Source organism: Pseudomonas sp. FG1 (assembly GCF_034313875.1).
GTDB classification, from domain to species: Bacteria; Pseudomonadota; Gammaproteobacteria; order Pseudomonadales; family Pseudomonadaceae; genus Aquipseudomonas; species Aquipseudomonas veronii.
Window position 1 is genome coordinate 5,084,477 of sequence record NZ_JAVIWP010000001.1, and the last position, 230,686, is coordinate 5,315,162.

Below are 230,686 nucleotides of genomic sequence, written 5' to 3' on the forward strand. Positions count from 1 at the left end.
CCTGGCCGCCCTGCCCGCCGACACGCGGGTGTACTGCACCCATGAATATACACAGAGCAATCTCAGGTTTGCCCAGGCAGTGGAACCGGACAACGCCGATATCGCCGAACGGGTGGAAAACGTCAACCGACTGCGCGCCCGTGACGAGATCACGCTGCCGTCCAACCTGGCCCTGGAAAAACGCACCAACCCGTTCCTGCGTACCGCTGAAACATCCGTTAAACAAAAAGCGGACGAACGGAACGGCCGCGACAACCGCTCTGGGGACGAGGTATTTGCTAGCTTGAGGGCTTGGAAAGATAAGTTCTAACGTGACGCAATCTGATACGTAATTTCTGAATGGTTGACCGGAACCAAAGCGCTTTCTAGAATCGCCCGACATTTTTGCCCGGAACTTACTTCCAGCCAATGTCGTCATCTACTCGTAAATCCAATCATTCAGACGCATTGACCCGCCTGGCTCAAGCCGTGGCGGTGGCTGTCTCCGCAACTCTGGCGGGCTGCCAATCAACAAATTTCGCTGCACAATCCACCGTGCAACCCAAACCGAATCTTGCTGCCAAGATCAAGCAAAAACCTATTTGGCTCTCAGAGAAGCCGAGCCCCGAAGCGCCCCAGGATGTCTGGGAACGCATGCGTCGGGGCTTTCAATTGCAAGACGGTCTCGGCGTCAACCCGCGTATCGAGCAACAACGCCTGTGGTTCGCCAGCAACCCGTCCTTCCTGGAGAACGCCGGCGAACGCGGCAGCCTCTACATTCATTACATCGTCGAACGCCTTGAAGAACGCAACATGCCCCTGGAGCTGGCGCTGCTGCCAGTGATTGAAAGTGCCTACAACCCAATGGCCTATTCGCGCAGCGATGCCGTCGGCTTGTGGCAGTTCATTCCCTCCACCGGGCGCTACTTCAACCTGCGCCAGACCCGCGCCTACGACGGTCGTCGCGATATCACCGCGTCCACCACCGCCGCCCTGGACTATCTGACACGTCTGCATGACATGTTCAACGGCGACTGGCTGCTGGCCCTGGCCGCGTATAACGCCGGCGAAGGCACGGTAAGCCGGGCGATCGAACGCAATGAGAAGCTCGGCCTGCCGACCGACTACTGGAACCTGCCCCTGCCCCAGGAAACCAAGGACTACGTGCCCAAGTTCCTGGCGCTGTCCCAGGTGGTGCTGGCCCCCGAGGCCTACGGCATCAACCTGAACCCGATTGCCAACACGCCGTACTTCAAAATGGTTGAAGTCAAGCAAAGCATGGACCTGTCACGGGTCGCCGCGCTGGCCGAGATCGACGAAGACGAACTGTTCCAGCTCAACCCGGCGCTGAAACAACGCACCACCCTGGACGGTCCCCAGCATTTGCTGGTGCCCAGCTCCAAGGCACAACTGCTGACCAGCAGCCTTTCGGCGATGAAGCCTGAAGAATTGCTGGCATTACGCCCTAAAAAGCCGGTTTTCGACGAAGTCGAGAGCAAATCCGTGGCCGGCCGCAGCCGTAGCTACAAAGTGCGCAACGGCGACAACCTGACGCTGATCGCCAAGGCCAACAAGGTCGACGTGCATGATCTGCAGCGCTGGAACAAGCTCAACGGCCAGGCACTCAAGGTCGGCCAGACCCTGGTGATGCAGGACACGCGCAAGCTGGTGGCCAAGGCCGACAGCAAGAAGCCGGTGCAGTACAAGGTCAAGAAAGGCGACTCGCTGTATATCGTCGCCAAGCGTTTCAACGTCGAGATGCAACATCTCAAGCGCTGGAACCCACGCACTGGCATGGCGCTCAAGCCTGGGCAGATGCTGGTGGTTTCCGGGCCAAGATAAACCGCAGGCAAGCGCGCTCCTGTGGGAGCTGGCTTGCCTGCGATGCAGACACCGAGGTGTATCAGTTACATCAGGGTGATGCCATCGCAGGCAAGCCAGCTCCCACATTTGATCTCTACGCCGCTCAATACCTCGCCAGCCTCCTGCCACCCTTCCCAACAGCCTTTTTCCAACCGGAACAAGCTGTTACTGTACCGATTATAAAGCCCAAGCTGCCTGGATCGGATCTCTGACTTGACGCGTCCCCTCCTTCTACTAATAAGTCTGGCCTTGAGCTTTGCTGCGCACGCGACGATTACCGAAAGCCACGGTTATGCGCAGTTCGGCACGCTCAAGTACCCGACCAAATTCACCCACTTCGATTGGGTAAACCCTGCAGCGCCGAAAGGCGGGACGTTGCGGGTCATGGCGTTTGGCACGTTCGACACCCTCAACCCTTATACCTTCAAGGGTTCGAGCCCGGTTTCCACACCGAACTTCCTGCAATACGGCGTCAATGAGCTGAACGAACCGTTGATGGTCGGCACCGGCCAGTACGCGCCGTCCGGCGATGAGCCGACCTCCAGCTACGGGCTGATTGCCCAATCGGTGGAGTACAGCGAGGACCGCAGCTGGGTGGTGTTCAACCTGCGCCCGGAAGCGCGCTTTCACGATGGCAAGCCGATCACCGCGTATGACGTGGCGTTTTCCTATCGTACCCTGCTGACCGAAGGTCATCCGCAGTACCGCACCAACCTGCAGGAAGTCGCGCGGGTCGACATCCTCAACCGCCACCGTATCCGTTTTGTGTTCAAGCGCGCCGGCAACCCGTTGCTGATCCTGCGCCTGGGCGAACTGCCGGTGCTGCCCCAGCATTACTGGAAAAACCGCGACTTCAAGGCCACCACCTTCGAACCACCGCTGGGCAGCGGGCCCTATCGCCTCAGCAAGGTCACCCCAGGCCGGCAACTGGTGTTCGAGCGGGTCAAGGATTATTGGGGCAAGGACCTGCCGGTCAACCAGGGTTTCTATAACTACGACAAGGTCGAAGTGGAGTTCTACCGCGACAGCGACGTCGCCTTCGAAGCCTTCAAGGCCGGCGAGTTCGATATCTATATCGAGCATCAGGCCAAAAACTGGGCGAATGGTTATGACTTCCCGGCGGTCAGCCGCGGCGACGTGATCAAGGCGCAGATCGCCCACCAGATCCCGACCCAAAGCCAGGGCCTGTTCATGAACACGCGGCGCCCGACCTTCAGCCAGGCCAAGGTGCGTGAAGCCCTGGGGCTGATGTTCGACTTTGAATGGACCAACCGCACCCTGTTCAGCAACGCCTATAAACGCACCTTGAGCTATTACCCCAACAGCGAATTTTCGGCGACCGGCGTCCCGGTCGGCCATGAATGGTTGATGCTCTCGCCCTACCGCGACCAACTGCCGGCCAATCTCTATACCCAACCGTTCAGCCTGCCCCGGACCGACGGGCACGGCATCCCTCGCGAGACCTTGCGCCGTGCCCTGGCCCTGCTCGGCGAAGGCGGCTGGAAGCTGTCCGGGCAGCGCCTGCTCAACAAGGACGGGCAACCGCTACGCTTCGAGATCCTGCTGGTCAACCCGAACCTGGAGCGCATCCTGCAGCCCTACGTGGAAAACCTGAACAGTGTCGGTATCGACGCGCGCCTGCGCACGGTCGACCGGGCGCAGTACAAACAACGCCTTGATCAGTTCGACTTCGACATGATCCTGATGACCCTCAACCAGACCCTCAGCCCCGGCCTTGAGCAGTGGCAGTACTTCCACTCCAGCCAGGCGGCGATCAAGGGCAGCAAGAACTACGCCGGCATCGCCAACCCGGTGGTCGACCGCCTGCTCGAACAACTGCTGGCGGCACACACCCGCGACGAACAACTGGCCGCCGGCCGGGCCCTGGACCGGGTCCTGCTGTGGCAGCATTACAGCATTCCCAACTGGTACCTCAACTATCATCGCCTGGCCTACCGCAACCGGTTCGCCTTTGTCACCACGCCGCCCTACAGCCTGGGCCTGAGCGCGTGGTGGCTGAAAGCTTCGGAGAAAGCCCAATGATGTCTTTGCGTACGGCACTGCTCGGCAGTCTGTTGCTCTGCACGGCGGCCAACGCCGCCCCGCAACATGCGCTGACCCTCTACGACGAGCCACCCAAGTACCCCGCCACCTTCAAGCACTTCGACTACGTCAACCCCGATGCCCCCAAGGGCGGCACCTTTCGCGAGTCGAGCATGGGCGGTTTCGACAGCCTCAACCCCTACATCAGCAAGGGCGTGCCGGCGGACAATATCAGCCTGATCTACGACACCCTGGCCATGCAGAGCCTGGACGAACCCATCACCGAATACGGCCTGGTGGCCGGCAAGATCGAAAAAGCCCCGGACAACAGCTGGGTGCGCTTCTACCTGCGCCCCGAAGCACGCTTCCACGATGGCCACCCGATCCACGCCGAAGACGTGGTGTTCACCTTCCAGATGCTGATGAAGGAAGGCTCGCCGCTCTACCGCACTTACTACGCCGACGTCGACGAAGTGGTCGCCGAAGACCCGCTGCGGGTGCTGTTCAAATTCAAGCGCACCAACAACCGCGAATTGCCGCTGATCCTCGGGCAACTGCCGGTATTGCCCAAGCATTGGTGGGCCACCCGCGACTTCACCAAGGGCAACCTGGAAATCCCGCTGGGCAGCGGGCCGTACAAGGTCGCCGAGGTCAAGGCCGGGCGCATGATCCGCTACGAGCGGGTCAAGGACTACTGGGCCAAGGACCTGCCGGTCACCCAAGGTTTCTACAACTTCGATCAGCGCATCACCGACTATTACCGTGACAGCACGGTAGCCCTGGAAGCGTTGAAGGCCGGGCAGTTCGACTACTGGCTGGAGTTCAGCGCAAAGAACTGGGCCAACGCCTACAACATTCCGGCGGTGGCCGAGGGGCGCCTGGTCAAGGAAGAGATCCCCAACGGCAACCCCACCGGCATGCAGGGTTTCGTGTTCAACACACGCAAGCCGATGTTCCAGGACGTGCGCGTGCGCAAGGCCATCAGCCTGTTGCTGGATTTCGAATGGAGCAACAAGCAGCTGTTCAACGGCGCCTACACCCGCACCCGCAGCTACTTCGAGAACTCGGAGATGGCCGCCACCGGCCTGCCCGGCCCGGACGAACTGGCGATCCTCGAACCGCTGCGCGACAAGATCCCCGCCGAAGTCTTCACCCAGGCCTTCGAACCGTCCAAGACCGACGGCAGCGGCATGATCCGCACCCAGCAGCGCGAGGCCTACCAACTGTTGCAGGAAGCCGGCTGGCGCATCGTCGACGACAAGATGGTCGACGCCACCGGCAAACCGGTGAGCATTGAATTTTTGCTGGCGCAGACCGAGTTCGAACGCATCCTGCTGCCCTTCAAGCGCAACCTGGCAGACCTGGGCATCGACCTGGTGATTCGCCGGGTCGACGTCTCGCAATTCGTCAATCGCCTGCGCTCGCGGGATTTCGACATGCTGGTGGGCAGCTTCCCGCAGTCCACCTCGCCGGGTAATGAACAACGCGAATTCTGGAAATCCTCCAGCGCCGACAAGCCCGGCAGCCGCAACTACATGGGCCTCAAGGACCCGGCCGTCGACCAACTGGTCGAAGAACTGATCGACGCCGACTCGCGCAAAAGCCTGATCGCCCATGCCAAGGCCCTGGATCGCGTGTTGCAATTTGGCTACTACGTGATCCCCAACTGGCACATCAAGACCTTCCGCGTGGCGTACTGGGACCATCTCGGTCATCCCAAAGTGCCACCGCGTTATGACGTCGGCACCGCCACCTGGTGGGCCAAACCCGACGTCAAACCTGCCACCACCCTGGACACGAGCGCCGACCCGGCGAGCGGAGGCGATTAAATGCTGGCCTATATCATTCGCCGCCTGTTGCTGATCATCCCCACGCTGTTCGGGATTCTGCTGATCAACTTCGTCATCATCCAGGCCGCCCCGGGTGGCCCGGTGGAGCAGATGATCGCCAAGCTCGAAGGCTTCGAAGGCGCCACCAGCCGCATTGCCGGCGGCGGCGCCGAAGTCGCAGTGGCCGGCTCCAGCTACCGTGGCGCCCAAGGCCTGGACCCGGCGCTGATCAAGGAAATCGAAACCATGTACGGTTTCGACAAGTCGGCACCGGAACGCTTGTGGATCATGGTCAAGAACTATGCCCGGCTGGATTTCGGCGACAGCTTCTTTCGCGACGCCAAGGTCATCGACCTGATCAAGGAAAAGATGCCGGTGTCGATCTCCCTCGGGCTGTGGAGCACGCTGATCATGTACCTGGTCTCGATCCCGCTGGGGATCGCCAAGGCCACGCGACACGGCAGCCACTTCGACGTATGGACCAGCTCGGCGATCATCGTCGGCTACGCGATCCCGGCGTTCCTGTTCGCGATCCTGCTGATCGTGGTGTTTGCCGGCGGCAGTTACTTCGACTGGTTCCCCTTGCGCGGGCTGACCTCCAACAATTTCGATGAGCTGAGCTGGGGCGGCAAGATCCTCGACTACTTCTGGCACCTGGCCTTGCCCATCACCGCGCTGGTGATCGGCAACTTCGCGACCATGACGCTGCTGACCAAAAACAGCTTTCTCGACGAGATCAACAAACAGTACGTGGTCACCGCCAAGGCCAAGGGCCTGACCAACCACCGCGTGCTCTACGGCCATGTGTTCCGCAACGCCATGCTGCTGGTGATCGCCGGTTTCCCCTCGGCGTTCATCGGGATCTTCTTCACCGGCTCGCTGCTGGTGGAAGTGATCTTCTCCCTCGACGGCCTCGGCCTGATGAGCTTTGAAGCCGCGATCAACCGCGATTACCCGGTGGTGTTCGGCACGCTGTTTATCTTCACCCTGCTCGGGCTGGTGGTGAAGCTGATCGGTGACCTCACCTACACCCTGGTCGATCCGCGTATCGACTTCGCCAGCCGGGAGCATTGAGATGAATCTGTCCCCCCTCAATCGCCGCCGGTTCGAGCGGTTCAAGGCAAACAAACGTGGCTGGTGGTCGCTGTGGCTGTTCCTGATCCTGTTCGGCCTGAGCCTGGGCGCCGAGCTGATCGCCAACGACAAACCGCTGGTGGTGCATTACGACGGCGACTGGTATTTCCCGGCGCTCAAACGCTACCCGGAGACCACCTTCGGCGGCGAGTTCCCCCTGGAGGCCAACTACAAGAGCCCGTATATCCAGGAGCTGCTCAAGGCCAAGGACGCGTGGACGCTGTGGGCGCCGATCCCGTTCAGCTATCAGAGCATCAACTACGACCTGAAGGTGCCGGCCCCCGCGCCGCCGTCTTCGGTCAACCTGCTGGGCACCGACGACCAGGGCCGCGACGTCTTGGCGCGGGTGATCTATGGCTTTCGCGTGTCGGTGCTGTTTGCCCTGACCCTGACCGTGCTCAGCTCGATCATCGGCGTGATCGCCGGGGCCCTGCAGGGCTTCTATGGCGGCTGGGTCGACCTGGCCGGGCAACGCTTCCTGGAGATCTGGTCGGGCTTGCCGGTGCTGTACCTGCTGATCATCCTCGCCAGTTTCGTGCAGCCCAACTTCTGGTGGCTGCTGGGGATCATGCTGCTGTTCTCGTGGATGAGCCTGGTGGACGTGGTCCGCGCCGAGTTCCTGCGCGGGCGCAACCTGGAATACGTGCGTGCGGCCAGGGCGCTGGGCATGCAGAACGGCGCGATCATGTTCCGCCATATCCTGCCCAATGCCATGGTCTCGACCATGACCTTCATGCCGTTCATCCTCACCGGCGCCATCGGCACCCTGACCGCCCTGGACTTCCTCGGCTTCGGCCTGCCGGCGGGTTCGCCGTCGCTGGGGGAACTGGTGGCCCAGGGCAAATCCAACCTGCAAGCGCCGTGGCTGGGCATGAGTGCCTTTGCCGTGCTGGCGATCATGTTGAGTTTGCTGGTGTTTATCGGCGAGTCCGCTCGCGATGCCTTCGACCCGAGGAAATGAGATGAATCAGGACAATCTGATCGAAGTCCGCGACCTCTGCGTCGAGTTCGTCACCGGCGAGCATCACCACCGCGTGGTGAACCACGTCAGCTTCGACATCAAGCGCGGCGAAACCCTGGCGCTGGTCGGCGAAAGCGGCTCCGGCAAATCGGTGACCGCCCACTCGATCCTGCGCCTGCTGCCCTACCCTTTGGCGCGGCACCCCGCCGGCACCATCGAATACGTCGGCCAGGACCTGCTGACCCTCAACGAAAAAACCATCCGGCATATTCGCGGCAACCGCATTGCGATGATCTTCCAGGAGCCGATGACCTCGTTGAACCCGCTGCACTGCATCGAGAAGCAGATCAACGAAGTGCTCGGCCTGCACAAAGGGCTGACCGGCAAAGTCGCGACCCGGCGCACCCTCGAGTTGCTCGAACTGGTGGGCATTCCCGAGCCGCATAAACGCCTCAAGGCGCTGCCCCACGAACTGTCCGGCGGCCAGCGCCAACGGGTGATGATCGCCATGGCCCTGGCCAACGAGCCGGAGCTGTTGATTGCCGACGAACCGACCACCGCCCTCGACGTGACGGTGCAGTTGAAGATCCTCGAGCTGCTCAAGGAACTGCAGGCGCGCCTGGGCATGGCGTTGCTGCTGATCAGCCACGACTTGAACCTGGTGCGGCGCATTGCCCACCGTGTGTGCGTGATGCAACAGGGTTGCATCGTCGAACAAGCCGATTGCGAAACCTTGTTCCAGTCGCCGCAGCACCCTTACACCCAGGAGCTGCTCGCCGCCGAACCCAGCGGCGGGCCCGCCGCCACCGCCGTCGGGCCACCGTTGCTGGAAGTGGACGACTTGAAAGTCTGGTTTGCGATCAAGAAAGGCTTTTTGCGCAACACCGTCGATTACGTCAAGGCGGTGGACGGCATCAACTTCAGCCTGCCCCAGGGGCAAACCCTGGGCATCGTCGGCGAAAGCGGCTCGGGCAAGTCCACCCTCGGCCTGGCGATCCTGCGCCTGATCGCGAGCAAAGGCGGGATTCGCTTCGAAGGCCAGCAACTCGACCGCCTGAGCCAGCAACAGGTGCGCCCGTTGCGCCGGGAAATGCAGGTGGTGTTCCAGGACCCGTTCGGCAGCCTCAGCCCGCGCATGTGCGTCAGCGAGATCGTCGGCGAAGGCCTGCGCATTCACAAGATGGGCAGCCCGGCGGAGCAGGAAGCGGCGATCATCGCAGCGCTCAAGGAAGTCGGCCTCGACCCGCAGTCGCGGCATCGCTACCCCCACGAGTTCTCCGGCGGCCAGCGCCAACGCATCGCCATTGCCCGCGCTCTGGTGCTCAAGCCGCGCCTGATTCTGCTCGACGAACCGACCTCGGCGCTCGACCGCACGGTGCAGCGCCAAGTGGTGGAATTGCTGCGCGGTTTGCAGGCCAAGTACAACCTGACCTATCTGTTCATCAGCCATGACCTGGCGGTGGTGAAAGCGTTGAGTCACCAGTTGATGGTGGTCAAGCATGGGCAGGTGGTGGAACAGGGCGACGCTCCGACGATTTTCGCCAACCCGCAGCATGCCTATACCCGGCAGTTGCTGGAGGCGGCGTTTCTGGTGCCGACGCCTTAGCCCAGGGCCGTGACCTATCCGTTCAGCGCGAAAGGATAGGTCGTTCGCCTCAGGCCGCCAGCCCGCGCCCGGCCCGCTCCAGGTTGCGCCACAACCAGCCCGGCAATACGTCCGGGTCCAGGCTGTCGATCAGGTTCTTCAAGCCCAGCCCCAACTCCGTGTCGCCTTCAATCACCAAGCGACGCCGGAAGAACAAGGTGTCCGGATCTTCCTGGCGACTGGCCAGCAACAAGAACTCGCGCCAGTTACCACTGATGGTCACCTGGGCCTCGGCTTTTTCAGCGATGCGCAAGCCATCCCGCGCCAGCGTCAGGTACCAGCACAGCCCAAGGTCGGGGATGCGCAGGCACATCCAGCGCCCGCGCAACAGGTCGAAGCCACCATCGCGCAACGGCTCGGCCAGGCAGCGGTTGAGGCCTTGCTGCAAGGCCAGGCGCTGCACCCGGAACGGCACGTGGCGCACCAGCGGCAACAAGCGATCGGCGCCCTTGAGCAGCCATTGTTTGCGACTCAACACAGGCCCACCTCCTCGACCCGCAGCATGCCGGCCTGGCCATGCCAATAACCGTTGCAACCGTCGACGCACAACGGCGGCATCGCGCCCTGGCGCACCTGGTCGAACGCCTGGACCACACCGACCATCCCTTCGGCGCGTGGGCTCAGGCGCAACAGGTCAGCGCCACACGCGACCAGGCCGGGGTAATCGGCGAGCAGGTTGGTGACATCGGCCGACATCGTCTGAATCCCGTTCAAGGTGAACAACGGTTGCCCTTCCTGGCTGGTCAGGGCCATGCCGTCGGGGTAGTTGATGCAACAGAACTGGCAATCGTCCTTGGGCCGGTTTTCCGCGCGGGCGGTGAAGCAACGGGCCGAGTACGCCAGGGGCAAATGCCCATAGGCGAAAATCTCCACTTCGGGCAGCGGCCGGCCGAGTTCGCGCACCTGTTCCAGCACATCGGCAATCAGGCTTTGCGAGCACTCCACCGGCGGCACCCAGCGCTGCATGCCCGCATCGAGCAATTGCACCAGGGCGTGGCCGTTGTACAGGTTGAGCGCCGGGCCGCCGACAAAGGGCAGCTTGCGCTCGATCAGCAACTGCACCGCGCCCATGTCGTTGGCCTCGACCAGCACCTCGCCGTTGTCGCACAGGCGGCGCAGGCTCGACAGTTCAGAGGCGGCTTCGATCAAGGTCAGGCTCGACAGCACGATCTGCGCCGAGCTGCACGACTGCAACTCGCGGCCCAGGCCCAACCATTGATCCAGGGAAAACGCGCGGCGTTTGGAGCACACGGTTTCCCCCAGGTAAATCACGTCCAGGGGCAAGCCGGCCATGTCTGAATAGAAGCGCCCCAAGTGTTCCTTATCCCAATAAAACAGCACCGGTCCCAGGCTGAGCTTCATCTGTGTTTCCTCATTGCCATGCGCGATGGTAAGCACCCAGGGTGGTCTGGCTGCCTTCGGAAAGTCCGGCCAGCACCTGGCGCCACTGGTCCTTGACCACAAAATTGGCCGGGGCGCTGCGGTGGGCGTCGAGGGCGGCGCGCCAGACTCGGGTGACTTGTTCCACATAGGCCGGGCTGCGTTGCCGGCCTTCGATCTTCACCGCCTCCACGCCGATGGCGCTGAGTTCGGGCAACAGGTCCAGGGTGTCGAGGCTGGTCGGTTCTTCGAGGGCATGGAAGCGCTTGCCGCCGACCAGGAAGCGGCCTTTGCACAAGGTCGGGTAGCCGGCCGGTTCCTCCGGGGTGTAGCGGTCGATCAGCACTTCACTGAGGCGCGCGCTGAGGCCATCGGCGTCGTCGCTCCAGCGCACCGCCTTGGCCGGCGAGCACACGCCGCACAGGTTGGGCGACTCACCGGTGATATACGACGACAAGTGGCAACGCCCTTCGGCCATGATGCACAGGCTGCCGAAGCCGAACACTTCGATCGGCACCACGCTGCTCGCCGCCACCTGTTTGACCTGGGCCAGCGACAGCACCCGCGGCAGCACCGCACGGCGGATGCCATAACGTTCGACGTAGAACTTCAGCGCCGCCGCATGGGTGGCCGAGCCCTGCACCGACAAGTGCAACGCCATCTGCGGATGGTGCGCGGCAGCATAGCCGAGCACACCCGGGTCGCCGGCGATCAGCGCATCCACGCCATGATCGGCCGCACGGTCGACGGCGCGTTGCCAGCGTGACCAGATCTTCGGTTGCGGGTAGGTATTGACCGCCACATACAGCTTGCGCTGGTGCTGGCGGATATGGGCGACGGCGGCGTCGAACTGCTTGTCGTCCATGTTCAGCCCGGCGAAATGCCGGGCATTGGTGTCATCGCGAAAACCGACATACACCGCATCGGCGCCTTGGCGCACCGCGGCTTTCAGCGCAGGCAGGTTGCCTGCCGGGCAGACCAGTTGCATGGAGACTCCTCATTGAAACTCGGCGAAAGACAAGAAAGGCACCGGTGCATCCTTGAGCAGCAGTTGCTCGCGCTCGACAATCACCAGGCCATCGGCCCAGCAGGCGGCGGTGAGCATCGCCGAGCTTTGCTGGGGGTGCAGGACGGCGCGCAATTGCCCATCCGCGCCGGGGCTCAAGCGCGCGCGCAGGTACTGGCGGCGCTTGTTAGGGGTAGGCCATTCAAAACCGGCCGGCACCTGGACCGGCACCGGCAACACGCGCTCGACGCCCTGGGCGCGCAACAGGAACGGGCGCACCACCACCAACGCGGTGATCAGCGCGGCAGACGGGTTGCCGGGCAGGCCGATCCACGGTTTGCCCGCCACTTCGCCAAACGCCAGGGGCTTGCCGGGCTGGATCGCCAGGCGCCAGAAATCCACGCGACCGAGTTCCTGGATGGCTTGTTTGAGATGATCCTCCTCGCCCACCGACACGCCGCCGGTGGTCAGCAGCAGGTCGCATTCGGACGACGCGAGGATCAACGCGTCGCGGCTGGCGGCCAACGCGTCGGCCATCACCCCGTAGTCGAGCACCTCCACGCCCCAACCGCGCAATAACGCGGTCACCAGGTGGCGGTTGCTGTTGTAGATCTGCCCCGGCGCCAGCGACTCGCCCGGCTCGCGCAGTTCATCGCCGCTGCTCAGCAGGCACACGCGCAGGGGGCGATAGACCTTGACCCACGGAATGCCGGCCGACGCCAGCAGGCCGACTTCCTGGGCGCGCAGGCGCTGGCCGACACGCAACAGGCGTTGCCCGCGCTGCATTTCTTCACCGCGCTTGCGCACGTGTTCGCCCAGGCGCAGCGGCGGGCACCAGATACGCTGGCCGTAGACGCGGCAACGCTCCTGGGGCACCACGCTGTCGGCGCCGGGCGGCAGCGGCGCACCGGTGAAAATCCGTACTGTCTGCCCGGCCTGTAAAAGCTCATCGCTGCTGTGCCCGGCAGCAATCCGCCCGGCCAGCACCAAGTAGCCGCCCTGCTCCGGCACATCGGCGGCGCGCAGGGCGTAGCCGTCCATGGCGCTGTTGTCCCAGCACGGCAGGTCGAGAGGTGAAAACAATTCTTCGGCGATCACCCGACCTGCGGCCTGGCCGAGGGGGATGACTTCGGTGGGCGGCGCAGGTGGCGCCTGCGCCAGCAGTTGCTCGATCGCCTCGTCCACCGGCATCAATTGCCCGCTGTCGCACACGCGGGTGTTCATGACCGCGCCTCGCAGGCGCTGAGCGCTTGTTCGAACTGAGGCTTGAGGTGCGCAACGAAGTTGCACGGGCCGGTGCGGCTGTCCAATTGGCTGAGCAGAATCTGGTCCCAGGCAGTACGGCACGCGCCGGGCGAACCGGGCATGCAGCACACCAGCACGCCATTGCTCATGCCCGCCAGGGCGCGGGACTGCAAGGTGGACATGCCGATTTCCGCCAGGGACACCTGGCGGAACAGCTCGCCGAACCCGTCCACTTGTTTATCCAGCAGCGGCAACACCGCTTGCGGCGTGTTGTCGCGAGCGGTGAAGCCGGTGCCGCCGGTCATCAGGATCACTTGCACCTGAGGGTCAGCGATCCACTGCGAAACACGGGCGCGGATCTGGTAGATATCGTCCATCACCAGGCCACGGTCGATCAGCACATGGCCGGCACCTTCAAGGCGCTCTACCAGGGTCTGCCCGGAGGTATCGGTGTCAAAGGTGCGGGTGTCGCTGATGGTCAGTACGGCGATGTTCAGGGAGACAAAACTGCGTTGGGTCAAATGGGCCATGATCAAGGCTCCAGGCAGGTAAAAAGATGCGCTCAGCCTGCGCCGCAACGGGCGCAGGGCCTATTCCTCGAAGGAGGTACCTCGTCAGGGCGCCAGCCGTGTGCGCTGCCAGGCGCCGTCTCGCAGGCGGTAGTCGAGGCGGTCATGCAGGCGATCGGGGCGGCCTTGCCAGAACTCGATGCGGCGCGGTTGCAGGCAGTACCCGCCCCAGTGCTCGGGCCGTGGCGGTTGCTGGCCGGCGAACCGCTCGGTGACCTCACGCAGCAAACCTTCCAGCTCGCTGCGGTGGGTCAGCGGCTGACTCTGCGGCGAGGCCCAGGCACCGAGTTGGCTGGCGGCCGGGCGGTCGAGGAAATAGGCGTCCGACAGCGCCGGATCGAGGCGCCCGACCGCGCCTTCAATACGCACCTGGCGTTCCAGGCCGGGCCAGAAAAACGTCATCGCGGCATGGGGGTTGCTCGCCAGTTCCTCGCCCTTGGCGCTCTGGTAATTGCCAAAAAACACAAAACCTTCGGCGCTGAAGCCCTTGAGCAGCAGGATGCGGCAATGGGCGTACCCTTCGCTGTCGACCGTGGCCAGGGCCATGCTGTTGGCCTCGGCGGGAGGCGCTTCGGTCTTGCGCGCCTGGCTCAGCCACTGGCCGAACAACACCAGCGGATCGTCTTGCTCGCCGTCGTCCCGCAGGCCGTAGAGGGTGTAGTTGCGGCGCAGTTGCGCGAGGGACAGGGGCATGGGACGAACCTCCAGAGAATTCGCCACAGTGTGGGAACTGCGCAGGTTTTAGCCCTTGACCGCGATCAACAATCCGCCGCGTCATGGCGCCGCAGGCGGCTCACCACAATGACTTCGCCAGCACCACAATCACCACCATGTGCGCGAGAATGCTGCGCCGTATCCACAGCGCACGCTTGGGGCTCAGGCGCTCGCGGGTCAGCCAGTAGGCCAGCAGCAGGTAGTGCCCGATGATGCTCAGGGCGAGGAAGATTTTCAGGCTCAGGAACAGTCCGAAATGACTGTTCCATGGCAGACCGCGGTAATGCCAGGCCAGGCCGATACCCGCGCCATACAGCAGCACCACCACGCCATGCAGCACCCGCCGCGAACGCCGGGCGATCGCGTGTTCCGCGGTGAAACGCGCCGACCAGGCCAGCTCCTCGCGGGCGCTGTGCCAGATCACCACTTCAAAGAACAGCGTGCCGATAAAGGCGATCGCCGCCAGCAGATGCACGATCAACAACCACGAATACAGCATGCAATGCTCCTAACCGGGGTGCCCGTCGACCCGCGCCCGCCACAACATCGGGCCATACCGCCACAGGTACAAGCCCAGGCCGACCGACCAGCACAGCCCCGCCAGCCACAAGGCCGCCACGGGCCAGATCAACACCAGTGCCACCCGGCACACAGCCGCCAGGTTCAACAGGGCGAACGCCAGGGTCATCCCGCCCGGTGGCTGCAACGGCCGACCGGTATGGCCCAGGCTGACCCGCGCCACCATCGCCAGGATCAGCCCGGTCATGGCGCCGATCGTCAGCGCATGCACGGCCAGGCTCGGGTTGAGCGGCGCGCCGAAATGCCACAGCGCCATGCCCAGGCAGGCCACGGCCAACCATGCGTAGGCCAGGTGCAGCGACCACAGCAGCGGCACGCGCCACAGGCCACGGTCATGCCAGCGCGCCAGGCGCAGCAAGTGGCCCAGGCCAAGCACAGCGAACAGTACGCCGCTCCACCGGCTGGGGAACACCGCCAGCCCGCTGGCGTAAAGCAACGCCACCAGGATCGAACCGCCCAGCAACACACGGTCCAGCCACGGCCACGGCTTGACCGCATCGACCCGGCCCAGGCCACGTTGGGTGAAGAATGGAATCACCCGACCGCCGATCAGCCCCATCATCGCCGCCACCAGCCACAACCCTGTGAGCACCGCCTGGCGCTCCACGCCTTCGTCATGGGTCAGCAACCCATACAACGCCAACGCGTCTGCCACGGCGAGCAAGCCCAGCACCAGTACAATCGGGTAGTTACGGGTTTGCCTGACCTTCCACAGCGTCCAGCCCATCACCCCGGCCACCGCCAGCGGAAAACTCAGTTCCAGCACCGCCAGCAGCGGCCACGGCAGGTTCAGCAACCAACCCAGGCGCGCCGCCAGCCATAACCCGGCGAGCAACGCCAGGGGCGCGCCACTGAGGCCGGGGCGGCCGGTCCAGGTCTGCACCGCGGTCAGCAAAAAGCCGGCGATGATCGCCACGCCAAAACCGAACAGCAGCTCATGCCGGTGCCAGGCCAGCCAGCCGCCAGCCGGTTGCCAAGTACCGGTGGCGCCGCCCAGGGCGAACAGCCACAGAGGAATGACCAGCACCGCCAACAGGCAGGCACCGAGGAAAAACGGGCGGAATGCCAGGCGAAACAATGGGGGAATAGCCATGGCCTTGCGTCGATCGAGCACTTGCATAGCACGGCTCCTAAACAGATGAATGCGACAATCTTGCGCTGCAGCCTGCGCTTTGCCCTTGTCGTAGATCAAGCACGCCCGCCACAGACAGGGGAACTTTGCCAGGAAATAACCGCCTGAATCCGGTACGCTCAGCGTTTTTACTCAAGGAGTTAATTCCCATGGCCAAAGCCACTGCCCGTCACATCCTCGTTGCCACCGAAGACAAGTGCAACGAACTCAAGGCCCAGATCGAAGGCGGCGCCGATTTCGCAGAAGTCGCCAAAGCCAATTCCAGCTGCCCATCCAGCCGTCAAGGCGGCGACCTGGGCTCGTTCGGTCCAGGCCAGATGGTTAAAGAATTCGACACCGTCGTGTTCAGCGCCCCGGTCAACACCGTGCAAGGCCCGGTGAAAACCCAGTTCGGTTATCACCTACTGGAAGTCACCAGCCGTCAGGACTGATTCAGTCCACGCTGATGCTTGAAACAACGGCCCGCCTTTTGGTGGGCCGTTGTGCATGGGATGACTGGCGATGCTCAGGCCGTTAGCGTACAAATCCCTATTCTCCTTCACCCGGCGCTCAAGGCAGATAATGCGACTGGCTTTTTCGACTCTATTCAGCTCCACCCTGGCTCTGCTGCTGGCCAGCACCGCTGTGATCGCGGCCCCGCAAACCTACCTGACCGTGTATGGCGAACCGGCCAAATATGGCGCCGGCTTCAGCCATTTCGACTACGCCAACCCCAACGCGCCCAAGGGCGGCAGCCTGCGGCGTTCGGCCATCGAAATCGGGCGCTTCGACCATGTGCTGCCCTATATCGACAAAGGCATCGGCGTGTCCCAGATCGACGGCTGGCTCTACTCGCCCCTGGCCCTGCGCTCCCTGGACGAGCCGTACACGGTCTACGGCCTGGTCGCCGAGAAGATGGAACGCGCGGACGACGGCCTGTCGCTGCGCTTCTACCTCAACCCCAAGGCCCGTTTTGCCGATGGCACACCGATCACTGCCGAAGACGTGCGCTACAGCTTCGATTTGCTGATGACCCAGGGCAGCCTGCGCTTTCGCACGCTGTTCGCCGACGTCAAACACGTCGAAGTCGAAGGCGAACGCCAGGTGCGCTTCGATTTTTCCAGCGATGAAAACCGCACCCTGCCGCTGGATATCGCCACCCTGCCGGTGTTCCCCGAGCACTGGTGGAAAACCCGCGACTTCGCCAACGGCGGCGGCTATGAAGCGCCGCTGGGCAGCGGCCCGTATAAGGTCAGCAAGATCGACGCGGGCAGCACCATCACCTTTACCCGCAACCCTGACTGGTGGGGCAAGGACTTGCCGGTCAGCCGTGGCCTGTACAACTTCGATCACCTGAGCCTGGAATATTTTGGCGACACCGAAGTGGCGCGCCAGGTGCTGCGTGGCGGCGCGTATGACTTCAACCGCGAGTTCTCCGCCACCGGTTACTCCATCGGCTACAACGGCCCGGCGCTGGATGACGGCCGCCTGCAACGGGCGCACCTGGCCAAAGAGATGCCGCAACCGGCCCAGGGCTACGTGTTCAACGTGCAGAACCCGATGTTCAAGGACCGTCGCGTGCGCCAGGCCCTGGCGATGCTGTGGGATTTCGAATGGGCCAACCGGCAGATGATGCGCAACCTGTACATCCGCCAGCAGAGCTACTTCTCCAATAGCCCGCTGGCTGCGAGCCAATTGCCCACTCCAGAAGAGCTGGCGATCCTCGAACCGCTGCGTGGCCAGGTGCCCGATGAGGTGTTCACCCAGGTCTTCAAAGCGCCGGTCACCGACGGCAGCGGCATGATCCGCGACAAGCAACTGCAAGCCCTGGCCCTGCTGGAAGAAGCCGGCTGGAAACCCAAGGGCGACAAGCTGGTCAACGCCGCGGGCGAGCCGCTGGAGTTCACCTTCCTCAATGCCCAGGCCGGCATGGAGCGTCTGTTGCTGCCGTACAAGCGCAACCTGGCACAGATCGGCATCACCCTGAACATCCGCCGCATCGACTCCTCGCAGTACGTCAACCGGCTGATGACACGGGACTACGACATGATCGTCACCGGTTTCCCAGTCACCACCTCGCCGGGGATGGAGCTGTACAACTACTTCGGCTCCGCCGCCGCGTTCGACCCGGGCGCCAACAACTACACAGTGCTCAAGGACCCGGCCATCGACAGCCTGATCAAAGGCCTGGTCAAGGCCAACACCCAGGCGCAGATGCTCACCTACGCCCATGCGCTGGACCGGGTGCTGCAATGGAACTACCTGTGGATCCCCAATTACTACCCGCCCGGCACGTCCGCCGCGTGGTGGAACCGCTTCGGCCGCCCGGCGATCGAGGCGAAGAATGACGAAGCCCTGGAAACCTGGTGGGAAATCAGCCCCACGCCACTGACGAACGCACAAATGAGCGCGGAGCTTAAAAAACGCGGAGGGATGCGCTGATGTTTGCCTATATCGTGCGGCGCCTGCTGTTGATCATCCCGACGCTGGTGATCATCCTGCTGGTCAATTTCGTGATCGTGCAGGCCGCGCCCGGCGGGCCGGTGGAACAGGCGATCGCCCACCTGCAAGGGATCGGCGGCGGCGGCATCGGCGGTTCCGCCGGCGAAGGCCTCGGCAGCGGCTCGCGGGCCAGCCGTGGCCTGGACCCGAAACTGATCAAGGACATCGAAAAACAATACGGCTTCGACAAGCCGGCGCCGGAGCGCCTGTGGCTGATGCTCAAGAGCTACGCCCGGCTGGACTTCGGCAACAGCTTCTTTCGCGGCGCGACCGTCACCGACCTGATCCTGGAAAAGATGCCGGTGACCATCTCCCTCGGCCTGTGGGCCACGCTGATCACCTACCTGGTGTCAATTCCCCTGGGGATCCGCAAGGCGGTGCGCCATGGCAGCAACTTCGATGTATGGAGCAGCACCGCCATCGTGATCGGCTATGCGATGCCGGCGTTCCTGTTTGCGATGTTCCTGATCGTGGTGTTCGCCGGCGGCACCTCGCTGAACTGGTTCCCGGTGCGCGGCCTGGTCTCGGAAAACTTCGACGAACTGAGCACGGTGGGCAAGGTCGCCGACTATTTCTGGCACCTGGTCTTGCCGGTTACGGCGCTGGTGATCGGCGGGTTCGCCACCCTGACCATCCTGACGAAAAACTCGTTCCTCAATGAGATCACGCGCCAATACGTGGTCACCGCCCGCGCCAAAGGCTTGAGCGAACGGCAGGTGCTGTACGGGCATGTGTTCCGCAATGCGATGCTGCTGGTGATCTCGGGGATTCCCCAGGCGTTTATCAGCGTGTTCTTTGCCGGCTCGCTGCTGATCGAGGTGATCTTTTCCCTCGACGGCCTCGGGCGCATGAGCTACGAAGCCGCGGTGTCCCGCGACTACCCGGTGGTGTTCGGTTCGCTGTTTATCTTTACCCTGTTCGGCCTCTTGATAAAACTGATCGGCGACCTCTGCTACACCCTGGTGGACCCGCGTATCGACTTCGCCGCGAGGAACGCCTGATGTTCAATCTATCTCCCGTGGCCCGTCGGCGTTTCGAGCGGTTCAAGAAGAACCGCCGCGGCTGGTGGTCACTGTGGCTGTTTATCGGCCTGTTCATCCTGACCCTGGGCGGCGAGTTGATCGCCAATGACAAGCCCTTGGTGTTGAGCTTCAAGAACGAGCTGTATTTTCCAGTGTTCAAGCGCTACACCGAGCAGCAGTTCGGCGGGCAATTGCCGTTCCAGGCCGACTATCGCAGCGACTACGTGCAGAAGCTGATCAAGCAGGACGGCGGCTGGATGCTGTTCCCGCCAGTGCCGTTCAGCGACGACACGCCCAACTACGAACTGACCCGCCCTGCCCCCAGCCCGCCCTCGGCGGTGAACTGGCTGGGCACCGACGACCAGTCGCGCGACGTGGTGGCGCGGGTGATCTTCGGCGCGCGGGTGTCGATCCTGTTTGCCCTGGCCCTCACCGCGATCAGTGCGAGCATCGGCATCGCCGCGGGCGCGTTGCAGGGTTACTACGGCGGCTGGGTCGACCTGATCGGCCAGCGGGTGCTGGAAGTGTGGTCCGGGTTGCCGGTGCTGTACCTGCTGATCATCCTGTCCGGCTTTGTCGAACCGAACTTCTGGTGGCTGCTGGGGATCATGGCGCTGTTTTCCTGGCTGGCCCTGGTGGACGTGGTGCGTGCCGAGTTCCTGCGCGGGCGCAACCTGGAGTACGTCAAGGCGGCGCGGGCCTTGGGTTTGAGCGACGCCAAGATCATGCGCCGACACATCCTGCCCAATGCCATGACGGCCACCCTGAGCTACCTGCCGTTTATTTTGACCGGCGCGATTTCCACCTTGAGCGCCCTGGATTTCCTCGGCTTCGGCATGCCGGCGGGCAGCGCGTCGCTGGGTGAGTTGATCGCCCAGGGCAAGCAGAACCTGCAAGCGCCATGGCTGGGCCTGACGGCGTTTTTCACCTTGGCGCTGATTCTGTCGCTGCTGGTATTTATCGGCGAGGCGTTGCGCGATGCCTTCGACCCCCGTGCATGAGTGAGTCTGTATGAGCGACAACCTGATCGAGATCCGCGACCTCTGCGTCGCCTTCAGCGGCCAGACCGTGGTGCGCAACCTGAGCCTGGATGTGCGCCCCGGCGAGTGCCTGGCGCTGGTCGGCGAGTCGGGCTCGGGCAAGTCGGTGACGGCCCTTTCGATTCTGCAACTGCTGCCCGAAGCCGGCACGCAAACCAGCGGCTCCGTGCGCTATCGCGGCCAAGAGTTGATCGGCGCACCGGCGGCCACCCTGCAAAAGCTGCGTGGCGACCGCATCGCCATGATCTTCCAGGAGCCGATGACCTCCCTCAACCCGCTGCACAGCATCGAAAAGCAGATCGGCGAAACCCTGCTGTTGCACAAAGGTATGGGCGGCAAAGCAGCACAGGCGCGCATCATCGAGTTGCTCGATCTGGTCGGCCTCCAGAACCCCCAGGAACGGCTCAAGGCCTATCCGCACCAACTCTCCGGCGGCCAGCGCCAACGCGTGATGATCGCCATGGCCCTGGCCTGCGAGCCGGAACTGCTGATCGCCGACGAGCCCACCACCGCGTTGGACGTGACCGTGCAGCGCAAGATCCTGCTGCTGCTCAAGTCCTTGCAGCAACGCCTGGGCATGTCGCTGCTGCTGATCAGCCACGACCTCAACCTGGTGCGCAGCATGGCGCAGCGCGTGTGTGTGATGCATACCGGCGAGATCGTCGAACAGGCCGACTGCGAAACCTTGTTCAACGCGCCACAACACCCCTACAGCCGCTTGCTGCTCGACGCTGAACCGGCGGGCGAGGTGCTGTGCGGCGAAACGCGCGAAACGGTGTTGCAGGTCGACGACCTGAGCGTGCAATTCCCCCTCGGCGGCGGCCTGTTTCAGCGCAAGACCTACCTGCGCGCGGTGGACGGCATCAGCCTCAGCGTGCAGCGCGGCAAGACGCTGGGCATCGTCGGCGAGTCGGGCTCGGGCAAATCCACCCTGGGCCAGGCGATCCTGCGCCTGCTGGACTCCACCGGCAGCATCCGCTTCCAGGGCGTCGCCCTCGACGCGCTCAACCACAAACAGATGCGCCCGTGGCGCAAACAGATGCAGGTGGTGTTCCAGGACCCCTACGGCAGCCTCAGCCCGCGCATGTCGGTGCAGCAGATCATCAGCGAAGGCCTGGAAGTCCACGCACCGTGCAGCCTCGCCGAGTGTGACGCACAGGTGATCCAGGTGCTCAAGGACGTCGGCCTCGACCCGGCCAGCCGGTATCGTTACCCCCACGAGTTTTCCGGTGGCCAGCGCCAGCGCATCGCCATCGCCCGCGCACTGGTGCTCAAGCCGGCGCTGATGCTGCTCGACGAACCCACCTCGGCCCTCGACCGCACGGTGCAGAAGCAAGTGGTAGCGTTGCTGCGCGAGCTGCAGGACAAATACGGCCTGACCTACCTGTTCATCAGCCATGACCTGGCCGTGGTGCGCGCCATGGCCCACGACATGATCGTGATCAAGGACGGCAAAGTGGTGGAGCATGGCGCCAGCCATGATGTGTTTGAATCGCCGCAACACCCGTACACCCAGGAACTGCTGGCCGCCGCACACATCCCCTTGTAGGAGCGAGCTTGCTCGCGAAAAGCGCAAGGACACCGCGTTCAACCAGCAGGCCCGCGTCATCGTTAACGTTTTTCGCGAGCAAGCTCGCTCCTACAGGATTCTGCACGCATGAACACCAGCCTCAAGGACTACCAACAGGTTCGCGGCCTGGCCATCCAGTCGCTGTTCGAGATCATCGAGCAGTCCAGCGAAGGCACGGTGATTGTCGACCGCGACGCGAACATCGTGTGGATGAACGAGCGCTACGCCAAGCGCTTCGGCCTCAAGAGCGCCGACGAAGCCATCGGCCAACCCTGCGAACAGGTCATCGCCAACAGCCTGTTGCGCCAGGTGGTGCGCAACGACCAGCCGATCCTGCTGGATATCCAGGACACGCCCAAAGGCCCGTTGGTGGTGATGCGCCTGCCGATCCACAACGACGCCGGCGCGGTGATCGGCGCCATCGGCTTTGCGCTGTTCGATGAGCTGCGCAACCTGTCGCCGCTGATCGAGCGTTACCTGAGCATGCAGCAAGAGCTGGCGTCCACCCGTTCGCTGCTGCGTTCACGCCAGAGCAAGTACACCTTTGCGCACTTTATCGGCACCAGCGCCACCAGCCTCGAAGTCAAACGCCGTGCGCGGCGCAGTGCGAGTGCCGAGTCGCCGGTGTTGCTGCTCGGCGAAACCGGCACCGGTAAGGAGTTGCTGGCCCAGGCGATCCACGGCGCCTCGACGCGGGCGCACAAGGCATTTGTCAGTATCAACAGCGCCGCCATTCCCCATGACCTGCTCGAAGCCGAGTTCTTCGGCACCGCGCCCGGCGCGTTTACCGGCGCCGACCGCAAAGGCCGCCCCGGCAAGTTGCAGATCGCCCAGGGCGGCACGCTGTTTCTCGATGAAATCGGCGACATGCCCCTGCCGCTGCAAAGCAAGCTGCTGCGGGTGTTGCAGGAGAAGGAATACGAACCGGTCGGCTCCAACGAGATGCGGCACAGCGACGTGCGGGTGATCGCCGCCACGTCCATGGACCTGGAAGCGGCGATCAAACGCGGCGAGTTTCGCGCCGACCTGTATTACCGGCTGAATGTGCTGCCGATCCAGGTGCCGCCGTTGCGCGAACGCCTGGAGGATATTCCGGCGCTGAGCGAAGCGATCCTCGAAGACCTGCGCAGCCACCACGAACTGGACCGCGAGGCCTTGGCGTTGTTGGCGCGGCATGCATGGCCGGGGAATATCCGCGAACTGCGCAACGTGCTGGAACGCGCGGCGTTGTTGAGCGATGACCGGGTGTTGGGCGCGGCTGAGATTCGCGCCGCGATCGGCACGTTCAGCCCGGTGGCGCACGAGGCGATGGAAACGTTCGAAGGCGAGACGTTCGCGGCGGCGCGGGAGCGCTTCGATCGGCAGTTGATCACCGCGGCGCTCAAGGCCTGCGGCGGGAATGTGGTGGACGCGGCCCAGCGCTTGGGGCTGGGCAGGTCGACCTTGTACAAGAAAATGGTCGCGCTGGGCCTGGCAACATCTCAATAAAGAGACAAAATTCTCAAAACAAAGACAATCTTTGTGGAAGGGGGCTTGCCCCCGATGGCAGTGCCTCAGTCAGCCTATTCTTTACAGATCCACCGCTATCGGGGGCAAGCCCCCTCCCACCTTTGATGTGTTTTTGTCTCTGAATTGAGACAAGATCTGAAAAGCTTGTTCATGGATACAATAATATCTATTTATTTCAATAGGTTATGAACATGGCACGCATCTCGCTATAGCCTTCCTCCAACGCATCACCCCACAAAAATAACAATCTGATGGAGACACACCATGAGTGTGATCATTGCCTTGGCAGCCCTCGCGCTGCTGATGCTGGCTGCCTACCGTGGCTACAGCGTCATCTTGTTTGCCCCCATCGCCGCCCTCGGCGCTGTCCTGCTCACCGACCCGTCCGCGGTCGCCCCGGCGTTTACCGGGGTGTTCATGGAGAAAATGGTCGGTTTCATCAAACTGTATTTTCCGGTGTTCCTGCTCGGTGCCGTGTTCGGCAAGCTGATCGAGTTGTCGGGTTTCTCGCGCTCGATCGTGGCGGCCGCAATCCGCTTGCTCGGCACGCGCCAGGCGATGCTGGTGATCGTGCTGGTCTGCGCCCTGCTCACCTACGGCGGCGTGTCGCTGTTCGTGGTGGTGTTTGCGGTGTACCCGTTCGCGGCGGAGATGTTCCGCCAGAGCGACATCCCCAAGCGCCTGATCCCGGCGACCATCGCCCTCGGCGCGTTCTCGTTCACCATGGACGCGCTGCCCGGTACGCCGCAGATCCAGAACATCATCCCCAGCACGTTCTTCAACACCACCGCCTGGGCTGCGCCGTGGCTGGGGCTGATCGGCACGATCTTCGTGTTCTGCACCGGCATGCTCTACCTGGCGCGCCAGCGCAACAAGGCGCAACGGGCCGGTGAAGGCTACGGCACCGAACTGCGCAACGAGCCGGAAACCGCCGAGAACCTGAGCCTGCCCAACCCCTGGATCGCGCTGTCGCCGCTGCTCCTGGTGGGCGTGATGAACCTGCTGTTCACCCACTGGATCCCGCAGTGGTACGGCAAGACCCACAGCCTCAGCCTGCCGGGCATGAGCGCGCCGGTGACCACCGAAATCGCCAAACTCACCGCGATCTGGGCGGTGCAGGCGGCGTTGCTGGTGGGCATCGTGATGGTGCTGGTGTTCGGCTGGTCAGCGATCAAAAGCAAGCTCGCCGAAGGCAGTAAGAGCGCGGTCAGCGGTGCGCTGCTGGCGGCGATGAACACCGCCTCGGAATACGGCTTCGGTGCGGTGATCGCCTCGCTGCCGGGCTTTCTGGTGCTGGCGGACTGGCTCAAGGGCATCCCCAACCCGCTGGTCAACGAAGCGATTACGGTGACGCTGCTGGCCGGTATCACCGGCTCGGCGTCCGGCGGCATGAGCATCGCCCTGGCGGCGATGTCCGAGAGTTTCATTGCGGCGGCCCATGCGGCGAATATTCCCCTTGAAGTGCTGCACCGGGTCGCGGCCATGGCCAGCGGCGGCATGGACACCCTGCCCCACAACGGCGCGGTGATCACCTTGCTGGCGGTCACCGGGCTGACCCACCGCGAAGCCTACAAGGACATCTTCGGCATCACGATCATCAAGACCCTCGCGGTGTTCGTGGTGATCGGTACTTTCTACGCCACCGGCATTGTGTGAGGTTTTCATGACGAACTTGAACGGCAAGACCGCCCTGGTCACCGGCTCCACCAGCGGTATCGGCCTGGGCATAGCGCTGAGCCTGGCCGAGGCCGGCGCCAACCTGATCCTCAACGGCTTCGGCGACGCCAGCGCGGTGATCGCCCAGGTACAGGCGTTCGGCGGCAAGGTCGGGCATCACCCGGCGGACGTCAGCGACCCGGCGCAGATAGCCGACATGTTCGCCTACGCCGAGCGCGAATTCGGCGGCGTGGATATTCTGGTCAACAACGCCGGCATCCAGCATGTGGCAGCGGTGGACGAGTTTCCGGTGGAGCGCTGGGATGCGATCATCGCGATCAACCTGTCGTCGGTGTTCCACAGCACGCGCCTGAGCCTGCCGGGCATGAAGGCCAAGGGCTGGGGGCGCATCGTCAATATCGCCTCGGTGCATGGCCTGGTGGGTTCGGTGGGCAAGGCCGCCTACGTCGCGGCCAAGCATGGCGTGATTGGCCTGACCAAGGTAGTCGGCCTGGAAACCGCCACCAGCAACGTGACCTGCAACGCGATCTGCCCCGGCTGGGTGCTGACGCCGCTGGTGCAGAAGCAGATCGATGATCGCGCGGCCAACGGCGTCGACCCGCAGCAGGCGCAACATGATTTACTGGCAGAGAAGCAGCCGTCGCTGGAGTTCGTCACCCCGCCGCAACTGGGCGAGCTGGTGTTGTTTTTGTGCAGCGAAGCCGGTGCCCAAGTGCGCGGCGCGGCGTGGAACATCGACGGCGGTTGGCTGGCCCAATAGACCAAACACAGAAAATCCAATGTGGGAGGGGCTTGCCCCCGATGGCAGTGGGTCAGTACCGCATGTGCTAGCTGATACTCCGCCATCGGGGGCAAGTCGAATCGTCGCACCGCCCCTCCCACATTCGAACTCCACTGTTTGGAAGACCTGTACAAGAATAAGAGACGTGCTTATGTCCGAGATCCTCTGGCAACCCTCCCCTGAACGCATCCGCCACACCCGGATGGACCAGTTCCGGCGCTTTATCAATGACCGCTACAACGTGCAGCTCGACGACTACCCGGCGTTGCACCAGTGGAGCATCGACCAGCGCGCCGACTTCTGGCAGGCGATCGTGGCGTTTTTCGACGTGCAGTTTCGCAGCCCGCCCAGCGCGGTATTGATCGAAGGCGCCGCGATGCCCAGCGCCGAGTGGTTCCCCGGCGCAACCCTGAACTTTGCCGAGCACCTGCTGCGCCGTCGCGACGCTCACCCCGCCGTGGTCGCCATCAGCGAAGACGGCCAGCGCGAGCAACTGAGCTACGCCGAACTGGCGGCCCACGTCGCCGGCCTGCAACGCAGCCTGCGGGCGGCCGGGGTCGGGCTGGGCGATCGGGTTGCCGCGTGCATGCCCAACACCTGGCAAACCCTGGTCGGCATGCTGGCCACCACCAGCCTGGGCGCGATCTGGTCGTGCTCATCGCCGGACTTCGGCACCCAAGGCGTGATCGACCGTTTCGGCCAGATCGAGCCCAAGGTGCTGATCGCCTGCGCCGGTTACCGCTACGCCGGCAAAACCATCGACCAGAGCGCCAAGCTCAACGAGATCCTCGAACGCCTGCCCTCCCTGCAGCACCTGATCGTCGTGCCGTATGCCCGGCCCCAGGCGCGGGTCGAGGACTATCGGAGCGACGCCAATGTCGCGCTGTGGAGTGACTTCTACCAACCGGGCGGCGCGCCTGAGTTCGTCGCGGTGCCGTTCGACCATCCGCTGTATATCCTCTATTCCAGCGGCACCACTGGCGTGCCCAAATGCATCATCCACGGCACCGGCGGCGTGCTGCTCACCCACCTCAAGGAGCACGGCCTGCATGCGGACCTGTCCCGCGAGGATTGCCTGTTCTACTACACCACCTGCGGCTGGATGATGTGGAACTGGCTGGTTTCGGTACTCGCGCTCGGCGCCACCGCCGTGCTGTATGACGGCTCGCCGTTTCACCCTGGCCCCGAGCGCTTGATCGACCTGATCGACGCGGAGCGGATCAGCGTGTTCGGCACCAGCCCCAAGTTCCTCGCCACCCTGGAAAAAGCCGGCCTGCAGCCGCGCCTGAGCCATGACCTGAGCAGCCTCAAGGGCCTGATTTCGACTGGCTCGCCGCTGTCGCCGCAGAGCTACGACTACGTGTACCGCGCGATCAAGGCCGAGGTGTGCCTGTCATCGATGTCTGGCGGCACCGATATCGTCTCCTGCTTCGTCATCGGCAACCCGGTGCTGCCGGTACGCCGCGGCGAAATGCAATGCAAGAGCCTGGCGATGGCCATCGAGGTGTGGGACGACCAGGGGCGGCCGTTGCTCGGTGAAAAAGGCGAACTGGTGTGTACCCGGCACTTCCCCGCCATGCCCATCGGCCTGTGGAACGACCCGCAGCAGAGCAAACTGCGCGCCTCCTATTTCAGCCAATTCCCCGGCGTGTGGGCCCAGGGCGACTACGCCGAACAGCGGCCCAACGGCAGCCTGCTGATTCACGGGCGCTCCGACGCGGTGCTCAACCCTGGCGGCGTGCGGATCGGCACCGCCGAGATCTATCGGCAGGTGGAAAAAGTCCCGCAAGTGCTGGAAAGCCTGGCCATTGGCCAACGCTGGCAGGACGATGTGCGAGTCGTGCTGTTCGTGCGACTCGACGATGGCGTCGAGCTGAATGACGCCCTCGAACAGCAGATCCGCCAGATGATCCGCGCCAATACCACACCACGCCATGTACCGGCGAAGATCCTCGCTGTCAGCGATATCCCGCGCACCATCAGCGGTAAGATCGTCGAACTGGCGGTGCGCAATGTGGTACACGGCGAACCGGTGAAAAACACCGACGCGCTGGCCAACCCGGAGGCCCTGGCACAGTTTCGCGACCGGCCTGAGCTGGCGCTTTAAGATGAAAGGTTTCAGCGCCAACGCACTCATTTGCAGAAAAAAACCCAATGCATGCTATTTTTCGGGGGTAGTCACCCACCGCTATCCCACCGGATAATCGCTGTTGTCATTTTTCAAAGCGTTACGCTCAGGGCTTTTTATGAAGGAAACATCCACCGGTAGCGAAGCCGCCGCATTGATTGCGCGGCTGGACTGGGCCAAAAGCCCCCTCGGTGAGGCCAATGATTGGCCGCAAAGCCTGCGTACCGCCGTGGATATCGTCGTCCACTCGCCGATGCCGATGCAGCTGTTGTGGGGCCGCGAACTCATCCAACTCTACAACGACGCCTTCGCCCTGCTGGCGGGCAACAAGCACCCCGACGCAATGGGCCAGCCGGCGCACCAGACCTGGCCGGAATTGCACAGTTTCACCGCGCCGATCTATGACGCGGTCTTCAGCGGCCAGGTGCGCTCCTTCAGTGAGCAGCGCTTTGTGCTGCAACGCAACCAGCGCGACACCGAGATCTGGCTCGACCTGACCTACAGCCCGATCCGCGATGAACGCGGCAGCGTCGCCGGCATCCTCGTCACCGCCATCGAAACCAACGAACGCCGCCAGTTCACCCAGGAACTGCAACAGCGCTCCGAAGCCAGCCTCAAAGCCCAGCAAAGCACCGAGCAACGCCTGCGCCACCTCAACGAAAACCTCGAAGAGCGTGTGGCCCAGCGCACCCTGGCACTGGCCGAGGCCAACCAGCGCCTGCAAAACGAGATGGTCGAACGCGAACGCGCCGAAGACGCCCTGCGCCACGCGCAGAAGATGGAAGCGGTGGGCCAACTCACCGGCGGCATCGCCCATGACTTCAACAATATGCTCACTGGCATCATCGGCAGCCTGGACCTGATGCAACGCTACATCGCCGCCGGGCGCAGCGACGACATCGGCCGCTTTGCCGACGCCGCCGTGGCCTCCGCCCATCGCGCCGCCGCCCTCACCCACCGCCTGCTGGCGTTCTCGCGGCGCCAGTCACTGGACCGCCGCCCGCTCGACCCGAACCAGTTGGTGGCCTCGCTGGAAGACTTGTTCCAGCGCACCAAGGGCGCGCACATCACGCTCAAGGTGCAACTGGGCCACGATATCTGGCCGGTGAACAGCGACGCCAGCCAGCTGGAAAACGCCCTGCTCAACCTGGTGATCAACGCGCGGGATGCCATGCCCGATGGTGGCGAACTGCTGATCGAAACCGCCAACAGCTACCTCGACGGCACCGACATCTCCACCCCGGAACCGGTCAAGGCCGGTGATTACGTGATGCTCGGCGTGCGCGACAACGGCACCGGCATGGCGCCGAAAATCCTGGCCAAAGCCTTCGATCCGTTTTTCACCACCAAGCCCATCGGCCAGGGCACCGGCCTGGGGCTGTCGATGATCTATGGCTTCGCCCAGCAATCCGGTGGCCATGTGACCCTCCACAGCGAACCGGGCCAGGGCACCTGCGTGCGCTTGTATCTGCCGCGCCTGCACGGCACTTCCCTGGCAAGCAGCTTGCCGGCCAGCCTCAGTGAGGCCGCGCCCGTGGCCCTGGCCGGGGAGGCTGTGGTGGTGGTCGAGGACGACCCGGCGGTCCGCATGCTGGTGGTCAATGTCCTCGATGAACTGGGCTATACCGCGCACCAGGCCGCGGATGCACGCACCGCCTTGCCGCTGCTGGAATCAGACTTGCGCGTGGATTTGCTGGTGACCGACGTCGGCCTGCCGGGCATGAACGGCCGGCAACTGGCGGAAATCGCCCGTCAGCACCGCCCGGGCCTGCGCATCCTGTTCATGACCGGTTATGCGGAAAAAGCCGCCGAACGCCAAGGCTTTCTGGAAGACGGCATGGACATGGTGGCCAAGCCGTTTTCCATCGATGTGCTCGCCACCAAAATCCGCAGCATGATCAGCGTCGACGATCCAGTTCAGGCATAATCGCGCGCCGTCGCACACCCCGGTAGAGAACCATGAAAGCCCAAGCCCGCCATATCCTGGTGAAAACCAGTGAAGAAGCCGAACAGCTCAAGCAGCGCATCGCCAAGGGCGAAGCTTTCGATGTGCTGGCCAAGAAGTATTCCACCTGCCCGTCCGGCAAGCGCGGCGGCGACCTGGGCGAGATCCGGCCGGGGCAGATGGTCGGCGCGATTGATGCGGTGATCTTCAAGAAGCCGCTGCGGGTGGTGCATGGGCCGGTCAAGAGCAAGTTTGGGTATCACTTGGTGCAGGTGTTTTATCGGGATTGAGGGGTTGGCTTTAGGGCGCTATCGGGGGCAAGCCCCCTCCCACATTCGACCGCATTGCGCTCACTGTGGGAGGGGGCTTGCCCCCGATCCGCCGCAGGCGGCCATTCACCCCCTAGGAATCAACGCCCCCGGCACCTGGATCACCCGGCTCGCCAACCGATGCCCGGCCAAGGCCGCCTCTTGCGGCGAGCCGCCCTTGAGCCGACTGGCCAGGTACGCCGCGCTGAACGAGTCCCCCGCCGCCGTGGTGTCCACCACCGTCTCGACCGGCAACGCCGGCACGACAAAACGCTGGCCTGCGCAACGAATCAAACAGTCCTCGGCACCGCGCTTGAGCACGACTTCCGCGACTGCCGGGTACGCCGCGAACACCTGTTCGCTGTCGGCATGACCAAACAATGCGCGCTCGTCATCTTCGGTCAGCAAGGCCATATCCACCTCGGCCAACACTTTGTGATAGGCCGCACGCGCCACCTCGACACTCGCCCACAAACGCGGCCGGTAGTTGTTGTCGAACACCACCCGGCCGCCGCGCCGACGGGTTTCGATCAAGGCCTGCAACAAGCGCTCGCGCCCGACTTCACCGAGCACCGCCAGGGTGATGCCGCTGAAATACACCACGTCATAGCCCGGCAACGCTGCCAGGATCGGAGCGGCGGCGGGCGTGGTGAAGCAGTCGCGCACGGCCGCTTCGTTGCGCCAGTAGAGGAATTTGCGCTCGCCGTTGGCATCGGTCTGGATGCAGTACAAGCCCGGCAACCGCCCGGGCAGGCGCTGGACCATACTCAGGCCCAGGCCTTCGTCGGTCCACTGTTGGCACATGGCGTCGCTGAAGCTGTCATCGCCCAGGGCGGTGACGTAGTCGACGTGGCCGAGCGCCCCCAACTCGCGGCGCAGGTACACCGCGGCGTTCAGGGTGTCGCCGCCGAAGCTCTGGTGCAGGCTGCCGTCGGCGCGGTGTTGCAGTTCGATCATGCATTCGCCGATGAGGGCGATGCGGGGTGTGGTGTTCATGCCTGTTGTCTCCGGTGCGGCTGATGGCCCCTTCGCGGGCGAGCCCGCTCCTACCTTTGAATGTGTTCACACATCCAAAGGGCGCAGCGGTTTTGCCTGCGATGGAGGCGACGCGGTCTAGAAGCAGGTATGCAGTGACTCGATCACCTGCAGTTGCTCATCCACCAGGCAACCGACCTGCCACTTGTCGAACGTCAGGCACGGGTGGGAAGTGCCAAAGGAAATAATGTCGCCGATGCGCAGCTCAACCCCTGGCGCAACGCTCATGAACGCATGCTGGTCCATCACCGCGGTGACCTTGCACGCGCTCACATCATCGCCTTGCGCCGGCACGATCCCAGCCTTGTAGCGCTTGAGCGGCACCGGCAAACCGGCGTCGTAGGCCACATCGCGCTTGCCCAGGGCGACCACCGCGAAGCCAGGCTCAGGCAACGATTGCACGTGGGCCCAGACTTCCAGCGCCGGGCGCAGGCCTTCGCTGAGGTCGCTGCGCCGGTCGAGCACGCAGCATTGCGCATCTTTGTAGATGCCATGGTCATGGGCCACGTAGCTGCCGGGACGCAGCACGCTGAGGAAACGCCCGGCGGCGTTTTGCGCTTCGAAGGACTCGGCGATCAGGTCATACCAGGCCGACCCCGACGCGGTGACGATGGGCTTGGCCAGGTCGAACGAGCCGTTGTTCTGCAGGTCCACCGCCAGGCGCACCAGGCTCGCGGCGAAGTCGCGGATGCCAGTGATGGCGTGTTCGCCGTGGATCACGCCTTCGTAGCCTTCGATACCGGTCAGGGCCAGCGCCGGCTGGGCCTTGATCGCCGTGGCCAGGTCGCGCACCTCTTGCTCGCTGCGGCAACCGCAACGGCCGCCGACCACGCCGTACTCGATCATCACGTTCAGGCGCAGGCCACGGGCGGCGAAGAACAGGCCCAGGTCGGCGACGTTGTCCGGGTGGTCGACCAAGCAGTGGAAGTCGAAGTCTGCGTCGGCCAGCAAGTCGGCGATCAACGCCATGTTCGGCGCGCCCACCAGTTGGTTGGCCATCAACACACGGCGCACACCGCCGGCATAGGCGGCGCGGGTCTGTACCGCGCTGGCCAGGGTGATGCCCCAGGCACCGGCGGCGATCTGGCGCTGGAACAGGGCCGGCATCATGCTGGTTTTGCCATGGGGCGCAAGCTCGGCGCCGCTGTTGCTGACAAAGGCCTGCATCCAGCGGATGTTGTGTTCGAGGGCGTCGCGGTGCAGCACCAGGGCCGGCAGGCTGACGTCACGGACCAGATGGGCGCCGACAGCGGCGGCGCCCTTTGCAACGGCGTTGATGGCAGGCATGAACTGCTCCTATTCGTTGATGCGACGGGCCAGGTTGTTGGCGCTTTCGATCAACACCCGGCGGTAGTCGTTGTAGTTTTTACTGGCATCGGCGCGGGGCGCGACGATGCACAGGGTCGCAATGCTGACGCCCTGCGCGTCCCGGACCGGGGCGGCAAAGCAATGGGTAAAGGTGTCGGCCACGCTGTCGAAGGAAAAGAAGCCATCGACGCTGGCCTGACGGATCTGTGCGAGGAAGGTCTCCAGCGGCAAGCGCTGGCCGTCCGGCAGGATGAAATCGTCGGTGTCGATCAGGTCGACGATCTGCTGGTCGCTCAAATGCCCCAGCAACAGACGCCCGGACGCGGTCCACGGGATCGGTGCGTTTTCGCCGATGTCCGAGGAAATCCGGAAATGCCGCTCGCCTTCACGCATCAGCGCCACCGTGTATTTGCGCCCGTTGAGCAGGCACATCTGCGCGGTTTCGTGGGTCTGGCTGACGATTGCCTGCAAGGCGTGGTCGGCCTCGCGGGTCAGGTCGAAATGGCGCAGGTGCGCCTGGCCGAGGAAGTACAGCTGACGGCCGAGGTAGACGTGCCCGTCCTTGCCCACGGTTTCCAGGATGCGGCGTTCCAGTAAGGAGGCGACCAACTCGTAGACCGTGGACTTGGGGCTGCCGATGCCGCTGGCGATATCATTCGGGCGCAGGGGCTGGCCGACTTCCTTGAGGAAATCGAGGATGTCGAATGCACGGTCCAGGCCTTTGGCGCGGCGTTTGATGGTGTCTTCGGTCATGGAAGTTTCGGTCCGCTCGAAATGGTAGGGCTGGCGCAGGTCCACTGTGGGAGGGGCTTGCCCCCGATGGCGGTGTGCCAGTGGACACATCTGTTGCTGATACACCGCTATCGGGGGCAAGCCCCCTCCCACATTGGATTTGATGTGGTCTTGAGAGTGGGGCATTTAGCCCTTTTTCTTGTAGGCCACGCAATCGATCTCGACCTTGCAATCCACCATCATGTTGGCCTGCACGCAGGCACGTGCCGGGGCGTGTTCGGGGCTGAAGTATTCGCCGAAGACTTTGTTGAAGCTCCAGAAATCCCGTGGGTCTTCCAGCCACACGCCGACGCGCACCACGTCGTTCAAGGCGTAGCCAGCCTCTTCGAGAATCGCCACCACGTTGCGCATCGTCTGGCGGGTTTGCTCGACGATGCCGCCGCTGATGATTTCACCGTCCACCGCTGGCACCTGGCCCGAGACGTAGAGCCAGCCGTCCGCTTCCACCGCGCGGGCGAAAGGCCGAGGCTGGCCGCCGCCGGCGGTGCTGCCGGTGCCGTAACGAGTAATGCTCATAAATAGTGCTCCTTGACTGACAGTTAAAAACGAATGTTCTTCAGGAATTCCGCCAGGCGCGGCGACTGCGGGCGTTCGAAGATGTCCTTCGCCGAGCCTTGTTCTTCAATGCGCCCCTGGTTCATGAAGACGATTTTGTCCGAGACTTCGTAGGCAAAACGCATCTCATGGGTCACCAGCAACATGGTCATGCCCTCTTCCGCCAGGCCCTTGATCACGCTGAGCACTTCGCCCACCAGTTCCGGGTCGAGGGCCGAGGTGACTTCGTCGAACAGCATCAGGCTGGGGTTCATCGCAATCGCACGGGCGATGGCCACGCGCTGTTGCTGGCCGCCGGACAACTGGCCGGGGAAATGATTGCGGCGTTCCAGGAGCCCTACACGGTCCAACCATTTTTCCGCCAAGGCCACGGCTTCGTCCTTAGGCATTTTCTTAACTTTCAACAAGCCCAGGGTGACGTTCTGCAGCGCCGTCAGGTGCGGGAACAGGTTGAACTGCTGGAAGGCCATGCCGGTCATGGCGCGGTGCTGGGCGATTACCCGCTCCGGGTGGCGCACGCGCTTGCCGGCGATGTCGCTGTAGCCGATGGACTCGCCATCCAGGCTGATCTGACCGCCCTGGAACTCTTCGAGCAGGTTGACGCAGCGCAGCAGCGTGGTCTTGCCCGAGCCGCTGGAGCCGATCAACGTCACCACGTTGCCGCGCTGCATGGACAGGTCGACGCCCTTGAGCACTTCCACCGTGCCGTATTGTTTGCGCAGGCCGCGAATGTCCAGCAGCGGTTGGGTCGTTTGAGGTTGGTTCATGGCAAGGCCACCCGCTTTTCAATGTAGCGCCCGAATAACTCGATGGCGTAGTTGATGACAAAAAACAGAAAACCCGCGAACAGGTAGAACTCCAGGGTCATGAAAGTGCGCGCGATCACCTGCTGGGTGCTGAGCAGCAACTCGGCGACGCCGATCACCGACAGCAGGGTCGAGGCCTTGACGATTTCCGTGGAGGAATTGACCCAGGTCGGCAAAATCTGCCGCAGCGCCTGGGGCAACAGCACGTAGCCCAGGGACTGGTAGAACGTCAGGCCAATCGCCTTGCCCGCTTCCATTTGCCCGCGGGGAATGGCTTGCAGCGCGCCGCGCACGATCTCCGCGACGTGGGAGCCGCAGAACAGCGTCAGCCCGACCGCACCGGCCTCGAACGCGCTGATCTGCCAACCGAGCGCCGGCAGCATGTAGAAACACGCCAGCACCAGCACAAACACCGGCGTGCCACGGATCAGGTCGACATACAGACGAAACGGCAGGCGCATCCAGAATCTGCCGTAGGTCAGGATCAACCCGGCGACGATGCCGATCAGGGTGCCGAAGATAATCGCCAGCGCCGAGACATAGACGCTGGCCTGGAACCCGGCCCAGAGGGTGTCCCGGGCGATCCACAACTCATGCAGCCAGCTGGGGGATTGGTACATGCGAGCCTCTTCTAACGACGGATTGCCAGACGCTGCTCCAGGTAACGGAGCAGCATGGCGATCAGGTAACAGGCGGCCACGTAGAGCGCGGTCGTGACCAGCCAGGTTTCAATCACCCGGTAGCTTTCGACGTTGATCTTGCGGGCGTAATAGGTCAGCTCCGGCACCGCGATCGCGGCGGCCAGCGAGGTGTCCTTGAACAGCGAAATGAAGTTGTTCGACAGCGCCGGCAGTACGTTGCGCAGCATCACCGGCACGGTGATATAGGCGCGGATCCGCCACTCGCCCAGGCCGATGGCCAACCCGGCTTCGCGCAAGCCCTTGGGAATATTCAGCAGCCCGGCGCGGAACACTTCGGTCAGGTAGGCACCGGCGTACAGCGACAGGGTGATGATGAACGACGGGATCTTGTCCAGGCGGATACCCAGGCTGGGCAAGGCGAAGTAGATCAACAGGATCAGCACCAGGATCGGCGTATTGCGCACCACCGTCACATACACCGAGGCCAACAGGCGCAGCGCGCGGTGCTTGGACAGCATGGCAAACGCCATCAGCAGGCCGATCACGCAACCGATGGCGATCGACAGCAGCGCCAATTCGAGGCCGAGCCCCAGCCCCGCCAGCAAGGTGTCGAAGTCGCGCCACACGGCGGCAAAGTTCAACTGATAGTTCATGGTCGACAGTACCTGATGGGGGCGCCGTTCGCGGCGCCCCGGTTTTCACGAATCACTTGAACTCGACGGGGAAACCAATCGCCGGCTCCGGCAGGTCGACGCCGAACCATTGCTTGAACGAGGCCTTGTAGGTGGGGAATTCGACACCGGTCATGGCTTCGTGCAGCGCGGTGTTGACGAAGTTCAGCCAGTCCTGGTCGCCACGCTTGACCGCGCACGCGTAGGTTTGCGGGCTCCAGGCATACGCCGGGCTGCGGTAGCGGCCGGGGTTCTGCACCATCAGGTACTTGACCGAAGACTGGTCGGTGGCGGCCGCATCGGCGCGGCCGGAGTTCACCGCCTGGTACATCAGGTCGACGCTGTCGTACTGGTCGACCTTGGCCTTGGGCAGCGCCTGGTGGACCAGTTCTTCGGCGTAGACGTTTTGCAGCACGGCCACGGTGACGCCGTCGCCGGCGGCCTGCAGGTCTTCGATCTCCTTGTATTTGCTGTTGTTCGGCAGCAGCAGGCCGACGCCTTCGCGGTAGTACGGCAGGGTAAACGCCACCTGCTGCGCACGGCTGGCGGTGACGGTAATGAACTGGCAACTCATGTCGACTTTGTCGGTCAGCAGGTTGGGAATCCGCGCGTCGGAGGACTGCACCACAAACTCGACCTTGCTCGGGTCGTTGAACAAGCCCTTGGCCACGATGCGGCCGATGTCGATATCAAACCCCTGCAACTTGCCATCCGCTCCCTGGAAGTGCCACGGCGCATTGGTACTGCCTGTACCCACGATCAGATGCCCACGCTTGAGCACATCATCGAGCTTGCTGCCCGCCGCCTGCACAGTGCTTGCGAGGGAAGCCGATGCGGCGAAGAGAAAAACACACGCTTTGAACACGGAAGGTCGGTGATGCATGACAAGCACTCCAGGAGTTGTGTATTCCGCTATACCGGAACTTAGTATGTAACAACGGAATAGATAGCAGAAAGTGTGCCATACGCACGAGCGGGAAAATAGGTTGGGAATAAACTCGTTTTAAATCAGCGAGATAAACATTCATGCGGCACAAGGCGTATCGCCAGCAGGTGTAATCCCTTTGCTACCCAAGGCCCCACACTGCGGTGACAGGCTCACCTGGGCGCACCAGCCTGGCGTTACCGCGCACCATGGCAGTGCGCGCACTTGAACGGGTTCTGACGGGCGTGCGAGCGACCTGTGAAGATTGACAGTAGACGCAGGCGTTCTTCCCACCTAGCGTAAGCGCAGGTGCAACAGGGAGAAGCCCTCGTGAACTATGTCAACGCGGTGGTTGAGGACAAGGCTGCGTTTGAACGGGAACTGAATACCCCGCAGCCTGTATTTATCGTGTTCATGTCACATGACTGCACCGCGTGCAGTGATGCGATGCCGCGCTTCATGCGAATCAGCGAGCGTTACAAGGACCAGGCCAAAGTCTTGATCCTTGACTGCGTCAACACGCCCAGGCATCCGCGTGTCGACCGCATTCCGATGCTGCTGATCTACCGCGACCAGGTACTGCTCGACGCCCTCCCCGGCCTTGCCGAAGACGCACTGGAAAGCGCCTTCGAGCAGTACACCCAAGCCTATCCGGTCACGCCTGTTGCACCAGCCCCCGGAAAACCTGCATGAACCATGGCGTCCGGCAACTCACCGGCAATGGACTCAAGAATATCGGTCATACTCAACACGCCGATGAACTCACCGCACTCGTTGATCACGAAGGCGATGTGGGTCGAGGCCTGGCGCATCTGTTCCAGGGCGTTGAGGATCGAGCAACTCGCCAGCAAGTTGATTGCCCGGCGCGCCAGTTGCTCAAGGTCCGGTTCGTTACCGGCCAGGTAATCCTTGAGCAATTCCTTCTTATGCACAAAACCTAATGGCTCATCGACAGCACCGTTGCGGATCAACGGCAGGCGCGAGTAGGACGAACGCATCAGTTTCAGGCGGATAGTGTCGCGATCGTCCGCCAAATCGATAAAGTCGACCTTGGCCCGCGGCGTCATCAAGCTGCGGATCGGCCGCGCGGCCAGTTGCAGCACGCCGCTGATCATTACGCGCTCACGTCGGTCGAACAGCGGGCCCTGAGTCACATCCGGCTCACCCAGCAGGTCAGCCACCTCTTCGCCCACCTCGTCCTCCGCCAGGCTGCGACCGCCGAGCAAGCGCATCACCGCGTGGGCGGTGCGCTCACGCACGGGCAACACGCCTTGCGCCGACTTCTTGCGTCGGGCCCGGGCAATCTGGTTGAACACCTCGATCAGGATCGAGAAACCAATCGCCGCGTACAGGTAGCCTTTCGGAATATGAAAGCCCAGGCCTTCGGCGGTCAGGGCGAAACCGATCATCATCAAGAAGCCCAGGCACAGCATGATCACCGTCGGGTGCGCGTTGACGAAGCGGGTCAGCGGTTTGCTCGCGACAATCATCAGCCCGATGGAAATGACCACCGCGATCATCATCACCGCCAGCTCATCGACCATGCCCACGGCGGTAATCACCGCGTCGAGGGAGAACACCGCGTCGAGCACCACGATCTGCGCGACGATCGGCCAGAACATCGCATAGGCCACATTGCCCGAGCGTTGCGCCACATGACCCTCAAGGCGTTCATGCAATTCCATGGTGGCCTTGAACAACAGGAACACACCGCCGAACAGCATGATCAGGTCACGCCCGGAGAAGCTCTTGTCGAACACCTCGAACAACGGCTGGGTGAGGGTCACCAACCAGGAAATACTCGCCAGCAAGCCCAGGCGCATCAGCAAGGCCAGGGACAAGCCGATCAACCGCGCACGGTCGCGCTGCTCCGGTGGCAACTTGTCCGCCAGGATCGCGATAAACACCAGGTTGTCGATGCCCAGCACCAGTTCCAACACAATCAACGTCAACAGGCCAAGCCAGGCCGTAGGGTCCGCTAACCATTCCATTTATAGAGTCTCTTTATCAGTGTTCAGAATGCCGGGCACGGCAAAGCGCGGTCAGGGGACCGGGAAAGGGTTAGCCATTGGAATACGGGGCGCTTCAGCGGGAACAGCAACAACGATTGTCTTGGGGAAAGACGACTGGGGGGCTCCGAAAGGGCGTTCATGCAAGTCCTGAAATAACAAAAGGACCTCAATCCTACATTCGAAATACAAATTCCCTACAACACAAAACCATTACAAAACCTGTCCCCAAACTCCATGTGCGAGGGGGCTTGCCCCCGATGACGGTGTATCAGCCAGCATATATGTAACTGAAAGACCACTATCGGGAGCAAGTCAAATCGTCGCACCCCCCCTCCCACACCTTGACCTGTGGCGTATCAGGCTTTACGGGTCGCTTCATCCAGCGCCAATATGGTATGAGCATTCGTGACCGTGGTCGCAAGGGTGTTGATCACCCCCGACCGCAACGCCCCCAACGTGGCCGCCGCCTTGGTGTTCTCGCTGGCAATTGCCACCACATCCGGAATCCGGAACAACTCCTGCACCGTCAGCCCGATCACCCGCCCCTGGATGGCGTTGACCGCCGGCTGCCCGTGGATATCGATAAAGTCATACCCCATCATGTCGCCCACCGTGCCGGACAACCGCGCCTGGGCAATCTCCTGGGGCGAGAACCAGCCCATGCGTACCATGTTGCTGTTCTCGCTCATGTCGCCGATGCCGATCAGCGCAATGTCGGCACGCCGCGCCCGATCGAGGGTCGAGCGCACCGTGTCGTTATTGATCAGCACGCCGCGCAGTTCCGGGTTGGCCACCAGGGCCGGCGCGTACAGGCTTTCACTCTCGCCGCCAAAGCGCAGGGCCAGGCGCCGGCAGATATGGTCGGGGTTCATGTATTCGCCAGCCTTGAGCGAACCGCCGATGGCGCAGACAAATGTGCAATTGCGCGTCACCGGCAGGAACACGTTATCGGCCACCGCGCCAACATTACGCCCCATGCCCACGGCGACGATCATGCCGTCGCTCAAAGTCTTGTTCAGGTAATTGGCCACCAGGCTAGCGACGGCCGAGCGCTGGGTGTCGGGGTCGCTGTGGTCGACGGCGATCAGGGCGCGGTCGAGCTTGAAGCGCTCCACCAAGGCGCGTTCCAGCTCATTGTTCATCGCCGGGTGCTGCAACACGCGCACTTCGACAATGCCTTCATCGCGCGCACGTTTGAGCAGGCGGCTGACTTTTGCCCGCGACAGGTCAAAGCGCTTGGCAATAGCTTCCTGAGTGACGTTTTCGAGGTAATAGAGCATCGCCACTTCGGTCATCTGATCGATATCGCTGGCAATGCGCTGGCTACTGTCACTCATGGGGACGGGCTTCCGTTTCGGCGTCAAAGGCACATTCTCCCGACTCTTGCCCCGCCACGTCCACTACTGATGCCCATCGCGCTCGATCGCATTGATGCGCGCGACCTTGGCCCCGGAACGCGCCGCCTCGAACTCCGAGGCCAGGAATGCAGTGACGATGCTCTTGGCCAGCTCGGCGCCGATCACCCGTGCGCCGATGGACAGGATCTGTGCATCGTTGCTCTTGCGCGCGCGCTCCGCCGAGTAGGTGTCATGGGCCTGCGCCGCGCGAATCCCCAACACCTTGTTCGCCGAGATGGCCATGCCGATCCCGGTGCCGCACACCAGCACGCCCAGGCGCTGCTGCCCGGCATTGATGGCATTGGCCACGGCCAGCGCGATGTCCGGGTAGAGCACCGGCGCGGTGGAATGGGTGCCGAAGTCGGTCACCGGGTAGCCCAGCGTCTCGATATGGCGCTTTAACAGCTCTTTGAGCTCAAAACCCGCTTCATCGCATCCGATAGCCACCGGGAAAGGTGTGTTCATGGCGTCTGGCTCCGCTGCCGAGGTCGTACTTATGACTGATCAGATGATCACTCAGTGAAATATCGTTCAGTCATTTCGCGGGCATCACCCCCTCTCTGTCAAGCATGATTTAACTGACCCGGCAGTCAAAGCGGTCTAGAAAGGCGTTATTGGCGAAAAACATCAGAATCCCAGCTTTTACATGAAAGAGATTGACTGATCAGAATTTCATTTGATACACATATGCTCACAGCGAAACATGACTGTGCGACCTAATAAGAATTCACAGCACGAGGACACGCCGATGGCCACGCCATTACTGCTCCAGGCTGAACACGTCGCCAAGGCTTACGCCGGTATCCCTGCCCTGCGTGACGGGCGCCTCTCTCTGCGTGCCGGCAGCGTCCACGCCCTGTGCGGCGGTAATGGCGCGGGCAAGTCGACGTTCCTGAGCATCCTGATGGGCATCACCCCGCGCGACGCCGGCACCATCCTGCTCAACGGCACAGCGGTGCAGTTCAACCGCCCGAGTGAAGCCCTGGCATCGGGGATCGCAATGATCACCCAAGAGCTGGAACCCATCCCCTACATGACCGTCGCCGAAAATATCTGGCTGGGCCGCGAACCACGCCGTGCCGGCTGCATCGTCGATAACAAGGCCCTGAACCGGCGCACCCGCGAGCTGCTCGAAAGCCTGGAGTTCGACGTCGACGCCAGCAGCCCGATGCACCGCCTCAGCGTGGCGCAGATCCAACTGGTGGAAATCGCCAAGGCGTTCAGCCATGACTGCCAGGTGATGATCATGGACGAACCCACTTCGGCCATCGGCGAGCACGAAGCGCAGACCCTGTTCAAGGCGATCCGCCGCCTCACCGCCCGTGGCGCCGGCATCGTGTATGTGTCGCACCGCCTGAGCGAACTGGCGCAGATTGCCGATGACTACAGCATCTTCCGCGACGGCGCCTTCGTGGAAAGCGGGCGCATGGCGGATATCGACCGCGACCATTTGGTGCGCGGCATCGTCGGCCAGGAACTGACGCGCATCGACCACAAGGTCGGCCGCGAATGCGCCGCCGCCACCTGCCTGCAGGTCGATAACCTGAGCCGTAAAGGCGAGTTCCACGACATCAGCCTGCAACTGCGCCAGGGCGAGATCCTTGGCATCTATGGCCTGATGGGTTCGGGGCGCAGCGAGTTCCTCAATTGCATCTACGGGCTGACGGTAGCCGATTCCGGCAACGTCACCCTGCAAGGCAAGCCCATGCCGATCGGGCAGCCCAAGGCAACCATCGACGCCGGCATGTCGCTGGTCACCGAAGACCGCAAAGACAGCGGCCTGGTGCTGACCGGCAGCATTCTGTCGAACATCGCCCTGTCGGCCTACAAACGCCTGTCGAGCTGGTCGCTGATCAACGCGCGCAAGGAAACCCGCTTGGCCCAGGACATGGTCAAGCGCCTGCAGATCAAGACCGCCTCCCTGGAACTGCCGGTGGCCTCCATGAGCGGCGGCAACCAGCAGAAAGTCGTGCTCGCCAAATGCCTGTCGACCGAACCGGTGTGCCTGCTGTGTGACGAGCCCACTCGCGGCATCGACGAAGGCGCCAAGCAGGAGATCTACCACCTGCTCGACCAGTTCGTGCGTGCCGGCGGCGCCGCCATCGTGGTGTCGTCGGAAGCCCCGGAACTGCTGCATTTGAGCGATCGCATCGCCGTATTCAAAGGCGGCCGGCTGGTGACCATCAGCACCGACACCGCCCTTTCCCAGGAAGCCTTGTTGAGTCTTGCCTCATGAATGCCAAAACCCTGTCCACCCCAGCCACCTCCATCACCGCCGCGCCGCGCAATCGCCTGCGCCTGTCCCTCGACCGCTTCGGCCTGCCGCTGGTGTTCATCCTGCTGTGCGTGGTGATGGCATTTTCCAGCGAATACTTCATGACCTGGCGCAACTGGATGGACATCCTGCGCCAGACCTCCATCAACGGCATCCTCGCCGTGGGCATGACCTACGTGATCCTGACCAAGGGCATCGACCTGTCCGTGGGTTCGATCCTCGCGTTTGCCGGGCTGTGCAGCGCGATGGTCGCGACCCAGGGCTACGGCCTGCTGGCGGCGGTGAGCGCCGGGATGTTCGCCGGGGCGATGCTCGGCGTGGTGAATGGCTTCATGGTCGCCAACCTGTCGATCCCGCCGTTCGTGGCCACCCTCGGCATGCTCAGCATTGCGCGCGGCATGACCTTCATCCTCAACGACGGCAGCCCGATCACCGACCTGCCGGATGCCTACCTGGCGCTGGGCATCGGCAAGATCGGCCCGATCGGCATCCCCATCATCATCTTTGCCGTGGTCGCGCTGATCTTCTGGATGGTGCTGCGCTACACCACTTACGGCCGCTATGTGTACGCGGTGGGCGGCAATGAAAAGAGCGCGCGCACCTCCGGCATCGGCGTGCGCAAGGTGATGTTTTCGGTGTACGTGGTCTCGGGCCTGCTCGCCGGACTGGCCGGCGTGGTGTTGTCGGCGCGCACCACTTCCGCCCTGCCCCAGGCTGGGGTGTCCTATGAGCTGGACGCGATTGCCGCCGTGGTGATCGGCGGCACCAGCTTGTCGGGCGGCACCGGCAGCATTGTCGGCACGCTGTTCGGCGCGCTGTTGATCGGCGTGATCAACAACGGGCTGAACCTGCTCGGCGTGTCGTCCTATTACCAGCAGGTCGCCAAGGGCCTGATCATCGTGTTCGCAGTACTGATCGACGTGTGGCGCAAGAAAAAACGCTAGAGAACGACCCAACTACAACAATAACGGAGTTCCCCTCATGAAACTTGGTACCACCTTGGCCGCCGTGGCGGCCCTCTCCCTGCTCGCCAGCAGTATCGCCGTGGCCGCCGACGGCAAGACCTACAAGGTCGGCGCAGCCGTCTACGGCCTCAAGGGCCAGTTCATGCAGAACTGGGTTCGCGAGCTCAAGGAACACCCGGCGGTCAAGGACGGCACCGTGCAATTGACCGTGTTCGACGGCAATTACGACGCCCTGACGCAGAACAACCAGATCGAAAACATGGTGACCCAACACTACGACGCGATCCTGTTCGTGCCCATCGACACCAAGGCCGGCGTCGGCAGCGTGAAGCAGGCCATGAGCAACGACGTGGTGGTGATCGCCTCCAACACCAAAGTGGCCGACGCCGCCGTGCCATATGTAGGCAACGACGACGTCGAAGGCGGCCGCCTGCAGGCCCAGGCCATGGTCGACAAGCTCAACGGCAAGGGTAACGTGGTGATCATCCAGGGCCCGATTGGCCAGTCGGCGCAGATCGACCGGGAAAAAGGCGAGCTGGAAGTGCTGGGCAAGCACCCCGGCATCAAGATCATCGAGAAAAAAACCGCCAACTGGGACCGCGCCCAAGCCCTGGCGCTGACTGAAGACTGGCTCAACGCCCACCCCAAAGGCATCAACGGCGTGATCGCGCAGAACGACGACATGGCCCTGGGCGCTGTGCAGGCCCTGAAGTCCCACGGCCTGACCTCCAAGGACGTGCCCGTTACCTCGATCGACGGTATGCCGGATGCGATCCAGGCGGCGAAGAAAGACGAAGTCACCACCTTCCTCCAGGACGCCCAGGCCCAGTCCCAAGGCGCATTGGACGTGGCATTGCGCGCCCTCGCCGGCAAGGACTACAAACCGCAATCGGTGATCTGGGAACGTTATGCCAAGGACGTGAAATGGGCCGACGGCACCGCCAAGACCTACATCCTGCCGTGGGTGCCGGTGACCAACGCCAATGCCGACGCGCTGTACCAACAAGTCAGCGGCGGCAAGTAACTACTGGCTTGAAACACACTCTAGTGTGGGAGCAAATGTGGGAGCAAATGTGGGAGGGGGCTTGCCCCCGATAGCGGTGCACCAGTGATAGATCAGGTGACTGACACACCGCCATCGGGGCAAGCCCCCTCCCACATTGAATCTCCAGTGCTATTAAAAGAGGAGTCATTCATGTCTGGATTCTGGAACCAAGCCTTCGACCTCACCGGCCGTTGCGCGGTGATCACCGGTGGTGCCACCGGCATCGGCCTGGCCTGCGCCAGCCTGCTGGTCGAACGCGGCGCGCGGGTGGCACTGCTGGACCGCGACCCGGCGGTGGTGGCCGTGGCCGCCGGCCTCGGCGCCGAGCATCTGGGCATTACCGTCGACCTCAGCCAGATCGACCAGGTGCAACACAGCGTCGACCGGGTTTTCGCCCACTTCCAACGCCTCGATTACCTGATCAACAGCGCCGGCGTGGCCTTGCTGGACAAGGCCATCGACGTCAGCGAAAGCGCCTGGGACACCACCCTCGACATCAACCTCAAGGCCAGCTTCTTCGTCGCCCAGGCCTGCGCCCGGCACATGCTCGCCCAGGGCGGCGGGCGCATCGTCAACCTGGCCTCCCAGGCCGCGGTGATCGGCCTGGACCGGCATGTCGCGTATTGCGCGAGCAAAGCGGCCATCGTCGGCATGACCAAGGTATTGGCCATGGAATGGGCGCCACAGATCAACGTCAACGCCATCTCCCCCACCATCGTCGAGACCGCGCTGGGCAAGCAGGCCTGGGCCGGCGAAGTCGGCGAACGGGCCAAATTGCAGATCCCGGCGGGCCGCTTTGCCCAGCCGGAAGAAATCGCCGGGCTGGCGCTGTACCTGCTCAGCGACGCGGCGCAAATGATCACCGGCGCCAACATGGTGATCGACGGCGGCTACAGCATTCAATAATTCATCTATTTGTCGTGAGGTTTTGTCATGTCCACCGTTACCGAACGCACGCCCGAGCAACTCACCCCGATCATCCCGAAAACCATGCAGGCCGTGGTCTGCCATGGCCCGGAAGACTACCGCCTGGAAACCGTCGACGTGCCCACCCCCGGCCCCGATGAAATCCTCACCAAGGTCGAGCTGTGCGGCATTTGCATGGGCGACATCAAGACCTATCGCGGCGCCCCGTCGTTCTGGGGCGACGCCGAACAACCGCGCTACGTCAAACCGCCGATGATCCCCGGCCACGAATTCGTCTGCCGCGTGGTGGCCCTCGGCCCCGGCGCGGAAAAGCGTGGGGTGAAGGTCGGCGACCGGGTGATCTCGGAACAGATCGTGCCGTGCTGGGGCTGCCGCTTCTGCAACCACGGCCAGTACTGGATGTGCCAGAAACACGACCTGTATGGCTTCCAGAACAATGTGCAGGGCGCCATGGCGCAGTACATGATCTTCACCAAGGAAGGCATCATCCATAAAGTGCCGGACTCGATTGCGCCGGACGAGGCGATCCTGATCGAACCGCTGGCCTGCTCGCTGCACGCGGCGGAACGCGCCAATGTGGATTTCGACGACGTGGTGGTGGTCGCCGGCGCCGGTACTCTGGGCCTGGGGATCATCGGCGCGGTACGCATGCGCAATCCGAAAAAGCTGATCGTGCTGGACATGAAACCCGAACGCGCCGCCCTCGCCCTGCGCATGGGCGCCGACGAAGTGTGGAACCCGGCCGAGGTGGACGTGCTGGCGAAGATCCGCGCAATCACCGACGGCTACGGCTGCGACATCTATATCGAAGCCACCGGTCATCACAAGGCCGTCAACCAGGGCCTGGCGATGCTGCGCAAACTCGGGCGATTCGTTGAGTTCAGCGTGTTCAACGACGAGGCTACGGTGGATTGGTCGATCATCGGCGACCGCAAGGAACTGGACATCCTCGGCTCGCACCTGGGGCCGTACATGTACCCGCGCGCCATCGACTTTATCGGCAACCGCAAGATCGACATGCGTGACGTGGTGACCCACAAGTTCGCCCTGGCGGACTTCAAGGAAGCGTTTGCGGTGATGGAACGAGGCGACAAATCACTCAAGGTCGTCCTCGAACCCTAAGCACACCACACATCCCAATGTGGGAGGGGGCTTGCCCCCGATAGCGGTGGCTCAGTAATTGATGAGCTCACTGTCACGCCGCCATCGGGAGCAAGCCCCCTCCCACACTGAACAGCTGTGAACCCATAAAACAAGAACACAGGAACCCGCGTTATGAATCGAGTCATCAACGATCCGGACCACGTGGTCGAGGACATGCTGCGCGGCATCCTGGTCGCGCATCCGCAATTGCGCCAGTACGAAACCAATCCACGGGTCATCGTCAAAGCCAAACCGTCGGGCCAAGGCTGCGTCGGCATCGTCACCGGCGGCGGTTCGGGCCATGAGCCGGCCTTCCTCGGCTACGTCGGCCCCGGCCTGGTCGACGCCGTGGCCGTCGGCGAGATCTTTTCCTCGCCCACCGCCAAGAGCTTCTTCGATGCGTTCCGCGCCGCCGACCACGGCGCCGGCGTGGCCTGCCTGTACGGCAACTATGCCGGCGACAACATGAACGTGAAGCTGGCAATGAAAATGGCCGCCAGCAAAGACATGCGTATCCGCACCGTGGTCGCCAACGACGACGTGGCGTCCGCGCCCAAGGCCGAGATCGCCAAGCGGCGCGGCGTGGCCGGGGAAATCTTCATGTGGAAGATCGGCGGTGCCGCCGCTGCCCAGCACTACGACCTCGACGGTGTGATCCGCGTCGCCCAGAAAGCCGTCGACCACTGCCGCTCGATCGGCATCGGCCTCACCCCCTGCACCATTGCCGCCGTGGGCAAGCCGAACTTCGAGATTGCGGACGGCCAGATGGAACTGGGCATCGGCCATCACGGCGAACCGGGCATCGAAGTCATCCCGATCGAACCCGCCGCCGCCATGGCCGAGCGCATGCTCGCGCCGATCCTCGCCGACCGCGACTTCAGCCAGGACGACAGCGTGGTGGTGCTGGTCTCCGGCCTCGGCGCCACGCCGGTGATGGAGCTGTATATTTTCTACGCCGAGGTGGAACGCCAACTCACCGCCAAGGGTTTGAAGATCCACCGTTGCTACGTGGGCAACTACTTCACGTCCCTGGAAATGATGGGCGTGACCCTGACCCTGCTCGGCCTCGACACCGAGCTGAAAACCCTGATCGACCAACCCTGCCGTTCCATCGGCATGACCCAGGCGGAGTGAACCATGAGCGAGCATTTTTCCACCCGCGATGGCAGCGCCATCGTCGCCGACCTGGTCAGCGTGATCGTGGCCAACCGTGAGTACCTCAGCGAAATCGACGGCGCGATTGGCGACGGCGACCACGGCATCAACATGGCCAAGGGGTTCGCCCATTGCGGGCGCTCGATCGAAGGCCGCCAACTGAGCCTGGCCGAAGCCCTGGACGAACTGACCCTGAGCCTGATGGAAGGCATCGGCGGCTCCATGGGGCCGTTGTACGGCAGCCTGTTTATCGGCATGGCCGATGAAGTGCGCGGCTGCGAAGACATCGACGCGGCCACCTTCGCTCACCTGCTGCGCGGCGGCCTGACCTCGTTGCAGGACATCACCGAGGCCGGCGTGGGTGACAAGTGCCTGATGGACACCTTGATCCCGGCGGTCGAAGCGTTCGAGCGGGCCCATGCACAGGGGGCGTCCTTCGGCGATGCGCTCGACACGATGAAAACCGCCGCCTCACAGGGGCGCGACTCGACCAAGGACCTGGTGGCCAAGATCGGCCGCGCCAGCCGCCTGGGCGAACGCTCACTGGGCGTGCTGGATGCCGGCGCGGTGTCGTGCTGCCTGATCCTCACCCGCCTGGCCGATTCCGTGCAGCCGCGGCTGGTGTAACGCTTCAGGCTGGCGCTTGTTTGACCTGCTGGATATACCGCGCCACCGCCGGCGCTTGCTCGAAGCGCCGGTGAATCAACGACAGCCACGACGCCGCCTCACTGCCCTGGATACTGCGATAGACCACGCCCGGCAGACTCACATGCCCGACCACCGACGCCGGCACCACGGCCACGCCCTGCCCCAACGACACCAATGCCACCACCGCGACCAACCCGCCCGGCTGCGGCCCCAGGCGCGGCGCATAACCGCCTTGGGCGGCGACGTGCAACGTGCCGCTGATCTGCTCCGGCAGGATAAACGTCTCGTTTTGCAGATGCTCGCAACCGATGCCCTTCAAGCCCAGTAACCAGGAATCCTGGGGCAGCGCCAACACGAAACCTTCGCGGTGCAGGCGTACCGCCTCCACGCCGTCGGGCAACGTCATCGGCGAACGGATGTAGCCTATGTCGTAGCGCCCATCCGCCACCGCGCCGGGCAAGGTCGCCATCGCACATTCGCGCACGTTCACGCTGACGTCGGGAAACGCCTGGCTGAACCCGTGCATTTGTCGCTGCAACAACCCGGAATACACCGCCGAAGCCACGTAGCCCAATTCGATGTGGCCGGTCTCGCCACGCCCGGCACGCTGGGCACTGCGCTGGGCAAATTCGAATTGACGCACGGTGGCTTCAGCCTCGACCAGCAGCGCGGCGCCGGCTTCGGTCAGGCTGACTTCGCGCTGCTGACGGATAAACAAGCGCGTGCCCAGGCTGGTTTCCATGTCCTGGATCTGCCGGCTCAAGGTCGGCGGGGCGATGCCCAACTGCTCGGCGGCGCGAGTGAAGTTGCGCTGTCGGGCCACGGCCAGGAAGTAGCGAAAATGGCGGATGTCCATACGAGGATTAGCTCAAAGGTAATGAAGTGCTTCGCCGTGGCTAACAAAGGCAGCAGCGTGCGGGGATAAGCTCAAGGTACTTCAACAGTAGAGAGCCCTTGCGATGTCCGTCAACTGCCTTTTCCATATTGCCTGTAGGGTAATTACAGCATGAGCCGGGTCAGTCCACACCTGACACTGCTGACCGCTTCCGGCGTCTGCTCGCTGATCGTGCTCGACACCAATATCGTCGCCGTCACCCTGCCGAGTATCGCCCGCGACCTGGGGGCCAACTTCGCGGATATCGAGTGGGTGGTCAGCGCCTATATGCTCGCCTTCGCCGCGCTGTTGTTGCCCGCCGGCAGCGTCGCCGACCGCTTCGGCCGCAAGAGGAGCCTGATCTGGGGCCTGGGTATTTTCATCCTCGCCTCCCTCGGCTGCGGCGCCGCGCCCAGCGCGCTGTGGCTGGATATCGCGCGCGCCGTCAAAGGCGTCGGTGCCGCGCTGCTGCTCACCTCGGCGCTCGCCTCCATTGGCCACACCTTCCACGACGAAGTGGAGCGGGCCAAGGCCTGGGCGTTCTGGGGCGCGTGCATGGGCGTGGCAATGACCGCCGCACCGACCCTCGGCGGCTTGATCACCGAGTTCCTGGGCTGGCGCTGGATTTTCTACCTCAACCTGCCGGTGGGCCTGGGGTTGATGGCGCTGGTGCTGCACGCCATCCCCGAGTCCCGCGATACCCTGGCTGCGCGGCTCGACCCGTGGGGCAGCCTGGCGTTCAGCGCCAGCCTGCTGTGTTTGATCTGGGGGTTGATCGAGGCCAACCGCATCGGCTGGGACAACCCGCTGACCTACGCGCGCCTGCTCGGTGGCGGGTTGCTCCTGGGCGTGTTCGTACTGGTCGAGCGGCTGCAACAGCGGCCGATGGTCGACCTGCAACTGTTCCGTCACCCGCGCTTTATCGGCGCCCTGCTGGGCATGTTCGCCTACGCCGGCTGCGCCCAGGTGATGATGACGTTGCTGCCGTTTTACCTGCAGAACGGCCTGGGCTTTTCCGCGATTGCCTCGGGCCTGGGCATGCTGCCGTTCGCGCTGACAATGCTGATTGGCCCACGGATCGGCGCACGCCTGGCGCAACGCTTGGCGCCGGCGACCATGATGGCCAGCGGTTTGACCCTCGTCGGCTGCGGCAACCTGTTGAGCGCCTGGGCGCTGAATGTCGGCGGCTACCTGCCCTTTGCCCTGGCGATTGCAGTCACCGGGGCCGGGGCCGGTTTGCTCAACGGCGATACGCAGAAAAACATCATGGCCTGCGTGCCACGGGAGCGTGCGGGGATGGCCTCGGGCATGAGCACCACCATGCGCTTCAGCGCGATCATGCTGGCCATCGGCGTGTATGGGGCACTGCTGAGCAGCCACAGCGAACAGCTGTTGCGCGCAAGTATCGACCCGCAATGGCAGGCGCAGGTGGCGGGAATCGCTTCGCGGGTGGTGGCGGGTGATATGCCGGCGGCGCTGAACCTGGTGCCCGAGGCGGCGCGGGTGAGGCTGCAACCGCTGGCGCGGCAGGCGTTTGTGGACGGGTTCAGCGGGGTGTTGTGGGTGGCAGGGTTATTGGGATTGCTCGGAGCGCTGGTGGTGGGGAGGCTGATGCGCAAGCCGATACCCACACCGAACTAAATGTGGGAGGGGGTAAGCCCCCTCCCACAGGTATTACCTATACCCCAAAGAGGCTTACCAGAACCGCTGCTGGGTCAACCGGCTCCACCAGGTCAGCAGCACGCGGTCCACCGAACCGCTGGCCGCCAGGCCCACGCGCTCTTGCAGGCTCTTGCGCTCAGAGTAATGCAGGTGGAATACCTCGGCGGTCTTGGCCTTGGTGGCCAGGTATTCGTCGCTGGTTTGCAGCTCGTCGACCAGTTGCTTGTCGAGGGCTGCAACACCCAGCCACACTTCCCCGGTCGCCACTTCGTCGATCGCCAGCTGCGGGCGATAGCGCGACACGAAGTTCTTGAACAACTGGTGAGTGATGTCCAGGTCTTCCTGGAACTTCTCCCGGCCCTTCTCGGTGTTTTCGCCAAACACGGTGAGGGTGCGTTTGTATTCGCCGGCGGTCAGCACTTCAAAGTCGATATCGTGCTTTTTCAACAGGCGGTTGACGTTGGGCAACTGCGCCACCACCCCGATGGAACCGAGGATCGCGAACGGTGCGCTGATGATCTTCTCGCCAATGCACGCCATCATGTAGCCGCCGCTGGCCGCGACCTTGTCGATGCACACGGTCAACGGCACGCCCGCCTGGCGAATCCGCGCCAGTTGCGACGACGCCAACCCGTAGCTGTGAACCATGCCGCCGCCGCTTTCCAGGCGCAGCACCACTTCGTCCTTGGGCGTGGCCAGGCTCAGCAAGCCAGTGATTTCATGACGCAGGCTCTCGGTGGCCGAGGCCTTGATGTCGCCGTCGAAGTCGAGCACGAACACCCGTGGCTTGGCCTCGGGTTTCTTTTTGCTGTTCTTCTTTTCGGCTTTGCTTTCAGACTTGCGCAGGGCCTTGAGCTGATCCTTGTCGAGCACGGTCGATTCAAGGCGCTCGCGCAGGCCTTTGTAGAAATCATTCAGCTTGCTGACCTGCAACTGGCCAGCCGATTTGCGACGGCCTTTGCTGCGCAGTGCCGCGAAGCTGATCAGTACCACCAGAATCGCGACCACCAGGGTGACGGTCTTCGCCAGAAAGCTCGCGTATTCAGCCAAAAAATCCATGTGTCTCCTTAACAATGCACGGCGCCAGGCGCGGATCGCCCAAGCATACCGACGGGACCGCCGGGGAGCCAGTGCTCAAACCGCCAGCAGGCAGGCGCTCTAACACGCTTTTAAAACAAGCGTATGTTTTTTCATTGACAGCTCGCAGGCATCCTCATAACCTCGCCAGACTTTCAACGTACCGGGAAAACGGACGTGGGCAGCATCTATCTGATTCGACATGGCCAGGCCTCCTTCGGTGCAGACGACTATGACGTCCTGTCGCCCGTCGGCGTGGAACAAGCGCAAATCCTCGGTCGCCACCTGGCAGACATGGGCGTGACGTTCGACCGCTGCGTCGCCGGCGACCTACGCCGCCAGCAGCACACCGCCACGGCCGCGTTCGATCAATACAGCGCCCTCGGCCTGGCGGTTCCAGCCCTGGAAGTCGACAGCGCCTTCAACGAATTCGACGCCGACGCGATCATCCGCGCCCTGCTCCCCGACCTGCTCACCCGCGAACCCGACGCCCTGGACATCCTGCGCAACGCCGCGCAGAACCGCAGCGAATTCCAGCGCATCTTCGCCCTGATCATCGAGCGCTGGGTGGCCGGCACTTACGATACGCCGGGGCTGGAAAGCTGGCTGGGGTTTGTCGAGCGCGTCCAGGGTGGCCTGCAGCGTCTGCTGGAAGCGGCCGACAACACGCACAAGATCGCCGTGTTTACCTCCGGCGGCACTATTACCGCCCTGCTCCACCTGATTACCCGGATGCCGGCCGCCCAGGCCTTCGAACTGAACTGGCAAATTGTTAACACCTCGCTCAACCAGCTGAAATTCCGCGGTCGCGAGGTGGCACTGGCTTCCTTCAACAGTCATACCCACTTGCAACTGTTGAAGGCGCCGCAGCTCATCACTTTCCGATGAAGTGCGGCCAACCGTGACCCCAAGGTCGCTGGACTCTACCCTAAAGGATCGAAACCATGACTGACGTAGCTAAAGCCGTAGAAGCAATGAAAGCCAAATTCAACCCAGCCGCTGCTGCCGGCCTGGACCTGGTATTCGGTTTCTGTATCGATGACAGCAAACACTTCTCGCTGATCGTCAAAGACGGCACCTGTGAACTGCAGGAAGGCGAAAACCCTGACGCCCAGGTGACCCTGGTCATGAACGGCGAAACACTGGAAGGCATCGTCAGCGGCGACACCGACGGCATGCAGGCCTTCATGAGCGGCAACCTGCGCACCGAAGGCGACATGATGCTGGCGATGAAGCTGAGCGATCTGTTCCCTTCCTGAGAACGCTGGCTGTAACGCACGCATTGAAATGACAAATCCCGCCAATGGCGGGATTTGTCGTTTCTCGGCCGGCGATCAGCGGCGTCGACTTTCTTGAACTGCTCCAAATCTGGTGGGGGATGGCAGCGTTCGCCATGATCTACATCCCTGTAAAAGTCGGGGCGGCGAATTTACCCGATTCAAGGCGTGGAGGGTACATGCAACAGCAACGCCACCAACGCACTCCACCCCGTCTGGTGTGACGCCCCCAACCCGCGCCCGGTCTCCCCATGGAAATACTCATGGAACAACACCAGATCACGGCTGGCCGGGTCCGCCTCCAACTGCGCATACCCGGCCATCGACGGACGCAGGCCATTGTCATCCCTGAGGACCAATCGGCTCAGGCGCTGGCTGAGGCTGTCGGCGACTTCCTCCAGGGACGACAGATAACCACTGCCCGTCGGGTACTCCACCGAGAAGTTATCCGCGTAGTACCGATGAAACTCGCGCAACGATTCGATCAGCATGTAATTCACCGGCATCCACAACGGCCCGCGCCAGTTGGAATTGCCGCCGTACAGACGCGAATCGGATTCACCGGGTTGGTAGCGCGCGCACAACGTGTCGCCGTTCATCTTCAGCGCCAGGGGCTGCTCGGCGAAGGCCTTGGACATTGAGCGCACGCCAAACGCCGAAAGAAACTCACCGTCATCCAGCATCCGCCGCAGCAAGTCCTTGGTGCGCTCGCCGCGCAATAACGCCAGCAACAGGCGATTGCCCTGCCCCGGTTCGTTCCAGCGCGAGACCAGCTTGGCCAGGTCCGGCCGGTGGTGCATGAAGCCCAACAACCGCTCACGCAAGCCTTCGAGGCCCTCATGCTCGCGCTGTTCCAGTACCAGCACGGCGAACAGCGGCATCAGGCCGACGATGGAACGCAGGCGCACCGGTTCGTTCTGACCGTCGGGACGGTGCAGTACGTCGTAGAAGAACAGGTCCTGTTCGTCCCACAGGCCCTCGGCGCTGTCGTCGACACGGTTGATCGCACCGGCGATATACAGGAAGTGCTCGAAAAACTTCACCGCGATATCGACGTACACGACATTGCGCTTGGCCAGTTCCAGCGCGATACGCATCAGGTCCAGCGCATACGCCGCCACCCACGCCGTGCCGTCGGCCTGATCCAGTTGGTAGCCCGGCGGCAGTGCGGCCGAGCGGTCGAACAAGGCGATATTGTCCAGGCCGAGGAACCCACCCTGGAACAGGTTGCGCCCTTCGGCATCCTTGCGGTTGACCCACCAGGAGAAATTCAACAGCAACTTGTGGAAGATCCGCTCCAGGAAATCCATGTCGCCGACGCCGGTCAACGCCTTGTCCTGCTGATACACCCGCCAACAGGCCCAGGCATGCACCGGCGGGTTGGCGTCGTCGAAGCGCCATTCATAGGCCGGCAACTGGCCGTTGGGGTGCATGAAGCGGTCCTTCACCAGCAGCAACAATTGTTGCTTGGCATACCCCGGATCGATCAGCGCCATGGCCACCGCCTGAAAGCCCTGGTCCCAGGAGGCGTACCACGGGTATTCCCAGGTGTCGGGCATGGAGAGGATGTCGAAGTTGGACAGGTGCCGCCAATGGCTATTGCGCCGTTGCAAACGCTCGGGCGGCGGCGCGGGTTGGGTCGGGTCGCCGTCGAGCCATTGGTTCACGTCGAAGTAATAGAGCTGCTTGGACCACAGCAAACCGGCCAGGGCCTGGCGCTGCACATTGCGCGCGTCGGCATCGGCGATGCCCTGCTGCAACGCGGCGTAGAAGTCATCGGCTTCCTGGCGGCGCTGTTCAAACAGCTTGCGCGCATTGACCTCGGGCGCGTCCTTGGGCGCAAAACGCAGATACACGACTTTGCGCTCCAGCCCCGCCAACTCCAGGATGAAACGCGCGGCCGCCTTGGTGCCGCTGTCGCGGCGAATCGCGGTTTCCTGCCCCGCCACCACGTAATCGTTGATCCCATCCTTGAACGGCCCCGGCGCCGGTTGCCCGTCCAGCTTGGGGGCGTTGCTTTCGTTTTCGCAGAACAGCCATTCGACGCCGTCCTGGCCCCAGGCACTGAGGTGGCGGTCCGGCAATTCATGATGCCGCGCCAGCACGCGCTCGCCGTCCAGCCGCAACTGCGGTTTCGGCGCGCCGACGGCCCAGCTCCAATCATTGCGCGCCCACACCTGCGGCAGCACTTGCAGGCGTGTCGGCTGGTCGGAGCGGTTGTGGACGCTGACGCGCATGAAGATATCGTCGGGCTGGTGCTTGGCGTATTCGACGCTGACGTCGCAATACCGGTTGTCTTCGAACACGCCGGTATCGAGGATTTCGTACTCGGCGTCCGCCAGCCCGCGCTGGGCGTTTTCGGCGATCAGGTCGGCGTAGGGAAACGCCGCGTGGGGATATTTGTAGAGCATACGCATGTAGGCATGACTCGGCACACCGTCGACGAAAAAGTACAGTTCCTTGACGTCCTCACCGTGGTTGCCCTCGGCGTTGTTCAGGCCGAACAGGCGCTCCTTGATGATCGCGTCATGCTCGTTCCACAGCGCCAGGCCCAGGCACCAGCGTTGCGCCTTGTCACTGAACCCGGCCAGGCCATCCTCGCCCCAGCGGTAAGCGCGGCTGCGCGCATGTTCGTGCGGGAAGTAACGCCAGGCATCGCCGTCGGCGCTGTAGTCCTCGCGCACCGTGCCCCATTGGCGTTCGCTCAGGTACGGGCCCCACTCGCGCCAGCACTCGGCGGAATCGGCGGCCAGGCGCTGGCCTTCAGTGGTTTGCACAATAGTGGCGCTCATCCAATCCTCCCTCAGCCATCGCGTAAGGCCAGTGTAGAACCCATTCCCGGCGGGATGCACATGAAGACGGTTTTACCCCACTCATTCGTTTGCAGAATGAAGTCCAGAGGAATCTTCGTTTGCGCGGGCCTGCGGCGCCCAACAGAATCGGGGGTAACGGCATTCATTACTCTTACCGCAGCCAGGAATTTTTCTATGCCCAGCACCGCGTTTATCAGCCCCGACGACATCCGCAAAGGCTTTTCCAAGGCCATGTCCGACATGTACCGCGATGAAGTGCCCCTGTACGGCGCGCTGATGGAGCTGGTGGCCGACATCAACCGCCGCGTGCTCGACGCCGACCCGAGCCTGGCGCAACAGCTGCAACGGACCGGCGAAATCCAGCGCCTGGACATGGAACGCCACGGCGCCATTCGCCTGGGTACCGCCGCCGAACTGGCGACCATCCGCCGCCTGTTCGCGGTGATGGGCATGCAACCGGTGGGCTACTACGACCTGACCCCGGCCGGCGTGCCGGTGCATTCCACCGCATTTCGCGCCGTGCATGAATGCGCGCTGCAAACCAGCCCGTTTCGCGTATTCACCTCGTTGCTGCGCCTGGAACTGATCGAAAACCCCGAACTGCGCGCCTTCGCCGAAGCCGCCCTGGCCAAGCGTTCGATCTTCACCCCCGGCGCCCTCGCCCTGATCGAACAAGCGGAACGCGATGGCGGCCTCAACGCTGACGACGCCGAGGCATTCATCCGCCAGGCCCTGGAAACCTTCCGCTGGCACCACACCGCCACCGTCACCGCTGCGCAGTACCGGCAACTGAGCGACCAGCATCGCCTGATCGCCGACGTGGTGGCCTTCAAGGGCCCGCACATCAACCACCTGACCCCGCGCACCCTGGATATCGACCAGGTCCAGGCCGCCATGCCCGGCAAAGGCATCACCCCCAAAGCCGTGATCGAAGGCCCGCCGCGCCGCCGCTGCCCGATCCTGCTGCGCCAGACCAGTTTCAAGGCCCTCGACGAAACCATCGCCTTCACCGACGCCCAAGGCAGCCACAGCGCACGCTTCGGCGAAATCGAACAACGCGGCGTCGCCCTCACACCCAAAGGCCGCGCGCTGTACGACCAACTGCTGAATGCCGCCCGCGACGCACTCGGCGCCTTCCCCAACGAAGCCAACGCCGCGCATTACATGCACTTGATGGAACAGCACTTCCAGGCCTTCCCGGACGACCACACACAAATGCGCGAACAAGGCCTGGCCTACTTCCGCTACTTCGCCACCGACAAAGGCCTGGCGGCACGCGGCCAAGCCGACCAACCGCGCACGCTGGACGCGCTGATCACCGCCGGTCACGTCGATGTAGAACCGCTGGTGTATGAGGATTTTCTGCCGGTGAGTGCCGCGGGGATTTTCCAGTCGAACCTGGGGGATGCCGCGCAAAGTCACTACGCGGCCAATTCGAACCAGGCCGAATTCGAACAGGCACTGGGGCGCAAGACCCTTGATGAGTTGGCGCTGTATGCCGAGACGCAACAGCGCTCGATGGATGAATGCACCCACACGCTACTGGCCTGAAACAAACTGCCCGCCCGGCTCAGCAGCGCAATCCTCGCGCCCTATAATCCCCCAGAGCCGGGTGGACGGCGGGCATCATAAGTATCGGAGGGAAGGATGTCGTTCAGCCAAATCTGAAAAAATGTGCAAGGGAGCGACTGACGCGCTCCCTCCGTGGTGAATGGATCGCGCGCTTTACTGCAGCAAATCCTTGATCTCATCTTTAACCAACAAGCGCTTTTCCTTTAACTTCTTCAGCTCCTCATCGCTGCCGGCTGCCTTTTCAGCGCTCACCACCAATTCGTCGACGGCGTTGTATTTATCAAACAGCGCGTTCAGACGCGGATTTTTCGCCCGGTGTCCATCGACTTCGTCCTTGCTCAAACCCAAGTCCTGATACAGGTCGTGTTTCACTGGCATGGCCTACCTCCGCAAGTTGATCAATGATTACGCCCTTGAAGCTAGCCCATTCCAGGGGGTCTTGTCATGTTTGCGGGCAAACCAGTTCCGTTCGTCGCTACACCGGCGATGGAATCAAACCTTTGCCGCGCCCTGCCCTCCACTGTAGATCGCTACCCGAGGGAGACCGGTTTCATGAATCACGCCGCCACCGCTGTCGACACCCAATGCATCAACACCCTGCGCACCCTGGCCATGGATGCCGTGCAGAAGGCCAATTCCGGCCACCCCGGCACGCCCATGGGCCTGGCGCCGGTGGGGTATACGTTGTGGAGTCGCTTCCTGCGTTATCACCCGGAGCATCCCGACTGGCCCAACCGCGACCGTTTTGTGTTGTCGGTGGGGCATGCATCGATGCTGCTGTATTCGTTGCTGCACCTGGCCGGCGTGGTCGAGATCGATGCCCAGGGCCAGCGCTCGGGGCAGCCGGCGATCAGCCTGGACGATATCCAGCAGTTCCGGCAGATGGGTTCCAAGACCCCAGGCCACCCCGAGTACCGCATGACCACCGGCGTAGAAACCACCACCGGCCCCCTCGGCCAGGGGTGCGCCAACAGCGTCGGCATGGCCATGGCCGGGCGCTGGCTGGGCGAGCGCTTCAACCGCGACGGCCAGGTGCTGTTCGACTACAACGTCTACACCCTGTGCGGCGACGGCGACATGATGGAAGGCATCAGCAGCGAAGCCGCCTCCCTGGCCGGGCATTTGCGGTTGGACAACCTGTGTTGGATCTATGACAACAACACCATCAGCATCGAAGGCCACACCGAACTGGCCTTCAGCGAGGACGTGATCCAGCGCTTCCAGGCCTATGGCTGGCACACCTTGCACGTGACCGATGCCAACGACCTGCACGCTCTGAGCACGGCGCTGCAGACCTTCCAGCGCAATACCGGTGCGCCGACCCTGATCGTGGTCGACAGCGTGATCGGCTACGGCTCGCCGCACAAACACAACACCGCCGCCGCCCATGGCGAGCCGCTGGGCGAGGCGGAGATCCGCCTGACCAAGGCCGCGTATGGCTGGCCGGAAGACGCCAGCTTCCTGGTGCCCGAGGAGGCGCGCACGGTGTTGCGTGATGCATTGCACGCGCGCGCCGAGCCGTCGTACCGACAGTGGCAGCAAACCCTGGCGTCCCTCGACCCGCAACTGGCCGACGAACTGCAACGCATGCGCGCCGGGAACATGCCCGAGCAATGGCAAGCTGAACTGCCCAGCTTCGACTCCGACGCCAAAGGCGTGGCCAGCCGTGCCGCCGGCGGCGCGGTGCTGAATGCCTTCGCCCGGCAGATTCCCTGGCTGCTGGGCGGCTCGGCGGATTTGTCGCCGTCGACCAAAACCAACCTGACCTTCGACGGCGCCGGACGTTTCAGTGCCGACGACTACAGCGGACGCAACCTGCACTTCGGCATCCGTGAACATGCCATGGGGGCGATCGCCAATGGCATGGCGCTGTCCTACCTGCGCCCGTACACCTCGACGTTCCTGGTGTTCAGCGACTACATGAAGCCGCCGGTCCGCCTCGCGGCAATCATGGAATTGCCGGTGGTGTTCGTGTTTACCCATGACTCGATCGGCGTCGGCGAAGACGGCCCGACACACCAGCCGATCGAACACCTGAGCCAACTGCGCGCCACGCCGGGGTTGCTGACCCTGCGTCCCGGCGACGCGAATGAAACCCTGGAACTGTGGAAGGTCGCCCTGGCCCAGACCCACCGGCCGAGCTGCATGGTGTTGTCGCGCCAACCGCTGCCGACTCTGGACCGCACGCAGTACGCAGCCGCGTCCGGTGCCGCCCAGGGAGCCTATGTGCTGGCCGGCGCCGCACACCCCGAGGTCATCCTGCTGGCAACCGGCAGCGAAGTCAGCCTGGCGGTGGCGGCGTATGAACAGCTCAAAGGCGAAGGCATTGCCGCGCAGGTGGTCTCGATGCCCAGCTGGGAGCTGTTCGAAGAGCAGCCCACCGCCTACCGCGACAGCGTACTGCCGCCAGCGGTGACCGCGCGGGTGGTGGTGGAACAGGCCGGTCCGTTGGGCTGGGACCGCTATGTCGGACAGACCGGCGCCAAAGTGGTGATGAACAGCTTTGGCGCATCGGCGCCCCTGGCCAAGTTGCAGGAGAAGTTCGGGTTTACCGTGGAGAATGTGGTGAAGCTGGCCAAGCAACAGATCCAACGGCAGGAACATTGATCACAACGGTGACTGACACACCGCTATCGGGGGCAAGCCCCCTCCCACATGGGAGAGTGGGGCTCACCGCCGGCACCCGAGCATGAGCAAATGCCACTAACCCCGCCGATCAACCAAGGGAATGCGGTCAATGTGGGAGGGGGCTTGCCCCCGATAGCGGTGCATCAGTCACTGCATGAGTACCCGAACCACTGAAGTGCGCCCCATTGATGGTCAGACCAGCTCCCGGGCGAGAAACGGCGCGGTGCGGCTTTTCTTGCTCTTCGCCACCTGTCGCGGCGTGCCGCTGGCAACCACCTTGCCGCCCAGGTCCCCAGCACCCGGCCCGATATCGATCACCCAGTCACTCTGGGCCACCACGCGCATTTCATGCTCCACCACAACCACCGTATGCCCGGCGTCGACCAGATGGTTCAGCTGGCGGAGCAAGCGGTCCACATCCCGTGGGTGCAGGCCGGTCGTCGGCTCGTCCAGCACATACAAGGTGGCGCCCCGGGCATTGCGTTGCAGTTCGGTGGCCAGCTTGATGCGCTGCGCTTCGCCCCCGGACAGTTCCGTCGCCGGTTGGCCGAGGCGCAGATAGCCCAGGCCGATATCGCGCAGCACCAGCAACGACCGCAGCACCCCCGGCTGCTCGGCGAACACTGCCACCGCCTGCTCGACGGTCATGCCGAGCACTTGGGCAATGTTCAAACCATGCCATTGGATCGCCAGGGTCTCGGGGTTGTAGCGCGCCCCGTGGCAGGTCGGGCACGGCGCATACACGCTGGGCATGAACAGCAACTCAACGCTGACGAACCCTTCGCCCTCGCAATTCGCGCAGCGGCCCTTGGCGACGTTGAAAGAAAACTGCCCCGCATCGTAATCACGCTGCTTCGCGGCCGCTGTGGCGGCGAACAGTTTGCGCACGTTGTCGAACAGCCCGGTGTAGGTCGCCAGGTTGGAGCGCGGCGTGCGGCCGATGGGTTTCTGGTCCACCTGCACCAGCCGGTGAATCCGTTCCAGCCCGGCGCTGATGCACCCGCCGCTGGTGGGCGGGGCGTCATCTTCCAGGCTCGGTTCGTCTTCGCTTTCCGGCACGCGGCCGAGGCCGCTGCCCACCAACTCCAGCAGCGCCTGGCTGACCAGGCTGGATTTGCCCGAGCCGGAAATACCGGTCACCGCAGTGAAGCAACCCAGCGGGAAATCGACACTCAAATCCTTGAGATTATTACGTGTGACGCCCTCCAGGCTCAGCCAGCCGGTCGGTTCGCGGCGCCGGGGATTGGCCGGGCGCCGTTCGGCAAACAGGTACTCACGGGTCTGCGACGCTTCAACCTGCGCCAAACCCGCCGGAGGTCCGCTGTACAGCACTTGCCCGCCGTGTTCACCGGCCGCCGGGCCGACGTCGATCAGCCAGTCGGCGCGGCGCATGGTTTCCAGGTCGTGTTCCACCACAAACAACGAATTGCCGGCAGCTTTCAAACGCGCCAACGCAGTGAACAGCGCTTCGCCATCCGCCGGGTGCAGCCCCGCCGACGGCTCATCCAGCACATAGATCACGCCGAACAATTGCGAACCCAATTGCGTGGCCAGGCGCAAGCGCTGCAACTCGCCGGACGACAAGGTCGGCGTGCTGCGCTCCAGGGACAGATAGCCCAGCCCCAGCTCGGTCAGGGTGCTGACCCGCTCGAGCAGATCCTCGGCGATGCGCTGGGCAGCCAGGCGCTTTTCCAGCGACAGTTTCATCGTGTCCTGCCCCGCCGCCACCGGCCGCAGCAGCTCGGCCAATTGAGTCAGCGACAGTTGCAAGAGTTCGCCGATGTCCACCCCGGCAAACTTCACCGACAACGCCGCCTGGGTCAGCCGCTTGCCGTCGCACAACGGGCAGGCGCTGCCCTGCATGAACTGCGCGACACGCTTTTTCATCAGCGCACTTTGGGTGTGGCTGAAGGTGTGCAGGATATAGCGCCGCGCGCCGCTGAACGTGCCCTGGTAGCTCGGCTCCAGCTTGCGTTTCAGCGCCTCGCGGGTCTGCTCCGGGGTGAAACCGGCGTACACCGGCACGGTCGGGGTTTCTTCGGTGAACAGGATCCAGTCGCGCTGCTTTTTCGGCAAATCACGCCACGGGATGTCGACGTCATAGCCCAGGGTCACCAGGATGTCGCGCAGGTTCTGGCCTTGCCACGCCAAGGGCCAGGACGCGACCGCACGCTGGCGGATGGTCAGCGAGGGATCGGGCACCATCAGCGCCTCGGTCACCTCATACACGCGGCCCAGGCCGTGGCATTGCGGGCAGGCACCCTGGGGCAGGTTCGGCGAAAAATCCTCGGCATACAGCATCGCCTGCCCCGGCGGATAACTGCCGGCGCGCGAATAGAGCATGCGGATCAGGCTGGACAACGTCGTGACACTGCCCACCGACGAACGCGCACTCGGCGTGCCGCGCTGTTGTTGCAGGGCCACGGCAGGCGGCAGGCCTTCGATGGAGTCTACATCGGGCACGCCGACCTGATCGATCAGGCGTCGCGCATAGGGCGCCACCGATTCGAAATAGCGCCGCTGGGCCTCGGCATACACCGTGGAAAAAGCCAGGGACGACTTGCCGGAACCCGACACGCCGGTAAACACCACCAGGGCATCCCGCGGGATATCCACATCGACGTTACGCAGGTTATGTTCGCGAGCGCCGCGAACCCGGACGAACCCAAGGTGCTGGGCAGTGATCTGAGGGATGTTGCGCGATGAAGTCATGGTCAACCTTGTGGCGCGGCAAGCACGCGGCGCACCCGATGCGTCTGGGTTTCGGGGTTATAGGGCTTGCTCAGCAGATGAATGTCGGGGCTCAGCAGGTGCGGAATTGGCTAAAAAATGCATCGGTTGGCTCTTGGCGAAGAGAAGCGTGGGTAGGTGGTGCAGCACCACGCATAGAAAATAGGAGCCTGCCAGCAATCATTCGTTTCATTGCATATAGCTTATCCACGCAGGCCAGAGCAACTGCGCTCAGTGAAAATCCCGGCTGCGCACAGCGATGCCTTGCAGCAGCGGCGACAGGTCGGTGAGGCGCCCGGCGATCAGGTGCCGCACCTCGCCCACCGCCTCCCAGCGCCCGTCCACCTTGAGCAGGCGCGAGCCGACCAGGGCCTGGCGCTGACGTTCTGCCAGGTCGCGCCAGACCACCACATTCAGATTGCCGAATTCATCCTCCAAGGTGACAAAGGTCACACCGCTGGCGGTGCCGGGGCGCTGGCGACCGGTCACCAGGCCGGCGACGCTGACAGTGCGGCCATGCTCCACCGCCATCAGCTCACGGGAACTGCGGCAGCGCCGTTTGCGCAATTCTTCGCGCAACAACGCCAACGGATGCGGGCCCAGGGTGGTGCCGAGCGTGGCGTAATCGGCCTGCAGGTCTTCGCCCACCGTGGGTGTCGGCAACTCCACCCGCGCTTCGTCGGGGCTGGGCAGGCCGGCGAACAGCCCGAGTTGTTTGTGTACCCCCGCCACTTCCCAGCGCGCCGTGTGCCGGTTGCCGGCCAACGCCCGCAAGGCTCCGGCATCCGCCAGCAAGGCTTGGGCGCGGGGATCCAGCCCGGCGCGTCGGTCGAGGTCGGCAATGTCGCTGAATGCACAGTGCTCGCGCGCCGCTTCGATCCGTCGCCCATCCTCTTCGCGAAACCCCGCGATCATGCGCAACCCCAGGCGAATCGCCGGTTGCGCGCCAGCGATGGGTTCCAGACTGCAATCCCAGTCACTGGCCTGCACGTCCACCGGGCGGATCTGCAAACGATGGCGCCGCGCGTCCTGCAGGATCTGGTCCGGGCTGTAGAACCCCATGGGCCAACTGTTGATCAACGCACAGGCGAAGGCCGCCGGTTCATGGCATTTGAGCCAGCAACTGGCGTAGGTCAACAAGGCAAAACTGGCGGCGTGGGATTCCGGAAAGCCATAGCTGCCAAAACCCTTGATCTGCTCGAATATCTGCGCGGCGAAGGCGTCGCTGTAGCCGTTTTTGAGCATGCCGGTGCGCAAGCGTTGCTGGTGCGGTTCAAGGCCGCCGTGACGCTTCCAGGCCGCCATGGAACGGCGCAACTGATCAGCTTCACCGGGGCTGTAATCGGCGGCGACCATGGCGATCTGCATCACCTGTTCCTGGAACAACGGCACGCCGAGGGTGCGTTCGAGCACCGCTTCAAGCTGCGGCGACGGATAGGTGGTGGGCTCCTCTTTGTTCCGCCGCCGCAGGTACGGATGCACCATGCCGCCCTGGATCGGCCCCGGGCGCACGATGGCGACTTCAATCACCAGGTCGTAAAAGGTCTGCGGCTTGAGCCTGGGCAACATCGACATCTGCGCCCGCGACTCGATCTGGAACACGCCGAGGGTGTCGGCCTTGCTGATCATTGCGTAGGTGGCCGGGTCTTCCTTGGGGATCGTCGCCAGGCACAGGTCGTGGCCACGGTGGCGACGCAGCAGGTCGAAACAGCGGCGGATCGCGCTGAGCATGCCCAGGGCGAGGATATCCACCTTGAGCAGGCCGACGGCGTCGAGGTCGTCCTTGTCCCACTGGATGATGGTGCGCTCGGCCATCGCCGCATTTTCCACCGGCACCAGGGTGTCCAGCGGGTGTTCGGAAATCACGAAGCCGCCGGGGTGCTGGGACAGGTGCCGGGGGAAACCGATCAGTTGCTGGGTCAGCGCGAGTATGCGGCGCAGCACCGGGCTGTCGGGGTCGAAACCGCCCTCGCGCAGGCGTTCCAGGGGCGGCGCTTGGTCACTCCAGCGCCCGCAGCACTCGGCCAGGGCATTGACCTGGTCCGGCGGCAAACCCAGGGCTTTGGCCACATCGCGCACCGCGCCGGCACCGTGGTAGCTGCTGACCACCGCCGTCAGTGCTGCGCGGGTGCGGCCGTAGCGCTGGAATACGTATTGCAGCACCTCTTCGCGGCGTTCGTGCTCGAAGTCGACGTCGATGTCCGGCGGCTCGTTACGCTCCCGGGACAGGAAGCGCTCGAACAGCATGTTCATCAGGCTCGGGTTGATCTCGGTGATGCCCAAGGCGAAACACACCGCCGAGTTGGCCGCCGAACCCCGGCCCTGGCACAGGATCGAACGGCTGCGGGCAAAGCGCACGATGTCATGCACCGTGAGGAAATAGCTTTCATAGCCCAGCTCGCTGATCAGTTCCAACTCGCGGTCGATCTGCTGCAAGGTCTTGACGTCGACCCCTTGCGGCCAGCGCCGGGCGATGCCTTCTTCGGTGACGGCGCGCAGCCAGGATCGGGCGTCATGGCCGGCGGGCACCAGCTCACGCGGATAGTGGTAGCGCAGTTGGCTGAGGTCGAAGGTGCAACGGCGCGCGATGGCCAGGGTTTCGTCGAGCAACGACGGCGGATACAACGCCTGTAACGCCGGCAGGCTGCGCAGATGCCGCTCGCCGTTGGGATGCAGGCGCGTACCGGCTTCGGCCACCGGTACGTGATGGCGGATGGCGGTCATGGTGTCTTGCAGGGCGCGGCGGCCGCGGGCATGCATATGCACATCGCCGCAGGCCACCGCCGGGAGCTGCAGGCTGGCGGCCAGGGCCAGGCGTTGCTCCAGGTGACGCGCATCGTCCTGCCCGCAATGCAGATGCACCGCCAGCCACAGGCGCTCGGCGAAGGTACGGCGCAGCCATTGGATCGAGGCCTGGGTGTCGCTGTCTTCGGCAATCCAGAGCGCCAACAGGCCGGGCAGCGGTTGGTCGAAGTCTTCTGGCAGCAGGCGATAACGGCCCTTCTCCGCCCGTCGCCGGGCCAGGGTGATCAAGCGGCACAGGTGCTGGTAGCCGCTGAGGTCTTCCACCAGCAGTAGCAGTTTCGGGCCGTTTTCGACGCGCATCTCACTGCCGATGATCAGCGGCAAACCCACCGCTTTCGCCGCCTGCCAGGCGCGCACGATGCCGGCCAGGGTGCATTCGTCAGTGATCGCCAGGGCGCTGTAGCCCTCGCGCTTGGCCCGCTCGAACAACTCCAGCGCCGTGGAGGCGCCGCGCTGGAAGCTGAAGTTGGACAGGCAATGCAGCTCGGCGTAACTCATGCGAACCAGCCTTGCAGCCACAACCCGTCGCATTGCCCCACGGTGCGGTAGGCCCAGCCTTGCTGGCCGGCGCGGGTCTGGATCAGGTAATAGTCGCGGCGGATATCGGCGCCATCCCACCAGCCCGATTCGATGCGCTCCGGGCCCTTCAGGATCTGCACGCCCGCCTCGGCCAGCAAGGTCGGCTCGGCGAGCAGCCAGCCGGGGCGTTGCACGTTGTTCAAAGTGGGGCACGGGTTTTTATCGGTCGCCGCTTGCCAGGCGCATTCGGGGCGGTGGTCGGCGTGAAAACGCAGGCCGTGTACCGCCTCATCGCCAAGCCGGGCGCGCAGGCGTTCGCGCAGTTGCGCCCAGGGCAGGGTCTGTTGCGGGCGGTCGTCGAACAGGTCCTGGCGTTGCGGCACGAACACCGGCAGGTCCTGGGCCACCAGGCGAACACCGCGCACGGGGGACGTCACTTGCACCTGCTCCAGACGCCCGCGGGCCAGTTCGAACAGCATCGGCGCTTCACGCTCGGCGCTGAGCAGGCCGACCGGGATCACGCTGTCGGGGGCCTGGGCGTGTTCCAGGTGCAGGGCGAAACGCTGGACGCCACTGTCGCGGCCACAGAGGAAGGCGGACAGGTCGCCGGTCAGACGACGCAGCGGGAATAACAGGGCCTGGTGGGATTGCACGTCGTAGTTCAGCTCGATGCGTACATCGAAGCGGTCCGGCGGCTGATAGAAGCCCAGCGCCAACGGCCGCTGCCCGCTCAGGGCATCCAGATGCTTGAGCAACGCCGCATCGAAGCGCCGCGCCAGGGTGTGCCGGGGCAACGCCTGCACCTGGGCCAGGCTGCGCAAGCCCATCCGCGACAAAGCGATGGCGGCCTGCGGGTCCAGGCCGGCGCGGTCGATGGGCAGTGGCGCCAAGGCCTGCATCAACGCGTGATCATCGGCCACGGCCAGGCCATCGTAGCGGTTCGCCAGCACCCGCGCCGCCACCGGGTTGGGCGCGGCGACGATGCGATGACGAAAGCCCAGCTCGCTCAGCTCTTTGCGCAGGCGGGCCTCGAAGCGCGGCCAGGGCCCGAACAGGCCCAGGCTCGACTCGATCTCAAACAGCAAGGCGCGCGGGTAAAACACGCTGACCTGGGAACTGAACTGGTAGGCCCAGGCCGCCAGAAACTGCTGCCAGCGTTCGATCTCCACGGGGTCGTATTCGGCGCAGGCAAAGGTTTTGACCAGCGCATGCGCCGCCGTCAGCGATTGACCGGGGCGCAGGCCCAAGGCATGCGCGGCCGCGTTGACGGTTTGCAGGACGCGCCGCTGCGGCGTGCCGGCCAGCAGCGCCAGCGGCTCGTGCGGCGTCGGATGCATACGCTGCACCGCGTCCAGCGCCAATTGCGGGAAGACAATACACACCCAGCGCATGCCAACCTCAGTGCCCGGCCAGCGCAATCGGCGCCGGGTGGGCCAGCCCGCCCCGGCACTTGAGCACCCGCACTTGCGCGGGCCGGGCGTCGACCGCCAGGCGCAGAGCGGCCGGCGAGGCGTTGAGCGCGTCACTCAGGGCGCGCCAGGCAAACGCCAGGGTCTGCCCGGTTTCCGCCGCTACCTGCAAGCGCCGCAAGGCACGATCATCGGCCTTGCGCGGCCAGCACAACACCGCACCGCAACTGCCCGAACGCAGGCACTGCTCGACCGCCCACAACGCATCCCGCTCCTCGGCCTGGACCACCGCGAGCTGACGCAAATCCACCCCGGCGTTCTGCCAGGCGTGGGGGTACGGCGTGTAGGGCGGCGCCACCAGCACTATGCGCTCCCCCGCCGCTGACAAACGCGCCAGGGTCGGCAACACCAGTTGCAGTTCGCCCACGCCGTCCTTGGCCATGAGGATTTCGCTGAGGGCCGACTCCGGCCAGCCGCCCGTGGGCAGCACCGCATCCAGCGCCGCCAGCCCCGTGGGGTGGACACTGGCCGGTGGCGCGGCGGGCCGGCCCTTCCACACACGCCCGCCATTGAACAGCGCGTCCAGGGCAACGACGGCGCCCATCAGCCTTGCCTCACCAGGCCGCAGAACACGCCTTCGATGGCCAGGTCCTGATCGGGCCCGACCACGATGGGTTGATACGCGGGGTTGCGCGGCAGCAGCCGCACGCTGTCGCCATTGCGTTCGAAACGCTTGATGGTGACTTCACCGTCCAGGCGCGCCACCACAATCTGCCCGTTCACGGCTTCGGCACTGCGGCGCACGCCCACCAAATCGCCGTCGAGGATGCCGTCTTCGATCATTGAGTCGCCCTGCACCCGCAACAGATAGTCCGGGGTTTTCGCGAAAGTGGCCGGGTCGAGTTGCAGGCGGCTGTGGACTTCGGCATCGGCGCCGATGGGCAAACCGGCGGCGACACGGCCCAGGACCGGAACGTCCAGCCATTCGGGCCGCGCTGGCGGGTTGAGCAGGCGAATGCCACGGGCCTGGTTGGAGTTGACTTCGATGAAGCCGGCTTCGGTCAGGGCCACAACGTGTTTGCGGGCGACGCTGCGGGAGGCGAAGCCGAATGCCTCGGCGATCTCGGCGAGGCTGGGGGATTGGCCTTGTTGCGCGATGCGGTCGCGGATGAAGGTCAGGATGGCGGTGCGGCGGGGGGTTAGGGTTGTCATGGAGTACATTTGTACTCTTGTGGGAGATTTCTGACAAGCGCCGGTAGTCGGGGGGTTGGGGGTTGGGGGTATATCCGTTATTTAGGTAATGGCAGCTATTGGTTCCGCTCTTACAGCGGGTCACTTTGGAAAAGCCCCAAAGTAACCAAAGGGCTCTTGCCCCACCACTCGGCACCTCGCTAGTGCTCGGTGTGCCCTCACTCCGGCTTGAATCCGTGGGCCGCCGTCATGGGCCATCCCTGGCCCAGGACGGCTAACCCGGCGTCCTGCCGGGTTACCCACGGATTCAAGCCTGCGTTCGGCCAGCGTGGTTTTACGGGGCGCCTAAGATCAAGATCAAAAGCCAGAGCCAGAGCCAGAGCCAGAGCAGAACGAGTTCTATCTGATCCATGGAGATCAAAATGTAGGAGGGGGCTTGCCCCCGATGGCGGTGGATCAGTCATGCATGTAGTGACTGATCCACTGCCATCGGGGGCAAGCCCCTCCCACATTTTTGACCGAGTTCGGCTTGCAGGATCAGGTTGGCTATAAGGCCGCGCCCAAGAGCAAGAGCAAGAGCAGAACGAGTTCTATCTGATCCATGGAGATCAAAATGTGGGAGGGGGCTTGCCCCCGATGGCGGTAGATCAGTCATGCATGTAGTGACTGACACACTGCCATCGGGGGCAAGCCCCTCCCACATTTCTGACCGAGTTCGGCTTGCAGGATCAGGTTGGCTATAAGGCCGCGCCCGAGAGCAAGAGCAAGAGCAGAACGAGTTCTATCTGATCCATGGAGATCAAAATGTGGGAGGGGGCTTGCCCCCGATGGCGGCTTGTCAGCCAATACATGCATGGCTGATCCACTGCTATCGGGGGCAAGCCCCTCCCACATTTTTGACCGAGTTCGGCTCGCAGAGTCAGGTCGGCTATAAGGCCGCTTTGCTTTTGATCTGGGGCACACCGGGCCTAGCTTTGGCTACTTTTGAGAAAACGGATATCGACACGCCCCACTCTCACCATCCCTCTTTCAACATCCGCAATTCCAGATGCTGCAACAGCATGATGGTCTTCCCATCCACGATCTCACCGCTCGCCACCATCGCCAACGCCCGCTCGAACCCCAGTTCCAGTACCTCAATGTCCTCGCCTTCCTCTTCGATCCCGCCGCCCATTCCCACCCGATCCTCCGGTTGGTATTCGCCGAGGAAAAAGTGAATCCGCTCCGTCACCGATCCCGGGCTCATGAATGCCGCATAGATCTTCTCCACATGCCCCACGCGATAGCCCGTCTCTTCTTCGGCTTCCAGGCGAATGCGTTCTTCGGGGCTGGCGTTGTCCAGCAACCCGGCCGCGGCTTCGATCAGGTAACCGGGGTAGTCGTTGACGAAGGTGGGCATGCGGAACTGTCGGATCAGCAGCACAGTGCGCTGGGCGCGGTTGTACAGCAGGATGGTCGCGCCGTTGCCCCGGTCGTACACTTCGCGGGTCTGGGCCTGCCAGCTGCCGTCGCGGCGGCGCAGGTCGAAGCTGTATTTTTTCAGCAGGTACCAATTCTCCGAGAGCGTCTCTTCGGCGGTGATGCGAACGGGGCTGTTGTCCATGGTCGGGCCTTTGCTCAAAGGAGCAGGAGCATGTCGCGCCAGCAACGCCAACGTCAAGCCGGTCGCATACCGCTACAATCGGGCCCCACAAAAAGTCTCTGCAAGGGCAAGGCAATGTCGCTGCATATCCCGACGCTATTGATAGTCGCCGTGTTCGTGTTCTGCCTGATGGGCCTGCTCACCGTGCATGCCTGGAGCCGTGGCCGTGAACCGACCCTGGGCTATCTCGGCATCATGCTGCTGCTCGCCACCCTGGGCACCGGGCTGATCGCGGTGCGCGGCGTGGGCCTGGACTTTGTCGCGTTGATCCTCGGCAATGTCGTGCTGTTGCTCAGCGCCGCGATGAACTGGACCGCCATGCGCGCTTTCGTGCAGCGCAAGCCGAGCCTGCCGGGGATCTTTGCCGGGTGTGGCGTGTGGCTGTTGATGTGCCTGTTGCCGCAGTTCTATGGTTCGCTGTCGGCGCGGGTCACCCTGTATTCGCTGCTGGCGGCCGGTTATGGCGTGCTGTCGGCCCTGGAGCTGTGGCGCAACCGCGCGACCCTGGAAGTCGCCTACGCTCCCGCGCTGGCGCTGATCCTTTGGCACACCGCGTTCTATGGCATACGCGCAATCACCGACGCCGGCCTGCCGCTGAAAAACGCCCAGGCCTCGGGGGTGAAGGCGCGCCGTTTTTCTCGTTCATGCTGTTTGAATCGATGCTGTATGCCATCGGCATTGCCTACATCACCCTGGCGATGGTCAAGGAGCGTGCCGAGTTGCGCTTCAAGGCCGCCGCTTTCAGCGATGCGCTGACCGGCGCCGGCAACCGCCGCGCCTTTATGCTCAGGGGCGAAAAACTGCTGGCCGACTGCAGCCGTCGCCAGCGCAGCACGGCCCTGCTGCTGTGCGACCTGGACCACTTCAAGCGCCTGAACGACAGCTTCGGCCACCCCATGGGCGACCAGGCGCTGATCGCCTTCAGCCAGATGACGCGGGCCATGCTGCGCAGCGGTGATGTGTTTGCGCGTATCGGCGGTGAAGAGTTCGCCTGCCTGCTGGCCGACAGCGATGCGGCCGGGGCGTTTGAAGTGGCCGAGCGCATCCGCCGCGGGTTTGCCGAACTGGACCTGCTGACGCCGGGGTTCTTGAGCGTGAGCATCGGCATCGTCACCACCACGGCGGCAGGCCACGACCTCTCATACTTACTGTCCCAGGCCGACCAGGCGCTGTACCAGGCCAAGGCCTATGGACGCAATCGCGTGCAGGTGGTGGCGCTCGCCTGAGCGGACGACGCTTGAATGCCGCAATACTTTGCAAGCAATCAGTAAACGCCTGATCTACGGGCATTCCCTGGCGGATGTGGCCACCGCCGTGGCGGATACCGCCTTGCCGGTGCGCTGGCTGCTGTCGCAGAAATTCGATTCCATCGACAAGATTGCCGACATCCATATGCCACTGCTGGTGGTCCACGGCCTGGACGACCGCTACGTTCCCCCACGGTTCAACGAGCAATTATTTGCCGCCGCCCAGGAACCCAAGCGCTTGTTGCTGGTGCCCGGCGCCAGCCACAACAACAGCATGAGCCTGGCCGGGCGCAGCTATCGCAAAGCGCTGGACAACCTGATGCAAGCGAAGATGCCGACACAGGTTGTCACCCACTCAACCGGGCGCGCCAACGACTCATAAAATGTGTTTTCGGCACTGGGTTCGCGCGGGGCTGTCAAGCGCAAACCCAGCCTATGCTGGCCCGCGCCAGAAGTTGATCAAATATTGATCTTGGGTTGAATCGCCAACCCCTGCCGGGCCCTCGCAAAGTTATCCACAGAGATACCCACGGTTTTCGTGGACAACTCTTTTTATTTTTTTACGATTTTTTTGCTCAGCCCGCGCCTTGGGGAAAGGTGCCAGGCAGCAAAATTTCGCGATTCACATCGCGTATATCGTTATACCCGCACAGCGCCATCGACACGTCCAACTCGCGGGCGATGATCTCCAGCGCCTTGGTCACCCCCGCTTCACCCATCGCGCCCAGGCCGTACAAATGCGGGCGACCGATCAGGGTGCCTTTGGCGCCCAATGCCATGGCCTTGAGCACGTCCTGGCCGGAACGGATACCGCCGTCGAGCCACACTTCAATACGCTCGCCCACCGCCTCGACGATCGCCGGCAATTGGCTGATGCTCGACGGCGCGCCATCCAACTGACGACCGCCGTGGTTACTCACCACCAACGCATCGGCGCCGGCATTCGCCGCCAGGCGCGCATCTTCCACATCGAGGATGCCCTTGATGATCAACTTGCCGCCCCAGCATTTCTTGATCCATTCCACATCGTCCCAACTCAGGCGCGGGTCGAACTGTTGGGCGGTCCATGCCGACAGCGAACTCATGTCCGCCACACCTTTGACATGCCCGACGATATTGCCGAAGCCATGACGTTTGGTGCCGAGCATGCCCATCACCCAGCGCGGCTTGGTCATCATGTTGAGGATATTCGGCAGGGTCAGTCTGGGCGGCGCCGACAGGCCGTTGATCAGGTCCTTGTGACGTTGGCCGAGGATCTGCAGGTCCAGGGTCAACACCAACGCATCGACACCGGCGGCCTTGGCGCGCTCGATCAACTGCTCGATAAAGGCGCGGTCGCGCATCACATAGAGTTGAAACCAGAACGGCTGGCCGACCTGTTCGGCGATGTCTTCCAGGGAGCAGATGCTCATGGTCGACAAGGTGTAGCGCAGGCCAAAGGCAGCAGCGGCACGGGCGGTGAGAATCTCACCATCGGCATGCTGCATCCCGGCCAGGCCGGTGGGCGCCAGGGCGACTGGCATGGCCATGTCCTGGCCGATCATGGTGGCGCGGATCGAACGTTTATCGATATTGCGCGCCACCCGTTGGCGGAATTTGATCTGGGCAAAATCGCTTTCATTCGCCCGGTAAGTGCTTTCAGTCCAAGAGCCGGAATCGGCGTAGTCGTAAAACATCCTTGGAACACGTTTTTGCGCCAGCTTGCGTAAGTCTTCGATGGTTGTGATCAACGACATCTGCGTCACCTCTCCCTGAACTGAGTAGGAAGAGTAACCGCCCATCCGCCGTACAACCAGCCATTGCGTTGATTGATCAGGCCGCTGACGGTTCGTCCGTGGCAGGTGGCTCGGGGGTGAGCCCCCAGTCGCCGTGCTCGTACCAGTCATCGCCGATCATCTCGGCCGGGTGCATGGTGCGGTCGGCGCCGTTGCCACAGGCCAGATCGGTCGTGGCGCAATAGCGGTCGCAGCCCCAGCAGATGCGTTCGGGGTGCTTGGGGTGCAGCGGAAAAGGCTTGGCCATGATGAGGTTCCCTACCGGCGAACAATAGAGTCAACCTAACCTGCTCGAGGGGGCATGGCCTTGACTGCAGTCAAGGTTGGCCAACATGAAATATCGCAGAAACTTGACAAGAATCATTATTATTTACGATCAACCTTCCTAGACTCGGGTTCTTTCCCCCTCACCCGTCAGGAAGCCTCCATGCGTATTCCTTCTACTGTGTCCCTGGTCCTGCTGTTGTCCACCTCTGCGGCGTTTGCCAAGGAGTACCCGATCGGCGAGCCGCAGCACTGCCCAGGCCTGGAAATCGGCGCGGTGTACCTACAACCGATCGAGATGGCACCCGCCGGCATGATGCGCGCCACGGCCGACTCCGACGTCCACCTTGAAGCCGATGTGCGCGCCACGGCGGACAATGCCCAAGGCTTCCAGGAAGGCAGTTTCGTGCCGTACCTGAACCTGTCCTTTACGTTGAGAAAGCAAGGCAGCGACACGCCGATCACCGGTGATTTCCACGCCATGGTCGCCAATGACGGGCCGCACTACGGCGACAACGTCAAGCTGCAAGGCCCAGGCAAATACACCCTGACCTTCAGCGTATTGCCGCCCAGCGGCCACCAGTCCCTGGGCCGCCATACCGACAAGGAAACCGGGGTCGCACCGTGGTTCGAACGCTGCGAAGTCCACTACGAATTCGTCTATGCCGGCATCGGCAAGAAAGGCGGTTACTGATGCGTCGCGCCTTGCTGCTGGGCAGCTTGCTGCTGAGCGGCGCGGCCCTGGCGGCGCCGTTGCCGACCTATGAACTGACCCTGCAGGACGGCCACTTCATCCCGCCGCAACTCACGGTCAAGGCCGGCGAGCGCTTCAAGATCGTGCTGCACAACCTCGGCCAAGGCCCGGCCGAATTCGAGAGCACGCCGCTGCGCGTGGAGAAAGTCTTGTCCCCCGGCGTGACCACCTTCGTCGTGATCCACCCGCTCACGCCGGGGTTGTATCCGTTCTTTGACGAGTTCAACCCACAGTTGCCCGAAGGCAGCATCCTCGCCCAATAGCCCCGGGAGCCGTTGATGAATCAATCGATGTTTATTGTCTGGCGCGAAAGCGTCGAGGCGCTGCTGGTGATCGGCATTCTGCAGGTCTGGATCAGCCGCCAGACCGCGCACTCGCGCCTGGGGCGTTTCCTGTGGGCCGGGGTGGTCCTGGGCTTGTTCTGCTCCGCCGGCCTGGCCGGCTTGATGCTGTGGGCCGGTGAGGCCATGACCGGCCCCCAGGGCGAATGGCTGCAAGCGGCACTGACATTATTGGCCAGCGGCCTGATGGTGCAGATGGTGTTCTGGATGCATCGCCACGCGGCCACGCTCAAAAACACCCTGGTACGCGAAGCCGATGAACGCCTGGCGCGCCAGGGCGGTTGGGGCGTGTTGCTACTGACGCTGTTGGCGGTGAGCCGCGAAGGCAGTGAAACCGTGGTGTTTCTGTACGGTGCCGGCGCGCGTCTGCAGGGCCCGGCGCTGAACCTGTTCGCGATCGGCGGCGTGCTGGGCCTGGTGTTGGCGGGGCTCACGGTGCTGTTGTTGCGCAGTACGCGGCGCTTCATTTCCTGGTCGCTGTTTTTCGCCCTCAGCGAAGCGCTGTTGCTGCTGCTCGGCGGGGCTTTGCTGGTGGCGGCCGTGGACCGTATCAGCGGGCAATTGCTGGCGATGGACATGCCCGAGTGGGTCTATTCGAGCTTCGGTGAAAGCCGCTGGGACAGCAGTACCCTGCTCAGCGACAGCCACGGCCTGGGCGCGATGTTGGCTGACTTTGTCGGCTACCGCGCCGCGCCGAGCCTGGTCACCGTGCTGGTGCTGCTCGGCTATTGGTTGTGGGTGGGCAACGGCCTGCGCCGTTCGCGGCACGCGGCATGAGCTGGCTGCAGCGCCTGGGCGATGGCATGCGCCGCCATGGGCGCTTGATCCGTGCCGTGCAATGGGCGGTGGTGCTGGTCTACGCCGTGCTGCTGGTGCTGCCGGCGCTGCTGCCGTTGCCGGACAGCCAGGCGCGCCTGGTGAACAACCTGACGCTGCTCGCGCAATTCATCTTTTGGGGCCTCTGGTGGCCGTTCGTGTTGCTGTCGATGGTGTTGTTCGGGCGCCTGTGGTGCGGCGTGCTCTGCCCGGAAGGTTCCCTGAGCGAATGGGCCAGCCAGCACGGGCGCGGCCTCGGTATTCCGCGCTGGCTGCGCTGGGGCGGCTGGCCGACGCTGGGCTTTTGCCTGACCACCCTCTACGGCCAATTGATCAGCGTGTATGACTACGCCCAGGCGGCACTGTTGATTCTCGGCGGCTCGACCCTCGGCGCGGTGATCGTCGGCCTGTTGTTCGTGCGCGGCAAGCGCGTGTGGTGTCGGTACCTGTGCCCGGTCAGCGGCGTCTTCGCCCTGCTCGCCCGCCTGGCGCCGGTGCATTTCGCGGTGGATGAGCAGCGCTGGAAAGCCAACGACGCACCGCGCCTGCCGCTGCCCAACTGCGCGCCGCTGCTGGATATCCGCCGCCTGCAAGGGGCCAGCGAGTGCCATGCCTGCGGCCGTTGCAGCGGGCAACGCGGCGCGGTGCAACTGATCGCCCGCTCGTGCAACCAGGAGATCCTGCAGGCGCCGCGTCAACCCGGCTCAGTGTGGGACGCGCGGCTGTTGCTGTTTGGTGTGATCGGCCTGGCGATGGGGGCGTTTCAATGGACCGTCAGTCCGTGGTTTATCGCGCTCAAACAAACCCTGGCGACGTGGCTGGTCGGCCATGACTGGCTGTGGCCGCTGCAAGACAACGCGCCGTGGTGGTTGCTCACTCATTATCCGCAGCTCAATGACAGCTTCAGTTGGTTGGATGGCTTGTGCATTGTGTTGTATCTGGGGGGGAGTTCGTTGGTATTGGGGGGCGGCTGTTGGCTGCTGCTGCGGTTGGCCGCGTGGGTGGCGGGTGATCGTGCACTGTTTCGGCCCTTGGCGCTGACGCTGACGCCCCTCGGTGGTGCGGGTTTGTTCCTGGGGTTGTCGGCGACCACGGTGAAGTTGTTGCGGTATGAGGGCTTGGGGTTGGCTTGGGTGCAATCGGCGCGGGCAGTATTGTTGATGGCGGCGGTTGGGTGGTGTTTGTGGTTGGGGTGGCGGCAGCTTCGGGGGGTTGGGGGCTGCGGCGTTGGGGTGGGTGGTTGTGTGTGGGGTTGAGTGTTGGGTTGGTGGGGGGTGGATGGTGGTTGCAGTTTTGGGGGTGGGGTTGAGTGCCGTTTTTTTCGGTGATTGCGGCGGCGGCTGAGTACATATCCGTTATGGTTCCGCTCTTACAGCGGGTCACTTTGGAAAAAAAAGCCCCAAAGTAACCAAAGGGCTCTTGCCCCACCACTCGGTGCCTCGCCTAGGCTCGGCATGCCCTCACTCCGGCCAGCGTGGTTTGACGGGGCGCCTAAGATCAAGATCAAAAACCAGAGCCAGAGCCAGAGCCAGAGCAGAATGAGTTCTATCTGATCCATGGAGATCAAAATGTGGGAGGGGGCTTGCCCCCGATGGCGGTGGATCAGTCATGCATGTAGTGACTGACACACTGCCATCGGGGGCAAGCCCCCTCCCACATTTTTTGACCGCGTTGGGCTTTCAGGATCAGGTCGGCTATAAGGCCGCGCCCAAGAGCAAGAGCCAGAGCAGAACGAGTTCTATCTGATCCATGGAGATCAAAATGTGGGAGGGGGCTTGCCCCCGATAGCGGTGGAATCAGTCATGCATGTAGTGACTGACACACTGCCATCGGGGGCAAGCCCCCTCCCACATTTCTGACCGAGTTCGGCTTGCAGGATCAGGTCGGCTATAAGGCCGCGCCCAAGAGCAAGAGCCAGAGCAGAACGAGTTCTATCTGATCCATGGGGATCAAAATGTGGGAGGGGCTTGCCCCCGATGGCGGTGGATCAGTCATGCATGTAGTGACTGACACACTGCCATCGGGGGCAAGCCCCTCCCACATTTCTGACCGAGTTCGGCTTGCAGGATCAGGTCGGCTATAAGGCCGCGCCCAAGAGCAAGAGCCAGAGCAGAACGAGTTCTATCTGATCCATGGGGATCAAAATGTGGGAGGGGCTTGCCCCCGATGGCGGTGGATCAGTCATGCATGTAGTGACTGACACACTGCCATCGGGGGCAAGCCCCTCCCACATTTCTGACCGAGTTCGGCTTGCAGGATCAGGTCGGATATAAGGCCGCGCCCAAGAGCAAGAGCAGAACGAGCTCTATCTGATCCATGGAGATCAAAATGTGGGAGGGGCAAGCCCCCTCCCACATTTTTTGACCGCGTTGGGCTTTCAGGATCAGGTCGGCTATAAGGCCGCCGCGCGTTGGTTACTTTTCGGGTTGGCCATTACCGAAGAAACGCATCGCCACACCACCTAAACCTTAAACCGCGCCACCGTCTGATGCAGTTCCCCCGCCATCCCTGCCAGATCATGCCCCGCCGTTTCGGTATGCAAGGCCCCTTGCAATACCTGTTGCGACAGGTTCCGAATCCCCACCAGGTTGCGATCCACTTCCCGCGCCACCAGTGCCTGTTCTTCGGTGGCGCTGGCAATCATCAAGTTGCGCTCATTGATCTGCGAAATCGAGCGGGTGATTTCATCCAGCGCCTCCCCCGAGCGTTGCGCCACGCCCAAGGTCGCCTGCACCCGTTCGCTGCTGCTGTGCATGGCGGCCACGGCGTGTTCGGTGTCCTGGCGGATGTTGCCGATCATCTGCTCGATCTCCTGGGTCGAGGTCTGGGTACGATGGGCCAGGGCGCGCACTTCATCGGCGACCACCGCAAAACCGCGCCCGGCATCGCCGGCCCGGGCCGCTTCGATCGCGGCGTTGAGGGCCAGCAGGTTGGTCTGGTCGGCGATGCTGCGGATCACGTCCAGCACGCCGCTGATGTCTTGCACGCGGCCGGCGAGTTGCTGGATGCGTTCGGAGGTTTCCACCACGCCGGTGGCCAGGGTGTTGATCGAGGCCACGGTTTCCTGCACCTGCGCCCGCCCAAGCTGGGCGGTCTGTTCCGACAGGCGCGAGGCTTCGCTGGTGCTCACCGCGTTGCGCGCGACTTCATCGACGGCGGCGGTCATTTCGTTCACCGCGGTGGCGGCCTGTTCGATTTCCTGGCCCTGCAACTGCAGGCTGCTGCTGGTCTGGCTGCTGACCGCGCTCAACTCTTCGGATGAACTGGCCACGCCATCCACCGAGGCGGCGATCTGCCGGACCATCTGGTTGAGGTTCTGCTGCATCTGGTGCAGGTTGCGCATCACGCTGCCGTCGGCACTGTTGCCCAGCGGCACCTCGATGGTCAGATCGCCCTGGGCGATATGGCTGAGCACCCGCGCCACCTCGTCCGGCTCGCCGCCCAAAGGCCGGGTGACGCTGCGCGTGACGATCACGGCGGCCGCCACGACCAGGCTCACGCATAGCAGGAATAATCCGATCATCGTGCGGCGCGCATCGTCGTAGAGAATTTGCGCAGCCTGCTCGCGCTCGACGAACAGTCGGCCTTGCATGGCCATCAACGCATCGAGGCTCTTGAACACCTCAAGCTCGGCCGGCACCACCTGCTGTTTGAGCTGGGCCAGGCCCTGCTCGCGGGCGCCCTGCTTGATCAGCGCCTGCACCTGGGTAAAGGCCGCGACGTAGGTTTCCCGATGGGTTTTCAACGCGGCATAGGCCGCCTTGCCTTCGGTGGTATCGAACAGTGGCTCCAGGGTGGCGAACGCCTGGGTAATGCGCTGCCGGGTGGTGCCAATGGCCTCTTGGGCCTGCTGGTTATCCTGGTCGATCAGCAGGTCGCGGGTGTTGCGCCCGTTATCGCGCACGCCGGTGGCGATCACCATGATCGGTGCGATTTTCGGCCAGTCCTGCTGCACGATCTGTTCGGACTGTTGCTTGAGGGTTGCCAGGTCGTGCAAGGCGTAAAACACCAAACCGACCAGAGCCAGCGGCGCAATCGCGAAGCCGATGACAATGCGTTGTGCCGTGGTTAACTGCGTCATTCTAAACATTCCTTGATGAATACCTGCCCGAAACGGGCAGCATCTTTAAAAATCCTGGAAGGGCGATCGGTCACCCTCGTAATACAAAAGCCGGAAACAACTCGCGCATGTGGCCCCACAACTCCGGCAATGCCATCTGTGCCGGGGCAATCGGCAATTGCTCATCGAGCATGCTTGCCGTGCGGACCATCTGCACGGCGAAGCGCTTGACACCACTGGCTTGCAAACGCTGGGCCAGGCGCAACAGGCGCGACGTATCGATCAGATGCCAATGCACCGTGGTGCGACACTCGTAGTCCACGCCACTGGCCAGCAAGGTCTCCAAACTGCGCCAATTGGCGGCGCCGCTGCCTTTGACCTGGGTGACCAGTTGATAGTCCTCGACCAGGGCCTTCACATCGAAGCCCACCCAGTCGGCATGGCGCAGCGCATTGGCAAAGCCTGCCGGTTTGATCCCCGCACTGTGCAGGCCCACGCGAAAGCCCATGGCGCGTACCTCGTCCATCGCCGCTGGCAAACCTTCCTGCAAGGTCGGTTCACCGCCGCTGAACACCACTGCGTCCAACAGGTCCTGGCGGCGCTGCAAAAACAGCAAAACCCGGCGCCAATCGATCTCCGCGCTACCGCGCGGTGCAATCAGGTCCGGGTTATGGCAGTAACGACAGCGCCAGGCACAACCCTGGCAGAACAGCACACAGGCGAGCATACCGGGGTAGTCGAGGGTGGTCAGGGGCACCATGCCCCCAACCCGTAGCATTCGACTCATTGGCGCCCGGCCGCGCAAGCCGCTTCGGTAAAGTGAACACGCTCCTTGTGTTCGGACTGTTTGCCGGGGTTGAACGCGGACACCGGCCGGTGGTAACCCATCACCCGGGTCCAGACTTCGCAGCGCTGACGTTGTGGCTGGGATGTTTGCATGGTGAATCTCCTTGCGGGTTGAAAAACAGGTTCAAGACTGGGCGGCAAGCGCGAGGATCTCATCGCACTTGGGGCAGAACTCGTGTTCGCCGGCGAGGTAGCCGTGTACCGGACAGATCGAGAAGGTCGGGGTCACGGTCAGGTACGGCAGGCGGAAACGCCCCAGCGCTTTGCGCACCAATTGCTTGCAGGCCTGGGCCGAGGAAATCTGTTCGGCCATGTACAGGTGCAGCACGGTGCCGCCGGTGTATTTGCATTGCAGTTCGTCTTGCAGCTCGAGGGCTTCGAAGGGGTCTTCGGTGAAGCCCACCGGCAGTTGCGACGAGTTGGTGTAGTACGGCGCATCCAGGCTGCCGGCTTGCAGGATGTCCGGGTAGCGCTTGCGGTCTTCCTTGGCGAAGCGGTAGGTGGTGCCTTCCGCCGGTGTGGCTTCGAGGTTGTAGAGGTGACCGGTTTCTTCCTGGAAGCGCAGTAAGGTGGCGCGCACATGGTCGAGCAGGCGCAGGGCGAACGCGCGGCCTTCTTCGGTGTGCGTGCCCTGCGTGTCATCCGTGAAATTGCGCAGCATCTCGTGCATGCCGTTGAGGCCGATGGTGGAGAAGTGGTTGCGCAACGTCCCCAGGTAACGCTTGGTGTAGGGGTACAACCCGGCGTCCATGTGGTGCTGGATCACCTTGCGCTTGACCTCCAGGCTTTCCATGGCCATTTCCATCAGGCTGTCCAGGCGTTGCAGCAAGCCGCCGGTATCGCCCTTGAACAGGTAACCGAGGCGCGCGCAGTTGATTGTCACCACGCCCAGCGAGCCGGTCTGCTCCGCCGAACCGAACAGCCCGCCGCCGCGCTTGAGCAGCTCACGCACGTCCAGTTGCAGGCGACAGCACATGGAGCGCACCTGGTTGGGTTGCATGTCCGAATTGAGGAAGTTCTGGAAATACGGCAAGCCATAGCGCGCGGTCATCTCGAACAGGCGGTCGGCGTTCTCGCTGTCCCAGGGGAAATCATGGGTGATGTTGTAGGTCGGAATCGGGAAGGTAAACACCCGCCCCTTGGCATCCCCGGCCTGCATCACTTCGATGTAGGCGCGGTTGATCAGCTCCATTTCCGTTTGCAGGTCGCCATAGGCGAATGGCATTTCCTCACCGCCGATCACCGGCACCTGCTCGCGCAAGTCTTCCGGGCAGACCCAATCGAAGGTCAGGTTGGTGAATGGCGTCTGAGTGCCCCAGCGCGACGGCACGTTGAGGTTGTAGATGAACTCCTGCACCGCCTGGCGCACCTCGGGGTAGCTCAACTGGTCTTTGCGCACATAAGGCGCAAGATAGGTGTCGAACGAGCTGAACGCCTGGGCGCCGGCCCATTCGTTTTGCAGGGTGCCGAGGAAGTTGACCATCTGCCCCAGGGCACTGCTCAAATGCTTGGGCGGCCCCGCTTCGACGCGACCCGGCACGCCATTGAGGCCTTCGTGCAGCAACGAACGCAGCGACCAACCGGCGCAGTAGCCGGCGAGCATGTCGAGGTCGTGGATATGCAGATCCGCCTCACGGTGTGCGCGGCCGATCTGCTGGCTGTAGACCTCGTCCAGCCAGTAATTGGCAGTGACCTTGCCCGATACGTTCAGCACCAGCCCGCCGAGGGAATACCCCTGGTTGGCATTGGCCTGCACGCGCCAGTCTTCACGGTCGAGGTATTCGTTCATCGAGGTGGCGACTTCCACCAGGGTCTTGCGGTCGCGGCGCAAGCGACCGTGCTGTTCGCGGTAGACGATATACGCGCGCATCGACAGGAAGTAACCGGCATCCATCAACACCCGCTCGACGCTGTCTTGGATCTGCTCCACATCCAGCCGTTCGATGCCGCGCAGCCGCGCCAGCACCGCACCGAGCAACAGGTCGACCTCGGCCTCCCGATACTCGCCGGTGGCATTGCCGGCGGCGATCAGCGCCTGACGGATTTTTTCGGCGTCGAAGGCAACGAGGCTACCGTCGCGTTTGTGCAGGCGGTTACTGACCAGCGGGCTGAGCATGCTTTGCATTGGAAGGCTCCAGACACTACATATAGATTTAATAAATCTTTGAAACACAATATGCAGTGATATTACGGTCAAGCGTTTGGGCTGCCATTGATCAAGGTCAAGTCTGAACGAAGATCAAAATGTGGGAGGGGCGGTGCGACGATTCGACTTGTTCCCGATAGCGGTGGATCAGTCGTGCATGTATTGGCTGACACACTGCTATCGGGGGCAAGCCCCCTCCCACAGTAAGCCTCCTCCCACAGTAAGTTCCCTGCCACAGCAAGTCCCCTGCCACATTCAACCGCCGCTCATATTCATGAAGCGCACCACCTGCACCTCCCCTGCCCCGGTGAAATCATGGCGCAGCGGCTTACCCCGCAACCCCTTGTGCAACGCCTCGATCAACGGCGCGTCGTCCAACGGGTAACGCCGCAGCAAAGCGCGGAAGTCCACCGCGTTGTCCTGCCCCAGACACAGCAGCAACTGCCCTTCGACGGTCATCCGCACGCGGTTGCAACTGCCGCAGAAGTTGTGGGAGTTGGGCGAGATAAAGCCGATGCGCGTGCCCGGATGCCGCGCCAGGCGCACATAGCGCGCCGGGCCGCCGCTGTTTTCGGTGCTGTCGAGCAAGGCATGGTGACGGGCGATCACGCTGCGTACTTCATCACTGGCACAGAACGTCTCGCCGCGGGAGCGGCCCACGTCGCCCAGGGGCATTTCCTCGATAAAGCTGATGTCGATGCCTTGGTCGATCGCGTACTGCACCAGCGCCGGCACTTCATCGAAGTTGCGCCCTTTCATCACCACGCAATTGAGCTTGACCCGCTCGAACCCGGCCTCTCGCGCCGCCTCGATACCGTCCAGCACCTGGCGCAGATCACCGTTGCGGGTGATCGCGCGAAAGCGCTGCGCATCCAGGCTGTCGAGGCTGATGTTCATGCGCTTGACCCCGGCGTCCACCAGCGGCTGCGCGAGGCGCGCCAACTGCGAGCCGTTGCTGGTCATCACCAGTTCGCGCAAGCCCGGCAGTGCCGCGATATTGCGGCACAACCCGACAATGCCCGGGCGGATCAACGGCTCGCCGCCGGTCAGGCGGATCTTGCGCACGCCCTGGCCGACGAACAGCGCGGCCAGGCGTTCCAGCTCTTCCAGGGTCAGCACCTGCTGGCGCGGCAGGAACGTCATGTTTTTCGCCATGCAGTACACACAGCGGAAATCACAACGGTCGGTCACCGACAAGCGCAGGTAATCGATCGAACGGCCCACCCCATCCACCAGGCTCATGTCACTGCACCAGCGGCGAGTCGGCGCCCTGCAGCGCGATGCCACGAATGTCCGCCGCGCCGATCAGGGTTTGCAGGTACTGCACCAATGCCTTTTGCCACACGCCTTGCTGCAACTGGGTGCGGATCGCCACCGCCACCGCTTCATACGGCAGCGGTTGGCCTTCGATACGCTGATCGACATAGATCACATGCCAGCCATAACGACTCTCCAGCGGCTTGCCGGCCAGGCCCGGCGCGAGGGTGAACAACTGACGCTCCAGCTCGGGCACGGTCTGGCCCTTGCTCACCTGGCCCAGCGAACCGCCCTGGGCCTTGGACGGGCACGCCGAATACTGCAGGGCCAGCTCGGCGAATTGGCCGGGCTGCTCGTTCAGGTTCTGCAGCAGCACTTCCGCCTGGCCGTGCGCCAGATGGCGCGCCTCGGCGTCGTCCGGCGCGCATTCGAGCAGAATGTGCCGCACCGCCAGCAACGGCGCGCTGTGAAAGCGCCCGCGGTTGTTCTCGAAGTAGCGCACACAGGTGGCCTCGTCGCACTCGGGCACCTTGACCTCACGCTCGAGCAGCAAGCGCGTGGCGGCTTCTTCTTCGTTCTCGCCGGCGGCGATCTCCACCGCCAGGCCCAGCTCGGCGATCCGCTGCTGCAACAGCTCGCGGATCACCAGCGCACGGGCGGCCAGATACACCGCCTCCTCGCGGCTTTCGGCCGGGTGATATTGCAACTCCAGGGCCATGGCCTCCGGCGTGACGGGCACGCCGTTGACGCTGATGATCGGCCATTCCTGTTCACTGCTGGCGATCAATTCAGGCGCCTTGAGTTCCTCGAACAGAGCCGGGGCCGCAACCTCGGCCACCACCGGTTCTTTGACCGACGAGCCGCAACCGCCGCTGCCGCCATTACCGCCACCACATCCGCATCCAGTTGTCATGACGCTCTCCTCAATACTTCTGCCGCACGATTTGATAACGACGCCCCAGGTACCAGATCGGCGCGCTGACCATATGCACCAAGCGGGTAAACGGGAACAGCACGAACAGGGTCAAGCCCAGCGCCACATGCGCCTTGTAGATCAGGCTGACCGGCTCGATCGACGCCGCCGCGTCCACTGGCCGCAACAGCACCACGTTCTGCGCCCAGTCGGCGAGCATCACCATGACCGAACCGTCCATATGCCCGGTGGACGCGACGATGGTCAGCAAACCGAGCACCAACTGCACGAGCAGCACCAGCAGGATCAGGATGTCCGACGGGCTCGACGTGGCCCGTACACGCGGGTCGCCCAGGCGGCGCTTGACCAGCATCAGCAAGCCCACCAGGCACAGCAGGCCGAAGACGCCACCGGAGACCATCGCCAGCAACTGCTTGTGCTCAGTGCTGATCACATGGTGATAGACCGACGCCGGGGTCAGCAGGCCGACAAAGTGCCCGGCCAGCACGAACAGCACGCCAATGTGGAAGAAGTTGCTCGCCACGCGCATGCCACGGTTGTTGAGCATCTGGCTGGAGCCAGCCTTCCAGGTGTACTGCGACAGGTCGAACCGCGCCCAACTGCCCAACAGGCAGATCGCCAGGGCGACATAGGGGTACACCCCGAATACCAGCAAATTCCACTTAGACATTACCCACCTCCGTGGCCGGCACTGCGGCCTGCCCTTCTTGCTGAAAATCCACCCAGTGCAACGGCACCGCGCTTTCTTCGCGGGCTTTGCCCGGTGCGCTGGGCATCGAGCTGCAACGGTCCTGTTGTTCGGCCTGCATAAAGTCCACCGCTTCCTCTTCCCAGATCTTGTCCAGGGCTTCGAGGGAGTCGTCACGCGGCTCGGCGGCGACCTGCGCGCGCAGTTCGGCCACGGCCTGGTGCGGCTCGGCACCCGAGATCTGCAGCAACGCACGGAAGCAACTGGCGTAGCCGCTCTCGCGCTCGTCCAGACGTGCGGCGAGCAGCGCCAGCAGGTGCGCCACATCCGCCAGGCCCTCGCGGGCCTCGATGTCTTCGCGGGTCGAGAGGAACTCCAGGTACAGCGGGATATAGTCCGGCAGCTCCTTGACGCCGATGGCAAACCCGGCCTCTTCGTACTGGGCCATCATGTCGACCATGGCCTGGCCACGGTCGCGGGACTCGCCGTGGACGTGTTCGAACAACAGCAACGACAGCGAGCGCCCACGGCCGAACAGCGCACCGTAGTGTTCCTGGCCGTCCATCAGGTCATTGGCGCAGATCAGCTCGAGCAACTCGAACAACGCGCCGCGCTGCTTGGGGCTGATCTCCCGCGACTCGATGATCGCCTGTTCCAGTTCGTCGCGGCCGTTCACCAGGGTTTCGGTGGGGTAGTCCAGCAGCAACGAAATCACTTTGAGAATACGCATGCTCAGTCCTCCCAGATCTGTACGGTTTTCAACACGTCGCGACGGTTGGCCTTCTTGGCGCCGAACATGTTGGTGTCGGAGCTGCCGCTGCAACCGCTGCCGAAGCTGAAACCACAGCCGGAGCGTTCGGCGAACGCGTCGCTCATGGCGTCTTCACGGTGCGCGCTCGGCACCACAAAGCGGTCTTCGTAGTTGGCGATCGCCAGGTAGCGGTACATCTCTTCCACCTGTTCCACGCTCAGGCCGACGTCTTCGAGCACTTGCAGGTCCTGCACGCCGTCGACTTGCTGGGAGCGTTTGTAGGCACGCATCGCCAACAGGCGTTTGAGCGCACGCTTGACCGGTTTTTCATCGCCAGCGGTGAGCAGGTTGGCCAGGTAACGCAGCGGAATGCGCAGGCTGTCGACATCCGGGATCACCCCGTTCATGCCCACGGTGCCGGCGGCGGCAGCGTTCTGGATCGGCGACAGTGGCGGTACGTACCAAACCATCGGCAAGGTGCGGTATTCCGGGTGCAGCGGCAGTGCGAGTTTCCAATCGACGGCCATTTTGTAGACCGGCGAGCGCTGGGCCGAGTCGATCACCGACTGCGGCACGCCATCGGCCAGGGCCTGGCGAATCACCGCCGGGTCATTCGGGTCGAGGAAGATTTCCAGCTGTTTCTCGTACAGGTCTTGCTCGTTGGCGGTGCTCGCCACTTCGCTGATGCGGTCGGCGTCGTAGAGCAGCACACCGAGGTAGCGAATCCGGCCGACGCAGGTTTCAGCACACACGGTGGGCATGCCGGCTTCGATGCGCGGGTAGCAGAAGATGCACTTCTCGGATTTGCCGCTCTTCCAGTTGAAGTAGATCTTCTTGTACGGGCAGCCGCTGATGCACATGCGCCAGCCGCGGCACTTTTCCTGGTCGATCAGCACGATGCCGTCTTCTTCACGCTTGTAGATCGCACCGCTCGGGCACGAGGCCGCGCACGCCGGGTTGAGGCAGTGCTCGCACAGGCGCGGCAGGTACATCATGAAGGTGTTTTCGTACTCGCCATAAATGTCGGCCTGGATCTGGTCGAAGTTCTTGTCCTTGCGGCGCTTGGCGAACTCGGTGCCGAGGATTTCTTCCCAGTTCGGGCCCCACTCGATTTTCTGCATGCGCTTGCCGGACACCAGCGAGCGCGGACGCGCGGTCGGTTGGTGCTCGCCCAAAGGCGCGGTGTGCAGGTGCTGGTAGTCGAAGTCGAACGGCTCGTAGTAGTCGTCCAGGCTCGGCAGGTCAGGGTTGGCGAAAATGTTCGCCAACACGCGGAACTTGCCGCCGATGCGCGGGTTGATCGAGCCGTTGGCGTTGCGCACCCAGCCGCCCTTCCACTTGTCCTGGTTTTCCCATTCTTTCGGGTAACCGATGCCGGGCTTGGACTCGACGTTGTTGAACCAGGCGTATTCCATGCCTTCACGGCTGGTCCAGACGTTTTTGCAGGTGATGGAACAGGTGTGGCAGCCGATGCATTTGTCCAGGTTCAGGACCATGCCGATCTGTGAGCGAATCTTCATCTCAGTTCTCCTCGATATCAGTCGGCAATGGGCGCGGCAAGTCATCGCCGGTGGAACCATCGAGCCAGTCGACCTTGGCCATTTTGCGCACTACGACAAACTCGTCGCGGTTGCAACCGACCGTGCCGTAGTAGTTGAAACCGTAGGCTTGCTGGGCATAGCCGCCGATCATGTGGGTCGGTTTGAGCACCACGCGGGTCACCGAGTTGTGGTGGCCGCCGCGGGTCTTGGTGGTTTCCGAACCCGGCACGTTCACGATGCGTTCCTGAGCGTGGTACATCATCACCATGCCTTCCTTGACGCGCTGGCTGACCACCGCACGGGCGGTCAGTGCGCCGTTGACGTTGAAGCACTCGATCCAGTCGTTGTCCTCGATCCCGGCGCGCTTGGCGTCGATCTCCGAGAGCCACACAATCGGCCCGCCGCGGCTCAAGGTGAGCATCAGCAAGTTGTCGCTGTAGGTGCTGTGGATGCCCCACTTCTGGTGCGGAGTGATCCAGTTCAGCACGATCTCGGTTTCGCCATTGCTGCGCTTGCCCTTCACGCCTTCGATGGTCTTGGTGTTGACCGGTGGCCGGTAGCTCATCAACTGCTCGCCGAACGCCTGCATCCACGGGTGATCCTGGTAGAACTGCTGGCGGCCGGTGATGGTGCGCCATGGGATGTTTTCATGGACGTTGGTGTAGCCGGCGTTGTAGCTCACGTGTTCGTCTTCCAGGCCGGACCAGGTCGGGCTGGAGATGATCTTGCGCGGCTGCGCCTGGATATCGCGGAAGCGGATCGCTTCATGGGCCTTGGAAATCGCCAGGTGGCTGTGGTCGATGCCGGTGAATTCCGACAGCGCGGCCCAGGCTTTCAAGGCCACCTTGCCGTTGGTTTCCGGGGCCAGGGACAGGATCACCTCGGCGGCATCGATAGCCGTGTCGATTTTTGGCCGGCCATGGCTGATCCCGGCATCGTTTTCGTGATGGTTCAGTTCGCCGAGGAACTCGACTTCTTCATCAGTGTTCCAGTTGATGCCCTTGCCGCCGTTGCCGAGTTTTTCCAGCATCGGGCCCAGCGAGGAGAACTGTTTGTAGATGTTCGGGTAGTCGCGTTCCACCACTGCGATGTTCGGCGCGTTCTTGCCGGGTACCGGGGCCACGCGTGCGCTTTTCCAGTCGGTGCCGCCAAACGGTTGGGCCAGTTCGCCGACGCTGTCGTGCATCAGCGGTACGGTGACCAGGTCTTGTTCCACACCCAGGTGACCGACCGACATGGCCGAGAACGCCTTGGCGATGCCTTTGTAGATTTCCCAATCGGAACGCGATTCCCACGCCGGGTCGATAGCCGCCGACAACGGGTGGATGAACGGGTGCATGTCCGAGGTGTTCATGTCGTCTTTTTCGTACCAGGTGGCGGTCGGCAAGACGATGTCGGAATACACGCAGGTGGAGGACATGCGGAAGTCCAGCGTGGTCACCAGATCGAGCTTGCCGATGGCGCCGTCCTCGACCCATTCGGCCTCGGTGGGCTTGCATTCGGTGCTGTGGCCGATGTCTTCGTTCATCACGCCGTTCTTGGTGCCCAACAGGTACTTGAGCATGTACTCATGGCCCTTGCCCGACGAACCGAGCAGGTTGGAGCGCCAGATGAACATGTTGCGCGGGAAGTTCACCGGGCTGTCCGGCTGTTCGCAGGCAAAACGCAGGCTGCCGTCCTGCCAGGATTTGACCACGTAGTCTTTCGGCGTCATGCCGGCTGCGGCGGCCTCACGGCAGATGTGCAGCGGGTTGGTGTTGAGCTGCGGCGCGCTGGGCAACCAGCCGGCGCGTTCGGCGCGGATGTTGTAGTCCAGGGCGTGTTCGGGGAACTGCGACTTGTCGGCCAGAGGCGAGAGCACATCGTGCATGCTCATTTTTTCGTGGCGCCATTGCGAGCTGTGGCCGTAGAAGAAGCTGGTGCCGTTCATCTGGCGCGGTGGGCGGTTCCAGTCCAGGCCGAAGGCCAGGGGCAGCCAGCCGCACTGCGGGCGCAGTTTTTCCTGGCCGACGTAGTGGGCCCAGCCGCCGCCGGTCTGGCCGACGCAACCGCAGAGCATGAGCATGTTGATCAGCCCGCGGTAGTTCATGTCCATGTGGTACCAGTGATTCATCGCCGCGCCGACGATGATCATTGAGCGACCCTTGGTCTTGTCGGCGTTGTCGGCGAACTCACGGGCGATCTGGATGGCTTTCTCACGGCTGACGCCGGTGATCGCTTCCTGCCACGCCGGGGTGCCCGGCACGCTGGCGTCGTCGTAGTCCTTGGCCACGTTGTGGCCGCCCAGGCCACGGTCGATGGCCAGGTTGGCCGCCGACAGGTCGAACACGGTCGCCACCTTGGCCACGCTGCCGTCGGCCAGGGTCACGTTGTGGACCGGCACGCGGCGGTACTGCACCGCCTCGCCAGCGACGTGCTGGAAATGCTCCTGGACTTCGCCGGCGAAGTACGGGAACGCCACTTCGGCGACGTCGTCACCGATCAGGCTGAGTTTCAGGTCGATCGCGCGGCCTTCACCGCCCTCTTTGGCGAGGATGTTCCACTTGCCCTTCTCGCCCCAGCGATAGCCGATGGAGCCTTGCGGCGAGACCAGTTCACCGCTCTCGTCGAGGGCGATGGTTTTCCATTCCGGGTTGTTGTCCTGGCCGAGGTTGCCGGTGAGGTCGGAGGCGCGCAGGAAGCGGTCCGGCTGGAAGCCTGCGCCGGGAGCGAAACCGGTCATCGGCTTGAGCATCACCAGCACCGGCAAGTCGGTGAAGCGCTTGGCGTAGTCGGTGAAGTAGGCGCTCGGCTTGTCCAGGTGAAATTCTTTGAAGATCACATGGTTGAAAGCCTGGGCCAACGCGGCGTCGGTGCCCTGCTTAGGGTTCAGCCACAGGTCGGTGAGCTTGGCCACTTCCGAATAGTCGGGGGTGATCGCCACGGTCTTGGTGCCCTTGTAGCGCACCTCGGTGAAGAAGTGCGCGTCCGGGGTACGGGTCTGCGGGACGTTGGAACCCCAGGCGATGATGTAGTTGGAGTTGTACCAGTCGGCCGATTCCGGCACGTCGGTCTGCTCGCCCCACACCATCGGCGAGGCCGGTGGCAGGTCGCAGTACCAGTCGTAGAAGCTCAGGCACACGCCGCCGATCAGCGACAGGTAACGCGAACCCGCCGCGTAGCTGACCATCGACATGGCCGGGATCGGCGAGAAGCCGACGATGCGGTCCGGGCCGTATTGTTTGATGGTGTAGACGTTGGAGGCGGCGATGATTTCATTCACCTCCTCCCAGTTCGAGCGAATGAAACCGCCCATGCCGCGCTTGCTCTTGTAGGAGTCGGCCTTGGCCTTGTCCTCGACAATGCTCGCCCAGGCTTCCACCGGCGCCAGGGTCTGGCGCGCTTCACGCCACAGCTTGAGCAGCGGCTTGCGGATCTTCGGGTACTTGAGCCGGTTGGCGCTGTAGATGTACCAGCTGTAGCTCGCACCGCGCGGGCAGCCACGGGGTTCGTGGTTGGGCAGGTCGTTGCGGGTGCGCGGGTAGTCGGTCTGCTGGGTTTCCCAGGTGATCAGGCCGTTCTTCACGTAGATCTTCCACGAGCAGGAGCCGGTGCAGTTCACGCCGTGGGTGGAACGCACGATCTTGTCGTACTGCCAGCGCGAACGGTAGACGTTTTCCCAGTCGCGGGACTCTTTACGGGTCTCGCCGTGGCCGTCGGAAAATTCGTTTTGTTTGCGGTTGAAGAACCGCAGTTGATCCAACAAATGACTCATGGTGCTTTCCTCATCAGGCGTGCTGCGGGGTGCGTTGCCCCGCGAATTCAGGTCGGACTAGCAGGGGGTGGCGCAACCTTTGCGGGCATACCACCACCAGGTCACGACAATGCAGCTCAGGTAGAAACCGACAAACATGTAGAAGGCCATCGCCGGGCTACCGGTGGCGGCCATGGAGGTGCCGAAGGACTTGGGAATGAAGAACGCACCGAAGGCGCCCATGGCCGAACTGAACCCCAGTACGGCGGCGGATTCCTTGCCGGCATTCTTGATGGCCTGCTCGCGCTCGGCGGCGGATTTACCGGCGCTGGCTTTCTCGTGCTGGGTGCGGAAGATCACCGGGATCATGCGGAAGGTGGAGCCGTTGCCCACGCCTGTGGTGATGAACAGCAACATGAACAGGCCGAGGAAGCCGTAGAAGTTGCCGCCCTGGCCGTTCTGCGGCAGGAAGTGCAGCACGCCGAATACCATCACGATCATCAGCACGAAGTTCCACAGGGTCACTCGCGCGCCACCCAGTTTGTCCGCCAGCCAGCCGCCCAGTGGGCGCACCAGGGCGCCGACCAGCGGGCCGAGGAAGGCGAACTTCAACGCCACCACGTCCGGAAACGAGGTTTTGATCAGCAGCGGGAACGCCGCCGAAAAGCCGATGAACGAACCGAAGGTCGCCAGGTACAACCAGCACATAAGCCAGTTGTGCTTGCGTTTGAAGATCACCGCCTGCTCGCTGAACGAAGCGCGGGCGCTGGACAGGTCATTCATGCCGAACCAGGCCGCCACGGTGACGGTGAGGATGAACGGCACCCAGATGAACCCGGCGTTCTGCAGCCACAGCTGGCTACCGTCGGGCAGGGTTTGCGCTTGCCCGCCGACCATGCCGAACACCCCGAAGGTGATCACCAGCGGCACGCAAAACTGCATCACCGACACGCCCAGGTTACCGAGGCCGGCGTTCAGGCCCAGGGCCGTGCCTTGCTGCGCCTTGGGGTAGAAGAAGCTGATGTTGGACATGCTGGAGGCGAAGTTGCCGCCGCCAAAGCCGCACAACAAGGCGATCAGCACGAACACGCTGTAAGGGGTGTTGGGGTCTTGCACCGCGAAGCCCATCCACAGCGCCGGCAGCAACAGCGACGCGGTGCTCAGGGCAGTCCAGCGACGCCCGCCGAAGATCGGCACCATGAACGAATAGAACACCCGCAAGGTCGCGCCGGACAGGCCGGGCAACGCCGCCAGCCAGAACAGCTGGTCGGTGGTGAAGCTGAAGCCGATGGCGTTGAGGCGCACGATCACCGTGCTCCACACCATCCACACGGCGAAGGCCAGCAGCAGCGCGGGAATCGAGATCCACAGGTTGCGGGTAGCGGTCTTTTTGCCGCTGGCCCCCCAGAACGCGGGGTCCTCGGGGCGCCAGTCGTGAATCACCGGGCCCGAATCGGGCTTTTGCGCGATGGACATGTTCATTCTCCTTGGAGACGTTGGGCGGTGTTGCCCAGCAGCGGTTGTTTGCGGATTTCGCTGAGGTACATCCAGGTCAGGGACACCCAGACCACGCCGTACATCAACATGAAGCAGGACGAGCGCACGCCGGTGAGGTCCACCAGGGCGCCAAACAGAATCGGCAGCACAAAGCCCCCCAGGCCACCGGCCAGGCCGACGATGCCGGACACCGCGCCCATGTTCTGCGGGTAGTCATTGGCGATGTACTTGAACACCGAGGCTTTGCCGAACGCGAAGGCGATGCCCATCACGAACAGCAGCACGGTGAACAGGGTGGGGTTGAGGCCGATGTGCAAATCCAGGGGACCGTTGACGGTCTGCACCTGCAATTGGGTCTGCGGGTAGCTGAGCAGGAACAGGCAGACCCAGCTCACCCACAACACCCACCAGGTCACGCTCTGGGCGCCCCAGCGGTCGGACATCCAACCGCCGACTGCGCGCAGCACACCGCCGGGCAGGGAGAAACAGGCGGCCAGCAGCGCCGCGCTTTGCAGGCTGAAACCGTATTCCTGTACGTAGTACTTGGTCATCCACAAAGCCAGGCCGACGTAGCCGCCGAAGACAATCGAGTAGTACTGGCAGTAGCGCCACACGGCCGGGTCTTTCAGGCACCGCAGTTGCTCGCGCAAGGTGGCGCCGCCGGCACTGCGGTGGGCCTTGTTCTCGCTGGTGAGGAACCAGAACAACAGCGCGGTGATGAACAGGATCGCGCCGAACACCTTGGGCACCAGGTGCCAGGTGCCGAGGGCGATCAGCGCCGGAGCGAGGAACTTGGTGACCGCGGCCCCGGCGTTACCGGCGCCGAACACGCCCATGGCGAAGCCCTGGTTGTCCTTGTCGAACCACTTGGCGACGTAGGCGATGCCCACCGAGAACGAACCACCGGCCAGGCCGACAAACAGGCCCAGCACCAGGAACTGCCAATAAGCGGTGGCGTAGGTGATCAGGTACAGCGGCAGCACGCAGGCCAGCATCAACAGGAAGAACACGATGCGCCCGCCGAAGCGGTCAGTCAGCAAGCCCAGGGGCAGGCGCACCAGGGAACCGGTCAAGACCGGCGTGGCGGCCAGCAGGCCAAACTGGGTTTCGTTGAGTTGCAGCAGCTCTTTGATGGGCACGCCCAACACGGCGAACATCATCCACACCATAAAGCAGACGGTGAAGGCCAGCGTGCTCATGCCCAGCACCAAGCCTTGTCTTATACGGGGTTGAGTCACGGTATGCGCTCCGAAAGGTGATTTCATGAGCGCAGGTTAGGGGCGACACCCCCTTGGAACTTGACGCAGATCAACGTCGGCCAGGTGGGTATAAGGCTATGCTGATCCCATATACCTCTAAGGAGGTAGTTCCTATAACAAGAGAAAGTCTTTATTTATCAATGGATTGATCTCTTGTGCCGGCGTTTTCCCGTGGGAGGGTTTGCCGGCAACTCTTTAGAGGTAGTGCGCCAGGGATCGCCGTTTTCCAGCTCGTTTTTCCTTTTCAGGTGCCGCCATGCAGGCTTTCTCCCCCCTCCGACTACGCCGTGATGTTTAGCTGGCTACGCAGCTCCCTGCCCGCACGCGCCGGCTTGGCTGTGATCCTGATCGCTATCCTGGCCCTTGCCAGTTCCTTGAGTGCGGGGCTGATCGCCTGGTTCAGCCAGGGCGACGCCGCCGCAATCAACACCGCCGGCTCCGTGCGTATGGAGACCTACCACCTCAGCTGGCGGCTCGCCGCCGCCGCGCCGGCCGAAGAGATCGACAGCATCACCCAGAGCCTGCAAGGGCGCCTCGACAGCGACTCGCTCAAGGCGGTGCTGGAAGACGGCCCGAACAGCGCCCTGCTGCAGAGCTACCAACAGATCCAGCAACGCTGGAACGACGAGCTGCGCCCGGCCCTGACGCGCGGTGATACGGCACAGTTCCAGGCCAGCGCGCCGACATTCGTCGAGCAAATGAATCAATTCGTCAGCCTGTTGCAGCAACAGAGCGAACGCAAACAAAGCTGGCAGCAAGGCATCCAGGGCCTGGCGCTGTTCAGCACGTTGATCATCCTGTTGATCGGCCTGTATGAGTTGCAGTACGGCGTGGTCAACCCTTTGCAGGAACTGGTACAGGCCACCCGGCGCTTTCGCGACGGCGATTTCAAGACCCGGGTCAACCACCGCTCCGAAGATGAGCTGGGGCAACTGGCCCTGAGCTTCAACACCATGGCCGAGACCATCGAGGCGTCCCACCGCACCCTGGAAAGCCAGGTGCGCCTCAAGACCCTCAACCTGCAACAAGCCAACGCCGCCCTCGAACTGCTGTACCAGAGCAGCAGCAGCCTGGCCACGCGCCTGGCCAATGCCGAGGGCCTGGACGAATTGATCCGGCGCTTCCAGAAACGCCTGCCGGGGTTGCGCCTGTCGTTGTGCCTGCAAGGCCACTTCCTCGCACCGGCCCAGCAGATGCTCGCCTTGCACGGCGGCGACAGCCGTAACATCTGCGCCATCGGCGATTGCGCGAGCTGCCATAAACACAAAGTGGCGCCGCCGCAGATATTCAGCATCAGCAACCAGGGCTCGGAACTGGGCGAACTCAAGGCCCACTTCGACGATGGCCACCCTCCGCAAGACTGGGAAAAGCAATTGATCCAGGCCCTGGCCAACCTGATCGGCACTTCGCTGTCGCTCAAACGCCAGCGCGAACAGGACCATCGTTTGCTGCTGCTCGACGAGCGCACCATCATCGCCCGGGAACTGCACGACTCCCTGGCGCAGGCGCTGTCGTACATGAAGCTGCAAGTCAGCCGCATGCAAACCCTGATCCGCCGGGGCGAACCCGTGGAAACCCTGGCCACCGTCACCGCCGAACTGCGCGACGGCCTGAACAACGCCTACCGCCAACTGCGCGAGCTGCTGACCACCTTCCGCCTGCAAATCCACGATGCCGGGTTGGTACAGGAGCTATCGGAAACCGCCGAAGAGTTCTCCCGGCGCGGCGAATTCCAGGTCCACCTGCACGTCGACGCCCTCGCCTTCCAATTGTCGGCCAGCGAACAGATCCACTTGCTGCAGATCACCCGCGAAGCCCTGTCCAACTGCCTGCGCCACGCCCATGCGCAAAACGCCTGGCTGCAACTGCGCCAGGAGGGCGAGACCGTGAGCCTGAGCATCGAGGACGACGGCCGTGGCTTTTGCGGCGCCGTCGACCAACGCGAACACCACGGCCTGACCATCATGGACGAACGCGCGCGCAGCCTGCACGGCCAACTCGACATCAGCCCCCGCGAGCCCCAGGGCACGCGGGTGCATTTACGTTTTCAACCGGAATTTCTCGGGCAACCTCTACAAGGTAACCTCCCATGAGCACACTCCCCCGCCACCGCATTTTGCTGGTCGACGATCACCCGATGATGCGCCACGGCATGCGTCAGATACTCGAACTCGAAGACGATCTGCAGGTGGTCGGCGAAGCCGGCAATGGCCAGGAAGCCCTGGACCAGATCGAAACCCTGCAACCGGACCTGGTGCTGCTGGACAACAACATGCCGCAGATGAACGGCCTGGAAACCCTGCGCCGCCTGCGCGCCATGAACTATGCGGGCAAGGTGCTGCTGTTTACCGTGTCCGATGCCGAGGATGACATTCGCGATGCATTGCGCCTGGATGCCAACGGGTATCTGCTTAAAGACATGGAGCCGGAGTTGGTGGTGGAGTTCATCCGTGATGCGTTGCATGGAGCGCTGGTGATCAGCCCCGGGTTGACGCGGGTGCTGGCCCAGGCACTGCGCTCGCCGCAACCCCATGCGGCAGTGGACTTGACGGAGCGAGAACGGCAGGTGCTGCGCACGATTGCCAGTGGCTACAGCAATAAGGTGATCGGGCATAAGTTGGGGATTACCGAAGGGACGGTGAAGGTGCATGTGAAGAATCTGCTGCATAAGTTGGGGTTGCGGTCACGGGTGGAGGCGGCGGTTTGGGCGATGGAGCACTTGCGGCAGGCGGGTTGATGGTTTTTCGGGGGATTGGGTACATATCTGTTTCTTCGGTAGCGGCGGCTGGTGGCTCCGCTCTTACAGTGGGTCATCTTGGAAAACTCCCAAAATAACCAAAGGGCTCTTGCCCCAACACTCGGCACCTCGCTAATGCTCGGGCAAGAGCAAGAGCGAGAGCAAGAGCAAGAACAGATCAAAAGCAGAGCAAGGTCTATCTGATCTATGGAGATCCAAATGTGGGAGGGGCTTGCCCCCGATAGCAGTCTGTCAGCCACTACTTGCATGACTGATTCACCGCCATCGGGGGCAAGCCCCCTCCCACATTTTTGACCGCGTTCGGCTTCCAGGATCAGGTTGGCTATAAGGCCGCGCCTAAGAGCAAGAGCAAATACAGAATGAGGTCTATCTGACCCACGGAGATCCAAATGTGGGAGGGGCTTGCCCCCGATAGCAGTCTGTCAGCCACTACATGCATGACTGCTCCACCGCCATCGGGGGCAAGCCCCCTCCCACATTTTTGACCGCGTTCGGCTTGCAGGATCAGGTTGGCTATAAGGCCGCGCCTAAGAGCAAGAGCAAATACAGAACGAGGTCTATCTGCCCCATGGAGATCCAAATGTGGGAGGGGACTTGCCCCCGATAGCAGTCTGTCAGCCACTACATGCATGACTGATTCACCGCGATCGGGGGTAAGCCCCCTCTCACATTTTTGACCGCGTTCGGCTTCCAGGATCAGGTTGGCTATAAGGCCGCGCCTAAGAGCAAGAGCAAATACAGAATGAGGTCTATCTGACCCATGGAGATCCAAATGTGGGAGGGGGCTTGCCCCCGATAGCAGTGTGTCAGCCACTACTTGCATGACTGATCCACCGCCATCGGGGGCAAGCCCCCTCCCACATTTTTGACCGCGTTCGGCTTGCAGGATCAGGTTGGCTATAAGGCCGCGCCTAAGAGCAAGAGTAAATACAGAATGAGGTCAGATCCACCGCCATCGGGGGCAAGCCCCCTCTCACATTAAGGCCGTCTCTTTAACCCAACCTGACCAAACATGGGAAGAGGTACCCCCTTCGAGGCATATCCCCAAACCCCGGGCCGCCCTACCCTGATGAACCGCGGAGGCCCTTATGCTCACCCATCCCAACATCGTTCTAACCCTGCGCAGGCATCACCTGTTCAGCCGGCTGCCTGAAAAAACCTTCCAGGATGTCTGCACCCTGGCCAGTCTCAAGCGTTTGCCCAATCACACCCCGCTCATGCACCAGGGCGATCCCGCCGATCGGTTCTTCCTGCTGGTCAGCGGCCAGATCAAGCTGCACCGGGTCACTGGCGAAGGTCAGGAGCATCTGGTGGAAGTCATCCGCCCCGGCCAGACGTTTGCCGAAGCGCTGCTGTTCACCCAGGCCAAGGCGTACCCGGTGAGCGGCACCGCGCTCAAGGACAGCGTGCTGGTGAGTATCGAAGGCCAACACTATCGCCGCGCCCTGGAAGACCAACCGGCCATTTGCCTGGCGATTCTGGCGAGCATGAGTATTCACCTGCATCAGCGCCTCCAGGACATCGACACCCTGACCCTGGCCAATGCCAGTCGCCGGGTGATCAATTTCCTGTTCCAGGAGCGCGACGACGTCAGCGGTGAGGTGGTGTTGCAGGTGCCCAAGCGCCTGGTGGCGTCGAAGCTGGGGATTCAGCCGGAGACGTTTTCGAGGATTCTGCATCGGCTGGTGGAAGGCGGGTTGATCGAGGTGCGCCAACGCACCATTCGAATCCTGAACGCAGAACAGTTGATGGGGTATCAAGCCGGTTGATACCCCCTCGCGGTCAATGCCCGCTGTGCATCATCGGCATCGGTTGCTGCAACAACGCCAGGTCGATCTGCTCGAAACGCAACAGCCGACCACCGGTGTCCGCCGCGACTTTCTGCGCTTTGGCCTCATCGGCAAACGAAGCCAGTACCACGCCCATGGCGCCCTTGAGCCCGGTGCCGATCACGTAGTACGCGGTGCGGGCGTCGATCAGGTGCTTGTCGTCCGGTGCATTCCATTGGCTGCGGCCCATGTCGTGTACGTACAGCTTCGCGTCGTCGTGCCGGTTTTCCGGTTGCAGCCACCAGCCGAGCATTTCGGCGGTAGAACAGAATTTCTTCACCCCGCCCCGCTCCACCACTTGGCCCTTGGGCCCGGGGAATTCGTTGATCACCATACCGCACACGTGGCACTCGTCGTTGGGATGAAACGCCACCGGCGCGTCACTGAAGCTCGACTCCGGCGCCTTGTCGCAGGCGCTCATCAACAAGCCGACCAGCAAGGCCGCCACTACCCGTGTCTTGAAACCCATTTCACTCACTCCAGCAGTCATAAAAAATCCTCACGCCGCGCGGCGGCGGAACAGCCCGTAGGCCAGCGCCAGCGGCACGGCCACCCACGCCAGCAGGCACGCCCACAGGGCCAGCGGCGGCACGTCCAGGTCCGAACCCAGGGCCATGACCCCGACGGAGTGGGTGCCCGTACCGAAACCCGAGAGGTTGATCAACCGATACACGTCGGTGGGGTTGAGCAGCAGCAACCAGGGCAGCCCCTGCGGGTTGAACTGGCCTTTGCTGAGCACCAGCAAGGCCAGCAGCGCCAGGTCGAAGACCAGCACGAAGAAGAACCACACGCCGAGCGCCAGCCCGGCGGCGGTGGATTTTTCCGCGCACAGGCTGCTCAGGCCATAAGCCAGCCCGAGAAAGCACCAGCCAAGCAGGGCCGAGGTCAGCATGAACCGGCCAAAGGCCCAGAGCAGCATGGCGAAGTCCACGTCGTCGACCAGCAACGCAATGGCGAGCATCGCGCAGCCGAAGCCGAGGACCGTGGCCAGCGCGAGGATCAGCCCATGGCCGACGAACTTGCCGAGCAGGATCTGCCCGCGCCCCAACGGATAGGTGAGCAACAGCAACAAGGTGCCGCTCTCGTCTTCGCCGACGATCGCGTCGTAGGCCAGCAACAGCGCGATCAGCGGCATCAGGAACGTCGCCAGGCTGGCCAGGCTGGCGATGGTCGCCGGGATCGAGGTGAAGCCCAGTTGCCCGGCGGCGGCGGCGCCCAGCCAGGCGATGCCGATGGCCAGCACCGCGAACAACAGGCTGATCGCCAACAGCCAACGGTTGCGCAGGCCGTCGCAGAACTCTTTGCGGGCCATGTTCCAGATCGGGTTCATAAGGCCGCCTCCTGTGCCGTGACCATCGCGCTGTCCATGTAATGCCGGTAGATGTCTTCAAGGGACGGCGGCAGGATTTCCACGTCGCTGGGGCTGTCCTCGGCCAGCAGTTGGCGCAGCAGTTGCACCTTGCTGCCGTTGTGCGCCGCCACTTGCAGCCCTTCGACGCCCCAGCGCCGGGTGACATGGCCGGCGGCGCTCCAGCGTTGTTGCAGCGATTCGACGCGCTGCAAGCCGCAGGTGCGGATCAGCGTCGGCAAGCCGGCCTCGGCGCGCAACTGCGCCAGGCTGCCCAAGGCCAGCAGGCGGCCCTGGGTCAGGATCGCCGCACGGTTGATGTGCGCCTCGACGCCCGGCAGCACGTGGGAACACAGGATGGTGCTGGTGCCGGCCGCACGCAGGCGGTCGAGCAGGCGATACAAGTCCTGGGTAGCGAACGGGTCGAGGCCCACGGTGGGTTCGTCGAGCAGCAACAGGCGCGGCTCGCCGAGCAAGGCCTGGGCCAACCCGAGGCGCTGGCGCATGCCCTTGGAATAGGTCTTGACCCGCCGCCCTGCCGCCGCAGTCAGGCCGACGTCGTCCAGCAGGCTGTCGACCTGATGCATCGGCGCGCCCTTGAGCCGGGCGAAGTGACGCAGGGTTTCGACGCCGCTCAACTGTGCATAGAACGTGACGTTTTCCGGCAGGTAACCGAGCCAGCGGCGCACGTGGGGATCACTCGGCGCACGGCCGAACACTCGCACCTCGCCGGCGCTGGCGCGCAGCAGACCGAGCACCAGCTTCATCGCCGTGGTCTTGCCCGCGCCGTTGTGCCCGAACAACCCCAGGACTTCGCCGGGGGCCAGGCTCAGGTCCAGGTCGTGCAGTACCGTGGCACGCCCATAGCGCTGGCTGACGCCTTCGATCTCGACGACATTCATCATGCAGGTTCCTTCTGAGTGGGGGCTTGCATCAGGGGGTGGCTGTCCATCACACCCGGCGACTTCATCACCGGAAACGCACGTTGCACCCAGCGCAGCAACTCGATGCCGGGGCTGTTCATCAACAGCCGCACCTGGGGGTACAACCACAGCAGGCGGTCGACGTTGTCGTTCGGCTCATACGCCACATCGCCGAGGCCATCGCCGTTGCGGTCCCAGCCGAGGTAGTCGCTCCAGTAGTTGCCCCGGCCGTCCGCCGACCATTCCTGCAAGCGACTGGCGACGTATTTGACCTGGCGCTGGTTGTCGATGAAGGCGTTGCCGGCGATGCGGTTGTCTTCGGAGCCGGCGGTCAGGTGGATGCCCACCGCGCTGCGCGCGAAGCGGTTGTTTTCGATGCGGTTGAACAGCGAGTTGTAGATGAACAGTGCCTTGCCTTCGCCGCCGGCGATCATGGTGTCGCCGGTGGAGCCGTCGCGCACATCGGTGACGACGTTGTCCTGCAAGGTCGAATAGGTGATGTAGTTCATCAGGATGCCGTAGTTCTGGTCCTGCTCGGAGCGATTGCCGATCACCGTCAGCTTGCGGCTTTGCATCAACGCATAGCCGGTGCGGGTGCGGCGGGTGGTGTTGCCCAGGACCTGGTTGTCGTTGGCAAACATGTAGTGGATGCCGTAGCGCAGGTCTTCCAGGGTGTTGCCTTGCAGCAGGTTGCCGTTGGAGGTGTCGATGTAGATGCCGTCGCGGGTGTCGCGCACGTGGTTATCGATGACGCGGGCACCGTGTACCGCGTACAGGTGAATGCCGTTGCCCCGGTCCTGCGAACGTACCGAGGTGTCACCCTGGATGCGGTTGCCGATCACGCTCACGTCCTGGGTGCCATCGACCCAGATGCCAAAGCCCTGGCCTTGCAGGCGGTTGCCCAGCACTTGCGCGCCGCGCGCCTGGGGCTGGATGAACACAGCGGCGTTCATGGCCGTGAGGTCGTCGCCCCAATCGAGGAATGTGCAGCCTTGGACGCTGACATCCGGCGCGCTGATCAGCAGGCCGTTGCCCTGCCCTTCGGCCTGGAAGATGGCGCCGGGGGCGCAGGTCAATTGCAGCGGTTGGTCGATGCGGAACGAGCCCCGGTACTCGCCAGCAGGCAAGCGCCAACGGTTGGGGCCGTCGGCTTGCAGGGGTAAGTCGGTGATGGGGCGAACGGCGGCGACCGCTCCCGCCGAAGCCACTATCAGCATCACCAGGATGACGAGTGATCGAGCCACGATGATGTCCTCTTAAAGGAAATGCGGCTAAAAGTGGGAGGGACGGTGCGACGATTCGACTTGCTCCCGATGAGGGTGTGTCAGTTGATGCATCTGTGACTGATTCACCGCCATCGGGAGCAAGTCGAATCGTCGCACCGTCCCTCCCACATTTGCCTTGTGTCGTTTCTCAAACAGCGTGTCAGGCGGGCTCGACCTTCATCCGCCCGACCATTTCCATGTGCAGGGCATGGCAGAACCAGCTGCAGTAGTACCAATGCAGCCCGGGCTTGTCGGCAATGAACGTGATCGACGAGGTCTGCTGCGGGCTGATTTCCATGCTCGCGCCGTGGTTGACCATGACAAAGCCGTGGGTCACGTCTTCGATCATGTCGATATTGGTGATGGTCACGGTGACTTCATTGCCCTGTTTGACGGTGAACTCCGAAAGCCCGTAGGCCGGGGCCATGGAGGTCATGTACACGCGCACTTTGTTGCCGTCGCGGATCACCTTGCTGTCGGTTTCCAGGTTGATCCCGTCCTTCTTGGCGATGGCCACCGTTTCGGCGAAGAATGGATCGTTGCGCTCCCAGATTTTCTTGGTCTTGATCTGGTCGCGACGCGCCATCACACAGTCATGGGGCTCGGCGAAGGCCGGGCCGTCGTGGACCAGTTTCATTTCATCGCCGGAGATGTCGATCAACTGGTCGTTTTCCGGGTGCAGCGGGCCGGTGGGCAGGAAGCGGTCCTTGGAGAACTTGCTCAAGACCACCAGCCACTGGCCGTCGGCGTCGCGGGTTTCGGTCAGCGACGCATGGTTGTGACCGGGCTGGTACTGCACATCGAGCTTCTGCTTGATGTAGTTGACCTTCTCGCCGCCATAGGCACGGATGGCCTCGGCGATGTTCCACTTGACCACCTGGCTGTCGATGAACAGCGTGGTGTAGGCAAAGCCGCGTCCGTCGTAGGTGGTGTGCAGCGGGCCCAGGCCCAGCTCCGGTTCACCGACCACCACACCGCGCGGGTCGCTGATCTTGCCGCTGAACAGGTCGTCGAGTTTGTCGATGGCGATGATGGTGCAGGTCGGCGACAGCTTGCCGTTGGCGATGAAGTACTTGCCATCCGGCGAGGTGTTGCAGCCGTGGGGGTTTTTCGGCACCGGAATGTAGCGGGTGAACTCGCTGTCCTTGCCGTCCTCGGATTTGCGTCCGTCCACCACCGGCACCTTGACGCCGTCCACATTGATGAACTTGCCGGCCTTGATCGCCGCTTCGATGCGCGGGATGTTGAACACCACCACCCAGTCGCGCTCATTGCGCATCATGCCGGCCAGGTCGGTGGCCTTTTCCGAGTTGTAGCAGGTGGCCGCTGCGTACTTGCCGGTGTAGTCCATGTCGGCGTTGTCGAGGTTGCCGTCGACGATCACCTGGAAGGCCATCTCCATTTTTTCCGCATCGATGGCGTTGAACATGGTGAAGCTGTTGCGATCCTGCAGGTCGAAGTTTCGGCCGTCATTGGGGTGCGGGATGATGAATTCGGCGTTGCAGAACACGTACTTGGTGTAGGGCACCTTTTGCAGGCGCAGGCCGTGGATGGCCTGGACGTTCGGTACGGTGAGGATTTTGTCGCACTTCATGATGTCCAGGCGGATGCGCGCCACCCGGCTGTTGGCCTTGTCATTGATAAACAGGTACTTGCCGTCGTAGTGGCCGTCGGTGGTGGACAAGTGCGGGTGATGGCAATCGCCGTTGGAGTACTTGGCGCCCTCGCCGAGGATGCGCTTGCTCTCGTTGGTCAGGCCCCAACCGGTGGCCGAATCGACGTTGAACACCGGGATACGCATCAGCTCGCGCATCGACGGGACGCCCATCACCCGCACTTCGCCCTGGTGACCGCCACTCCAGAAGCCGTAGTAATCGTCGAGCTGGCCGGGTTCCACATGGATTTTCGATTTGGCGTCCTTGGCCGCCGCCGCGAAGGATTCACGGGTAAACACCGCGCCGCCGAGGGCCGACGCACCCGCCAGTACGGCGCCGGTCACCGCACCGGTGCCGAGGAAACTGCGCCGGGTCAGGCCGTCATGTTTATCGTCTGTATCGTTCATGGGTTGCTCCTTCAAGTGTTGGGATTGATCTGCACTACGGGAATCTGTTCGGGCGCCGCCTTGTTGCGCTTCTTGCGTTTGTTGATCAGCGGCGGGCATTTGTTTTCGTTGTGCCAGGTCATCTGGCAGTCGAGGCAGTAGTGGCATTCGTTGGCGTTGATATGGCCGTCCGGGTGGATCGCCTGGATCTCGCATTCCTTCGCGCACAGCTGGCACGGGTTGCCGCATTCCTGGCGCCGCTTGAGCCAATCGAACAGGCGGAATTTGCTGGGGATCGCCAGGGCGGCGCCGAGGGGACAGAGGTAGCGGCAGTAGACTTTGCGGGTGAACAGGTTGATCACCAGCAACGCCACGGCGTAGAGCACAAACCACCACTGGCGGTCGAACTTGAGCGTGATGGCGGTCTTGAACGGTTCCACTTCGGCAAAGCGTTCGGCGGTGGCCATGGATTCCAGGGAGAGGCCGAACAGCACCAGCAGGATCAGGTACTTGATCGCCCACAGCCGTTCATGCACCGCGAAGGGCAATTCGAACTGGCGGATCTTCAGGCGGCGCGCGGCCTCGTTGAGCAGTTCCTGCAAGGCCCCGAACGGGCACAGCCAGCCGCAGAACACCCCACGCCCCCACAACAGGATGCTGGCGGCGGTGAAGACCCAGAGCATGAAGATCAGCGGGTCGGTGAGGAACAGTTCCCAGCGGAAGTCCTGGACCAGCGCATGCACGAAGGTCAGCACATTGACCACCGACAACTGCCCCAGCGCATACCAGCCGATGAACCCCACGGTAAACACCAAGTAGCCGCGGCGCAGCCAGTGCAGCAGGCGCGGGCGCCGGGCCAGGCTGTCCTGCAGGAACAGGATTGCGGTAAGCAGCAGCAGCGCGACGCCGAGCACCATGACCTGCACCTGTTTCTGGTACCAGATGCTCAACCACAGTGGGCGGCTGGCCTCATCCAGCGCGGCTTGTTCGGCGGCGGTGGGCAGCGGCCGTTCCAGGTACTGTTCGGGCATCTGGTAAGGCAATTCGAAGCTGCTGAACGTGCCGCTGACCGGGCCGGTCTGGCGCCGCACCAGCAGTTCCAGGGTCCAGGGCGAGCCTGGGTCGAAGCCGGCCTGCGGGCGCACGATGAATACCGACATCTCGTCGAAGGCCGGGATGCCCTCGGCGTAGACATCGTCGATGCGCTGGTGGTCGAGGTCGCGGAAGCTGATCACGTTGCCGAACTGGCGCAACTGCACCCGGTCGAAAATCCCGCCGCGCACATAACCCGAGCCCTTGAACGAAAACAGCCCACGGCCGAGCACGGCGATGGCCTGTTCGCCGGGTTTGAGCCCCTGCATCAGGGTGCGGTAGTGCTCTTCGCCCAGCAGGTTGCGGCCGATGCTCGGCGGGTTGATGTCGGCCACATAGAGGTCGATGAAGGTCTCGTCCGCGGCCTCGGCGCCTTCGGCGGCGGTGTCCTTGAAGGCCGCGTCGACCTGGCCCCGGGTCAAATGCAGGCGGCGGATCGCGCCATTGCCGGTCAATTGTGCCCAGGTGGCGGGGTCAAACCGGTCGGTGCGGATCAGCGCGACTTTCTGCGCGGTCGCGGCCTTGCCGTCGATCAGTTTGAGCCACACCGCCACGTCATGGGCCGCCCGCATCACCACTTCATTGACCACCATCGCGGTCACGGTCGCGCCGGCAATCGCGTCCACCGTCACCGCCTTCGGATCGCTGGAACGCCCGACCACCACGCGCTGGCGCACATCGACGCCGGAATAGTGCGCGGTGAATTCGTGCAGTTTGATCTCGGGAATACCGATCAACAGGATCGGCTCGTGGTGTTCCAGTACGTAGGCATCGCGGATCACCCCGGCGGCGTCGAGGATCACCAGGGTATTGATCGGTTTGCCTGAATACGCCGGGATCGCCACCACATCCAGGCTCTGGAACACGTAGCCAATGGGCTTGCCGGCAGTCGAAATGGTCCGCACCTTGAACGGACCGTCGGGTGCGGAGACCGCATCCTGGGCGGGGAAAGCGCGTTCGATACGCTGCTGTTCGATGTCGCCGTAAGGCCGGGCCTGGGCGGTGAAGCTGGTGATGAGCAACACCACCAGCAGCGTCAGCCAGTGGCGTGTCAAGCGCGCGGAGCGAGTCATGGAGTCCCTTGAGGCGTCGGGCTGAAGATGGGACGGATGGTAGGGGTGGTGATGGCAGGTGGCCCTTGACCAGAATCAAGTCTGGCCGGTAGGTAGTGCGGCAGATACGCACAGCTGGCGTGTTGTCACACCCCTTACTTGAGCTTCAGGCGCCGCGCCAGCTTGTGCAGGTTGCTCGCGTCCACGCCGAGCAAACGCGCGGCACTCGCCCAATTGCCGGCGCAGTGTTCCAGGGCGTGGCGAATGTTCCAGCGCTGGCACTCGTCCACCGCCACCGCCAAGGGTTGGAAGGCCTCGATCGATGACGCGGGCATGGCTCGTTCCACCGCGACGGCGGCCGTGTCCAGGCCCAGAGCGTGCGGTTCCAGGCGGATCACCGAACTGCGCGGTTCGCCACGACTGAGCTGCTTCAACGCGGCGCGACTGATCACATGCTCCAGCTCACGCACATTGCCCGGCCAGGCGTACTCGAGCAGCGCCTGTTGCGCCGCCGGCGACAGTTGCAGGTCATGCAAGCCCAGGCGCTCGCGGTTGAGCTCAGCGAAATGCCGCGCCAGCAGCAACACATCCTCGCCACGCTCGCGCAACGCCGGGATCGGCAGCGGGTACACCGACAGCCGGTGATACAGGTCGGCGCGAAACAGGCCGTCACGCACGCGGTCGGGCAGGTGGCGATTGGTGGCGGCGATGATGCGGACATCCACATGCAATGGCCGATCGGCGCCCAGGCGTTGGATCTCGCCATTCTCCAGGGTACGCAGCAGCTTGGCCTGGATGCTCAAGGGCAATTCGCCGACCTCATCGAGGAACAAGGTGCCGCCGTTGGCCGCATCGAACCGCCCGGCGCGGTCGTGGGTGGCGCCGGAGAAGGCGCCCTTGACGTGACCGAACAGCTCGCTTTCGGCCAACGCCTCCGGCAGCGCCGCGCAGTTGACCTGCACCAGAGGCTTGTTGCCGCGTTGCGACAGGCGATGCAGGCGCCGCGCGAACAGCTCTTTGCCGACCCCGGTTTCGCCGAGCAACAACACCGGCAACTGCGTTTCGGCCAGCAACGCCAGCTCGTCGAGCAACTCCTGCAACACCGCGCTCTGGCCGAGGATGCCGTCGAGCGGCGCGGTCATTTCGACCCTCCTGGGGTTCAGAGCACCCTGGCAGCGTGTGGTCATGATTACCTTACTCCGGGATAAATCGTTACTTTTCAATGCGTTAAAATTGGCACGCTGCCTGCAATCACTGGTTCATACCCGTACTGCCGATGAGGAAAGCCCGATGACCGTGAGCGACTGGAACACCCAAACCCAGGACCACTTGATCGACCATCTGCTGGCGCGCTACCACGCACGTCATCGCGAGCAATTGCCGGAACTGGTCCGCATGGCGAGCCGCGTCGAACAGGTCCACGGTCAGCACCTGCAATGCCCCAACGGCCTGGCCGACCTGCTGCTCGACATGCAGCAGGAACTGGAGAGCCATATGCTCAAGGAGGAACAGGTATTGTTCCCGATGCTGCAAATGGGCATGGGGCCGCAGGCGTCGACGCCGATCCAGGTGATGCGCTACGAGCACGACCAACACGCCGAGGCCCTGGAGCAGTTGTTGAGCCTGACGAACCAGATCACCCCGCCGGCCGAGGCCTGTAATACCTGGCGCAGCCTGTACCGCGAGCTGAGCGCCTTCCATGCCGACCTGCGCGAACACATCCGCCTGGAGAACGACATATTGTTTGCCCGGGCCGCGCCCAGCCTCGCCGCGGCCCGCGCATAGCGCACTTTCACAAGCGTTCACTGCGACGATCGTGCAGCGTTGCCTGTGCGCTGCCCTTGTCGTAGATCAAGTACGGCCGACGCCAACAGGATTAACCTTGGGTATCCCTTCCCGATATTCCCCGAGGTCAAGATGGTGCTCCATCGTGTTCATCACCAGATCCTGCGCAGCCACCACTTGTTCGAACCCCTGGACGAGGCGCAGTTGAACGAACTGATGAGTAGCAGCCAATTGCTCAGTGTCGACAAAGGCGAACCGCTGTTCCGCCAGGGCGAACCGGCCGATGCGTTCTACTTCGTGATCGCCGGCGCGGTGAAAATCTACCGCCTCACCCCGGACGGCCAGGAGAAGGTGTTCGAGGTGATCGGCGAACGGCAGACCTTCGCCGAAGCCATGATGCTGATGGATACGCCCAACTACGTAGCGTGCGCCGAAGCGGTGTGCCCCACGCAGTTGTACCGGCTGTCCAATCTCACCTACATGCGTTTGCTGCAGAGCAACAGCCGCCTGACCTTCGCCCTGCTCGGCAAGTTGTGCGTGCGCCTGCACCAGCGGGTCAACGAGATCGAAACCCTGTCGCTGAAAAACGCCACCCACCGTGTGGTGCGCTACCTGCTCACGCAACTGGTGCGCTTGCAAAGCACTACCGACTGCAGCTTCGAGCTGCCGATGGCCAAGCAACTGATTGCCGGGCACCTGTCGATCCAGCCGGAGACGTTTTCGCGGATTATCCGACGCTTGATCGACGAGAAAATCATCACCCAGGACGGCCGGCAGATCGCAATTCTCGACCGCCCGCGCCTGGAGCAATTCGAGTGAAAACCTGCCTGGTCTGCCAGCACGGCAATGCCGTGGAGCGCGACCTGTGCGAGCGTTGCGCCACACCGCTGCCCGAGGCCCACGCCAGCACCCAGGCGCGCCGACTGAAGCGTTTCCAGTGGTTCTGCCTGGGCCTGACGCTGTTCTGCGTGGTGATGTTCTTCTGGTTGCCCAGGGACTTTTACTGAGTCTCGGTCAACTGCCGATACAGCTGCGGCAGGCGTTGCGGTAATTGTTCGGGGCGATGGATCAGGGTAAAACCATGGGCGCCGAACATGTACGGCAGATAGTCGCCGGCCTGTTTGTCGATGGTGATGCAGAACGGAATCAAGCCCTGGCGCCGCGCTTCGACCACCGCCTGGCGCGTGTCCTCCACGCCATAACGTCCCTCATACAGGTCCAGGTCATTGGGCTTGCCGTCGGTGATCAACAACAGCAACTTACGCCGCTGCGGGCAGGCGCCCAGCAACTGGGTAGCCTGACGGATAGCCGCGCCCATGCGCGTGTAGTAGCCCGGCTTGAGGCCCTGGATCGCGCCGCGCGTGCGGTCGTCATAGGCTTGCTGGAACGTTTTGAGCACCTGCAAGCGCACCTGGTGCCGCCGCAGTGAAGAAAACCCATACAACGCAAAGCGATCCCCTGCCCCGGCCAGGCTTTCGCCGAACAGCAGCAGGCTGTCGCGTATCACATCGATGACCTTTTGCTCATCGTTGACATGGGCATCGGTGGACATCGACAGATCGGCCAGCAACAGGCACGCCAGGTCGCGGTGGGTGTGGCGTTGTTCAAGGAACAGCCCGCGTTCGGCGCAGGCGCCCTGCTGGCGCTGCACATGAAAATCCAGCCAGGCCTGCAGGTCGACCTCTGACCCCTGGGGCTGCTGGCGCTGCCATTGGCGGTCGGTGCGCAGGCTCTGGAATTGCCGGCGCAAGCGCTGGGCCTGGGCCTGCAACCGCGCGGGCAAGGGTTGCGGTGCGTCGCAACGCGGCTGCATCAATTGCAGGTTGACGAAGCCTTCCTGCAAGCACTGCCGGCGGTAATCCCACTCGGGCAACTTGATGCCGTCGCCCAAGGGGATGTCGTCGACATCGGCGGGCGGCAGATCCAGGTGCAGCTTGAGCCCGCCGCTCTTGCGCACGCGCTGGCGCGACAGGCTCAACTGGTCGAGGTCTTCGGCGACGCGGGCGGCGTCCGGGTCCTGGCTGTCGTCGGACCAGCGATCGAGGTCGACGTGTTCGCTCCAACTGAACAGGTTTTCCAGGCGCACCACCAGCAGGCCGCCATCGCGGCTCGCGTCGTCAACGCGGGTGGCACGCTTGGGCCCGCCTTGCTGCTCGCCGGGCGGGGCTGAGAGGTCGTCGCCCTCCTCCTCCAGGTCGGTATTTTGCGCGGTGTCCAACTGCAGCGCCGGGTACAGCCATAACGGCAACGGCCAGGCGGCCCGTGAACTGCGCGGCAAGTGACGCACGCTGCCGGGTTCGCGCAGGGCCTTGCGCAAGGCCCGCTCCAGGGCGGCTTCGTCGGGTTTGAGGCTGGCGGGGTCGGGGCGCAGTTGCAGGTGCGCCTCCACCAGGCGTTGGTAGCGCGGCAGCATCGCCGGGTAGCGCTGCAACAGCAGCCAGGTCCAGCGTTGGTTGTCGCGGGCCCAGTGGCTCATCGGCCCGGCGTGGGCCGCGAGCAGCGCCAGCCAGCGGTACAACTCGTGATTCAGCGCCGCGTCGGGAAATACCGCCAGGCGTGCCGGCAAGCGCAAGCGGTTACCGTCGCAGGACGCCAGGGGGGCTTGCTTGCAGGTGCCGGCGATACGCATCAACAGGTTGCGGCGCAGCAACAGGTCGCGCTCGCAGGCCGCCTCCAGCGCCATCCCGCCAGCGCCGCCCAGGGCGCGGAACAACAGGGCCAGGCTGCGCTGATGGTCCGTCAGCGCGACCTGCGCCTCGGGGAAATCGACATTGGCACGGCGGGTGATGAAGCGGTGCCAGACGCTGCCGACCCACTCTTCCAATTCCAGGGTAAAGGCCATGAGCCGTGCTCCAAACGTAAAACGGCCCGCTGTACCAGCCGGGCCGCCGTCTTAGGGATTGACGATCAATACACAATCGGCGCCGGCGCACCGGCGACGGCTTGGCGTTGGCGGAAGCTGTACAGGTAGCAGAGCAGCCCCAGCAGGAACACCACGCCACTGGCCAACCGGGCCCAGAACAAGACGGTCAAATGCTCGACCGTGGCCATGAACGGCAAGGCCACACCGTCCGCCGGCCAGCGCTGCAACCACACCTGCACCACACCGGCTGCGGTGAGGAGCAAGGTGATCATCACCATCGACAGCACCATCAGCCAGAAGCCCCAGATTTCAATGGTCTGCGAACGCGCATCGGGCGCTTCGCCGAGGCCGCGCAAGCGTGGCATGGCGTAGCTGATCAGGGTCATCACGATCATCGCGTAGGCCCCGAAGAACGCCAGGTGACCGTGGGCCGCCGTGAGCTGGGTACCGTGGGTGTAGAAGTTGACCGGTGCCAGCGTATGCAGGAAGCCCCAGACCCCGGCGCCGAAGAACGCCGTCACCGTGGTGCCCTTGGCCCACAAGGTCGCCGCGCGGTTCGGGTGCTGGCGCCGCCGACGTTTGACCATGGTGAAGGCGAACATCACCATCGCCAGGAACGGCAGCGGCTCCAGGGCCGAGAAGATCGAGCCGACCCACAGCCACACCTCGGGTGCGCCGATCCAGAAGAAGTGGTGCCCGGTGCCGATGATCCCGGTGATCAAAGCCATGGCGATGATCACGTACAGCCATTTCTCCACCACTTCACGGTCGACGCCGGTGACCTTGATCAGCACGAACGCCAGCATCGAGCCCATGATCAGTTCCCACACGCCTTCTACCCAAAGATGCACCACCCACCACCAGTAGAACTTGTCACGTGCGAGGTTGCCGGGGTTGTAGAAGGAGAACAGGAAGAACACCGCGAGGCCGATCAGGCCGGTCATCATCACCATGCTGACCGTGGTTTTGCGGCCCTTGAGCAGGGTCATGCCGATGTTGTAGAGAAAGCCCAGGCACACCACCACGATGCCCATTTTGGTAATGGTCGGTTGCTCGAGGAACTCGCGGCCCATGGTCGGCAGCAGTTCGTTATGGGTCAGCTTGGCCAGTGCCGCATAGGGCACCAACAGGTAACCGAGGATGGTCAACACCCCGGCTGCGGCAAACACCCAGAACAGCAAGATCGCCAGTTTGGGGCTGTGCAGCTCGCGGTCGGCCTCCTCGGGTATCAGGTAATAGGCGGCGCCCATGAAGCCGAACAACAGCCAGACGATCAACAGGTTGGTATGGACCATCCGCGCCACGTTGAAGGGGATCAACGGGAACAGAAAGTCGCCCACCACGTATTGCAGGCCCATGATCAGGCCAAACAGCACCTGGCCGACGAACAGGATCAAGGCAAACACAAAGTAGGGTTTGGCCACGGCCTGGGATTGGAATTTCAGATAGGGATTGGCGCTGCGCATGGCTCAGCCCTCCTTGTTGGGTGGCCAGTTATTGGTATCGATCTTCGAGCTCCATTTGAGGAACTCGGCCATATCGTCCACCTCCTGGTCGCTGAGGTTGAATTGCGGCATGGCGCGACGCCCCGGCACCCCAAGGGGCTGCATTTTCATCCAGGCGTGCAGGAACGGCTTGAACCCTTCGTCACCCCCACGACGCTTGAACACATTGCCCAGCTCCGGCGCAAAGTACGCGCCTTCGCCCAACAGGGTGTGGCAACCGACGCAGTTATTACGCTCCCAGACGCTCTTGCCTCGGATCACCGATTCAGTGAGCTGGTCGACATTGCTACGGGCGGGAAAGGTTTGTTCGGTGTGGTAGGTCAAGGCCAGGAAAATCAGGAAGAAGAACACGCTTCCTCCGAAATAGATGTTCCTGGCCATGCCCTTGGTGAAGGTCTCTGACATGGTCGCTTCCTCATGGCTTGGCGGGGGTCATGATAGGAAGGTGGAGGGTGAAAACCGCTTGATGGCGATCAAGAATTGTTGATCGGGTTGGTCAGGTATTCTTGGGGGGATTGAGTAGCAGTCGGTTTGGCTCCGTGTGATTCAGGGTGTGGCGAAGAAGCTAAGCGTGCTCTTTAGCGTTGCCCAGTGAGCCGCTTCGGCGGGCCCGAGGGGTTGGGTCTTGACGTAACTCAACGCGATCAGGCGGCGTGTGCCCGGTAGTTGCAGCGCCAACTGGTACTGGTAAAAGCTGTCGCTGCCTTTGTTGAAACTGTTCTGCACTTCATAGGCATCGACATCCAGTGCGGCCCCCACCTTTATGGCTTGCACTGGCGAGTAACGAAGGTACTTCTCCTGTTGTTCGAGCGTCTTGAGCTGCGCTTCGAAGTTACTTTGCAACGTTTCGCCGTCCGCCAGCGGGCTACGGCTGACGACCAGCGTGGTGCCCAGGTGGGCGAACTTGAGGATATTGATCGAGGCATCCTGTAAGGCTGCATCGGGCAAGGTGAATTGGGCTTCATTGATCAAGTAGTTCATGGTGCAAGTATCTCGTTATTGGCCGGCGCCCGGCTTGTCCGCAAATGTTGATTCGACGGCGTTATGGATAGTGGCTCGCACACCCTGCTGACCGGGTGATGTGCCCTCGTCACTGCCCTGGTTGATATCCAGTTTGCCTTGTGTCTGGATCTTGCTGCTGCCGGAGGAAAACAGATTGAACGAGCCACAGGTCAGGTTGATGGCTCCGTCTGCCGTGAGCTCAATCACACTGTCGCCGCACACTAGGCGAATACTGTCTCCAGCTTCGATGGTATAGCGCGTGGCGGCGCTGTCAGACTTGGCGCCGACCACCAGCGCGGTCTGCGGGCCTTTGACGATGGGGCGATAGGTGTTGGCCAGCGGGCGGAAGCTTTGTTGGGCGTCGATGCAGGTCAGGCTGCTGTCGAACTGCGCCGAGCTTGAACCGCCGCCGCTTTCCAGGCTTTCCTGAACGATGTAATAGCGGCAGCCGACGATCAGGTATTCGCGGTTCTGGTCCTGGCGACTGAAGCCGGTGAGGCTGAACAGGTGGCCGGAACCGAGGCCGCGGGCGTTGCCGTTGAATTCGATTTGTTCATGCAGGGTTTGCAGGGCTTCGATGCGGGTGCGCGCGTAGTGTTCGCCGTCCGCGCTTTGCACGTAGGTGCCGGGGTAGTCGTACAGCGGGTAGTCGCCGGCGGCGTGCGGGCGCGGCATCGCCGAGCGCACGTCGATGCTCGCGCTGGGGCGCTGGAAGTCGTAGTCGTTGAGCTCCAGCGAGCCCGGCTGCACTTGCTGGGCCAGGTGCCAGTTGTACAGGTGGTCGCGTTCGCGTTGCTGCTCGTCCTTGGGGTAGTACGGAATCGACACGTAGCCCGGCACCGTGGCGTGGGCGCCGTAGGCATCGGCCAGCACCAGCACGTGGCGGTCCTGTTCATGGCGAAAGAAATAGTAGATGCCTTCCTGTTCCATCAAGCGGCTGACGAAATCGAAGCTGGTCTCGCGGTACTGCACGCAGTATTCCCACTCGCGGTACGGCCGGCTCAGGGCGTCTTCGAAGTCGGAAAAGCCGAGGTCGCGGAACACCTGCTTGATGATCTGCGGGATGCTCAGGTTCTGAAAAATCCGGCAGTCCGACGTGCGGCTCAGCAGCCACAGCCACGGGCGCAGCGTCACCTGGTAGCTGGCGAACTGGCCCTGGTCGATGCTCTGGCTGCACTGCGCGACGATGCCGTGAAAGTGCCGCTCGCCGTCGTCCGCCAATTGCACGCCGACGCTCATCGGCTTGCCCAGCAACTGGTTGAGGTCGATGTTGGCGTCCAGGGAGGTCAGTTGCAGCTCATAGGCGAACAGCCGGCCCAACTCTTCGCCGCCACCCATTTGATTGAGCAACAGCACGTCCGGCCCGAGGGGACTGGTGATTTTGGCCAGGCGTGAGGTTTGGTTGAATAGCATCGGTTAACCCGTAAATTGCGTAATAGCTGAAGAAACCGGCTGCAAATGTGGGAGGGGGCTTGCCCCCGATAGCAGTGTGTCAGTTGATGCATCTGGTGACTGATTCACCGCCATCGGGGGCAAGCCCCCTCCCACATTTAAACCGCATTCCAACAGTCGTTATTCGGTGTCGCTGAAGTCGTAGTGCAGTTCGTTTTCCCTGCTACTGATCCGCACACCCGCCAGCGCCTTGCCTTCGAGCATGCGCGAGAGGAATTCATGCCCTTCAGGACCGTCTTATTTATGCCTTTTCGCACTCGCTTAAGTGGCCGAAAAATAAACAGACTAAATAACAAATAGACCTATCCCGTCTTACGCGCCTGAGCGATAAGCGCTGAGTGATAGTCTTAGTCATTAGGCATAAGAATCTCACTAATATCAGCGCCTCTTAATTTTAATGATTTTATTGCGCTCTTTATTTCAAGTGCGGTTTCGATGCCGAGAATAATGGCCGGGCTTTTTTCTTTCCCGCTACCGAAGCCAATACTTGTGAAAAACATTCCATATTCTAGACGCTTCCCAGTTTCTTGATAGAAACTCGGGATGGGAACCACACAGTCAAAATATTGACCACACGTACTACAGAGATTTTCCAACTGTTGAGCACTGTATTTGATGATTTTTTGAGGCTGCATCATGAATAGCTGATTTTTTTCATTGACTAATGAAAATCCAACACTCAATTTTAAATTTTCGATGTATTCCTTGAAACGTAGCGACGCGATGAAGCGCCCATCATAAGTTGCACCAATATCAGCTTTGTTTGGTGTTTTAAGTTCTCTAGGCAGATAGTTTTTATCAATGCAGCAACCACAGGTTTTGCAAAAAACACTATCAGGTGCTCCATCAAAAAAGTACGCGTGATTATCTATAGCGCTTAAGTCGTAGGCAATGGTTAAGAACTGAGTCACTACTTTAGCCCCTGGTGTTGTATGAAGAAGTCAAAAACAGCATCTTTGTATTGTGCACCCTTACCTTTGTAGAAGTCAGCAAGCGCTCTGAGCCTTTCAGTCCTGGTGAAATTCAACCGTATTTTTTTGCCGCTGTTACCTCGTTGAGGCCGCATATGCACGGTGCCGCCATTGATGTTTTTTGTTTTTCCGACTAAGAAGTCATTCATATCACGGTGAAGCTGTTTGTGATCAGTGTCGGTAAGTTTCGTCAGATTTTGGTTATGTTTTCCCCCCATGAATTTTGGATCGGAGTGATGCCCATGGTGACCACATGCCCAGCCAAAAGGATCGATCCATGTGACCGGGTTAGGGGCATACTGATAAAGGTTGAACCCACCCATCAGGTCAATAGGGTCGGTTGTTGTAAAGCGGCCTATATCGGGATCATAAAACCTAAACGTATTAAAATGCAGCCCCGTCTCCCGATCCAGATACTGCCCCTGAAACCGCAAATTCTGCTCTTCAATGAAGTAAGGTTCCCGCACCTCCTCCCGCGTATTGCCCCACACCCGATAAGTCGCTCGCCAGATGTCGTGGCCGTCGGCCTCGGTGAGTTGCTCCGGCAAGCCGTTCAGGTCGTTGTGGTAATACCGCACGCGTTGGTGTTCACCTTCACCGTCGACCCTGGCGAGTGGCTCGTAGCTGTCGCCATCGTAGAGATAAAGGCTGGTCTGACTGTGTTTATGCTCCTGCAACAACCGCAGGCCATCCCAGGTGAACCGGGTTTCGCCCAGCGGATAGCCATCGCTGCCGTGTTCAGTTTTTTCAATGCGCCGACCCAACGGGTCATAGACCATCCTAACCACGCTGCCGTTTTCATTACGCACTTCAACCAACCGGCTTTCGGCGTCGTAGGCAAAGCGCTGCAAACCTCGTGCAGCGCTGCGCTTTTCAACCATTCGCCCAAAAGCGTCGTAGGTATAGCGCTTGTCTTGATACGTCAGCAGCCGGTTATGCCGTACCAGGCCGCCTTGTTGTGGCCCGTCGAGCAGGTTGGCCGCCGCATCGTAGGCATAGGTTTCGATCCGGCCTATCTGTTGGCTGACGAGGATACGTCCGCTACTGTCGTAGGCCAGGTGCTCTTGGCGATCGGTACGGCGGCGTCCGATCAGGTTGTCGCTGGGGTCGTAGCTGTAGTGGGTTTCGACCAATGGCGGCAACTGCCACGGCTGGTCGATGCTGCGCCGCTGGCGTGAGCGGACCCGGCCACTGCGGTCGTAGTCGGTATTTGTTCTGAGTTGACCCTGGGTGCGTTGCAGTTCGCGGTGCAGGCGGTCGCGTTCAAAGTCGCTGATGACGTGGCCGTCGAGATTCAGCTGATGCAGGTGGCCGCTGCCGTAGTACAGGCGATTGAGCCAGCGTCCGTCAGGCAAGTGGGTTTGAGTCAGGTTGCCCAATTCGTCGTAATGGTGTTGCAGACACCCCGCCGAGCTGTGTTCTTCAAACAGTTGCCCCAGCGCGTCATAGCTAAAGCCAAGTGCTTGCTCGCGACCGTCGAGAGCGGTGAAGGTGACCGCGACCAGTTGGTCGTTCAGGTCGTGCTTATAAACGGTGGTGCCGTCGGCGGTGACTTTGCTGACCAGGCGCCCGAGCGGGTCGCGTTGGAACTGGTGTGTCAGGGCGTCTACCGGCTCGCCTTCGGTGCCCGGCAGGTAACCGACGGCGACGACGTTATCCAGCGGGTCATAGGCATAGCAGCGCCGACTGTGGTCGAGGTCTTGTTGCTGCACCAGGCGGTCGGCCGCGTCCCACTCAAAGCGATAGCTTTCGCCGTTTTCATTGGTCAGTTTCAGCAGTCGCCCGTAGGCGTCGTGGTCGAAGGTGACGCAGCGGTTGTGCGCGTCCCAGCGTTGTTTGACCTGGCCGCTCCGGTCGTAGGCATAGCGGGACGTGTTGCCGGCGGGGTCGACATAGCCCGTCAGATAACCACTGGCGTTGCGCTGGAAATGCTCAAGGCGCCCGTCCGAAAGTCGGCATTCCAGCAACAACCCTTGCCGGCTGTACTGATAGCGCACCGACTCACCTTCAGCATTGGTGTGCACCACCACATTGCCGAACGCATCGTACTGGTAGGCGGTGGCGTAGCCCGAGCAATCCACCTCCTCGATCAGTTGGCTCCACTCGTCCCAGTGCAGCTTCCGGGTTTTGTCGGTGGCATCGATGATCTGCACCGGCTGGCCGAAATCGTCGTAGACATAACGGGTGCGGTTGCCCAGCGGATCGATCTCTTCGATGCAGTTGCCATGCCGGTCGTAGCGGTAATGCCAACGGTTACCCGCCGGGTCGGTTTCCACTTCGGGCAATGCCCAATGCGCCAGCCACTGGGTGTTGCTGATCCTGGCCAGTGGATCGGTCACTGCGCTCAGGTTGCCGGATTCGTCGTAACTGAAGCGCCACTGGCCGTTTTGCGGATCAATCGCGCCGAGCAATTGGCGATCTTCGCTCCATTCGAACTGCCACGTATGGCCCAGGTTATCGACGTAGCGGGTGATCTGGTACTGCGGGTTCCAATAGCGTGTGCTGACCCGTTTCAGGCCATCGGTAACGCGCGTGATACCGGCATCCAGGTCGTAATCGAAGGTGAATTCATCGCCGGCGTCGGTCCAATGCCGGCTGACCCGCCATTCTTCACCCTGCGGGCCAGACACTGCGCGCCATTGGTAGAAGCAGCGCAAGCCACTCGGCAGTTGGTGTTCGACCATGCGCCGCGCGCTGTCGTAAGCAAAACGTCGTTGGCTCGTGCCTTGTGCGTCGAGGACTTCGGCCAGGTCGCCGTGGGTGTCGTAGCGATAGCTGACCAGCACGTCGCTGCGCCCAGCAAAATGTTGCCGATGCAGGTAACGGCGCTCGATATGGCTCACGCGCCGCGGATGCTCGACGGTGTAGCTCACGTCGACATGCATCAGCGCATGGCTGTCGCGCAGGCGACACAGGCGCCCCTGGGCGTCGTAATCCAGAAAGAGGCGCCCTTCGTTGCGATCACCCAGCAGATACAGGCGCATCCGCAAGGGGTTCAGAGGGTCGGGCTCGAAGAGCCGATACAGGCCGTCGATACTTTCGATCAGGATGGCGCCGTCGGCGCTGCGCCTGACCACAAGGCCTTCGCCGGGGCTGAAGGCGCCGCCTGACAACGGGAGGTAGCCGATGTCTACGCGGCGCCCCTGTTCGTCGATGTAGGTGAGGTGTTCATCTTGATCGATCTCGACGGCGACCTCATAGGCAACGCTCCAGCCGGCGCCGAAAAGGCCGTCGTGGCGTTGATCGAGGCTGCTGTAGAAGCGCTGCCAGTCGATGGGGAGCAGGCCTGGCAGGACGAAGTCCAGTTCTTCTTCGGCGCCGAGGATTTTGGCCCCGGTCGGGCTATGCACCGGGTTGGGCGAACCGTTGACCGCGCTGTTGAGTGCCGAGGTGAGCTTGCCGGTTCCATACGCCACGGCCCCGCCCGCCAGCGCGCCGCCGGCCAGGCACGGCAATTTGCTCCAAAAGCCTTTCACATTGCCGCGTAGCGCAAGCAGCGCGGCAATCGCCAAGCCGACGCCCGGTGTCTTGCCACTGCGAATTTCGCGCACCACGACGGGGTCGCCACCGATACGCACATCGGCAGAAATCAGCCCCTCGACGCTGCCGATCTTGGCGTCACACGTGCTGCGGTCACCGCTGCGTGCGGCCGGTTGCCCGTTGATGAAGACCGAACTGGAACCCTCGGCAATAAATTGCTCGGGCATGGGCGGGTGCTTGGTGCAGGCGACCGTGTCCAGCGGACACGGCACGGTACCGGCAGCGGGTGTGGCGACCGTCGGGCGCCACAGTTGTGAGAAAAATCCCTGTGCGATGTCCAGAAAACGGGGGGCCGGTGGCTCACTGGGCGCGATCGGCACAGCCATCATCTGTCCGGCGGCCCGGGCCGCCGGTTTGCCATTGATGAAAACGTCGTTTGAGCCGCTGGTGATAAAGGCCTCGATCACCGGCGGAAAAACCCAGTTGGCGGCGGTTTCGCACCAACTGGAGATCTTCACGTCAGCCCCCGAGAGCCCGGCGCTGATCCCCACCACCGCGCCGACCGCCAGTCCCAGGGCGACGCATCCAACGCCACCTGTGGCAATGGTCACGCCGGTCGCTGCGGCAATCAGCGCGCCAGCGGCCAGGCAGCCCACGGACGTGATGGCGGCATAGGCGGCGACTTCCAGCACACCGCCGAGAACATCGGCCATCATTGAGGCGTGCAGCAGCGCGTCGCCTTCGCGGGCGGCCCAAAACGCGTCAGTCATGACCAGCAATCCCTGCCTGAAAAGGCCGGAATCAAATCACGCGACTAACGTGTTGCTCAGGTGAGACTTTCCGAGGGAGGCGTAAGAATTTTCCCAAAGCAGGCGGAGCGGAGGTGCCTGCGATGCAGACATCTCAGTCCATCAGGTCCACCCAGGCGATGCCATCGCAGGCAAGCCAGCTCCCACTGGTGACCGGGCCCGGCTTCCAGAATCAAGTCGGCTATACGGCCGCCTCGCTTTGGCTTTTGATCTTGGGCGCCCCGAGCCTAGACAAGCCCCACCACCAACACCAGAACCACCGGCCAACCCAGCACCAGCCGACGCCAAAACCTGGGAGCATGCCGCAACTCCATGAACCCATCGGCAATCAGCCACGCCTTGACCACCGCCAGCAGCAAAACCGCCAGCCACAGCCCGGAGCCGCCGGCGAGCACGGTGCCGACGCTGAGCACCACCAACGTGGCCCAACACACGATCAGCCCTTGGGAAATGGACATCGGTACCTCATCCAATCACGTAAACCAACGGAAACAGCACCACCCACACCAGGTCCACCATGTGCCAATACAGCACCCCCGACTCCAGCCCGCCGACCGACAGCCCGCCGCGCCAGCAGCCCAGCGCCAGCCACGCGAGAATCACCATGCCCAGCAGCACATGCAGGAAATGGAACCCAGTCAGTAGCCAGTACAAGGTAAAAAACGTGCTGTGCTCCAGGCCCAACCCGGCAGCGCCGAGGTGGGCGTACTCGGTGAGTTTGATCGCCACATAGACCAGCGCCACCAACAGCGCCGCGACGAACAAACCGGCACCGCGTCGCCAGCGCTGCAATCGCACCTGCTGCAACGCCAACGCCGCAAGCAGCCCGGCGGTCAACAGGCTCAAGGTCATCGCCAGCCCGGTGGAGGTGTCCAGTTGCGCGCGCCCTTCGGCAAACACCTCGGGCTTGAGCACCTGGGTCACGGCGAACGCGAGGATCAGAATCGCAAACACCGACAACTCGGCAAGGATGAAAAACCACATCGCCAGGTCGCCCGGCAGGCGGCGCGGTTCAGGCAAAGTACACATCGACCACGTCCATCAAGGCGGTCACGGTGTGCGGGTCGTCCGTCAGCGCCTCGGCCAGGCATGCCAGGCAGGCTTCGCGAATGGGCATGCCGGCGGCGATCAGGCGCGCGGTGAAAATCAGCAGACGCGTGGAGGCCACTTCTTCCAGGTCGTGTTGATCGAGGCGGCGCAAGGCCTGGCCGAGGCGCACCACCTGGGTCGCCAGGGCAAGGTCCACCTGGGCCTCGCGCGCCACGATGCGCGCTTCGCCCTCGACGGCCGGGTAATCGAAGCGCATCGCGACGAAACGCTGGCGGGTGCTGGGTTTCATGCCCTTGAGCAGGTTCTGGTAACCGGGGTTATAGGACACCACCAGCATGAACGACGGCGGCGCCTTGACCACTTCGCCGGTGCGCTCCAGGTACAACTCGCGGCGGTCGTCGGCCACCGGGTGCAGCACCACGGCGGTGTCCTGGCGCGCCTCGACCACTTCGTCCAGGTAGCAGATGCCGCCTTCGCGCACGGCACGGGTCAGCGGGCCGTCCTGCCACCAGGTGCCCTCGGCGCCGATCAGGTGACGGCCGATCAGGTCGGCGGCACTCAGGTCGTCGTGGCAGGCCACGGTGTACAGCGGCAAGTTCAGACGATGCGCCATGTGCTGCACGAAACGGGTCTTGCCGCAGCCCGTGGGGCCCTTGATCAGCACCGGCATGCGGTGGCGCCAGGCGTGTTCGAACAGCAGGTGTTCATTGTCCAGGGGTTGGTAGAAGGGCTCAGTCATGACAGGCATCCACAGCGGGTTTGATGGCCACGCTAAGGGCGCCTGCGACAACCTGGCAAGCACCGCCCGAGACAAACTTGATCGTGATCAAGCGAAGTTTGCGGTGCTGCCCCCTAGTCTGGCCCCGCACGAAGAACCTGCGCCCCGCACCGTGTTGCGAGGCAACGCAAAGGTCCCGCCTGAGGAGTAAATGGAATGCTGACTCGCAACAGAAAACCCTTCACCCTGAGCCTCGCCGCACTGAGTTGCGCGTTGGCCTTGGCACTGCCCTTGAGCGCCCATGGCGCACCCCAGCCGGCCGAAGTGAAAACCGCCGGCGCGCCGGACATGAGTCAGGCGGACTTCGACACCTCCAAACAGATTTACTTCGAGCGCTGCGCCGGTTGCCACGGCGTGCTGCGCAAGGGTGCCACCGGCAAACCGCTGACACCGGACATCACCCAGGCCCGTGGCCAGGCCTATCTGGAAGCGCTGATCACCTACGGTTCCCCCGCCGGCATGCCGAACTGGGGCACCTCCAATGCGTTGACCAAAACCCAGATCAGCCACATGGCCAGTTTTATCCAGCACACCGCGCCAACCCCGCCGGAATGGGGCATGGCCGAAACCCTCAAGACCTGGAAAGTGCTGGTCAAGCCCGAAGACCGGCCGAAGAAACAGCTGAACGATCTGAACCTGGAAAACCTGTTCTCCGTCACCCTGCGCGACGACGGCAAGATTGCGCTGATCGATGGCGACAGCAAGAAAATCGTCAAACTGATCAACACCGGTTATGCCGTACACATCTCGCGGATCTCCGCCTCGGGCCGCTACCTGCTGGTGATCGGCCGCGACGCCAAGATCGACATGATCGACCTGTGGCCCGCCGAACCGACCAAGGTCGCCGAGATCAAGGTCGGCATCGAGGCGCGCTCGGTGGAGACCTCGAAATTCAAGGGCTACGAAGACAAGTACGCCATCGCCGGTTCCTACTGGCCGCCACAGTTCACCATCATGGACGGCGAGACCCTGGAGCCCAAACAGATCGTGTCCACCCGCGGCATGACCGTCGACAAGCAGGAATATCACCCCGAGCCCCGTGTCGCGGCGATCATCGCCTCCCACGAATGGCCGGAGTTCATCGTCAACATCAAGGAAACCGGCAAGGTGATGCTGGTCAATTACCAGGACATCAAGAACCTCACCATCACCACCATCGACGCCGCGCCGTTCCTGCATGACGGTGGTTGGGACAGCACGCACCGCTACTTCATGACGGCGGCCAACAACTCGAACAAGGTCGCGGTGATCGACTCCAAGGAGCGCAAGCTCACTGCCTTGGTCGAGGTCGGCAAGACCCCGCACCCAGGCCGTGGCGCCAACTTCGTACACCCTACCTACGGGCCGGTCTGGGCCACCAGCCACCTGGGCGACGGCGGCATCTCAGTGATCGGCACCGACCCGATCAACCACCCGCAATACGCCTGGAAACAGGTGGAATCGCTCAAGGGCCAGGGCGGCGGCTCGCTGTTCATCAAGACCCATCCCAACTCCCGGCATTTGTATGTCGACACCACCCTCAACCCCGACGCCAAGCTGAGCCAGTCGGCCGCGGTGTTTGACATCGACCATCTGGACAAGGGTTACACCGTGCTGCCGATCGCCGAATACGCCGGCATCAAGCAAGGCGCGCTGCGCGTGGTGCAGCCGGAATACAACAAGGCCGGCGACGAGGTGTGGTTCTCGGTATGGAACGGCCAGACCGAGGAATCGGCGCTGGTAGTGATCGACGACAAGTCCCTGAAGCTCAAAGCGGTTATCAAGGACAAGCGCCTGATCACCCCAACCGGAAAATTCAACGTCTACAACACCCAACACGACATTTATTGAGCCCCATCAACACAAGGACTTCCGATGAAAAATACTCTCTTCGCACTGCTGACCTGTGCCGCCGCATTCAGCCTGCAACCGGCCTTCGCCCAAGACGGGCTGGCCTTGTTCAGCAGCAAACCCTGCGTCGGCTGCCACATGGTTGACAGCAAACTGGTGGGGCCGGCCTTGAAGGACGTCGCGGCCAAGAACGCCGGCGTGAAAGACGCCGCCGTGACCCTCGCCAGCCACATCAAAAACGGCACCCAAGGCAACTGGGGGCCGGTTCCGATGCCACCGAATATGGTGACGGAAGACGAAGCCAAGGTCTTGGCCGAATGGGTCCTGACCTTGAAATAAGCACAAGGAGCGCGCCATGAATGCATCGATGATCGGTACGGCCATGGCGCTGTTCCTGCTGATTCCCACGTCGGCGCTGGCCACACCGGACGCCGCCCGCCTCGAACACCTGCTGACCCAGGACTGTGGCGCCTGCCACGGCCTGTACCTCACCGGCGGCCTGGGCCCGCCCCTCACCCCGGCGGCCCTCGCCGGGCAAAGCCGCGACAGCCTGACCGCCACCATTACCTATGGCCGCCCTGCCCGCGCGATGCCCGGCTGGGCGCCGTTGCTCAGTTCCAGCGAGATCGCCTGGCTGGTCGAACGCCTCTTGCAAGGAAGCCCCGCACCATGATGCGCCCTACTCTTCTATCGCTGTGCCTGCTGCTCGGTGCCTGTGCCCAACCGGCGCTGCGCGGTACTGGCGACCTGGGCCTGGTGATCGAACGCGCCAGCGCCAGTGTGCAAATCATCGAGACCAGCGGGATGACGGAGCTGGGCCGGATCGACGGCTTGGGCGACCTGTCCCACGCCTCGGCGGTGTTTTCCCGCGACCAGCGCTACGCCTACATTTTCGGCCGCGATGGCGGCCTGAGCAAAGTCGACCTGCTGCGCCAACGCGTTGAAAAACGCATCATCCAGGGCGGCAACAGCATCGGCGGCGCCATCAGCCAGGATGGCCGCCTGATTGCCGTGTCCAACTACCAACCCGGCGGGGTCAAGGTGTTCGATGCGCAGACCCTGGCCCAGGTGGCCGACATTCCCGCCACGCCCCTGGCCGACGGCAAACGCTCGCGGGTGGTGGGCCTGGTGGATGCGCCCGGCCAGCGCTTCGTGTTCAGCCTGTTCGACACCGGCGAGATCTGGAGCGCCGACTTCAGCCAGGGCAACACCCCGCAGATCACCCGGTTCCGCGGCATCGGCGAGCAACCCTACGACGCGCTGATCACCGCCGATGGCCGTTACTACATGGCCGGGCTGTTCGGTGAGGACGGCATGGCCCAGCTCGACCTGTGGCATCCCGAGCACGGGGTCAAACGCGTGCTCGCGGATTACGGGCGCGGCCAGGCAAAACTGCCGGTGTACAAGATGCCCCACCTCGAAGGCTGGGCCGTGGCCGACAACCAAGCCTTCGTGCCCGCCGTCGGCCATCACCAGGTGCTGGTGATGGATGCGCGCAGCTGGCAGCAGACCGCCGCCATCGACGTCGCCGGCCAACCGATTTTCGTCACCGCACGCCCCGACGGGCGCCAGCTATGGGTCAATTTCGCCTACCCGGACAACGACCGCGTACAGGTGATCGACACCGAGACCCACAAAGTGGTGGCCGACCTGCGCCCCGGTCCCGGGGTGCTGCACATGGAGTTCACCGGGCGTGGCGAACAGCTGTGGCTGTCGGTGCGCGACGGTGAGCAGGTGCAGGTCTGGGACCCGTACCGCATGACCTTGCTCAAGACCTTGCCGGCCTTGAGTCCCAGTGGAATTTTCTTCAGCAGCCGCGCGCAAAAAATGGGGTATTGAGATGGACCTTGACCTGCTTAGCCGTCAATTGATCGAACGCTACCAGCACGGCATGCCGCTGTGCGCCGAACCTTATCGCGAAATGGCCCAGGTGCTGGGCTGCAGCGAGGCCCAGTTGATGACGTGCCTGCACCGCCTGGAACTGGCCGGTTCGCTGTCGCGGGTCGGCCCGGTGTTCGAACACACCCGCGCCGGCGCCAGCACCCTGGCTGCCCTGGCGGTGCCGGTCGAACGCCTGGAACAGGTGGCACGGCGTGTCAGCCAGTACCCGGAAGTCAACCACAACTATGCACGCGAGCATCAGTACAACCTGTGGTTCGTGTTGACCGGCCCACACCGTCAGCACCTGCGACAGATCCTCGACGAGCTGGAACAAGACACCGGCCTCATTCCCCTGGATCTGCCGATGCTCACCGCCTATCGCATCGACCTCGGGTTCTCCCTGGGAGCGCATCCGTGATCATCCCGTTGAGCCAGGAGCAAATGCTCGACCTGCGCCAATGCCTGGAGCGCGGCTTGCCTCTTGTCTCGCGGCCCTACGACAACCTCGCCGAACAGATCGGCGCGCATCACGACCAGGTGTTGCAGCAGATGCAGCAATGGCAGGACCAGGGCCTGTTCCGCCGTGTCGGCCTGGTGCTCAATCACCGCGCCCTGGGCTTTGTCGCCAATGCCATGCTGGTACTGGACGTGCCCGATGCGCTGGTGGACGAAGTGGGCAACCGCCTGGGCCGCGCGCCCGGTGTCAACCTGTGTTACCAGCGCCCACGCCGCCTGCCGCAGTGGCGCTACAACCTGTTCTGCATGGTGCATGGCCGCGAACGCAAGGAGGTCACGGCGCATATCCAGCGGATGCTGGAACAGCAGCAACTGAGTGACCTGCCGCACCAGTTGCTGTTCAGCACCCACGCCTTCAAGCAATGCGGCGGGCGCTTTACGCCGCCGTCGTCGCAGGTATGGGCCCATGGATGATCTCGACCGGCGCCTGATCAATCGCCTGCAACATGGCCTGCCGCTGGTGCGCGAACCCTGGCGGCAGGTGGCGCAGGAACTGCACAGCCACCCGAGTGAAGTGCTCGACCGCCTGCACGACCTGCTCGAAGACGGGGTGCTGACGCGCTTCGGGCCGATGTTCGATGTCGAACGCCTCGGCGGCGCCTTCACCCTGGCTGCGCTGGCCGTACCCGACGCGCGCTTTGACGCGGTCGCCGAACAACTCAACGCGCTGCCCCAGGTGGCCCACAACTACCGCCGCGAACACCGCTGGAACATGTGGTTCGTGCTGGCCTGCGGCACCGAGGCTGAACTGGCCGCCACGCTGTCCCGCATCGAGGCCCTGACGGGGTTGGCGGTGCTCAATCTGCCGAAGGAGCAAACCTACCATGTCGGTCTGTATTTCCCGGTCTGACCACCACCTGGCCCTGCGCCTGGTCGCCCTCACCCAGGGTGGCCTGCCGCTGCTGGACGATCCCTGGGCCTGGCTCGCCGAGCAGTTGGGCATCAGCGTCGAGTCGACCCTCGACTTGCTCAAGCACCTGCAGGCTGAAGGCGCGATCCGGCGTGTCGCCGCCGTGCCCAACCATTACCGCCTGGGCTATCGCCACAACGGCATGACCGTGTGGGACGTGGCCGACGTGCAGATGCCGCGCCTGGGCGAATTGATCGGTGCGCAGCCGTTTGTCAGCCATTGCTACCGCCGCCCGCGCCGTCCCGACTGGCCCTACAACCTGTTCGCCATGGTGCATGGGCGTAGCCGCGAGGAAATCGACAGCTACCGCGAGCACCTGCGGTTCCTGCTCGGCGATGCCTGCCGCGGCGACGAGATGCTGGTGAGCAGCCGCATCCTGAAAAAAACCGGCCTGCGCCTGACGCCGGCACCTTAGAAGGAGCGTCCTATGCTACGGATCAGTCAGTACCTGCGTACCCTGGCCGGAAAATGCCCGCCACCGCGGACCTCGCCGCCCGGCAAGGAGCGGCCGCCGGTGGTGATCTGGAACCTGCTGCGGCGTTGCAACCTCACCTGCAAACACTGTTACGCCACCAGCGCCGACAGCGTGTTCCGCGATGAACTGGACACCCCGGCGGCGCTCCAGGTGATCGACGATTTGCACGCGGCCGGGGTGCGTGTGCTGATTCTGTCGGGCGGCGAACCGCTGCTGCGCGCAGACCTGTTCCAGCTCAGCGCGTATGCCCGGGACAAAGGTTTTTTCGTCGCGCTGTCGAGCAACGGCACGCTGATCGACGAACACAATATCCAGCAGATCACCGACGCGCGCTTCGACTACGTGGGTATCAGCATCGACGGACTGCAGGCGACCCACGATGCATTTCGCCAGTTGCAGGGCAGCTTCCAGCGCTCGATGCACGCCATCCGCCTGTGCCGCGAGGCCGGCATTCGCGTGGGCCTGCGCACCACCCTGACCCAGGAAAACCATGGGCAGTTGCCGCAACTGCTGGCGCTGATGCGTGACTACGATGTGCAGAAGTTCTACCTGTCGCACCTCAACTACAGCGGGCGCGGCAAACGCAGCCGCCAGTTGGACGCGCACCGGCAGATGAGCCGCGATGCGATGACGCTGATTTTCCAGCAGGCCTGGCACGACATCGAAAACGGCGTCGACAGTGACTTCGTCAGCGGCAACAACGACGCCGACGCCGTGCTGTTGCTGCAGTGGGTCCACCAGCATCTGCCCGAGCATTATCCGCAGTTGGAACACCTGCTGCACGGCTGGGGCGGCAATGCGTCGGGCAGCGGCATCGCCAATATCGACAACACCGGCGAGGTACACCCCGACACGTACTGGTGGCAGCACTCGGTGGGCAATGTGCGCAACACCACGTTCCGCCAGCTCTGGCTGGACCGGCCCGACCCATTGTTGCTGCGCCTGCGCGAACACCCGCGGACCATCGGCGGGCGGTGTGCCGAGTGTCGCTGGCTGCCGATCTGCAACGGCAACACACGCACCCGCGCCTGGGCCAACGGCGACCTTTGGGGCCCCGACCCGGGTTGCCACCTCAGCGACGCCGAGATCGCCCTGCAGCCTCGCAACCTGATCCCTTGCTCGACCACCCGGTGACACAACCGGGGGCAGCCTACCTGATGATGTATCAAGGACGTCTCATGCACACTCCGACCACCTTACCTGCCAGTTTGCACAGCCCCTTCCACCCCGGCGAAGTCGCCTTGGTGGGCGCCGGCCCCGGCGACCCGCGCCTGCTGACCCTGCGGGCCTGGAGCCTGCTGATGCAGGCCGATGCGGTGGTCTTCGACCGGTTGATCAGCGCCGAGATGTTGGCGCTGATCCCGCTGACCTGCGCGCGCCATTACGTGGGCAAGGCCAGCGGCTGTCACAGCCTGCCGCAGGATCAACTCAACGAACTGCTGGCCGAACTGGCCGACCAGGGGCAACGGGTGGTGCGCCTCAAGGGCGGCGACCCGTTTATCTTCGGCCGTGGCGCCGAAGAGCTGGAATACCTGCTGGCCCGAGGCGTGCCCTGCCAGGTGGTGCCGGGCATCACCGCCGCGTCCGGGTGCAGCGCCTATGCCGGCATCCCCCTGACCCACCGCGATCTGGTCAACTCCTGCCGCTTCGTCACCGGGCACCTGCAACGCGACGGCGCGTTGAAGCTGCCTTGGGCCAGCCTTGCCGAGCCGAGCCAGACGCTGGTGTTCTACATGGGCCTGTCGAACCTCGCGCTGATCGCCGAACACCTGGTGGCAGCGGGCCTGCCGGCGGACACGCCAGCGGCGCTGATCAGCAACGGCGCGCGAGCCGACCAGCAGGTGGCCCGTGGCACCCTGCGCCAGTTGCCGACGATGGCCGCCGACTGCGAACCCGGTGTGCCGACCCTGACGGTGATCGGCCATGTGGTCAACCTGTTCGCCGGAGCCGCCCTGCACTTCCCCGCCAGCCTGTCGCCGGCCCGCGAAGCGGTGGCGGTATGAAACGCCTGCTACTGCTGCCCTTGCTCTGGGCCGCCGCCGCCCACGGCACGCCGGCCGAGGACTACCAGCGTCACTGCGCGAGCTGCCATGGCGTCAACCGCATCGGCGCCAGCGGCCCGGCGTTGCTGCCGGAAAGCCTGGGACGGATCAAGCCGGACGAAGTGCGCAAGGTCATCGAGCAAGGGCGCCCGGCCAGTCAAATGGCGGCGTTTGCGCCACAGTTGAGTGCTGCGCAGATCGACGGCCTGGCGAATTTCCTGCAGCAACCGCCCGCCACACCGGCGACCTGGAACGCGCAGGACATCCATAACAGCCATACCCTGCTGGCAGACCTGAGCCGCTTGCCGACTACGCCTCAGCATCATGCCGACCCGCTCAACCTGTTTGTGGTAGTGGAGTCCGGCGACCATCACATCGACATTCTCGACGGTGACACCTTTGCCGTGCTGGACCGCTTCCCGACCCATTTCGCGGTCCACGGCGGGCCGAAATTCTCCCCCGATGGGCGCTTTGTGTACTTCGCCTCGCGCGACGGCTGGATCAGCCTGTACGACCTGCACAACCTCAAGCTGATCGCCGAAACCCGCGTGGCGCTCAACACCCGCAACCTCGCGGTGAGCAAGGACGGACGCTGGGTGCTGGTGGGCAATTACCTGCCGGGCAATCTGGTGGTACTGGATGCCCGCGACCTGTCGCTGGTCAAGACCCTCGACACCGCGTCGCGGGTCAGCGCGGTGTACACCGCTCCGCCGCGCAACAGCTTTATCGTGGCACTCAAGGACGTGAATGAAGTCTGGGAACTGTCCTATGCCGCCGCCCGGCCCAGCTTCGAACCCCGGCGCATCCAGGCCCAGGACGTGCTCGATGACTTTTCGTTTTCCCCGGATTATCGCCAACTGGTCGCCACCTCACGCAAGGCCGGCGGCGGCCAGGTAATCGATCTGGACACCGGCCACGTGGTCACCAACATCCCACTGTCCGGCATGCCGCACCTGGGCTCGGGGACGTATTGGCAGCGCAATGGTGAGTGGGTGTTTGCCACGCCCAATATCAGCAAGGGGCAAATCTCGGTGATCGACCTCAAGACCTGGACGCTGATCAAGCAGATCCCCACCCTCGGCCCGGGCTTTTTCATGCGCAGCCATGCCAATTCGCGTTATGTGTGGAGCGATGTGTTTTTCGGGCCGGACAACGATGCGATTCACCTGATCGACAAACAGACCCTGGAAATCGCCCACACCCTACGCCCAATGCCGGGCAAGACCGCCGCCCACGTGGAATTCACCCGCGACGGCCGCTACCTGTTGCTGAGCATCTGGGCCAACGATGGAGCGTTGATCGTCTATGACAGCCAGACACTCAAGGAGATCAAGCGCATCCCGATGAACAAACCGTCGGGCAAGTACAACGTGGGCAACAAAATCGAATTTGCCGAAGGCACATCACACTGAACCTCGCGCTGGGGACCTGCCCGTCAGCGAGGAAACCCCGGCATGGGTTGAAATGGAAATCGACAGCTCCCCCATGGGGACCTCGGTGCGGGCGGACATGGTGATCTACTGTGGGAGGTGTCGAGCCCCGGCGAGGCTGCGACGAGACCGGTACTGCTGACAGTTTTGCTGCCTGACCGTCCGCTATCGCAGCCTCGCTGAAGCTCGACAACTCCCACAAGGAGACCGCGCTGCGGGCGGACATGGCGATCTAGTGTGGGAGGTGTCGAGCCCCGGCGAGGCTGCGACGGGGCCGGTACTGCTGACAGTTTTGCTGCCTGACAGCCCGCTATCGCAGCCTCGCTGAAGCTCGACAGCTCCCACAAGGAGACCGCGCTGCGGCCGGACATGGTGATCTACTGTGGGAGGTGTCGAGCCCCGGCGAGGCTGCGACGAGGCCGGTACTGCTGACTTTTTTGCTGGCTGACAGCCCGCTATCGCAGCCTCGCTGAAGCTCGACAGCTCCCACAAGGAGACCACGCTGCGGGCGGACATGGCGATCTACTGTGGGAGGTGTCGAGCCCCGGCGAGGCTGCGACGGGGCCGGTACCGCTGACATTTTTGCCGCCTGACCGTCCGCTATCGCAGCCTCGCCGAAGCTCGACAGCTCCCACAAGGAGACCGCGCTGCGGCCGGACATGGCGATCTCCTGTGAGAGGTGTCGAGCCCCGGCGAGGCTGCGACGAGGCCGGTACTGCTGATATTTTTGGCGCCTGACCGTCCGCTATCGCAGCCTCGCTGAAGCTCGACAGCTCCCACAAGGAGACCGCGGTGCGGGCGAACATGGCGATCTACTGTGGGAGGTGTCGAGCCCCGGCGAGGCTGCGACGGTGCCGGTACTGCTGACATTTTTGCCGCCTGACCGTCCGCTATCGCAGCCTCGCTGAAGCTCGACAACTCCCACAAGGAGACCGCGCTGCGGGCGGACATGGCGATCTACTGTGGGAGGTGTCGAGCCCCGGCGAGGCTGCGACGGGGCCGGTACCGCTGACATTTTTGCCGCCTGACCGTCCGCTATCGCAGCCTCGCCGAAGCTCGACAGCTCCCACAAGGAGACCGCGCTGCGGCCGGACATGGCGATCTCCTGTGAGAGGTGTCGAGCCCCGGCGAGGCTGCGACGAGGCCGGTACTGCTGATATTTTTGGCGCCTGACCGTCCGCTATCGCAGCCTCGCTGAAGCTCGACAGCTCCCACAAGGAGACCGCGGTGCGGGCGAACATGGCGATCTACTGTGGGAGGTGTCGAGCCCCGGCGAGGCTGCGACGGTGCCGGTACTGCTGACATTTTTGCCGCCTGACCGTCCGCTATCGCAGCCTCGCTGAAGCTCGACAACTCCCACAAGGAGACCGCGCTGCGGGCTGACATGGCGATCTACTGTGGGAGGTGTCGAGCCCCGGCGAGGCTGCGACGGAGCCGGTACTGCTGATATTTTTGGCACCTGACCGTCCGCTATCGCAGCCTCGCTGAAGCTCGACAACTCCCACAAGGAGACCGCGCTGCGGGCTGACATGGCGATCTCCTGTGAGAGGTGTCGAGCCCCGGCGAGGCTGCAACGGGGCCGGTACTGCTGACATTTTTGCCGCCTGACCGTCCGCTATCGCAGCCTCGCCGAAGCTCGACAGCTCCCACAAAGGGACCGCGGTGCGGGCGGACATGGCGATCTACTGTGGGAGGTGTCGAGCCCTGGCGAGGCTGCGACGGGGCCGGTACTGCTGACTTTTTGCTGCCTGACAGTCCGCTATCGCAGCCTCGCTGAAGCTCGACAGCTCCCACAAGGAGACCGCGGTGCGGGCTGACATGGCGATCTACTGTGGGAGGTGTCGAGCCCCGGCGAGGCTGCGACAGGGCCGGTACTGCTGATATTTTTGGCGCCTGACAGCCCGCTATCGCAGCCTCGCCGGGGCTGCGACGGGGCCGGTACTGCTGACAGTTTTGCTGCCTGACCGTCCGCTATCGCAGCCTCGCTGAAGCTCGACAGCTCCCACAAGGAGACCGCGCTGCGGGCCGACATGGTGATCTAATGTGGGAGGTGTCGAGCCCCGGCGAGGCTGCGACGGGGCCGGTACTGCTGACAGTTTTGCTGCCTGACCGTCCGCTATCGCAGCCTCGCTGAAGCTCGACAACTCCCACAAGGAGACCGCGCTGCGGGCGGACATGGCGATCTAGTGTGGGAGGTGTCGAGCCCCGGCGAGGCTGCGACGGGGCCGGTACTGCTGACAGTTTTGCTGCCTGACAGCCCGCTATCGCAGCCTCATGCTCGTTCCCACATTTTGATCGGTGTATGACCTAACTCATCCAGTTCCCGCCATCGACGTTGTAGGTCTGGGCGACGACATAGTCGGCGTCCTTCGACGCGAGGAAGATCGCCATACCGGTGAGGTCTTCAGCGGTGCCCATGCGTCCGAACGGCACCTCGTCGCCTACTCGCTGCTTCTTCTCGCCCGGCGCCAGGCCTTCGTGCTTGGCGAACAGTGCGTCCACCCCGTCCCAATGCTCGCCGTCGACCACGCCCGGGGCGATGGCGTTGACGTTGATGCCCTGCTTGATCAGGTTCAGCCCCGCCGATTGGGTGAGGCTGATCACCGCTGCCTTGCTCGCGCAGTACACCGCGACCAGCGGCTCGCCACGCCGCCCGGCCTGGCTGGCCATGTTGATGATCTTGCCGCCGTGGCCCTGGCGGATCATCTGCCGAGCCGCGGCCTGCAGGGTGAACAGGGTGCCGGCGACGTTGATCGAGAACAGCCGCTCGACACTCTCGCGGGTGATGTCGACAATCGGCGCCAGATCGAACAGCGCCGCGTTGTTGATCAGAATATCCAGCTGGCCGGCATGGGCCACCACGGCGGCAATCGCGGCGTCGATCGACGCCTGGTCGGTGACGTCCATTGCCACCGCGTAAGCCTGCGGGCCCAGTTCGGCCGCTGTGACCTGGGCCCGCTGCAGGTCGATATCGGCGATGGCAACCGTGGCGCCTTCATGGATATAGGCCTGGGCAAAGGCGCGACCGATGCCTCGCGCCGATCCGGTGATCAGCGCGCTCTTACCTTCCAGTCGTTTCATGGGGTGCGTGTCCCTCGGGCATTGATGGGGGATAACCGGCGCGGTTGATCTCGTGCTCGGCGGTGTCCACCGCTTGTTTTTATGGTCGAGGGCCGATTACAGCAGCTTGGCCGGGCCCTCACAAACCCGTGGCGAATGCCCGACCGATACTTTTTTAACCGCAGGCCCGGGATCAAAAAAGTATCAGTACCGGGCGAAAGCTTCGGTAGCGCGGCTGTCACCAACACGCGTATTTTGGCGCAATTCCCCAAGTACAAGAGGCATCACCATGCCCATCAGCCGCGCCGAGTTGTTCGAACACCGCCCCGCGGAACTCGAAGTGATCCTGCCCGAGCCGGAACACTGTTTTCGCTGGTTCGAACATGACTACCCCTACGAACTGGCGCGCTGGAATCACCACCCGGAATTCGAGATCCACCTGATCCGCCAAGGCAGCGGCAAGTTGGTGGCGGGCGATTACATCGGCGCATTCGGTGCCGGGCATGTTGCGCTGATCGGCCCGGACCTGCCCCACGACTGGATCGGCGACCTGGCCCCCGGCGAACACCTGAACGGCCGCGATGTGGTGCTGCAATTCGACGGCAGCGCCCTCCTCGCCCTGCGCAAGACCCTGCCGGAACTCGGCGACGTGCAGCCGTTGTTCGAACAGGCCCGGCGCGGCCTGGCATTCAGCGGCGAAACCGCCGTGCAAGCGGCCCGCCTGCTGGAAGACATCGGCAGCGCCCACGGCCTGCAACGCCTGATCCTGTTCCTGCAACTGCTCGACACCCTCAAGAACGCCCCGCCGCCGCAGGTGAAGGCCCTGGCCAGCCCGTGCTATGCGCCGACCCTGGACGCGCGCAGCGCCGAGCGCATCAACAAGGCGTTCGACTACCTGATGCGCGAATTGACCGGCGATGTGCGCCTGTCGGTAATCGCCCGGCAACTGGAGATGAGCGAAGCGGGCTTCTCACGCTTCTTCAAGCGCAACACCGGTCACGGTTTTATCGACCTGATGCGCAAGTTCCGCATACAGCGGGCGTGCCGGCTGTTGCTGCAAAGCGAGCTGTCCGTGGCGGCGATCTGCTTTGAAGTGGGCTACGCCAACCTGTCCAATTTCAACCGGCACTTTCGCATCGAAATGCACCAGACGCCCAGCGAATATCGGCGCGAAACGGCCATGCACCTGTTCCAGCGCAGCGAAAAAATGACACCGCGTCAATACTGACCCCAAGAACCCGACATTGATCGGCAGCCAGGACATCAGTCTTCGGCCACAAGGATTGTTTCGAACGGAAGGGGTATATCGACGTGTCGAAGATTCTCGGCATCGGTAACCGTAATGACAAAGGCGCATGGGATCATGGCTCGCCGCTGTTCATCGAGCACGAACCACGGACCTCCATCGACGATCCGGCGGCGTGCAGCCTGGCCATCGGCGCGGTCAAGGAATGGTACGCAGCCTTTGACTGGATCTACGACCACGGCAGCACGATGGCGCCAGCAATGAATACGCGTGGGACGGCCACCGTGCGCAGCTGAAATACATCGTGCCCATCCGGCAGTTGAACGACGGCGCCTCACTGACCTATATCGGCTTCACCAACTGCGATTTCGGCAAGGACCTGCGCAAGGAAAACCCGGCGCACACCGCTAACATGCTGGGGTTACTACGCCGGCGTAGGCTACCAATTCTGATCAAGGAGTTTTAGATGAGTCTGTTTACCCGTGTCTCGCTGGCCGTCGGCCTGGCGCTGCTGCCCCACCTGGTACTGGCGCAGGCGCCTGCGCCGATCAAGCCCAAGGTGATGCTGGTCACCATGTTCGCCCCCGAGGCGCAAACCTGGATCGATCGCCTGGCGCTCAAGCAGGAAGTCCGCGTGCCGGGCTTATCCGCCGAATACCCGGTGATTCGTTGCAATACCGAAGACGTCTGCCTGCTGGTGACCGGCATGGGCCAGACCAACGCCGCCGCCTCCACCCTGGCGTTGGCGCTGTCACCCAAGTTCGACTTGCGCCAGAGCTACTTTCTGATCGCCGGGATCGCCGGCATCAGCCCCAAACACGGCACCCTCGGCACCACCGCCTGGGCGCATTACCTGGTGGAGTTCGGCACCCAGTGGGAAATCGATTCGCGGGACGCGCCCAAAGACTGGCCGACCGGCTACATCGGTATCAACACCAAGGGTCCGAACGAAAAACCGCCGCTGGACTACAAGACCGAAGTGTTCGAGCTGAACCCGAAACTGCAGGCCAAGGCGTTTGCCCTGTCGCAGAAGGTTGAGCTGACGGAAAGCCAGGAATCCAGCGCCTGGCGCAAACACTACCCTGCGGCACCGGCCAACCAACCGCCGCAAGTCACCCGCTGCGACACCCTGGCGGGCAACACCTGGTTCTCCGGCACGCGCCTGAGCGAGCGCGCCGAAGTCTGGACGCGGTTGCTCACCGACAACCAAGGCGAATACTGCACCACCCAGCAGGAAGACAACTCCACCTATGAAGCCCTGCTGCGCGCCAGTCGCGAAGGGCTGGTGGATATCCAGCGCCTGGCGGTGGTGCGCGCCGGGTCGGATTTCGACCGACCTTATCCGGGCTACAGCGAGGTGGATAACCTGCTCAAATATGCGGACCAGGGCGGCTTCGTGCCGGCGCTGGAGAACCTGTACCGCACGGGCAACCCGTTGGTCCAGGCGATCCTGAAACACTGGTCGGCGTGGGAAAAAGGCGTGCCCGACGCCTAGTCAAAAACCACCGGTGGGAGCGGGTTTGCTCCCACCTGTTCAAGCGCGTCAGGGCAGCAAGACGATCTTATCGGCGCTGCCCACATTCACCTCCTCGAAGCACTTCACACCCTCGGCCAACGCCACTTCGCGCAGGCCGCTCGGCAGCGGCAGCAACCCTTCGTCAAAGAAGTGCCCGAACTGCTCCAGCATCACTGCACATTGCTCGCAGTTGTAGAGCAACGAATTGATCCCCACCACCGAACCGCCCTTGCGATACAGGGCCAGGGCCGGCAGTTGCACATGACCGTCGACCGGCGCGGCGATGATCGCGATGCGCCCGAACGGCGCCAGCCCCGCCACGGCGGTGGGCAACCAGAACCCCGTGGTGTCGAAGATCACATCGGCGCCGCCCTTGAACACGGCATTGACCTGCGCGCCCAAATCCTCCGGCTGGCCCAGGGTAATCGCGGCGATACCTTGCGCCTGCAACACTTCGGCCTGCTCAGGGCGGCGCACCGCCGCCAGTACCTGCGCCCCAAGGATTTTCGCCAAGGCCAACGCCGCACTGCCGACGGCCCCGTTCGCACCGATGACCAGCACCCGCGTGCCCTCGCCGACCGCGCTGCGCTGCAGGGCGTCCCACGCGGTGGTGTACGGCACACCGAGGCTGGCGGCCTGGGCAAAACTCAGGTGGCTGGGTTTGTGCGCCACGCCCTTGGCCGACACAGTGAGGTACTGGGCGTGGGAACCGTCGGCGAAGAAACCGAGGTCACGCCCGGTGCCCCAGACCGCCTGCCCGACCCATTCCTGCGGGCCTTCGACCACCACGCCGGCGAAGTCGCGACCGGGAATGCGCGGCAGCGTGGTGTAGGGAAAGCGACCGAGCACATTCTTCACGTCGCTGGGGTTGAGACCGGCGGCCTTGATCTGTACCAGCACGTCCCCAGCGGCGGGCACCGGGGTGGCGACGTCGACGAAACGCAGGGTGGAGAGGTCGCCGGTGGCGGAAAATTGCAGCGCTTTCATGAGCGGCATCCATCAAAGGGGAAAGGACATTCAGGACAACCAACCACTGACCAACTGGCGCCCCATCGGCCACAGTTTTTCGCCGAGCAACATGCCCATCAGGCCTACCAGCGCGATGGCCGGCGGCGCGGGCGAGCGGAAATCCAGCGCACCGTAGATCACGCCGACGAAGAGGCCAATGGCAAGGGAGATCAAGTAACTCATGGGGGCAGCGCCTGGTGGTTGGATGGCGCTTAGTGTAGGAAGCCGCCGCCCACCTCATCGGCCAAGTGCTTCAGGATTTCGGCCAAACCTTTAACCGCGGTACTGCGACGGTGCCACGCCGAGTTCACGACGGAACATGTCGCTGAAACTGCTGGGCGAGTAACCCAGGGACCGCGCGATCGCGCTGACTGACTGGCCTTGGATCAACTCAGCCACCGCCGTGGCCAGTTGCACCTGGCGGCGCCATTCGGCGAAGCCCATGCCAAGGTGGTTCTGGAACAGCCGCGCCAAGGTCCGCACACTGGCACCGGCGGCCTCGGCGTGATGCTCGAAGGGAATCGCCAGGGATGGCGCCGCCATCACCGCCTGGCAGGCATTGACCAGGCGGCGGTCGGCCTCCGGCGGCATGGCGATGCGGATTGACGCGCGGCGTGCGCGCTGCAACTCCAGCAGGGCCAGGCCGACCACCGCGTCGTAATAGCCGGCATCGCCACTGTCGCCCTGCTCCACCAGGGTGACGATCAACTCGCGCAGCAGCCCGCCGACTTCAATCACCTGCACCTGGCTGTCCAGCGTCGCGGCCAGCGCCGGGCGCAGGTAGATATTGCGCATCTGCAAATCCGAGACCACGCGTATCCCGTGTTCCACGCCCGGCGGCAGCCAGACGGCGCGTTGGGGCGGCACCACCAGCGCTTCGCGTGGCGTCTCGACCCACATCACCCCGCTCATGGCATAGAGCAACTGGCCCCAGTCATGCCGATGGGGCTCTACGTACCAACCACGCGGGTAGGTCCGCGCCAGCGGCTGCACGGGCACGGCGTGATCACTGAGGTCGGGGGGCGTGGCCAGGGCCATGGGGAACACATCCGGCAAGGGTGAGCGGCCATGGTAATGACCAGCGCCCGACAAACCGAGCGAATTTTTACCGCGCTCAGCCTTTAGCCGACTTGGCGCATTCGCAGCCCGTCGGTGCCACACACGGCTCACCATGGGCATGGTGTTCGGCACAGCCCTGGCAGCAATAGCCCTTACCGTCTTTCATCACCGCCTCTACTCCCAGCACACATTTGCAGTGTGGGCAGGCACAGGTTGTATCTGGCATGGTCAGACTCCTTCGTCATGGTCGTCCCGGTGCGGCGGGCGCCGACACCTTTAGCAGTGACTGCGGGCCGGCGCGGATGGTTCCTACCATCAGTCGGTGCGGGTGTTGCTGCGGTACCTGAACACCAGCGCTAGCGCCAGGCAGGCCATTGCCACGATCCGGCTGCCCGACAGTTCGATGGCCGGGTGGCCCAGCCAGCCGAAATGGTCGATCAGCACGCTCATGGGGAAAACGCCTCGCGGTTAAAGTAGGTCCATTCCGATTTTTCGGGCCACTATTCCTAAGCCCGGCACGCTGCGACAGACTTCGGCGAAACCCTTGTTTGGAGCAATGCCATGGATGTCATGTACCGCAACCCGTCGCGCTCAAAACGGTTGGCGTCAACCAGCGGTCAGGCTGTCTTTGATAGCGCCAGCAGTTCTGGCTATATTTGGCCAAAATATGCGGAGAGCCCCATGATTACAGTGCCGTTGGGCGAAGCCAAAAACACGCTGTCAAAACTGGTTGATGAGGCGGCTGCCGGCAAAATCATCACCATCGCCAAACATGGGCGAGCGATGGCGCAGCTTGTCCCTGTTGGAAAATCCAAAGGCCGGCGAATTGGCGCCATGCAAGGCAAGCTGGTGATCCCGGATGACTTCGACGCGCCTTTGTCCGACGACCTCATCGCGGCGTTCCAGGGCACTCATTCATGAGAGTGCTGCTGGATACCCACATCCTATTGTGGACGTTGAACGATGACCCCAAGCTCTCCAGCAAAGCCCGAAAGCTGATTGAACATGCCGCAGAGATCTACGTCAGTGCCGCCACATTCTGGGAACTGGCGATCAAGGTCGGCCTGGGGAAACTCACTGTCGATCTGGATGAAATCCGTGAGTGCTGCCTGCAAAGCGGTTTCGTCGAACTCCCCATCACGTCAGAACACGCCATTGCGGTCAAGGATCTCAAGCCTCATCACAAAGACCCTTTCGATCGGCTCATCGCTGCAACCGCCCTGAGCGAACCAATGAAGCTATTGACGGCCGATCCGCAGGTTGCCCAATACACATCGCTGGCGGTCCTGGTGTAGAGCGCCCCAGCACCGCGGGCCTTGGATCAAAACAACCACTGCCCGATCAACCACGCATTCGCGCCACTGATCAGCGCAAACAGAAACCACGCGAGCACGCGCGTCGGCAGGCGATTGACGAACGGGCCCATCAGTCGCGCGTCGCCGGTCATGCGGATCAGCGGATACAACGCAAACGGCAACTGCAGGCTGAGCACCACCTGGCTGAGAATCAGCAATTTGCCAATGGCCGCGTCGCCCATCAGCCACCCCCCCACGAACGCCGGGATCAGCGCCAGCCCACGGGTGATCAGGCGTCGCTGCCAGCAAGGAATGCGCAGGTCGAGGTAGCCCTCCATGATCACTTGCCCGGCGATGGTGCCGGTGAACGTGGAACTCTGCCCGGAAGCCAGCAAGGCAATGCCGAACAGGATGCTGGCGAAGGCGCCGCCGACCAGAGGATCGAGCAAGTGGTAGGCGTCCTGGATCTCGACCACATCGGTATGCCCGGTTTTATGGAACGCAGCGGCGGCAAGCACCAGGATCGCGGCGTTGACCAGCAAGGCCAGGGCCAGGGAGCCGATGGTGTCGATACGCGCCAGCTTGACCGCGTCCTGCTTGCTGGCGAGGTCTTTGCCGATCAGCCGGGTTTGCACGATCGAGCTGTGCAGGTAGAGGTTATGCGGCATCACGGTGGCGCCGAGGATACCAATCGCCAGGTACAACGGTGCGGCATCGCTGATGGCCGACAACGACGGCGCAAAGCCGCTGAACACGTCCGGCCAGTAGGGTTTGATCAGCACCAGCTCGATGAAGAAACACACGCCGATGGTGGCAACCAGCGCCAGCATGATCGCTTCCAGGCGACGGAAACCACGGTTTTGCAGGGCCAGCACCAAGAGCGTGTCAAACGCGGTGATGACAATGCCGGTGGTCAACGAAACACCGAGCAGCAGGTGAAACGCCAGGGCGCAGCCGAGCACTTCGGCGAGGTCGGTGGCGATGATGGAAATTTCCGCCAACACCCACTGGGTGCGGGCCGAGCGTTGGCTGTAGCGTTCGCGGCACAGTTGCGCCAGGTCCTTGCCGGTGGCGATGCCCAGGCGCGAGCACAGGCACTGCACCACCATGCCCGCCAGGCTGGCCAGCAGCACCACAAACAGCAGGTTGTAGCCGTAGCGCGAGCCGGCCTCGATCGCCGTGGCCCAGTTGCCCGGGTCCATGTAGCCGATGGAAATCAGCAAGCCGGGGCCGGCAAACATCAGCATCCGTTTGAAAAACGACGCCTTGGGGTCGACGATGACAGAGCCAGCCACTTCCGGCGGGCAAAACGGAGCGGTAGCGATTTTCGGCAGGCTGAATTTCACGCAGTATCCCAGGCAAACACTCTAGACAAGCCCGTAGCTTATCAGTCGGATGCAACCGTTCGCATCACCGTGTCCCGCGGCAGGTCAAACGCTTCGACCACTTGCACCACCAGGTCCGTTTCCTGGTTCAACGCTTCGCGCTCCATGCGCTGGCGGATCACCCCGATCACCAGTACCGCCAAGGTCGTGATCGAATACGCCGGGCCGGAAAACGCACGCACCCCGCTCACCAGCAACATCGCCGCCGCCAGTGCCTGGCCCACCAGCGGAATCGCCGTGGCCGCGCCGCGCCGCAGGATGAACCCGGTCAGCCCCGCCAACGCCGTACCGCTCAACGCCGTGGCGGCCGAACGGCCGACATCGATGCGATGGAACAGGCCCTGCTCCTTTTGCGCCGCCGCCTGAAGCTCGGCGTCGAACGCCTGGCGGTCGGCGTGGCTGAGTTTATCCTTGTATTGTTCGATGAGTTTTTCCGCGACCTGCGCTTCGATGTCCGCCAGCACGACGGTCTCCATCGGTTCATCGAACTTGATCCCCAGCCGCTGCGCCACATCCTCGGCGATCTGGCGATACCCCACGCCGTGCCCCCGGGCGAGGTTCATGAAGCTGTCGCCGCCCATGCGCTGCAACTCGATGGCCAACTTCAGCGGCTCGCGCACCGTGGCATCAATCGAGGCACTGCGCTTTTGCGCGATCAATTCGGCGAGAAATTTCAGCTCGTCCGGGCGCGCCCGCACCAGCACCGGGAACAGTTCGTCATCTTCTTCGGCAAAGCGCACCTCGCTACTGCGCTGGTCGGCGCGGATCATGCCGCGTCGCTCCTGCAGCAGGTCGGTGTACTGCACCACCGTCTGCAACTGTGGCCAATAGGCCGCGTGATCGAAGCTGGCCAGGTGAACGTTGGTCACCTTGGCCTTGAGCGCGGGCGTGATCGGGATGGCGTAGCGACCGATGCAACGCTCGGTATCCGGTTTCATCGCCAGGGCCCAATCCTTACTGGAATGACAATTGATCACCCGCCCCGAAAGCGCTGCGCACACTTCATCCCAAGGGCTCGACGTACAGATCGCCCCGCCCATCAACAGCAAATGGTTCAACGGCAGTTCGCGCGCAGTGTCGGGGTTGGCCAACACGCTCTTGACCAGGATGCGCGCGCCGAGGGAATGCCCGATCAGGTTGATGCGCCGCACCTGCAGCGACTCGCCGTGGAGGAATTCGGCCAATTCCGGCAACAGGCTGCGGGCCACTTCATCCACCCGCGCCTCGACACTTTTGTAATGGTCGAGAAAATACCCGATCGCCTTGCCCACCCCTACCGTCGCCGCTCCCAGGCCGCCGCCGCCGAGCATCGCGGTGATCACGTCCTTGAACGGTGCGAACAGGTTTTCCAGAAAATGCCCGGCCGGCCAGAACAGCATCAGGTTGGTCGAACCTTCGATACTTGCCAGTTGCGCCGAGAAGTTGCCCAGTTGCTGCCGGTTGAAGAACGCCGAGTAACCGTGAACATAGAGATTGAGCACATCCCCCTGAGGCTCGCCGCACAGTACGAACGTGGGCTTGCGGGTACGGTGCATTTCATCCCACTGGTGCTGCATGGGCCGGTGACTCCTGGTGACGAAGGACGCCGATAGTAACAAAGGGCGGGCCACAGGAAGGTGAATCCTGACGGGCGCGGACGCCGCAACCCCCTCAGAACAACGGCGCGGCCTTTGATTTAGTCAGATAACGCGCCGGGGTATCGCCCAGGTTGCGCCGGAACAACGCAGTGAAGGCGCTGGCACTGCTGAAGCCCAACTCAAACGCCACCTCGGTGATGGACACGCCGTGGCTGAGCCGGGCAGTGGCTTCCAGCAGGCAGACTTGCTGGCGCCAGGCGACGAACGTCATGCCCGTGTTCTCAAGGAAATGGCGGGTAAAGGTGCGCCGGCTCATGCTCGACCACGCGGCCATTTCGTCAATCGAAGTGTGTTGCGTAGGGGCCTCCAGAAAACGCTGGCAGGCGCTCGCCAGCCGTGGCTCGCGGGGCAACGGCGCGCTGAGGGGCAACTCGGGCATCGCTCCGATCTCGTCGATCAGCAGCGTCAGCACGCAGGCCTGCCGGGCATTGGGTAAGGTCGAAGGCTCGATGGCCAGCGCCGCCTGCAACAGATGCCTGAGCAGGGGCGACACTTCAAACACCTGGCAGCGTGCCTGCAACCCCGCCCGTGCGGCGGCGCCGGCGTCCAGGTAGGTATTGAGCATCACCACATCGCCGCGCATCTGCATTTCATGGGGCACGCCGCCGGGCACCCAGATCGCCCGCTGCGGCGGCACCACCCAGTTGCCCAGGTCGGTAAACATTTTCAGTGCGCCGGTGGAAGCGTAGGCGAACTGACCTCGCGGGTGCGTGTGCCGCGCAAACACGGTGCCAGAGGGGTATTCGCGCAGCGTCACCAGCGCGTCGGGGCTGTCGGCATCAAAAGTCGGCATCATGGCCCGATTCTGTCAAAAGTTGACCTGGCATAGCAAGCGGGCCACTGCCCTGCCGCCTAACATCGACGCCTTTGAAGCTGCACTCGGCCTAAAAGGAAACCCCATGCAGAAAAAACACCTGGTGCTTGCCGTGCTGGTTACGTTGGTCTGGGGGGTGAACTTCCCCCTGACAAAATTGGGCCTGCGTGCAATCGACCCCTTTGTCCTCACCGGCATACGCTTTGCCCTCGCCGCCCTGCCGCTGGTGTTCTTCATCAAGCGCCCCGTCGTGCGCTTCCACTATGTGGCGGCTTACGGGCTCATCTTCGGGCTGGGGATGTGGGGCGTGATCAACTATGGCATTCAGGTCGGTGTCAGCCCGGGAATCGCCTCGCTGATCATCCAACTCAGCGTGTTTTTCAGCATGGGTTGGGGCTATGTGCTGTTCCAGGAAAAAATCCGCAGGGCCCAAGTGCTCGGCGCCGTGCTCGCGGTGACCGGCCTGGCGGGGATTATCGCGACGCAACACGGCGACCACGCGCTGCTGGGTATTCTGTTGATCGTCTTCAGCGCGCTGGCCTGGAGTGTCGGCAACGTGATCATCAAGCAATCGGGCGTGAAAGAGATCTTCTCGTTCATGGTGTGGGCCAGTCTGTTCCCACCGATTCCGCTGTGGCTCATGGCCTGGTGGCTGCACGGCAGCGCAGCGTTCGCCAACGTGGGCGCCAACCTCGACCTGACGGCGGCGGGTTCCATCCTGTTCCAGGTCTACCTGGCCACGCACTTTGCCTACTGGGGCTGGAACTCACTGCTCAAGGCATACCCGGTATCCACCGTAGCGCCGCTGTCCCTGCTGATTCCGGTGTTCGGCATGACCAGTTCGATGCTGATCATCGGCGAGCGCATATCCACGCCCAACCTGCTCTCGATTGCGCTCATCATCACGGGACTGGCCGTGGGGTTGTACCGCACGCCCGCCAGTGCGCCTGGAAAAACACTCAGCCAGTGAAAGACACGCCCGCGAGAACGCGGTCGCCCAGCAAAAAATCACCTGCCCAGCACGATCCCACACTGCAAAAACACAATTATCGACATGTAAAAAGCGCTCTAATAGCCGCCTGTTGATTGGCTTTAAAGATTTTGGAGTTCGCAATGCCCCATGAAGGCAACCTGTTACAAGCAGCCGTGGTGTTCCTGCTCGCCGCCGTGCTGACCGTGCCCCTTGCCAAGCGCCTGCAGTTGGGCGCGGTGCTGGGCTATCTGTTCGCCGGTGTGATCATCGGCCCGTCGGTACTGGGCCTGATCGGCAACCCGCAAAGCGTCGCGCAGTTCTCGGAGTTGGGCGTGGTGCTGCTGCTGTTCATCATCGGCCTGGAGCTGTCGCCGAAACGTTTATGGGTGATGCGCAAGGCGGTATTCGGTGTCGGCCTGGCCCAGGTGCTGCTCACCGGCCTGGTGATGGGCGGGGTCGCGCTGTGGCTGTTCGGCCAGTCGTGGAACAGCGCAATCGTGCTGGGCCTGGGCCTGGCGCTGTCGTCCACCGCCTTTGGCCTGCAAAGCCTGGCCGAGCGCAAGGAGCTGAACCAGCCCCACGGGCGCCTGGCTTTTGCGATTCTGCTGTTCCAGGACATTGCGGCGATCCCGCTGATTGCCATGGTGCCGTTGCTGGCCGGGGGCGATCACCCAAGTACCCAGGCCCAGGGCGTGCAGCACGTGTTGCAGATCCTCGGCAGCATCGCCGTGGTGATCATCGGCGGGCGCTATCTGTTGCGCCCGGTGTTTCGCGTCGTCGCCAAGACCGGCTTGCGCGAAGTGTCCACGGCCACCGCGTTGCTGGTAGTGATCGGCACCGCCTGGCTGATGGAGTTGGTCGGCGTGTCCATGGCCCTGGGCGCGTTCCTCGCCGGCCTGCTGCTGGCGGACTCGGAATACCGCCACGAACTGGAATCCCAGATCGAACCGTTCAAGGGCCTGCTGCTTGGCCTGTTTTTCATCAGCGTGGGCATGGGCGCCAACCTCAGCCTGCTGCTCAGCTCGCCGCTGGTGGTGATCGGCCTGACCCTGCTGTTGATCGGTTTGAAACTGCCGCTGCTGTATGCCGTCGGCCGGCTGGTGGGCGATCTCAACCGCGAGAGCGCCTTGCGCCTGGGCGTGGTGCTGGCGGCAGGCGGTGAATTCGCCTTCGTGGTGTTCAAGATCGGCCGCGACCAGGGCCTGTTCGAACCGCACCTGTACGACATCCTGGTGCTGACCATCACCCTGTCGATGGCCGTGACGCCGCTGCTGTTGCTGGTCTGCCCGAAGCTGTTCAAGCCCAAGGTCAAACCCGTGGAAGTCCCCGAGGAATACCGCACCATCGAAAGCGATGCGCCGCGCGTGATCATCGCCGGCATGGGCCGCATGGGGCAGATCGTCGCGCGAATCCTGCGCGCGCAGAACATTTCGTTTATCGCCCTGGACACCTCGGTCGAAACCATCGAGCTGACCCGCAGTTTCGGCGGAATGCCGGTATTCTACGGCGACCCGCAACGTCCGGAGATCCTGCACGCGGCCAAGGTCGACCGGGCGGAGTTCTTCGTCATCGCGATGGATGACCCGGAGATCAACATCAAAACCGCCGAACTGGTGCGCAGCCTCTATCCGCACATGAAGATCATCGCCCGCGCCCGTAACCGGCAGCACGTCCACCGTTTGGTGGACCTCGACGCGTCACCGGTGCGCGAAACCTTCTATTCCAGCCTGGAAATGAGCCGCCGCACCCTGGTGGGCCTCGGCCTGAGCCAAGCCCAGGCCGACGCGCGCATCACCCGGTTCAAGAACCACGACCTGCAGGTCCTCGCCGCCCAGCACGCGGTGTACGACGACGCGGCCAAGGTCATGCAGACCGCCCAGGAAGCCCGTGCGGAACTGGCGCGGTTGTTTGAAATGGACCGTCTTGAGGAAGAGTCCGACAAGGTGTGATGGTGCAGATGAACGATCTTGCGAATTTTCTGACAGAATATGGCGCAATTTCGTTCATCTACCGGAGCGCTTCTTCATGGCCACTTTCACCAAGACCGCCGTCCTGCTGGCCCTGGCGCTTAGCGCCGGCAGCGTATTCGCCGCGGCCAAGCCGGCGGATCAGACCATCTCCACCTTGGGCGGCAAGTTCAGCTTCGACCTGCCCAAGGCCTATGTCGCCGACACCCTGCCAGCCGGCAAGGCAGCAGACGGCACCGGGGATACCCAAGGTACGATGTACGCGAACCAAACCACGAAAAGTGTGGTCATCGTCGCCGAAACCGTGCGCAACGACGGGGTGACCATTAAAGATAATGACCCGCAGTTTCTCGACGGCGCAGTCGCCGGCTTCGTCAAGGACCAGAGCGCCGCCCTGCCCGACTTCAAGAAACAGAACGAAAAGAAACTGACCTTCAAGGGCCTCGGCCTGCGCCAGGTGGACAGCACGGCCACCCAAGGCGGCGGTAAAACCTTGAACTCCACCTTCCTCGGCGGTTCCGGCAATCACTTACTGGTGATCCAGGCGATTTCGCGGGCAGATGATGTGAAGGGGCATGCGCAGTTGGTGAAACTGATCACCGGCGGCAAGTAAACCGACCGTTAAAACCACACCGATCAACTGTGGGAGGGGGCTTGCTCCCGATGGCGGTGCATCAGTCATGCATGTGTTGGCTGACACACTGCTATCGGGAGCAAGCTCCCTCCCACATTTTTAGCGGTGTTCACTTCACATTGGTTTCCAGCCAGGCCTTCAAGTCCTGCACTTCCGCTGCGCTGATGGTGTGGTTCATGCCCGGATAAGTATGAAACTGCGGCTTGAGCCCCAACCCCGACAACACCTCGTTCGCCCGCGTCGCCGAGGCATACGGCAGCGCCTGGTCCAACGTGCCGTGGCCGATGAAAATCGCCAACTGGCCCAATCGCTCATCCGGCTTGAGCTGCGCCTTGAGCACCGGCAACACGCTGCCACTGAGCGCCGCAATCCCGCGCACCAACTCAGGGTCACGTAACGCCACCTCGTATGACATGATCGCGCCCTGGCTGAACCCCACCAGGAACACCCGGTCAGGCTGGGTGTGGTATTTGACGGTAGCCTTGACGACAAACGCCTTGATCAGCCTGGCGCTGCTCTGCAGGTCGTCGGTCATCCCATCGTAATCGCCGTCACCCGGCGTCTTGGTGAACCAGCGGAACCCTTGGGCGTCCACCGGCATCGGCGCGCGCGCCGACAGGTAGGTCCAGGTGGACGGCAGCGCATCCTTGATGCCGAACAGGTCTTCCTCGTTGCTGCCAAAACCGTGCAGGAAAATCACCAGCGGCTGGTTGCGCGCATCGCTCTGGGTCTGTTCCAGGTACAACAACGGCAAGTCGGTGTGCAGGTCGGAATCGGCGTGGGCGGCACCGGCCACCAGGGTCAACACCAGCGCGAACAGTTTGAACATGGAGATCGACCTCAGGGTTTGCGCAGCAAATAAGTGTCCATGATCCAGCCGTTGGCCAGACGCGCAGCCTTGCGCACCCGTTGGATGTCTTCAGCGACTTCACTCACCTTGCCGCTGATGAGGATTTCATCCGGCGTGCCGAGGTAGGCCCCCCAATAAATGTCCAGATCCTGATCGGCCACGCTGCGGTAGGAGTCTTCGGCGTCGAGCATCACCACCAGGGTGTCGGCATCGCTCGCCTGCCCCGCCGCCAAACGGCGCCCGGTGGTGATCTCGATGGAGCGGCCGATGCGGTTCAGCGGCACTTTGTGCTGGGCCGCCAGGGCCTGCACGCTGGTGATGCCGGGGATCACTTCGAATTCAAAGACGCAGCGGCCACTGGCCAGGATCGCCTGCAGAATGCGGATGGTGCTGTCGTACAACGCCGGATCGCCCCAAGCCAGAAAAGCCCCCACTTCGCCGTCGGCCATTTCTTCGTTGATCATGCGCTCGAAGGTCTGCTGCTTATCGCGGTTGAGGTCCTGCACGGCGCGGGTGTAGTCGATGTCCCCGCGCACCCGCTCGGGGCAATCGGCCTCGACGAAGCGGTAGCCGGGCTCGGTGATGTAGGTCGCGCAGATCTCACGGCGCAGGTCGATCAGCTTGTCTTTGCTCTGGCCCTTGTCCATCAGGAAAAACACGTCGGTGCGGTTCAGCGCCTTCACGGCCTGCATCGTGATGTAGTCAGGGTTGCCGGCGCCAATGCCGATGATCAGGATGCGTTTCATGGGTTGCTCTCATTGCGGGGCGTGGATTTTGCCATGTTCACGCACTCAGGCGTGAGTTTCCAGGCGCAGGCGCCAGACGCCGTTGAAACGCAGCTCAGTGCAAGACAGCGGCTCCACATCGATGCGATAGAACATCGCGACGGGAAACTGCATGACGTAGAGCAACGCGGCGCGGATGACAAACGGGTGGGTGATGGCCACGACATGGCCGGATTCGGTTTGCAGCGACTGCATCCACTGCGCGACGCGCGCGCAGAGCCGATCCACCGACTCGCCACCGTGGGGTGCGCTCGCGCTGTCGGTGAGCCAGGTCGTCAGTTCGGCGCTGTCGAGCGCGGCGATGTCCTGGCCTTTCCAGTGCCCGACATCGCCATCGCGCAAGGCCTCGTCGATCTGCGCCCGATCGCCGAACAAACTCGCCGTCTGACGGGTTCGCGCCTCGGGCCCACAGCGCAGCCGCACGTTTTTCTTGAAGCGACCGGCCAGGGATAACGCCGCGTTTTGCCAATCCATCACCAACGATTCGTCATCGGCAAAGCAGCCGCGCTTTTGCAACGGCGTGACGGCATGGCAGATCAGAGTCAAACGGGTGGCTTGCATCGCGGATCGCAGCTACAGGAAGGATGAGGCCGCCAAGACTGGCGCAGTTGGGGCGATCACGCAACGTCCGGGGCCGGATCCTGCACTAATCAAACCACTCCCGCCGCCCCTCGAACGTACTGGTGATCAACTCGACAATCATCTGCACCGCCTCGGCATGCTGCACCTGCGCTTTCACCGCCAGCCACACCTGGCGCTGCATGGGCTCGGCGAGCAATCCCGGCAAGGCCACCAGGCCACGGTCGAAGCTGCCCATGTAGCGCGGCAGCAAACCGATGCAGGCGCCGCAGCGGATCATCTCGAGCATCAACGAATAGGCATGCACCTGCACGACCGCGGCCAGGCGCTGTGCGACCACCGTGTTCCATGGCTGTAAGGCGTTCACCTGCCCATCCGGCTGCCACTGCACCAGCATGTAGTCATCCAGGTCTTCGACACTGTCGGGGCGGGTTGTCAGCCGCGAGTAACGCTTGGCGATGTGCGGCAGGTACTCCAAGCGCGCCAGCACTTGAGGCGGCGCAGTGGGGAAACTCGGGCCGGGTGTAGGGCCATCGGCGTCGGAGAGCCACAGCACCACGTCAACGTCCGCCGCTTGCAGGGACAATTGGCTGTCGATGGAGATGATCTCCAGGCGCACGCTGGCGTTGCGGCGCAGCAAGGCGATCAGGTCGCGCCCGAGGATGTCGTGCAGGATCGGCTCGGCCACGGCCAGGCGAATCAGCGGTTGCTCCACCACCGGCAGGCGCCGCGCATGGGCCAGGGCAATCAATTGCGCCTGCAGCAGTTGGCCATCGCGGCTGAGTACCAGGCCGTTGCCCTGAAAAATGAACAACACATGGCGCAGCTGTTCCTCCAGTTGCGCCAGGCGTTTGCGCAGCAGCGTCGCCTTGATATTCAGGCTGCGCGCCGCCTGCATGAAACAGCCGCAGCGCGCACTCACCAGAAAGTAGCGCGCGACCTCCGGCTCGATGTCGTTGGCCAGGGCCAACCAGGCGCTGCGGGACTGGCTCGGCTCGCGATAGGGTGCAGGCCCCTGGGGGCCAGACGGTTCTAGAAATGCCATGGGAGACTCCCTGTCTTGTAGGTCTTGTGCATCCAATGCGGTTGACGCGGGTTACTCCAGCACCTGGTTCAACTGCGCGCCGTCGATGCTCAAGGTCGCGGTATTGAGCATGCCTTCCAGATACGCCTTGGCGATCTGTTCCTGGCGTTGCGCGCGCAGGGCCTGGGTCAGGCGCTCGCGCAGTTCGTCGAGGGTGGCGGTGCGCGCCGGTTGCTGGGCGGTGAGTTTGAGCACATGGAACCCCGCCGGGCTTTGCACCACCTCCGAGACCGCGCCGACCTTGAGCCGCGACACCGCTTCGCGCACCGCCGGCACCAGTTGCTGCAACGGCTGCAAGCCCGAGTCGCCGCCGCGCTGGGCGGTGTCCGGATCTTGCGAGTATTGCGTGGCCAGGGCGGCAAAATCCCCCGGCGCGGCCTGGGCCTTGCGGCTCAGTTCCTGGGCCTGGCGACGTACCGCGTCGACACTTTGCGGGTCATTCAGCGCCAGGAAGATCTGGCTGACCCGGTACATCGGCGGCGTCATCCATTGTGCTTTGCCAGCGTCGTAGGCCTGCTGCAATTCAGCGGCGCTGGGGTAGTCGGCCGGCACCTGGCTGACCGAGAGCATGTAGTCGCGAAACACGATCTGTTCGGTGGCGGCGCGGGTCTGTTGCTCCACCTCCGGGCGCTGGCGCCAGCCCTGGGCGTCGGCCTGTTCGAGCACGGCCTTTTGCGCCAGGCGCGAACGCAGCCAGCTTTCCAGGGCGCCACGGTTGCCGCGCAGTTGCTCACGGGATTCGGCCGGCAGGCTCGCCAGCACGCTTTTCAGTTCAGGCACGTCGATCTGCTGGTTGCCCAGGCGTGCCACCGCCGGCGCGCCACGCTCGTTGGGCGAGGGCGTGACGACAGGCGCCGGTTGCTGAGCGGCGACCGGGTCGCTGCCCGGTCGCAGGCTCAACCCCACCGCCACCACCAGCAACGTCAGCGCCCCCGCGCCGACAACCACAGTTCGCTTCTTCACAGCACCGGTACCTCTTCAGCTACAGGTTCAGCCGCCTGGGCCTGCAACTGCGCGGCGTGCTGGCTGTACTCACGCAGGTAGACGATAAATTCCTGCAGCAGGCGGTCCCACAGTTCCAACTGACTGCGCAGGTGCGTGGCGCCGACACCGGCCACCACCACATCCATTTCCATCAGCAGAAATTCACCCTGCACCGACAGCCGCGCAAAACGGCGCGAGGCGTTCCACACCTGGGCCAGGCCTTCGGGCAAGTCGCCCTGCACGCGCAGCGCGCAGCTGTAGGTGAAATCCACGTAGCTGCCCGGCTCCGTCGCCGGGTTGCCGAAGCGCACGGCAAAGCCGATGCCCTGGCTGGCGCTGAGCAGTTGCACGATGCCGTTCTGCTCGCTCTGGTTGACCCGGTAGCCGGCCTCTTGCAGCAACTCGGTGAGGCTCTGGGCGGTGACGCTGGTGATCAATTCGTTCATGGTCTGCTCTTCCTTGTGGATCAATGATTGACGCCCGCCTGGGGCGCATCGAAGCGGGTCTTGTACAGATCGTCGCCAAACCCCTGGGCCAGTTCCTCGAACTTGACCCGCGCACCGCTGGCGAAGGGTTGGCGAATACTCATTACCTCGGCCACGTCGATTTTTTCGTAGGCCGCGAGCAACTGCTGAGCCACGCCGTACATCTGCTGATTCTTGGCTGAACATTGCTGCACTTGTGTGTCACGTTCGCTCAGTTGCGCCTGCAGGCGTGCGCGCTCGGTTTCTTTGCCCTTGGCCAACACCAGCAGTTCGTCATAAGCCTTCTTGAACTTGCCGATCTGCTCGTTGCTCGCCGCCGCCTGGGCTTGCGCCTGGCTGTGCAGGTTCTGTTGCTGGCCGGCGAGTTGCTCGGCCACGCCACGGGCCTTTTCCAGCTCGGCGGTCAATTGCTTGATTTGCACCTGGGCCTGCTTGGCCTGGTTTTCCGCCGCCAGACGCGCGGCACTGGCCTGGGCCTGCTCGCTTTGCAGCGCCTGCAACTGCTGGGTGGTGCTGCGCAGTTGCGTGCGCAGGCGCTCTTCCATGCCTTCGGCCGAAGCACCGGTGGTAACCAGCAGCAACAGCAGCGCGCATATTCGCGTGTTCATGGGGCATCTCCCTGCGCATCAGAAGCGCGTGTTGAGTTCCAGTTGCATCACATCGACTTCGAACGGCGCGCCATACACTTCCGACGCGCTCAACCAACGCGCACTGGCGTAGATGTTCTTGTCGATGCCGTAGTTGCCGCCAATGAAGTAGCCCTTGGCGTTGGTGCCGCCGAGGTGATACGAGGAGTCGTTGAAACCGTCAGGCAAGGCGTCAGGCTGGATGTACTTGTAGCCGGCCAGCACGTTCCAATCGCCACGTTTGCGCATCTCCAGCGCACTGCCGAGGGTGAACTGCACCATCATGGCGTTGCCGCCACTTTCAAACTGGCCCTTGCTGTTGATGTTGTTGACGATCTGGCCTTCGCTGCGCTTGAGCATTTCGCCTTTGTCGTAGGCCAGGTTGCGGATGTAGTTGCCTTGGGTGCGCAACTTGAAGTCGCTGGGCAGTTCGCTGTCCCAGACCAGGTTGAGGTCCAGCACGTCGAACTTGGACGCCAAGCCTACGTACTGCGGGTCTGGCGTTCTGACAGGGTCCGCCGGGTTGGTGGTGTTGTTACGCAGCAGGAACACACTGTTGCCTTTTTGCATAAAGGCCACACGCGTGCCGTCGGTGTCGCAACCGGGGGCGCCGGCCCACGGCGAACAAGGGCTGGAGCGCTCGCCCTGGATGTCCTGGAACTGGTAATAGGCCGCGGCGAGCTTAAGGCTGTTGCCGCGGTTGATCTTCCAATCGGCGCCGATTTGCCCGCCGAACAGCCATTTGGTCTGACTGTCTTCCTTGTCGATGCCGTTGCTGCTGGCGGCATCCGCGGTGTATTCGACCGGGAATGCGCCGAGGGTGCCGAACAGACCCCACTCGTTGTTGAGCTTGTGGTTGAAGATCGCAGCCACGCCGTCGAAATTGAGCTCGTTGGAATACATCATGTCGGTGGCGTAGAACGGATTGGCGATTCGCCCGCCGGTCAAGGTCATGTAGTCGGTGGTTTTCCACCTCAGGTAACCCTGGTCGAGCCAGATGTCCTTCTTGCCGAAGCCACCGCCCAGGGTCTGGGTAGTGGACACCGGGTTATTGTCAGAGCCGGTGCCCAGGCGAATGCCGGCGGTCCATTCCGGCGAAATCACCGCTTTCATGCCCAGGCGCGCACGCAGGCGGAACAGGCTTTCGCGGTCTTCACGGGTGTTGAGCAGCGGCGGCAACTTGGTGTTGGAGTTGCGGTTGACGTCGTAAGGCCCGTTCTCATTGAGCTTGGCGTAATCGAGGATTTCATTGCTGTTGCTCCCCGAGAAATAGCGCGACTCGTCACGCAGGCGGATATCGCCATCAAAGCTGATGCGCGAGACCCAATCCGGGAAGGTATTGGGCTGGGCCCAGTTTTCCTGCTTGGCGGTGGCCATGACTTCGGCCTTGACCTGATCGCGGATCTGGTCGCGTACCGCTTGCGGCACATACTGCACGCGCACATCGCCAGGTGCCGCCGTCGGGCCGCTGGCGACTACCGGCGCAGCATTGGCCTGGCGTGCCTGTTGGGCTTCTTTTTCCGCCTGGGCGATCAGCCCATTGGCGGTGTCCTGGGTGAGCACGCCTTGCTGTACCAGCAGGCGGATCAGGTTGATCGTGACGTTTTCCGAAGGGGCGACCGGGGCGGCCGTCGCCTGGCCGACCAGGGTCGCGATGACCATGCCGACCGCCAGGGTCAGGCGATTCACGGGGGAAATCATTCGTAAGCAACTCCTGTAAAAAACTGCAAAAAATGGGTTCGATCAATCCGGACGCCGACCCTTGAGGGACAGGCGCACCGGCATGCTCACCGAGGCTGGAACGCGTTGCGCGGCATGCGGTACACGCAACGCCGCCAGCACCTGGGCGTCGGTCTCGCGGTCGCCGCTGGACTTGGCCAGCTCCACACGCGTGACCTGGCCCTCGGCGCTCAACCACACATCCGCCTGTACCGCGTAGGCCTTTTTGCGTAACTCCGGGTCTTCCCTCAGCAGGCGTTGAAACACCCCCGCCAGGTATTGCTTGTACGTGCCGGCACCCAGGCCACCGCCGCCGGAACCGGCCATGCCACCGCCCTTGCCCGCGCCGATGTTGAAGCCGTCATTGCCGGACTGCGCATCGCCATCGATCTGCATCGGGTTGGCCAAGTCGTCGGCCGGCGAAGGCGGTGCTTCTTCCGCCGGTTTCACCTCTTCGGGCTCCGGCGTGGGCACCGGCTCGGGTACTTTTTCTTCCACCTGGGGCTCGGGTTCCTTGGGTTTTTCCGGCGGCGGTGGCGGCGGTGGCGGCAACGGGATAATGGTCGGCACCTTGGGTGTTTCGCGGCGTACCCCACTCATGTCATTGGCCCATTGCCAGAGAAACCAGGCGGCCACGGCGCCCAGCAGCAGGCCGGCGCCCCACTTCAGCGGGCGCAGCGGCGGCTTGTTCTTCACGGGCAACGGCGGCATCGGGATCTGTGCGGTCATGACTCAGCCCTGGCTCGGTTTGCCGGTGACCAGCCCGACCTGGGACAGCTCCAACCGCCGCAGCAGGTCGAGCACCTCGATCACCTTCTGGTACTGCACCGTGGCGTCGCCGCGCACGATCACCGGGAAATCCGGGTTCAGCGCTTTCTCGATGCGCAGGCGCTCCTCCAGCTCGCCGAGGGTGACCGGGTAGGCATCGAGAAACACCTGGCCGCCGTCGTTGACGGAGATGGCCTTGGTCTTGGCCTCCGACAGCGACACCGAGGCGCTGGCCTTGGGCAGATGAATCTGGATGCCCGAGACCTGGGCGGTGGCGGTGAGGATGAACATCACCAGCACCACCATCAGCACGTCCACCAGGGGCGTGATGTTGATGCTGTCGACGGCGGCATCGTCGTCATCGTCGTGGGAGGCATTTACGGAAGCCATGGCGATTCTCCTCAGGCCGAAACCGGCGCGTGGTGCGGCACGCGGTGCGCCGCGTCACTGAACTGGCTCTCGCCGTGCATCTCCGCCAGGCGTGTGATGAACTCGTCGACGAACACGCGCATGTCGGCGCTGACTTCCTTGTTGCGCGTAATCAGGCGGTTGTAGCCGAACAGCGCGGGGATCGCGACGAACAGGCCCATGGCCGTGGCCAGCAAGGCCGCCGCCATGCCTGGGGCGATCGCATTGATATTCACGTCGCCGGCCATGGCCGTGCCGAGGAACACCACCATGATGCCCAGCACCGTACCCAGCAGGCCGATGTACGGGCCGCCGGCGATGGCGTTGGACAGCGTCGACAGTTTGGAACTGAGTGCCTGGTTTTCGCGGGTACGCACGCCGTCCATGGAGCAACGGATGGCTTCGATGGTGGCCGCCGACACCGATGAGGTGTCGGCGCCCTGGGCGCGGCGGGTGCGGATCTCCTTGACCGCCACGCAGTACAGGCGCCACAGCGAAGAGTGGGTCAGGCGTTCGGCGAGTACGTTGTCGTCGTAGAACATTTCCAGGCGGGTGCCGATCTGCGCGAACTGCTCGCGAAACGCCTCGTTGGCACTGCTCACACGGCTGACCATGCGGTTCTTGCGAATCATGATGACCCACGACTGGAACATCATCGCCACCAGCACCAGGATGATCACCCAGGCATCCATCGGCACCGCGTTGAGCAGAAAGCCCAGGCTGCCGAAACCGAAGCCCGACTGTTCTTCATCCACGCCGTAAGCGACCAGTTTCGACTCGGCGCCCTGGGCACTCGCATCGGCCAGCAACACGGTCGCCGGGCGGGCCACCTTGGACAGGCGCAGCTCATCCATCGCCCCGGCAAACGGCAAGTGCGGGCCGGCTGCTTCCGGCAGATCGGCGCCGATCGCCAGTTGTGTATTGAACGCCGGCATCGCCACCGCCAGGCTCGCGGTTTCGCGGCCGTTGACATACAGCGTGACTTTTTCACCCTCGGCGGTGAACGCCAGGTGCTGCCATTGACCAGGGTTCAATGGCTGGGTCGAGACGGCGCGCTGGCCGTCGACTTCCACAAACGGCATGCCTTGGTTCAACCCGAGCAACAGGCTATGCGGAGCCTCACGCCGGGCGAGGACGATCTGCTCGCCGCTGGCCTGGTCCAGGCGCAGCCAGGCGCTGAATGTGAAGGCCCCACCGGCGGCATGTTGCAGCGACGGGCTGGCCGGCAACAGCAAGGGCTGGCCACTGAACTGCAAGGCCCGCCCGACCACGCCGTCGATGCTGCTGCCGGTGGCATTCAGCGCGGTGTTGGCGTAGGCCGTGGTGTCCCGTGGCGGTGTGCCGCTGGCCCCGTCAAAGTGATACAGCGCGGTGTAATTCGGGTCGAAGGTCAGCTGGCCGTTGGCGGTGGCCGGGGCCTTCTGGTTGCCGTAGTACATCCACAGGTCCTGGCGCTGAGCGCCTTCGACCTTGGGCACATCGACCCAGATCAGCGCCATGCCCATCAGCGGGTCGAAGCTTTCGATCTGGTGGTTGAACACGGTCTTGTCATCAGCACCGACAAAGCGCAGGTCGCTGCCGTCATCCTTGACCCCGTCAAAGGTGAAGTTGCCGGTGTGCAGGCGCACCAGCAGCGCGGTGCGGCCCAGGGCCTGGTTGATCGCGGCGCCTTGGGCGGTGGTGTCCACGCTGATCTGTTTGCGGTAGTGCCAATCGTCCTGCCACCAGGCATGGGCGGTGGCCGGGAGCGCGAAGCCCAGGCAGATCAACAGGCTCAGGAATAGGCGTTGCATGGGAAGAATCTCCGGGAAAAAGGGTCAGAAGGTCGCCTGCACACTGAAGTGCAGTCGCGAGTCCTGTTTCTGGGTGTTTGGTCCGTCGAGCAGCGGGTAGCCCCAATCCAGGCTGCCGGACAACCATTTGCTCAAACTGGCGCGGGTGCCAAGGCCGACACTGGCCAGGCTGTATTCGTCCTCCTGCTCGGGCAGCGGGTCGTGCAGACGCAGGCGCGCGCCTTCGGCGAACGCGTAGAAGCGCCACTCCTGCACATAACTGCCGAGGAACTTGGCCAAAGACGGTGTGCGCAGCTCCTGGGAGAGCAGCAACCCCTCATCCCCGGTGCGCTCGGCCGCCAGGTAACCGCGCACCGAGGTGGCGCCGCCAGCGGAATACTGCTCGTTGGACACCAGCGGTCCCGAGGCCAGCTGGAAGCCGGCCTTGGACGCCGACTGCCAGTCGTTGGCGAAGGTGTAGGTGTAATTGGCATCGCCCTTGAGCACGGCGAAACTCGGGCTGGAGTCCCAGCGCTTGGCACGGAATTCTTCGGCATCGCTGCCGTAGCCGAAGAACGCCCGGGTGCCCACCACCAGGTTCAACCCCAGGCCCAGCTGGGATTTTTCGCTGTAGCGGTAGCCGTTGTAGCCAAAGGTGAACGGGGCATACTTGAGCGGCACCTGGTCGCTGCTGGCGCCGAATTTCAGTTGTTCGTCGAAGTCCTTGAAGTCGATGCCGAAGGAGAACGAGTTGGCCCAGTTCCCGTCCAGCGGCAGGTTGTAGATCGCCGACACCCCGTAGGAATGGCCCTTGCCCAACACGTTGCTGCCGCCGATGGTGGCGATGTTGCTGTCGGACTGATAACCGGAAAACTGCAAGGTCCAGCGCTCATCCAGCGGCGCGCTGTAGGAACCCGACCAGACCTTGGCATTCGAGCTGTCCTGGGGCGCGGTGAAATACGTCAGCGAGATGCTGTGGCCCAGTTGCCAGAGGTTGTCGTAGCCCAGGGTCGCGACCGAGCGCAGCTTCTCGGTGTCGGCGCTGTAGTCGTTGTTCAGGCCGATACTGGCGTGCCATGGGTTCTGGTCCTCCACCTGCAAGTCGACGTCCATCGTGCCGGGGCGCTGCCCCTCGCGCACCAGCGGCGTGACCTGGCGCCCGGCACTGCGGTTGAGCCCGGCCAGCTGGGTTTGCACGCTGGCGAAATCCGGCACGGCGCCTTCCTTGAGCGCCGGCACTTCCTCGCGGATTTCCACCGGCGAGTAATGCTTGGCCCCCACCACCCGCACGCGGCCGACCTTGGTTTCGCTGACTTGCAGGTAGACGATGCCGTCATCGACCTTCTGCTCCGGCAGCTCCACAAACACCGATTGGTAGCCACGCGCCTGGTAGATCTTCTGCAGCGCGTCGCGGGCGCCTTCGATATCGTTCAGGGTCTTTTGCGGGCCGAGAAACGGGTACACCGCCTCTTCGATCGTTGCCGCATCGAGCACGGTATTGCCGCGCACGAAGTACTCGTTGACGTCCACCCGGCGCGCCGGGGCATCGCCCTCCTCGGCCAGCGCCGGCTGCACCAAGGTGCCCAGCGCCAGGCAACACAGCGCCAGCGTTGACTTGAACAGATGCTCCACACAGCCCCCTAAATGTCTAAAATGTTGCGCCCTCGCCGATTGCACGGCGTTTGGCCTGCTCAATTGCGGGTTATCGAAAGTTGGCTGTGCCGTGCCAGCCAGGTGTGCAACAAGGCGAAGTTCAACGAGAACTCCGGCATGTGCAGCAAGGCGCCACAAAACACTTCACCGATGACGGTCTGGATCAATTGCACCGCCCGCGGGTTGCTCAACAGGGTGGCGATATCGCGCTGCAGCACCTGGATGCCCCACACCTTCTGGTGCAGGTCGAGGCCGACGAACCAGCGGAACAGCAGGTTGTAATTGAGCTGTTCGTGCAGTTGCTGTTCGCTGGGCACGGAGTACAGCAATTGCAGCAGCAGGATCTGCAACACGGTGCGCGGCGCGATCTGCATCCCGGGTGCGGGCTGCAGCAGGTCGTGGTGCCGGTCGAACACCGCATCGATCTGCGGGCGCAACAACACCAGCGAATGGCCGGCGGGGATGTAGCTGGAGACTTCCTTCAAAGCGCCCTGCCAATCGTCCTGCGAAACGATCCACACCCAGGGCGCGCCGTAGCGGTACACCGAAACCGGCTTCTTGCGCGCGGCTTCGACGATCTTCGACAGGCGCTGATCGAGCTCCTGCATGCCGACTTTCGAGTAACGTTCCATAGTTCCCATGTGCCCCACTCCTGGCGTCCTGCTGACGGCTGGGGAGACGACTTGTGGCCGCCTCCAGCGCGTTACATAGGCAAGACGGGCGTGGCCGGGCACTACCGAACTTTTGTCACGAAAGCTTCATTTTGGATTGAGTGGGGGGCATTTTTTGGGGAGGGGGTGATCGGCTACATGTCCGGTTCTTTGGGTGTGGCGGCTGGCGGTTCCGCTCTTACAGCGGGTCACTTTGGAAAAGCCCCAAAGCAACTAAAGGGCTCTTGCCCCACCACTCGGCACCTCGCTAGTGCTCGGTGTGCCCTCACTCCGGCCAGCGTGGTTTTACGGGGCGCCTAAGATCAAAATCCAAAGCCAGAGCAAAAGCAGAATGAGGTCTATCTGATCCATGGAGATATCTGATCTATGGAGATCAAAATGTGGGAGGGGCTTGCCCCCGATGGCAGTGGATCAGTCATGCATGTAGTGACTGACACACTGCCATCGGGGGCAAGCCCCCTCCCACCCTTCCAGCCGAGTTAGCCATGAAACACCAGCCGACTATTAGGCCGCCGCGCCAACAGCAAAAAAAACGGGGCAATCACTGATTGCCCCAAACGTACATCGAGAGGTCCTTCCACCTACAACGTGATCTGCTTGCGCTCCTCATCCGTCAACCGCGCACGCGCCTGTTCGCTCAGCGGCCCGGCGCCCAGTACCTGCACCGGGCTGTTGGGGTTGTACCCCGAGGTCTTCGGCTGTTCCTGCGGTTCGCGCTGCACCGGCTCGGAGCCAAAGCTCAACACCTCCACCGTCACGATCGACGCCCTGCCCTGCTTGGCCGCCGCCTGCTGGCTGCGCGCCGCGTCTTCCGCCGCCTGGGACGCCGCCGCCCCCGCGGCGCTGGCCGAGGTCATGGCGCCGGTGTTGACGGTGGCCGTCACCGGCACCCCGGACGACTTGCCCTGGGTCTGGATGTTCGCCGCGTTGACCACATGCAAGGCGGCGATGTTGACGTTGCCCGAGACCCGAATGCCCGCCTCGCCCGCGTCGATGGTGCCGGCCGGAGCCAACAGGTCGATGTCACCGGCCGGCACTTCGGCGATCGGTGCCAGTGTGGCAATACCGGCACCGGCGCTTGGCACATTGGGTGACAAGGTCACGTTGCCCCAGGTGTCATAGAGCCGCTTGGGCGGTGTGTACAGCACGGTGGTTTTCGAGCCACGGCCGGCGTTGATGTCGCCTTCGTTGGACCAGGCGAGAATCGCCCCGCCAAAGGTGGTCATGATCCGGCTCTGGCCTAGCAGGATGCTGCCCCGGGAATACAATTGAATATCCCCGGCACCCTGCGTGAGGACCCCGGCACTGGCCGGCGGCACGTTGCCTTCAATCCCGAACACCTGCTGCCCGCCAGGGCTGAGCATCTGGATATTGCCGCCAAACAGGGTATGCACCCCGGCACCGCCGTACAGGGTGATGTCGCCGTTGTACACGATCGGGTTGCCCGCCACGTCCTTGCTCGGCAACAGTGCGTTGATGGCCGCGCGGCTGCGGACAAAGCTACCGGAACGCGGGCCAGCGGCCAGGTTGTATTCGCGACCACCTTCGCGCACTTCGGCGAAGTACACCGAACGGGCGAAGATGCGTTGCTGCTCGGGGCCCAAGCCTGCAAAGTACGCCCGCGCCTGCTCGGCATCGCCGCTGAAGGCGTAGCGCTCGTTGAGCCATTGCAACAGTTCGGCCTCGTAGGTTTTCGCCACCTTGCCGGCTTGCGCAGCCAGCGCGACCCCCTCGACCGCCTGATTGGCGCGGTCCAGGTAGGGCGTGACGAACTTCAGGTAATCCAGGCCGTTGAGCCCGACCCCGGCTTCCAGCACGATGGATGCCCCCGGACGGGAGTCGCCCGCCGCCACCGGTCCCAGGCTGGTGATGGATGCTTTGTCGGCCATCAACAGGTTGCGCCCGGCACTGACTTCCAGGGTGCCGGGGCCGGCGACGTTGAAGCTGCTGTAGAGAATGTCGCGCCCGGCGGAAACCACTGACACGTCCTCAGGGCGGCTGTGAACGAACAGGTTGCCGCGGCTTTCACCCAAGTAATCGCCGTTGTAACCCAACAGTTTAGGAAGCACCGTCGACGAGCCCATATCGGTACCTGAACTGACAATGTCGCGCCCCGCCCGCATCCAGACCGGGCCTGCGGACTCATAGCGGACCTGGCCTTGACGCGGGCTGCCGAACGTCAGGATCTCACCGCTGCGCAGCCCCACGATGTCGCCCTGCTGGGCATAAAACCTGGCCGGCTCTGCCTGGGAAGCCGGACGCGCAAGATCAGTCGCGCTGCGGAAGGCGAACAAGGAAAGGTCGTCCTGTATCGCGTCACTGCCCAGGTTGTTGACGACCAGGCTGAACCCATTCCTGCCGACAAAGGCTGGCGCGAACGGTGTCGGTATAGCACCCTGGCTGTCACCCGACTGGTTGACCGCATAACCGCTGGCGTAAATTGAGTCCCCGGCCAACATGGCCAATCGTCCTTTGCTCGACGGCGCCAATAACAGCGAATAAGCAGGATTGTTAGGCAGCGGGCCAGCACCCAGCGCGGATGCGCCGAGATAAATACTGCCATTGGCTGCTACCACGCCGAGCTTGGAGGGGAAGATGAAACGCCCGTCCGAACTGGAGTAGTTTTGCTCGGGCAGAGGATTCAGCTGGCCATTGGCGCTCAGCGACATGCTCTGCACGCTAGGCGTCAAACTGCCACCTGCGGAGAACAAGTCGATGGCGGTACGCTCGGTCCATAATGAGAACCATGTGGTGCCATTGCCATAAGCGCTACCGTTGTAACTGAACGCTTGGGTATTTTCGGTAAAGACGCGTCCAGGGTCGCCGGTCCCCGCCAACACCAGGTCACCTCGCGTCGACAGGGTGGCCGTGGCGTCGCCCAGCATCAAGGTGATCCCGCCCGTGGCCGTGCCCAGGCTTGCGGTGTACGGCGAGTAGGCTCGGCTTTCCTTGACATCCTGATCGTTACGCATACTGCCATAGTTCAAGGCAATGCCCCCAGGCTGCCTGCCTGCAGGTTCAAGGCGCCACGCAGGTTGGTCAGCACGCCATTGAGGCTGAGTGTTTGTGCCTTATAGTCGACTGATTGCAAGCTGGCGGTATTACTGCGGGTCGCACGAGCGTCCAGCCCAGGGTTCAAATCGCCTCCCATGCGTACATCCAGGTCGCCGCCCCCCGTCAACAGCAATTGACCGTCCACCACCCGCCCGGTACTCCCCACTGCCAACACCAGGCCTTCACTGCGCGGTGCTCTCAAGCCATCCACGGAGCCACGGCGCGTCTGCATGCCACCATCGCTGCCCAGGTCCAGGGTCAGATTGCCGCCGCCCAGCGTGCCGACACCGGTGAACCCCACCAGGCGTGGCAGCTGGTCTATCTGTGCAGCGTCGTCAAAATACCGGTTGGCAGTGCCGCTTTTGCCCTTTATATAAGTGCCAAAGTTGATCCACCAACTGGTCGGTATCGGGGTGACACCCGCCGTGCTGCCTGTGCCTTGGCGCCACAACCAGTTGCCCAGGTTCGCACTGTTGAGTTGGCTGCGACCGTCATTGTCCATTGGCCTATCTTGCATCGGCGTCCAGACAGCGCCCGTCAGGCTACCGCCGGTGCGCAGCAACACGTTGCCGCCGCCGTCGGGGTACCAGGCGGCGTAAGGGCTGGCGCTGCTTTCATCGACCAAGGCTTCATACGCCTTGGCCGCGCTGCCCAGCACCGTCACATCCGCAGCGGTGACGCGAGCCTGGTTGAAGTCGGCGGCGGCACCACCTGCGCGAGACGCGCTGGACGCCCCTGCGGTGTACACGCCGTAGGGCGATTGCATTGAGACGTTGCCCGCAGCGATCAGATCCAGATCACCGGTGCCGGTGCGCAGCACACTGAAATGCTGACTCACGGGTGAAACCAGTTTGACCGGACCGACGATCACCTGCTCAGGGATTGCTGGAGTGGGTTCGCCCAAGGAAACGCACAGATCTGCGTCGCACGTGCTTTCGTTTTCGGGTGACACCGGCGCCCCGGGAGTAAAGCCAAACAACTCGGCTAAGTCGCTCCACACATAGTTGACGCGCACGCACAAGTCCGGGCAAGAAGCCCACTCGGACTCCGGCACCGGAGTACCCGCCGTGACGCCGAACAGCTCGGCGGCAAAGTCACTCCAGTACCAGGCGCCGCCTGGCCGGGCCGGTTGCCCCGGGATGATGGTTTTACTGTGAGTCTCGTAAATGCCGTAGTGCGTGTCCGCCAGGGTCAGGTCGCCGGCAAAGGCCGGCTGGATAGAACGCGTGTCGGCCGCCTGGGTATCAGCACCGGACACCAGACGCAACGACCACGACTGCGAGCCTTCGGCCAACATCGGCGCCACAGCCCAGTTCTGGCGTGCCGTGGCGCCGGTCACGGTGCGCAACGGCACCGATATCGCGCCGTTCGGCAGTTTGACGTCCGTGCCATAAGGAATCAGCGCGCCAACCTTGAGAGCCAGGTTCACAGCCAGCAAAACACCGTCGGTCGCACTGCCGATCAGCACCCCTCGGCTGGGTAACGGCACGCCGGCCGGCCAGGTCATCGCGCGCAGGGCGGCAGCGCCCGCCAATACGGTGCCGGCGTCCAGTCGTGTATCGGCAGCGAGCACCACAGGTTGTTGCAACAACGTGCCGGCGGCATACAGCAGGTTGCCGGCGCTGTCGCGCACCGCCGCGCTCAACACGGTATTGGCCGGCAGGGTCAGTGGCGCATCGAGGATGCCCTGCGTCGGCAGCACAGTGCCTTGCGCCAGCGTGGTGGCCTGGATCGGTAACGAGTAGTTGAGGGTCTTGCCAGTGGGGAATGCACTGCCCTCTGCCAGCACCACACCAGGGCCGGGCACGATCACATCGCTGCCGAACCCTTGCAGGCCGGGGGTCAGCACCCAGCCGTTGTCGTCCGGGGTGGGCGGCGGCGGGGCAAAACCGTCGTTAATGCTGCCGTAGACGTCCAGATTGCCACCGGCACGCACCACCAGGCTGCCGACCTCGCCCGAAGGCGTATTGCGGTTGAGGCTGGCATAGCGCATGCCCGACAGGTCCAAGTCGCCACTGACCACCAGATCGCCTTCGGCGACGATTTCCACGCCTGGGCGCAGGTGGAAGGCGTCGGCGTAGCGGCTGTTGTTCAAGCCCGCCAGCTTGCCTTGCGTCAACCCGAGGTTGTTCAAGGCATTGTTGATAAAGGTTTCACTGAGCGCGTGTTTTTTATTCAGGTAATCCTGATCGATCATCTGATACGGCCGGCCACTGACCGACGGCTCAACGCCGGGCGGCGCATCGGTGTAACGGGCGACAGCGTTCAGCGCGATGGAGCGAGCGCCAAGGATATCGACGCGCCCGCGCGCATCGATGGCCACATCATTGGCATTCAGCCGGGGGGCATTCAGTTCCAGGGTGCCACGGGCCAGGCCGTCGTATTGCCCCGGGCCACGGCCCAGGACCGCAGCCGTGCCGTGGCGCACGTCGATACGCGCGCCATCGGCCAAGGTCAATTGACCGTCACCGCTGTTGAGTTCAACCATCGCCCGGTTCGGCGCATCGATGATTTTGCCGTAGCTGTCGACCCGCAACGCCGTACCGTGGGCATCCAGCACCGCACTGCCGGCGAGGGTCAGACCCTGCTTGCCGGCCAGGCGGATACTGCCGACCCGCTCACCACTGGCGTCGATAGTGCCCACCACCGTCAAACTGCCGTTATCCACCGAGACGTTGACCTGATTGGCCTTGAGTTCATCGCCGATAACCAGGTTGCCCTGCTTGAGCTGGAAGCTGCGCGAACCCCACACCTGCCCCTGGTTCAAGCGTTGGTTCAACGCGGCGAAATCCCCCATCTGCTGCGCACGAATGTCCACCCCGCCCGCCTGGTACGGTACCAGGGTGCCACCGGCATCGTAATAGCCGCTGCTACCGGCGCGGATCTGCCCTTGCAAGTCGACCTGCCCTGCTCCGGCGTCCACCGCCACGGCTTTGAGCAGGCCACCTTGGTTGTATCGGGCGGACAGGTCGACGAGCGCACCTGCCGCCTGATAAATGTTGCCGTGGCGGCTTTCCAGGCTGACGTCACCGCCCCAGCTGTATTTGCTCACGTCGTTGTTCCGCACGGTGCGACCACTGAGGTCCAGACGCGAAGAAGCGCCCAGGGTCAGCGCTTCATCGGCGCTGAGAGTCAGCTTGCCGCTGGGCAACACCACCGCCGTATCGACCGCCACGCTGCGCCCGGACAGCAATAACTCGGCGCCCAACGCGTCGATGGCCGTCGCATCCGCCGGGGCCGCACCGTTGGCCGGGGCCACTACGGTCACTGCGCCACCGGCGGTGATCCGGTTGATCGAACCGGCTTCACCGGTCAACAACGGCGCGGTGATGGTCAAGTTGCCGCCACTGTAGGCAAAGCCCTTGCCCGCTTCATAAGCGCCCTGGGACTGATGCACCGCCAGGCTGCCTTTGTGGTTGGCCGTAATGCGTTCGTCGGCGTTGAGGTGGACATTGGCAAAGCCCAGGGTCATGCGGCCATTCTCGGTCAGGCCATCGGGCTGGGCGTTGCGGCCATAGCCGAATTCGATGCGCCGAGCCTGCAGCTCCAGGGTGCCGCTGCCAGTGCCCGCGCCTTGGTTGATCACGGCCGGCGGCGCACTGGTATCGCCTCCCCACACCAAGGTGCCGGTCTGGATCAACGCCACATCCGCCGCGTTGCCATAGCCATAGATCGCCGGAGTCGTCAGTAACAGTTCATCCAGCAGTGACTTACCCGAGCTGTCGAGGGTGCTCAGGGTTGCGCTGCCATAGAAGTTCAAGGATTGCCCAGCTGTCAGTGCCAGGCTTTTCAGGGCCGGTGCGCCGCGTGAGGTATCGCCGCGCAACAGGCGATCCATCACTTGCTGATTGAGGGTCAAGCCCGACGGCAACACGCCGCGCGCGGCTGCCTCGGCCAACGCCTCCGGGCTGCCGACGTTGATCCCACCCACCGCCAGCGCCAGATGACGGGTGCCGTAGCGCACACCGTCACCCAAGGCAAAGCGGTTGGTGGTGGCAAAGGCAATCGAGCCCTCGGAATACAGTGACGTTTCACCGCTGCAAGCCCCTGGATTGCACTGGCCGATCAGGATGCTGCCTGGTCCTCTATTATTGTCGCCAGCGGTTGGGGCCAGCATCTGCAAGCGCCCGTTGGACACTGCCAGGACACTATGAGCGCCTGGTCGATAGATAAAACCATCATCCGAGTCATAGGTAGCCTTGCCGAGCCCCAGGGTGTTGATCGACGCACCTTGTTCGATCTCAATGGCGCCCGAGGACGTACCCGTCATCAAGAACACTTCCGGCGCCGCCAAGCTCGCACCTTGACGCACAACCACCGAGTTCGCGCTGGATCCTGTGTCGAATCCGACGAAATTACCACCCTGGCCGTACATCACCGTCGTCAAGCCGCCCACCACCAAACGGGCGGCCCCCAAGGCATTCAAATCGCTGGCGCGTACCGCCACCGTCGACGGTGTGGTACTGGCTTGGGCAGTGTCAGAAATCACCTCGATGGCGTTGCCCTGCACCGCTACAGTGGCACCGAATCCACCCTCCGCGGGTTTAAAACGCCCCTCGCCATCAAAGGTGAACCCCACGTCTTTTTGACCGGCGATCAGTTGCAACTTCAGGGTTTTGGCGTCGGCTTCAAGGGCCGCACGCGGGACGCCCAGGCGCGCGGCGTCAGCGCGCACGAAGTCTGCGTAACGGGTTTCGTTGTACTGGGAATACCGGCGCAATACCGCCGCCGGCGTAACGATCACCTGGCTCGACAGACTGTCGCGAATGCCGGTGTGGGCAATCGACAGGAAGCCCTCGGTTGACCAGGAACCGTTATTCATGGCCGAAGCGTTCGGCATCGAACCTGCGGCAAACGCCGTTGCCAAGCCGTTGATCTCGACCCGAAACGCCCCCGGCAACAAGGCGTAACTAGACGGCAGCAAGGTGTAGGTCCCCGCCGGCAAGCCTGGAACCCCGGCACCGATACTGATTTGTTGCCCCACCAGCGGCTGGGTCGCACCCGGCTCGCCACCGCTGGGCGCGACTCCCGGCTGGGCGCCGGGAACAATCGCATAGATCGGGTTGGTGGCCAGCCCCGGCAAGGTAAAGCGCCCGTCCGCACCGATTTGCACCAACGGGTTGTAGCGCGCATCGGTGGAGCCGCCGCGCCCGGAGACAAACGCCGCGCCGAGCAACTCACCGCCACCGGCAAGGTCCAGCACCGCGCCCTGCTGCACATTCAGCGAGCGCCCGACCAATTGCATACCAACGGCCAGACTGCCCGTGTTATAGGTGCCGCCGACACCCAGCAACTCCACCTGTTTGCCGTTGTACTGCCAGGTCACACCGTCGACTGTCCCGCCATACGGCAGCACCAGGCCACCGGCGCTGACGGAGGTCAGGCTGCCAGGCAACAGGTTGATCACTTTGGTGGAACGGACGATGCCGCCATCCATGCCCAGGGTCAGCACGCCCATGGGCGCCCGTAACACGCCGCCTTGTTCGATGGTCGAGGCGCTCAGCAGTAAGCTGCCAAACACTGAATAAGGTTGCGCCGGGGCCTCACTGCCGACCCGGCCGATGCGCAAGGTGCGTGTCGGGTCAAAGTCGCTGTTGGGCCCCGTGTAGCCGGCCGTGACCTCGGCAACGGCCCCCGTAGCCGGGTAAATCTGCGCCGCCGTCAGGCTCAAGTCGGCCTGGGTGGTCAAGGCGGTTTTAGTATTGTTCGCGCTGCGGGCCAGAAAGCGCATATCCCCCAGGCTGACCAACTGGGCCTGATCGAAGGCGCGTCGGTCAATGCCGTTGGCCAACGCCTTGGAGCGCTCGGCATGGGCACCGAAGTTGAGGCTATCACGCACATCCAGCACGTTTGCCGCTTCAACCCTCAAGAGCCCGGCTGTACCCTGCGTGGAAACGCCACCCTGGACCGTCGGACGAACGGCGCCGTCGCTGCCCTGGCTGTTGTTGCCAACCCCGGCCAGGCGTACATAAGGCGCCGCCAGGAGCACCTGGGACTGTCGGGGCGCGCCATCCGTCAACGCCATGGCCCCGGAATACAGGCTCAGGCTCTGCCCCAGACGCAGGGACACATCACCGTCGAAGCTGATCAGACCATTGCTCAACAGCGACAGGTTATCGAAGCCGCCGGCGTCGACCTGGCTGACCGTGAGCCGGCCATGACCGTAGACCAGGCTGCCCGCGGCCGATTCGGGGGTGCTGCCGGCGGGCAACGGCACGCCCGGATCGGCGGCACTGACAATCAATTCACGGGCTTGCCGCACGCGAGCCGCGGCCGATTCGGCGTACAGCGGCGTTTCCAAGGCCAGGCTCAGGGAACCACCCGCCGCACCGGCACCACCGCTGCCGGCCTTGAGCGTACCGTCGAGGTACACGCCGGTGTTGGATGCCAGGGAGATGTTGCCGCCACGGCTGGCGATCACGCTCGGGCCGGCACCGTCCAGGTCCAGCACCGCCTGGCTGCCGGAAGCGTCAAGGCGCGCGCCTTCGCGCACCACCACAAACAAGTTGGCGGCGGAGGCGATCCCGGTGGCCGGGTCGATCACCCCGCCAATCACGATAGTGCCGCCCTGGCCGACCGTACCGTAGCGCCGGCCGAGACTGTCCACTGCGGTGAACGCCCGCCCGGCCACGTCCAGTACTGCGTGTTCACCGATCCAGATCGAACGGCCATGGCCCTGGTTTTCAACGCCATCGGCCACGTTGGGTTGCACGCTGACAGCGCCCAGCGTGATGCTGCCACCCCAGGCATTCAGGCTGCCATCCACGGTCAACTGGCCAATGCTGCGTAGACTGATCGCTTGACCCGGATCAACCTCAATCCGCGCGCCCTGGCCGATGCGCAGTTGCGCCGACGCCATCTGCGCCGCTGTCGACAACAACGTACCGGCTTGCAAGCTCATGCTCGCGCCTTTGCGGGGGGTCAACAGGCCCTTGGTGGGGTTTTCCTGATACTGCGGCGGGGTCCAGATCTCCAGCGCAGTGCGTGGCGCTGCACCGCTCGCCACGCTTTGTGCGTTGTCATTGAGGCGGTACACCGGGGTTGTCACTGCAAGCTGGGTGCCATCGGCGACCACCAGACCTTCATTGCCCGTAATGTCATAGGCGCCAAAGCCCTTATTGAAGAACCCACTGCCGAGCTGCAACGTCCCGGTACCTGGGGCAACCGCCGAATCGCTGATCAGCACCTGGCCGGCCTGCACACTCAGGCGCCCGCCGCCATTGACCCCATACCCGAGCAACTCACCGTCGAGGGCCAGGCTGCCTCGGCTGTCGCCACTATTGGCGTTGGCCGCGAGCGTCAGGTCACCACCCTTGCCGCCAGTGAGCTGGCCCTTGGCATCCAGGGCTGCGCCGGATGACACGTCGACCTGGCTACCTGCCGCCAGGGTCATATCACCGCTACTGCGCAACGCCACGCTGCCGCCGTTGAGATAGGGCAAACGGCTGCCATCGCCGGTGCCCAGCCGCTGATTGCTCCACAGGCCGCTGGCATCCAGGGACACGCCGTTGTTCACCGTCAGGCTGCCACGCCCGCCGAGGGTCACATCGACTTTGCCGGCGGGGGTGATCTGCGTTTGTACGTTACCCAGTTGCAGGCTGCCGGAATGCGCGGTCAGGTTGGCATTGACCTCGATTTTCGGAGCAAACAGGGTGATGTCGCCGGCTGCGGCCACCTCCAGCGCACCGTTGACCAGAATCGAACCGGTGCTGGCGATTTTGATCGCGCCCAGCTCCGTCGCGTTCAAGGCATCGGTGTCCAGATAGAGCGTGGACACCCGATCAGCTGGCAGTGCGGTGGTCAAGTCCAGACCTGCGGCGATAGCCGCCGCCCGCTGCCCGAGCACGACGTTTTTCACGGTGCTGGCATCCGCCCCCAGGGCGTACTGCAACGTGGCGCTGTCCTTGACGTAATACGGCACGTAACTACCGACCACGAATTGGGCACCGCGGGCCACGGCTTTTTGCGACTGCAAATAACCGTCCAGGCCTTTTTGCGCGGCCTGGGTCTGGCGTTCGCCCTGATAGGTGTCACCCACAACCTGGCCCTCCAGAACCGCACTGGCGGTACTGACGACCAGGCGTCCGGCATCGCGCCCTACGGTGTAGGCACCTTCTGAACGCTCACGCGGGGCGATCAACGGGTTGTAGTAATACTCGGTCACGCCCCAGCGCTGGCTGTGGTCCTCATAGCCTTTGTAAATCCCGCTGTAGAGCAAGTCCCCCGGCGCGGTGGACAGTTCATACAAACGCCCGTCCGGCCCTTTGAGCCAGGTTTGCTGGACCTTGCCCGCCTGCACATCGAGGGTGCCGCCGGACAAGTTGATCTGCGAACCCTGTTGGGTCACTACGTCCTTACCGCTGAAGGTCACCGTACCGCCCTGGGCCATCCACTCGCCAATGCCGTGGTTACGGGTGCCCAAATAACCGCCCACTTCCAGCAGGCCGCCCGCGGTGTACCAGCGGTCGGTGGCATAGCCATTGGTGCCAGCCGCGACAAAAATCAAGTCGCGGACATCCACCCACACATCGTTGTTATTCAGGGACTTGTCGTCGCGATTGACCGCCGCATCGCGCTGCTCGTTGCCTTGGATATTGACCTTGACGCTATTGGACGCCATCGACACCTTGACCCCGGTGGCGCCGGACACGTCGATCACCGCGCCGTCGCGCACCAAGGTGCGCTGCGCAGCCTTGATACCGACTTGGCCGCCAGTGGCCAGGGTCACGGAACCGCTGCGAAAATCCACCGTGCCGTCGCTGGTGATTTCCACCAGGGACTGGTCACGGCGGTAGGTATCGGCCGGCACAATGTTGCCGTTCTGATCAAGCGACGGCGTCATCAGCCCAGCGCGCTGGCTGTCGAGGGCGCTGCTGCTGTCGAGCAAAATCGCGCTGAGGCTGCCCTCGCCCAGAGTCACGCTAGCGTTGTTGCCCGTGCCCTTTACATGCAGGGTACCCCGGGCTTCCACCGACGAACTGGCAAGTAACACGCCGTTTTGCAACACCTGCTGGCCGGCCAGGGTGATGTCACCGGTAGAGGCCTGAATCAGCCCGCTGTTGCTGACCTTGCCGTTGCCGGTGACGCTGACTTCATTGCCCCGCGTGGTGGACGCGACATTGCCATCGGTGCTGTAGCCCTTCTTGATCACAAAGCTGTCGCCCGCCGCCAGGGTGGTCTGGCCTCGCGCGGTGGAAATGGTCCCGGCGTTCTCCACCTCTTTGCCGAGCAACAGCACATAACCGCCGCCCGCAGTGGAGGTGGCGGGCACCTGGGTCTGGATCTGCGCGCCACGCTCGACCGTCACCTTGCCGGCGGCCTGGGTGAATCCGGGCGCGCTGTTGCTTGAACTGTACAGCCCCTTGGCGGTGAATTGCTCATCGCTGAAGCCCGTGGCGGCAGCCACCAGGTTGCGCACGTTGACCTGGCTGCTGCCGCTGAACACGACGCCGTTGCTGTTGAGGATCAGCACCGTGCCGTCAGCTTTGAGAGCCCCTTGGATCTGGCTCGGCGCCGTGCTGTTGTTGACCTTGTTGAGCGCGGCCCAATCGCTGTTCTGTTGGAACTGCACGGTGGTGTTGCGACCGATGTTGAAGGTGTCCCAATTGAGGATCGCCTTATCGGCCGTTTGCTTGATCGAGACCAGCGTCTTGCCGTTGGCATCGGTTTGCACCGGCCCCTCGGCGTTGACGAACAGCGGCTTGCCATCCGCGCCGATCACCACATTCAAGCCGTTGCCGCCCAGACCGTTATGGATCGTCTCCGGCCCCGCGCTGGCGTTATTGCGGGCAGCGGCCTGCGCCGCCTGTTGCGCGGCAATTGCGGCGACGCTGGTGTTGAGGGTCTGAAAGGAGCGTTGCAACTGCTGACCAAGCGCCTGTTGCTGGGCCAACGGCGGCGGCGTTCCCGGCGACGTCGCGCCAGGGCGTGCGCCGCCATCGACCTGCGTCACGCCCTTGGCGGCAAACCAACCCGAACTGAACGCATGGGGCTGCGCCGCGTGGGCACCGCCGGTAAACACCAGCAGTGCGATCACATGGGCCAGGGGTTTAAGGCGCAACACCGGTTGACCGGCAGTGGCAGGCACGTTGGCAGCGCGGTTGGCAGGCAGCTTCAGACGGGAACGCATCACTTACAGGTCCTTTTGACGGGGCAGGCGAACGACGGGCGCGCGAACACTGCGCGGGCACGTGTTGTGGTTATTGCTTAAGGCGGTTGCCGAGGGGTGCGACCGAACTGATGTCACACAATGTTCATACAACGCGGTTCAACTGGCGGGTCGCGATGCACAACGACAAAACCGGCAATGACGCGAAGTCATTGCCGGTTGTGGGGCCAACCCTGTCGAGACGGGGTGTTACAACGGACGACCGATACCGTTGCAGGTGTTGGTGTCGCCGATGCGCAGCGAGCTGGTGGTGGCAACGAAGTTGTCGTAGACCGCTTTCTGCCAGGTGGTGGACAACGGAATGAACGAGTGGCTGCTGATAGCCGCGTTATTCACGCCGGTGTAGTGACGTTTCAGGAAAGTCTGGATGCGGATGTTGTCAGTGGAGTCTTTGTAGCACTGGCTGAAGACCAGGTTGGTGTAGCCGACGATGGGGTAGCCCGCAGTCGGGTTGGCAAACGTAGGGACCCAGTTCAACGGGTCGGCGGCGGCGGTGGAACCGACGGCCGGTGGCGCAATAGTATCGAGAGAAGCTTGAACGTTCACTTCAGTCGGCAGGAAGCCATTGACCGAGGCAACGGCGGCGGCGCTGTTGAACGCTGCGTAGTCAGGGCTGACGTAACCGATGGCACCATTGTTATTGGTGATAGCAGTGGCGACACCTTGACTGCCGGTTACAGCGAGGTAGCTTGAACCGACCGGAGCGCTGGTGGCTGGGTCAAAGCCGATGGCGGTGACGAAGCTGTTGCTGACATTCGGTACCGATGCGGGTTTTACCGCTTTGAGGTGGTTGGTAAAAATCTCGGTGGTCCCGCTGGTTTCCTGACGGTAGACCACTTTGATCTGCAGGTCTGGACCGGCAGCCCCGTTGAATTGCACGTCTTTCCAGTTAGTGATCTTGCCGGCGAAGATATCGGCCAACTGAGCACTGGTGAGCTGCAGCGAGGTTTTACCGTCGATGTGGTAAGGCACGGTCACCGAAGTGGCTTCAGCCGGGACTTGAACCAGCGGGCCATAGGCGGCGCGGCCTTTAACGGTGTCAGCGTTGTAAGCAGCCAGTTCCGCGGCGCTCACCACCGAGTCGCTACCGGCATAATCAATGGTAATACCCGCGGCCAATTTCAGCTTGGTCGAATCGTTACCGAAGAACGCCTTCTTGCCGTCGCCGCTGCCCACACCGATGTAGGGGCTAAAACCTGGAATGCTGGCAGAGAGGATGCCGGTAGCCGTCGTCGATGTGGCAGTGCTGCCGTAGAGTTTTTCCGGCAAGGTGGCCCCGCCACCGACCACTGCGGCCATGGATTGGGCCGAAGCCAGTGCTGCAACTGCCAAAGAGGCCGCGATCATAGTGCGCTTAAACATGAAGAATCTCCTTTCGTCGTGTTTGTACGTTTGAGGTAGATGGCTCTTGCATGACGCCATGGCTTCGGTCCCAAGCCGTGTTCCGGGGGTGACTGGGGTGAGGCCATGGCTAGAGAATTTCGCAGCTTCCGATGACAGCTAAGGGAAAAAACCTCGGGAGGAAGGGCTTGATTTTTAAAAAGATTCTCGGGTGTTTTGGTCATGGTTTTGAGCGGTTTGGAGGCAGGTGACAGCGCGGTTTCAGTGGGGGTTTCGTCAAGGCGGCGTAGGCTACGGCGAGGGGCTTGGCTGTGACGAAACGATGAACCCGAGGTTGCGGGCTGGCGGTATCGGCCCACCCCAAAATCAACTGAACAGGTAGGGTCCAATGTGGGAGGGGGCTTGCCCCCGATGAGGGAGTGTCAGCCAAAGATGCATAGACTGACCCATCGCAATCGGGGGCAAGCCCCTCCCACATTCAGGTCACCAGTTGGTTGATTTCGATGATCGGCAACAGCACCGCCATCACGATCACCAGCACCACGGCGCCCATCACTACGATCATCAGTGGCTCGAGCAGCGCGGTCATGCCCATGGCACGGCGTTCGATGTCCCGCGACAGGGTCTGCGCCGCGCGTTCGAGCATCGGCGGCAGTGAGCCGGTTTTTTCGCCGCTGGCGATCAGGTGGATCAGCACCGGTGGGAACACCTTCTCCACCGCCAGCGCCGGAGCGAGGTTGACGCCTTCGCGCACTTTGGCGGTGGCGTCGTTGACGCACTGGCTCAGACGCTCGTTGGACAAGGTCTGGCGCGCCGCTTCGAGGGCGCGCAACAGCGGCACGCCAGCACCGCCGAGGATCGCCAGGGTCGAGGCAAATCGGGCGGTGTTCAGGCCCAGCACAAAGCGCCCGATCAGCGGCAAGCGCAGCACGCGGCTGTGCCAGTTCAAGCGCGCCACGGGGTTGCGCAGGTACAGGCGCCAGCCCCAGAAGCTGCCGACGATCCCGGCAAAACACAGCCAACCCCAGGCGCGGATAAAGTCGCTGGCGTTGAGCATCGCCAGGGTCAGCCCCGGCAGGTCCTGGCGCGCCTGGGAGAACGCGCTGACCACCTGGGGCACCACGTAGCTGAGCAGGAAAATCACGATGCCGATGGACACCAGCCCCACCACGCCGGGGTAGATAAAAGCGGTGAGGATCTTGCCGCGCAGGTTGTTGCGCTCCTCGATGTAGTCGGCCAGGCGCTCCATCACCTGGGCCAGGTCGCCGGACTCCTCCCCCGCCGCGATCAGCGCACGGTAGATCGACGGAAAGTCCCGTGGCCGTGCCGCCAGGGCATCGGCCAGGCGCATGCCGCCGCGCACATCGGCGCGCACGGCGGCCAGGGTCTGGGCGATGTGTTTTTTCTCGGCCTGCTCCACCGTCGCGCTCAGCGCCGCTTCCAACGGCAGGCTGGCGCCGAGCAGGCTCGCCAGTTGCCGCGTGGCCCAGGCCAGGTCGTTATCCGACAGCTTGGCGCTGAACAGGCTGCTGCCGCCCGCAGCCTGTTGATTGCCTTCGACCTGCACCAGAAGCGCGGTCAGGCCACGGCTGCGCAACGCGGCAAACGCCGCGCTCTGGCTGTCCGCCTCCAGGTGCCCGGCCTCGACCTTGCCGCTGGCGTCGGCGGCTTCATAGCGATAGCGATTCATCAGGCGTCCCGTGTTACGCGCAGGATTTCTTCGGCCGCGGTGGTGCCGCTGCGCACCCAGCGCTCGCCGTCTTCACGCATGCTGAACATGCCGGCGCGGCGTGCCGCCTGGCGCAGCTCCTGCTCGCCAGCGCCCTGGTGGATCAGGCTGCGCACCTCGTCGTCGACGCAGAACAATTCATGGATACCGGTACGCCCGCTGTAGCCGATCTGGTTGCACTGCGCGCAGCCCACCGGGCGCCAGGTGCCCGGCATGGCCGGGTCTGCCTGCTTGCAGTGCGGGCACAGGCGCCGCACCAGGCGCTGGGCCAACACGCCCAACAGTGAAGACGCCAGCAGGAACGGTTCGACGCCCATATCGATCAGGCGGTTGACCGCCGACACCGCGTCGTTGGTGTGCAGGGTGGCGAGCACCAGGTGGCCGGTGAGCGAGGCTTGCACGGCGATCTGGGCGGTTTCCAGGTCGCGGATTTCGCCGATCATGATGATGTCCGGGTCCTGGCGCAGGATCGCGCGCAGGGCCAGGCCGAAGGTCATGTCGATCTTGGCGTTGACCTGGATCTGGCTGATACCCGGCAGGTCGTACTCCACCGGGTCTTCGACGGTGAGGATATTGCTGGTGCTCGCATCCAGCCGCGCCAGCGCGGCGTAGAGGCTGGTGGTCTTGCCGCTGCCGGTAGGCCCGGTAACCAGCACGATGCCGTGGGGCTGGCGGATCAGCGTGTCGAGGCGGGCCAGCAGTTGCGGCTCCATGCCCAGGGTCTCCAGTTGCAGGCGCCCGGCCTGCTTGTCCAGCAAGCGCATCACTACGCGCTCGCCATGCCCGGTGGGCACTGTCGACACGCGGATATCAATCGGCCGCCCGGCCACGCGCAGGGCGATGCGGCCGTCCTGGGGCAGGCGTTTTTCGGCGATGTCGAGCTGGGCCATGATCTTGATCCGCGACACCAGCGCGCCATGCAGCGCCTTGCGCGGCGAGACCACGTCGCGCAGGGTGCCGTCGACGCGGTAGCGCACCACGGAGTGGGTTTCGTAGGGTTCGATATGGATATCACTGGCCTCATCGCGGGCGGCCTGGGTCAGCAAGGCGTTGATCATGCGGATCACCGGCGCGCCGTCCTGGGTGTCGAGCAGGTCGGTGATCTCGGGCATGTCCTGCATCAGGCGGTCGAGGTCGACTTCGTTTTCGGCGGCACCGACCACCGCAGCGGCGCTGCCGGTGTCGGCATAGGCGCTGGCGAGCAGGCCGTCGAGTTCGTCGTCGCGCACCTGCTCAAGGCGGCTCTGGCCGAACTGACGTTGCACTTCGCTGATCGACCAGCCGGGGGTCGACGGGCAGACCGTCAGCAGCAGGCCGGCCTCGCCGGGACGCAGGAGGATGCGCTGGGATTTGGCCCAGGCGTAGGGCAGCAGGCTCATGGGGTTGACCCTTTTGGATTGAGTACATATCCGTTGCTGCGGTAACGGCGGCTTATGGTTCCGCCCTCACGGCGGGCCGCCGCGCAGTGTAAATGTGGGAGGGGGCTTGCCCCCGATAGCGGTGTGTCAGTCAATTCATCTGTAACTGAACCACCGCTATCGGGGGCAAGCCCCCTCCCACATTTTGAAGCGGTGAGTGCCTGGGGATTCTCAGTCAAATCCGACTGCACCCGTCTGGGCACTGCATTGATTGCAGCGGGGTTGTGGCACAAATCCAGGCCATGAAAAAACACCGCCCCCCGCGTAAACACGATGCGAAGCGAGCCGCTTTTGATCTTAAACCACGCAAGCCTGCGTTCGGGCACACCGAGCCCAAGCGAGGTGCCGAGTGGTGGGGCAAGAGCCCTTTGGTTACTTTGGGGCTTTTCCAAAGTGACCCGCCGTAAGTGCGGAACCATAAGCCGCCGTTACCGAAGCCCCGGATATGCACTCGCTCAACATCAATCACGAGCCGGCACCGCCCTGATCACCGCCCTCGGCCCAGCCCCCGGAATCGCCTTCTCCACCGACGGCAACTGCGGTGCCTGCACATCCGGCATTGCCCAACTGCGCTCCGGCTGCAAGCCTCCCTGGGCGCGGCGCATGAACTCATAGCGGTTCAGCGTGATACTGCGCCCCGCGCCACTGTCGCGAATGATGTAGGGGCGCAAAAACACCATCAGGTTGGTCTTGTTCACACTGCGCTTTTCATTGCGAAACAACGCGCCCAACCCCGGGATATCCGACAGCCACGGCACCGCGTCATTGCTCTGGCTGTAGCCGTCCTGCAACAACCCACCGAGCACCATGATCTGCCCGTCGTCCAACAGGATGCTGGTATCGATCGCCCGCTTGTTGGTCACCGTGCCCGCGTCCACCGACGCCCGCGCGTCCACGCTGCTGACTTCCTGGTAGATATCCAGCTTCACCGTGCCGCCTTCGGAAATCTGCGGGCGCACGTTGAGCTTGAGCCCCACTTCTTCGCGCTGCACGGTCTGGAACGGGTTGTTGCTGGTGCCGCCGCCGCCCGTCACATAGCTGCCGGTGACGAACGGAATGGTCTGCCCGACAAAAATGCTCGCGGCTTCGTTGTCCAGGGTCAACAGGTTCGGTGTCGACAGCACGTTGGTGCCGCCCTTGCTCTTCAAGGCGCGGGCCAGCACTTTGAGGTCGAGCACCTTGCCGATCCCGGGGATGTCGACGCTGCCATCGACCAGGCCGATATTCAGGCCCTTGGGCAGCACATCGATGCTGGTCTTGCTGGTCGACGTGCCATTCACCCCGCTGCCCCCCAGGTTCACCCCGCCAAAACCGCCCTTGCCGCCGAGGTTGCCGGCCTGCCACTGCACGCCGAACTCGCTGGCGTCGTCTTCGTTGACTTCGACGATCAGGCTTTCAATCACCACCTGGGCGCGGCGCTGGTCAAGCATGTCGATCACTTCGCGCAGGTTGCGGTACAGCGGGTCCGGCGCGGAGATCAGCAAGGTGTTGGTGGTGGCGTCGGCCTGGATCGTCACGCCGCCGGCGCTGAACGCGGTGTTCTGATCGCTGGGGCTGCTGCCGGTCGCCGGTTTGTCCTGGCTATACCCGGCCTGCACGCCGCTGCCGGTGGGCGTGCCGCTGCTGTTCTGCGCGGTGCTGTTGCCCCGGGTGCTCTGGGCATTGCCACCCATGGCACTGAGCTTGCCCCGCGCCTCGTCGCTGACGCCGGACTCGCTCTCGCCGGTGAGCAAGCCGCGCAGCGACTGCGCCAGCTTGCCGGCCTGGGCGTTGCGCAGGTAGACCACGTGCATGTTGCTCGGGTTGCTCTGGGCATTGTCGAGTTTGTAGATCAGGTTGCGCGCCAACTCGGTGCGCTCGGGGCTGCCGGAACGGATGATGATCGAGTTGGAGCGCGGGTCACCGATCACGTTGATCTTCTGGGTCTGGTCGGCGCCCTGGGTTTCCAGGAGTTCGCTGACCATGGCGGCGATGTCCACGGCGATACCGTTCTGCACCATCACCACGTCGGTGTCGATGGCGCTGGGGGTGTCGATGCCGTCGATGATCTGCGCCACCCGCGCAAGGTTTTCCGCGTAGTCGGTGATGACGATGCTGTTGTTGCCCGGGTAGGCGTTGATCGGGTTGTTCGGCGACACAATCGGGCGCAGCACCGGGATCAGGTTCACCGCGTTTTCATATTGCAGGCGAAAGGTGCGGGTCTGCATGCCGCTGCTGCCGGCGCTGTAGATCGGCCCGCCGAGCAACTTCGCATCGGCCTCCGGCACCACCTGGGCCACGCCGCCGACGTCGACCACGCTGAAGCCCTGCATGCGCAGCGCAGCCAGCAGCATGTCGTAGGCTTGATGCGCCGGCACCTGGCCTTCGCTGACCAGGGTCAGGTTGCCTTTGACTCGAGGGTCGACCAGAAACTGCTGGCCGGTGGCACGGGACAGCGCGCGCACCACCGCCTGGATATCGGCATCGACAAAATTCAACTGCACCGGCTGATCGCCCAGTGGGTTGCGCGTCTTGACCGCAGCCGGCGCGTGGCCACGGGCGCTGTTGGTCAGCGGGTGCTGGACGCGGGGCTTGGGCGCCGGCTCGCGCTGGCGCTCCAGCACACTCTCGCTGCTGCGCCGGGTGTCGGCCAGGGGCTGGCCGAGTTCGCTGTCCACCTGCAACGGCTTGGTCGGCGACGGGTTGTTGCTGCACGCGCTCAAGGCCAGTAACAGCAGCGGCGCGATCTTGCGAAAAGGCGCAGGGTTGGGGACTGACCACTTCATGAAGCTTCCTTAGCGCCAAGCGCCTGATCCATGCGAACGGTCCCGGACACAGTGCCGGCCGAGTTGTCGATAGCGTCCGCGCTACGCTGCAAGCGCGCCTCGGACACCTCCAGGGAAAACGAACGGGGATTGCCCAGTAACCAGTCCATCACCGCATCGGCCGGCGCGTTGTCGAAGCTCAGGCGCCAGGCGCCGGCATCCAGCGCCTGCAACTGGTAACGACCTTGCAGGCCGGCGCTGTCCAGGGCCTGTTGCAGCGTGGCGGCATCGGCGGGCCGCGGCGCCGCGACGCCCTGCAACAGCGCGTGCAAGGTGGCCGCCTGGGTGCGCAACTTGGGGGTTTCGGCCTGCCAATACGCGATCGTCTTCAAGGGCGGCTGAATCAGCACCAGCCAGGTCAACAGACCTGCCAGCACCAGGCCGGCGCCGCTGAGCATGCGTTGTTCGCGCAGGGCCAGGCCGCTCCAGAATGCCTGGGCCTGGCTGCGTAGACGGCGCCACTTATTCATCAGCGGCTCCCGGTTTTTCGGCGCTTTCCACCGGGCCCAACGTCCAGCCATGCTCATCGCGGGTCGCGCTAAACCCGGCCTGGGCCAGCGCCGCTTGCCCATCGCCCGGCGCCGTCGGGCTACGGCTGTCGGCCAGCAAGCCCACGTGCAAGCGGCCCTGTTCGAAGCTCAGGTTGTCGACGTTGCCGACCATGAACGGCAGGCTGCTGCCGGCCACTTGCAGCAGGCTGCCAAAGCGCTGGGCGGGGTCGGCGGCGGCGCCGGTTTGGCGGGCGGCCAACTGTTGGCGGGCCTGCTGCAAGGGGTTGAGGATCACCGGTAATTCGGGGAAGGCCTGGCGCACCTGCTGACTCAGCAGCGCCTTGAGCTGCTGGCCTTCGCCCGCCTGGCGCGCGGCGTACAGGTTCAGGCCCAGGGTCCAGACGGCAGTGGCCAGGGCGACAGCGGCCAGCGCCCTGCCCCAGCCACCGCTCGCCGGTGGGTTGAGGCGGCCGTGCAAGCCCCAGCCAGGCACGGCGCCACTCCAGCGTTGCGCCTCCGGCGCCAGCGGCACCTCCAGCCCTTGATCCAACACCTGTTGCCCGAGCGGATGCACAGCCGCTTGGTGCAGGCTATGGCGTGTCAGCAAGTAACCGTCGTGCATGGCCGCGGCGCCGAGCGGCAAGGCATACGGCGCCGGGTACAGACCGCGCAACCTGAACTGGCCCTGCACCAACACCTGGCCCAGGCGCTCCAACCCGGCCGTGGACACCCAGGCCACCTGCACGCGCCCATCGCTGTCGCGCGGGCCGTGGGCCACCTGCATCTGCTCCACCGGCCCGAGGATCAACGCCTGTGCGGCACAGGCCACGGCGGCGGCGGTTTTGGCGGCGGCCAGCGGCGGCAGCTCGAGGCTGGTCGACAGGCTGTCGGCGGGGTGCAGAAAGCACTCCACCGACGGCTTGGACCGGCCCAACTGCAGCAGGCTTTCGCCACCCTCGCTCACCACGGCGCCGCGCTCCAGCCAGGCAAATTGCACCTGGCTGTCGACTGTCAGTTGATCAAGTGGCGGCAAGCCGATCCGCAGGCGTTTCATGCGCCCACCCGCGACCAGATCACCTGGGGCCGGCGGTCTTCAGGGCGATGCAACAACGCGTCGATTGTCACCCGGCGCTGTTCACGGCGTACCTGGCCCTGCAGGCGAAACCACTCGCTGGTGATGCCCACTTGCACGCTGTCCACCGCCACTTGGGGCAGGTGCAGGCGGTTGACGAAATCGCCACGGTTGATAAACCAGCGCCCGCTGTCGCGCTCGGCCACCAATGCCTGGGCCTGGGCCAGGCTGAGTTCCGGCACCACCGCGCTGAGCACTTCGGCGCTGGCGGTGTTGCCGTTGACCCAGGTATTGCCGGGCAGCACGCCGACGAAGGTCTGCAGGCGTCGCAGCAGCAGCGGGTCGAGCCCTTCGATACCGCTCAGGTCATCCAGGCTGCGCAGCATCGGGTAGCGCGCCGGCAGCAGCGTCTTGTCGGTACGTTGATCATAGGAGGCGATCACTCGCCGGCTGATACGTCGGCTCACGGCCGGGTCGATGTCGATCAGGCGGCACAGGCGCTCGAAAGCTTGCAGTTGTTCGGCGTCGAGCCGCTGGTGATTGACCAGATTGCGCAGGTTGAACTTGCCCTGCTCGTCCTCCAGGCGCCCTTCAAACGCCCCGCCCTGGGGCCGCGCCCACGGCTGATCGAGGCGCGTCAGCACGTCCTTCTGGCGCGCCTCCCACAGCAACAGGCGGCTGTGTTCCAGGCGGCCTTGCAACAGCCACTGACCCTGAATGCGCAATTGCTCGGCCTCCACGCTGCGGGTGAATACGCTCTGGCGCGTGAGCATGGCGCCGGCGATCACCGCCACCACCGCCGCGATCAGTAACGCGCTGATAATCGCCATGCCGCGCTGCTTCGCCGCTGCGGGCGAATCCCGTTTCATCGCGCGCTTTACAGCTGCCAGGAGCCGATATCGGCATTCACGCCGTCGCCATCCGGCTGGCCGTCGGCACCCAGGGAGAACACATCGACCTCGCCGTTGGCGCCTGGGTTGAGATAGTGATAAGGATGGCCCCACGGGTCATTGGGCAGACGGTCGAGGTAGGCGCGCCAGTTGCTGTTTTTCGCATCCGCCGGGCGTTCCACCAGCACTTTGAGGCCCTGGTTCATCGTCGGGTAAGTGCCGTGGTCGAGGCGATAGAGTTTCAGCGCCTGCATCAACCCGCCGATGTCCTGTTTCGCCGCGGTGGCCCGCGCCTGGTCCGGACGGTCGAGTACCTTGGGCACCACCATCGCCGCCAGAATCCCGAGAATGACCACCACCACCATGATCTCGATCAGGGTGAAGCCACGCTGGCCGCGAGGGCCTGGCAGTGGGGATGTTAGGCGTGCGATATCCATCTCGACATTCCTTGGCTTGAGTGCATTTCGGGGCGCAGTGTTGCAAGAACACATGTCAGTCGTATTGAAAATCCTCGGGAGTTTCGGTCGCCAATCGGTCAACTGCCAGCGCTAGGCTGCGCACCTGTTTCCAGGCTTTGAGAACGCCATGCGCAGGCACCGCAACGAGCGAGGTTTTACCCTGATTGAAGTGCTGGTGGCGCTGGCGATCATCGCGGTGGCCATGGCCGCGGCCGTGCGCGTGGCCGGGCTGATGACTCAGAGCAACGGCCTGTTGCGCGACAAGTCGATGGCGATGCTGGCGGCGCAAAGCCGGCTGGCGGAGTTGCAGTTGGAGGGGCGGTTGAGCAGCGGTAAGAAGACCTTCGCGTGCGATCAGGGCCGCTTGAAACTGCGTTGCGAGCAGACCCTCAGCAACAGCCCCGACAGTCAGTTGGTGCAGGTCGATGTGCAGGTGCGGGACGCCAGCCGCGAGGCGCCGCCGTTGGCGCGCCTGGCGACGACCCTGGCCAGGCCGCAGGTCAAGGCCGAGTGAGGCGTGGCAATGCGGGCGCCTGCGGCAACGTGTCGAGCTGCACGCGCACCTTCTCGCCGCCGCGTTCGATCTCGACACCGTCACCCGCGATGGCCGTCAAGCGCACGCCGGGGCTGAGGCGCTCGCCGAGCAGAAAACTGCGCGGCGGGCCGTCGTTGAGGCTGAGGATCGCCACCGCGCCCCGCGCTCCGGCCAAGACCCCCGAGACCTTGACCTGCAATGCCGTCGGCGCCGTGGAAAACCACTGCAACGCCGGGTTATCGCTGCGCGCCGCCAACACCTCGGCGGCCACCGGCGGCGTGTGGGATTCGGCGGAAGTGAGCAGCAACGGCGTCCAGACCGCCACGCCGGCCAACGCGGCAACCACGGCCAGTGCCTGCACGCCGAGGGCGGGAGAAAAACGAAGGGCAAGTGCCATGGGTGGACCTCCTGTTTGTCCGTGGCATCAGCCTACAGGCCAATTCGCACGTTTTTATTTCATAACCTCGCCAGCTTTCCAGGTGCCGCCCCATGAAACAGCAAGGTTTTACCCTGATCGAACTGATGGTGGTGCTGGTGATCATCGGCATTGCCAGCGCCGCCATCAGCCTGACCATCAAGCCCGACCCGCTGCACCTGCTGCGCAAAGATGCCGAGCGTTTGAGTCAATTGCTGCAAGTGGCCCAGGCCGAAGCCCGCGCCGATGGGCGGCCGATCACCTGGCGCGCGGACGCCAAGGGTTTCCGCTTCAACCGTCGCAGCGATGACGGCCTCGGCGTGGAGTCATTCCAGGGCGACACCCAACTGCGCCCGCGCCTATGGGAGAGCACGCCGATGCAGGTCACGATCGAGCCCCGGCAAACCTTGGTGCTCGACGCCGAATGGATCAACCCGCCGGTGCGGGTCGAGCTGTCCGACGGGCAACACCGCCTCAGCCTGCAACGTGATGCCGCCGGTTTGATGCGCGTGGTGAGCCAGCCATGAGTGCCTCGCAGAAAGGCTTCACGCTGATTGAGGTGATGGTGGCGATCATGCTGATGGCGCTGGTCAGCCTCATCGCCTGGCGCGGCCTCGACAGCGTGACCCGTGCGGATCAGCACTTGCAGGCCAGCACGGAACAGACCGAGGCGTTGTTGCGGGCGCTGAACCAGTTGCAGCGCGATCTCAACATGCGCGCCAGCGTGGAGCTGAGCGTGCCGGCTTCTCTGCAAGCCGATAAAACCAAGCCCAGCGGGTTGGCGGCGGTGACGGTGCGCAGTTCCGACAGCAAGGGCTTTCGCCTGGACGTGATCCGCAGCGCGCCGGTCGCGGCGGATGGGCTGCAACGGGTGCGGTGGTGGCTCAAGGGCGACAGCCTGTACCGCGCAGCCGCACCGGCGCGGGATCGCTTTCCGTTGCCGGCGGCTAAGGATGGGGTGGTGGTGTTGACCGGGGTCAGTGATCTGCAGGTTCGGGTGTGGGAAGCGGACAAGGGCTGGCGGCAGTTGAGCGGGAATCGGCGGGAAGATCCGCTGGGGCTGGAGGTGAGCCTGGTGCGGCAGACGGCGCAGGGGGTGGAGCGGTATCGGCAGGTGGTGGGGCCGCTTTGGTAGGGGGTGGGTGATGGGGGCATATTCGTTTTTTTGGTAATGGCGGCTTGGGGTTTTGATGGGGGACATATCCGTTTTTTTGGTAACGGCGGCTTAGGGTTCCGCTCTTACAGCGGGTCACTTTGGAAAAGCCCCAAAGTAACCAAAGGGCTCTTGCCCCACCACTCGGCACCTCGCCTAGGCTCGGTGTGCCCGAACGCAGGCATTACTCCGCGGGCCGCCGTCACGGGCCATCCATGGCCCGGGACGGCTAAACCGGCATCCCTGCCGGTTTACCCGCTGCGTAATACCTGCGTTCGGCCAGCGTGGTTTTACGGGGCGCCTAAGATCAAGATCAAGAGCAGATCAAAAGCAGAGCAGAGCAGAGCAGAGCAGAGCAGAGCAAGGTCTATCTGATCTATGGAGATCCAAATGTGGGAGGGGGCTTGCCCCCGATAGCGGTGGATCAGTCATGCATGTAGTGGCTGACATATTGCTATCGGGGGCAAGCCCCTCCCACATTTTTGACCCGGTTCGGCTTCCAGGATCAGGTCGGCTATAAGGCCGCCTCGCTTTGGCTTTTGATCTTAGGCGAGGCACCAAGTGGTTTTACGGGGCGCCTAAGATCAAGAGCAGATCAAAAGCAGAGCAAGGTCTATCTGATCTATGGAGATCCAAATGTGGGAGGGGCTTGCCCCCGATAGCGGTGGGTCAGTCATGCATGTAGTGGCTGACATATTGCTATCGGGGGCAAGCCCCTCCCACATTTTTGACCCGGTTCGGCTTCCAGGATCAGGTCGGCTATAAGGCCGCCTCGCTTTGGCTTTTGATCTTAGGCGAGGCACCAAGTGGTTTTACGGGGCGCCTAAGATCAAGAGCAGATCAAAAGCAGATCAAAAGCAGAGCAAGGTCTATCTGATCTATGGAGATCCAAATGTGGGAGGGGGCTTGCCCCCGATAGCGGTGGATCAGTCATGCATGTAGTGGCTGACATATTGCTATCGGGGGCAAGCCCCTCCCACATTTTTGACCCGGTTCGGCTTCCAGGATCAGGTCGACTATAAGGCCGCCTCGCTTTGGCTTTTGATCTTAGGCGAGGCTCCAAGTGGTGGGGCAAGAGCCCTTTGGTTACTTTGGGGCTTTTTGTACGGACCGGAACCATAAGCCGCCGTAACCTAAATAACGGATATGTACTCAATCCAACCCAATCCAAAAAAATGCCCGGTCAACCTAACTCAACAACACCACCCCCCCCGGTAATTCCGTACACTTCGCCCCATACGCATCACGAATCAACAACGCCACCCCCGCCAACTGCTGCAAACTGAACCGCGCCTGCACCCGGCGCTGGCCCAGTTGTTTGTTCAATAACACCAACATCCCCGGCCGGTAGCGATTGATCTCGTCCACCACCGTCGCCAGCGTCGCGTTGTTGAACACCAGCACCTGCTCGCGCCAAGCCACCACCGCCTGGGCGTCCACCGTCTCCACCGCGCCGATCCCGGCGGCGCCATAGGTGAGTTGTCGGCCACTCTCCATATGCACAGTGCGTCCAGCGACATCCACCGACAGCCACCCTTCGATACAGGTGACGCACACGTTGCGATCGGTATGCCGCACATTGAACCGCGCCTGCGCCGCACTGACCCAGCCAGCGCCGGCCTGGACCTTGAGCGGCTGGGCCACGTGGGCGAGCACTTCGACTTCGCCTTCGAGTAATTCGATCCCCTGCCCCACCCGGCTGATGCGCGTCTGAGTATTGAGTTCCAGGCTCACGCCGTCGCTCAACAGTACCTGGCGCTGCTCGCCGACCGCGGTGCGATAGTCCGCGGTCAAGCCGGCCAGCCCACCCGGGGCGCCGACGCCCACCATCACCAACGCCGCCGACGCCGCTATCGCGCCGCCGAGGAAGGCTCGCCGGCCAAAATGGCGCGGGGGCTGCGCCTGTTCAACCGCCGTGCCCACTTGCCGCCATAACGTCTTGGCCTGCTCGAACGCCTGGGCATGCTCCGGGCTCTGGGCGCACCACGCTTTCAGGGCCTTGGCATCGGCTACGGTGGCGCGGCCCGAGGTCAGCAGAAGCAGCCAGTCGCGGGCTTCATCGTGCAATGGGCTGGCGGGGGTTGCCCGGGCGGTGGAGAGGCTAAAAATGTTCAAGCGCGCAAATACTCACGGATTTATCAGGGACTCAACACTAAGACGGTTTTCCGGCCCCGGGACCGAACCGCTGGATCACTTTTCTTTCCAGGCGCTTGGCACAGTGGCCCAGGGCGGCCTTGATTTCCTTTTCGACCATGCGCGTGGAAATGCCGAAACGTTGGGAAATTTCCAGGTGCGGCGCTTCTTCCAGGCGCGCGGCGATGAGGATCTTGCGACGGCGCGCCGGCAGTTCGTAGAGCGCCTTGACCAGGGACTGGATTTCTTTCTGCCCGCCCACTACCCGCGAGGGGTCCTGGGCTTCGTCGGCGCTTTGCAGCAGCTCTTCGACTTCGCTGCCGGTCAACAGCCGGGCGTCGGCTTCGCGGCGATCGGCGGCGATGTTCAAGGCCATGCGGTACAGGTAGGCATTGGGCTGCGCCAGGTTCGGCGGCATGTCCATGCGGTCGACGCGCAGGTAGGTTTCGTGCAGCACATCGTTGGCCAGGTCTTCCGAGCCCAGGCGCTTGCGCAGACGCACCTTGAACTCCTCGTAGGACGCCAGGAACAGGCTGACCATCGTGCTGTGCCCGGAATCTTTCATCCGCCCCAGGCTCCTTTCCCTGCTGTGCATTCCATGCGCGTTCCTGTTGTGTCGGGCATCAAAAGTAAAGTCACCGGCTGGCGCAGCGAGCTCGGCGCCGGGCGTTCGACCCGGGCAGCGCCCAGGCTGCGCACCAGGGCTTCATCGCGTTGTTCATCGCCGGTGGAACTGACCAACCGGCTGTATTCGATCAACCCCTGAGGGCTGACCCAGACCTGCACCAGCGCTCTGAAGCTGCCGGGGTGGGTCAACGGCGAACGGCACAGGCTGGTTTCGATCGCCTGTTGCAACGCCGCGGCATAGCTGTTGTTGATCCGTGCTGCGTTGCGTGCCGATGCACCACGGGTAACAGGAGGTTGGCTGACCGCGGGCAGTTGCAAGGTGAACGCGTCACTGCGTGCATAGCGCGCCATCAGGCCACTCCCCGTCAGCAACATCGCCAAAGCCTCCTGCGCCGTGAAGCGCCCGCGCACGCTGATGGAGCGCCGGCCCCGCGTCAGTTCACGGTCGACCAGCACCGCCATGCCGGTGGCGCGGCTGTACGCTTGCAGTGCGTGTTCCAGATCTTGTGCCGGCAGGTCCAGTATCAACAGCGGCGGCTCTGCCCTCGCCGGGGTACCCAGCGCCAGCAGCAACAGCAAGGCCAGGGCACCGATGGCGCGCCGCAAGCCCCACTGTTCACCCCCCGCTCTGCATCGCTGCACGGCCGACGTGTCCTTGAAAACCGTCATCCTGAGGCCAGTTTATGAACCTGATGTTACGGTGATAGCAAAAAAAACATCACGGTGATGGGAAACCCGCTGCACTACACTTTCAAGCCTTATCGGCCCAATTCCCCAGGCCCGCCAGGAGGCCCCATGAAGCGACTCCCCACCCTCGCCAGCCTGTTGCTGTGTACCGCGCTGCCCCTGCTCGCCCACGCCGAAACCGCCGCCAAAGGCTGCACCGAGGTGACGGTGGATGGCTATAAGTCTCCCGACTATGGCTGCCTGGGCCAGCAGATGGGCAACAACGCGGATGCGGCCAAGGCGGCGCAGAAAAACCGCGAGGCGCAGAACGTACCGGTGCAGAAGCGGCCGCCGAATCAGGTGGGACTGTCCACCCCGGCGGCGACCAGCATTCGCATGGGCAATACGTTCGGGACGTCGGTCAAACCGCAGCGGCCTTGAACCTCTGACAAGCCATCAAGGCTGAACCGCTCAACCGAGCACGCCCATACAATTCGCTTGGCTGCCCTACCCCCTAATCTCCTGACTTTCCAAAAAGGCGGGAGAGTAGGCATGTACAAAAAAGTGAGAACGGTATCGCTGGCATTGACGCTGTTGACCGGCGCCATGATGAACTGCGCCTTTGCGGCGACGCCAGCGGTCGCCGTGGCACCGCAATATGACACTAGCCATGTGTACGTCGCCCCGGCCGATGTGGACCGTTTCACCCAGAGCTTCCTCGCCACTTTCGGCGGCAGGAGCACGCCCCAGGTGGTGGTGAATGTGCTGCCGGTGCCCAGCAGCACCACCTCGCAGTTGCTGCAGACGCCTGTAGGCACGGTGTCGCTGTTTGGCTTCACCACCCCCATCCCGCATCCGTTCGGCCAGGAACGCAACGGCTATCTGGTCAAGGACATGGACGCAGCGCTCAAAGCCGCCCGGGACAACGGTGCGGCGGTGATCGTCAGCGACTTTCCCGACCCGATTGGCCGGGACGCGGTGATCCAATGGCCAGGTGGTGTGAACATGCAGCTCTACTGGCACACCAAGACCCCAGACTACGCGGCGTTCCAGACCCTACCGGAAAACCGTGTTTACCTCTCCGCCGATCGGGCCGACACGTTCATCCGGTCGTTCCTGGGCTTCTCCCATGGCAAGGTGCTGGCCGACGACAAGCACGCATCCGCGGTCGATGTGGGCCAGGTCAGCGGCACCTACCGGCGCGTCGAGATCGAGTCGCCGTTCGGACGCATGGCGGTGCTGGTCACTAACGGCCAACTGCCCTACCCGTTTGGGCATGAAACCACCGGCTACCAAGTGGCGGACCTGACCGCCACGCTCGGTAAAGCCACCGGCTCGGGTGCCAAAGTGCTGGTGCCGGCCTTCACCAGTAAAAACCGGCGCAGCGCGCTGGTTGAATTCCCGGGCGGCTATATCGCGGAAATTCACCAGCTCAATATGGCGCACTGAGCCCATGCCCATGACTCGACGCACCGGCTGGGGCCTGGCTGTGCTGTGGCCGCTGCTCGCCAGCAGCGGCCACGCAGACGAGTTGGCCACACGACCGGCGATCAAGACCAACCGCTGGCAGGAAGACTGGTCCGTACTCAGCGATCCGGCGCTGCGCACGCAGCCACTGGACAGCTTGAAGTACCTCCCGCTGTCCAGCGCCAACCCATTCACCTACCTGTCCCTCGGCGCAACATTGCGCGAGCGCTTCGAGATGAACGATGCCAGCGGTTTTGGCGTACACAATGTGGCCCGTGATAGCTACTTGCTCCAACGCTTCCAGGTCCATGCTGACCTGCACTTGAATGAAAACTGGCGTGTGTTCACCCAACTCGAAGATGTGCGGGCCTACGACAAGACCACGATCGGCGGCGCCGATCAGAACCGCGTGGACCTGCGCCTGGCCTTCGCCGAATACATCAACACCTTCGACGCCGGCACCTTCAAGAGCCGTATCGGCCGCCAGGACTTTGCCTTTGACTTGCAGCGTTTCATCTCGTCGCGGGACGGCCCGAATGTGCGGCAATCCTTTGATGCGCTGTGGGCCGACTGGGAGACCCGTCAGTGGCGCTTTATCGGCATCGCCAGCCAGCCGGTGCAGTATCAGGACGGGCGGCACTTCGACGACACATCCAACAGCGATGCGCGCTTTCATATGCTGCGGGTCGAGCGACTGGTAGGCGGCAAGAATGAACTGTCAGCCTACTACGGCGTGTATGAGCGCAGCGCCGCGCACTATCTGGATGCGGACGGCGATGAAACCCGGCATTTCGTCGACGCACGCCTGGGCGGGGCGGCCCAGGGTTTCGACTGGGACATCGAAGCCATGCTGCAAAGCGGCTCGGTAGGCCACAAGGACATTCGCGCCTGGGCCGGCGGCAGCCGCACCGGATACACCTTCGATAGCCTGGCGTGGAAACCGCGCATCGGCCTGCAATTGGATATTGCCTCGGGCGACCGTAAAGCCGGCGATGGCACCCTCGGCACTTTCAACCCGCTGTTTCCCAACGGCTACTATTTTTCCCTGGCGGGCTATACGGGCTACAGCAACCTGATTCACGTCAAGCCCTCGATCACCGTTCAGCCTGTCGACAAGCTGAGCGTGCAGACCGCCGTCGGCCTGCTCTGGCGGCAGACCACCAGCGACGCGGTCTACACCCAGCCGAACTTGCCGGTCGCCGGCACCGCAGGCCAGGGTGATCGCTGGACCGGTGCTTACGCTCAACTGCGTACCGACTATGTGTTTACGCCAAACCTCAGCGGCGCGGTTGAAGCGGTGCATTACGCAGTCGGCCGGACCTTGCGCGATGCCGGAGGCGACGACAGTAATTATTTGGGGGTAGAGCTCAAGTTCAGTTGGTGAACCCAAGCAAGCACACCCATACAAGCCCGTTGCCCGGTTTGGGGCAATAGTGATCCTGATGTTTTTCGTTCCTCAACCAAGGAGTTTTCCATGAGCACATTCGTTGCCAAAGACGGTACCCAGATCTACTTCAAGGACTGGGGCAACGGTAAACCCGTGTTGTTCAGCCATGGCTGGCCGCTGGATGCCGACATGTGGGAATACCAGATGGAATACCTGAGCAGCCGCGGCTTTCGCACCATCGCGTTTGACCGCCGGGGTTTCGGGCGCTCGGATCAGCCGTGGAGCGGTAACGACTACAACACCTTTGCCGACGATATCGCCCAACTGATCGAACACCTGGACCTCAAGGACGTAACCCTGGTCGGCTTTTCCATGGGTGGCGGCGACGTCGCGCGCTACATCGCCCGCCACGGCAGTGCCCGTGTCGCCGGCCTGGTGCTGCTGGGCGCGGTGACGCCGCTGTTCGGTCAGAAACCGGACTACCCGCAGGGTGTGCCCACCGATGTGTTCGACGGTATCAAGGCCGGCCTGCTGAAGGATCGGGCGCAGTTCATTGCTGATTTCAACCTGCCGTTCTTCGGCATCAACAAAGGTCAGAAAGTCTCCGACGGCGTACTGACGCAAACCCTGCAGATCGCCCTGCTGGCATCGCTCAAGTCGACCGTGGATTGCGTCACCGCCTTCTCCGAGACCGACTTCCGCCCGGACATGGCCAGGATCGACGTGCCGACCCTGGTGATCCACGGCAATGGCGACCAGATCGTACCGTTCGAAACCACCGGCAAGGTAGCGGCCGAGATGATCAAGGGTGCCGAGCTGAAGGTCTACAAAGACGCGCCGCACGGGTTTGCAGTGACCCACGCCCAGGCATTGAACGAAGACCTGCTGGCGTTCCTGAACCGCTGAACCGCTTAGACCCCCTCTCCTTATTTGGCCGGGCTTGCCCGGCCTTTTTTTGCTCAGGCAAAACGCTGACCGAGGGTGAAGCGACCCGGCCCGGCGATCAGCACGCTGGTGAAAATGATCAACAGCAGCCAGCCGAACTGCCCTTCCAGCAACGTCCACTCCGGGTGCACCACCAGCATCGCGATCAACAGCACCGCGAGGATCGGCAGGCAGGCCAGGCGCACCAGCACCCCGGCGATGATCAACAGCGGGCACAGCACTTCGGCGCCAATCGCCAGCAGCAACGTGACGTGGGCGCCGAGGTGAAACGGGTCTTCGATCAGTTTCAATTGCTCGCTGTAATTGAGCAGTTTGGGCATGCCATGCACCCAACACAGGAACAGCGCGCCGCTGACCCGCAGAAACAGCAGACCCACATCCTGATTTCTTGATTCGTTCATAAGCGAGCTGTCCGTGAGATGACTGCCGCCGATTGTGTGCACAAAGATGCCGGCGAGCTTGCAAGCGTGTGCTGACCTCACTCCCCGGTGCCGGCAAACCCCGCGACGATTTCATCGATCACCACCCGCACCCGCGCGGTGTGGCGCAGGTCGGCGTGGGTCACCAGCCAGACGTCGTAAGGCATCGGCCGAGTGCGCTCCGGCCAGAGACGCACCAGCCCGTCGCGTTCGCCGGTACACACCGGCATCTCACCGATACCGATGCCGGCGGCAATGGAACGGCGCACCAGCAGGCCGGAGCTCAGGGTGGCCGCGATGCGGCCGCGGCCCAGGGGTTCGCAGACCAGGGTCATGTCCTTCTGGCTCTGCAGATAGGCGTGGTACACCACCAGATCATGGCCTTCGAACAGGCTGCCGGGCTCCGGTGCGCCGTGGCGGTCGATATAAGCCTGGGAGGCAAACAACCCAACCGGCCAACGTGCGATACGCCGCGCGATCAGGTCAGGGCTGTCCGGGCGCATGTTACGCACGGCGATGTCGGTTTCGCGCTTGGCCAGGCTGAGAAACTGGGTGGACGCGTCCAGATGCACGCGCACGTCGGGGTGCTGCTCGTGCAGGCGGGCAATCGCCGGGATCAGGAAATCGATGGCCAACGAGTCGGTGGTACTGACCCGCACGGTGCCGGTCAGGCGTTCGTCCAAGCCTTGTATCTGGCGCTCCAGGTCGAGGGCCGAGCGCTCCATTTTTTCCACGCTGCGCAGGGCGGCTTCGCCGACGGCGGTCAGCGCGTAGCCTTCGGAGGTGCGCAGGAACAGGGTGGCGCTCAAGGACTTTTCCAGCGCGTTGATCCGTCGGCCGACGGTGGCCTGGTCAACCCCCAGCACCCGCGCCGCGCCACGTAAGGTCGACTCGCGGCATACCGCCAGGAAGACCCGTGCATCGTCCCAATTCATGCCCTCTCCTTATGCTGCATATATGCATCGATGCGCCGCATACTCGCAGCGTTATTGCATCATGCAACGGGGCTATGCTGAGCGCCAGAGAAAACCCTCAGGACCGCCGTCATGCCCGACACTCACACCCCGCCCCACCGCGCACTGTGGTTACCGATCTTCGCCGGCCTGTGCGCCAGCCTGGTCAGCATCGGCCTGGCGCGCTTCGCCTATACCCCGCTGATCCCCTCGCTGATCCAGGCTCACTGGTTTGCCGCCAGTGACGTGGTGTACCTCGGCGCCGCCAACCTGGTGGGCTACCTGGTCGGCGCACTGATCGGACGGCCCCTCGCCCGGCGCACCTCGAACACGGCCGCCTTGCGGCTGATGATGGTGGCCGTGACCCTGGCGTTCTTTGCCTGTGGCTTTCCCTTGTCGTTGCTCTGGTTCTTCGCCTGGCGCCTGCTGTCGGGCATCGCCGGGGGCGCGATCATGGTGCTGGTGGCGGCGACGGTGTTGCCCCACGTACCCACGGCGCGTCGGGGCCTGGCCAGCGGCGCGATCTTCCTCGGCATCGGCCTGGGCATTGCAGGCTCCGGGACGATTGTGCCGCCGTTGTTGAGCCTGGGTTTGCAACAGACGTGGTTCGGCCTGGGCCTGTTGGCGCTGGTATTGACGGCAGCGAGCTGGTTCGGCTGGCCTTCGGGCACCCTGCATGAAGCGGCACCGCAAGCCAACGCATCCGTCGCGACCCCGCCGGGCGTATACCTGCTGTTTGGGCAATACGCGTTCATGGCCGCCGGGCTGGTGCCGGCCATGGTGTTCCTGGTGGACTACGTCGCCCGTGGCCTGGGGGCCGGGCCGCACGTCGGGGCGATGATCTGGGTAATGTACGGCCTGGGGGCGATTGTCGGCCCGGTCACGTATGGATTTCTCGCCGACAAGCTCGGTGCGCGCCTGAGCATCCGCCTGGTGCTGGCGGTACAGGCGATTACGGTCGGCCTGCTGCCGGTCTCCAGTTCGTTCACCGCGTTGGCGCTGCTGGCGGTGATCCTCGGTTCGTTCCCGCCGGGTATCGTGCCGCTGGCATTGGCGCGGGTTCACGAGCTGGTGCCCAACCATCACCATCAACAGCTCGCCTGGAGCCGCGCAACGGTATCTTTCGCCACGTTCCAGGCGCTGGCAGGCTTTGCCTACTCGGCGCTGTTCAACGGCAGCGGCGGCCAGCATGCCCTGTTGTTCATGATCGCGGCCGGGGCCATCGTGGTCGCGCTGCTGCTGGAACTGGGCATGATCCTGCTGAACCGCCGCCCGTCAGAGGCGGTCCCAACCCATACGCTCATCGCCACAGGAACTCTCGAATGACGCTCCCGCACGAAATGACCCTGATCGAAATCACCCAGCCCGGCGGCCCCGACGTCCTGCAACCGCGGCGGGTCGCCGTACCGGTGGCGGGCCCCGGCGAGATCCTGATCCGTGTGCAGGCGGCCGGGGTCAATCGCCCGGACGCCTTGCAACGCGCCGGCAAATACCCGCTGAAACCCGGCATGAGCCTGATTCCGGGGCTGGAAGTGGCCGGTGAAGTGGTGGCGCTCGGCGACGGCGTCAGCGCATACGCCATTGGCGACAAGGTGTGTGCCCTGACCAATGGCGGCGGCTATGCCCAGTTTTGCGCGGTGCCCGCCAGCCAGGCGTTGCCGATCCCCGAGGGCATGGACTGGATTCAAGCCGCCGCCGTGCCGGAAACGTTCTTCACGGTGTGGTCCAACCTGTTCGGCCTCGCTGGCGCGCATAAAGGCCAGCGCGTGTTGATCCACGGCGGCACCAGTGGCATCGGCACCACCGCGCTGATGCTCTGCCGCGAGTTCGGTATCGAGGCCTTCGCCACCGCCGGCAGCGCCGACAAATGCGCCGCCATCGCCAAGCTGGGCGCCGAACCGATCAACTACCGCGAGCAGGACTTCGCCGACGTCATCGCGCAGAAGACCGCCGATCAGGGGGTTGATGTAATCCTCGACATCATGGGGGCCTCGTACCTGAACAATAACCTCAAGGCCCTGGCCATGGATGGTCACCTGGTCATGCTCGGCTTTCTCGGCGGCGGCAAGGCGCATGACGTCGACCTGCTGACCATCCTCGGCAAACGCGCGGTGATAACCGGTTCACTGTTGCGCCCCCGCACCCGCGAGGAAAAGGCCGTGATCGCCGAACAGTTGCGCGAACAGGTATGGCCTGTGCTGGCCGCCGGGCGTTGCCTGCCGATCATCGACAAGGTCTACGCCTACACCGACGCCGCCCAGGCCCATGCCAGGATGGAAGGTGGGGATCATATCGGCAAGATTGTGTTGCAGGTGGCGTGACGCCTGATGCCGTCACTGTCGGGCCTTGGCAGGGCCCGACAGCTCGCACAAGAAATGACCTATTGGGCATGCACCGGGTAATCGATATAGCCCACTTCATTGCCACCATACATCCCCTCCGCCCGCAGCGGATTCAACGGCCAGCCATTGAAGAGCCGTTGCGGTAAGTCCGGGTTGGCAATGAAGGGCCGCCCGAACGCAATCAGGTCGGCCAACCCCGCGTCGACCAACCGCGCACCGCGCTCGGCGGTGTAACGCCCGGCGTAGATAATCCGCCCGGTGAAGGTGTCACGCACGGCCTGACGGAACGTGTCGGGCAGGTCGGGGGCGTTGTCCCAGTCGGCTTCGGCAATCGAGACATAGGCGATGCCCGCCGCTTGCAGCACCTTGATCGCTTCCAGGTAGGTGTGGTGCGGGTCGTCTTCCACCAGGCCGATGTACACGCGGTCCTCGTCGGTGCCGCTGAACAACGGCGAAAAGCGCACGCCCAGGCGCTGCGGGCCGACCACCTGGCTCACAGCCTCGACAATCTCCCGCAAAAAACGCAGACGGTTGTGCAGCGAACCACCGTACTCATCGTCGCGCTGGTTGGCGTGGGCCGAGATGAACTGGTTGACCAGGTAACCGTTGGCCGCATGGATCTCCACCCCGTCAAACCCGGCGTCCAACGCATTGCGTGCCGCCTGTGCGTAGTGCCCGACCAATGCCTTGACCTCAAGGGTGGTCAAGGCACGGGGCACGGGCGGTTGGACCAGTTCACCCTGGCCAGGCCCGGTGGCGATGAACGCCTTCGCCTGTTCGGCCTGCAGCGCGGACGGTGCGACGGGCGCGGCGCCGTCAGGCTGCAACGCATTGTGGGACACCCGGCCCACATGCCAGAGCTGGGCGAAGATCACCCCGCCTTCGGCATGCACCGCGTCGGTGACGGTGCGCCAACCGTCGATCTGCGCCGGGGTGTAGATGCCCGGCGTCCAGGCGTAACCCTGGCCACGCGGCTCGATCTGGGTACCCTCGCTGACCATGAAACCGGCCGAGGCGCGTTGACGGTAATACTCGGCCATCAGCTCGGTGGCGACATCGCCGGGTTGCGCGCTGCGTTGACGCGTCAGCGGTGGCAGGACGACGCGGTTGGCCAAGGTGTGATGCCCGAGTTTTATCGGGGTACTTAAAACACTGTGGGTCATTTGAAAGATTCCAAATTCAGGACGAGCGAAACCGTTGGCGGCTCTTGAGAGCCGCCAATCCATGCAGGTTTAAAACCGTTGATTAACTTATGCGGTGAGCTTCAGCAGGGCCTTGGCAACAGCGCTGGAACTGGCAGGGTTCTGCCCGGTGACCAGCAAACCGTCTTCAAGCACAAAGGCTTGCCAATCGGCGCCCTTCTCATACTTGCCGCCCAGTGCCTTGAAATCGTTTTCGATCAGGAACGGCACCACATCGGTCAGGCCGACCGCGGCTTCTTCCGCGTTGGAGAAGCCAGTGACGCGACGGCCCTTGACCAGCGGCTCACCATTGACCGCCTTGACGTGGCGCAAGGCGCCCGGTGCGTGGCAGACAAAACCGATGGGCTTGCCGGCCCGCTCGAACGCCTCGATCAGGGCGATGGACACCGGCGACTCCGCCAGGTCCCACAGTGGGCCGTGGCCACCCGGATAGAACACGGTGTCGAAGTCGGCGGTGTTGATCGTGTCCAGCTTGACGGTGTTGGCCAGGGCCTGCTGCGCGGCCGGGTCGGCGGCAAAGCGGCGGGTCTGTTCGGTCTGCGCATCCGCTTGATCGCTCGCCGGGTCCAGTGGCGGCTGGCCGCCGGCCGGGGACGCTAGCACCACATCGGCGCCGGCGTCCTTGAACACGTAGTACGGTGCGGCAAATTCTTCGAGCCAGAAACCGGTCTTGCGCCCGGTATCGCCCAGCTGGTCGTGAGAGGTCAGTACCATTAATACTTTCATGTTCCAGTGCCTCGATAGGGTTAAGGTCAGTGTGTGTCAGGGCAACCCAACAGCTGTCGGGTCAGCAGCAGCGCCTGATCAAACGGCGCGGATGTACGGGTGATCTTGCTCATGACGCTGCTCCCCAGCCACAACGCATACAGGCTCCGGGCCAGGCTTTGCGGGGCTTGCGCCACGGTCAGCGAACCGTCTTCGACGCCGCACCCGATCGCGCCGGCAAGCAAGGCGATGGTCCTCGATGTGCCGCGATCCAGGGCCAAGCGCATGGGTTCTGAAAGGTCTGACACTTCGGCACCGAGTTTGACGGCAAGGCATTTGCCCGCGTCGGTGCAGCCGGTCTGGTTGTCGATCCAGCCTTGCCAGTAGCGCATCAACTTGGCGCGCGGGGACAACCCGGGCTGCTCGAACAGTTGCGTCATGCCCTCTACGTAGTGATCGAAGTAGTGGTCGAGCAATACCACACCGAATGCATCTTTGGAGTGGAAGTAGTGATAGAACGACCCTTTGGGCACATCGGCGGCTTGCAGGATTTCGTTCAACCCCACCGCAGAAAACCCTTTGGCGCCGACAATCGATTGCGCCGCGTCGAGAATGGTCTGCCGTGGACGTTTGCTGGCGCTGTGCATGCTTCACTCCGTCCGATTAGACCAGTCGTCTAGTGCATGGGGTGAATGTTAGGAGCCGGGCCGGGCGCCCACAATGTCATATCCGCAAGGATTGCGGACATGCGCCGAACCCGGTTGCCGTTTTCCCGGCACGCGCCGACAATCGCCCCTCCCGCCCGCGTTGGAGTATGGCGATGCATAGCGTTGCGCTGATGGTTTACCCGAACTTCCAGTCCCTGAGCCTCAGCCTGGGCTCGGTGTTCGAGTGCGCGAACCTGCTGCGCGGCGAGCCGGCCTACGAGTTTCACCTGGTGTCGGAAAGCGGCGGCGCGGTGATGACGTCCCAGGGGTTCTCGGTGAACACCACGCCGATCCGGCCGCAGGGCTATGACACCCTGATCGTCAGCGGTTACCTGGAATTTCGCCTGCCGGAGGCCAACCTGCTGGCGCTGGTCAAGGCCGCGTCCGCTCAATCGCGGCGTGTCGCCTCGCTGTGCATGGGCATCTTCGTGCTGGCCGAGGCCGGGTTATTGGCGGGCAAGCGCACCACCACTCACTGGATTCACGCACCGGCGTTTCGCAAGCGCTACCCGGATATTCAGTTGGAAGAAGACAAACTGTTCATCGTCGACGGCCAGATCTGGACCGGCGCCGGCATGAGCGCCGGGGTCGACCTGGCGCTGGCAATGGTGGAGAACGACCTGGGCAGCGACCTCGCCCGGCGTATCGCGCGCAAGCTGGTGATTGCCCAGCGCCGGGGCAGCGAACAGTCGCAGTTATCGGCGTTGCTGGAATTGGACCCCAAATCCGACCGCATCCAACTGGCCCTGGCCTATGCCCGCGAGAACCTGACCCACGACCTGTCGGTGGAAGCCCTGGCCGATGTCGCCCGGCTCAGCCCGCGCCAGTTCAGCCGGGTGTTTCGCGAAGAAACCGGGCAGACACCGGCCAAGGCCATCGAATCGCTGCGGGTGGAAGCGGCGCGGGCGATGATGGAAACCAGCCGCCACCCGGTCGAGGTGGTCGCCCGCGAAACCGGCTTCGGCGACCGCGAGCGCATGCGCCAGGCGTTTCTGCGTGCCTTCGGGCAGCCGCCCCAGGCCATGCAGCAGGCTTTTTTCAACGAGCGCAGCGTTTAGTGCAACGACGCCCGCGTGATCAGGTAACTGGTCAGTTGCGGATCATCGTCCAGCTCGAGGGTCTGCACCGGGCGTGGCAGGTTATCCAGCACGGTGCGCCAGAACGCCTGGGACACTTCATCCTGGTCATAGAAACGCACCAGCCAGTTGGCCGCGCCGCTGCATAGCACCTGGGTGGCGATCGCGCTGCCGATGCCCTTGCGCCGGTAGCGCTTGAGGATGAACAGGTCGGCCAGTTCCAGGGCATCGATGCCCGGCAATTCACTGCCTTCGATCAGCAGGAAGCCGGCGATATAACCGTCGACCAGCAGCAGGTTGGCGCTCCACTGCGGGTCGTGCCAATAGCGGTTCAGGTGTTCGTCATGGATGTAGAAACGGCCGTCCGCCTCGACATCTTCCTGCTCCCAGTCCGAGGATTCATAGGCGTAGTACTGGTACAGGTTGCGGATCAGCTCGGACGCTTCCGGGCCGGTCTGGATCAATTCGACGGTGGTTTCAGGCATGAGGCTCTCGGTGAAAAAACGCAGGGCGCCATTGTTCACAAAACGCTGCCCCAGTCCAATAGCGGCATGAACCTTTCTACTTGCTGAATCGATTGCAGATAGCTGCCGCCTCGCCCGAACCTTCGAAACATTTCGAATAAACTTCGCCGGCTGCCTCTTTTTTTCTCAAGGACATGTACTTTGACCAACGTCTGTTCCGCCGGCCTGGATGTGGGCTTCGCCTCCCTGGATTACCTGCAGATTTTCATCCTTGGCGTGATCCAGGGCATTACCGAGTTGTTGCCGGTGTCGTCCACCGCCCATATGCGTGTGGTCCCCGCCCTGCTCGGCTGGCAGGATCCGGGCTCGGCGTTTTCGGCGGCGATGCAACTGGCGGCGCTGGCGGCGGTGGTCAGTTACTTCTGGCGCGATGTGCGCCAGGTGGTCACCGGCAGCATTGGCGCGGTGCGCCAGGGTGACTATAACAATCAGTGGTTCAAGCTGGCGGTGGCGATTGTGCTGGCGACCATTCCGATCTGCATTGCCGGCCTGGCGTTGTCGTCGACCTTGAATGCCTGTAACTCGCCGCTGCGCGGGTTGATGGTGATCGGCATCGCTTGCGTGGTGATGGCAGTGTTGCTGGCGGCCGCCGAACTGCGTGCGCGGCATACGCGGGAGGTGAGCGAAATGCGCCTGCGCGATGCGTTGATCGTCGGTATCGCACAGATTGGCGCCTTGATTCCCGGGGTCTCGCGTTCCGGTTCCACGCTGACCGCCGCGCTGTTCCTCAATTTCAAGCGTGAAGAGGCTGCGCGTTTCTCTTTTCTGCTGGGCCTGCCGGCGATCGCCCTCGCCGGCTTGAAGGAGCTGTGGGTGCTGCTGCACGCCGATATGCCGGTGCATGCCTGGCCGCACTTGCTGTTTGGCCTGGTAGTCGCCAGCGTCTCGGCGTTCTTCGCGATCTGGGGCCTGATGAAGTTCCTGGAGCGGTTCTCCACCTGGCCGTTCGTGATCTACCGCGCGCTGCTGGGGATCTTCCTGATCGTCGCGGTCAGCACCGGGTTGTTGAGCTGAGCCTCATCGACCTCAGCGCTCGAAATCGCGTGCATCGTGCCGCTCCGGCAGTTGCTCTTCGAGCGGCCCGGACACCCGGTTGACCCGCCGTCCACGCTGCACCGCCGGGCGCGCCTCGATCGCATCGGCCCAGCGCAGCACATGTTTGTAATCCTGCACCGAAAGGAACTGCGCCGCGTCATACAGGCGGCCTTTGACCAGGCCGCCGTACCAGGGCCAGATGGCGATGTCGGCGATGGTGTAGTCGTCACCGGCAATGTACTCGCTCACGGCCAGGCGCTTGTCGAGCACATCCAGTTGGCGCTTGGTTTCCATGGCAAAGCGGTTGATCGGGTACTCCATCTTGCTCGGCGCATAGGCGTAGAAATGCCCGAAGCCACCGCCCAGGTACGGCGCGCTGCCCATCTGCCAGAACAGCCACGACAAGCACTCGGCGCGGGCCGCAGGTTCGGTCGGGAAGAACGCCCCGAATTTCTCCGCCAGGTACTGCAGGATCGCACCGGACTCGAACACGCGAATCGGCGTGGCGCCGCTGCGGTCGAGCAAGGCGGGGATTTTCGAGTTCGGGTTCACCGCGACAAAGCCGCTGCCGAACTGGTCGCCGTCGCCGATCTTGATCAGCCAGGCGTCGTATTCCGCGCCGGTATGCCCGAGGGCCAGCAGCTCTTCGAGCAGGATCGTGACTTTCTGCCCATTGGGCGTGGCCAGCGAGTACAACTGCAGCGGGTGTTTGCCGACCGGCAGTACCTTGTCGTGGGTCGCCCCGGCGATGGGCCGGTTGATACTGGCGAACGTGCCGCCACTTTCGGTGTCCCAGGTCCAGACCTTGGGGGGTACGTATTCGGTCATGCTTACGACTCCTGATGTGCTTGAGGTCAACGAATCGACCCAGACTAAACCAAAGGTTGGGGTTGCGTCACAACCCAGCCTTCATCCTTGAGCGCTGGGTGGACACTTATCGGTAACGCCTTTCAATTGCCCCAGGTAGCTGTCCACTTCCTTGAACAACCACTGGGAAAACGCCTGCTGCTTGGTGTGCGAACCTTCGCGGGGCGGCCAGACCAGCCAGTAGGGATACGCGTAGGGCACACTGATATCGCCGAGCTGCACCAGTTCGCCACGGGCGATGGCGTCCTGCACCAGGCTGCGCCGCTCCAGGGCGATGCCCTGCCCCAGGCGCACCGCCTCCAGGATCAGGTTGGAGTCATTGCTGCATAAGCAGGCGCGCTCACCGGACATCTCGACGCCCGCCGCCTCGCACCATGGCAGCCAGGACTCGGTGCTACGGATGATCGGGCTGTCGACGATCTGCTGTGGTGTCTGCGGCAACTGCCCGTGATTGAAATGAGGCGCGGCCACGGCGATCACTTCATCGTGAAACAACAGCCGCTGCTCCACGCCGTCCCAATCGCCCTCGCCCATGCGGATGCCGATATCGACCGATTCCTGATGCAGGTTGGAAATGCTCAGACTGGCTTGCAAGCGAATGCGGATATGCGGGTACAACGCCTGGAACGTCGGCAGGCGTGGGACCAGCCAGGAGCAGCCGAACGAGGGCAGCACCGCGACCACCAGTTCATCGGTCTTGGGTTGGGCCTGGATCAAGCGCGTGGCTTCGGCGATATCTCCCAGCGCCTTGCGAATCTGCAAGGCGTACAGGCGCCCGTCTTCGCTCACCCGCAGGCCGCGACCTTCGCGCACGAACAGGGCCAGACCGACGAGCTCTTCCAGCACTTTGATCTGCTGGCTGATGGCTGAGTGGGTAACGTGCAGTTCCCTGGCCGCCAAGGTCACGCTGCCCAATCGCGAGGTGGCTTCGAAGCTGCGCAGGCAGGTCAAGGGAGGAAATACGCTCATGTAAGCTCAGCTAACCTTTTACGGTAAAAATAATCGATATTGCAGGACCTACAGCCGCTTTAAAGTTACCTAAATTAACCAATCCTGCCAACTACCCATTACCAAGGAGGCTTTATGAAACTGGTCGGCATGCTGGACTCGCCTTATGTACGCCGCGTGGCCATTTCCCTGGAACTGTACGGGGTGGATTTTGTGCATGAGCCCTTGTCCGTGTTCAGCACCTACAACGCATTCGCGCGGATCAACCCCGTGGTCAAGGCGCCCACCCTGGTGCTGGACGATGGGACCGTGTTGATGGACTCCAGCCTGATCCTGGATTACCTCGAAGCCCTCGCGCCAGCTGACAGAAAGTTGCTGGCGCAGCCCCCGGCGGCACGCGCCAAGGACCTACAGTTGCTCGGGCTGGCCCTGGCGGCCTGTGAGAAAAGCGTGCAGATCGTCTATGAACACAACCTGCGGCCGGCCGAGAAGCAGCATGCGCCGTGGCTCGACCGCGTCAGCGGGCAATTGCTGGCCGCGTATACGCTGCTGGACAAACACCTGAGCCAGGCCGACAGCGAAGCGCTGACCCAGGCCTCGCTGACGGTAGCGGTCGCCTGGTCCTTCAGCCAGTTCACCGTGGCCTCGGTGGTCAAGGCGGATGCGTTCCCCCATGTGCAACGCCACGCCGAACGCCTGGAGCAGCACCCGGCCTTCAAGCGCTACCCCATCGAGTGACCGGAGTTACACCCAGCCGCCATCGACAATGAAGTTCTGCGCCGAACACATCGCTGACGCCTGCGAGGCGAGAAACAGCGCCATGCTGGCGATGTGTTCCGGCAATACGCTGCCAGGCAGGCACTGGCTGCGGCTGATCAGTTCCTTGGCGGCGTCGTCGACCCACATCGTCAATTGTTTTTCGGTCATCACCCAGCCCGGCACCAGCGTATTGACGCGGATACGGTCCGGGCCCAGCTCACGCGCCAGCGCCCGCGTCATGCCGTGGGCGGCGGCCTTGCTGGCGGCGTACACCGGGTAGCCGGCGGAGGCCATCATCCAGCCAACGGAGCCCAGGTTGATGATCGAACCGCCGCCCGCACGTTTCATCATCGGCACCACAGCCTTGGCAGCAAAAAAGGCGTGCTTGAGGTTGACCGCGATCAGCTTGTCGAACGTCTCCGAATCAACTTCCTCCAGGGTATGACGCACGTCGTTGGCGGCATTGTTCACCAACACGGTGATCGGCCCCAGGGCGTATTCGAAGCGCGCAATCGCGGCCTTGTAGGCAATCTCGTCGGTGATATCGCAGTGACCGAACTCGACGGTGTGCCCCTGGGCACTCAACAACGCCGCCAGGCGCTCGCCCTGGCCTTGCGCGCGGTCGACGAACGCCACCTTGGCCCCCTGCCCAGCGAAGGCTCGCACCATGAATTCGCCGATCCCCGAAGCGCCTCCGGAAATCAATACGGTCTTGCCCTTGAGGTCGGGATAAACGGCCTGTTCAGTACTCATATCAAGGTTGCCTCGATCAATTAGTCTTATTTTATTTTACGAAATCGGCGTTTAAGGCTATAAATTTGCGGCCTCACCGACAAAATATCGCACATTAGTAGAACTATTCCACTCAAAACAACAAAAGGAAGTTCGACCATGAAGCACCCTCGATACCTGTTGTCCGGCCTCGCCTTGTCCATGCTGATCGCCAGCGGTGGCGCGCAGGCCGCCGGTCTGTCCAGTGAACACAAACCCTTCGGAAAAACCAACGACGGCACCGCTGTCGAGCAGTACATATTGCGCAACAGCCATGGCATGCAAGCCACGGTCATCACCTATGGCGGCGTGTTGCAGGCGCTGAAAGTGCCGGACAAGCACGGCAAGGTCGAGGACGTGGTGCTCGGCTTCGATGATGTGCAGGGCTATCAGCGCGGTACGGCGTTTTTTGGCGCGACCATTGGCCGCTTCGGCAATCGCCTGGCCGGCGGTGCGTTCGAGCTCGACGGCAAGCGTTATCAGGTGCCGCTCAACGACGGTCCCAATTCGCTGCATGGCGGCGCCCAGGGCTTCGACAAGCGCGTGTGGCAAGCCAAGCCCGTCAAGGACAAGGATTCGGTCGGCGTGACCCTGACCTACCTGTCCAAGGACGGCGAGATGGGCTTTCCCGGCAACCTGACCACCGAAGTCACCTATCGGCTCAACGACAACAACGAATTGCACATCGACTACAAGGCCACCACCGACAAACCGACGGTGCTCAACCTCACCAACCACAGCTATTTCAACCTCGCCGGCGCGGGCAACGGCGACATCCTCAAGCAGGTGGCGACCTTGCACGCCAGCCACTACACGCCGGTGAATGCCACCTTGATTCCCACCGGCGAAGTGGCACCGGTCAAGGGCACGCCGATGGACTTTCTCCAGCCCACCGCCATCGGCCAGCACATCAAGGACGCGCATCCGCAACTCAAATTCGCCGAGCCAAAACAGGGCGGGTTTGACTTCAACTGGGCGCTGGATACCCAGGGCGACATCAAGCAACTCGCCGCCGACGTGTACGACCCCGCCTCCGGCCGCCGTTTGCAGCTCTACACCACGGAACCTGGGGTGCAGTTCTATACCAGCAACTTCCTCGATGGCTCGGTGAAGGGCAAGGCAGGCAAAACCTACCTGCATTGGAGCGGTTTCACACTGGAGACCCAGCACTTTCCCGATGCGCCGAACCAACCGACGTTTGCCTCGACACGCTTGGACCCCGGGCAGACCTACACCCAGCGCACCATCTTGAAGTTTTCCGCCGATTGAGGATGGCGGCGGGCTTGCCGGCGACCGAAACGCTGTCGCCGGCAAGCCGGCGTCCGGCGCTAATGTGATGCAAATAGTCCCCAAAACCGTGCTTGGCTGCTATTGTGCCGCGCTTTGAAAAGCCGCCTACCAGCAAGGAATTGGACGTTGAACACTGACGAAAAAATGACCGGGGACCTGTTCGAGGTGGATAAGCGTCTGTCACTCAAACCCGTGGTGGACTTCAACGCCTACCTGCGCAACGCATTCGGCGACGGCCCCTGCACCTGCGTGCGCTGTGCTGCCGCTGGCGGGGAGGAAACCGGCTATGAGTTCCAGCACACCTTCAACCTCGACACCAAACCCACCCACCGCCGCTTTGCCTCGACGGCCGGCAGCGATGTGCTGTTGATGTTGAAAAAGGCGTGGCTGTCGTACACCAAGGCGGAGTTGCCGCTCAGTGGTGTGCTGGCATTGCCGACGGTGAAGGAGTTTGTCGAGCCACAGTTGCACAAGCGCCTCGCCCCGTTGTTTCTGGCCAGTGGGTTGGCCAAGGATGTCGACGGCGAACTGCGCATCCAACCGCAGGCCATGGCCTGATCCCGCCCGTTGAGCCCCCCTTGAATGCGCGGCTCAGGCGTCGGGGTGATAAATCGAACCGTTGAGTGAGCACAGTAGCGAGCGTCCTACCCAGGGACGCCGCTGTCCCTACGCCAATCCTGCCTATTTCGGCTTTTTCCTTGCGCAAGTTTCATCAGTGGGATCAGCATGGCCCTCAATGAATAGCCGCTTGATCGAATAACGCGCCTTCACCACCAAAGCCGAACACCGTCGCACCGAGACGGGCATCCTGCGCGTGACGATGTCGCCCGACTGCCGCCGCGCAGGGTTGGCGCAGCGAAAGCACAGCTCAGGTTTTGCGTTGATCACAAGGAGTTCTGGATGGCCGCACCAAGCAAGAAGATGAGCCTGTTGGGCCTGACCACCCTGGTAGCGATCAACATGATGGGCTCGGGGATCATCATGTTGCCGGCCAGCATGGCGCAACTGGGCGCGATTTCACTGCTGTCGTGGGTCGTCACTGCGCTCGGTTCGATGGCGATCGCCTACGGCTTCGCTCAATGCGGGCTGTTCTGTACCCGCAGCGGCGGGATGTCGGCGTATACCGAGGAGGCCCACGGCAAGTCGGGGTTTTTCCTGTGTTCGTTTCTGTATTTTCTGTCGCTGATCATTGCCAATGTGGCGATTGCGATTTCGGCGGTGGGTTATTTGTCGTCGTTCATTCCGTGGCTGGGCAGCGGGCCGGGGCCGTTGTTCGTCGGCAGCCTGGCGCTGATCTGGCTGACCACCGTGGCCAACTTCGGCGGCCCGCGCATCACCGGGCGCATCGGAGTGGTCACGGTATGGGGTGTGATCATTCCAGTGGCGGGGCTCTGCGTGATCGGTTGGTTCTATTTCAAGCCCGAGGTGTTCACGGCCGCCTGGAACCCACACCAACGGCACCTGTGGGACGCCGTCAGTGCGAGTATTCCTCTGACCTTGTGGGCGTTTCTTGGCATGGAGTCGGCCGCCCAGGGCTACGACGCGGTGGAGAACCCCAACCGCACCGTGCCCCTGGCCTGCCTGCTCGGCACGCTTGGGGTGGCGGTGGTGTATGTGCTGTCGACCGCAGTGATCCAGGGCATCGTGCCCAATGCCGAACTGGCCGCGTCCTCCGCACCGTTCGCACTGGTTTACGCACAGATGTTCAGCCCCTGGGTCGGCAAGCTGATCATGGCGCTGGCGGTGGTGGCCTGTATCGGCTCGTTACTGGGCTGGCAATTCACCCTGGCGCAAACGGCCAAGATGTCGGCGGACCAACGCCTGTTTCCGCGGTTTTTCAGCCGCATCAGCGCCGCGAATGCACCGGTGCTGGGGCTGCTGGCGTGTGCCACGCTGCAAAGCCTGATTGCCTTGTCGACCATCTCGCCCAGCGCCAGCGCGCAGTTCAGCAAACTGGTGAACCTGGCGGTGGTGACCAACCTGCTGCCCTACGTGACCGCCCTCACCGGCCTGCTGGTGATGATGTACAAGGCACACGCCAGCGCAACGGTGCAGGCGCGCAATACGCTGGTGGTGCTGGTGGCCGTGGGGTATTCGCTGTATGCGATTTATGCCTGCGGTGAAGAGGCGGTATTTGGCGCGATGCTGGTGCTGGCGTTCGGGTATCTGTTGTATGGCTTCCTGGCCAAGCGGTTTGTCGGGGAACCGGCAGATTCCCCTGGCAGATGAAGATCAAAATGTGGGAGGGGGTTTGCCCCCGATTGCGCCAGTCGATACGTGTATTGACTGAACCACCGCTATCGGGGGCAAGCCCCCTCCTACAGTATTTACCGCGTTTGCCTGAACTGATTATTTACGTGCAGCCTCCCACTGCTTGAGCAGGTCGCCGTAGGCCACGGTTTCGCCTTTGGGTTTCTCGTTGGCCAGTTTCGGCTTCGGCGCGCCCGGCTGGTCGAACCAGTATTGGGCGTCACGCTCCGGGTTCATTTTCGGACCGCACACCGGTTGCACTTTGGAGCGTTCCAGGCGCGTCATGATCGCGTCTTGCTCCTTGGCCAGGTTGTCGAGCGCCTGTTGCGGGGTTTTCTCGCCGCTGGCCGCCGCCGCAATGTTGCTCCACCACAATTGCGCCAGGCGTGGATAGTCCGGCACGTTGGTGCCGGTCGGCGTCCACTCGACCCGGGCCGGGCTGCGGTAGAACTCCACCAGGCCGCCAAGCTTCGGCGCCAGGTCGGTCATGGCCTGGGAATTGATGTCCGACTCACGGATCGGCGTCAGGCCGACGATGGTTTTCTTCAGCGACACGGTTTTCGAGGTGACGAACTGCGCGTACAGCCAGGCCGCGAGCTTCTGCTTCTCAGGCGTCGACTTGAGGAAGGTCCAGGAACCCACGTCCTGATAACCCTTCTTCATGCCCTTTTCCCAATAAGGCCCGACGGGCGACGGCGCCATACGCCATTTCGGTGTGCCGTCGGCGTTGACCACGGGCAGGCCCGGCTTGGTCATGTCGGCCGTGAACGCGGTGTACCAGAAGATCTGCTGGGCGATGTTGCCCTGGGACGGCACCGGGCCGGATTCGGAGAAGGTCATGCCGGCCGCTTCCGGCGGTGCGTAGGCTTTCATCCAGTCCACGTATTTCTGCGTGGCGAACACGGCGGCCGGGCCGTTGGTGTCGCCGCCCCGGGTCACGCTGGAGCCCACCGGGTGGCAGTCCTCGACGCGAATGCCCCACTCGTCCACCGGCAAACCGTTGGGCAAACCCTTGTCGCCGCCACCGGCCATGGAGAACCAGGCATCGGTGAAGCGCCAGCCGAGGGACGGGTCTTTCTTGCCGTAGTCCATGTGCCCATAGATGCGCTTGCCGTCGATTTGCTTGACGTCCTCGCTGAAGAACTTGGCGATGTCTTCATAGGCCGACCAGTTCACCGGCACGCCGAGGTCGTAGCCGTATTTTTCCTTGAACTTGGCTTTCAGCTCCGGCCGCTCGAACCAGTCAGCGCGGAACCAGTACAGGTTGGCGAATTGCTGGTCGGGTAACTGGTAGATCTTGCCGTCCGGCGCGGTGGTGAAGGAGATACCGATAAAGTCCTTGATATCCAGGGTCGGCGAGGTGAAGTTCTTGCCTTCGTTGGCCATCAGGTCAGTGATGGATTCGGTTTTGCCGTAGCGAAAGTGCGTACCGATCAGGTCGGAATCGTTGACCCAGCCGTCATAGATGTTCTTGTCGGACTGCATCTGGGTTTGCAGCTTTTCCACCACATCGCCTTCCTGCAGCAGGTCGTGGGTCAGCTTGATACCGGTGATTTCACTGAAGGCCTTGGCCAGCACCTTGGATTCGTATTCATGGGTGGTGAGGGTTTCCGACACCACGTTGATCTTCATCCCACGGAACGGTTCGGCGGCCTTGATGAACCACTTGAGTTCCTCGAGCTGCTGGTCGGCCGTGAGGGTCGACGGCTTGAACTCGCTGCCGATCCATTTTTTCGCCGCTTCTTCATACGCATCGGCCCAGGCCGTAGCACTCAAACCACTGAGGGCCAGTACGGCGGCCAATGAAATGCTATGTCGCAGCTTATTGTTTTTATCGAACATAGAGACCTCCTGGTTGATTTCAAAAGGGACTACAAACGCCACACACCCCTTGTTGGAGCGAGCTTGCTCGCGAAAAACGCCCAGACACCGCGCACGCCCAGAAACGCCGCGTTATCGTTGACGAATTTCGCGAGCACGCTCGCTCCTACAGGGAATAGAGGCATCCGCACTAGCCCCAACGCATCACACACAACAGCCATACAAGGGAGAGCGCGGACGCCACCCAGATGCTCCAGTCGGTTGCGCCGATCACCAGCAGGTGCAGGTAAGCGCTACCGAGAAGACCGATAAACAAACGATCACCACGGGTGGTGCTGATCGGCAGAAACCCGCGCCGAGGGATACTCGGCGCGCGCAGTTCCCAAGTGGTCATGCCCGCCAGAATCAGGGCGATACCGCCAAAGAACAGCGCGGTGGGGGTGGTCCAGGCCATCCATTCCATCATCGACTCCTCAGACCCGGCCCAGGGCAAAGCCCTTGGCCACGTGGTTGCGTACAAACCAGATCACCAGCATGCCGGGCAGGATGGTCAACACCCCCGCCGCCGCCAGCACGCCCCAGTCGATCCCCGACGCCGAGACGGTACGGGTCATCACCGCCGCGATGGGCTTGGCATTGACCGAAGTCAGGGTGCGCGCCAGCAGCAGTTCGACCCAGGAAAACATGAAGCAGAAAAACGCCGTCACGCCGATGCCGGAGCCGATCAATGGGATAAAAATCTTCACAAAGAACTTGGGGAAGGAGTAACCGTCAATGTAGGCGGTTTCGTCGATTTCCTTGGGCACACCCGACATGAAGCCTTCGAGAATCCACACCGCCAATGGCACGTTGAACAGGCAGTGCGCCAGGGCCACCGCGATATGCGTGTCGAACAGGCCGATGGACGAATACAGCTGGAAAAACGGCAACAGAAACACCGCCGGCGGCGCCATGCGGTTGGTCAGCAGCCAGAAAAACAGGTGCTTGTCGCCCAGGAAGCGATAGCGCGAGAACGCATACGCCGCCGGCAGCGCTACGCTCAAGGAGATCAGCGTGTTCAGGCTCACGTAGTACAGCGAATTGAGATAGCCGGTGTACCAACTCGGGTCAGTGAAGATCACCTTGTAGTTGGCCAGGGTGAAATCCTGCGGAAACAGCGTCAGCCCGCCGAGGATTTCGGTATTGCTTTTGAAGGACATGTTCAGCAGCCAGTAGATCGGCACCAGCAGGAACAGGATGTAGATCAGCAGCGGTATGACTTTGCGCTTGCTCATGTTGGTGGCCTCAGCGGTTGGCGTCGGAATGGGTCATGGCGGTGTAGAACAGCCAGGACACCAACAGGATGATCAGGAAGTACACCAGGGAAAACGCCGCGGCCGGGCCCAGGTCGAATTGGCCGACAGCCATCTGGGTCAGCGTCTGGCTGAGGAACGTGGTGGCGTTACCCGGCCCGCCACCGGTCAGTACGAAGGGCTCGGTGTAGATCATGAAACTGTCCATGAAGCGCAGCATCACCGCGATCAGCAGCACACTTTTCATCTTCGGCAGCTGGATATGTCGGAAAACCGCCCAGGCCGACGCCCGATCGATACGCGCCGCCTGGTAGTACACATCTGGAATAGCGCGCAGCCCCGAGTAGCACAGCAGCGCCACCAGGGAGGTCCAGTGCCAGACATCCATCACCAGCACCGTGACCCAGGCGTCCATGGTGTTGGCCGCATAGTTGTAGCTGATGCCCATCGCATTGAGGGTGGAACCGAGCAACCCGATATCGGCGCGGCCGAAAATCTGCCAGATGGTGCCCACCACGTTCCACGGAATCAGCAACGGAATGGCGAGGATGATCAGCACCAGCGATGACCAGCGGCCCTTGGTCGGCATGGTCAGGGCGATGGCGATGCCCAGCGGGATTTCGATCAGCAGCACGCACGCCGAGTAGATGAACTGGCGCAGCAGCGAGTCGTGCAGACGCGGGTCGAGTAGCACCTGCTTGTACCAGTCGGTGCCAACGAAATAGCGGCTGGACTGGTCGAAAATGTCCTGCACCGAGTAGTTGACCACCGTCATCATCGGGATCACCGCACTGAATGCCACCAGCAGGAACACCGGCAACACCAACCACCAGGCCTTGTTGTTCTGCACCTTGTTCATGGCCGCACCTCCAGCAGGTAATCGTCGACGTAGAGCATCAGCCACTGCGCGGGGAAGCTGATAGAGGCGGTGCCTTCGGGCACCGGTTTGTCTTCGGCCAGGCGCACTTTCAGGGTGGCGCCGTCCAGGTTCAGGGTCAGGATCTTGTAGGTGCCGAGGTCTTCAATATGGGTGACGTCGGCTTGCAGTGCGTCAGGGTTATGCTCATCCCACACATGAATGAATTCCGGGCGGATGCCCACCTGCAAGGTCGTGTAGGGCGTGTCGGCGAGGCGTTGCTGCACGGCCTCGGACAACCGCAGATGGGTGTCGGCAAAGCGCACTCCGCCGGCCTCAGCCTGCACTTCGATCAGATTCATCCCAGGGCTGCCGATGAAATAGCCGACAAACGTATGGCTCGGCCGCTCGAACAACTCCCGCGGCGTGCCGAATTGCACGATTTGCCCGCCGTACATCACCGCGATCTTGTCGGCGAAGGTCGAGGCTTCCAGCTGGTCGTGGGTCACGTAGACCATGGTGATATTGAACTGCTCGTGGATCTGCTTGAGCTTGCGCCGCAGTTTCCATTTGAGGTGCGGGTCGATCACCGTCAGCGGTTCATCGAACAGGATCGCCGAGACGTCGTCACGCACCAGGCCCCGGCCCATGGAGACTTTCTGTTTTTCGTCGGCGGTGAGGTTGCGTGCCTTTTTGCTCAGCAGGCTTTGCAGGTCAAGGACTTCGGCGATTTCCTGCACCTTGCTGTGAATTTTCGCCTCGGCCATGCCCTGGTTACGCAACGGGAAAGCCAGGTTGTCGAACACCGTCATGGTGTCGTACACCACCGGGAACTGGAACACCTGGGCGATGTTGCGTTTTTCCGGGGTCAGCTCGTTGACCACTTTATGGTCGAACAGCACTTGCCCTTCGGACGGGCTGAGCAGGCCGGAGATGATATTGAGCAGGGTTGATTTGCCGCAGCCCGAAGGCCCGAGCAAGGCGTAGGCGCCGCCCTGCTCCCATACGTGGTTCATTTCCCGAATGGCGTAGTCCTCGGGACCTGTCGGCGTAGGGCTGTAGCTGTGCGCCAGGTTCTGCAAATGGATCTCGGCCATCAGGCAACCCTCGCGACACGGCGTCCGGGGGCCTGGACCAAGCGGCCCTGGCCATCAAACACAAACAGTTTATGGGTGGGGATATACACACGGATCGGCGCGTCGACGTCGTACTCATGCACCCCCGGCAAGTGCAACACCAGCAGGAAATGCTCGCTGCGCACATGCAGGAAGGTTTCCGAGCCGCTGATCTCGGCGACTTCCACGGTCACCGCCAGTTCGAGGTCGTCGTCGTTGCTGGGCACCAGGCTGATATGGCTGGGGCGCACGCCAAAGCGGAACTCGCCCTCGCCGATGGGACGCAGGTCAACATTGAGTGGGAAGTGTACGAAATTGGCGAAGCTCACTTCATTGCCGCTGATGCTGCCCGGCATCAGGTTGATCGGCGGTTCGGAAAACAACTCGGCAGCCAATACGGTCTGCGGCTGGTGATACACCTCGGCGGCCTTGCCGCTCTGGATCACCCGGCCTTCGTGGAGGATGGTGGTGGTGCCACCGAGTGCCAGCGCTTCGTTGGGCTCGGTGGTGGCGTAAATCGCAATGGTGTGGCGGGCCTTGAACAGCTCGCGCATTTCCTGACGCAGCTCTTCGCGCAGTTTGTAGTCCAGGTTCACCAACGGCTCATCGAACAGGATCAGTTCGGCATCCTTCACCAACGCGCGGGCCATCGCCGTGCGTTGCTGCTGGCCGCCGGACAGCTCCAGCGGGTGGCGCTTGAGGAACTTCTCGATGCGCAGCATCTTCGCGGTTTCCAGCACCTTGCTCTGGATCAGCTCGTTGGACACACCGGCCTGGCGCAACGGCGAGGCGATGTTCTCGAACACGGTCATGGTCGGGTAGTTGATGAACTGTTGATACACCATCGACACGTTGCGCAGGCGCACCGGTTTAGCGGTGACATCCACGCCGTTCATCAGGATGCGACCGCTGTCGGGCTTGTCCAGGCCGGCCATCAGGCGCATCAGGCTGGTCTTGCCGGACAGGGTGCGACCGAGCAGCACATTGAAGGAGCCGGCCTCGAAACGCAGGTTGGCGTCGTCGATCCAGGTCTGGCCTTCGATGACGCGGGAGACATGTTCCAGGGTCAATGACATGACACGCCCTTTTTTATTATTGGAATGAATCTGGCCAGTGGTCACAGCGAGTTTCGTGCCAACCGCAGCAGGTGCTTGATCCACAAGGAAATGCCCTGAAAGCGAGGTTCGGGAGCGAACAAAAATGAACAATTCGGACTGAACAACTGAACACTCAGCGGGTTGACAATGAACAGTTCTGAACAACACTGTTTGAACCCGATTGACTGAACAACGCAGAACACATGTGGGAGGGGCGGTGCGACTATTCGACTTGCCCCCTCCCACATTGACCGGGTGACATCCGTTAGATTGCGCAAGACCCAAAAACAATAAAAAGAAGGTCTCCATGGCCGAACCGCTGACTCACGACACCCTCATCCAGGAGTCCTGGCGCCGCTGCCGCGCATTCGGCCTGGACCACCAGAGCCCACCCAGCTTTGACCAACTGCCCGCCGAGGGCATCAGCCAATTGCTGGAGAGCCAGCATTCCCTGGTGCAGACCACCCACCAGGAAGTGTTGCCTTACTACGAGAACATCCTGAGCAACTCCAACTGCCTGATCATGCTGGCCGACAACCGGGGCCAGGTTTTGACGTCGTGGGGCACCCAGCGCTTTATCGACCCCAAGTTGGCCCGTGGCTTCAGCCCCGGCGCCAGCTGGATGGAGCGTTCCAGCGGCACCAATGCCATCGGCACCGCGCTGGCCTGTGTCCAGGCGGTGCATATCGAACACGATGAACACTTCCTCAAGGCCAACCGCTTCATGACCGGTTCGGCGGCGCCGATCTTCGACGCCCAGCGCGAAATCATCGCGGTGCTGGACGTGTCCAGCGACAGCTACCTGCCGCCCTCCCACACCCTGGGCATGGTCAAGATGATGAGCCAGACCGTGGAAAACCGGCTGATCCTCAACCTGTTTCGCGGCGAGCATTTCCAGCTGACCTTCAACACCGGGCTGAACAACCTCGACAGCCAATGGGCGGGCCTGCTGATCTTTGATGAAAGCGGCCAGGTGTTATCGGCCAACCGCCGCGCCGACAACCTGCTGGGCATCAGCCTGTCGCGGGTGATGATCGACCGTTTGTTCAAGGTGTCGATGCTGGAGTTACTGAATCAGCCGGAGGGTTTGCCGTTCTCCTTGCAGGCGGCCGGCCGCAATCGCTTCCAGTGTTTATTGAAGCGGCCCAAGCAGATGCCGGTACACGCGCGGGTTTTCAGCGAACCGGCGCCGCCGCAAGCCGTACCGATCAGCCTCAAGACCCTGCATTTTGGCGATGTGCGCGTGGAAAAAGCCGTGCGCCAGGCCGAACGCCTGCTGGAAAAGGACATTCCGCTGCTGATCCACGGTGAAACCGGCGTGGGCAAAGAGGTATTCGTCAAAGCCCTGCACCAGGCCAGTTCGCGCAGCCAACAGGCCTTTATCGCGGTGAACTGTGCGGCGATTCCCGCTGAGCTGGTGGAATCGGAACTGTTCGGCTACGAAAAAGGCGCCTTCACCGGCGCCAATCAAAAAGGCAGCGTCGGCCTGATCCGCAAGGCCGACAAGGGCACGCTGTTTCTCGACGAGATCGGTGATATGCCACTGCCGACCCAGGCCCGCTTGCTGCGGGTCTTACAGGAACGCTGCGTGCAACCGGTGGGCAGCAGCGAGTTGTTCCCGGTGGATTTGCGCATCATCTCCGCCACCAACCATGTGCTACGCGAGCAGGTGCAGGCCGGGCGCTTCCGTGAGGATTTGTACTACCGCATTGGCGGGCTGACCCTGGAGTTGCCGCCACTGCGCGAGCGCACTGACAAGCAGGCGTTGTTCCAACAACTGTGGCAGCAACACCGCGAACCGAAGCAGTGGGCCGGGCTGAGCGCCGAGGTGCTGGCGTTGTTCGAGCAGCACCCGTGGCCGGGCAATTTGCGCCAGGCCAGCAGTGTGTTGCAGGTGGCGTTGGCCATGGCCGAGGAGCAGCCGATCCGCCCGGAGCATCTGCCGGACGACTTCTTCGTCGATCTGAACGTGACGGCGCCGCTGCCCGCCAGCGCGCCTCTGGAGGACAGCATTGACCTGACGCGGCGCTTGAAAGCGGCAGGCGGGAATATTTCCCACCTGGCGCGGGAACTCGGCGTGAGCCGCAACACCCTGTACAAGCGCCTGCGCCAAGGCAATGACTGAAACCCGGGCAGCAATCGACCGCTGCCCTCTCGAGCTTGAAACCGCCCTGCCCGCACGCGACACTGCACCGCTCCATCACGAGGACACCGCCGATGACCGCAACCGCCGCCACCGTTTCTGCACGGGAGGCTTATCAAGTGCTTAAGGATATGGCCCTGGAAACGCGGGTCATCAGCGCCTGTGCGGCAGCGGATGACACGGTAAGCGTGGAAACCGACGGCTGGCGGATGGTGCTGCTGACCCAAGGTGCGGCGCTGGTGGGGTGCCAGCACTGCCGCTCACCCGACGGGCGGCATGGCTCATTGGACAGCTGGCAACGCTATGGCACCAACCCAGTGGCATTGATGAGTATGTGGGAGCACGCGCAAGTCGAGCGCCTGTTGTCGGTGTCTCAGCGCCAGCTCCACGACACGCCGGTGTAGATGCCCCGACCATCCCCGGGCGTGGAGCGGGCGGCGTCCAGGCCCTTGTCGTCATAACCCGGGGTGACGGTGTTGGCGTAGCGGCGGTTGGTCAGGTTGCGCAGGTCAACCCAGGCTTGCCAGTCCTGCTGCGGGGCGTCGTAGCCGAACGTGGCGCCGAGTAAGGTATAGGCCGCCGCGTAGTAGGAATTGGCGTAATCCACCGCCACCCGCGAGGAATGCTCGGTGTTGAGGCTGGTGTAGAAACCGGTCGGATGGCTGTAGCGCAACTGTGCCTGGTAGTAGTGCTTGGGAATGCCCGGCAAGGTGTTGTCGCCGAAGCGGTCGTCGTTGCGGTAGTGGAAGTCGCTGAAGGTGTAGGCCTGGCGCAGGGCGAGCTTACCGCTGCGGCCGCCATCCCACAGCGGGCTGAGCAGGCTCAGTTCGACACCTTGGTGAACCGTGGGGCTGGCGTTGGCCTCGGCGAGGATCGCGTTGGTGGTGGGGGTCTGGGCCTGGGTTTCAACGGTGAGCAACTCGTGGCGCACTTCCGAGCGGTACAGTGCCAGGTCCCATTGGCCGAACCACGCGTCACCACGGCCGCCGACTTCCAGGGTGGTGGCGGTCTGGTTTTTCAAACTCACGCCTTCGCGTTGCAGGCCGGTGGCCGGGCCGCTGCCCGGCCCGAAGTATTTGTTGGAACCCCAGATCATCGACCAGGCATGCGGCGGCTCGACCGAGCGGCTCAGGTTGCCGTACACCTGCAATTGCGGGGTGAAGTCATAGCGCAGGCCGATGCGCGGCGCATAGTCCCAGTCATGTTGACTGAGCGGCGCCTGGCCGTCGGGATAGGTCACCTGGGTTTCGCGGCGGGTGTAGATCGCGGCCAGGCCGGTGGTCAGCCACAGGTCCGGGACCAGTTCCAGGTCGTTGCCGATATGCAGCACCGTGTCGGAGCCCAGGTAGCTGTAGTCGCGGGTCTTGGTGCCGGGGGCATAGCCTGCGGTATTGCCGACAGGAATTCGCACGTATTCCGACGCGCCATTGTTGGGCATCGCCTGGGTGGTGCGCAGGCCGATCGTGGTTTTACTGTCGTGACCGAACAGGGTGTCCTGGCGAATGTAGTTCAGCGTGCCGCTGATATCGGTGTAGGCGACTTTCAGGCGATTGGTGCCCTCGCGCAGGTCCATCGGGTAGTCGTGATAGGCCAGGCCGACTTCCAGCCGTGCGTTGTCGTCGAGCTGCAACGTGGTCTTGTTGGCGATCCAGGTGGAGCCCGGTTGCAGGCGTTTTGAATCGCGGGCGGCGTTGAGGCTGTTGGCGGCACGCGGATCATGGCTGATCTGGTAGCGCGTGAGCTTGCCTGGCGTGTCGTTGGTGGTTTCGCGGTAGCGCAAGTAAAAGCGCGTCTCCAGGTTCGGGTTGAAACGGTAGCCGAAGTTGGCCGCGACGCCCTTGCCCGTGCCGGCGCTCTGCTGCTGATAGCCGTCGGATTCGGAATCGGTGAGGCTGATGTAATAGTCGGCATCCCCCAGCACCTGGCCCGAACTGATCTCGCGCTGGGCGTAGCCACGGCTGCCCGCTTCGTAGCGCACTTGCAGCTTGGGCGCGTCGTAGCCGGTATGGGTCACGTAATTGACCGCCCCACCCAGGGCCAGCGCGCCCTGATCAAAACCGTTGGCACCGCGCAGCACCTCGACGCGGCTTTGCCACAAGGGGTCCTTGAGTTCATAGGGCGTACCGCCGGGGCCTGTCAGCGGCAAGCCGTCGAACGTCTCGTACAACCCGGAAGCATGGGCGCCGGGGCTGCGGTTGAGGCCCGAGCCACGGATCGAGAGTTTGACGCCTTCATTATTCGCCGCCTTGGCGTACACCCCGGCCTGATACTTGAACACGTCCTCGTTGGTGCTCACCCGCCCCTGTTGCACGCTGCTCATGTCGATGTAATTGGTGCCGCCGGGCACGCGCTTGAGCTGCGCCTGCGCCACTTCAGCCGCGCTGGCTTCGCTGGTGGTGACTTCGACCGGCGCCAGTTGCAGGTCTTCGGCCTGCACAAGGGAACTGAGGGTCAGGGCAGCAAAAAGCAGCGGGGGTTGGCGCAGCAACATGGGGCGGGTCCTTGGAATGCGGGGGCGTGAAGGCAAGGCCTCGCACGCGAACTGTGATGGGAAGACCGGGACGCTCGCCAGGTCACGCCTTATTCAAGGCGCAGAGCCTTCCCGGCCCCTGAAAAAACCACCTGTCTCCTAGCCCGCGGCGGACGCCAGCGCGCGCATGAAGTCATCCGCCTCCGACCCCGCCGGAAAGCGGAAACCGTACATTTCGTCGGTCGTCAGAATGCTGTTGAGGGCGTCGCGAAATTGCGCCTCAGTCGGCGACTCCTGCAGCAGTTTGTGTGCCGGTAACAACAGCTCGGCAGAGACGCCTTGCGCACTCGCGGCGTCAATCACCGCAAACAGGATAAATCGCAGGCGGATTTCGCGATCCGTGGGCCAAACCGTTTTTCGCTTACCCAAGGTAGGGCCTCATATTTAAGAAAAGTCCGAGGCTATTGCCGACAGATGGGCGTTTCAAGCAGTGCAGTGCAAGATAGGGCACTTCCTACAGAGGAAACGGAAACACCGCACTCAACGGCCCTAACGCTCACTGCACCGGCAGAAAATTCATCAGCAACAGGCTTTGCGCGTAATTGACGCCAATGCGTCGGTAGCGCTCATCGAGCATCTGGGTCAGCAGGTCGAGCCGCGCGACGATCTTGCCGAACTCGACGGCGAAACTGAGGTTACTGCCCTCCTCCGAGATCTCGTTGGAAAACAGCAGCAGCACGCCATTGGCATCCTGACGCTGGCTGAGCAGCCAGGTGGCCTTTTCGATATTGCGCGCCGCGTTGCTGACGAATTGCGGGTTGATCGTGTCAGAGATATAGAACCGGGTGCGCCCGCCATGTGCAGTCACCAGCATGCTGCCAATCGCATAGATAAACGCCCCGACCCGATCGCCGCGAAACTCGGGGCTCAAGGAGTAACTCAGGGCCGCCAGATCGCGACGATCCCCCAGGGCGGGCAGCGGTTGACGGTTTTCGATGGCCGAACGGATTTCCCGCGCCGCGCTCACCGCGTCCAGGTAACCCGACTGCCGCCACTGGTTGGGGTTGCGCAGGTACAGCTTGTTCATCAGCAGATACAGGCTTTGCAGGTTATCGCGCATGCCGAGGGTGGCCATGCGGTCGACGCTGGTCTGGAGAAACTCATCAGGCTTGCCATTGCTGAATTGCCTGGCGATATCGCGCCCCTGTTGCTGGCTGCAGGCGGTGGTGCAGAGCAGAAACACGAGGACGAGCCAGCGCGGGCGGTTCATCCATCGGCAGGTAAGAGGCGGGAACGTATGATCCATCGGCACCAGGTCTAGTTCTTATGTCCACACGCAGTATGAGTATGGCTGGGATAGAGATAGATCCGAAAAATCCGAAAAAGTGCAGGATTGGGCAACAGAACATCCGGAAGGTCATGAGAAATGCCCAGTGCATGTCAGTGGGTTTCGCAACAAAGCGACCTCAGGGCCGGTCGGCACCCGAATCAGCACAAGCGCGTAACGATCCGCAGGTTCAGGCTGCCAAAACGGGAACCTCAACCTTGTAGGGCAAGCGTCGGACATAGCCTCCCGCCGACAAAGAACGCGTTATACAAACAAAAACGCCAGCTTCAGCAGAGCTGAAACTGGCCGTCAATGCGTTGCGTCTTCCGGGCTTGACCGGCGATCGTCCGCTTAGAAAATCGAGATTGGGTAATCCACGATCAGACGGGTTTCGTTGTAATCCCCTTCCGCCTGATCAGCGTTACCGCGGTGCCAGGCTTGACGCACGCGCATCGACAAGTCTTTGACCGGGCCGCTCTGCACCACGTATTTGGCTTCAAAGTTGGTTTCATGGTGCTTGCCGTCAGCACCATAACCATAGGCACGGTAGGCGCTGCCGACCGGCATGTGCGTGCCGTCGATATTGTCACCGTTGAGGTAGCGCGTCATAAAACTCAGCCCTGGCACGCCATAAGTCGCCATGTTCAAGTCGTAACGGGCCTGCCAGGACTTTTCGCCTGGGCCGTTAAAGTCAGAATATTGAACCGAGTTGGCCAGGAAGATGGAGTCGGCCAGATCACCCGACTTGTTATTACCCACGGCCACATAGTCGAACGGCGTGTCGCCGTGAACTTTCTGGAACGCCAGTGTGACGGTATGAGCACTCAGGAAAGAGTACGCCGCTGCCAACGACCAAGTGGTGTTGTTGATAGAACCGGCTTTGGACTGGCCGGAATCGGTGGTGCGGTAGATGTTGAAGTCCAGGTTCAATGATTGATCGGCAGTGAACGGAATCGTGTAGTTGGCATTACCGTAGTATTGATGCCAGACGTCCTTGAGGTCCGAGGCAAACACGCTCATGGACAAGTTATCGGTCAGCGTGTACTTACCGCCGAGGTAGTCAATGCTCTTGGCCGGTATATTGGCATAACCGGCATACAATTCGTGGCTATTGTTGGTCGTGGTCGGACCGTTACTGCTGGTGAAGTGCCCGGCGTCAAAGTTCAACCCTTCAATTTCGCTGCTCAACAGGTTGAAGCCAGTCGCTGTTTGAGGCGTGGCGCGAGTACCCGCCGTGGCCAGGACCGGGTTGTTGGGCTGCAAGTTGCCATAATGCAGTTCAGTCTTGGAGAACCGTGCCTTGATCGACGCGCCTGCACTGCTGAAGTCATTCTCCGGCCGGCCGTTGCTGTCGACCGGCAAGTTGCCAGAGCCTGCATTGCCTTTGCCACCGTCCAGCTTCACGCCCCAGTATCCGTAAGCATCTACACCAAAACCGATGGTGCCTTGGGTGAAGCCGGAGGAGAAGTTGCCTTGTATCACCTGCAACCAGTCCTGTTTATCACCCGCCGAATTCTTACCGTCACGATCAAAATAAAAGTTACGAAGCAGCAGGTTCAAACTACTGCCTTCAACAAACCCCTTGGCAGTCGCCTGGTCCTCCACACCCGCGGCTGACGCTAGTTGACTAGCACCCAGCGAGACCGTCAGCGCCACCAAATTCCACTTAAAAGACATTGTTTGTTCCCCTGTTTTTAATAGAGCTGCCTCGTCTCTCAACGCACAGTCAGCAGGGTCTCCCCTGAAGTCAGGCGGTCAAAAGCGAAGAGTCATAAGTCGATGGCAGATGAGAAGGTTTCTAAGTCGCAACGCATTGACTGCGCAGCGCAAGGTACCGTTTTATAACGGTTTATTTTTAGTACAGGGCAGAGCCTAAGGTGAAAAACTTATAACACTTTCCCGCCGATGGAATGACCTCGTTTCCCGTGAAAGTAATTTTCCATTTCTGTAACAATTCAGGTTTATACAAGACAGCCGGACGCGTGAAATGAGCTGGACATCGATGTTTCGCATACATCTAAAGTCCCAACTGCACGATGAAAACGGCACGCTCTGAGCCTGGATATCCGCAAAGGGCCAAACTGATTCAGGCGTTCTTGGGGCTCCCTTATCGAGAGCGGCGAATGCCGCAATATTTAAAGCAACGTTGTGCTAGCGTACCTGTAGGACGGATTACATGATGGTCTTAGACGCATGCCTCGAGGTCGATACGACTACAAGCCTCGAGGCAGGACATCACATCGCTATAGAGCCAGCCTGCAGGTATCGCAGCGCCATGGGGGTACAGAACCTGATGACACACATTGCCCCATTGCCCCCCCTTGATTCGAGTCACGATCACCCACTCATAACGGCCGCGTTGTGAACGCTGAGCTACCTCATTCAGGTTCGCAGACGCCGCTTGAGGGTTTGTGCGAGGCGCAGGTGCAGCAACGTCTGGCGCAGGACGGGCCGAACGAACTCCCCGCCTCCCGCCGACGCAGCGCCTTGCGCCTGATGTGTGACGTGGTCTTCGAGCCGATGTTTCTCCTGCTGGTCGCGTGCGGCGCTTTGTACATGGTGCTGGGCGATGTCCAGGAAGCCCTGATGTTGCTGGGCTTTGTCTTCGTCGTGATGAGCATCAGCTTTGTCCAACAGCGACGCAGTGAACGCTCCCTGAATGCGTTGCGGGACCTCTCCAGCCCAAGGGCTAAAGTGCTAAGGGAAGGTAAGGAGTGCAGCGTTCCCGCGCGGGACCTGGTCGTTGGCGATGTTGTGATGCTGGCTGAAGGCGATCGCGTACCCGCTGACCTGCTACTGACAACATGCGCCAACCTATCAATTGATGAGTCCTTGCTGACCGGAGAATCCATGCCAGTCAGCAAGCTGGTCGCGTCGCAGTCTCATACACTTGGTGATCCAGCGCCGCCGCCAATGAATACGGCCCTTGCGCAGGCATTTTCAGGCACATTGGTCACGTGCGGCACCGCCCAGGGACGTGTCACCGCCACAGGCGAGCGCAGTGCGCTGGGCCGGATTGGCCAGTCACTGGCGGACATCGAGGTGGAACCCACCCCGACACAACAGCAAACGCGTCGTGTGGTCAAGCGGGTCGCTGTCATAGGCCTGGCGCTGGCGGCGGCGCTCGCTATCGCTTTCGGGCTGCTGCGCGGTGACTGGCTGCATGGGATGCTGGCGGGCCTGACGCTGGCGATGGCAATCCTACCGGAGGAGTTGCCGGTTGTACTGACGCTCTTTCTAGGCCTCGGCGCCTGGCGACTCGCCCGTGAGAAGGTGTTAGCGCGTAGCATCCCTGCCGTCGAATTGCTCGGTGCGACCACCGTCTTATGCGTCGACAAGACCGGTACGCTGACGGCTAACAGAATGACGGTCAGGCGCCTTTGGTCCGAGGAGGCTGAGTATGAAGTCGCCAGGGACGGTACTGACGGCGGCATGCCTTTGCAGGAGGCGCTCCATGGTGTGCTTGAGTACGCGGTTCTCGCCAGCCACCGCCGTGCTTTCGACCCGATGGAGTCGGCCATCGGCGAGACCGGGCAGAGCCTGCTGGCGCTCACCGAGCACCTTCACGCCGACTGGACCCTGATCGACGACTATCCCTTGTCACCCCAGATGCTGGCAATGTCGCGGGTCTGGCAATCACCGAATCAACGAGAGCGACTCATTGCCGCAAAGGGAGCGCCCGAGGCAATCGTCGATTTGTGCCATATGGATCCCGTTCGCAGCGCGCGCATTGCGGCTCAGGTGCTGGCGATGGCGGCAGACGGCCTTCGCGTTCTCGGCGTCGCACAGGCGACCTTCGCCGCCGAGGTATTGCCCGGTTTACAGCACGACTTCGACTTCAGGTTTCTAGGATTGGTCGGGCTCGAAGATCCGATTCGTCCAGATGTGCCGCAGGCTATTGCCGAGTGCCGGGCCGCAGGCATCCGTGTGGTGATGATGACGGGCGACCACCCGGCCACAGCGATGTCGGTCGCCAGGCAGGCCGGGCTGGGCACCGATGCGCCGGTGATCACGGGAACCGAACTGTCCACGCTGAACGTTTCTGAACTGGCCGCACGACTGATCACCACGCAGATCTTCTGCCGTGTTCAGCCAGAGCAGAAACTGCGCCTGGTACGCGCGTTCCGTACACAGGGTGATGTCGTCGCCATGACCGGCGACGGTGTCAACGACGCGCCTGCGCTGAAGGCAGCCGATATTGGCGTTGCGATGGGTGCGCGTGGCACCGAGGTCGCACGCGAGGCGGCCGCGCTGGTTTTGCTCAATGATGATTTCGAGTCGTTGGTGACCGCCGTGCGCTATGGCCGCCGCATTTTCGCCAACTTGCGCAAGGCGATTGTGTTTGTGGTGGCCGTACACGTGCCGATCGTCGGCCTATCGATGCTTCCAGTGCTTTTCGGCTGGCCGATGGTGCTGATGCCGGCGCACATTTTGTTCTTGCAACTGATCATCGATCCTGCCTGCTCGGTCGTGTTCGAGGCCGAACCGCTTGAGCCGGATGCGATGAAGGCTCCTCCACGTCGAAAGGAGCAACGGTTGTTCGACAGCGCAGTGATGATACGCGGCCTCTGCCAGGGCATTGGCTTACTGATACTGCTTCTCGCGACGTATGCGGGTATGAGGTTCTTTGCGCCGGTAGCGTCTGAGCAAGATGAGCTTGCGAGAACACTGACCTTCGTCGTCCTGGCGCTGGCCAACCTCGCCCTGATCCATACCAATAAGTCATGGGGCCGCACGCGCTGGGTGGGGCCTGGCGCGTTTGGCACCCAGCTCAGTTGGATCGCTTTCGCAACGTTGGCCATGTTGGCGATAGCGCTGTTTTTTCCGCCGGTTACCCAGCTGTTCTCATTCGTGACACCCGCGCCAGCACTGCTACTTTTCGCATTTGGCATCGTCGCGCTGAGCGTAATGTGGTTCGAAGTCGTGAAATGGCTAATACGAATGAGGAGCGGGCATAGCGACTGAGCGAAGCCTTTCGTGCTGATCCCCGAGTTCGCCAGGGGCTGCACATGTCGCAACCCAGGCGAGGTCTGTTCAGCAGTTAATCGCTTAGATTGGCTCCCAGCTTTGGAAAAGCAAACCGGATCAGCAGCGCAACATCGGGTGCTTCGCCCCTCGAACATTATCGGGTAACGCGGCGAGTGGACTCGTCACGTTGGCGAACCTCTCACTCGGGTCAACGCCTTAATAAAAGGTGTACGGCAGGATTCGAACCCTGGAATCGCCAGTAACGTTCACTGGCTTCCAGGAGTCCAAAGTAACTTTTTAAAACAATACGTTAGATTCTAATAATTACCGCACCAAGGCACTTTTGAATGCGTTGGAGCCCGCGCCGATCTTGGGGCGCATAAGGTTGCAGAAATCATTCCGCCCTCCCCCGCGTGCTGCCGATCGAACACTATCGCCAATAGTCGTAGTGAAACATCCGGGGGCCGCTGATAATCTGCGACCACGTTCGCCAGCCGTTTAGGGATGGAGGCGAAAATAGAAGCCCTGGAGCCGCGAACCTCCGGGGCTTTGCTTTTTTGGCGCAGGCTGACACCCAACTCTTCTGGGCATTTTTCCTTTGGCCCTAAATTGTTCAGGGCGCTGGGCGAAATCCCTTTCAGTACCGACATGGCCGAAATCGGAATGGTTGTTATGTGCCTTGATCTTTCCCGATAGACACGTTCGATTGCCCCCCGCCGGATTGTTTGGTTGTCATGGATTTGGTGTGTTTGTGCATTGGCATAGCCGTGAAGCAAGCCTACGATCAGCCCCTGAGACAGCCGACCTTGCGATTGCTCATGGTCGCGTTTAGCGCGGATACAAAAACGCCCGCGTGGCGGCGGGCGTTTGGCATAGATCGTCGAAGCGTTATCGCCTTAATCGAAGGCGCCGTTGAGGACTTCGTAGATTATGCCGGAAGCAATTGCGACCAGTATCAAGTCCGTGCCTGCCTGCTGCCATTCGTAGCCGTCGTAATGTGGAAGTCTGCCCAGCAATCGACCATCAAGCTTCTTGGCGATGCCTGGAGGAAGAGGCTTCCCTCTGGCCAGGTTCTTTTGTATTCCGGGTGGCAGTGAAGGGCCTGGGCTCCAGTAGTCACGGTAGCCACCGAGCACTCCCAATACGCTGCCTCGGTCAACGCTTGGTCCGCGAGACCAGTCGTCTCCGCTCGGACCTTTCCCCTTATTACCCTGGTTGCCATGACCTTGACCACCTTGTGAGTTGCCTTTTCCATTGCCTTGACCTTTCCCATTGCCAGGGTCTGCGAGTGCAGCCACCGAGCCAACGGCCAAAGTAAGGCAGATAGCAGCTACAAGCGTGCGTGATCTAAACATGACTGTCTTCTCCGGAAGGGAATGCTCCCTGAAATGTAGACGGTATTGAAGGTTTTAGTTCCGTAATACCCATCCCACTCGCTGCATCCGTTAACGGAGCGTGGCACCCAACGATAACCGCCGATTAGGCACCCTCCAGGTTAAAAAACTGCGGGATCAGGTGCTGCTTTCGATTTCACCAATCGTCGATGCCTTACACCCAGCACTGCCAAACACGTACATACATTCCCCTTGTATTTGATAGCTTAAAGCCATCAAGCGGCATGCCTCATGCGCAGAGCCACCTTGGACAAGACGTGGACGTCTGGCAATCATCACTCATTGGTGAATTGTTTCTATCAGGGAAGAGGATCTGAAGCGGGTGACCGCCACCCCATCCTCCATAGCCAAATGCTCAGGCATGCACGCGCGCCTATGGCTGACCCTGCCCGACCAAAGCGTTAAGCATTGGTGCCTTCCCAGGAATCTGTTTTGCGACCAACAGTCGTTGCCCAGGAGCACCCTCAGGAAATGGATTCCGGAAACCATTCAATAAACGGGGCGAACTCCGAAAAGCCAAACGAGTAGGAACTTAAATATGGAGATTTATAGTATGTCAGCTCAAGAAAACTACGTTGGTGTTGGCGGATGGACTGCTTACCACGAACTGACTCCAAAGGACCACGCTGTATTCAAAGAAGCCTTGGAAGGCTTTGTGGGGGTGCAATACACCCCTGAGACGGTTGCGACCCAGGTCGTCGCCGGCACAAACTATCGCTATCACGCCAAAGCACAGCAGCCTGGTTCGCCAGCAATCTGGGCAGCAATCGTAGAAATCTACGCCCCCCTCAAAGGTAAGCCGCACATCACCCAGATCATCCGCATCTAAGCGCGCTTAACACCCTTCGGGTCACGCGAGGATTGCGGGACTCGAAGGCTGATCGCGCGCCCTTGCTTGTGCTGCGCTTCTGGCTTCTCCCTCCCCTGGAGCCGCAAGCATGACGATTGATGCCCTCCCCGACCTGAATGCGTATCCCACCCCTGAGCGGGCGTTTCGCTATCTGCGACTTATTGCGAGGTGGCCGAGGTTCGTGGGTGCGATGAAGGCTACGTGCCGGACCTCTTCCCCGCCCAGCATTACGGTGACTACCTGATCCTGAACATCGACCTGAAGCCAGGCCGGATCAAGAACTGGAGGAAGCCGGTCGCCACCGACATCGAAAAGATGATCGAGGCGAACCAGGAAAACTGATCAACCAGCGCGGTGTATCGGATATCGCTCAGCCCTCTGTGATGACAGCAGGGTGGTTGCCTTGCCCCTGGCCTTAGCGGATTTTGTCGCGGCGTAGACGGGCAACACTCGAAGGGATTCAAGCGACATCCGATGCGGACGAATTCGCGGCCTATAACGCTATAGGCCGCCACTGATACTCAAGGAATCAGTCATCCCGATCATCACGATCTCGACCGTGATAACGATCATACCCGCGATCATCGTATCGGCGATCATACCCACGGCCCCGACCTTGGTCATCGTAGCCCTGGTCGTATCTGCGCCCATGATCATCCCCTCTGTAACGATCATGCCCATACCGTCCTCCGTCGTCCCAGATAGGCACGCAACCACCAAGCAGAATAAGACCAGAAATGGCCAAAAGGGTTATTGCTGCGCGCTTCATCTTGAACGTCCTAATTGCTTGAGAGGGTTAATTTTTTGACTGCAAATCAGCCCAATGATTCAGCCGTGCCCGCGAATAAACATCGGCCCGAGCGGCCGCCAGGGCATGATCAATTACACGTCGCTGAAGAGCGTCGCGCCGGGGAAAATTGGCCAGGCCGATCTACCTGAGCGCCATGTGCATCGACGCCCGGGGCGACCGCTACAGCAATTCCGTGGAGAGGGTGAGCACTAAAATCCACCAACACCGCTAAGCCGTGCGTTAAAAGTAACCGTACAGTAGACACATCTTGACGAAATCATCTTAGGCCATGGCGCGAGCAAGACGCCCTTGTTGACGGTAGCGGTGAAGCGTTTACGAGCTTTTGGTGTCCGGGAGAGGCCCTTTGGCCCAGTGGGCCAATGCTTCACCGCTCAGGTAAGGCAGAGCCTCGCGGGCCGTATGTGCGAACCGAGTACTACTGGTACCTTTATCGTCATATCTGAACCAGTGGTCGCCGCCCATAAGCTGTATCAAAACGTGGGCTTTGTGCTGGAGTCGGAGCAGGAAGGACAGCAGTGGTGCAAGTCGGTGGTGGAGCAGTGTTTTGTGCGGCAAGGGGTTTGACGCAACAGCGCCCCAGTAAATGGGGCACTGTTACGGCCTGACGATCACTCGTCGAGATTGCCCATGGCTGTGGTGTTAAAGCCGCCGTCCACGTACATGATTTCCCCGCTGATTCCCGACTCCAGGCCCGAGCACAGGAAGGCGCCGGCATTGCCGACCTCTTCAATGGTGACGTTACGGCGCAACGGCGTTTGCGCCTCGTTGGCCACCAGCGTCTTGAGGAAATTCTAGATGCCGGAAGCGGCGAGGGTGCGAATCGGCCCGGCAGACACCGCGTTAACCCGCGTGCCTTCGGGGCTCAACGAGCCGGCCAGATACCGTACGCCAGCCTCCAGCGAAGCCTTGGCCATGCCCATCACGTTGT

At 62.9% G+C, this 230,686-nt stretch carries 189 protein-coding genes and 12 pseudogenes (2 of these 201 cut by a window edge); 83 read left to right on the forward strand and 118 right to left on the reverse strand.

Annotation, left to right across the window (positions count from 1 at the left end; translation table 11 throughout):
* From gloB to RGV59_RS23180, 7 genes are all read left to right on the forward strand, one after another.
* On the forward strand, nucleotides 1–310 hold the 3' end of the coding sequence (gene gloB, locus RGV59_RS23150) for a hydroxyacylglutathione hydrolase (RefSeq protein ID WP_126586695.1). 458 nt of this gene lie to the left of the window's left edge; only the last 310 of its 768 coding nucleotides appear in the window; its start codon lies off the left edge, out of view; its stop codon occupies nucleotides 308–310.
* Nucleotides 311–408: 98 nt separating this feature from the next.
* Nucleotides 409–1,821, forward strand: coding sequence for a lytic transglycosylase domain-containing protein (locus RGV59_RS23155; protein ID WP_026139979.1), 1,413 nt, complete (start codon nucleotides 409–411; stop codon nucleotides 1,819–1,821).
* 234 nt (nucleotides 1,822–2,055) lie between these two features.
* Entirely contained in the window at nucleotides 2,056–3,885 is a 1,830-nt protein-coding gene (locus RGV59_RS23160; RefSeq protein ID WP_126586697.1) for an extracellular solute-binding protein, read from the forward strand.
* Nucleotides 3,882–5,714: an extracellular solute-binding protein gene (locus RGV59_RS23165; protein WP_102618075.1), complete on the forward strand. Its 1,833-nt coding sequence runs from the start codon at nucleotides 3,882–3,884 to the stop codon at nucleotides 5,712–5,714. The genes RGV59_RS23160 and RGV59_RS23165 overlap by 4 nt, the downstream gene beginning before the upstream one ends.
* Nucleotides 5,715–6,788, forward strand: coding sequence for a microcin C ABC transporter permease YejB (locus tag RGV59_RS23170; protein WP_017846625.1), 1,074 nt, complete (start codon nucleotides 5,715–5,717; stop codon nucleotides 6,786–6,788).
* Between the two features lies 1 nt (nucleotide 6,789).
* Nucleotides 6,790–7,809, forward strand: coding sequence for an ABC transporter permease (locus RGV59_RS23175; RefSeq protein ID WP_102618077.1), 1,020 nt, complete (start codon nucleotides 6,790–6,792; stop codon nucleotides 7,807–7,809).
* 1 nt (nucleotide 7,810) lies between these two features.
* Nucleotides 7,811–9,415, forward strand: a complete 1,605-nt coding sequence (locus RGV59_RS23180) for an ABC transporter ATP-binding protein (protein ID WP_046486006.1) — start codon at nucleotides 7,811–7,813, stop codon at nucleotides 9,413–9,415.
* Between the two features lie 49 nt (nucleotides 9,416–9,464).
* Here the strand turns inward: RGV59_RS23180 and ubiT are convergent, their stop codons facing one another.
* The 8 genes from ubiT to RGV59_RS23220 all read right to left on the reverse strand — a co-directional run bounded on the left by ubiT (nucleotide 9,465) and on the right by RGV59_RS23220 (nucleotide 16,067).
* Nucleotides 9,465–9,932, reverse strand: coding sequence for a ubiquinone anaerobic biosynthesis accessory factor UbiT (ubiT, locus tag RGV59_RS23185; RefSeq protein ID WP_017846628.1), 468 nt, complete (start codon nucleotides 9,930–9,932; stop codon nucleotides 9,465–9,467).
* Nucleotides 9,926–10,816, reverse strand: coding sequence for a U32 family peptidase (locus tag RGV59_RS23190; RefSeq protein WP_017846629.1), 891 nt, complete (start codon nucleotides 10,814–10,816; stop codon nucleotides 9,926–9,928). The genes ubiT and RGV59_RS23190 overlap by 7 nt, the downstream gene beginning before the upstream one ends.
* A 10-nt stretch (nucleotides 10,817–10,826) precedes the next feature.
* The gene (gene ubiU / locus RGV59_RS23195) at nucleotides 10,827–11,822 is read right to left on the reverse strand and encodes a ubiquinone anaerobic biosynthesis protein UbiU (RefSeq protein WP_017846630.1); all 996 of its coding nucleotides are present in this window, start codon (nucleotides 11,820–11,822) and stop codon (nucleotides 10,827–10,829) included.
* A 9-nt stretch (nucleotides 11,823–11,831) separates the two neighbouring features.
* Nucleotides 11,832–13,064 carry a gephyrin-like molybdotransferase Glp gene (gene glp / locus RGV59_RS23200; protein ID WP_046383124.1) on the reverse strand — a complete coding sequence of 411 codons (1,233 nt, stop codon included), beginning with the start codon at nucleotides 13,062–13,064 and terminating at the stop codon, nucleotides 11,832–11,834.
* On the reverse strand, nucleotides 13,061–13,615 hold the full coding sequence (moaB, locus tag RGV59_RS23205; RefSeq protein WP_046383123.1) for a molybdenum cofactor biosynthesis protein B: 555 nt from the start codon (nucleotides 13,613–13,615) through the stop codon (nucleotides 13,061–13,063). Before moaB ends, glp begins: the two co-directional genes overlap by 4 nt.
* A gap of 84 nt (nucleotides 13,616–13,699) precedes the next feature.
* Nucleotides 13,700–14,347: a pyridoxamine 5'-phosphate oxidase gene (gene pdxH, locus RGV59_RS23210; protein WP_126586699.1), complete on the reverse strand. Its 648-nt coding sequence runs from the start codon at nucleotides 14,345–14,347 to the stop codon at nucleotides 13,700–13,702.
* Nucleotides 14,348–14,447: 100 nt separating this feature from the next.
* A complete protein-coding gene (locus RGV59_RS23215; RefSeq protein ID WP_057005429.1) occupies nucleotides 14,448–14,867 on the reverse strand; it encodes a hypothetical protein in 420 nt (139 codons plus the stop codon).
* 9 nt (nucleotides 14,868–14,876) lie between these two features.
* Nucleotides 14,877–16,067, reverse strand: coding sequence for an NnrS family protein (locus tag RGV59_RS23220; RefSeq protein WP_126586701.1), 1,191 nt, complete (start codon nucleotides 16,065–16,067; stop codon nucleotides 14,877–14,879).
* Nucleotides 16,068–16,228: 161 nt separating this feature from the next.
* On the opposite strand from RGV59_RS23220, the gene RGV59_RS23225 reads away from it, so the two are divergent.
* The 11 genes from RGV59_RS23225 (at nucleotide 16,229) to RGV59_RS23275 (ending at nucleotide 30,522) form a co-directional block, all read left to right on the forward strand.
* Complete coding sequence (locus RGV59_RS23225) at nucleotides 16,229–16,510, forward strand: peptidylprolyl isomerase (RefSeq protein ID WP_003208024.1); 282 nt, start codon at nucleotides 16,229–16,231, stop codon at nucleotides 16,508–16,510.
* A gap of 130 nt (nucleotides 16,511–16,640) precedes the next feature.
* The gene (locus tag RGV59_RS23230; RefSeq protein WP_126586703.1) at nucleotides 16,641–18,500 is read left to right on the forward strand and encodes an extracellular solute-binding protein; all 1,860 of its coding nucleotides are present in this window, start codon (nucleotides 16,641–16,643) and stop codon (nucleotides 18,498–18,500) included.
* Nucleotides 18,500–19,561 carry a microcin C ABC transporter permease YejB gene (locus RGV59_RS23235; RefSeq protein ID WP_057005432.1) on the forward strand — a complete coding sequence of 354 codons (1,062 nt, stop codon included), beginning with the start codon at nucleotides 18,500–18,502 and terminating at the stop codon, nucleotides 19,559–19,561. The genes RGV59_RS23230 and RGV59_RS23235 overlap by 1 nt, the downstream gene beginning before the upstream one ends.
* The gene (locus RGV59_RS23240) at nucleotides 19,561–20,583 is read left to right on the forward strand and encodes an ABC transporter permease (RefSeq protein WP_017846638.1); all 1,023 of its coding nucleotides are present in this window, start codon (nucleotides 19,561–19,563) and stop codon (nucleotides 20,581–20,583) included. The genes RGV59_RS23235 and RGV59_RS23240 overlap by 1 nt, the downstream gene beginning before the upstream one ends.
* 10 nt (nucleotides 20,584–20,593) lie before the next feature.
* The gene (locus RGV59_RS23245) at nucleotides 20,594–22,171 is read left to right on the forward strand and encodes an ABC transporter ATP-binding protein (protein ID WP_126586705.1); all 1,578 of its coding nucleotides are present in this window, start codon (nucleotides 20,594–20,596) and stop codon (nucleotides 22,169–22,171) included.
* 108 nt (nucleotides 22,172–22,279) lie between these two features.
* Nucleotides 22,280–23,680, forward strand: a complete 1,401-nt coding sequence (locus RGV59_RS23250) for a sigma-54 interaction domain-containing protein (protein WP_126586707.1) — start codon at nucleotides 22,280–22,282, stop codon at nucleotides 23,678–23,680.
* Between the two features lie 285 nt (nucleotides 23,681–23,965).
* Nucleotides 23,966–25,357 (forward strand): GntP family permease, encoded by a 1,392-nt coding sequence (locus tag RGV59_RS23255; RefSeq protein ID WP_126586709.1) that lies wholly within the window; start codon nucleotides 23,966–23,968, stop codon nucleotides 25,355–25,357.
* A 7-nt stretch (nucleotides 25,358–25,364) separates the two neighbouring features.
* Nucleotides 25,365–26,138: a 3-hydroxybutyrate dehydrogenase gene (locus RGV59_RS23260; protein WP_108526408.1), complete on the forward strand. Its 774-nt coding sequence runs from the start codon at nucleotides 25,365–25,367 to the stop codon at nucleotides 26,136–26,138.
* A gap of 172 nt (nucleotides 26,139–26,310) precedes the next feature.
* Nucleotides 26,311–28,266 (forward strand): acetoacetate--CoA ligase, encoded by a 1,956-nt coding sequence (locus RGV59_RS23265; RefSeq protein WP_126586711.1) that lies wholly within the window; start codon nucleotides 26,311–26,313, stop codon nucleotides 28,264–28,266.
* 139 nt (nucleotides 28,267–28,405) lie between these two features.
* A complete protein-coding gene (locus RGV59_RS23270; RefSeq protein ID WP_126586713.1) occupies nucleotides 28,406–30,214 on the forward strand; it encodes an ATP-binding protein in 1,809 nt (602 codons plus the stop codon).
* Nucleotides 30,215–30,246: 32 nt separating this feature from the next.
* Nucleotides 30,247–30,522, forward strand: a complete 276-nt coding sequence (locus RGV59_RS23275; protein ID WP_046383114.1) for a peptidylprolyl isomerase — start codon at nucleotides 30,247–30,249, stop codon at nucleotides 30,520–30,522.
* Nucleotides 30,523–30,627: 105 nt separating this feature from the next.
* Here RGV59_RS23275 and RGV59_RS23280 read toward each other — a convergent pair whose 3' ends face one another.
* The 8 genes from RGV59_RS23280 to RGV59_RS23315 form a co-directional block, all read right to left on the reverse strand.
* Nucleotides 30,628–31,536: a sugar kinase gene (locus RGV59_RS23280; protein WP_126586715.1), complete on the reverse strand. Its 909-nt coding sequence runs from the start codon at nucleotides 31,534–31,536 to the stop codon at nucleotides 30,628–30,630.
* 117 nt (nucleotides 31,537–31,653) lie between these two features.
* Nucleotides 31,654–32,862, reverse strand: coding sequence for an amino acid deaminase (locus tag RGV59_RS23285; protein ID WP_017846647.1), 1,209 nt, complete (start codon nucleotides 32,860–32,862; stop codon nucleotides 31,654–31,656).
* A gap of 9 nt (nucleotides 32,863–32,871) precedes the next feature.
* The gene (locus tag RGV59_RS23290; RefSeq protein ID WP_126586717.1) at nucleotides 32,872–33,636 is read right to left on the reverse strand and encodes an IclR family transcriptional regulator; all 765 of its coding nucleotides are present in this window, start codon (nucleotides 33,634–33,636) and stop codon (nucleotides 32,872–32,874) included.
* 165 nt (nucleotides 33,637–33,801) lie between these two features.
* Nucleotides 33,802–34,191: a RidA family protein gene (locus RGV59_RS23295; RefSeq protein WP_017846649.1), complete on the reverse strand. Its 390-nt coding sequence runs from the start codon at nucleotides 34,189–34,191 to the stop codon at nucleotides 33,802–33,804.
* Between the two features lie 23 nt (nucleotides 34,192–34,214).
* Nucleotides 34,215–34,997, reverse strand: a complete 783-nt coding sequence (locus RGV59_RS23300) for an amino acid ABC transporter ATP-binding protein (RefSeq protein ID WP_017846650.1) — start codon at nucleotides 34,995–34,997, stop codon at nucleotides 34,215–34,217.
* On the reverse strand, nucleotides 34,994–35,656 hold the full coding sequence (locus RGV59_RS23305) for an amino acid ABC transporter permease (protein WP_126586719.1): 663 nt from the start codon (nucleotides 35,654–35,656) through the stop codon (nucleotides 34,994–34,996). Before RGV59_RS23305 ends, RGV59_RS23300 begins: the two co-directional genes overlap by 4 nt.
* A gap of 11 nt (nucleotides 35,657–35,667) precedes the next feature.
* Nucleotides 35,668–36,330 (reverse strand): amino acid ABC transporter permease, encoded by a 663-nt coding sequence (locus tag RGV59_RS23310; RefSeq protein ID WP_017846652.1) that lies wholly within the window; start codon nucleotides 36,328–36,330, stop codon nucleotides 35,668–35,670.
* A gap of 52 nt (nucleotides 36,331–36,382) precedes the next feature.
* Nucleotides 36,383–37,231, reverse strand: coding sequence for a transporter substrate-binding domain-containing protein (locus tag RGV59_RS23315; RefSeq protein WP_017846653.1), 849 nt, complete (start codon nucleotides 37,229–37,231; stop codon nucleotides 36,383–36,385).
* Nucleotides 37,232–37,603: 372 nt separating this feature from the next.
* Here RGV59_RS23315 and RGV59_RS23320 point away from each other — a divergent pair, with 372 nt between their 5' ends.
* On the forward strand, nucleotides 37,604–37,966 hold the full coding sequence (locus RGV59_RS23320) for a thioredoxin family protein (RefSeq protein WP_046487241.1): 363 nt from the start codon (nucleotides 37,604–37,606) through the stop codon (nucleotides 37,964–37,966).
* A gap of 5 nt (nucleotides 37,967–37,971) precedes the next feature.
* Here RGV59_RS23320 and RGV59_RS23325 read toward each other — a convergent pair.
* From RGV59_RS23325 to rpiB, 3 genes and pseudogenes are all read right to left on the reverse strand, one after another.
* A pseudogene (locus RGV59_RS23325) lies at nucleotides 37,972–39,264 on the reverse strand (TerC family protein); the annotation flags it as partial.
* Nucleotides 39,265–39,641: 377 nt separating this feature from the next.
* Nucleotides 39,642–40,622 (reverse strand): sugar-binding transcriptional regulator, encoded by a 981-nt coding sequence (locus RGV59_RS23330; protein ID WP_017846656.1) that lies wholly within the window; start codon nucleotides 40,620–40,622, stop codon nucleotides 39,642–39,644.
* Nucleotides 40,623–40,685: 63 nt separating this feature from the next.
* A complete protein-coding gene (gene rpiB / locus RGV59_RS23335) occupies nucleotides 40,686–41,147 on the reverse strand; it encodes a ribose 5-phosphate isomerase B (RefSeq protein ID WP_017846657.1) in 462 nt (153 codons plus the stop codon).
* Nucleotides 41,148–41,430: 283 nt separating this feature from the next.
* Here rpiB and RGV59_RS23340 point away from each other — a divergent pair, with 283 nt between their 5' ends.
* The 7 genes from RGV59_RS23340 (at nucleotide 41,431) to dhaL (ending at nucleotide 48,819) form a co-directional block, all read left to right on the forward strand.
* Nucleotides 41,431–42,918 (forward strand): sugar ABC transporter ATP-binding protein, encoded by a 1,488-nt coding sequence (locus RGV59_RS23340; RefSeq protein WP_046383108.1) that lies wholly within the window; start codon nucleotides 41,431–41,433, stop codon nucleotides 42,916–42,918.
* Nucleotides 42,915–43,901: an ABC transporter permease gene (locus RGV59_RS23345; RefSeq protein ID WP_017846659.1), complete on the forward strand. Its 987-nt coding sequence runs from the start codon at nucleotides 42,915–42,917 to the stop codon at nucleotides 43,899–43,901. The genes RGV59_RS23340 and RGV59_RS23345 overlap by 4 nt, the downstream gene beginning before the upstream one ends.
* Before the next feature lie 37 nt (nucleotides 43,902–43,938).
* The gene (locus RGV59_RS23350; protein WP_017846660.1) at nucleotides 43,939–44,946 is read left to right on the forward strand and encodes a substrate-binding domain-containing protein; all 1,008 of its coding nucleotides are present in this window, start codon (nucleotides 43,939–43,941) and stop codon (nucleotides 44,944–44,946) included.
* Nucleotides 44,947–45,117: 171 nt separating this feature from the next.
* The gene (locus RGV59_RS23355; RefSeq protein ID WP_126586721.1) at nucleotides 45,118–45,873 is read left to right on the forward strand and encodes an SDR family oxidoreductase; all 756 of its coding nucleotides are present in this window, start codon (nucleotides 45,118–45,120) and stop codon (nucleotides 45,871–45,873) included.
* 27 nt (nucleotides 45,874–45,900) lie between these two features.
* Nucleotides 45,901–47,016, forward strand: a complete 1,116-nt coding sequence (locus RGV59_RS23360) for an MDR/zinc-dependent alcohol dehydrogenase-like family protein (protein WP_046383106.1) — start codon at nucleotides 45,901–45,903, stop codon at nucleotides 47,014–47,016.
* A 153-nt stretch (nucleotides 47,017–47,169) separates the two neighbouring features.
* Entirely contained in the window at nucleotides 47,170–48,171 is a 1,002-nt protein-coding gene (locus tag RGV59_RS23365; protein WP_017846663.1) for a dihydroxyacetone kinase subunit DhaK, read from the forward strand.
* A 3-nt stretch (nucleotides 48,172–48,174) separates the two neighbouring features.
* Nucleotides 48,175–48,819, forward strand: a complete 645-nt coding sequence (gene dhaL, locus RGV59_RS23370; RefSeq protein WP_126586723.1) for a dihydroxyacetone kinase subunit DhaL — start codon at nucleotides 48,175–48,177, stop codon at nucleotides 48,817–48,819.
* A gap of 4 nt (nucleotides 48,820–48,823) precedes the next feature.
* Here the strand turns inward: dhaL and RGV59_RS23375 are convergent, their stop codons facing one another.
* Complete coding sequence (locus RGV59_RS23375; RefSeq protein WP_046383104.1) at nucleotides 48,824–49,696, reverse strand: LysR family transcriptional regulator; 873 nt, start codon at nucleotides 49,694–49,696, stop codon at nucleotides 48,824–48,826.
* Between the two features lie 150 nt (nucleotides 49,697–49,846).
* Between RGV59_RS23375 and RGV59_RS23380 the strand changes: the two genes are divergently transcribed.
* Nucleotides 49,847–51,355 carry an MFS transporter gene (locus RGV59_RS23380; protein ID WP_126586725.1) on the forward strand — a complete coding sequence of 503 codons (1,509 nt, stop codon included), beginning with the start codon at nucleotides 49,847–49,849 and terminating at the stop codon, nucleotides 51,353–51,355.
* A gap of 54 nt (nucleotides 51,356–51,409) precedes the next feature.
* Here RGV59_RS23380 and sohB read toward each other — a convergent pair whose 3' ends face one another.
* A complete protein-coding gene (gene sohB, locus RGV59_RS23385; RefSeq protein WP_046383102.1) occupies nucleotides 51,410–52,435 on the reverse strand; it encodes a protease SohB in 1,026 nt (341 codons plus the stop codon).
* Nucleotides 52,436–52,630: 195 nt separating this feature from the next.
* Here sohB and RGV59_RS23390 point away from each other — a divergent pair, with 195 nt between their 5' ends.
* Together RGV59_RS23390 and RGV59_RS23395 are read left to right on the forward strand one after the other, a co-directional pair.
* Nucleotides 52,631–53,341 (forward strand): histidine phosphatase family protein, encoded by a 711-nt coding sequence (locus RGV59_RS23390; protein WP_017846668.1) that lies wholly within the window; start codon nucleotides 52,631–52,633, stop codon nucleotides 53,339–53,341.
* Between the two features lie 56 nt (nucleotides 53,342–53,397).
* On the forward strand, nucleotides 53,398–53,712 hold the full coding sequence (locus tag RGV59_RS23395; protein ID WP_046487128.1) for an SCP2 sterol-binding domain-containing protein: 315 nt from the start codon (nucleotides 53,398–53,400) through the stop codon (nucleotides 53,710–53,712).
* 179 nt (nucleotides 53,713–53,891) lie between these two features.
* Here the strand turns inward: RGV59_RS23395 and RGV59_RS23400 are convergent, their stop codons facing one another.
* On the reverse strand, nucleotides 53,892–56,522 hold the full coding sequence (locus tag RGV59_RS23400; protein WP_102618087.1) for an MGH1-like glycoside hydrolase domain-containing protein: 2,631 nt from the start codon (nucleotides 56,520–56,522) through the stop codon (nucleotides 53,892–53,894).
* A 195-nt stretch (nucleotides 56,523–56,717) separates the two neighbouring features.
* Here RGV59_RS23400 and RGV59_RS23405 point away from each other — a divergent pair, with 195 nt between their 5' ends.
* Nucleotides 56,718–58,094, forward strand: coding sequence for a VOC family protein (locus RGV59_RS23405; protein WP_126586727.1), 1,377 nt, complete (start codon nucleotides 56,718–56,720; stop codon nucleotides 58,092–58,094).
* 174 nt (nucleotides 58,095–58,268) lie between these two features.
* Here RGV59_RS23405 and RGV59_RS23410 read toward each other — a convergent pair whose 3' ends face one another.
* Complete coding sequence (locus tag RGV59_RS23410; RefSeq protein WP_104903012.1) at nucleotides 58,269–58,493, reverse strand: DUF465 domain-containing protein; 225 nt, start codon at nucleotides 58,491–58,493, stop codon at nucleotides 58,269–58,271.
* Between the two features lie 174 nt (nucleotides 58,494–58,667).
* Between RGV59_RS23410 and tkt the strand changes: the two genes are divergently transcribed.
* Nucleotides 58,668–60,722 (forward strand): transketolase, encoded by a 2,055-nt coding sequence (tkt, locus tag RGV59_RS23415; protein WP_102618089.1) that lies wholly within the window; start codon nucleotides 58,668–58,670, stop codon nucleotides 60,720–60,722.
* 213 nt (nucleotides 60,723–60,935) lie between these two features.
* Here the strand turns inward: tkt and uvrA are convergent, their stop codons facing one another.
* The 6 genes from uvrA to RGV59_RS23445 all read right to left on the reverse strand — a co-directional run bounded on the left by uvrA (nucleotide 60,936) and on the right by RGV59_RS23445 (nucleotide 71,000).
* Nucleotides 60,936–63,455 (reverse strand): excinuclease ABC subunit UvrA, encoded by a 2,520-nt coding sequence (gene uvrA, locus RGV59_RS23420; protein WP_126586729.1) that lies wholly within the window; start codon nucleotides 63,453–63,455, stop codon nucleotides 60,936–60,938.
* A 249-nt stretch (nucleotides 63,456–63,704) separates the two neighbouring features.
* Complete coding sequence (locus RGV59_RS23425; RefSeq protein WP_185833603.1) at nucleotides 63,705–66,797, reverse strand: error-prone DNA polymerase; 3,093 nt, start codon at nucleotides 66,795–66,797, stop codon at nucleotides 63,705–63,707.
* Nucleotides 66,773–68,188, reverse strand: coding sequence for a Y-family DNA polymerase (locus RGV59_RS23430; RefSeq protein ID WP_126586733.1), 1,416 nt, complete (start codon nucleotides 68,186–68,188; stop codon nucleotides 66,773–66,775). Before RGV59_RS23430 ends, RGV59_RS23425 begins: the two co-directional genes overlap by 25 nt.
* Nucleotides 68,189–68,195: 7 nt before the next feature.
* Complete coding sequence (gene imuA, locus RGV59_RS23435; protein ID WP_126586735.1) at nucleotides 68,196–68,810, reverse strand: translesion DNA synthesis-associated protein ImuA; 615 nt, start codon at nucleotides 68,808–68,810, stop codon at nucleotides 68,196–68,198.
* Nucleotides 68,810–69,427 carry a transcriptional repressor LexA gene (lexA, locus tag RGV59_RS23440; RefSeq protein ID WP_126586737.1) on the reverse strand — a complete coding sequence of 206 codons (618 nt, stop codon included), beginning with the start codon at nucleotides 69,425–69,427 and terminating at the stop codon, nucleotides 68,810–68,812. The genes imuA and lexA overlap by 1 nt, the downstream gene beginning before the upstream one ends.
* Before the next feature lie 985 nt (nucleotides 69,428–70,412).
* Complete coding sequence (locus RGV59_RS23445) at nucleotides 70,413–71,000, reverse strand: NUDIX domain-containing protein (protein ID WP_017849304.1); 588 nt, start codon at nucleotides 70,998–71,000, stop codon at nucleotides 70,413–70,415.
* Nucleotides 71,001–71,114: 114 nt separating this feature from the next.
* On the opposite strand from RGV59_RS23445, the pseudogene RGV59_RS23450 reads away from it, so the two are divergent.
* Together RGV59_RS23450 and RGV59_RS23455 are read left to right on the forward strand one after the other, a co-directional pair.
* Nucleotides 71,115–72,265 (forward strand): annotated as a pseudogene (locus RGV59_RS23450) (diguanylate cyclase).
* 64 nt (nucleotides 72,266–72,329) lie between these two features.
* Nucleotides 72,330–72,668: pseudogene (locus tag RGV59_RS23455) on the forward strand (alpha/beta hydrolase); the annotation flags it as partial.
* A gap of 193 nt (nucleotides 72,669–72,861) precedes the next feature.
* Here the strand turns inward: RGV59_RS23455 and RGV59_RS23460 are convergent.
* Together RGV59_RS23460 and RGV59_RS23465 are read right to left on the reverse strand one after the other, a co-directional pair.
* Nucleotides 72,862–74,022 (reverse strand): alpha-hydroxy acid oxidase, encoded by a 1,161-nt coding sequence (locus tag RGV59_RS23460; RefSeq protein WP_079444110.1) that lies wholly within the window; start codon nucleotides 74,020–74,022, stop codon nucleotides 72,862–72,864.
* Nucleotides 74,023–74,098: 76 nt separating this feature from the next.
* Complete coding sequence (locus tag RGV59_RS23465) at nucleotides 74,099–74,308, reverse strand: DUF3079 domain-containing protein (RefSeq protein WP_017849308.1); 210 nt, start codon at nucleotides 74,306–74,308, stop codon at nucleotides 74,099–74,101.
* A 180-nt stretch (nucleotides 74,309–74,488) separates the two neighbouring features.
* Here RGV59_RS23465 and RGV59_RS23470 point away from each other — a divergent pair, with 180 nt between their 5' ends.
* The 4 genes and pseudogenes from RGV59_RS23470 (at nucleotide 74,489) to RGV59_RS23485 (ending at nucleotide 77,545) form a co-directional block, all read left to right on the forward strand.
* The gene (locus RGV59_RS23470) at nucleotides 74,489–75,019 is read left to right on the forward strand and encodes an iron transporter (protein WP_126587386.1); all 531 of its coding nucleotides are present in this window, start codon (nucleotides 74,489–74,491) and stop codon (nucleotides 75,017–75,019) included.
* Nucleotides 75,019–75,342 (forward strand): cupredoxin domain-containing protein, encoded by a 324-nt coding sequence (locus tag RGV59_RS23475; protein WP_017849310.1) that lies wholly within the window; start codon nucleotides 75,019–75,021, stop codon nucleotides 75,340–75,342. The genes RGV59_RS23470 and RGV59_RS23475 overlap by 1 nt, the downstream gene beginning before the upstream one ends.
* 15 nt (nucleotides 75,343–75,357) lie before the next feature.
* Nucleotides 75,358–76,197: an FTR1 family iron permease gene (locus RGV59_RS23480; protein ID WP_046383091.1), complete on the forward strand. Its 840-nt coding sequence runs from the start codon at nucleotides 75,358–75,360 to the stop codon at nucleotides 76,195–76,197.
* Nucleotides 76,194–77,545, forward strand: a pseudogene (locus tag RGV59_RS23485) (4Fe-4S binding protein). Before RGV59_RS23480 ends, RGV59_RS23485 begins: the two are co-directional and overlap by 4 nt.
* Before the next feature lie 1,152 nt (nucleotides 77,546–78,697).
* Here RGV59_RS23485 and RGV59_RS23490 read toward each other — a convergent pair.
* From RGV59_RS23490 to RGV59_RS23545, 12 genes are all read right to left on the reverse strand, one after another.
* Nucleotides 78,698–80,317, reverse strand: a complete 1,620-nt coding sequence (locus RGV59_RS23490; RefSeq protein ID WP_017849315.1) for a methyl-accepting chemotaxis protein — start codon at nucleotides 80,315–80,317, stop codon at nucleotides 78,698–78,700.
* Nucleotides 80,318–80,387: 70 nt separating this feature from the next.
* A complete protein-coding gene (locus RGV59_RS23495; protein WP_169883988.1) occupies nucleotides 80,388–81,083 on the reverse strand; it encodes an anaerobic ribonucleoside-triphosphate reductase activating protein in 696 nt (231 codons plus the stop codon).
* A complete protein-coding gene (gene nrdD, locus RGV59_RS23500) occupies nucleotides 81,080–81,235 on the reverse strand; it encodes an anaerobic ribonucleoside-triphosphate reductase (protein ID WP_017849317.1) in 156 nt (51 codons plus the stop codon). The genes RGV59_RS23495 and nrdD overlap by 4 nt, the downstream gene beginning before the upstream one ends.
* A gap of 31 nt (nucleotides 81,236–81,266) precedes the next feature.
* Nucleotides 81,267–83,267 carry a ribonucleoside triphosphate reductase gene (locus RGV59_RS23505; RefSeq protein ID WP_046489186.1) on the reverse strand — a complete coding sequence of 667 codons (2,001 nt, stop codon included), beginning with the start codon at nucleotides 83,265–83,267 and terminating at the stop codon, nucleotides 81,267–81,269.
* 276 nt (nucleotides 83,268–83,543) lie between these two features.
* Nucleotides 83,544–84,530, reverse strand: a complete 987-nt coding sequence (moaA, locus tag RGV59_RS23510; RefSeq protein ID WP_017849319.1) for a GTP 3',8-cyclase MoaA — start codon at nucleotides 84,528–84,530, stop codon at nucleotides 83,544–83,546.
* 1 nt (nucleotide 84,531) lies between these two features.
* Nucleotides 84,532–85,458, reverse strand: a complete 927-nt coding sequence (locus RGV59_RS23515; protein WP_046383086.1) for a peptidylprolyl isomerase — start codon at nucleotides 85,456–85,458, stop codon at nucleotides 84,532–84,534.
* Nucleotides 85,459–85,468: 10 nt separating this feature from the next.
* On the reverse strand, nucleotides 85,469–86,149 hold the full coding sequence (gene narI / locus RGV59_RS23520; protein ID WP_126587236.1) for a respiratory nitrate reductase subunit gamma: 681 nt from the start codon (nucleotides 86,147–86,149) through the stop codon (nucleotides 85,469–85,471).
* Nucleotides 86,142–86,897 (reverse strand): nitrate reductase molybdenum cofactor assembly chaperone, encoded by a 756-nt coding sequence (gene narJ / locus RGV59_RS23525; RefSeq protein WP_017849322.1) that lies wholly within the window; start codon nucleotides 86,895–86,897, stop codon nucleotides 86,142–86,144. Before narJ ends, narI begins: the two co-directional genes overlap by 8 nt.
* Before the next feature lie 2 nt (nucleotides 86,898–86,899).
* Complete coding sequence (narH, locus tag RGV59_RS23530; protein ID WP_017849323.1) at nucleotides 86,900–88,438, reverse strand: nitrate reductase subunit beta; 1,539 nt, start codon at nucleotides 88,436–88,438, stop codon at nucleotides 86,900–86,902.
* A gap of 1 nt (nucleotide 88,439) precedes the next feature.
* Nucleotides 88,440–92,213: a nitrate reductase subunit alpha gene (locus tag RGV59_RS23535; protein ID WP_017849324.1), complete on the reverse strand. Its 3,774-nt coding sequence runs from the start codon at nucleotides 92,211–92,213 to the stop codon at nucleotides 88,440–88,442.
* Nucleotides 92,214–92,270: 57 nt separating this feature from the next.
* Nucleotides 92,271–93,668, reverse strand: a complete 1,398-nt coding sequence (locus RGV59_RS23540; protein WP_046489190.1) for a NarK family nitrate/nitrite MFS transporter — start codon at nucleotides 93,666–93,668, stop codon at nucleotides 92,271–92,273.
* A 2-nt stretch (nucleotides 93,669–93,670) separates the two neighbouring features.
* Nucleotides 93,671–94,927: an MFS transporter gene (locus RGV59_RS23545; RefSeq protein WP_032804979.1), complete on the reverse strand. Its 1,257-nt coding sequence runs from the start codon at nucleotides 94,925–94,927 to the stop codon at nucleotides 93,671–93,673.
* Between the two features lie 311 nt (nucleotides 94,928–95,238).
* Here RGV59_RS23545 and RGV59_RS23550 point away from each other — a divergent pair, with 311 nt between their 5' ends.
* The 3 genes from RGV59_RS23550 (at nucleotide 95,239) to RGV59_RS23560 (ending at nucleotide 99,475) form a co-directional block, all read left to right on the forward strand.
* Nucleotides 95,239–97,041, forward strand: a complete 1,803-nt coding sequence (locus RGV59_RS23550; RefSeq protein WP_126587235.1) for a HAMP domain-containing protein — start codon at nucleotides 95,239–95,241, stop codon at nucleotides 97,039–97,041.
* Nucleotides 97,038–97,685 (forward strand): two-component system response regulator NarL, encoded by a 648-nt coding sequence (gene narL, locus RGV59_RS23555; RefSeq protein WP_017849328.1) that lies wholly within the window; start codon nucleotides 97,038–97,040, stop codon nucleotides 97,683–97,685. Before RGV59_RS23550 ends, narL begins: the two co-directional genes overlap by 4 nt.
* A 1,109-nt stretch (nucleotides 97,686–98,794) precedes the next feature.
* Nucleotides 98,795–99,475 carry a Crp/Fnr family transcriptional regulator gene (locus tag RGV59_RS23560; RefSeq protein WP_046383082.1) on the forward strand — a complete coding sequence of 227 codons (681 nt, stop codon included), beginning with the start codon at nucleotides 98,795–98,797 and terminating at the stop codon, nucleotides 99,473–99,475.
* Nucleotides 99,476–99,488: 13 nt separating this feature from the next.
* Here RGV59_RS23560 and RGV59_RS23565 read toward each other — a convergent pair whose 3' ends face one another.
* From RGV59_RS23565 to RGV59_RS23595, 7 genes and pseudogenes are all read right to left on the reverse strand, one after another.
* On the reverse strand, nucleotides 99,489–100,004 hold the full coding sequence (locus tag RGV59_RS23565; RefSeq protein WP_017849330.1) for a nitrous oxide reductase accessory protein NosL: 516 nt from the start codon (nucleotides 100,002–100,004) through the stop codon (nucleotides 99,489–99,491).
* Between the two features lie 30 nt (nucleotides 100,005–100,034).
* Entirely contained in the window at nucleotides 100,035–100,865 is an 831-nt protein-coding gene (locus tag RGV59_RS23570; protein WP_102618650.1) for an ABC transporter permease, read from the reverse strand.
* Nucleotides 100,862–101,785, reverse strand: coding sequence for an ABC transporter ATP-binding protein (locus RGV59_RS23575; RefSeq protein ID WP_102618651.1), 924 nt, complete (start codon nucleotides 101,783–101,785; stop codon nucleotides 100,862–100,864). Before RGV59_RS23575 ends, RGV59_RS23570 begins: the two co-directional genes overlap by 4 nt.
* Nucleotides 101,785–103,023, reverse strand: a complete 1,239-nt coding sequence (locus RGV59_RS23580; protein ID WP_057006108.1) for a nitrous oxide reductase family maturation protein NosD — start codon at nucleotides 103,021–103,023, stop codon at nucleotides 101,785–101,787. The genes RGV59_RS23575 and RGV59_RS23580 overlap by 1 nt, the downstream gene beginning before the upstream one ends.
* A gap of 208 nt (nucleotides 103,024–103,231) precedes the next feature.
* Complete coding sequence (gene nosZ / locus RGV59_RS23585; protein WP_017849334.1) at nucleotides 103,232–105,133, reverse strand: TAT-dependent nitrous-oxide reductase; 1,902 nt, start codon at nucleotides 105,131–105,133, stop codon at nucleotides 103,232–103,234.
* A gap of 11 nt (nucleotides 105,134–105,144) precedes the next feature.
* Complete coding sequence (gene nosR, locus RGV59_RS23590; RefSeq protein ID WP_017849335.1) at nucleotides 105,145–107,277, reverse strand: transcriptional regulator NosR; 2,133 nt, start codon at nucleotides 107,275–107,277, stop codon at nucleotides 105,145–105,147.
* 134 nt (nucleotides 107,278–107,411) lie between these two features.
* A pseudogene (locus tag RGV59_RS23595) lies at nucleotides 107,412–108,377 on the reverse strand (sigma 54-interacting transcriptional regulator); the annotation flags it as partial.
* 208 nt (nucleotides 108,378–108,585) lie between these two features.
* Here RGV59_RS23595 and RGV59_RS23600 point away from each other — a divergent pair.
* The 3 genes and pseudogenes from RGV59_RS23600 to RGV59_RS23610 all read left to right on the forward strand — a co-directional run.
* Nucleotides 108,586–109,041, forward strand: a pseudogene (locus RGV59_RS23600) (hemerythrin domain-containing protein); the annotation flags it as partial.
* Between the two features lie 132 nt (nucleotides 109,042–109,173).
* Nucleotides 109,174–109,860: a Crp/Fnr family transcriptional regulator gene (locus tag RGV59_RS23605; RefSeq protein ID WP_046489199.1), complete on the forward strand. Its 687-nt coding sequence runs from the start codon at nucleotides 109,174–109,176 to the stop codon at nucleotides 109,858–109,860.
* Nucleotides 109,857–110,048, forward strand: coding sequence for a hypothetical protein (locus RGV59_RS23610; protein ID WP_017849339.1), 192 nt, complete (start codon nucleotides 109,857–109,859; stop codon nucleotides 110,046–110,048). The genes RGV59_RS23605 and RGV59_RS23610 overlap by 4 nt, the downstream gene beginning before the upstream one ends.
* On the opposite strand, the gene RGV59_RS23615 is transcribed toward RGV59_RS23610, so the two are convergent.
* The 11 genes and pseudogenes from RGV59_RS23615 to RGV59_RS23660 all read right to left on the reverse strand — a co-directional run bounded on the left by RGV59_RS23615 (nucleotide 110,042) and on the right by RGV59_RS23660 (nucleotide 122,912).
* Entirely contained in the window at nucleotides 110,042–111,883 is a 1,842-nt protein-coding gene (locus RGV59_RS23615) for a nitric oxide reductase activation protein NorD (protein ID WP_017849340.1), read from the reverse strand. The genes RGV59_RS23610 and RGV59_RS23615 overlap by 7 nt on opposite strands.
* Nucleotides 111,884–111,948: 65 nt before the next feature.
* Nucleotides 111,949–113,370 (reverse strand): cbb3-type cytochrome c oxidase subunit I, encoded by a 1,422-nt coding sequence (locus RGV59_RS23620; RefSeq protein ID WP_046383075.1) that lies wholly within the window; start codon nucleotides 113,368–113,370, stop codon nucleotides 111,949–111,951.
* Nucleotides 113,371–113,373: 3 nt separating this feature from the next.
* Nucleotides 113,374–113,814, reverse strand: a complete 441-nt coding sequence (locus tag RGV59_RS23625) for a c-type cytochrome (RefSeq protein WP_017849342.1) — start codon at nucleotides 113,812–113,814, stop codon at nucleotides 113,374–113,376.
* A gap of 141 nt (nucleotides 113,815–113,955) precedes the next feature.
* A complete protein-coding gene (locus RGV59_RS23630) occupies nucleotides 113,956–114,390 on the reverse strand; it encodes a DcrB-related protein (RefSeq protein ID WP_046489201.1) in 435 nt (144 codons plus the stop codon).
* A gap of 15 nt (nucleotides 114,391–114,405) precedes the next feature.
* On the reverse strand, nucleotides 114,406–115,824 hold the full coding sequence (vgrG, locus tag RGV59_RS23635) for a type VI secretion system tip protein VgrG (protein ID WP_322247060.1): 1,419 nt from the start codon (nucleotides 115,822–115,824) through the stop codon (nucleotides 114,406–114,408).
* Nucleotides 115,825–115,983: 159 nt separating this feature from the next.
* A pseudogene (locus RGV59_RS31850) lies at nucleotides 115,984–116,082 on the reverse strand (hypothetical protein); the annotation flags it as partial.
* A 128-nt stretch (nucleotides 116,083–116,210) separates the two neighbouring features.
* Entirely contained in the window at nucleotides 116,211–116,774 is a 564-nt protein-coding gene (locus RGV59_RS23640; RefSeq protein WP_126586899.1) for a hypothetical protein, read from the reverse strand.
* Nucleotides 116,774–121,084 carry an RHS repeat-associated core domain-containing protein gene (locus RGV59_RS23645; RefSeq protein WP_260473900.1) on the reverse strand — a complete coding sequence of 1,437 codons (4,311 nt, stop codon included), beginning with the start codon at nucleotides 121,082–121,084 and terminating at the stop codon, nucleotides 116,774–116,776. The genes RGV59_RS23640 and RGV59_RS23645 overlap by 1 nt, the downstream gene beginning before the upstream one ends.
* Nucleotides 121,085–121,350: 266 nt before the next feature.
* Nucleotides 121,351–121,581, reverse strand: coding sequence for a cytochrome C oxidase subunit IV family protein (locus RGV59_RS23650; protein WP_017849346.1), 231 nt, complete (start codon nucleotides 121,579–121,581; stop codon nucleotides 121,351–121,353).
* A gap of 7 nt (nucleotides 121,582–121,588) precedes the next feature.
* Entirely contained in the window at nucleotides 121,589–122,152 is a 564-nt protein-coding gene (locus RGV59_RS23655) for a cytochrome c oxidase subunit 3 (protein WP_017849347.1), read from the reverse strand.
* The gene (locus RGV59_RS23660) at nucleotides 122,136–122,912 is read right to left on the reverse strand and encodes a CbbQ/NirQ/NorQ/GpvN family protein (protein ID WP_017849348.1); all 777 of its coding nucleotides are present in this window, start codon (nucleotides 122,910–122,912) and stop codon (nucleotides 122,136–122,138) included. The genes RGV59_RS23655 and RGV59_RS23660 overlap by 17 nt, the downstream gene beginning before the upstream one ends.
* 327 nt (nucleotides 122,913–123,239) lie before the next feature.
* Here RGV59_RS23660 and nirS point away from each other — a divergent pair, with 327 nt between their 5' ends.
* From nirS to RGV59_RS23715, 11 genes are read left to right on the forward strand one after another with little or no spacing between them, the layout of a single operon-like run.
* Nucleotides 123,240–124,781 carry a nitrite reductase gene (gene nirS / locus RGV59_RS23665; RefSeq protein WP_232591892.1) on the forward strand — a complete coding sequence of 514 codons (1,542 nt, stop codon included), beginning with the start codon at nucleotides 123,240–123,242 and terminating at the stop codon, nucleotides 124,779–124,781.
* Between the two features lie 24 nt (nucleotides 124,782–124,805).
* The gene (locus RGV59_RS23670; protein ID WP_017849351.1) at nucleotides 124,806–125,120 is read left to right on the forward strand and encodes a c-type cytochrome; all 315 of its coding nucleotides are present in this window, start codon (nucleotides 124,806–124,808) and stop codon (nucleotides 125,118–125,120) included.
* 16 nt (nucleotides 125,121–125,136) lie between these two features.
* Nucleotides 125,137–125,454, forward strand: coding sequence for a c-type cytochrome (locus RGV59_RS23675; RefSeq protein ID WP_126586901.1), 318 nt, complete (start codon nucleotides 125,137–125,139; stop codon nucleotides 125,452–125,454).
* The gene (locus RGV59_RS23680; protein WP_126586903.1) at nucleotides 125,451–126,620 is read left to right on the forward strand and encodes a cytochrome D1 domain-containing protein; all 1,170 of its coding nucleotides are present in this window, start codon (nucleotides 125,451–125,453) and stop codon (nucleotides 126,618–126,620) included. Before RGV59_RS23675 ends, RGV59_RS23680 begins: the two co-directional genes overlap by 4 nt.
* 1 nt (nucleotide 126,621) lies before the next feature.
* Entirely contained in the window at nucleotides 126,622–127,080 is a 459-nt protein-coding gene (locus RGV59_RS23685) for an Lrp/AsnC family transcriptional regulator (protein ID WP_017849354.1), read from the forward strand.
* 23 nt (nucleotides 127,081–127,103) lie between these two features.
* Entirely contained in the window at nucleotides 127,104–127,592 is a 489-nt protein-coding gene (locus RGV59_RS23690; RefSeq protein WP_032804989.1) for an Lrp/AsnC family transcriptional regulator, read from the forward strand.
* On the forward strand, nucleotides 127,585–128,028 hold the full coding sequence (locus RGV59_RS23695; protein ID WP_102618932.1) for an Lrp/AsnC family transcriptional regulator: 444 nt from the start codon (nucleotides 127,585–127,587) through the stop codon (nucleotides 128,026–128,028). The genes RGV59_RS23690 and RGV59_RS23695 overlap by 8 nt, the downstream gene beginning before the upstream one ends.
* Nucleotides 128,003–128,503, forward strand: a complete 501-nt coding sequence (locus RGV59_RS23700; protein ID WP_017849357.1) for an Lrp/AsnC family transcriptional regulator — start codon at nucleotides 128,003–128,005, stop codon at nucleotides 128,501–128,503. The genes RGV59_RS23695 and RGV59_RS23700 overlap by 26 nt, the downstream gene beginning before the upstream one ends.
* Nucleotides 128,504–128,515: 12 nt before the next feature.
* A complete protein-coding gene (nirJ, locus tag RGV59_RS23705; protein ID WP_017849358.1) occupies nucleotides 128,516–129,697 on the forward strand; it encodes a heme d1 biosynthesis radical SAM protein NirJ in 1,182 nt (393 codons plus the stop codon).
* A 44-nt stretch (nucleotides 129,698–129,741) separates the two neighbouring features.
* On the forward strand, nucleotides 129,742–130,566 hold the full coding sequence (gene cobA / locus RGV59_RS23710) for a uroporphyrinogen-III C-methyltransferase (RefSeq protein ID WP_017849359.1): 825 nt from the start codon (nucleotides 129,742–129,744) through the stop codon (nucleotides 130,564–130,566).
* Nucleotides 130,563–132,017 (forward strand): nitrite reductase, encoded by a 1,455-nt coding sequence (locus tag RGV59_RS23715; RefSeq protein WP_126586905.1) that lies wholly within the window; start codon nucleotides 130,563–130,565, stop codon nucleotides 132,015–132,017. The genes cobA and RGV59_RS23715 overlap by 4 nt, the downstream gene beginning before the upstream one ends.
* Before the next feature lie 2,325 nt (nucleotides 132,018–134,342).
* Here the strand turns inward: RGV59_RS23715 and RGV59_RS23720 are convergent.
* The gene (locus tag RGV59_RS23720; RefSeq protein WP_126586907.1) at nucleotides 134,343–135,116 is read right to left on the reverse strand and encodes an L-iditol 2-dehydrogenase; all 774 of its coding nucleotides are present in this window, start codon (nucleotides 135,114–135,116) and stop codon (nucleotides 134,343–134,345) included.
* A 268-nt stretch (nucleotides 135,117–135,384) separates the two neighbouring features.
* Here RGV59_RS23720 and RGV59_RS23725 point away from each other — a divergent pair, with 268 nt between their 5' ends.
* From RGV59_RS23725 to RGV59_RS23735, 3 genes and pseudogenes are all read left to right on the forward strand, one after another.
* Nucleotides 135,385–136,323: an AraC family transcriptional regulator gene (locus tag RGV59_RS23725; protein WP_102618439.1), complete on the forward strand. Its 939-nt coding sequence runs from the start codon at nucleotides 135,385–135,387 to the stop codon at nucleotides 136,321–136,323.
* 41 nt (nucleotides 136,324–136,364) lie between these two features.
* A pseudogene (locus RGV59_RS23730) lies at nucleotides 136,365–136,753 on the forward strand (outer membrane protein OmpK); the annotation flags it as partial.
* Between the two features lie 54 nt (nucleotides 136,754–136,807).
* Nucleotides 136,808–137,836, forward strand: a complete 1,029-nt coding sequence (locus RGV59_RS23735; protein ID WP_046489210.1) for a purine-nucleoside phosphorylase — start codon at nucleotides 136,808–136,810, stop codon at nucleotides 137,834–137,836.
* Nucleotides 137,837–137,884: 48 nt separating this feature from the next.
* Here RGV59_RS23735 and RGV59_RS23740 read toward each other — a convergent pair whose 3' ends face one another.
* The 5 genes and pseudogenes from RGV59_RS23740 to RGV59_RS23760 all read right to left on the reverse strand — a co-directional run.
* Complete coding sequence (locus RGV59_RS23740) at nucleotides 137,885–138,844, reverse strand: quinone oxidoreductase family protein (RefSeq protein ID WP_126586909.1); 960 nt, start codon at nucleotides 138,842–138,844, stop codon at nucleotides 137,885–137,887.
* Between the two features lie 30 nt (nucleotides 138,845–138,874).
* Entirely contained in the window at nucleotides 138,875–139,048 is a 174-nt protein-coding gene (locus RGV59_RS23745) for a DUF1427 family protein (RefSeq protein ID WP_017849167.1), read from the reverse strand.
* 90 nt (nucleotides 139,049–139,138) lie between these two features.
* Entirely contained in the window at nucleotides 139,139–139,903 is a 765-nt protein-coding gene (locus tag RGV59_RS23750; RefSeq protein ID WP_104902994.1) for an AraC family transcriptional regulator, read from the reverse strand.
* Between the two features lie 76 nt (nucleotides 139,904–139,979).
* A complete protein-coding gene (locus RGV59_RS23755) occupies nucleotides 139,980–140,150 on the reverse strand; it encodes a metallothionein (RefSeq protein ID WP_079444133.1) in 171 nt (56 codons plus the stop codon).
* A gap of 89 nt (nucleotides 140,151–140,239) precedes the next feature.
* Nucleotides 140,240–140,374 (reverse strand): annotated as a pseudogene (locus RGV59_RS23760) (DMT family transporter); the annotation flags it as partial.
* 111 nt (nucleotides 140,375–140,485) lie between these two features.
* Between RGV59_RS23760 and RGV59_RS23765 the strand changes: the two are divergent.
* Together RGV59_RS23765 and RGV59_RS23770 are read left to right on the forward strand one after the other, a co-directional pair.
* Entirely contained in the window at nucleotides 140,486–140,845 is a 360-nt protein-coding gene (locus RGV59_RS23765) for a type II toxin-antitoxin system Phd/YefM family antitoxin (RefSeq protein ID WP_232925629.1), read from the forward strand.
* Nucleotides 140,842–141,219: a type II toxin-antitoxin system VapC family toxin gene (locus tag RGV59_RS23770; RefSeq protein ID WP_046489214.1), complete on the forward strand. Its 378-nt coding sequence runs from the start codon at nucleotides 140,842–140,844 to the stop codon at nucleotides 141,217–141,219. The genes RGV59_RS23765 and RGV59_RS23770 overlap by 4 nt, the downstream gene beginning before the upstream one ends.
* A 26-nt stretch (nucleotides 141,220–141,245) precedes the next feature.
* Here RGV59_RS23770 and RGV59_RS23775 read toward each other — a convergent pair whose 3' ends face one another.
* From RGV59_RS23775 to RGV59_RS23785, 3 genes are all read right to left on the reverse strand, one after another.
* Nucleotides 141,246–142,565 (reverse strand): Nramp family divalent metal transporter, encoded by a 1,320-nt coding sequence (locus RGV59_RS23775; RefSeq protein WP_126586911.1) that lies wholly within the window; start codon nucleotides 142,563–142,565, stop codon nucleotides 141,246–141,248.
* Between the two features lie 41 nt (nucleotides 142,566–142,606).
* Nucleotides 142,607–144,160 (reverse strand): DUF726 domain-containing protein, encoded by a 1,554-nt coding sequence (locus RGV59_RS23780; RefSeq protein ID WP_126586914.1) that lies wholly within the window; start codon nucleotides 144,158–144,160, stop codon nucleotides 142,607–142,609.
* Nucleotides 144,161–144,254: 94 nt separating this feature from the next.
* Nucleotides 144,255–145,037 carry an AraC family transcriptional regulator gene (locus tag RGV59_RS23785; protein ID WP_126586916.1) on the reverse strand — a complete coding sequence of 261 codons (783 nt, stop codon included), beginning with the start codon at nucleotides 145,035–145,037 and terminating at the stop codon, nucleotides 144,255–144,257.
* Between the two features lie 103 nt (nucleotides 145,038–145,140).
* Between RGV59_RS23785 and RGV59_RS23790 the strand changes: the two genes are divergently transcribed.
* The 3 genes from RGV59_RS23790 (at nucleotide 145,141) to RGV59_RS23800 (ending at nucleotide 148,608) form a co-directional block, all read left to right on the forward strand.
* Nucleotides 145,141–146,025 (forward strand): EamA family transporter, encoded by an 885-nt coding sequence (locus tag RGV59_RS23790; protein ID WP_126586918.1) that lies wholly within the window; start codon nucleotides 145,141–145,143, stop codon nucleotides 146,023–146,025.
* Nucleotides 146,026–146,168: 143 nt separating this feature from the next.
* On the forward strand, nucleotides 146,169–147,977 hold the full coding sequence (locus tag RGV59_RS23795) for a monovalent cation:proton antiporter-2 (CPA2) family protein (RefSeq protein WP_017849158.1): 1,809 nt from the start codon (nucleotides 146,169–146,171) through the stop codon (nucleotides 147,975–147,977).
* Between the two features lie 76 nt (nucleotides 147,978–148,053).
* Nucleotides 148,054–148,608, forward strand: coding sequence for a hypothetical protein (locus RGV59_RS23800; RefSeq protein WP_017849157.1), 555 nt, complete (start codon nucleotides 148,054–148,056; stop codon nucleotides 148,606–148,608).
* Nucleotides 148,609–148,738: 130 nt separating this feature from the next.
* On the opposite strand, the gene RGV59_RS23805 is transcribed toward RGV59_RS23800, so the two are convergent.
* From RGV59_RS23805 to gspG, 22 genes and pseudogenes are all read right to left on the reverse strand, one after another.
* Nucleotides 148,739–149,458, reverse strand: a complete 720-nt coding sequence (locus RGV59_RS23805) for an alpha/beta hydrolase (protein WP_126586920.1) — start codon at nucleotides 149,456–149,458, stop codon at nucleotides 148,739–148,741.
* A gap of 11 nt (nucleotides 149,459–149,469) precedes the next feature.
* On the reverse strand, nucleotides 149,470–150,225 hold the full coding sequence (gene cobF, locus RGV59_RS23810; protein WP_057004366.1) for a precorrin-6A synthase (deacetylating): 756 nt from the start codon (nucleotides 150,223–150,225) through the stop codon (nucleotides 149,470–149,472).
* A gap of 45 nt (nucleotides 150,226–150,270) precedes the next feature.
* Nucleotides 150,271–150,825 (reverse strand): histidine phosphatase family protein, encoded by a 555-nt coding sequence (locus tag RGV59_RS23815; RefSeq protein ID WP_017849154.1) that lies wholly within the window; start codon nucleotides 150,823–150,825, stop codon nucleotides 150,271–150,273.
* A gap of 85 nt (nucleotides 150,826–150,910) precedes the next feature.
* Complete coding sequence (locus tag RGV59_RS23820) at nucleotides 150,911–151,888, reverse strand: LysR family transcriptional regulator (RefSeq protein WP_126586922.1); 978 nt, start codon at nucleotides 151,886–151,888, stop codon at nucleotides 150,911–150,913.
* 51 nt (nucleotides 151,889–151,939) lie between these two features.
* Nucleotides 151,940–152,890, reverse strand: coding sequence for a peptidylprolyl isomerase (locus RGV59_RS23825; RefSeq protein WP_126586924.1), 951 nt, complete (start codon nucleotides 152,888–152,890; stop codon nucleotides 151,940–151,942).
* A complete protein-coding gene (locus tag RGV59_RS23830) occupies nucleotides 152,887–153,357 on the reverse strand; it encodes a YbjN domain-containing protein (RefSeq protein ID WP_102618446.1) in 471 nt (156 codons plus the stop codon). The genes RGV59_RS23825 and RGV59_RS23830 overlap by 4 nt, the downstream gene beginning before the upstream one ends.
* Nucleotides 153,358–153,377: 20 nt before the next feature.
* Entirely contained in the window at nucleotides 153,378–154,004 is a 627-nt protein-coding gene (locus tag RGV59_RS23835) for a hypothetical protein (RefSeq protein WP_046489225.1), read from the reverse strand.
* 18 nt (nucleotides 154,005–154,022) lie between these two features.
* Entirely contained in the window at nucleotides 154,023–155,723 is a 1,701-nt protein-coding gene (locus RGV59_RS23840) for a putative porin (RefSeq protein ID WP_104902988.1), read from the reverse strand.
* A gap of 42 nt (nucleotides 155,724–155,765) precedes the next feature.
* Nucleotides 155,766–156,470, reverse strand: a complete 705-nt coding sequence (locus RGV59_RS23845; RefSeq protein ID WP_126586926.1) for an energy transducer TonB family protein — start codon at nucleotides 156,468–156,470, stop codon at nucleotides 155,766–155,768.
* A 3-nt stretch (nucleotides 156,471–156,473) separates the two neighbouring features.
* Nucleotides 156,474–156,899, reverse strand: coding sequence for an ExbD/TolR family protein (locus RGV59_RS23850; RefSeq protein WP_017849147.1), 426 nt, complete (start codon nucleotides 156,897–156,899; stop codon nucleotides 156,474–156,476).
* An 11-nt stretch (nucleotides 156,900–156,910) separates the two neighbouring features.
* A complete protein-coding gene (locus RGV59_RS23855; RefSeq protein WP_126586928.1) occupies nucleotides 156,911–158,710 on the reverse strand; it encodes a DUF2341 domain-containing protein in 1,800 nt (599 codons plus the stop codon).
* Nucleotides 158,711–158,734: 24 nt separating this feature from the next.
* Nucleotides 158,735–160,321, reverse strand: coding sequence for a ShlB/FhaC/HecB family hemolysin secretion/activation protein (locus RGV59_RS23860; protein ID WP_104902986.1), 1,587 nt, complete (start codon nucleotides 160,319–160,321; stop codon nucleotides 158,735–158,737).
* Nucleotides 160,322–160,380: 59 nt separating this feature from the next.
* The gene (locus RGV59_RS23865; protein WP_046489232.1) at nucleotides 160,381–160,974 is read right to left on the reverse strand and encodes a transposase; all 594 of its coding nucleotides are present in this window, start codon (nucleotides 160,972–160,974) and stop codon (nucleotides 160,381–160,383) included.
* Nucleotides 160,975–161,594: 620 nt separating this feature from the next.
* A pseudogene (locus RGV59_RS23870) lies at nucleotides 161,595–174,196 on the reverse strand (filamentous haemagglutinin family protein).
* Between the two features lie 228 nt (nucleotides 174,197–174,424).
* A complete protein-coding gene (locus tag RGV59_RS23875; RefSeq protein WP_046489233.1) occupies nucleotides 174,425–175,597 on the reverse strand; it encodes a substrate-binding domain-containing protein in 1,173 nt (390 codons plus the stop codon).
* A 457-nt stretch (nucleotides 175,598–176,054) separates the two neighbouring features.
* Nucleotides 176,055–177,266, reverse strand: coding sequence for a type II secretion system inner membrane protein GspF (gene gspF, locus RGV59_RS23880; protein ID WP_126586931.1), 1,212 nt, complete (start codon nucleotides 177,264–177,266; stop codon nucleotides 176,055–176,057).
* Entirely contained in the window at nucleotides 177,266–178,684 is a 1,419-nt protein-coding gene (gene gspE, locus RGV59_RS23885; RefSeq protein ID WP_104902983.1) for a type II secretion system ATPase GspE, read from the reverse strand. Before gspE ends, gspF begins: the two co-directional genes overlap by 1 nt.
* A 500-nt stretch (nucleotides 178,685–179,184) precedes the next feature.
* Nucleotides 179,185–181,488, reverse strand: a complete 2,304-nt coding sequence (gene gspD, locus RGV59_RS23890; RefSeq protein ID WP_126586933.1) for a type II secretion system secretin GspD — start codon at nucleotides 181,486–181,488, stop codon at nucleotides 179,185–179,187.
* A complete protein-coding gene (gspM, locus tag RGV59_RS23895) occupies nucleotides 181,485–181,997 on the reverse strand; it encodes a type II secretion system protein GspM (protein WP_017849138.1) in 513 nt (170 codons plus the stop codon). Before gspM ends, gspD begins: the two co-directional genes overlap by 4 nt.
* On the reverse strand, nucleotides 181,990–183,072 hold the full coding sequence (gene gspL, locus RGV59_RS23900; RefSeq protein ID WP_126586935.1) for a type II secretion system protein GspL: 1,083 nt from the start codon (nucleotides 183,070–183,072) through the stop codon (nucleotides 181,990–181,992). The genes gspM and gspL overlap by 8 nt, the downstream gene beginning before the upstream one ends.
* Nucleotides 183,069–183,959: a type II secretion system minor pseudopilin GspK gene (gene gspK / locus RGV59_RS23905; protein WP_161493727.1), complete on the reverse strand. Its 891-nt coding sequence runs from the start codon at nucleotides 183,957–183,959 to the stop codon at nucleotides 183,069–183,071. The genes gspL and gspK overlap by 4 nt, the downstream gene beginning before the upstream one ends.
* Before the next feature lie 8 nt (nucleotides 183,960–183,967).
* Nucleotides 183,968–184,417, reverse strand: coding sequence for a type II secretion system major pseudopilin GspG (gspG, locus tag RGV59_RS23910; protein WP_017849135.1), 450 nt, complete (start codon nucleotides 184,415–184,417; stop codon nucleotides 183,968–183,970).
* 148 nt (nucleotides 184,418–184,565) lie between these two features.
* Here gspG and gspI point away from each other — a divergent pair, with 148 nt between their 5' ends.
* Nucleotides 184,566–184,952: a type II secretion system minor pseudopilin GspI gene (gene gspI / locus RGV59_RS23915; protein ID WP_017849134.1), complete on the forward strand. Its 387-nt coding sequence runs from the start codon at nucleotides 184,566–184,568 to the stop codon at nucleotides 184,950–184,952.
* Here the strand turns inward: gspI and RGV59_RS23920 are convergent.
* Nucleotides 184,939–185,370 carry a type II secretion system protein N gene (locus RGV59_RS23920; protein ID WP_046489241.1) on the reverse strand — a complete coding sequence of 144 codons (432 nt, stop codon included), beginning with the start codon at nucleotides 185,368–185,370 and terminating at the stop codon, nucleotides 184,939–184,941. The two genes, gspI and RGV59_RS23920, sit on opposite strands and share 14 nt — an antisense overlap.
* A 92-nt stretch (nucleotides 185,371–185,462) precedes the next feature.
* Between RGV59_RS23920 and gspH the strand changes: the two genes are divergently transcribed.
* Together gspH and RGV59_RS23930 are read left to right on the forward strand one after the other, a co-directional pair.
* Complete coding sequence (gene gspH / locus RGV59_RS23925; RefSeq protein ID WP_046383040.1) at nucleotides 185,463–185,915, forward strand: type II secretion system minor pseudopilin GspH; 453 nt, start codon at nucleotides 185,463–185,465, stop codon at nucleotides 185,913–185,915.
* On the forward strand, nucleotides 185,912–186,523 hold the full coding sequence (locus RGV59_RS23930) for a type II secretion system protein GspJ (protein ID WP_046383039.1): 612 nt from the start codon (nucleotides 185,912–185,914) through the stop codon (nucleotides 186,521–186,523). The genes gspH and RGV59_RS23930 overlap by 4 nt, the downstream gene beginning before the upstream one ends.
* Nucleotides 186,524–187,729: 1,206 nt before the next feature.
* Here the strand turns inward: RGV59_RS23930 and RGV59_RS23935 are convergent.
* From RGV59_RS23935 to RGV59_RS23945, 3 genes are read right to left on the reverse strand one after another with little or no spacing between them, the layout of a single operon-like run.
* Nucleotides 187,730–188,656, reverse strand: a complete 927-nt coding sequence (locus RGV59_RS23935) for a FecR family protein (RefSeq protein ID WP_017846681.1) — start codon at nucleotides 188,654–188,656, stop codon at nucleotides 187,730–187,732.
* A gap of 37 nt (nucleotides 188,657–188,693) precedes the next feature.
* Nucleotides 188,694–189,239: an RNA polymerase sigma factor gene (locus tag RGV59_RS23940; protein WP_017846682.1), complete on the reverse strand. Its 546-nt coding sequence runs from the start codon at nucleotides 189,237–189,239 to the stop codon at nucleotides 188,694–188,696.
* Nucleotides 189,236–189,880 (reverse strand): secretin and TonB N-terminal domain-containing protein, encoded by a 645-nt coding sequence (locus RGV59_RS23945; RefSeq protein ID WP_026139985.1) that lies wholly within the window; start codon nucleotides 189,878–189,880, stop codon nucleotides 189,236–189,238. Before RGV59_RS23945 ends, RGV59_RS23940 begins: the two co-directional genes overlap by 4 nt.
* Before the next feature lie 216 nt (nucleotides 189,881–190,096).
* Here RGV59_RS23945 and RGV59_RS23950 point away from each other — a divergent pair, with 216 nt between their 5' ends.
* From RGV59_RS23950 to RGV59_RS23965, 4 genes are all read left to right on the forward strand, one after another.
* Nucleotides 190,097–190,408 carry a hypothetical protein gene (locus RGV59_RS23950; RefSeq protein WP_017846684.1) on the forward strand — a complete coding sequence of 104 codons (312 nt, stop codon included), beginning with the start codon at nucleotides 190,097–190,099 and terminating at the stop codon, nucleotides 190,406–190,408.
* A gap of 111 nt (nucleotides 190,409–190,519) precedes the next feature.
* Nucleotides 190,520–191,416, forward strand: coding sequence for a VOC family protein (locus RGV59_RS23955; protein WP_126587232.1), 897 nt, complete (start codon nucleotides 190,520–190,522; stop codon nucleotides 191,414–191,416).
* A gap of 10 nt (nucleotides 191,417–191,426) precedes the next feature.
* A complete protein-coding gene (locus tag RGV59_RS23960) occupies nucleotides 191,427–192,818 on the forward strand; it encodes an alginate export family protein (RefSeq protein ID WP_026139986.1) in 1,392 nt (463 codons plus the stop codon).
* Nucleotides 192,819–192,908: 90 nt separating this feature from the next.
* Nucleotides 192,909–193,727 (forward strand): alpha/beta fold hydrolase, encoded by an 819-nt coding sequence (locus RGV59_RS23965; protein WP_126587231.1) that lies wholly within the window; start codon nucleotides 192,909–192,911, stop codon nucleotides 193,725–193,727.
* 53 nt (nucleotides 193,728–193,780) lie between these two features.
* Here RGV59_RS23965 and RGV59_RS23970 read toward each other — a convergent pair whose 3' ends face one another.
* Nucleotides 193,781–194,167: a DoxX family protein gene (locus tag RGV59_RS23970; RefSeq protein ID WP_026139987.1), complete on the reverse strand. Its 387-nt coding sequence runs from the start codon at nucleotides 194,165–194,167 to the stop codon at nucleotides 193,781–193,783.
* Nucleotides 194,168–194,244: 77 nt separating this feature from the next.
* A complete protein-coding gene (locus tag RGV59_RS23975; RefSeq protein ID WP_102618858.1) occupies nucleotides 194,245–195,120 on the reverse strand; it encodes a LysR family transcriptional regulator in 876 nt (291 codons plus the stop codon).
* Between the two features lie 111 nt (nucleotides 195,121–195,231).
* Here RGV59_RS23975 and RGV59_RS23980 point away from each other — a divergent pair, with 111 nt between their 5' ends.
* On the forward strand, nucleotides 195,232–196,464 hold the full coding sequence (locus tag RGV59_RS23980) for a YbfB/YjiJ family MFS transporter (protein ID WP_126587230.1): 1,233 nt from the start codon (nucleotides 195,232–195,234) through the stop codon (nucleotides 196,462–196,464).
* Nucleotides 196,461–197,459, forward strand: a complete 999-nt coding sequence (locus tag RGV59_RS23985; RefSeq protein WP_046487195.1) for an NAD(P)H-quinone oxidoreductase — start codon at nucleotides 196,461–196,463, stop codon at nucleotides 197,457–197,459. The genes RGV59_RS23980 and RGV59_RS23985 overlap by 4 nt, the downstream gene beginning before the upstream one ends.
* A gap of 59 nt (nucleotides 197,460–197,518) precedes the next feature.
* Here RGV59_RS23985 and RGV59_RS23990 read toward each other — a convergent pair whose 3' ends face one another.
* From RGV59_RS23990 to RGV59_RS24000, 3 genes are all read right to left on the reverse strand, one after another.
* Nucleotides 197,519–198,643 carry an alkene reductase gene (locus RGV59_RS23990; RefSeq protein ID WP_126587229.1) on the reverse strand — a complete coding sequence of 375 codons (1,125 nt, stop codon included), beginning with the start codon at nucleotides 198,641–198,643 and terminating at the stop codon, nucleotides 197,519–197,521.
* Nucleotides 198,644–198,730: 87 nt separating this feature from the next.
* Nucleotides 198,731–199,408, reverse strand: coding sequence for a type 1 glutamine amidotransferase domain-containing protein (locus tag RGV59_RS23995; RefSeq protein WP_126587228.1), 678 nt, complete (start codon nucleotides 199,406–199,408; stop codon nucleotides 198,731–198,733).
* Nucleotides 199,409–199,434: 26 nt separating this feature from the next.
* On the reverse strand, nucleotides 199,435–200,034 hold the full coding sequence (locus RGV59_RS24000; RefSeq protein ID WP_079444155.1) for a TetR/AcrR family transcriptional regulator: 600 nt from the start codon (nucleotides 200,032–200,034) through the stop codon (nucleotides 199,435–199,437).
* A 173-nt stretch (nucleotides 200,035–200,207) separates the two neighbouring features.
* Between RGV59_RS24000 and RGV59_RS24005 the strand changes: the two genes are divergently transcribed.
* Complete coding sequence (locus RGV59_RS24005) at nucleotides 200,208–201,152, forward strand: GlxA family transcriptional regulator (protein WP_046487182.1); 945 nt, start codon at nucleotides 200,208–200,210, stop codon at nucleotides 201,150–201,152.
* Here RGV59_RS24005 and RGV59_RS24010 read toward each other — a convergent pair.
* Nucleotides 201,149–201,655, reverse strand: a complete 507-nt coding sequence (locus tag RGV59_RS24010) for a GNAT family N-acetyltransferase (protein WP_026139989.1) — start codon at nucleotides 201,653–201,655, stop codon at nucleotides 201,149–201,151. The genes RGV59_RS24005 and RGV59_RS24010 overlap by 4 nt on opposite strands.
* 180 nt (nucleotides 201,656–201,835) lie before the next feature.
* Between RGV59_RS24010 and RGV59_RS24015 the strand changes: the two genes are divergently transcribed.
* The gene (locus RGV59_RS24015) at nucleotides 201,836–202,708 is read left to right on the forward strand and encodes an undecaprenyl-diphosphate phosphatase (protein ID WP_017846697.1); all 873 of its coding nucleotides are present in this window, start codon (nucleotides 201,836–201,838) and stop codon (nucleotides 202,706–202,708) included.
* 12 nt (nucleotides 202,709–202,720) lie between these two features.
* Here the strand turns inward: RGV59_RS24015 and yghU are convergent, their stop codons facing one another.
* On the reverse strand, nucleotides 202,721–203,557 hold the full coding sequence (yghU, locus tag RGV59_RS24020) for a glutathione-dependent disulfide-bond oxidoreductase (RefSeq protein WP_046383028.1): 837 nt from the start codon (nucleotides 203,555–203,557) through the stop codon (nucleotides 202,721–202,723).
* Between the two features lie 81 nt (nucleotides 203,558–203,638).
* A complete protein-coding gene (locus RGV59_RS24025) occupies nucleotides 203,639–204,565 on the reverse strand; it encodes a LysR substrate-binding domain-containing protein (protein WP_126587227.1) in 927 nt (308 codons plus the stop codon).
* 114 nt (nucleotides 204,566–204,679) lie between these two features.
* Here RGV59_RS24025 and RGV59_RS24030 point away from each other — a divergent pair, with 114 nt between their 5' ends.
* Entirely contained in the window at nucleotides 204,680–205,282 is a 603-nt protein-coding gene (locus tag RGV59_RS24030; protein ID WP_102618865.1) for a glutathione S-transferase family protein, read from the forward strand.
* 6 nt (nucleotides 205,283–205,288) lie between these two features.
* Here RGV59_RS24030 and RGV59_RS24035 read toward each other — a convergent pair whose 3' ends face one another.
* Nucleotides 205,289–206,056, reverse strand: a complete 768-nt coding sequence (locus RGV59_RS24035) for an SDR family NAD(P)-dependent oxidoreductase (RefSeq protein WP_017846701.1) — start codon at nucleotides 206,054–206,056, stop codon at nucleotides 205,289–205,291.
* A 138-nt stretch (nucleotides 206,057–206,194) separates the two neighbouring features.
* Between RGV59_RS24035 and RGV59_RS24040 the strand changes: the two genes are divergently transcribed.
* From RGV59_RS24040 to potE, 3 genes are all read left to right on the forward strand, one after another.
* Nucleotides 206,195–207,343: an aldose epimerase family protein gene (locus RGV59_RS24040; RefSeq protein WP_057004388.1), complete on the forward strand. Its 1,149-nt coding sequence runs from the start codon at nucleotides 206,195–206,197 to the stop codon at nucleotides 207,341–207,343.
* A 147-nt stretch (nucleotides 207,344–207,490) separates the two neighbouring features.
* The gene (locus RGV59_RS24045; RefSeq protein WP_017846703.1) at nucleotides 207,491–207,922 is read left to right on the forward strand and encodes a hypothetical protein; all 432 of its coding nucleotides are present in this window, start codon (nucleotides 207,491–207,493) and stop codon (nucleotides 207,920–207,922) included.
* Nucleotides 207,923–208,264: 342 nt separating this feature from the next.
* Nucleotides 208,265–209,593: a putrescine-ornithine antiporter gene (gene potE / locus RGV59_RS24050; RefSeq protein WP_046487170.1), complete on the forward strand. Its 1,329-nt coding sequence runs from the start codon at nucleotides 208,265–208,267 to the stop codon at nucleotides 209,591–209,593.
* A 120-nt stretch (nucleotides 209,594–209,713) separates the two neighbouring features.
* On the opposite strand, the gene RGV59_RS24055 is transcribed toward potE, so the two are convergent.
* The 6 genes from RGV59_RS24055 to RGV59_RS24080 all read right to left on the reverse strand — a co-directional run bounded on the left by RGV59_RS24055 (nucleotide 209,714) and on the right by RGV59_RS24080 (nucleotide 215,774).
* The gene (locus RGV59_RS24055) at nucleotides 209,714–211,456 is read right to left on the reverse strand and encodes an ABC transporter substrate-binding protein (RefSeq protein WP_108525131.1); all 1,743 of its coding nucleotides are present in this window, start codon (nucleotides 211,454–211,456) and stop codon (nucleotides 209,714–209,716) included.
* A gap of 169 nt (nucleotides 211,457–211,625) precedes the next feature.
* Nucleotides 211,626–211,898 (reverse strand): DUF2160 domain-containing protein, encoded by a 273-nt coding sequence (locus tag RGV59_RS24060; RefSeq protein WP_017846706.1) that lies wholly within the window; start codon nucleotides 211,896–211,898, stop codon nucleotides 211,626–211,628.
* Nucleotides 211,899–211,908: 10 nt separating this feature from the next.
* Nucleotides 211,909–212,709: a carbohydrate ABC transporter permease gene (locus RGV59_RS24065; RefSeq protein ID WP_017846707.1), complete on the reverse strand. Its 801-nt coding sequence runs from the start codon at nucleotides 212,707–212,709 to the stop codon at nucleotides 211,909–211,911.
* Between the two features lie 10 nt (nucleotides 212,710–212,719).
* On the reverse strand, nucleotides 212,720–213,586 hold the full coding sequence (locus RGV59_RS24070) for a carbohydrate ABC transporter permease (RefSeq protein WP_046487164.1): 867 nt from the start codon (nucleotides 213,584–213,586) through the stop codon (nucleotides 212,720–212,722).
* Complete coding sequence (locus tag RGV59_RS24075) at nucleotides 213,583–214,680, reverse strand: ABC transporter ATP-binding protein (RefSeq protein WP_126587226.1); 1,098 nt, start codon at nucleotides 214,678–214,680, stop codon at nucleotides 213,583–213,585. Before RGV59_RS24075 ends, RGV59_RS24070 begins: the two co-directional genes overlap by 4 nt.
* A complete protein-coding gene (locus tag RGV59_RS24080) occupies nucleotides 214,680–215,774 on the reverse strand; it encodes an ABC transporter ATP-binding protein (RefSeq protein WP_102618745.1) in 1,095 nt (364 codons plus the stop codon). The genes RGV59_RS24075 and RGV59_RS24080 overlap by 1 nt, the downstream gene beginning before the upstream one ends.
* A gap of 328 nt (nucleotides 215,775–216,102) precedes the next feature.
* On the opposite strand from RGV59_RS24080, the gene RGV59_RS24085 reads away from it, so the two are divergent.
* Both RGV59_RS24085 and RGV59_RS24090 read left to right on the forward strand, forming a co-directional pair.
* Nucleotides 216,103–217,920, forward strand: a complete 1,818-nt coding sequence (locus RGV59_RS24085; RefSeq protein WP_126587225.1) for a sigma-54-dependent Fis family transcriptional regulator — start codon at nucleotides 216,103–216,105, stop codon at nucleotides 217,918–217,920.
* 92 nt (nucleotides 217,921–218,012) lie between these two features.
* A complete protein-coding gene (locus RGV59_RS24090; protein ID WP_126587224.1) occupies nucleotides 218,013–218,342 on the forward strand; it encodes a hypothetical protein in 330 nt (109 codons plus the stop codon).
* On the opposite strand, the gene RGV59_RS24095 is transcribed toward RGV59_RS24090, so the two are convergent.
* From RGV59_RS24095 to RGV59_RS24110, 4 genes are all read right to left on the reverse strand, one after another.
* Nucleotides 218,312–220,429: a TonB-dependent receptor family protein gene (locus RGV59_RS24095; protein ID WP_322247061.1), complete on the reverse strand. Its 2,118-nt coding sequence runs from the start codon at nucleotides 220,427–220,429 to the stop codon at nucleotides 218,312–218,314. The two genes, RGV59_RS24090 and RGV59_RS24095, sit on opposite strands and share 31 nt — an antisense overlap.
* Nucleotides 220,430–220,567: 138 nt before the next feature.
* Entirely contained in the window at nucleotides 220,568–220,837 is a 270-nt protein-coding gene (locus RGV59_RS24100) for a hypothetical protein (RefSeq protein WP_017846713.1), read from the reverse strand.
* Between the two features lie 127 nt (nucleotides 220,838–220,964).
* Nucleotides 220,965–221,678 (reverse strand): hypothetical protein, encoded by a 714-nt coding sequence (locus RGV59_RS24105; RefSeq protein WP_017846714.1) that lies wholly within the window; start codon nucleotides 221,676–221,678, stop codon nucleotides 220,965–220,967.
* Between the two features lie 408 nt (nucleotides 221,679–222,086).
* Nucleotides 222,087–223,412, reverse strand: coding sequence for an OprD family porin (locus RGV59_RS24110; RefSeq protein ID WP_026139991.1), 1,326 nt, complete (start codon nucleotides 223,410–223,412; stop codon nucleotides 222,087–222,089).
* A gap of 684 nt (nucleotides 223,413–224,096) precedes the next feature.
* Between RGV59_RS24110 and RGV59_RS24115 the strand changes: the two genes are divergently transcribed.
* On the forward strand, nucleotides 224,097–226,700 hold the full coding sequence (locus RGV59_RS24115; protein WP_126587375.1) for a cation-translocating P-type ATPase: 2,604 nt from the start codon (nucleotides 224,097–224,099) through the stop codon (nucleotides 226,698–226,700).
* Nucleotides 226,701–227,599: 899 nt separating this feature from the next.
* On the opposite strand, the gene RGV59_RS24120 is transcribed toward RGV59_RS24115, so the two are convergent.
* Nucleotides 227,600–228,058: an anti-virulence regulator CigR family protein gene (locus RGV59_RS24120; protein WP_082107743.1), complete on the reverse strand. Its 459-nt coding sequence runs from the start codon at nucleotides 228,056–228,058 to the stop codon at nucleotides 227,600–227,602.
* Nucleotides 228,059–228,650: 592 nt separating this feature from the next.
* On the opposite strand from RGV59_RS24120, the gene RGV59_RS24125 reads away from it, so the two are divergent.
* Both RGV59_RS24125 and RGV59_RS24130 read left to right on the forward strand, forming a co-directional pair.
* Complete coding sequence (locus tag RGV59_RS24125; protein ID WP_046385245.1) at nucleotides 228,651–228,926, forward strand: hypothetical protein; 276 nt, start codon at nucleotides 228,651–228,653, stop codon at nucleotides 228,924–228,926.
* Between the two features lie 222 nt (nucleotides 228,927–229,148).
* Complete coding sequence (locus RGV59_RS24130) at nucleotides 229,149–229,289, forward strand: hypothetical protein (RefSeq protein WP_162231504.1); 141 nt, start codon at nucleotides 229,149–229,151, stop codon at nucleotides 229,287–229,289.
* 159 nt (nucleotides 229,290–229,448) lie between these two features.
* On the opposite strand, the gene RGV59_RS24135 is transcribed toward RGV59_RS24130, so the two are convergent.
* Nucleotides 229,449–229,628 (reverse strand): hypothetical protein, encoded by a 180-nt coding sequence (locus tag RGV59_RS24135; RefSeq protein ID WP_046383012.1) that lies wholly within the window; start codon nucleotides 229,626–229,628, stop codon nucleotides 229,449–229,451.
* 586 nt (nucleotides 229,629–230,214) lie between these two features.
* On the opposite strand from RGV59_RS24135, the pseudogene RGV59_RS24140 reads away from it, so the two are divergent.
* Nucleotides 230,215–230,322 (forward strand): annotated as a pseudogene (locus tag RGV59_RS24140) (MarR family transcriptional regulator); the annotation flags it as partial.
* Between the two features lie 44 nt (nucleotides 230,323–230,366).
* Here the strand turns inward: RGV59_RS24140 and fabI are convergent.
* A pseudogene (fabI, locus tag RGV59_RS24145) lies at nucleotides 230,367–230,686 on the reverse strand (enoyl-ACP reductase FabI) (its annotated part continues 79 nt past the right edge of the window); the annotation flags it as partial.

Bases quoted from the DNA above. Each gene is read 5' to 3' on its own strand.
- RGV59_RS23155 (WP_026139979.1), top strand. From the start codon at position 409: ATGTCGTCATCTACTCGTAAATCCAATCATTCAGACGCATTGACCCGC.
- RGV59_RS23165 (WP_102618075.1), top strand. From the start codon at position 3,882: ATGATGTCTTTGCGTACGGCACTGCTCGGCAGTCTGTTGCTCTGCACG.
- RGV59_RS23170 (WP_017846625.1), top strand. From the start codon at position 5,715: ATGCTGGCCTATATCATTCGCCGCCTGTTGCTGATCATCCCCACGCTG.
- RGV59_RS23175 (WP_102618077.1), top strand. From the start codon at position 6,790: ATGAATCTGTCCCCCCTCAATCGCCGCCGGTTCGAGCGGTTCAAGGCA.
- RGV59_RS23180 (WP_046486006.1), top strand. From the start codon at position 7,811: ATGAATCAGGACAATCTGATCGAAGTCCGCGACCTCTGCGTCGAGTTC.
- RGV59_RS23190 (WP_017846629.1), bottom strand. From the start codon at position 10,816: ATGAAGCTCAGCCTGGGACCGGTGCTGTTTTATTGGGATAAGGAACAC.
- ubiU (WP_017846630.1), bottom strand. From the start codon at position 11,822: ATGCAACTGGTCTGCCCGGCAGGCAACCTGCCTGCGCTGAAAGCCGCG.
- glp (WP_046383124.1), bottom strand. From the start codon at position 13,064: ATGAACACCCGCGTGTGCGACAGCGGGCAATTGATGCCGGTGGACGAG.
- moaB (WP_046383123.1), bottom strand. From the start codon at position 13,615: ATGGCCCATTTGACCCAACGCAGTTTTGTCTCCCTGAACATCGCCGTA.
- pdxH (WP_126586699.1), bottom strand. From the start codon at position 14,347: ATGCCCCTGTCCCTCGCGCAACTGCGCCGCAACTACACCCTCTACGGC.
- RGV59_RS23215 (WP_057005429.1), bottom strand. From the start codon at position 14,867: ATGCTGTATTCGTGGTTGTTGATCGTGCATCTGCTGGCGGCGATCGCC.
- RGV59_RS23220 (WP_126586701.1), bottom strand. From the start codon at position 16,067: ATGCAAGTGCTCGATCGACGCAAGGCCATGGCTATTCCCCCATTGTTT.
- RGV59_RS23225 (WP_003208024.1), top strand. From the start codon at position 16,229: ATGGCCAAAGCCACTGCCCGTCACATCCTCGTTGCCACCGAAGACAAG.
- RGV59_RS23230 (WP_126586703.1), top strand. From the start codon at position 16,641: ATGCGACTGGCTTTTTCGACTCTATTCAGCTCCACCCTGGCTCTGCTG.
- RGV59_RS23235 (WP_057005432.1), top strand. From the start codon at position 18,500: ATGTTTGCCTATATCGTGCGGCGCCTGCTGTTGATCATCCCGACGCTG.
- RGV59_RS23240 (WP_017846638.1), top strand. From the start codon at position 19,561: ATGTTCAATCTATCTCCCGTGGCCCGTCGGCGTTTCGAGCGGTTCAAG.
- RGV59_RS23245 (WP_126586705.1), top strand. From the start codon at position 20,594: ATGAGCGACAACCTGATCGAGATCCGCGACCTCTGCGTCGCCTTCAGC.
- RGV59_RS23250 (WP_126586707.1), top strand. From the start codon at position 22,280: ATGAACACCAGCCTCAAGGACTACCAACAGGTTCGCGGCCTGGCCATC.
- RGV59_RS23255 (WP_126586709.1), top strand. From the start codon at position 23,966: ATGAGTGTGATCATTGCCTTGGCAGCCCTCGCGCTGCTGATGCTGGCT.
- RGV59_RS23260 (WP_108526408.1), top strand. From the start codon at position 25,365: ATGACGAACTTGAACGGCAAGACCGCCCTGGTCACCGGCTCCACCAGC.
- RGV59_RS23265 (WP_126586711.1), top strand. From the start codon at position 26,311: ATGTCCGAGATCCTCTGGCAACCCTCCCCTGAACGCATCCGCCACACC.
- RGV59_RS23270 (WP_126586713.1), top strand. From the start codon at position 28,406: ATGAAGGAAACATCCACCGGTAGCGAAGCCGCCGCATTGATTGCGCGG.
- RGV59_RS23275 (WP_046383114.1), top strand. From the start codon at position 30,247: ATGAAAGCCCAAGCCCGCCATATCCTGGTGAAAACCAGTGAAGAAGCC.
- RGV59_RS23280 (WP_126586715.1), bottom strand. From the start codon at position 31,536: ATGAACACCACACCCCGCATCGCCCTCATCGGCGAATGCATGATCGAA.
- RGV59_RS23285 (WP_017846647.1), bottom strand. From the start codon at position 32,862: ATGCCTGCCATCAACGCCGTTGCAAAGGGCGCCGCCGCTGTCGGCGCC.
- RGV59_RS23290 (WP_126586717.1), bottom strand. From the start codon at position 33,636: ATGACCGAAGACACCATCAAACGCCGCGCCAAAGGCCTGGACCGTGCA.
- RGV59_RS23295 (WP_017846649.1), bottom strand. From the start codon at position 34,191: ATGAGCATTACTCGTTACGGCACCGGCAGCACCGCCGGCGGCGGCCAG.
- RGV59_RS23300 (WP_017846650.1), bottom strand. From the start codon at position 34,997: ATGAACCAACCTCAAACGACCCAACCGCTGCTGGACATTCGCGGCCTG.
- RGV59_RS23305 (WP_126586719.1), bottom strand. From the start codon at position 35,656: ATGTACCAATCCCCCAGCTGGCTGCATGAGTTGTGGATCGCCCGGGAC.
- RGV59_RS23310 (WP_017846652.1), bottom strand. From the start codon at position 36,330: ATGAACTATCAGTTGAACTTTGCCGCCGTGTGGCGCGACTTCGACACC.
- RGV59_RS23315 (WP_017846653.1), bottom strand. From the start codon at position 37,231: ATGCATCACCGACCTTCCGTGTTCAAAGCGTGTGTTTTTCTCTTCGCC.
- RGV59_RS23330 (WP_017846656.1), bottom strand. From the start codon at position 40,622: ATGAGTGACAGTAGCCAGCGCATTGCCAGCGATATCGATCAGATGACC.
- rpiB (WP_017846657.1), bottom strand. From the start codon at position 41,147: ATGAACACACCTTTCCCGGTGGCTATCGGATGCGATGAAGCGGGTTTT.
- RGV59_RS23340 (WP_046383108.1), top strand. From the start codon at position 41,431: ATGGCCACGCCATTACTGCTCCAGGCTGAACACGTCGCCAAGGCTTAC.
- RGV59_RS23345 (WP_017846659.1), top strand. From the start codon at position 42,915: ATGAATGCCAAAACCCTGTCCACCCCAGCCACCTCCATCACCGCCGCG.
- RGV59_RS23350 (WP_017846660.1), top strand. From the start codon at position 43,939: ATGAAACTTGGTACCACCTTGGCCGCCGTGGCGGCCCTCTCCCTGCTC.
- RGV59_RS23355 (WP_126586721.1), top strand. From the start codon at position 45,118: ATGTCTGGATTCTGGAACCAAGCCTTCGACCTCACCGGCCGTTGCGCG.
- RGV59_RS23360 (WP_046383106.1), top strand. From the start codon at position 45,901: ATGTCCACCGTTACCGAACGCACGCCCGAGCAACTCACCCCGATCATC.
- RGV59_RS23365 (WP_017846663.1), top strand. From the start codon at position 47,170: ATGAATCGAGTCATCAACGATCCGGACCACGTGGTCGAGGACATGCTG.
- dhaL (WP_126586723.1), top strand. From the start codon at position 48,175: ATGAGCGAGCATTTTTCCACCCGCGATGGCAGCGCCATCGTCGCCGAC.
- RGV59_RS23375 (WP_046383104.1), bottom strand. From the start codon at position 49,696: ATGGACATCCGCCATTTTCGCTACTTCCTGGCCGTGGCCCGACAGCGC.
- RGV59_RS23380 (WP_126586725.1), top strand. From the start codon at position 49,847: ATGAGCCGGGTCAGTCCACACCTGACACTGCTGACCGCTTCCGGCGTC.
- sohB (WP_046383102.1), bottom strand. From the start codon at position 52,435: ATGGATTTTTTGGCTGAATACGCGAGCTTTCTGGCGAAGACCGTCACC.
- RGV59_RS23395 (WP_046487128.1), top strand. From the start codon at position 53,398: ATGACTGACGTAGCTAAAGCCGTAGAAGCAATGAAAGCCAAATTCAAC.
- RGV59_RS23400 (WP_102618087.1), bottom strand. From the start codon at position 56,522: ATGAGCGCCACTATTGTGCAAACCACTGAAGGCCAGCGCCTGGCCGCC.
- RGV59_RS23405 (WP_126586727.1), top strand. From the start codon at position 56,718: ATGCCCAGCACCGCGTTTATCAGCCCCGACGACATCCGCAAAGGCTTT.
- RGV59_RS23410 (WP_104903012.1), bottom strand. From the start codon at position 58,493: ATGCCAGTGAAACACGACCTGTATCAGGACTTGGGTTTGAGCAAGGAC.
- tkt (WP_102618089.1), top strand. From the start codon at position 58,668: ATGAATCACGCCGCCACCGCTGTCGACACCCAATGCATCAACACCCTG.
- uvrA (WP_126586729.1), bottom strand. From the start codon at position 63,455: ATGACTTCATCGCGCAACATCCCTCAGATCACTGCCCAGCACCTTGGG.
- RGV59_RS23430 (WP_126586733.1), bottom strand. From the start codon at position 68,188: ATGCGCTGGGTGTGTATTGTCTTCCCGCAATTGGCGCTGGACGCGGTG.
- imuA (WP_126586735.1), bottom strand. From the start codon at position 68,810: ATGGGCGCCGTCGTTGCCCTGGACGCGCTGTTCAATGGCGGGCGTGTG.
- lexA (WP_126586737.1), bottom strand. From the start codon at position 69,427: ATGTACTCCATGACAACCCTAACCCCCCGCCGCACCGCCATCCTGACC.
- RGV59_RS23445 (WP_017849304.1), bottom strand. From the start codon at position 71,000: ATGGACAACAGCCCCGTTCGCATCACCGCCGAAGAGACGCTCTCGGAG.
- RGV59_RS23460 (WP_079444110.1), bottom strand. From the start codon at position 74,022: ATGTCGTTGATCACAACCATCGAAGACTTACGCAAGCTGGCGCAAAAA.
- RGV59_RS23465 (WP_017849308.1), bottom strand. From the start codon at position 74,308: ATGGCCAAGCCTTTTCCGCTGCACCCCAAGCACCCCGAACGCATCTGC.
- RGV59_RS23470 (WP_126587386.1), top strand. From the start codon at position 74,489: ATGCGTATTCCTTCTACTGTGTCCCTGGTCCTGCTGTTGTCCACCTCT.
- RGV59_RS23475 (WP_017849310.1), top strand. From the start codon at position 75,019: ATGCGTCGCGCCTTGCTGCTGGGCAGCTTGCTGCTGAGCGGCGCGGCC.
- RGV59_RS23480 (WP_046383091.1), top strand. From the start codon at position 75,358: ATGAATCAATCGATGTTTATTGTCTGGCGCGAAAGCGTCGAGGCGCTG.
- RGV59_RS23490 (WP_017849315.1), bottom strand. From the start codon at position 80,317: ATGACGCAGTTAACCACGGCACAACGCATTGTCATCGGCTTCGCGATT.
- RGV59_RS23495 (WP_169883988.1), bottom strand. From the start codon at position 81,083: ATGAGTCGAATGCTACGGGTTGGGGGCATGGTGCCCCTGACCACCCTC.
- nrdD (WP_017849317.1), bottom strand. From the start codon at position 81,235: ATGCAAACATCCCAGCCACAACGTCAGCGCTGCGAAGTCTGGACCCGG.
- RGV59_RS23505 (WP_046489186.1), bottom strand. From the start codon at position 83,267: ATGCAAAGCATGCTCAGCCCGCTGGTCAGTAACCGCCTGCACAAACGC.
- moaA (WP_017849319.1), bottom strand. From the start codon at position 84,530: ATGAGCCTGGTGGATGGGGTGGGCCGTTCGATCGATTACCTGCGCTTG.
- RGV59_RS23515 (WP_046383086.1), bottom strand. From the start codon at position 85,458: ATGACAACTGGATGCGGATGTGGTGGCGGTAATGGCGGCAGCGGCGGT.
- narI (WP_126587236.1), bottom strand. From the start codon at position 86,149: ATGTCTAAGTGGAATTTGCTGGTATTCGGGGTGTACCCCTATGTCGCC.
- narJ (WP_017849322.1), bottom strand. From the start codon at position 86,897: ATGCGTATTCTCAAAGTGATTTCGTTGCTGCTGGACTACCCCACCGAA.
- narH (WP_017849323.1), bottom strand. From the start codon at position 88,438: ATGAAGATTCGCTCACAGATCGGCATGGTCCTGAACCTGGACAAATGC.
- RGV59_RS23535 (WP_017849324.1), bottom strand. From the start codon at position 92,213: ATGAGTCATTTGTTGGATCAACTGCGGTTCTTCAACCGCAAACAAAAC.
- RGV59_RS23540 (WP_046489190.1), bottom strand. From the start codon at position 93,668: ATGTCCATCGCGCAAAAGCCCGATTCGGGCCCGGTGATTCACGACTGG.
- RGV59_RS23550 (WP_126587235.1), top strand. From the start codon at position 95,239: ATGTTTAGCTGGCTACGCAGCTCCCTGCCCGCACGCGCCGGCTTGGCT.
- narL (WP_017849328.1), top strand. From the start codon at position 97,038: ATGAGCACACTCCCCCGCCACCGCATTTTGCTGGTCGACGATCACCCG.
- RGV59_RS23560 (WP_046383082.1), top strand. From the start codon at position 98,795: ATGCTCACCCATCCCAACATCGTTCTAACCCTGCGCAGGCATCACCTG.
- RGV59_RS23565 (WP_017849330.1), bottom strand. From the start codon at position 100,004: ATGGGTTTCAAGACACGGGTAGTGGCGGCCTTGCTGGTCGGCTTGTTG.
- RGV59_RS23570 (WP_102618650.1), bottom strand. From the start codon at position 100,865: ATGAACCCGATCTGGAACATGGCCCGCAAAGAGTTCTGCGACGGCCTG.
- RGV59_RS23575 (WP_102618651.1), bottom strand. From the start codon at position 101,785: ATGAATGTCGTCGAGATCGAAGGCGTCAGCCAGCGCTATGGGCGTGCC.
- RGV59_RS23580 (WP_057006108.1), bottom strand. From the start codon at position 103,023: ATGCTGATAGTGGCTTCGGCGGGAGCGGTCGCCGCCGTTCGCCCCATC.
- nosZ (WP_017849334.1), bottom strand. From the start codon at position 105,133: ATGAACGATACAGACGATAAACATGACGGCCTGACCCGGCGCAGTTTC.
- nosR (WP_017849335.1), bottom strand. From the start codon at position 107,277: ATGACTCGCTCCGCGCGCTTGACACGCCACTGGCTGACGCTGCTGGTG.
- RGV59_RS23605 (WP_046489199.1), top strand. From the start codon at position 109,174: ATGGTGCTCCATCGTGTTCATCACCAGATCCTGCGCAGCCACCACTTG.
- RGV59_RS23615 (WP_017849340.1), bottom strand. From the start codon at position 111,883: ATGGCCTTTACCCTGGAATTGGAAGAGTGGGTCGGCAGCGTCTGGCAC.
- RGV59_RS23620 (WP_046383075.1), bottom strand. From the start codon at position 113,370: ATGCGCAGCGCCAATCCCTATCTGAAATTCCAATCCCAGGCCGTGGCC.
- RGV59_RS23625 (WP_017849342.1), bottom strand. From the start codon at position 113,814: ATGTCAGAGACCTTCACCAAGGGCATGGCCAGGAACATCTATTTCGGA.
- RGV59_RS23630 (WP_046489201.1), bottom strand. From the start codon at position 114,390: ATGAACTACTTGATCAATGAAGCCCAATTCACCTTGCCCGATGCAGCC.
- vgrG (WP_322247060.1), bottom strand. From the start codon at position 115,824: ATGCTATTCAACCAAACCTCACGCCTGGCCAAAATCACCAGTCCCCTC.
- RGV59_RS23645 (WP_260473900.1), bottom strand. From the start codon at position 121,084: ATGACTGACGCGTTTTGGGCCGCCCGCGAAGGCGACGCGCTGCTGCAC.
- RGV59_RS23650 (WP_017849346.1), bottom strand. From the start codon at position 121,581: ATGTCCATTTCCCAAGGGCTGATCGTGTGTTGGGCCACGTTGGTGGTG.
- RGV59_RS23655 (WP_017849347.1), bottom strand. From the start codon at position 122,152: ATGTGTACTTTGCCTGAACCGCGCCGCCTGCCGGGCGACCTGGCGATG.
- RGV59_RS23660 (WP_017849348.1), bottom strand. From the start codon at position 122,912: ATGACTGAGCCCTTCTACCAACCCCTGGACAATGAACACCTGCTGTTC.
- nirS (WP_232591892.1), top strand. From the start codon at position 123,240: ATGAGTCAGGCGGACTTCGACACCTCCAAACAGATTTACTTCGAGCGC.
- RGV59_RS23670 (WP_017849351.1), top strand. From the start codon at position 124,806: ATGAAAAATACTCTCTTCGCACTGCTGACCTGTGCCGCCGCATTCAGC.
- RGV59_RS23675 (WP_126586901.1), top strand. From the start codon at position 125,137: ATGAATGCATCGATGATCGGTACGGCCATGGCGCTGTTCCTGCTGATT.
- RGV59_RS23680 (WP_126586903.1), top strand. From the start codon at position 125,451: ATGATGCGCCCTACTCTTCTATCGCTGTGCCTGCTGCTCGGTGCCTGT.
- RGV59_RS23685 (WP_017849354.1), top strand. From the start codon at position 126,622: ATGGACCTTGACCTGCTTAGCCGTCAATTGATCGAACGCTACCAGCAC.
- RGV59_RS23690 (WP_032804989.1), top strand. From the start codon at position 127,104: ATGCTCGACCTGCGCCAATGCCTGGAGCGCGGCTTGCCTCTTGTCTCG.
- RGV59_RS23695 (WP_102618932.1), top strand. From the start codon at position 127,585: ATGGATGATCTCGACCGGCGCCTGATCAATCGCCTGCAACATGGCCTG.
- RGV59_RS23700 (WP_017849357.1), top strand. From the start codon at position 128,003: ATGTCGGTCTGTATTTCCCGGTCTGACCACCACCTGGCCCTGCGCCTG.
- nirJ (WP_017849358.1), top strand. From the start codon at position 128,516: ATGCTACGGATCAGTCAGTACCTGCGTACCCTGGCCGGAAAATGCCCG.
- cobA (WP_017849359.1), top strand. From the start codon at position 129,742: ATGCACACTCCGACCACCTTACCTGCCAGTTTGCACAGCCCCTTCCAC.
- RGV59_RS23715 (WP_126586905.1), top strand. From the start codon at position 130,563: ATGAAACGCCTGCTACTGCTGCCCTTGCTCTGGGCCGCCGCCGCCCAC.
- RGV59_RS23720 (WP_126586907.1), bottom strand. From the start codon at position 135,116: ATGAAACGACTGGAAGGTAAGAGCGCGCTGATCACCGGATCGGCGCGA.
- RGV59_RS23725 (WP_102618439.1), top strand. From the start codon at position 135,385: ATGCCCATCAGCCGCGCCGAGTTGTTCGAACACCGCCCCGCGGAACTC.
- RGV59_RS23735 (WP_046489210.1), top strand. From the start codon at position 136,808: ATGAGTCTGTTTACCCGTGTCTCGCTGGCCGTCGGCCTGGCGCTGCTG.
- RGV59_RS23740 (WP_126586909.1), bottom strand. From the start codon at position 138,844: ATGAAAGCGCTGCAATTTTCCGCCACCGGCGACCTCTCCACCCTGCGT.
- RGV59_RS23745 (WP_017849167.1), bottom strand. From the start codon at position 139,048: ATGAGTTACTTGATCTCCCTTGCCATTGGCCTCTTCGTCGGCGTGATC.
- RGV59_RS23750 (WP_104902994.1), bottom strand. From the start codon at position 139,903: ATGGCCCTGGCCACGCCCCCCGACCTCAGTGATCACGCCGTGCCCGTG.
- RGV59_RS23755 (WP_079444133.1), bottom strand. From the start codon at position 140,150: ATGCCAGATACAACCTGTGCCTGCCCACACTGCAAATGTGTGCTGGGA.
- RGV59_RS23765 (WP_232925629.1), top strand. From the start codon at position 140,486: ATGGATGTCATGTACCGCAACCCGTCGCGCTCAAAACGGTTGGCGTCA.
- RGV59_RS23770 (WP_046489214.1), top strand. From the start codon at position 140,842: ATGAGAGTGCTGCTGGATACCCACATCCTATTGTGGACGTTGAACGAT.
- RGV59_RS23780 (WP_126586914.1), bottom strand. From the start codon at position 144,160: ATGCAGCACCAGTGGGATGAAATGCACCGTACCCGCAAGCCCACGTTC.
- RGV59_RS23785 (WP_126586916.1), bottom strand. From the start codon at position 145,037: ATGATGCCGACTTTTGATGCCGACAGCCCCGACGCGCTGGTGACGCTG.
- RGV59_RS23790 (WP_126586918.1), top strand. From the start codon at position 145,141: ATGCAGAAAAAACACCTGGTGCTTGCCGTGCTGGTTACGTTGGTCTGG.
- RGV59_RS23795 (WP_017849158.1), top strand. From the start codon at position 146,169: ATGCCCCATGAAGGCAACCTGTTACAAGCAGCCGTGGTGTTCCTGCTC.
- RGV59_RS23800 (WP_017849157.1), top strand. From the start codon at position 148,054: ATGGCCACTTTCACCAAGACCGCCGTCCTGCTGGCCCTGGCGCTTAGC.
- RGV59_RS23805 (WP_126586920.1), bottom strand. From the start codon at position 149,458: ATGTTCAAACTGTTCGCGCTGGTGTTGACCCTGGTGGCCGGTGCCGCC.
- cobF (WP_057004366.1), bottom strand. From the start codon at position 150,225: ATGAAACGCATCCTGATCATCGGCATTGGCGCCGGCAACCCTGACTAC.
- RGV59_RS23815 (WP_017849154.1), bottom strand. From the start codon at position 150,825: ATGCAAGCCACCCGTTTGACTCTGATCTGCCATGCCGTCACGCCGTTG.
- RGV59_RS23820 (WP_126586922.1), bottom strand. From the start codon at position 151,888: ATGGCATTTCTAGAACCGTCTGGCCCCCAGGGGCCTGCACCCTATCGC.
- RGV59_RS23830 (WP_102618446.1), bottom strand. From the start codon at position 153,357: ATGAACGAATTGATCACCAGCGTCACCGCCCAGAGCCTCACCGAGTTG.
- RGV59_RS23835 (WP_046489225.1), bottom strand. From the start codon at position 154,004: ATGAACACGCGAATATGCGCGCTGCTGTTGCTGCTGGTTACCACCGGT.
- RGV59_RS23840 (WP_104902988.1), bottom strand. From the start codon at position 155,723: ATGATTTCCCCCGTGAATCGCCTGACCCTGGCGGTCGGCATGGTCATC.
- RGV59_RS23845 (WP_126586926.1), bottom strand. From the start codon at position 156,470: ATGACCGCACAGATCCCGATGCCGCCGTTGCCCGTGAAGAACAAGCCG.
- RGV59_RS23850 (WP_017849147.1), bottom strand. From the start codon at position 156,899: ATGGCTTCCGTAAATGCCTCCCACGACGATGACGACGATGCCGCCGTC.
- RGV59_RS23855 (WP_126586928.1), bottom strand. From the start codon at position 158,710: ATGCAACGCCTATTCCTGAGCCTGTTGATCTGCCTGGGCTTCGCGCTC.
- RGV59_RS23865 (WP_046489232.1), bottom strand. From the start codon at position 160,974: ATGGAACGTTACTCGAAAGTCGGCATGCAGGAGCTCGATCAGCGCCTG.
- RGV59_RS23875 (WP_046489233.1), bottom strand. From the start codon at position 175,597: ATGTTTAAGCGCACTATGATCGCGGCCTCTTTGGCAGTTGCAGCACTG.
- gspF (WP_126586931.1), bottom strand. From the start codon at position 177,266: ATGAATCGCTATCGCTATGAAGCCGCCGACGCCAGCGGCAAGGTCGAG.
- gspE (WP_104902983.1), bottom strand. From the start codon at position 178,684: ATGAGCCTGCTGCCCTACGCCTGGGCCAAATCCCAGCGCATCCTCCTG.
- gspD (WP_126586933.1), bottom strand. From the start codon at position 181,488: ATGAAGTGGTCAGTCCCCAACCCTGCGCCTTTTCGCAAGATCGCGCCG.
- gspM (WP_017849138.1), bottom strand. From the start codon at position 181,997: ATGAATAAGTGGCGCCGTCTACGCAGCCAGGCCCAGGCATTCTGGAGC.
- gspL (WP_126586935.1), bottom strand. From the start codon at position 183,072: ATGAAACGCCTGCGGATCGGCTTGCCGCCACTTGATCAACTGACAGTC.
- gspK (WP_161493727.1), bottom strand. From the start codon at position 183,959: ATGAAACGGGATTCGCCCGCAGCGGCGAAGCAGCGCGGCATGGCGATT.
- gspG (WP_017849135.1), bottom strand. From the start codon at position 184,417: ATGGATATCGCACGCCTAACATCCCCACTGCCAGGCCCTCGCGGCCAG.
- gspI (WP_017849134.1), top strand. From the start codon at position 184,566: ATGCGCAGGCACCGCAACGAGCGAGGTTTTACCCTGATTGAAGTGCTG.
- RGV59_RS23920 (WP_046489241.1), bottom strand. From the start codon at position 185,370: ATGGCACTTGCCCTTCGTTTTTCTCCCGCCCTCGGCGTGCAGGCACTG.
- gspH (WP_046383040.1), top strand. From the start codon at position 185,463: ATGAAACAGCAAGGTTTTACCCTGATCGAACTGATGGTGGTGCTGGTG.
- RGV59_RS23930 (WP_046383039.1), top strand. From the start codon at position 185,912: ATGAGTGCCTCGCAGAAAGGCTTCACGCTGATTGAGGTGATGGTGGCG.
- RGV59_RS23940 (WP_017846682.1), bottom strand. From the start codon at position 189,239: ATGAAAGATTCCGGGCACAGCACGATGGTCAGCCTGTTCCTGGCGTCC.
- RGV59_RS23950 (WP_017846684.1), top strand. From the start codon at position 190,097: ATGAAGCGACTCCCCACCCTCGCCAGCCTGTTGCTGTGTACCGCGCTG.
- RGV59_RS23955 (WP_126587232.1), top strand. From the start codon at position 190,520: ATGTACAAAAAAGTGAGAACGGTATCGCTGGCATTGACGCTGTTGACC.
- RGV59_RS23960 (WP_026139986.1), top strand. From the start codon at position 191,427: ATGACTCGACGCACCGGCTGGGGCCTGGCTGTGCTGTGGCCGCTGCTC.
- RGV59_RS23965 (WP_126587231.1), top strand. From the start codon at position 192,909: ATGAGCACATTCGTTGCCAAAGACGGTACCCAGATCTACTTCAAGGAC.
- RGV59_RS23970 (WP_026139987.1), bottom strand. From the start codon at position 194,167: ATGAACGAATCAAGAAATCAGGATGTGGGTCTGCTGTTTCTGCGGGTC.
- RGV59_RS23975 (WP_102618858.1), bottom strand. From the start codon at position 195,120: ATGAATTGGGACGATGCACGGGTCTTCCTGGCGGTATGCCGCGAGTCG.
- RGV59_RS23980 (WP_126587230.1), top strand. From the start codon at position 195,232: ATGCCCGACACTCACACCCCGCCCCACCGCGCACTGTGGTTACCGATC.
- RGV59_RS23985 (WP_046487195.1), top strand. From the start codon at position 196,461: ATGACGCTCCCGCACGAAATGACCCTGATCGAAATCACCCAGCCCGGC.
- RGV59_RS23990 (WP_126587229.1), bottom strand. From the start codon at position 198,643: ATGACCCACAGTGTTTTAAGTACCCCGATAAAACTCGGGCATCACACC.
- RGV59_RS23995 (WP_126587228.1), bottom strand. From the start codon at position 199,408: ATGAAAGTATTAATGGTACTGACCTCTCACGACCAGCTGGGCGATACC.
- RGV59_RS24000 (WP_079444155.1), bottom strand. From the start codon at position 200,034: ATGCACAGCGCCAGCAAACGTCCACGGCAGACCATTCTCGACGCGGCG.
- RGV59_RS24005 (WP_046487182.1), top strand. From the start codon at position 200,208: ATGCATAGCGTTGCGCTGATGGTTTACCCGAACTTCCAGTCCCTGAGC.
- RGV59_RS24010 (WP_026139989.1), bottom strand. From the start codon at position 201,655: ATGCCTGAAACCACCGTCGAATTGATCCAGACCGGCCCGGAAGCGTCC.
- yghU (WP_046383028.1), bottom strand. From the start codon at position 203,557: ATGACCGAATACGTACCCCCCAAGGTCTGGACCTGGGACACCGAAAGT.
- RGV59_RS24025 (WP_126587227.1), bottom strand. From the start codon at position 204,565: ATGAGCGTATTTCCTCCCTTGACCTGCCTGCGCAGCTTCGAAGCCACC.
- RGV59_RS24030 (WP_102618865.1), top strand. From the start codon at position 204,680: ATGAAACTGGTCGGCATGCTGGACTCGCCTTATGTACGCCGCGTGGCC.
- RGV59_RS24035 (WP_017846701.1), bottom strand. From the start codon at position 206,056: ATGAGTACTGAACAGGCCGTTTATCCCGACCTCAAGGGCAAGACCGTA.
- RGV59_RS24040 (WP_057004388.1), top strand. From the start codon at position 206,195: ATGAAGCACCCTCGATACCTGTTGTCCGGCCTCGCCTTGTCCATGCTG.
- potE (WP_046487170.1), top strand. From the start codon at position 208,265: ATGGCCGCACCAAGCAAGAAGATGAGCCTGTTGGGCCTGACCACCCTG.
- RGV59_RS24055 (WP_108525131.1), bottom strand. From the start codon at position 211,456: ATGTTCGATAAAAACAATAAGCTGCGACATAGCATTTCATTGGCCGCC.
- RGV59_RS24060 (WP_017846706.1), bottom strand. From the start codon at position 211,898: ATGGAATGGATGGCCTGGACCACCCCCACCGCGCTGTTCTTTGGCGGT.
- RGV59_RS24065 (WP_017846707.1), bottom strand. From the start codon at position 212,709: ATGAGCAAGCGCAAAGTCATACCGCTGCTGATCTACATCCTGTTCCTG.
- RGV59_RS24070 (WP_046487164.1), bottom strand. From the start codon at position 213,586: ATGAACAAGGTGCAGAACAACAAGGCCTGGTGGTTGGTGTTGCCGGTG.
- RGV59_RS24075 (WP_126587226.1), bottom strand. From the start codon at position 214,680: ATGGCCGAGATCCATTTGCAGAACCTGGCGCACAGCTACAGCCCTACG.
- RGV59_RS24080 (WP_102618745.1), bottom strand. From the start codon at position 215,774: ATGTCATTGACCCTGGAACATGTCTCCCGCGTCATCGAAGGCCAGACC.
- RGV59_RS24085 (WP_126587225.1), top strand. From the start codon at position 216,103: ATGGCCGAACCGCTGACTCACGACACCCTCATCCAGGAGTCCTGGCGC.
- RGV59_RS24090 (WP_126587224.1), top strand. From the start codon at position 218,013: ATGACCGCAACCGCCGCCACCGTTTCTGCACGGGAGGCTTATCAAGTG.
- RGV59_RS24095 (WP_322247061.1), bottom strand. From the start codon at position 220,429: ATGTTGCTGCGCCAACCCCCGCTGCTTTTTGCTGCCCTGACCCTCAGT.
- RGV59_RS24105 (WP_017846714.1), bottom strand. From the start codon at position 221,678: ATGAACCGCCCGCGCTGGCTCGTCCTCGTGTTTCTGCTCTGCACCACC.
- RGV59_RS24110 (WP_026139991.1), bottom strand. From the start codon at position 223,412: ATGTCTTTTAAGTGGAATTTGGTGGCGCTGACGGTCTCGCTGGGTGCT.
- RGV59_RS24120 (WP_082107743.1), bottom strand. From the start codon at position 228,058: ATGTTTAGATCACGCACGCTTGTAGCTGCTATCTGCCTTACTTTGGCC.
- RGV59_RS24125 (WP_046385245.1), top strand. From the start codon at position 228,651: ATGTCAGCTCAAGAAAACTACGTTGGTGTTGGCGGATGGACTGCTTAC.
- RGV59_RS24135 (WP_046383012.1), bottom strand. From the start codon at position 229,628: ATGGGCATGATCGTTACAGAGGGGATGATCATGGGCGCAGATACGACC.